The 230,686-nt window shown below is 69.1% G+C and carries 168 protein-coding genes, 1 tRNA gene and 1 pseudogene (1 of these 170 cut by a window edge); 89 read left to right on the forward strand and 81 right to left on the reverse strand.

The genetic code is table 11. The features are described from left to right. Positions 1 to 111, forward strand: a pseudogene (locus BIX52_RS24085) (IS630 family transposase); the annotation flags it as partial. 286 nt (positions 112 to 397) lie between these two features. Here the strand turns inward: BIX52_RS24085 and BIX52_RS16100 are convergent. Then, positions 398 to 7,315, reverse strand: a complete 6,918-nt coding sequence (locus BIX52_RS16100; protein WP_170126431.1) for an apolipoprotein A-IV repeat region-like domain-containing protein — start codon at positions 7,313 to 7,315, stop codon at positions 398 to 400. A 345-nt stretch (positions 7,316 to 7,660) separates the two neighbouring features. Between BIX52_RS16100 and BIX52_RS16105 the strand changes: the two genes are divergently transcribed. The 4 genes from BIX52_RS16105 (at position 7,661) to BIX52_RS16120 (ending at position 10,502) form a co-directional block, all read left to right on the forward strand. After that, the gene (locus BIX52_RS16105; RefSeq protein WP_075222133.1) at positions 7,661 to 7,981 is read left to right on the forward strand and encodes a 2Fe-2S iron-sulfur cluster-binding protein; all 321 of its coding nucleotides are present in this window, start codon (positions 7,661 to 7,663) and stop codon (positions 7,979 to 7,981) included. Then, a complete protein-coding gene (locus BIX52_RS16110) occupies positions 7,981 to 8,736 on the forward strand; it encodes an alpha/beta fold hydrolase (protein ID WP_075222134.1) in 756 nt (251 codons plus the stop codon). Before BIX52_RS16105 ends, BIX52_RS16110 begins: the two co-directional genes overlap by 1 nt. Before the next feature lie 117 nt (positions 8,737 to 8,853). Further along, the gene (cysE, locus tag BIX52_RS16115; RefSeq protein ID WP_075222135.1) at positions 8,854 to 9,669 is read left to right on the forward strand and encodes a serine O-acetyltransferase; all 816 of its coding nucleotides are present in this window, start codon (positions 8,854 to 8,856) and stop codon (positions 9,667 to 9,669) included. Positions 9,670 to 9,899: 230 nt separating this feature from the next. Beyond that, entirely contained in the window at positions 9,900 to 10,502 is a 603-nt protein-coding gene (locus BIX52_RS16120) for a biotin transporter BioY (RefSeq protein ID WP_075222136.1), read from the forward strand. Positions 10,503 to 10,717: 215 nt separating this feature from the next. On the opposite strand, the gene BIX52_RS16125 is transcribed toward BIX52_RS16120, so the two are convergent. Then, positions 10,718 to 11,992 (reverse strand): acyl-CoA dehydrogenase family protein, encoded by a 1,275-nt coding sequence (locus BIX52_RS16125; protein WP_075222137.1) that lies wholly within the window; start codon positions 11,990 to 11,992, stop codon positions 10,718 to 10,720. A 168-nt stretch (positions 11,993 to 12,160) separates the two neighbouring features. Here BIX52_RS16125 and BIX52_RS16130 point away from each other — a divergent pair, with 168 nt between their 5' ends. Together BIX52_RS16130 and BIX52_RS16135 are read left to right on the forward strand one after the other, a co-directional pair. After that, the gene (locus tag BIX52_RS16130) at positions 12,161 to 12,847 is read left to right on the forward strand and encodes a GntR family transcriptional regulator (protein WP_083660364.1); all 687 of its coding nucleotides are present in this window, start codon (positions 12,161 to 12,163) and stop codon (positions 12,845 to 12,847) included. 37 nt (positions 12,848 to 12,884) lie between these two features. Next, positions 12,885 to 13,910 carry an MBL fold metallo-hydrolase gene (locus BIX52_RS16135; protein ID WP_075222139.1) on the forward strand — a complete coding sequence of 342 codons (1,026 nt, stop codon included), beginning with the start codon at positions 12,885 to 12,887 and terminating at the stop codon, positions 13,908 to 13,910. Positions 13,911 to 13,937: 27 nt separating this feature from the next. Here BIX52_RS16135 and BIX52_RS16140 read toward each other — a convergent pair whose 3' ends face one another. The 3 genes from BIX52_RS16140 to BIX52_RS16150 all read right to left on the reverse strand — a co-directional run bounded on the left by BIX52_RS16140 (position 13,938) and on the right by BIX52_RS16150 (position 17,513). Next, entirely contained in the window at positions 13,938 to 15,755 is a 1,818-nt protein-coding gene (locus BIX52_RS16140) for an acyl-CoA dehydrogenase family protein (protein WP_075222326.1), read from the reverse strand. A gap of 114 nt (positions 15,756 to 15,869) precedes the next feature. Then, positions 15,870 to 16,784 carry a LysR family transcriptional regulator gene (locus BIX52_RS16145; RefSeq protein WP_075222140.1) on the reverse strand — a complete coding sequence of 305 codons (915 nt, stop codon included), beginning with the start codon at positions 16,782 to 16,784 and terminating at the stop codon, positions 15,870 to 15,872. A 354-nt stretch (positions 16,785 to 17,138) separates the two neighbouring features. Beyond that, a complete protein-coding gene (locus BIX52_RS16150; RefSeq protein ID WP_075222327.1) occupies positions 17,139 to 17,513 on the reverse strand; it encodes an AtzH-like domain-containing protein in 375 nt (124 codons plus the stop codon). Between the two features lie 72 nt (positions 17,514 to 17,585). Here BIX52_RS16150 and BIX52_RS16155 point away from each other — a divergent pair, with 72 nt between their 5' ends. Genes BIX52_RS16155 through BIX52_RS16170 form a run of 4 tightly spaced genes read left to right on the forward strand, consistent with a single transcriptional unit; the run spans position 17,586 to position 21,680 of the window. Then, positions 17,586 to 18,269, forward strand: coding sequence for a cysteine hydrolase family protein (locus tag BIX52_RS16155; RefSeq protein WP_075222141.1), 684 nt, complete (start codon positions 17,586 to 17,588; stop codon positions 18,267 to 18,269). 44 nt (positions 18,270 to 18,313) lie between these two features. Next, positions 18,314 to 19,906: a regulator gene (locus tag BIX52_RS16160; protein WP_075222328.1), complete on the forward strand. Its 1,593-nt coding sequence runs from the start codon at positions 18,314 to 18,316 to the stop codon at positions 19,904 to 19,906. Beyond that, the gene (locus BIX52_RS16165; protein WP_075222142.1) at positions 19,903 to 20,256 is read left to right on the forward strand and encodes a DUF4089 domain-containing protein; all 354 of its coding nucleotides are present in this window, start codon (positions 19,903 to 19,905) and stop codon (positions 20,254 to 20,256) included. The genes BIX52_RS16160 and BIX52_RS16165 overlap by 4 nt, the downstream gene beginning before the upstream one ends. After that, on the forward strand, positions 20,253 to 21,680 hold the full coding sequence (locus tag BIX52_RS16170; RefSeq protein ID WP_075222143.1) for an AtzE family amidohydrolase: 1,428 nt from the start codon (positions 20,253 to 20,255) through the stop codon (positions 21,678 to 21,680). Before BIX52_RS16165 ends, BIX52_RS16170 begins: the two co-directional genes overlap by 4 nt. Before the next feature lie 4 nt (positions 21,681 to 21,684). On the opposite strand, the gene BIX52_RS16175 is transcribed toward BIX52_RS16170, so the two are convergent. Continuing rightward, complete coding sequence (locus BIX52_RS16175) at positions 21,685 to 22,617, reverse strand: LysR family transcriptional regulator (protein WP_075222144.1); 933 nt, start codon at positions 22,615 to 22,617, stop codon at positions 21,685 to 21,687. Positions 22,618 to 22,770: 153 nt separating this feature from the next. Between BIX52_RS16175 and BIX52_RS16180 the strand changes: the two genes are divergently transcribed. From BIX52_RS16180 to atzF, 5 genes are all read left to right on the forward strand, one after another. After that, on the forward strand, positions 22,771 to 24,381 hold the full coding sequence (locus BIX52_RS16180) for an ABC transporter substrate-binding protein (protein WP_075222145.1): 1,611 nt from the start codon (positions 22,771 to 22,773) through the stop codon (positions 24,379 to 24,381). Position 24,382: 1 nt separating this feature from the next. Further along, positions 24,383 to 25,405, forward strand: coding sequence for an ABC transporter permease (locus BIX52_RS16185; protein ID WP_075222146.1), 1,023 nt, complete (start codon positions 24,383 to 24,385; stop codon positions 25,403 to 25,405). Further along, positions 25,402 to 26,280 (forward strand): ABC transporter permease, encoded by an 879-nt coding sequence (locus tag BIX52_RS16190; RefSeq protein WP_075222147.1) that lies wholly within the window; start codon positions 25,402 to 25,404, stop codon positions 26,278 to 26,280. Before BIX52_RS16185 ends, BIX52_RS16190 begins: the two co-directional genes overlap by 4 nt. 280 nt (positions 26,281 to 26,560) lie before the next feature. Then, the gene (locus BIX52_RS16195; protein WP_075222148.1) at positions 26,561 to 28,192 is read left to right on the forward strand and encodes a dipeptide ABC transporter ATP-binding protein; all 1,632 of its coding nucleotides are present in this window, start codon (positions 26,561 to 26,563) and stop codon (positions 28,190 to 28,192) included. Between the two features lie 4 nt (positions 28,193 to 28,196). After that, complete coding sequence (atzF, locus tag BIX52_RS16200; protein ID WP_075222149.1) at positions 28,197 to 29,999, forward strand: allophanate hydrolase; 1,803 nt, start codon at positions 28,197 to 28,199, stop codon at positions 29,997 to 29,999. 116 nt (positions 30,000 to 30,115) lie between these two features. Here atzF and BIX52_RS16205 read toward each other — a convergent pair whose 3' ends face one another. Then, complete coding sequence (locus BIX52_RS16205; protein WP_083660366.1) at positions 30,116 to 33,229, reverse strand: EAL domain-containing protein; 3,114 nt, start codon at positions 33,227 to 33,229, stop codon at positions 30,116 to 30,118. A 7-nt stretch (positions 33,230 to 33,236) separates the two neighbouring features. Next, positions 33,237 to 33,458, reverse strand: a complete 222-nt coding sequence (locus BIX52_RS16210) for a hypothetical protein (protein ID WP_083551565.1) — start codon at positions 33,456 to 33,458, stop codon at positions 33,237 to 33,239. Between the two features lie 304 nt (positions 33,459 to 33,762). On the opposite strand from BIX52_RS16210, the gene BIX52_RS16215 reads away from it, so the two are divergent. Then, positions 33,763 to 33,838, forward strand: a tRNA-Ile gene (locus BIX52_RS16215). A gap of 207 nt (positions 33,839 to 34,045) precedes the next feature. On the opposite strand, the gene BIX52_RS23965 is transcribed toward BIX52_RS16215, so the two are convergent. Then, positions 34,046 to 40,747: an autotransporter outer membrane beta-barrel domain-containing protein gene (locus BIX52_RS23965; protein ID WP_139312787.1), complete on the reverse strand. Its 6,702-nt coding sequence runs from the start codon at positions 40,745 to 40,747 to the stop codon at positions 34,046 to 34,048. Positions 40,748 to 41,225: 478 nt separating this feature from the next. Next, a complete protein-coding gene (locus tag BIX52_RS16225) occupies positions 41,226 to 42,170 on the reverse strand; it encodes a LysR family transcriptional regulator (RefSeq protein WP_075222153.1) in 945 nt (314 codons plus the stop codon). A 203-nt stretch (positions 42,171 to 42,373) separates the two neighbouring features. Between BIX52_RS16225 and BIX52_RS16230 the strand changes: the two genes are divergently transcribed. The 6 genes from BIX52_RS16230 (at position 42,374) to BIX52_RS16255 (ending at position 49,491) form a co-directional block, all read left to right on the forward strand. Further along, positions 42,374 to 43,489: an ABC transporter substrate-binding protein gene (locus tag BIX52_RS16230; protein ID WP_075222154.1), complete on the forward strand. Its 1,116-nt coding sequence runs from the start codon at positions 42,374 to 42,376 to the stop codon at positions 43,487 to 43,489. 136 nt (positions 43,490 to 43,625) lie between these two features. Further along, positions 43,626 to 45,350 carry an ABC transporter permease gene (locus tag BIX52_RS16235; RefSeq protein WP_075222155.1) on the forward strand — a complete coding sequence of 575 codons (1,725 nt, stop codon included), beginning with the start codon at positions 43,626 to 43,628 and terminating at the stop codon, positions 45,348 to 45,350. Beyond that, complete coding sequence (locus BIX52_RS16240) at positions 45,343 to 46,428, forward strand: ABC transporter ATP-binding protein (protein ID WP_075222156.1); 1,086 nt, start codon at positions 45,343 to 45,345, stop codon at positions 46,426 to 46,428. The genes BIX52_RS16235 and BIX52_RS16240 overlap by 8 nt, the downstream gene beginning before the upstream one ends. A gap of 18 nt (positions 46,429 to 46,446) precedes the next feature. Beyond that, complete coding sequence (locus BIX52_RS16245) at positions 46,447 to 47,664, forward strand: CaiB/BaiF CoA transferase family protein (protein WP_075222157.1); 1,218 nt, start codon at positions 46,447 to 46,449, stop codon at positions 47,662 to 47,664. Then, a complete protein-coding gene (locus BIX52_RS16250) occupies positions 47,661 to 48,575 on the forward strand; it encodes an HpcH/HpaI aldolase/citrate lyase family protein (RefSeq protein ID WP_075222158.1) in 915 nt (304 codons plus the stop codon). The genes BIX52_RS16245 and BIX52_RS16250 overlap by 4 nt, the downstream gene beginning before the upstream one ends. 58 nt (positions 48,576 to 48,633) lie before the next feature. After that, a complete protein-coding gene (locus BIX52_RS16255) occupies positions 48,634 to 49,491 on the forward strand; it encodes an HpcH/HpaI aldolase/citrate lyase family protein (protein ID WP_075222159.1) in 858 nt (285 codons plus the stop codon). Between the two features lie 99 nt (positions 49,492 to 49,590). On the opposite strand, the gene BIX52_RS16260 is transcribed toward BIX52_RS16255, so the two are convergent. Beyond that, entirely contained in the window at positions 49,591 to 50,382 is a 792-nt protein-coding gene (locus tag BIX52_RS16260; protein WP_075222329.1) for an SDR family NAD(P)-dependent oxidoreductase, read from the reverse strand. Positions 50,383 to 50,526: 144 nt separating this feature from the next. Beyond that, positions 50,527 to 52,032, reverse strand: a complete 1,506-nt coding sequence (locus BIX52_RS16265) for a M81 family metallopeptidase (protein ID WP_075222160.1) — start codon at positions 52,030 to 52,032, stop codon at positions 50,527 to 50,529. A 173-nt stretch (positions 52,033 to 52,205) separates the two neighbouring features. Here BIX52_RS16265 and BIX52_RS16270 point away from each other — a divergent pair, with 173 nt between their 5' ends. From BIX52_RS16270 to BIX52_RS16285, 4 genes are all read left to right on the forward strand, one after another. Further along, positions 52,206 to 52,595: a Rid family hydrolase gene (locus BIX52_RS16270; protein ID WP_075222330.1), complete on the forward strand. Its 390-nt coding sequence runs from the start codon at positions 52,206 to 52,208 to the stop codon at positions 52,593 to 52,595. A 222-nt stretch (positions 52,596 to 52,817) separates the two neighbouring features. Further along, complete coding sequence (locus tag BIX52_RS16275) at positions 52,818 to 53,873, forward strand: type 2 periplasmic-binding domain-containing protein (RefSeq protein ID WP_075222161.1); 1,056 nt, start codon at positions 52,818 to 52,820, stop codon at positions 53,871 to 53,873. 94 nt (positions 53,874 to 53,967) lie between these two features. Further along, a complete protein-coding gene (locus tag BIX52_RS16280; protein ID WP_083660369.1) occupies positions 53,968 to 54,513 on the forward strand; it encodes a TRAP transporter small permease subunit in 546 nt (181 codons plus the stop codon). Between the two features lie 65 nt (positions 54,514 to 54,578). Next, positions 54,579 to 55,907, forward strand: a complete 1,329-nt coding sequence (locus BIX52_RS16285) for a TRAP transporter large permease (protein WP_083660371.1) — start codon at positions 54,579 to 54,581, stop codon at positions 55,905 to 55,907. A 30-nt stretch (positions 55,908 to 55,937) separates the two neighbouring features. Here the strand turns inward: BIX52_RS16285 and BIX52_RS16290 are convergent, their stop codons facing one another. Then, positions 55,938 to 57,452 (reverse strand): NAD(P)-binding domain-containing protein, encoded by a 1,515-nt coding sequence (locus tag BIX52_RS16290; protein ID WP_157956271.1) that lies wholly within the window; start codon positions 57,450 to 57,452, stop codon positions 55,938 to 55,940. 287 nt (positions 57,453 to 57,739) lie between these two features. On the opposite strand from BIX52_RS16290, the gene BIX52_RS16295 reads away from it, so the two are divergent. Next, a complete protein-coding gene (locus BIX52_RS16295; protein ID WP_075222163.1) occupies positions 57,740 to 58,771 on the forward strand; it encodes a glycosyltransferase family 2 protein in 1,032 nt (343 codons plus the stop codon). Here the strand turns inward: BIX52_RS16295 and BIX52_RS16300 are convergent. Then, a complete protein-coding gene (locus BIX52_RS16300; RefSeq protein ID WP_075222164.1) occupies positions 58,745 to 60,142 on the reverse strand; it encodes a glycosyltransferase in 1,398 nt (465 codons plus the stop codon). The genes BIX52_RS16295 and BIX52_RS16300 overlap by 27 nt on opposite strands. 284 nt (positions 60,143 to 60,426) lie before the next feature. Here BIX52_RS16300 and BIX52_RS16305 point away from each other — a divergent pair, with 284 nt between their 5' ends. The 8 genes from BIX52_RS16305 to BIX52_RS16340 all read left to right on the forward strand — a co-directional run bounded on the left by BIX52_RS16305 (position 60,427) and on the right by BIX52_RS16340 (position 69,551). Next, complete coding sequence (locus BIX52_RS16305) at positions 60,427 to 60,909, forward strand: LbetaH domain-containing protein (RefSeq protein WP_075222165.1); 483 nt, start codon at positions 60,427 to 60,429, stop codon at positions 60,907 to 60,909. Positions 60,910 to 60,940: 31 nt separating this feature from the next. Continuing rightward, positions 60,941 to 62,029, forward strand: coding sequence for a glycosyltransferase (locus BIX52_RS23970; RefSeq protein WP_075222166.1), 1,089 nt, complete (start codon positions 60,941 to 60,943; stop codon positions 62,027 to 62,029). Beyond that, a complete protein-coding gene (locus tag BIX52_RS16315) occupies positions 62,026 to 63,171 on the forward strand; it encodes a glycosyltransferase (RefSeq protein ID WP_108676604.1) in 1,146 nt (381 codons plus the stop codon). The genes BIX52_RS23970 and BIX52_RS16315 overlap by 4 nt, the downstream gene beginning before the upstream one ends. Next, entirely contained in the window at positions 63,171 to 64,310 is a 1,140-nt protein-coding gene (locus tag BIX52_RS16320; RefSeq protein ID WP_075222168.1) for a glycosyltransferase family 4 protein, read from the forward strand. Before BIX52_RS16315 ends, BIX52_RS16320 begins: the two co-directional genes overlap by 1 nt. Beyond that, positions 64,307 to 65,506 (forward strand): glycosyltransferase family 4 protein, encoded by a 1,200-nt coding sequence (locus BIX52_RS16325; RefSeq protein ID WP_075222169.1) that lies wholly within the window; start codon positions 64,307 to 64,309, stop codon positions 65,504 to 65,506. The genes BIX52_RS16320 and BIX52_RS16325 overlap by 4 nt, the downstream gene beginning before the upstream one ends. Continuing rightward, positions 65,503 to 66,951 carry a hypothetical protein gene (locus BIX52_RS16330; RefSeq protein WP_075222170.1) on the forward strand — a complete coding sequence of 483 codons (1,449 nt, stop codon included), beginning with the start codon at positions 65,503 to 65,505 and terminating at the stop codon, positions 66,949 to 66,951. Before BIX52_RS16325 ends, BIX52_RS16330 begins: the two co-directional genes overlap by 4 nt. Before the next feature lie 200 nt (positions 66,952 to 67,151). Beyond that, positions 67,152 to 68,246 (forward strand): glycosyltransferase, encoded by a 1,095-nt coding sequence (locus BIX52_RS16335; RefSeq protein WP_075222171.1) that lies wholly within the window; start codon positions 67,152 to 67,154, stop codon positions 68,244 to 68,246. Between the two features lie 42 nt (positions 68,247 to 68,288). Continuing rightward, entirely contained in the window at positions 68,289 to 69,551 is a 1,263-nt protein-coding gene (locus BIX52_RS16340) for a glycosyltransferase family 4 protein (RefSeq protein WP_075222172.1), read from the forward strand. Positions 69,552 to 69,690: 139 nt separating this feature from the next. On the opposite strand, the gene BIX52_RS16345 is transcribed toward BIX52_RS16340, so the two are convergent. Further along, complete coding sequence (locus BIX52_RS16345) at positions 69,691 to 70,938, reverse strand: NAD(P)/FAD-dependent oxidoreductase (protein ID WP_075222173.1); 1,248 nt, start codon at positions 70,936 to 70,938, stop codon at positions 69,691 to 69,693. A gap of 385 nt (positions 70,939 to 71,323) precedes the next feature. On the opposite strand from BIX52_RS16345, the gene BIX52_RS16350 reads away from it, so the two are divergent. Further along, a complete protein-coding gene (locus BIX52_RS16350; protein WP_075222174.1) occupies positions 71,324 to 72,256 on the forward strand; it encodes a DMT family transporter in 933 nt (310 codons plus the stop codon). 41 nt (positions 72,257 to 72,297) lie between these two features. Here BIX52_RS16350 and BIX52_RS16355 read toward each other — a convergent pair whose 3' ends face one another. From BIX52_RS16355 to ypfJ, 5 genes are all read right to left on the reverse strand, one after another. Continuing rightward, on the reverse strand, positions 72,298 to 73,536 hold the full coding sequence (locus BIX52_RS16355; RefSeq protein ID WP_075222175.1) for an adenylate/guanylate cyclase domain-containing protein: 1,239 nt from the start codon (positions 73,534 to 73,536) through the stop codon (positions 72,298 to 72,300). A gap of 95 nt (positions 73,537 to 73,631) precedes the next feature. Further along, complete coding sequence (locus BIX52_RS16360) at positions 73,632 to 75,104, reverse strand: adenylate/guanylate cyclase domain-containing protein (RefSeq protein WP_083660377.1); 1,473 nt, start codon at positions 75,102 to 75,104, stop codon at positions 73,632 to 73,634. 1,103 nt (positions 75,105 to 76,207) lie between these two features. Further along, entirely contained in the window at positions 76,208 to 78,214 is a 2,007-nt protein-coding gene (rpoD, locus tag BIX52_RS16365) for an RNA polymerase sigma factor RpoD (RefSeq protein ID WP_075222177.1), read from the reverse strand. 221 nt (positions 78,215 to 78,435) lie between these two features. Further along, positions 78,436 to 80,445, reverse strand: coding sequence for a DNA primase (gene dnaG / locus BIX52_RS16370; RefSeq protein WP_075222178.1), 2,010 nt, complete (start codon positions 80,443 to 80,445; stop codon positions 78,436 to 78,438). Between the two features lie 142 nt (positions 80,446 to 80,587). Then, entirely contained in the window at positions 80,588 to 81,532 is a 945-nt protein-coding gene (gene ypfJ / locus BIX52_RS16375; protein WP_075222179.1) for a KPN_02809 family neutral zinc metallopeptidase, read from the reverse strand. 223 nt (positions 81,533 to 81,755) lie between these two features. On the opposite strand from ypfJ, the gene BIX52_RS16380 reads away from it, so the two are divergent. The 4 genes from BIX52_RS16380 (at position 81,756) to greA (ending at position 87,201) form a co-directional block, all read left to right on the forward strand. Further along, positions 81,756 to 82,760: a GT-D fold domain-containing protein gene (locus BIX52_RS16380; RefSeq protein ID WP_075222180.1), complete on the forward strand. Its 1,005-nt coding sequence runs from the start codon at positions 81,756 to 81,758 to the stop codon at positions 82,758 to 82,760. 138 nt (positions 82,761 to 82,898) lie between these two features. Continuing rightward, positions 82,899 to 83,192 carry a helix-turn-helix domain-containing protein gene (locus tag BIX52_RS16385; RefSeq protein ID WP_075222181.1) on the forward strand — a complete coding sequence of 98 codons (294 nt, stop codon included), beginning with the start codon at positions 82,899 to 82,901 and terminating at the stop codon, positions 83,190 to 83,192. Between the two features lie 104 nt (positions 83,193 to 83,296). Then, positions 83,297 to 86,620: a carbamoyl-phosphate synthase large subunit gene (carB, locus tag BIX52_RS16390; protein WP_075222182.1), complete on the forward strand. Its 3,324-nt coding sequence runs from the start codon at positions 83,297 to 83,299 to the stop codon at positions 86,618 to 86,620. A 107-nt stretch (positions 86,621 to 86,727) separates the two neighbouring features. Continuing rightward, the gene (gene greA / locus BIX52_RS16395; protein WP_075222333.1) at positions 86,728 to 87,201 is read left to right on the forward strand and encodes a transcription elongation factor GreA; all 474 of its coding nucleotides are present in this window, start codon (positions 86,728 to 86,730) and stop codon (positions 87,199 to 87,201) included. Between the two features lie 249 nt (positions 87,202 to 87,450). Here the strand turns inward: greA and BIX52_RS16400 are convergent, their stop codons facing one another. Beyond that, the gene (locus BIX52_RS16400) at positions 87,451 to 88,524 is read right to left on the reverse strand and encodes a sulfotransferase family protein (RefSeq protein ID WP_075222183.1); all 1,074 of its coding nucleotides are present in this window, start codon (positions 88,522 to 88,524) and stop codon (positions 87,451 to 87,453) included. A 302-nt stretch (positions 88,525 to 88,826) separates the two neighbouring features. On the opposite strand from BIX52_RS16400, the gene ettA reads away from it, so the two are divergent. Together ettA and BIX52_RS16410 are read left to right on the forward strand one after the other, a co-directional pair. Next, positions 88,827 to 90,479 (forward strand): energy-dependent translational throttle protein EttA, encoded by a 1,653-nt coding sequence (ettA, locus tag BIX52_RS16405; protein WP_075222334.1) that lies wholly within the window; start codon positions 88,827 to 88,829, stop codon positions 90,477 to 90,479. 104 nt (positions 90,480 to 90,583) lie between these two features. Then, entirely contained in the window at positions 90,584 to 91,429 is an 846-nt protein-coding gene (locus BIX52_RS16410; protein WP_139312790.1) for a DUF6694 family lipoprotein, read from the forward strand. 64 nt (positions 91,430 to 91,493) lie between these two features. Here the strand turns inward: BIX52_RS16410 and BIX52_RS16415 are convergent, their stop codons facing one another. Next, positions 91,494 to 92,309, reverse strand: a complete 816-nt coding sequence (locus BIX52_RS16415; RefSeq protein WP_075222185.1) for a pentapeptide repeat-containing protein — start codon at positions 92,307 to 92,309, stop codon at positions 91,494 to 91,496. Between the two features lie 276 nt (positions 92,310 to 92,585). Here BIX52_RS16415 and BIX52_RS16420 point away from each other — a divergent pair, with 276 nt between their 5' ends. Then, positions 92,586 to 93,416 carry a nitroreductase family protein gene (locus BIX52_RS16420; RefSeq protein ID WP_075222186.1) on the forward strand — a complete coding sequence of 277 codons (831 nt, stop codon included), beginning with the start codon at positions 92,586 to 92,588 and terminating at the stop codon, positions 93,414 to 93,416. On the opposite strand, the gene BIX52_RS16425 is transcribed toward BIX52_RS16420, so the two are convergent. The 3 genes from BIX52_RS16425 to BIX52_RS16435 all read right to left on the reverse strand — a co-directional run bounded on the left by BIX52_RS16425 (position 93,409) and on the right by BIX52_RS16435 (position 98,206). After that, positions 93,409 to 93,942, reverse strand: coding sequence for a hypothetical protein (locus BIX52_RS16425; protein WP_075222187.1), 534 nt, complete (start codon positions 93,940 to 93,942; stop codon positions 93,409 to 93,411). The genes BIX52_RS16420 and BIX52_RS16425 overlap by 8 nt on opposite strands. A gap of 156 nt (positions 93,943 to 94,098) precedes the next feature. After that, positions 94,099 to 96,549, reverse strand: coding sequence for a penicillin-binding protein 1A (locus BIX52_RS16430; protein WP_075222188.1), 2,451 nt, complete (start codon positions 96,547 to 96,549; stop codon positions 94,099 to 94,101). Between the two features lie 238 nt (positions 96,550 to 96,787). Continuing rightward, positions 96,788 to 98,206 carry an N-acetylmuramoyl-L-alanine amidase gene (locus BIX52_RS16435; protein WP_075222189.1) on the reverse strand — a complete coding sequence of 473 codons (1,419 nt, stop codon included), beginning with the start codon at positions 98,204 to 98,206 and terminating at the stop codon, positions 96,788 to 96,790. Between the two features lie 940 nt (positions 98,207 to 99,146). Between BIX52_RS16435 and BIX52_RS23975 the strand changes: the two genes are divergently transcribed. The 5 genes from BIX52_RS23975 (at position 99,147) to aat (ending at position 106,256) form a co-directional block, all read left to right on the forward strand. After that, entirely contained in the window at positions 99,147 to 102,326 is a 3,180-nt protein-coding gene (locus BIX52_RS23975) for an Rne/Rng family ribonuclease (RefSeq protein WP_075222190.1), read from the forward strand. Between the two features lie 489 nt (positions 102,327 to 102,815). Next, complete coding sequence (locus tag BIX52_RS16445; RefSeq protein WP_075222191.1) at positions 102,816 to 103,583, forward strand: DsbA family protein; 768 nt, start codon at positions 102,816 to 102,818, stop codon at positions 103,581 to 103,583. 213 nt (positions 103,584 to 103,796) lie between these two features. Then, a complete protein-coding gene (accB, locus tag BIX52_RS16450; protein ID WP_075222335.1) occupies positions 103,797 to 104,240 on the forward strand; it encodes an acetyl-CoA carboxylase biotin carboxyl carrier protein in 444 nt (147 codons plus the stop codon). 1 nt (position 104,241) lies between these two features. After that, positions 104,242 to 105,588, forward strand: a complete 1,347-nt coding sequence (accC, locus tag BIX52_RS16455) for an acetyl-CoA carboxylase biotin carboxylase subunit (RefSeq protein WP_075222192.1) — start codon at positions 104,242 to 104,244, stop codon at positions 105,586 to 105,588. Next, a complete protein-coding gene (gene aat / locus BIX52_RS16460) occupies positions 105,585 to 106,256 on the forward strand; it encodes a leucyl/phenylalanyl-tRNA--protein transferase (protein ID WP_075222193.1) in 672 nt (223 codons plus the stop codon). Before accC ends, aat begins: the two co-directional genes overlap by 4 nt. A 27-nt stretch (positions 106,257 to 106,283) precedes the next feature. Here aat and BIX52_RS16465 read toward each other — a convergent pair whose 3' ends face one another. From BIX52_RS16465 to BIX52_RS16490, 6 genes are all read right to left on the reverse strand, one after another. Then, entirely contained in the window at positions 106,284 to 106,823 is a 540-nt protein-coding gene (locus BIX52_RS16465) for a DUF2155 domain-containing protein (protein ID WP_075222194.1), read from the reverse strand. A gap of 8 nt (positions 106,824 to 106,831) precedes the next feature. Further along, a complete protein-coding gene (locus BIX52_RS16470; RefSeq protein WP_075222195.1) occupies positions 106,832 to 107,590 on the reverse strand; it encodes a class I SAM-dependent methyltransferase in 759 nt (252 codons plus the stop codon). Positions 107,591 to 107,592: 2 nt separating this feature from the next. Then, positions 107,593 to 110,385 (reverse strand): valine--tRNA ligase, encoded by a 2,793-nt coding sequence (locus BIX52_RS16475; RefSeq protein ID WP_075222196.1) that lies wholly within the window; start codon positions 110,383 to 110,385, stop codon positions 107,593 to 107,595. Between the two features lie 111 nt (positions 110,386 to 110,496). Further along, entirely contained in the window at positions 110,497 to 111,879 is a 1,383-nt protein-coding gene (locus BIX52_RS16480; RefSeq protein ID WP_075222197.1) for an ATP-binding protein, read from the reverse strand. A 34-nt stretch (positions 111,880 to 111,913) separates the two neighbouring features. Beyond that, positions 111,914 to 112,585 carry a response regulator transcription factor gene (locus BIX52_RS16485; RefSeq protein WP_075222198.1) on the reverse strand — a complete coding sequence of 224 codons (672 nt, stop codon included), beginning with the start codon at positions 112,583 to 112,585 and terminating at the stop codon, positions 111,914 to 111,916. Positions 112,586 to 112,659: 74 nt separating this feature from the next. Next, complete coding sequence (locus BIX52_RS16490; protein ID WP_139312791.1) at positions 112,660 to 112,998, reverse strand: PepSY domain-containing protein; 339 nt, start codon at positions 112,996 to 112,998, stop codon at positions 112,660 to 112,662. A gap of 219 nt (positions 112,999 to 113,217) precedes the next feature. On the opposite strand from BIX52_RS16490, the gene recJ reads away from it, so the two are divergent. Continuing rightward, a complete protein-coding gene (gene recJ, locus BIX52_RS16495; protein WP_342743842.1) occupies positions 113,218 to 115,065 on the forward strand; it encodes a single-stranded-DNA-specific exonuclease RecJ in 1,848 nt (615 codons plus the stop codon). A gap of 238 nt (positions 115,066 to 115,303) precedes the next feature. Here the strand turns inward: recJ and BIX52_RS16500 are convergent, their stop codons facing one another. The 6 genes from BIX52_RS16500 to BIX52_RS16525 form a co-directional block, all read right to left on the reverse strand. Further along, on the reverse strand, positions 115,304 to 116,434 hold the full coding sequence (locus tag BIX52_RS16500; RefSeq protein ID WP_075222200.1) for an amidase family protein: 1,131 nt from the start codon (positions 116,432 to 116,434) through the stop codon (positions 115,304 to 115,306). An 83-nt stretch (positions 116,435 to 116,517) separates the two neighbouring features. Further along, the gene (gene glpX / locus BIX52_RS16505) at positions 116,518 to 117,507 is read right to left on the reverse strand and encodes a class II fructose-bisphosphatase (RefSeq protein WP_075222201.1); all 990 of its coding nucleotides are present in this window, start codon (positions 117,505 to 117,507) and stop codon (positions 116,518 to 116,520) included. A gap of 179 nt (positions 117,508 to 117,686) precedes the next feature. Continuing rightward, the gene (locus BIX52_RS16510; protein ID WP_075222337.1) at positions 117,687 to 118,991 is read right to left on the reverse strand and encodes a homoserine dehydrogenase; all 1,305 of its coding nucleotides are present in this window, start codon (positions 118,989 to 118,991) and stop codon (positions 117,687 to 117,689) included. 90 nt (positions 118,992 to 119,081) lie between these two features. Continuing rightward, positions 119,082 to 119,693: a glutathione S-transferase family protein gene (locus tag BIX52_RS16515; RefSeq protein ID WP_075222202.1), complete on the reverse strand. Its 612-nt coding sequence runs from the start codon at positions 119,691 to 119,693 to the stop codon at positions 119,082 to 119,084. Between the two features lie 64 nt (positions 119,694 to 119,757). Beyond that, positions 119,758 to 120,963 (reverse strand): LL-diaminopimelate aminotransferase, encoded by a 1,206-nt coding sequence (locus BIX52_RS16520; protein ID WP_075222338.1) that lies wholly within the window; start codon positions 120,961 to 120,963, stop codon positions 119,758 to 119,760. Between the two features lie 47 nt (positions 120,964 to 121,010). Next, positions 121,011 to 121,652 (reverse strand): hypothetical protein, encoded by a 642-nt coding sequence (locus BIX52_RS16525; RefSeq protein WP_139312792.1) that lies wholly within the window; start codon positions 121,650 to 121,652, stop codon positions 121,011 to 121,013. Between the two features lie 58 nt (positions 121,653 to 121,710). On the opposite strand from BIX52_RS16525, the gene phaC reads away from it, so the two are divergent. After that, positions 121,711 to 123,534, forward strand: coding sequence for a class I poly(R)-hydroxyalkanoic acid synthase (gene phaC / locus BIX52_RS16530; RefSeq protein ID WP_075222204.1), 1,824 nt, complete (start codon positions 121,711 to 121,713; stop codon positions 123,532 to 123,534). A gap of 25 nt (positions 123,535 to 123,559) precedes the next feature. Here the strand turns inward: phaC and BIX52_RS16535 are convergent, their stop codons facing one another. The 6 genes from BIX52_RS16535 to BIX52_RS16560 form a co-directional block, all read right to left on the reverse strand. After that, complete coding sequence (locus BIX52_RS16535; RefSeq protein ID WP_075222339.1) at positions 123,560 to 124,168, reverse strand: YqaA family protein; 609 nt, start codon at positions 124,166 to 124,168, stop codon at positions 123,560 to 123,562. A gap of 175 nt (positions 124,169 to 124,343) precedes the next feature. Continuing rightward, the gene (gene argC, locus BIX52_RS16540) at positions 124,344 to 125,378 is read right to left on the reverse strand and encodes an N-acetyl-gamma-glutamyl-phosphate reductase (RefSeq protein ID WP_075222205.1); all 1,035 of its coding nucleotides are present in this window, start codon (positions 125,376 to 125,378) and stop codon (positions 124,344 to 124,346) included. Positions 125,379 to 125,405: 27 nt separating this feature from the next. Then, complete coding sequence (locus BIX52_RS16545) at positions 125,406 to 126,137, reverse strand: GNAT family N-acetyltransferase (RefSeq protein ID WP_083660431.1); 732 nt, start codon at positions 126,135 to 126,137, stop codon at positions 125,406 to 125,408. A 7-nt stretch (positions 126,138 to 126,144) separates the two neighbouring features. Beyond that, positions 126,145 to 126,594, reverse strand: a complete 450-nt coding sequence (gene rpsI / locus BIX52_RS16550) for a 30S ribosomal protein S9 (RefSeq protein WP_075222206.1) — start codon at positions 126,592 to 126,594, stop codon at positions 126,145 to 126,147. A gap of 41 nt (positions 126,595 to 126,635) precedes the next feature. Further along, positions 126,636 to 127,100 (reverse strand): 50S ribosomal protein L13, encoded by a 465-nt coding sequence (gene rplM / locus BIX52_RS16555; RefSeq protein ID WP_075222207.1) that lies wholly within the window; start codon positions 127,098 to 127,100, stop codon positions 126,636 to 126,638. A 221-nt stretch (positions 127,101 to 127,321) separates the two neighbouring features. After that, positions 127,322 to 127,729 carry a PaaI family thioesterase gene (locus tag BIX52_RS16560; protein ID WP_075222208.1) on the reverse strand — a complete coding sequence of 136 codons (408 nt, stop codon included), beginning with the start codon at positions 127,727 to 127,729 and terminating at the stop codon, positions 127,322 to 127,324. Positions 127,730 to 127,794: 65 nt separating this feature from the next. Here BIX52_RS16560 and BIX52_RS16565 point away from each other — a divergent pair, with 65 nt between their 5' ends. Next, positions 127,795 to 128,577, forward strand: coding sequence for an enoyl-CoA hydratase (locus BIX52_RS16565; protein ID WP_245803221.1), 783 nt, complete (start codon positions 127,795 to 127,797; stop codon positions 128,575 to 128,577). Between the two features lie 164 nt (positions 128,578 to 128,741). Then, the gene (locus BIX52_RS16570) at positions 128,742 to 129,365 is read left to right on the forward strand and encodes a glutathione S-transferase family protein (protein WP_075222210.1); all 624 of its coding nucleotides are present in this window, start codon (positions 128,742 to 128,744) and stop codon (positions 129,363 to 129,365) included. A 47-nt stretch (positions 129,366 to 129,412) separates the two neighbouring features. Here the strand turns inward: BIX52_RS16570 and BIX52_RS16575 are convergent, their stop codons facing one another. Next, positions 129,413 to 129,967, reverse strand: coding sequence for a hypothetical protein (locus BIX52_RS16575; protein WP_075222211.1), 555 nt, complete (start codon positions 129,965 to 129,967; stop codon positions 129,413 to 129,415). 81 nt (positions 129,968 to 130,048) lie between these two features. On the opposite strand from BIX52_RS16575, the gene BIX52_RS16580 reads away from it, so the two are divergent. After that, a complete protein-coding gene (locus BIX52_RS16580) occupies positions 130,049 to 130,576 on the forward strand; it encodes a CoA-binding protein (protein WP_075222341.1) in 528 nt (175 codons plus the stop codon). A gap of 11 nt (positions 130,577 to 130,587) precedes the next feature. Here BIX52_RS16580 and BIX52_RS16585 read toward each other — a convergent pair whose 3' ends face one another. Together BIX52_RS16585 and ribB are read right to left on the reverse strand one after the other, a co-directional pair. Next, positions 130,588 to 131,151, reverse strand: a complete 564-nt coding sequence (locus tag BIX52_RS16585) for a hypothetical protein (RefSeq protein ID WP_075222212.1) — start codon at positions 131,149 to 131,151, stop codon at positions 130,588 to 130,590. Continuing rightward, on the reverse strand, positions 131,144 to 132,235 hold the full coding sequence (gene ribB / locus BIX52_RS16590; protein ID WP_075222342.1) for a 3,4-dihydroxy-2-butanone-4-phosphate synthase: 1,092 nt from the start codon (positions 132,233 to 132,235) through the stop codon (positions 131,144 to 131,146). The genes BIX52_RS16585 and ribB overlap by 8 nt, the downstream gene beginning before the upstream one ends. Before the next feature lie 174 nt (positions 132,236 to 132,409). Here ribB and BIX52_RS16595 point away from each other — a divergent pair, with 174 nt between their 5' ends. Then, positions 132,410 to 133,021 carry a LysE family translocator gene (locus tag BIX52_RS16595; RefSeq protein ID WP_075222213.1) on the forward strand — a complete coding sequence of 204 codons (612 nt, stop codon included), beginning with the start codon at positions 132,410 to 132,412 and terminating at the stop codon, positions 133,019 to 133,021. A 50-nt stretch (positions 133,022 to 133,071) separates the two neighbouring features. On the opposite strand, the gene aroC is transcribed toward BIX52_RS16595, so the two are convergent. The 3 genes from aroC to fabI all read right to left on the reverse strand — a co-directional run bounded on the left by aroC (position 133,072) and on the right by fabI (position 135,722). Next, positions 133,072 to 134,169 (reverse strand): chorismate synthase, encoded by a 1,098-nt coding sequence (aroC, locus tag BIX52_RS16600; RefSeq protein WP_075222214.1) that lies wholly within the window; start codon positions 134,167 to 134,169, stop codon positions 133,072 to 133,074. Positions 134,170 to 134,278: 109 nt separating this feature from the next. Then, positions 134,279 to 134,896: a histidine phosphatase family protein gene (locus BIX52_RS16605; protein ID WP_075222215.1), complete on the reverse strand. Its 618-nt coding sequence runs from the start codon at positions 134,894 to 134,896 to the stop codon at positions 134,279 to 134,281. A 7-nt stretch (positions 134,897 to 134,903) separates the two neighbouring features. After that, entirely contained in the window at positions 134,904 to 135,722 is an 819-nt protein-coding gene (gene fabI / locus BIX52_RS16610; protein WP_075222216.1) for an enoyl-ACP reductase FabI, read from the reverse strand. A 94-nt stretch (positions 135,723 to 135,816) separates the two neighbouring features. On the opposite strand from fabI, the gene BIX52_RS16615 reads away from it, so the two are divergent. After that, entirely contained in the window at positions 135,817 to 137,259 is a 1,443-nt protein-coding gene (locus tag BIX52_RS16615; RefSeq protein ID WP_075222217.1) for an FAD-binding oxidoreductase, read from the forward strand. Between the two features lie 277 nt (positions 137,260 to 137,536). Here the strand turns inward: BIX52_RS16615 and BIX52_RS16620 are convergent, their stop codons facing one another. Next, positions 137,537 to 138,217, reverse strand: a complete 681-nt coding sequence (locus tag BIX52_RS16620) for an RlmE family RNA methyltransferase (protein ID WP_247869461.1) — start codon at positions 138,215 to 138,217, stop codon at positions 137,537 to 137,539. 109 nt (positions 138,218 to 138,326) lie between these two features. Beyond that, the gene (locus BIX52_RS16625; RefSeq protein WP_083660385.1) at positions 138,327 to 139,520 is read right to left on the reverse strand and encodes a Ppx/GppA phosphatase family protein; all 1,194 of its coding nucleotides are present in this window, start codon (positions 139,518 to 139,520) and stop codon (positions 138,327 to 138,329) included. A 594-nt stretch (positions 139,521 to 140,114) separates the two neighbouring features. Between BIX52_RS16625 and BIX52_RS16630 the strand changes: the two genes are divergently transcribed. From BIX52_RS16630 to ogt, 6 genes are all read left to right on the forward strand, one after another. Then, positions 140,115 to 141,281, forward strand: coding sequence for a TAXI family TRAP transporter solute-binding subunit (locus BIX52_RS16630; protein WP_075222218.1), 1,167 nt, complete (start codon positions 140,115 to 140,117; stop codon positions 141,279 to 141,281). Between the two features lie 13 nt (positions 141,282 to 141,294). Then, a complete protein-coding gene (locus tag BIX52_RS16635; RefSeq protein WP_083660387.1) occupies positions 141,295 to 143,289 on the forward strand; it encodes a TRAP transporter permease in 1,995 nt (664 codons plus the stop codon). 75 nt (positions 143,290 to 143,364) lie between these two features. Then, on the forward strand, positions 143,365 to 145,455 hold the full coding sequence (locus BIX52_RS16640) for a 3-hydroxyacyl-CoA dehydrogenase NAD-binding domain-containing protein (RefSeq protein WP_075222219.1): 2,091 nt from the start codon (positions 143,365 to 143,367) through the stop codon (positions 145,453 to 145,455). A 1-nt stretch (position 145,456) separates the two neighbouring features. Continuing rightward, positions 145,457 to 146,644, forward strand: coding sequence for an acyl-CoA dehydrogenase family protein (locus tag BIX52_RS16645; protein WP_075222220.1), 1,188 nt, complete (start codon positions 145,457 to 145,459; stop codon positions 146,642 to 146,644). 34 nt (positions 146,645 to 146,678) lie between these two features. Further along, positions 146,679 to 147,770, forward strand: a complete 1,092-nt coding sequence (locus tag BIX52_RS16650) for an acyl-CoA dehydrogenase family protein (protein ID WP_075222221.1) — start codon at positions 146,679 to 146,681, stop codon at positions 147,768 to 147,770. Positions 147,771 to 147,854: 84 nt separating this feature from the next. Next, positions 147,855 to 148,436 (forward strand): methylated-DNA--[protein]-cysteine S-methyltransferase, encoded by a 582-nt coding sequence (ogt, locus tag BIX52_RS16655; protein WP_075222222.1) that lies wholly within the window; start codon positions 147,855 to 147,857, stop codon positions 148,434 to 148,436. Positions 148,437 to 148,526: 90 nt separating this feature from the next. Here the strand turns inward: ogt and betA are convergent, their stop codons facing one another. The 3 genes from betA to betI all read right to left on the reverse strand — a co-directional run bounded on the left by betA (position 148,527) and on the right by betI (position 152,400). Beyond that, on the reverse strand, positions 148,527 to 150,188 hold the full coding sequence (gene betA, locus BIX52_RS16660; RefSeq protein WP_075222223.1) for a choline dehydrogenase: 1,662 nt from the start codon (positions 150,186 to 150,188) through the stop codon (positions 148,527 to 148,529). 45 nt (positions 150,189 to 150,233) lie between these two features. After that, positions 150,234 to 151,520, reverse strand: a complete 1,287-nt coding sequence (locus BIX52_RS16665) for a hypothetical protein (protein ID WP_075222224.1) — start codon at positions 151,518 to 151,520, stop codon at positions 150,234 to 150,236. A 280-nt stretch (positions 151,521 to 151,800) separates the two neighbouring features. Then, positions 151,801 to 152,400: a choline-binding transcriptional repressor BetI gene (gene betI / locus BIX52_RS16670; protein ID WP_075222225.1), complete on the reverse strand. Its 600-nt coding sequence runs from the start codon at positions 152,398 to 152,400 to the stop codon at positions 151,801 to 151,803. Between the two features lie 495 nt (positions 152,401 to 152,895). Between betI and BIX52_RS16675 the strand changes: the two genes are divergently transcribed. The 3 genes from BIX52_RS16675 to BIX52_RS16685 all read left to right on the forward strand — a co-directional run bounded on the left by BIX52_RS16675 (position 152,896) and on the right by BIX52_RS16685 (position 155,492). Next, the gene (locus tag BIX52_RS16675) at positions 152,896 to 154,209 is read left to right on the forward strand and encodes a DEAD/DEAH box helicase (RefSeq protein ID WP_075222226.1); all 1,314 of its coding nucleotides are present in this window, start codon (positions 152,896 to 152,898) and stop codon (positions 154,207 to 154,209) included. A gap of 9 nt (positions 154,210 to 154,218) precedes the next feature. Further along, entirely contained in the window at positions 154,219 to 154,428 is a 210-nt protein-coding gene (locus tag BIX52_RS16680; protein WP_075222227.1) for a cold-shock protein, read from the forward strand. 152 nt (positions 154,429 to 154,580) lie between these two features. Then, entirely contained in the window at positions 154,581 to 155,492 is a 912-nt protein-coding gene (locus BIX52_RS16685; RefSeq protein WP_075222228.1) for a dihydrodipicolinate synthase family protein, read from the forward strand. Between the two features lie 314 nt (positions 155,493 to 155,806). On the opposite strand, the gene BIX52_RS16690 is transcribed toward BIX52_RS16685, so the two are convergent. The 5 genes from BIX52_RS16690 to BIX52_RS16710 all read right to left on the reverse strand — a co-directional run bounded on the left by BIX52_RS16690 (position 155,807) and on the right by BIX52_RS16710 (position 166,567). Further along, a complete protein-coding gene (locus BIX52_RS16690) occupies positions 155,807 to 156,808 on the reverse strand; it encodes an MDR family oxidoreductase (RefSeq protein WP_075222229.1) in 1,002 nt (333 codons plus the stop codon). Positions 156,809 to 156,878: 70 nt separating this feature from the next. Continuing rightward, positions 156,879 to 157,466 (reverse strand): GbsR/MarR family transcriptional regulator, encoded by a 588-nt coding sequence (locus BIX52_RS16695; RefSeq protein WP_245803223.1) that lies wholly within the window; start codon positions 157,464 to 157,466, stop codon positions 156,879 to 156,881. 189 nt (positions 157,467 to 157,655) lie between these two features. Continuing rightward, a complete protein-coding gene (locus tag BIX52_RS16700; RefSeq protein ID WP_075222230.1) occupies positions 157,656 to 158,663 on the reverse strand; it encodes an extracellular solute-binding protein in 1,008 nt (335 codons plus the stop codon). A gap of 116 nt (positions 158,664 to 158,779) precedes the next feature. After that, complete coding sequence (locus BIX52_RS16705) at positions 158,780 to 164,596, reverse strand: translocation/assembly module TamB domain-containing protein (RefSeq protein WP_075222231.1); 5,817 nt, start codon at positions 164,594 to 164,596, stop codon at positions 158,780 to 158,782. Positions 164,597 to 164,662: 66 nt separating this feature from the next. Beyond that, positions 164,663 to 166,567 (reverse strand): autotransporter assembly complex protein TamA, encoded by a 1,905-nt coding sequence (locus BIX52_RS16710; protein ID WP_139312794.1) that lies wholly within the window; start codon positions 166,565 to 166,567, stop codon positions 164,663 to 164,665. A gap of 243 nt (positions 166,568 to 166,810) precedes the next feature. Here BIX52_RS16710 and BIX52_RS16715 point away from each other — a divergent pair, with 243 nt between their 5' ends. The 3 genes from BIX52_RS16715 to BIX52_RS16725 all read left to right on the forward strand — a co-directional run bounded on the left by BIX52_RS16715 (position 166,811) and on the right by BIX52_RS16725 (position 170,250). Continuing rightward, positions 166,811 to 167,593: a sterol desaturase family protein gene (locus BIX52_RS16715; RefSeq protein WP_075222233.1), complete on the forward strand. Its 783-nt coding sequence runs from the start codon at positions 166,811 to 166,813 to the stop codon at positions 167,591 to 167,593. Positions 167,594 to 167,724: 131 nt separating this feature from the next. Then, the gene (locus BIX52_RS16720) at positions 167,725 to 169,113 is read left to right on the forward strand and encodes an aminotransferase family protein (protein WP_075222234.1); all 1,389 of its coding nucleotides are present in this window, start codon (positions 167,725 to 167,727) and stop codon (positions 169,111 to 169,113) included. A gap of 381 nt (positions 169,114 to 169,494) precedes the next feature. Beyond that, positions 169,495 to 170,250: a sulfite exporter TauE/SafE family protein gene (locus tag BIX52_RS16725; protein WP_075222235.1), complete on the forward strand. Its 756-nt coding sequence runs from the start codon at positions 169,495 to 169,497 to the stop codon at positions 170,248 to 170,250. A 27-nt stretch (positions 170,251 to 170,277) separates the two neighbouring features. Here BIX52_RS16725 and BIX52_RS16730 read toward each other — a convergent pair whose 3' ends face one another. Next, positions 170,278 to 172,968 carry a bifunctional acetate--CoA ligase family protein/GNAT family N-acetyltransferase gene (locus BIX52_RS16730; RefSeq protein WP_075222236.1) on the reverse strand — a complete coding sequence of 897 codons (2,691 nt, stop codon included), beginning with the start codon at positions 172,966 to 172,968 and terminating at the stop codon, positions 170,278 to 170,280. Between the two features lie 109 nt (positions 172,969 to 173,077). Further along, on the reverse strand, positions 173,078 to 174,589 hold the full coding sequence (locus BIX52_RS16735; RefSeq protein WP_075222237.1) for a bifunctional aminoglycoside phosphotransferase/ATP-binding protein: 1,512 nt from the start codon (positions 174,587 to 174,589) through the stop codon (positions 173,078 to 173,080). A gap of 257 nt (positions 174,590 to 174,846) precedes the next feature. Between BIX52_RS16735 and BIX52_RS23720 the strand changes: the two genes are divergently transcribed. The 3 genes from BIX52_RS23720 to BIX52_RS16750 all read left to right on the forward strand — a co-directional run bounded on the left by BIX52_RS23720 (position 174,847) and on the right by BIX52_RS16750 (position 177,841). Next, the gene (locus BIX52_RS23720; protein ID WP_075222238.1) at positions 174,847 to 175,524 is read left to right on the forward strand and encodes a MotA/TolQ/ExbB proton channel family protein; all 678 of its coding nucleotides are present in this window, start codon (positions 174,847 to 174,849) and stop codon (positions 175,522 to 175,524) included. Next, the gene (locus BIX52_RS16745; RefSeq protein WP_075222239.1) at positions 175,521 to 176,924 is read left to right on the forward strand and encodes a TonB family protein; all 1,404 of its coding nucleotides are present in this window, start codon (positions 175,521 to 175,523) and stop codon (positions 176,922 to 176,924) included. Before BIX52_RS23720 ends, BIX52_RS16745 begins: the two co-directional genes overlap by 4 nt. A 161-nt stretch (positions 176,925 to 177,085) precedes the next feature. Next, on the forward strand, positions 177,086 to 177,841 hold the full coding sequence (locus tag BIX52_RS16750; RefSeq protein ID WP_075222240.1) for an SDR family oxidoreductase: 756 nt from the start codon (positions 177,086 to 177,088) through the stop codon (positions 177,839 to 177,841). Between the two features lie 5 nt (positions 177,842 to 177,846). Here BIX52_RS16750 and BIX52_RS22525 read toward each other — a convergent pair whose 3' ends face one another. The 13 genes from BIX52_RS22525 to BIX52_RS16825 all read right to left on the reverse strand — a co-directional run bounded on the left by BIX52_RS22525 (position 177,847) and on the right by BIX52_RS16825 (position 201,636). Beyond that, complete coding sequence (locus tag BIX52_RS22525; RefSeq protein WP_083660391.1) at positions 177,847 to 179,421, reverse strand: ATP-binding cassette domain-containing protein; 1,575 nt, start codon at positions 179,419 to 179,421, stop codon at positions 177,847 to 177,849. Continuing rightward, the gene (locus BIX52_RS16770; RefSeq protein ID WP_075222241.1) at positions 179,421 to 180,239 is read right to left on the reverse strand and encodes an ABC transporter permease; all 819 of its coding nucleotides are present in this window, start codon (positions 180,237 to 180,239) and stop codon (positions 179,421 to 179,423) included. The genes BIX52_RS22525 and BIX52_RS16770 overlap by 1 nt, the downstream gene beginning before the upstream one ends. Beyond that, positions 180,236 to 181,177, reverse strand: a complete 942-nt coding sequence (locus tag BIX52_RS16775; protein WP_075222242.1) for an ABC transporter permease — start codon at positions 181,175 to 181,177, stop codon at positions 180,236 to 180,238. Before BIX52_RS16775 ends, BIX52_RS16770 begins: the two co-directional genes overlap by 4 nt. 16 nt (positions 181,178 to 181,193) lie before the next feature. Beyond that, a complete protein-coding gene (locus BIX52_RS16780) occupies positions 181,194 to 182,690 on the reverse strand; it encodes an ABC transporter substrate-binding protein (RefSeq protein WP_075222243.1) in 1,497 nt (498 codons plus the stop codon). Positions 182,691 to 183,120: 430 nt separating this feature from the next. Further along, a complete protein-coding gene (locus BIX52_RS16785) occupies positions 183,121 to 184,335 on the reverse strand; it encodes a porin (protein ID WP_075222244.1) in 1,215 nt (404 codons plus the stop codon). A 545-nt stretch (positions 184,336 to 184,880) separates the two neighbouring features. Beyond that, a complete protein-coding gene (gene treY, locus BIX52_RS16790; RefSeq protein ID WP_075222245.1) occupies positions 184,881 to 187,238 on the reverse strand; it encodes a malto-oligosyltrehalose synthase in 2,358 nt (785 codons plus the stop codon). Then, entirely contained in the window at positions 187,204 to 189,009 is a 1,806-nt protein-coding gene (malQ, locus tag BIX52_RS16795; RefSeq protein WP_075222246.1) for a 4-alpha-glucanotransferase, read from the reverse strand. The genes treY and malQ overlap by 35 nt, the downstream gene beginning before the upstream one ends. Continuing rightward, positions 189,006 to 190,802 (reverse strand): malto-oligosyltrehalose trehalohydrolase, encoded by a 1,797-nt coding sequence (gene treZ / locus BIX52_RS16800; RefSeq protein WP_075222247.1) that lies wholly within the window; start codon positions 190,800 to 190,802, stop codon positions 189,006 to 189,008. Before treZ ends, malQ begins: the two co-directional genes overlap by 4 nt. Positions 190,803 to 190,941: 139 nt before the next feature. Then, a complete protein-coding gene (gene glgX, locus BIX52_RS16805) occupies positions 190,942 to 193,026 on the reverse strand; it encodes a glycogen debranching protein GlgX (protein ID WP_075222248.1) in 2,085 nt (694 codons plus the stop codon). 112 nt (positions 193,027 to 193,138) lie between these two features. Then, positions 193,139 to 195,337 (reverse strand): 1,4-alpha-glucan branching protein GlgB, encoded by a 2,199-nt coding sequence (glgB, locus tag BIX52_RS16810; protein WP_075222249.1) that lies wholly within the window; start codon positions 195,335 to 195,337, stop codon positions 193,139 to 193,141. Beyond that, positions 195,330 to 198,704, reverse strand: a complete 3,375-nt coding sequence (treS, locus tag BIX52_RS16815; RefSeq protein ID WP_083660395.1) for a maltose alpha-D-glucosyltransferase — start codon at positions 198,702 to 198,704, stop codon at positions 195,330 to 195,332. The genes glgB and treS overlap by 8 nt, the downstream gene beginning before the upstream one ends. 172 nt (positions 198,705 to 198,876) lie before the next feature. Further along, positions 198,877 to 200,934: an alpha-1,4-glucan--maltose-1-phosphate maltosyltransferase gene (locus BIX52_RS16820; RefSeq protein WP_083551109.1), complete on the reverse strand. Its 2,058-nt coding sequence runs from the start codon at positions 200,932 to 200,934 to the stop codon at positions 198,877 to 198,879. Positions 200,935 to 201,129: 195 nt separating this feature from the next. Beyond that, entirely contained in the window at positions 201,130 to 201,636 is a 507-nt protein-coding gene (locus BIX52_RS16825; RefSeq protein WP_211098190.1) for a hypothetical protein, read from the reverse strand. Positions 201,637 to 201,856: 220 nt separating this feature from the next. On the opposite strand from BIX52_RS16825, the gene BIX52_RS16830 reads away from it, so the two are divergent. The 8 genes from BIX52_RS16830 (at position 201,857) to BIX52_RS16865 (ending at position 210,935) form a co-directional block, all read left to right on the forward strand. Next, complete coding sequence (locus tag BIX52_RS16830) at positions 201,857 to 202,666, forward strand: glucose 1-dehydrogenase (RefSeq protein WP_075222250.1); 810 nt, start codon at positions 201,857 to 201,859, stop codon at positions 202,664 to 202,666. An 85-nt stretch (positions 202,667 to 202,751) separates the two neighbouring features. After that, a complete protein-coding gene (locus BIX52_RS16835; protein WP_075222251.1) occupies positions 202,752 to 204,578 on the forward strand; it encodes a glycoside hydrolase family 15 protein in 1,827 nt (608 codons plus the stop codon). Positions 204,579 to 204,819: 241 nt separating this feature from the next. Further along, positions 204,820 to 206,217, forward strand: a complete 1,398-nt coding sequence (locus BIX52_RS16840) for an aminotransferase family protein (protein ID WP_075222252.1) — start codon at positions 204,820 to 204,822, stop codon at positions 206,215 to 206,217. Positions 206,218 to 206,382: 165 nt separating this feature from the next. Then, on the forward strand, positions 206,383 to 207,408 hold the full coding sequence (locus BIX52_RS16845) for a histone deacetylase family protein (protein ID WP_075222253.1): 1,026 nt from the start codon (positions 206,383 to 206,385) through the stop codon (positions 207,406 to 207,408). Beyond that, positions 207,405 to 208,217, forward strand: a complete 813-nt coding sequence (locus tag BIX52_RS16850) for an iron-sulfur cluster-binding protein (protein ID WP_075222254.1) — start codon at positions 207,405 to 207,407, stop codon at positions 208,215 to 208,217. The genes BIX52_RS16845 and BIX52_RS16850 overlap by 4 nt, the downstream gene beginning before the upstream one ends. Beyond that, positions 208,217 to 209,119 carry a dihydroorotate dehydrogenase gene (locus BIX52_RS16855; protein ID WP_075222255.1) on the forward strand — a complete coding sequence of 301 codons (903 nt, stop codon included), beginning with the start codon at positions 208,217 to 208,219 and terminating at the stop codon, positions 209,117 to 209,119. Before BIX52_RS16850 ends, BIX52_RS16855 begins: the two co-directional genes overlap by 1 nt. Before the next feature lie 45 nt (positions 209,120 to 209,164). Continuing rightward, on the forward strand, positions 209,165 to 210,217 hold the full coding sequence (gene pyrC / locus BIX52_RS16860) for a dihydroorotase (RefSeq protein ID WP_075222256.1): 1,053 nt from the start codon (positions 209,165 to 209,167) through the stop codon (positions 210,215 to 210,217). 22 nt (positions 210,218 to 210,239) lie between these two features. Beyond that, positions 210,240 to 210,935: an orotate phosphoribosyltransferase gene (locus BIX52_RS16865; RefSeq protein WP_075222257.1), complete on the forward strand. Its 696-nt coding sequence runs from the start codon at positions 210,240 to 210,242 to the stop codon at positions 210,933 to 210,935. Between the two features lie 298 nt (positions 210,936 to 211,233). Here BIX52_RS16865 and BIX52_RS16870 read toward each other — a convergent pair whose 3' ends face one another. Further along, positions 211,234 to 212,691 carry an XRE family transcriptional regulator gene (locus BIX52_RS16870; RefSeq protein WP_075222258.1) on the reverse strand — a complete coding sequence of 486 codons (1,458 nt, stop codon included), beginning with the start codon at positions 212,689 to 212,691 and terminating at the stop codon, positions 211,234 to 211,236. Positions 212,692 to 212,846: 155 nt separating this feature from the next. On the opposite strand from BIX52_RS16870, the gene aceA reads away from it, so the two are divergent. Together aceA and BIX52_RS16880 are read left to right on the forward strand one after the other, a co-directional pair. Next, positions 212,847 to 214,175: an isocitrate lyase gene (aceA, locus tag BIX52_RS16875; protein WP_075222259.1), complete on the forward strand. Its 1,329-nt coding sequence runs from the start codon at positions 212,847 to 212,849 to the stop codon at positions 214,173 to 214,175. Positions 214,176 to 214,233: 58 nt separating this feature from the next. Beyond that, positions 214,234 to 214,593 (forward strand): hypothetical protein, encoded by a 360-nt coding sequence (locus tag BIX52_RS16880; RefSeq protein WP_075222260.1) that lies wholly within the window; start codon positions 214,234 to 214,236, stop codon positions 214,591 to 214,593. 135 nt (positions 214,594 to 214,728) lie between these two features. Here BIX52_RS16880 and BIX52_RS16885 read toward each other — a convergent pair whose 3' ends face one another. The 3 genes from BIX52_RS16885 to carA form a co-directional block, all read right to left on the reverse strand. After that, on the reverse strand, positions 214,729 to 215,889 hold the full coding sequence (locus BIX52_RS16885; RefSeq protein ID WP_075222261.1) for a mandelate racemase/muconate lactonizing enzyme family protein: 1,161 nt from the start codon (positions 215,887 to 215,889) through the stop codon (positions 214,729 to 214,731). Between the two features lie 66 nt (positions 215,890 to 215,955). Further along, a complete protein-coding gene (locus BIX52_RS16890) occupies positions 215,956 to 216,462 on the reverse strand; it encodes a GNAT family N-acetyltransferase (protein ID WP_083660397.1) in 507 nt (168 codons plus the stop codon). Continuing rightward, positions 216,459 to 217,640 carry a glutamine-hydrolyzing carbamoyl-phosphate synthase small subunit gene (gene carA / locus BIX52_RS16895; protein WP_075222262.1) on the reverse strand — a complete coding sequence of 394 codons (1,182 nt, stop codon included), beginning with the start codon at positions 217,638 to 217,640 and terminating at the stop codon, positions 216,459 to 216,461. Before carA ends, BIX52_RS16890 begins: the two co-directional genes overlap by 4 nt. A gap of 313 nt (positions 217,641 to 217,953) precedes the next feature. Between carA and BIX52_RS16900 the strand changes: the two genes are divergently transcribed. Further along, positions 217,954 to 218,409 carry a GatB/YqeY domain-containing protein gene (locus BIX52_RS16900; protein ID WP_075222263.1) on the forward strand — a complete coding sequence of 152 codons (456 nt, stop codon included), beginning with the start codon at positions 217,954 to 217,956 and terminating at the stop codon, positions 218,407 to 218,409. Positions 218,410 to 218,657: 248 nt separating this feature from the next. Here the strand turns inward: BIX52_RS16900 and BIX52_RS16905 are convergent, their stop codons facing one another. Next, complete coding sequence (locus BIX52_RS16905; RefSeq protein WP_075222264.1) at positions 218,658 to 219,764, reverse strand: sensor histidine kinase; 1,107 nt, start codon at positions 219,762 to 219,764, stop codon at positions 218,658 to 218,660. 378 nt (positions 219,765 to 220,142) lie between these two features. Here BIX52_RS16905 and BIX52_RS16910 point away from each other — a divergent pair, with 378 nt between their 5' ends. The 4 genes from BIX52_RS16910 to BIX52_RS16925 all read left to right on the forward strand — a co-directional run bounded on the left by BIX52_RS16910 (position 220,143) and on the right by BIX52_RS16925 (position 223,968). Continuing rightward, entirely contained in the window at positions 220,143 to 220,868 is a 726-nt protein-coding gene (locus tag BIX52_RS16910; protein WP_157956269.1) for a DUF3299 domain-containing protein, read from the forward strand. An 85-nt stretch (positions 220,869 to 220,953) separates the two neighbouring features. After that, positions 220,954 to 221,238, forward strand: a complete 285-nt coding sequence (locus BIX52_RS16915) for a putative quinol monooxygenase (RefSeq protein WP_075222266.1) — start codon at positions 220,954 to 220,956, stop codon at positions 221,236 to 221,238. Between the two features lie 85 nt (positions 221,239 to 221,323). Continuing rightward, positions 221,324 to 222,463: a M20/M25/M40 family metallo-hydrolase gene (locus BIX52_RS16920; RefSeq protein WP_075222267.1), complete on the forward strand. Its 1,140-nt coding sequence runs from the start codon at positions 221,324 to 221,326 to the stop codon at positions 222,461 to 222,463. 206 nt (positions 222,464 to 222,669) lie between these two features. Beyond that, a complete protein-coding gene (locus BIX52_RS16925; RefSeq protein ID WP_075222268.1) occupies positions 222,670 to 223,968 on the forward strand; it encodes a RuBisCO large subunit C-terminal-like domain-containing protein in 1,299 nt (432 codons plus the stop codon). 78 nt (positions 223,969 to 224,046) lie between these two features. Here the strand turns inward: BIX52_RS16925 and BIX52_RS16930 are convergent, their stop codons facing one another. Further along, complete coding sequence (locus BIX52_RS16930; RefSeq protein WP_083660401.1) at positions 224,047 to 224,682, reverse strand: helix-turn-helix domain-containing protein; 636 nt, start codon at positions 224,680 to 224,682, stop codon at positions 224,047 to 224,049. Positions 224,683 to 225,063: 381 nt separating this feature from the next. On the opposite strand from BIX52_RS16930, the gene BIX52_RS16935 reads away from it, so the two are divergent. After that, entirely contained in the window at positions 225,064 to 225,900 is an 837-nt protein-coding gene (locus tag BIX52_RS16935; protein WP_075222269.1) for a 3-oxoadipate:acetyl-CoA acetyltransferase, read from the forward strand. A gap of 296 nt (positions 225,901 to 226,196) precedes the next feature. On the opposite strand, the gene bcsN is transcribed toward BIX52_RS16935, so the two are convergent. Continuing rightward, positions 226,197 to 227,132 (reverse strand): cellulose biosynthesis protein BcsN, encoded by a 936-nt coding sequence (gene bcsN, locus BIX52_RS16940; protein ID WP_157956268.1) that lies wholly within the window; start codon positions 227,130 to 227,132, stop codon positions 226,197 to 226,199. A 582-nt stretch (positions 227,133 to 227,714) separates the two neighbouring features. On the opposite strand from bcsN, the gene bcsA reads away from it, so the two are divergent. Next, positions 227,715 to 230,030, forward strand: a complete 2,316-nt coding sequence (gene bcsA, locus BIX52_RS16945; protein WP_075222271.1) for a UDP-forming cellulose synthase catalytic subunit — start codon at positions 227,715 to 227,717, stop codon at positions 230,028 to 230,030. Positions 230,031 to 230,038: 8 nt separating this feature from the next. Beyond that, positions 230,039 to 230,686, forward strand: partial view of a cellulose biosynthesis cyclic di-GMP-binding regulatory protein BcsB gene (locus BIX52_RS16950; RefSeq protein ID WP_075222272.1) — the start only. The gene runs 2,067 nt beyond the window's last position; the window shows 648 of its 2,715 coding nt (coding positions 1–648); it begins with the start codon at positions 230,039 to 230,041; the stop codon falls past the right edge of the window.

Genomic DNA, 230,686 nt, shown 5'->3' on the forward strand with positions numbered 1-230,686 from the left:
GCTGAGCGAACTGTCACCGCCCTTCGGGATCGCGTCGGCGACGTCCTCCACCTCGTCACCCCCGACGAGGCCCGCGCCTATTTCAGAGCCGCCGGGTATGACCCGGATTGAGCGCGAAGTGCTCTAGGGCGTTGACCTGCTCATCGTAACGCCTGGGATAAGGGTCGAGGCGGGGCCGCTGGTGGGCAGGGAGCGCGGCGTCCGTCGTTCGGGCGGGAGGCGGGCCCGGCGAAGGCTCGTACCGAAACACGGCAGGTCCCGCACATCGTGGGGTCGGGGCAGGTCGTCGCGCGGCCGAGACATCCGTCAATGAAAAGCCCCGCGCCGGAGGCCGGGGCGGGGCTTTCGTCGTCGTCGTGGAGGGGCGGCCCCGCCGCAGCGCGGCGGGGGCGCCGGTTCAGCTCAGGCGGCCGGAGGCGTGGGCGAGCAGCGTGTAGAGTTTGCCGTCCTCGCCGAGGAGCACGTCGCGGGTGCGGCGGCCGGACGGGTCCATCTGCGCCGACTCGGTCAGCATCTCCTCGAAATCGTCGACGAACTGGTCGACGGCGCCGCGGAAGTCACGGTCGCGCTGGTAGCGGCGCCGCGCATCCTCGAAGGCCTGCGCGCCCTCGGAGGTGTAGACCTGCCGCGTGAACACCTGCCGGTCACCGCGATTGAAGCGGCTCCAGAGGTCGCGATAGGTGGTGTCGTCGATCGCCCGGCCGGCCACCGCGGTAAAGCGGGAGATGGCGGCGTCGAGTGGCAGGGCTGCGGCGTCCGGCTCGTCCACCGGCGGCTCGCCGCGGCGCATCAGCCCGTTCATCCAGCCGCCGTTCTCACGCTCGGCCGAGGTGGAGCCGAAGCGGCTGCGCGCACCGGGCTCGGCCCGATCCTCGCGCCGCGGCTCGGCCATGCGGGCCTCCGAGAGGCGCGGCTCGGCCATCCGCGTTTCGGCCATGCGCGTCTCCGAAAGGCGGCTGGTGCGGCGGTAGCCGGCGTCGCGCGCCGCGGGGTCGGCGAGGGCCGTACCGCCGGAATGGCGCGGCGCGGCCTCGCTCGCCGCGGCGTGGCGGGCGACGATGCTGCCCAGCTCACGCACCGCGTCGAGCTGTTCGGTCACGGCGCGGCGCAGCGCCTCGGCGTTCTGCATCGTCTCCTCGGGAAGCTCGAAGACCGAGCGCGCCAGGGCGCTGCGGGTCGACTCGAACTCGTCCTGCACCTCCCGGGCGGACTTGCGCATCTCGGTCGTGGCCGTCTGGAAGCGCTCGGCCACAGCCTGCAGCGCGTCCACCATCTCCGCGGCGATCGCCTCGTGGGAGATGCGCATGTTCTCGCGGATCCGCTCGGCATCGCTGGAGGCCGCCTCGTGCAGCGCTTCGAGCTGCGGGGCGACGGCTCGCGACGCCTCGTCCAGCGTGCGCTCCAGAAGGAGGCGCGCGGCGTGGACCCGCTCCTCGGTCTGGCCGAGCTGCTCGTCGACACGCTGGGTGAAGGTGCGCGTCAACGTGTCGACCTGCTCGGACTTGTCGGCCAGAAGCTCGGCGAGCTGCTCCAGCGCACGGGTACGCTCTTCGACGCGCGCGTCGAAGGCCCCCGCATCGTCACCGAAGCGGTTGACGGTGGTGGCGAGGAACTGGCTGTCCCGCTCGATGCGCTCGGCGATGGACGACAGATCGCCCAGCGCGGAGGCGGCGGCCTCGCGCAGCGCCTCGGCCTGACGGGTCATCTCGTCGCCGGTGCGCTGGGTGTCGCTGAGGGCGGACTGCACCACGTCGCGCAGCGCCTCGCCGCGGGTGGACAGGTTGTTCTCCATGTCGGCGAGGGTCATGCCGACGGACGACAGCATGTCGTGCAGCGCCGTGTTGGTCGCCTGGACCTTGCCGAGCGTGCCGCCGAGCTCGTCGATCAGCGCGGTGTGCGTCTCGCGCAGCTCGGCGATGGCACCGGCGCCGCGCTCGGCGAGCTGGGCCAGGAACTCGTCGCCGTGCTCCTCGATGACGGCGCGCAGCTGGCCGAGCGACTCGGACGCGTCGTTGGCCACCTGACGCATCGCGGCGGAGGTGCGATCGCCCTCCTCCGACAAGGCGTCGTGGGCGATCGACATCGTCTCGGTGATCTTCCGGCGCGTCTCGTCCGAGTGCTCGGTGATCATGGCCAGGAGCTGGTCCATGGTCTCGATCATGGCCTGGCGCATGTGGCTGCCGCCGGAGGCGACCTCGCCGGACATGTTGGCCATGGTCTCGGACAGCATCCGGTTGACGGAGGTCGTCTCCTCGGAGAGCTGCACCGAGATGTCCTGCATCGGCTCCAGGATGTCGCGGCGGGCCGATTCCACCACCGCCTTCAGCGCGTCCTGGGCGAGCGCGCCGCCTTCGGACAGGCCGTCGGCCACGGTCTGCGTCGCCTCGCGGGACATGATGGCGATCTCTTCCAGCCGCGTGGCGAAAGCCTCGTTGATGGCGGCCTGGCCGTCGGACAGCGCCTCGGAGATGGTGCGCGCCCGCTCCAGCAGAGCGTCGGACACCCGCTCGACACGGCCGTCCAGCGCCTCGTCCATGGCGTCCATCCGCTCGGTCAGCACGTGGCTGATCTCGCTGGCGTGGGTGGTCAGGGCCGAGACGATCTGCACCGAGCGTTCGTTCATCAGCTCGTCGAAGCGGCCGATGGCAGTGGTCAGCTCGGCGGCGATCGGAACCGCGCGCTCGTCGAGGATGCCCGACAGACGAACGATGTCGCCCGAGATGGTGTCGCGCATCGTGTCCATGCGGGCGGCGAAGGCCTGCGTCTCGGTATCGAAGGCGCCGACGAGCTGGTCGATGCGGTCGCCCACGGTGCGCTCGGTCTGGTCGGCGGTGTCGAGCACCACCTTCTCCAGCCGGCCCGACTGCTCGACGATCACGCCGCTATAGCGGTCGATGCCGTCTTCCATCGTGGTGCGCATCTCTTCGATCTGCGCGCCGAGGCGTTCGCGGGTACCGTCGGAGGTTTCCGCCAGCAACTGCTCCAGCCGCTCGATGTTGGTGGTGATGATGCCGGCGAAGTTCTCGATCCCGTCGGTCATGAAGACGCGGACCTCGTCGATCGGCGCCTGCAGCGAGGACTGGACGTTCTCGGACGTCATCGTCAGCAGCGATTCCAGGCGCTCCGACTGGTCGCGCACGATGGAGGCGTAGTTGTCGACTCCGTTGTCGAGGGTGACGCGGATGGTGTCCATCCGATCGTTGAAGACGCGGGTCTGATCGTCCGACGTCGAGGTCAGCATGTCTTCCAGGCGGCTCGTCGCGTCGGTGAACATCTCGCCGAGGCGGCCGGTGGAGCCGGTGATCATGTCGCCCATCTCGCCGGTCGAGGTGCCGAGCAGCGAGACGAGGCGGCCGGCATTTTCCGACAGCGTGGCCTCGAACCGGCCCGCCGAGTCGGCGATCATCATGTTGAAGCGCTCCATCTCGCCATCGAACGAGATGCGGATGGCGTCGGAGCGGTCGGCGATCAGGTCGGCGACGCGGCTGGCCGAGTCGTTGATCTGCTCGGCCGCCTCCTCGCCGCGAAGCGCGACGGCGGCGGCGATCTCGCGCCCGGCCTCGGCCAGCGAGGCGGCGAGCGCCCCGGTCTGCTCACGCATGTCGGAGGAGACGCCTTCGACGGCGGCGGTGAGGTCGCCCTTCACCGCGTCGGTGTGGTGGCGCAGCGAGCCTTGGAAGGCGTCGGTCGATTCACGCAGCGTGTTGTCGAGCGCTGTTCCCTCTTCGATGATCGCCCGCTCGATGCGGCCGGCGACGGTCTCGATCCGGGTGGCGAGCTGGCCGCCCTCGTCGCTGATCGTGCCGGTCAGCATCGCCTGAACGTCGGTCATGCGGTCGGCGAAGGCCTCGGCACGCAGGCCGAAGTCTTCCACCAGCGAGGTGCCGGAGCCGGCGATGATGTCGGCCACGCGGTCCACCTCGGAGGTGATGCGCTCGACGATCTCGTCCGTGCGGGTGGCGAGCGTGTTGCCCGCCTGCTCGGTGCCGGTGGTGAAGGTGGTCTCAAGCGCCTCGCCGAACTCCGTCAACGTCACGCGGAAGGCGTCCGCATGGCGCATGAAGTTGGCTTCGAGCTCGCTTTGGCGCTCCTTCAGAAGCTCCTCGGACCGGTCGGCCTGGGCGAGCAGCGTGCCGGAGAGCGAGTTGGAGGTGTTGGTGATGGAGTCGGTCAGGCGGTCGCCCAGCGCGTTGATGGACGCTTCGATCTGGTCGATCTGCGTGAACACCGAATCGTGCATCTGCGTCGACGCGGCGGAGATGGTCTCCGTCATGCGGTCGCCGAGCTGGCCGAGGCGGCCCTCCACCTCTTCGATGCGCCCGCCGAAGGTGTCGAGCATCGAGGTCGTCGTCTGCTGAACCGTGCCGGTGAGGGCGTCGGCGAGGGCGGACAGGCGGCTCTCCATGTCGTCCACCTGCATGGTGATCGCGGAGGTGAAGCCGTTGGAGGCGGTGACGACGACGTCGGTCACACGGTCGCCGAGGCTCCCGAGCGTCGACTCGAGCTGGTCGGCGTGTGTGACGAGGCTGTCCGTCATCTGGTGCGAGGAGGCGCCGATGATGTCGGTCAGGCGTTCGCCCAGCGCGCCGAGGGTGGACGTCACCTGGTCGACCTGCATGGCGAGCTGCTGCGTCAGGTCCTCGGAGGCGGTGGAGATGGTGCCGGACGCGACGGTCGATGTCTGGGCGATGGTGGCGTCCAGCTCGCCGATTTTCAGCTCCAGCGTCTCGACCAGGCGGGCGGCGGTGTCGCCGAGGCGGTCGTCCACGGTCTGGGCCGAGAGGGTGACGTTCTCCACCACGCGGTTGGCGGTGGAGTTCACCTCACGCTCCATGACGCCGAGGCGCTCGTTCATGGTGTCGGTGATGTGGCGCGAGGCCCCGTCGACACGCTCGTCGATCTCGCTGAGGCGCGTCTCGATCATGCCGGCGATGCGGGTCGCGGCGTCGGTCAGCGTGGTGTCGAGGTGGCTGAGGGAGCCGCCGACGACGCCGGACAGGCGCTCGCCCGACTCGGCCATGCGGGTGACCACCACGTCGAGCCGGTCGCCGATCTGCGTTTCCAGCGTATGCGAGGCGGTGACGAGGGTGGACTCGATGCCCGCGAGGCGCTCGTCCACCGTGGTGACGACCTCGTCAGACGCCTTGGACAGCGTCTCGTTGATCGACGAGAGCTGCACCGTGAAGGTGTCGTTCAGCTCGGCGTTGATGCGCTGCATCGTCTCGGTCACCGCGCCGGCCTTCTCGCCGATATTCTCGGTCAGCGTGGCGGCGGTGCGGGTCAGCATGTCGGACGAGTTGCCGAGACGGGTCTCCACAGTCTCGATCAGCGCGCGGGAGGCGCGTTCCAGCGTGGAATCCATCCCCTGCATGGAGGAATCGACCAGCGAGGCGAAGGTTTCCGACGCGCCGGTGACGATGTTGTCGAGCGATTCCATCCGGTCGTCGACCATCCCCGAGAAGCGCTCGGTGGCGTAGGAGACGGACGTGTCGATGGCGTTGACGCGGTCTTCGACGACGTTGGAGAGACGTTCGGCGGACATCGTGATCGTCGTCTCGAGCGCGCCCATCTTGTCGGCGACGGTCACGTCGAACCCGCCGGAGGCTTCGGCAAGCGTCGCGTTGATCTCGCTGAGCTTGGAGTCGAGCGTGACCGAGAGCGAGGTGTTGACCTCGCCGATCGCCGTCGACACCTGATCGCCCGCGCTCATGAGGATCTTCGTCACCTCCTCGGCGCGCTCCAGTACCGTGTCGGCCATGGTGGAGCCGGTGTTGGCGAAGGAATCCGTCATCGCCACGGTGCGGTCGGCGAGGCTGTCGACCAGCTCCTGGCCGACGCGGCCGAACTCGTCGGTGATCTCTTTCGACTGGCCGGCGATGGAATCGATGAGGATGTCGGCGGTGGAGCGGATCGTCTCGGTCGCGGACCCGGCCTCGGCCTGCAGCGAGCCGACGAGATATTCGGCGGTGGTGCGGATCGTCTCGACGGTCTGTCCGGTCTCCGAATGGAGCGAGCCCGTCAGCGCCTCGGTGGCCGATTTCACGGCGGCGACGGTGGCGTCGGACTGGGTCGACAGGACGTCGATGAGGGCGGTGACGTAGCCTTCGACGGCGGCGGCCTGGGCCTCGGATGCGGTGGCGAGTTGCTCGCCCACCTGGTCGCCCCGCTCGGTCAGCGTGCGGGTCAACGCCTCGGAGCGTTCCGACAGACGGGTGACGTAGGATTCGCCCGTCGTCGTCAGCGCGCCCAGCAGGTTGTCGCCGGACGCCTTCAGGTCGCCGACGATGCGTTCCGATTCCGACTGGATCGCCTGGCCGATGATGCTGGTGGTGTCGCTGAGCTTGGTGGAGACGACCTCCTGCAGCTCGTTGACGAGGACGGCGAGGCCGGATTTCGCGGTCTCCAGCTCGTCGCGCATGCGGTCTGAGTTGGCCATCAGCGTCTCGCGCTCGGCCACCAGCTCCTCGAACAAGGCGCGGATCTTCGCTTCGTGGTCGCCGTAGGAGCGTTCAAGTGCCGCGACCTCGCGGTGAACGAGGACCTCCAGCTCGGAGGCGCGTTCCAGCGCCTGCTCGATCCCGGCCGACATGCCGGCGACCTCGCGGCGGATCGCCTGGCCGATGTTGGCGACGCCTTCGGAGGCGTTGATCTCAGGCTCGGTGAGGCGCTGGGCGATCGTCGTCATGGCGCTCGACGTGGCGCGAAGCTCTTCGGACCGGCGGGCGAGGAAGCCGACCATCATGAACAGGAGGACCGGCCCGACTACCGCGCCGAGGATGGCGTAGGCGCCCGGCGAGGAGAGGAAGGACATCATCCCGTCCGCGGCGATCTCGGCCGCCGCGATCAACCCGCCGATGGCCGCCCAGGCGATGGAGGCGATGACGGAGAAAGACACGGCGGTCAGACCGCGGCGACGACCGGCACGCTCGGCATCCTCGAAGCGGCGGCGGTCGTCGTTGGCGGCGGCCTGCTGTTTGGCGAGGGCGCGGTTGCGGCGGCGGCGCGGCCGTGCGGGCCCCTCCTCCGGCGCGTCGTTGGCCGGGGCCAGCGCCTCGGCGTCGGACTCAAGCTCCGGCTCAGGATGGAAGCCGATCATCGGCACATCGCCCGCGCCCCGGTCGGCCGCCTCGTCCGGCGTGGTGCCGGAGAGGGAGGATTCCAGCCCGGACGCGAGATCGTCCGATCCGTCCTCCCTGCCGTCCGTCCTATCGTCCGCCGTGTCGAGATCGAACTTCAGCGCCTCTTCGACCGCGGACAGGGCCGCGTCGGCCGGGTCCGAGTCCGAGGAAGCCTTACGGTGCGGGTCTATCGCCATGATCATCGCCTTGATCGAACGCTACGCGGGTGGAGGCAGGATCGCCGTCCCTTACGAGTGGCTGAAATGCCACGCTTTGACACAAACCGGCCAGCGCGGCCGAGTCAAAACGTTAATGCTTTGCTAATGCCACACCCGCTTGGCGTGTACAAGGAAGTGTGACTTCCGAGCATCACTTTGGTTAATTCTGGTATTTGTTGAAAATTGCAGTGAAAAGATCTTGTTGTCTTACAGAGCCGCGTATGCATCGCGCACAATCCTGCCTCTCCCGCACCATGCTTGACGCCCCTTCCGGAACCTATATGTCCGCCTGATACCGGCCGACTTACGGCAATGAGAGGGTTCATGGCCAAGATCACCTACATCACCCACGATGACCGCACGTTCGAGGTCGAAGCCGCGGCGGGCGCCACGGTGATGTCGACCGCGGTCCGCAACATGGTGCCGGGGATCGAGGCGGAATGCGGCGGTGCCTGCGCGTGCGCCACCTGCCACGTCTATGTCGACGAGGCGTGGCAGGACAAGGTCGGCAAACCCTCGCCGATGGAAGAGGACATGCTCGACTTCGCGATCGACGTGCGCCCCGGCTCGCGCCTCTCCTGCCAGGTGAAGGTCACCGACGATCTCGACGGCCTCGTCGTTCGCATTCCCGAAGAGCAGGCCTGATGCCCACCTTCGTCAGCGACGGCGTCACCCTCGCCTACGCCGACGAGGGCGAAGGCGCACCCGTCATCCTGATCCACGGTTTCGCCTCCAACATGAAGGTGAACTGGGCCAACACGACGTGGGTCTCGACCATCGTGCGGTCCGGCCGCCGCGCCATCCGCATCGACAATCGCGGCCACGGCGAGTCTGAGAAGCTCTACGATCCGGACCAGTACCGCACCGACCTCATGGGCGCCGACGCCATCCGCCTGATGGACCACCTCGGCCTCGAGACGGCGACCCTGTTCGGCTACTCCATGGGGGCGCGCATCGCCGCCTTCGCCACCCTTGGCGCGCCCGAACGGGTCTCCGCGCTCATCCTGTCCGGCATGGCCGCCAGCCTCGTCGACGGGCACGCGGGCTCCGAGAAGATCGTCGGCGCGCTCGAGGCCCGCTCGCGCGACGACGTCACCGACCCCCAGGCCCTCACCTACCGCGTCTTCGCCGAGCAGACCGGCAGCGACCTTTCCGCCCTCGCCGCCTGCATCAAGGCCTCTCGCCAGACGCTGAGCGCTGCGGACGTCTCCGCCATCGCCTGCCCCACCCTCGTCGTCGCGGGCGAGAAGGACGACGTTTCGGGCGCCGTCGAGCCGCTCACGGCGCTGATCCCCGGCGCCGAGGGCGTCACGCTGCCGGGCAAGGACCACATGACCGCCGTCGGCGACCGCGGCCACAAGGCGGTGGTAACCGACTTCCTGGACCGGCACGGCCTCTGACCGGTCTCGCCTTTCCGCGGCACCCCGCGACCATCGCCTCACGATCACGCGATTGAATTTGTCTCCCCGCTGTGCGTGTCTATCTCGTGGGGGCGAAACCAGAGCCAGGAGTTGGCCATGAGCGAGGCACTTGCCGCAAAGCTGGTCGAACACGACCCCGTGTGGCGCCGGATCTGCATCGAAGGCGAAAAGATCGCCGACCGTGAGCCCGCTCTGGCCGGATTCGTCCGCGCCACGGTGCTGGACCAGGCCTCGCTGGAGGACGCGATCGCCGAGCGCGTTGCGACCCGCATTGCCGATCCGGCACTCGGCGCCACCCACATCCGCCACGCCTTCCGCGACGCGCTGGAGGATGATCCGACGCTCGCCGAGGTCTTCCGCTCTGACCTCGTCGCCGTGCTCGATCGTGACGCGGCGTGTGAACGGCTGATCGAGCCGCTTCTCTACTTCAAAGGCTTCCACGCCCTCGCCGCCCACCGCGTCGCCCACTCCATGTGGACCCGCGGCCGGCGCGACTTCGCGCTGATGATGCAGTCCGCCATCTCCGCCTGCCTGCAGGTCGACATCCACCCCCAGGTGCCGATGGGGCGCGGCATCTTCATCGACCACGCGACCGCCGTCGTCATCGGCCAGACCGCCACCTTGGGGGACGACGTGTCGATCCTTCAGGGCGTCACCCTGGGCGGCACCGGCAAAACGGGGGGCGACCGTCACCCGAAGATCGCGTCGGGGGTCCTCATCGGCGCCGGCGCCAAGGTGCTCGGCAATTTCGAGATCGGCCGTTGCTCGCGCATCGCGGCCGGGTCGGTGGTCCTCTCCGCCGTGCCGCCGAATACCACTGTGGCGGGCGTTCCGGCGCGGGTGGTCGGCACCGGCAACTGCCCCGATCCATCCCGCTCCATGGACCAGATCCTGGCCGAAGAGCCCCGCTGACGCGCGCGAGGGGCGCGCCGTGATCGGCACTGCCCCTCCGCGGTCCCCGCCCGTCCTCCGGCGGCGTCCTCACTCTTCCCGTTGCCCTTCAAGAAACTGCGTGCTTTAGCCTTATCCGTCATAGCGGCGCGGCCGGCTGGGCGCTCCTGTGCCGGGTGCGCCATCCATGGCCGGCCAGCGCGGACGACAACCGTGTTCCGGGGCCGCCGCCCCGCCCTGAGGAGAGGACTATGCGCAACCCCACCCACCACGGCGTGCTGACCGACGCCTTCGGCCCCACCTCCGGCACGGCGCTCCGTCTCAAGGAGCTCGCCCTCGTCGCGCTCGGCGTCGCAGCGCTCGCCATCACCGCCAAGATGCGCGTGCCGATGTGGCCTGTCCCCATCACCATGCAGACGTTCACGGTCTTCGTCATCGGCGCCGCCTACGGCACCCGTCTCGGCGTCGGCACGGTGCTCGCCTACCTCGCCATCGGTGCCCTGGGCGCCGACGTCTTCACCAGCTCCAGCGCCACCGCAAACGGCCTTGCCTACATGACCGGGCCGACGCTCGGCTACCTCGTCGGTTTCGTCGCCGCGGCCGGCATCGTCGGCACGCTGGCGCAGCGCGGCTGGGACGTGTCGATCGGCAAGATGGCGCTGGCCGTGGCGCTCGGCACCGCCGCCGTCTATGCGTGCGGGCTGTCGTGGATGGCGGCGCTCTTCGCTGCCGACAAGGGGATGGGCTGGGTGCTGCAATATGGCATGGTCAACTTCCTCCCCGGCGACGCGCTGAAGCTGGCGCTTGCGGCCACGCTGGTCCCCGCGGTCGCCCGGCTCGCCCGCAAAGGCTGAGAGACCACGGCCTGAGAAACTGAGGGCCGGTCCAACGCCGGCCCAAATCCCCGTTCCAAGAAGGGCGCGCGAGACATCCTCGCGCGCCCTTCTTCGTCAATGCCCGGCCCCTTGCCGCTCCCGATACTCATAGGGGCGGCACCGGGCTCGGTTTGCGAGCGTCTCGCTCGACGTGCCTGCCGCTCAGGCCACGAGCACTGCGGCGCGAGGCGTGCTCAGGCGGCGGGCGGCAGCGAATGGGAGGTCAGGTAAGGCCCCCAATTGTCGACACCGCCGCGGTTATTCGTCTGCGCCTGCTTCTTGAACTCGAGCCGCGCGAGCTGGTCGCGGTGCACCTCGTCCGGCCCGTCCACGAGGCGCATGATGCGCGCCGTCGCATAGGCCGAGGCGAGGCCGAAATCGTTGCCCGTGCCGCCGCCGCCGAACGCCTGGATCGCCCAGTCGACCACCTGGCAGACCATCTTCGGCACCGCCACCTTGATCATCGCGATCTCGGCTTTGGCCTCCTTGTTGCCGACCGTGTCCATCTTGTGCGCCGCATGGAGCGTCAGAAGCCGCGCCTGCTCGATCATGATGCGCGCCTCGGCCACACGCTCGCGCGTCACCGACTGGTCGCTGATCGGCTTGCCGAAGGCCGTCCGCTCGGACGTGCGCTTCACCATCTTGGCGAGGCACCGCTCAGCCAGCCCAATGGAGCGCATGCAATGGTGGATGCGCCCCGGCCCGAGCCGCCCTTGCGCGATCTCGAAGCCGCGCCCCTCGCCCAGCAGCATGTTCGTCACCGGCACGCGCACGTTCTCGAAGGTGATCTCCGAGGCCCGGTCCGGCACCGCATAGAAGCCGAACACAGGCAGGGCCCGCTTCACCGTCACCCCCGGCGCATCCTTAGGCACCAGGATCATCGACTGCTGCTTGTAGGTCTCGGCCGAAGGATCGGTCTTGCCCATGAAGATCAGGAGCTTGCAGCGCGGGTCCGTGCCGCCCGTGGTGTACCACTTGTGGCCGTTGATGACGTATTCGTCACCGTCCCGCTCGATCCGGCTTTCGATGTTGCGCGCGTCGGACGAGGCGACGTCAGGCTCGGTCATCGCGAAAGAGGAGCGGATTTCGCCCGCCAGCAGCGGCTTCAGCCAGGTCTCCTGCTGCTCCGGCGTCGCATAGCGGACCAGGGTTTCCATGTTGCCGGTGTCGGGCGCGGAGCAGTTGAAGATCTCCGGCGCCAGATGGGACCGGCCCATGATCTCGCAAAGCGGCGCATATTCGACGTTCTTCAGCCCCGCCCCCAGCTCCGAATCGGGCAGGAACAGGTTCCACAGGCCCGCCGCCTTGGCCTTGGGCTTCAACTCCTCCACGATGGGCTGAACGGCGAACGGCCCCAGCTCCTCGGTCTCGCGGTAGTAGCGCGCCTCGTTCGGGTAGATATGCTCTTCCATGAAGTCCAAGACTCGGGCTTCCAGTTCGAGCACACGCTGGGACTTGTCGGGGATCATCGGGCCGCCTCCTCGTCGGTTCTTCGCCCTCGGTCATACCCGCACCGATTTCGGCTGGCAATATCGTCAGACGATTTCGGTTGACATCGTGACCCCTGTGGCGACACTCCACGCTGCCACCATCGACGCCACCCGCGCCACCGCCGACACCATCAGGAGCCGCCATCCGTGCGCAAACCCGCCGACGCGGCAACCCCGCCCGCCTCCGCTCCAGCTCCGCCCGCCCCGCAGCGCGGCGACAGCGCCTCCACCCGCGTGGTGCGCGCCATCCTGCGCGGCCTCTATGAAGGCGCCTACGTCCCCGGACAGCGCCTCGTGGAGCCGGACCTGATGGCGCAGTTCGGCGTCAGCCGCAGCACGGTGCGCGAGAGCCTGAAGCGGCTGGAGGCGGACGGGGTGATCGAGGTGCTGCCCTATCGCGGCGCGCAGATCCGCAGCCTGTCACCGGGCGAGGCGCGCGATGCGCTGGCCGTTGTGGGGCTGCTGGTAGGCCTCGCCGCGCGCCAGGCCGCCGAGCGGATCGGCGAAGGTCCGGACCGCGCCGCCTTCGAGGACGCCTGGGCGCAGCTCCAGACCTTCCAGGACGCCCCGGAAAGCTTCGACTTCGTACGCGCCCGCAACCGCTTCTACCAGGCGATGACCCGCCTGTCGCAGAACCGCGAGCTGGCGCGCATCGTCCCCAGCCTGCAGGTGCACATGATCCGCCGCTCCTACAAAGTGGCCGGCCCCGCGCGCTTCTCGTCCTACCAGGCGATGACCGAGGCGATCCTGTCGGGCGACGCCGCCGCCGCCGAGGAGGCCGCCCGCGTCCACATGCACAACATCGCCGCCCTCATCGACGACGGTGCGGCCTGACCCCTCCCGGCCGCCCCCTAGCGGCAGAAAGACCCCGATGGACCTGACCTTCCCCTTCGCGGACCCGCCGGCCCCCGGCACCGTGACCACCGTCGCCCCCGGCCTCTTGTGGGCGCGCCTCGCCCTTCCCTTCCGGCTCGACCATGTCAACATCTACTTCATCGAGACGGACGACGGCTTCCTCATCGTCGACACCGGCATCTCCGACAAGCCGACCCGCGCGGCGTGGGAGACGCTGTTCGCCGGACCGCTGAAGGGAGCGCGCTTCGCCGGACTGATCGTCACCCACCACCACCCGGACCATATCGGCCTCGCCGGCTGGCTGACCGAGCGGCTGGACATCCCGCTGCTGACGAGCCGCACCGCCTTCTTCGCCTGCCTCACCTTCTTCAATTCGCCGGAGCTTCTGGCCGCGAGCCCGTACAGCCGGTTCTACATCCGCCACGGGATGAGCGAGGATCTGGCCGCCGTCGTCTCCACCATGGGGCACGACTATATGCGCATGTTGTCCAAGCCCCCCTTCACCTATCAGCGGCTGGCGGCGGGCGACCTTCTGCCGGCGGGCGGGCGCACGTTCGAGGTGATGAGCGGTGACGGCCACTCGCCCGAACAGCTGATGCTGCACGCCCCGGCGGACAAGCTCTTCCTCGCCGCCGATCAGGTGATCGAGAAGATCTCGCCGAACGTGTCGGTGACGGCGTTCGAGCCGTGGGGCAATCCGCTCGGCGCCTTCCTCGCCTCGCAGGAGGCGATCGCCGCCACGGTGGCCGACGACACGCTGGTCCTGGCCGGTCACCGCCTCCCCTTCTACGGGGCCGCGGCGCGCTGCCGCGCCCTCGTCGCACACCACCGCGAGAGATGCGACGTGATCGCGAATGCCTGCGCGGCCGCGCCCAAGAGCGCCGCCGACCTCATCCCTGTGCTGTTCGACAAGCGCCCGCTCAGCCCGCACGAGACGAGCTTCGCCTTCAGCGAAATCCTCGCCCACCTCAACCACATGGCCGCATTGGGCGAGGTGACGTGGGAGGAGGACGGCGGCCGCGCCAGAGTTCGCCGCGCCTGAGGGGGCGCCCCGCCTGAGGCTGGGAGTTCAGCCGTCCGCGAAGATGCGCTCCGGCGCCGCGCGCGTGACGGACGAGCCGATGCGCAGCGGCACCAGCATGCCGCCCACCCGCGGCAGCTCAGTGTCGAAGAAATAGCGGCAGGTCCATTCGGCCGCCTCCGCCAGCGCCTCGTCAGCGGAGGCGCGGGCCGTCAGCGCCATGTCGAGCCACAGCCAGGCGACGACGAGATGGCCCATCGCCGACAGGAAGGCATCGCCATGGGCGAGCACCGCCGGCCGGTCGTCCCGCGCGATGGCGAGGCCCACCGTGTCCGACACCGCCAGCAGCGCCGCCGAAAGGTCCGTGCCCATCGTCGCCAGCGCGGCGTCCTTGCCGGCCCGCGCCGCCGTCGCCTCGATCGCTTCGGCGAGCGCCCGGAAGGCCGACCCGCCGTCGCCCAGCACCTTGCGGCCCAGAAGGTCGATGCCCTGGATGCCGGTGGTGCCCTCGTGGATCGGGTTGAGGCGGTTGTCGCGGTAGAGCTGCTCCACGTCGAAATCGCGGGTGTAGCCGTAGCCGCCGTGGATCTGGATGGCGAAGTGGTTCGCCACCAGCCCCTGCTCCGACGGCCAGGATTTGACGATCGGCGTCAACAGGTCGAGCTGCGCCTGGGCCGCCGCGCGCGCCTCCTCGTCCGGCGATGCCGCGACGATGTCGCTTAGATGCGAGGCGTAGAGGCAGAGCGCCAGTGCCCCCTCGCCGATCGCCTTTTGCGCCAGAAGCATGCGCTTCACGTCGGCGTGGCGCACAATGGGCACCGGGCGCGGCGCCTTGCGGTCGTCCAGCGGGCGGCCCTGCACCCGCTCCGCCGCATAGCCCGCCGATAGCCGATAGCCGCGATAGGCGCACGCCGCCGCGCCGAGGCCCACCGCGATGCGCGCCTCGTTCATCATCTGGAACATGATCGAAAGGCCCTCGCCGGGCGCGCCGATCAGCCAGCCGACCGCCCCCGCCTCGCCGCCCGGCCGCGCCGCGACACCCTCGCCGAAGTTGAGGAGGCAGTTGGGAATGCCGCGATAGCCCATCTTGTGATTGAGGCCCGCCACGGTGACGTCGTTGGCGGTACCGTCCTCCAAGAGTTTCGGCACAACGAACAGCGAGATGCCGCGCGTTCCCGCCGGAAGCGACCCGTCCGGCTCGGCGATCTTGGCGAGCACCAGGTGGATGTTCTGGTCGGTCACGTCGTGCCCGCCGCCCGAGATCCACATCTTGCGGCCGAACAGCCGGTAGCGCGCCCCCGTCGCATCGCCGCCCCCATCCTCGCCGTCCGGCACCGCGCGGGTGGTGATGTCACCCAGCGACGAGCCGACGTCCGGCTCGGACAGGCACATGGTGCCGAGACTCGTCCCCTCGTGTTGGGGCGCGGCGAACCGGGCCACCTGCCCGGCCGTGCCGAAGGCCGAGATCACCCGCGCATTGGCGATCGACAGCATCATGAACGCCGAGGCGGACACGTTGGCGGCCATGAACTCGGCCAGCGCCGCCGTCGCGACGACGCCCGGAAGCTGCATGCCCCCGTGCGCCGCGTCCACCGCCGCGAGCTGCAGGCCGGAGCCGAGCCACACCCGCATCGCCGCCGCGAGGTCCGGCTGAACGTGCACTTCCCCGTCCTGGGTCAGCACCGGCTCGTCCCGGTCGGCGATCTTGTTGCAGGGGAGGAAATCGTTGACGGCGATCTTCGCGGCGAGGTCCAGCACCGCATCCCAGTCCTCGCGCGTCTGTCCCTCGAACCGCGGCAGCGCGGCAAGGTCACCCGCCTTCAGCCAATCATAGAGCCAGAAGGAAAGGGTGCGGCGGGCGATCATCTCCACGGGGCGTCCTCTTGGTGCAGCATCAATTGAAGAGCGTTGTCGCGGACCGGAGCGCCCTTGTCACTCCGCCGAACCGGAGCCACGGAGCCACGCCGCAGCCCCCCGCCATCACGCGGCGGGCGTGGGCACCGCCAGCCGGCGCAGCGCCACCGTCAGCTCCTCGGCGAACCGCGAGGCGGCCACGGGCAGCGTGCGCCCCAGGAGCTGGCCGAGCAGCAGATGGCCCGGCGCCACGTCCGACGCCGGCAGAGGTCGCACGGTCAGCCCCTGCGCCACCGCGCCGGTCAGGCCGATCGGGATCTCGAAGCCGATCGCCCGCTCGTGCGTCACGTAGCGGCGCATGAACTCGAAGCTGTCCGCCTCCACCACCGGGCGCAGCTTGCGCGACGAACGGCGCAGGCCCAGGTCCAGCAGATGACGCACGCCGAACCGGGCGGACGGCACCACGTGCGGCTCGTCCAGACAGTCGCGCAGCCGCAGCGTCGGCCGCGTCGCCAGCGGATGGTCCGACGCCATCACCGCGCAGACCGGTTGCGGCACCGCGCACAGGATCTCGAAATCGGCCATGTTCGCCGGCTCGAAGACGATGGCGAGGTCGGCCTTGTAGAGCGTCAACTCCTCCTCCGCCGCCACCCGGTCACGCACGTTGACGGTGAAGGACACGCCGGGGAAGCGGGCGCGGAAATCGGCGATGCGGTCGGGCAGATAGAACGGCGTCAGCGCCTGGCTGCAGGCGATCGCTACGTGACCGCGGCGGATGCCCATCAGATCGTCCACCTGGGTGCGCACCATGGTGAGATCGGCCCGCTGGGCGCGAATGTGCTTCAGGATCAGCTCGCCCGCCGCGTTGGGCCGCACGCCCTGGGGCAGCCGCTCGAAGATCGGCGTGCCGAACTCTTCTTCAAAAGCCTGCAAACGGCGGTTGAGGGCCGACGACGTGAGGTTCATCGCCTCCGCTGCCTTGCGGATGGACCCGGCCCGCGCCACCGCCTCGATGAGATCCAACGTCAGCATATGGCGCATCGCGGTCCCCCATCGCGCCGCGGGCGGACCGGCGCGCTCCCCTCGCGGCAGCACCCCGGCGGGGCCCGCTGCCCTCACAGCATCACCCTGCACGAAACATAGCAACAGCGTGAAGTGCCGAGGCGGGGCATCCTCACCCATCGGCGCTGAATTATGTGCGCCGCGAACCCCTTGCCGACTGCGCATCCGCGGCGCCCAGCCCGTTTTTGGACGCCCAGCCCGGACACCGCCCGCATGAGACGTGCCGAGACACCCGCGCCAACCCCACGCCCCCGCCGTCCGGGCCGCGCCGCATCGGCGGGCGTCCCGGCGCGGGCGCCCGGCGGGCTTGGCGCGGCCACACGGGCGGGCGGCTCAGTTGGTGCTGACGTGCGCCGACACGATGCGCCATCCCTCGGCGCGGCGCTGCCACACCTGCGTCTGCGATCCCTTCTTGCCGGACACGGTGCGCGTATAATTCGCTGCGGCCACCACCACCTCCGGCGTCACCGCGACGATCTCGACCCGCGTCAACTGGCGGGCGATGTCGCTCACGTCGCGCCCTTTGCGGAAGGCGATGATCTCGTCGATGCCGTAGAGGCCGCCGTCGGTGGTCAGGCGCATGGTGCGCGGGTCATCCGCGAAGGCGCCGATCAGCGCATCCACATCGTTCGTGTTCAGCGCCCGCTCGTAGGCCTCGAAGGCCTCACGCACCTCCGCCTCGACCTCGTTCCGCTTCGTGTCGTCCATCGCGCTCTCCATCGCAGCGCCCGGCACACTACCGCTATCCGCCTGCACCGCAACGCTGATTGAGGACCCATCATGGCGATGATCACCGCCGATCCCGCACCGCTCGCCTTCACCCCCGACCGCGCCGCCCTCGTCGTCATCGACATGCAGCGCGATTTCCTGGAGCCCGGCGGCTTCGGCGAGACGCTGGGCAACGACGTCTCGCTGCTGGCCGCGGCGATCGGCCCCTGTCAGACGGCCCTCGCCGCGGCGCGCGCGGCGGGCATGCTCGTCATCCACACCCGCGAGGGGCACCGGCCGGACCTGTCCGACGCGCCGCCCGCCAAGCTGGAGCGCGGCGTTCCCTCCGCGCGCATCGGCGATCCGGGGCCGATGGGGCGCATCCTCATCCGCGGCGAGCCGGGACACGACATCGTGGATGCGCTCGCCCCCGCTCCCGGCGAGGTGGTGCTGGACAAGCCCGGCAAGGGCGCCTTCCACCAGACCGACCTTTCCCAGATTCTCGCCAACCGCGGCATCGACACGCTGTTCGTCGCCGGCGTCACCACCGAGGTGTGCGTCCACACGACGATCCGCGAGGGCAACGACCGCGGTTTCCGCTGCGTCGCGCTCGGCGATGCCTGCGCCTCCTACTTTCCCGAGTTCCACCGCGTCGGCCTGGAGATGATCAAGGCGCAGGGCGGCATCTTCGGCTGGGTCTCGGACGCCGCCTCCTTCGCCGACGCCCTCAAGGGCACCGCCTCCAAAGCCGCCTGATCCGCCCCTTCACACGTCCGCACCCTCACATGGGAGACCCCGTGATGTCCGCGCCTCACTCATCCGCCTCGGCCGCGTCGGCCCCGCGTCTATGGACGCCGGGCGACTGGAACGCCCTCTTCGGGCTCGGCACCAACGTCCTCGTCAACCTCCTCGTCATGACGGGGCTCTTGAAGTTCGTCGTCGGCCTGCCGGACGAATTGACCTTCGGGCGCATCCTGCCCGCGGTCGGCCTCATGCTCTTCGCCGGCAACATGTACTATGCCTGGATGGGCTATAAGCTCGCCCGCAAGGAGGGCCGCGACACGGTCTGCGCGCTCCCGTCCGGCCCGTCCGTGCCGCACATGTTCATCGTCGTCTTCGTCATCATGATGCCGATCCTCGGCCAGACGGGCGATCCGGTGAAGGCGTGGGAGGCGGGGCTCGCCTGGGTGTTCATCCAAGGCTTCATCCTCATCGGCGGCGGTTTCGTCGCCCCCTTGATCCGCCGCATCACGCCGCGCGCGGCGCTTCTGGGCACGCTGGCCGGCGTCTCCATCGCCTTCATCTCCATGAAGCCGGCGACCGAGATCTTCATGACGTCGATCATCGGCCTCACCTGCTTCGGCGTCATCCTGGTGTCCTGGTTCGGCGGCATCCGCTATCCGAAGAACCTCCCCGCCGGGCTCGTCGCCATCGTGGTGGGCATGGCGATCGCCTGGGGCGCGACGGCGCTCGGCTTCCCCGAGATCGGCGGCATGTCCGGCTCCGCCCTCGCCGGCGCCTTCGCCAACTTCGGCTTCTCGATCCCGCTGCCCGCGGTGGACCACGTCTTCTCGGGGTTCGAGTTCCTGGGCTTCATCCTCGTCACCGCGATCCCGTTCGGCGTCTACGACCTCGTGGAGGCGATGGACAACGTGGAGAGCGCGGAGGCGGCGGGCGACGAATATTCCACCACCGAAGCGCTGGCGGCGGAGGGCACCATCTCGCTCCTCGGCACCTTGATGGGCTCGCCCTTCGCCAACGCGGTCTACATCGGCCATCCGGGATGGAAGTCGATGGGCGGGCGCATCGGCTACTCCGCCGCGACGGGGCTGTTCGTCCTCGCGATCACCTGGTTCGGCATCCTCGCGGTGTTCCTCAACCTGGTGCCGGTGGTGGCGATCGCGCCGATCCTCCTCTACATCGGCATGCTGATCGGCGCGCAGGCCTTCCAGACGACGCCGATGGCGCATGCCCCGGCCATCATCCTCGGCCTCGTCCCGCACCTCGCCGCCTGGGCAAAGACCTTGATCGACGGTGCCTTGGGCGCGGCGGGCACGCCGGTGACGCCGGAGCTCGTCGCCGGGATGGCGCAGAACGGCGTCCTTTATGAGGGGCTCGCCATCCTCGGCAACGGGGCGATCCTGACAGGGCTGGTGCTGGCGGCCATCGGCGTCTTCATCATCGAGAAGAAGCTGGAGATCGCGGCGGCCTTTGCCGGGGCGGGTGCGGTTCTGACATTCTTCGGCTTCATGCATGGGGCCGCCGTCGGGGTCGCGGTGTCGCCGATGATCGCGCTCGCCTATGCGGTGCTGGCCGGGTTCCTGGTGGGCCTCGCCAAGCTGGAGACGGGCCGCGAGAGCGCGGCCATGGCCGCGCCGGTCGCCGCCGAATGAGCGGCGATCGGTCTCGCATCGGCGCGGCCCATGCCGCGCCGCATGATCGCGCGGCGCGCGCAGCGCCGCAGGGCGGCTCGACGAATGACGGCTCGGCGCCGGGAGCCTCCGCCGCCGTCCCTCCGGCCTTCGATGCGGCCGGATTCGACGCGGCCGCCTTCGCCGAGCCTGCCGCCTCTGCCGTGGGCCTCACGCTCGTCCCGGCGCACATGCCGGGCGTGGTGCGCTTCCTCGCCATCGCCGCGGAGATGGCCGCCACAGTGGACGCCGCCCCGCTCGACGAGAGGGCGCTCACCCCCGCCCCCGTCTTCCGCCTGCCCGGCCCCTACGACAACGAGCCGTCCCGATGAGCCTCTCCCCCTTCGCCTCCGCCGCCGCCATCGCCCGTGCCGTCAATGCGGGCGAGACCACCGCGCGGGCCGTCACCGAGGCGGCGCTCGGCCACATCGCCGCCACCGATGAAAGCGTGAACGCCTTTTCCGCGGTGACCTCCGCGCGGGCGCTCGCGGCGGCCGATGCGGTGGACGCGGCGCGCGCGGCCGGGCGGACGGCCCCGCTCGCGGGTGTGCCCTTTGCGGTGAAGAACCTCTTCGACCTTGCTGGCCACACCACCGTTGCGGGCGCGAAGATCACCGCGGCCGACGCCCCCGCCCGGCGCGATGCCGACCTCGTCACCGCCATGGAGGCGGCGGGCGCGGTCTGCGTCGGGGCGCTCCACATGGGCGAGTTCGCCTACGACTTCACCGGCGAGAACGACCATTACGGACCGTGCCGCAACCCGCACGACACCGCGCGCATGACCGGCGGGTCGTCGTCCGGCTGCGGCGGGGCGACCGCGGCGGGCATGGCACCGATCTCGCTCGGATCCGACACCAACGGGTCGCTGCGCGTCCCCGCCTCACTGTGCGGCATCTTCAGCCTGAAGCCGACCTATGGGCGCCTATCCCGCGGCGGGACCTACCCTTTCGTGGACAGCCTCGACCATCTCGGCCCCCTCGCCCGCACGGTGGAGGACCTGGCGCTCGCCTACGATGCGCTGATCACCGCCGACACAGCGCGCGACCACGGCGCGGCGCGGCACCCCGCGGCCCCGGCCGGCGACCTTTCCGGGCGCGCCCCGCGCGTCGGCATGCTGCGCGGCTGGTTCGAGGCGACCGCGTCCGACGAGGCGAACGAGCGGCGCGACCGCGCGGCCGCCGCCTTCGGAACACCCGCCGATGTCGAGATCGACGGCGCCGAGGCGGGGCGCGCCGCCGCCTACCTCATCACCAATTCCGAGAGCGCGGCGTTCCACCTGCCGCGCCTGCGCACCGAAGCCGCCGCGTTCGACCCCGACACGCGCGACCGTTTCCTGGCCGGGGCGCTGCTGCCCGCGGCCTGGGTCGCACGGGCGCAGCGGGTGCGCTGGTGGTGGCTCGGCCAGGTGATGGCCGCCTTCGACGCGGCGGACGTCGACGTTCTGATGGTTCCCGCAACGCCCTTCACCGCCCCCGCCATCGGCCAGAAGACGTTGACGCTGGCGGGCCGCACGGTGCCGCTGCGCCCCAATCTCGGCCTTCTGGCGCAACCCTTCTCGTGCATCGGCCTGCCGGTCGTCACCGTGCCAGTGTTCGCGCCGGGGGAGATGCCCATCGGCATGCAGATCATCGCCCGGCCCTGGCAGGAGGCCACGGCCTTGCGCGCCGCAGCCCGGCTGGAGGCGGCGGGCTTTCGCGCTCACGCCCCGGCGCTCGCCGCCGCTACGGCCTCCGCGGCCGTTGCGCCCGCCACCTGAGCGATCAACGCGGCGAGGTGGTGCCTTCGAGAAGGTTCGCCTCCATCGCCGCCAGCGCTGTCGTCAACTGCAGCGCGAACCGCGCGGAGGCGACGGGAAGAACGCGCCGGCGCATCTGGCCGAGCAGCAGGTGCCCCGCCGCCACGTCGCGCTGGCTGACCGGGCGGATGGCGAGGTCGCCCACATCGTCCGGCTTCAGGCCGATGGGAATCTGGAAGCCCACCGCCCCTTCCTCGCGCACATAGTGGCGCGCCAGCTCGAAGCTGTCGCACTCCAACACGGGCTTCAGCCCCTCCGACATGCGGTGCGTGGCAAGGTCCAGAAGATGGCGCACCCCGATCGGCGCCGTCGGCACCACGTGCGGCACGGCGAGGCAATCGCGCAGCCGCACCTCGGGCTTGGCGGCCAGCGGGTGGTCCTTCGCCATCATCGCGTAGACCGGCTGCGGGATGCTCGCCAGAACCTCGAAATCGACCATGTACATCGGCTCGAAGACCAGGGCGAGGTCGGTGGAGAAGTTCACCAATTCCCGCTCCGCCGCCGCCCTGTCCCGCACATAGACCGCGAACGACACACCCGGATGCTCCGCCCGGTAGCGGGCGATCTCGCGCGGCAGAAAGTAGGGTTGCAGCGCCTGGCTGCAGGCGATCGACACGTGGCCGCGCCGGACGCCCGAAAGGTCGGCCACCTGACGCTGCACGCGGTCGAAGTCGGACCGCTGCATCCGGTAATGCTGCACCAGGAGTTCGCCCGCCGCATTCAGCCTCACCCCGCGCGGAAGCCGCTCGAACACCTGCGCGCCGAACTCGTCCTCGAACCGCTGGATGCGCCGGTTGAGCGCCGACGAGGTGATGTTGAGGTCGTCCGCCGCTTTGCGGATCGACCCCGCCCGCGCGACGTCCTCGATCAGCTTCAACGTCTCCAGATGCCGCGCCATCCCCCGCCTCCCGTGCCACGATCCGACCGCTGCATTCAATGAAGCGGAACAGTGAAAAACTAGCAATGGATTGCAGCGGAACTTTCAGGCAGCCTCACTTCACACCACCCGACACGTCCGACCCACCGAAACATTCATCCGAGGAGCCGCGCGATGATCTCGAGACGTTCCATCCTGAAAGGCGCCGGTGCCGGCCTTGCCGTCACGTCGCTTCCGTTCGCTTCGGTCCTGAACGCAAAGGCCGCATCGGGCGACGTGCTGGTCGCCGTGCACGGCGCCACCATCAACTCGCTCGACCTGCACCGCACCGGCACCAACCGGCCGAGCTATCAGGTCGCGGTCAACTGCTACGACCGCCTCGTCTCCTTCGGCATCAAGACGCTGGAGGACGGCTCGCTCTCCTACGACTATGCGACGATCCAGCCCGATATCGCGAAATCCTGGCAGGTGTCCGACGACGGCACGGTCCTGACCTTCACCCTGCGCGACGACGTGACGTTCCAGGACGGCACCCCCGTGACGGCCGAGGACGTGAAGTGGTCCTTCGATCGCGCGGTGACGGTCGGCGGCTTCCCCACGGTGCAGATGAAGGCCGGCGGGCTGGAGCGGCCGGACCAGTTCGAGGCGGTGGACGCCACCACCTTCGTCATCACCCTCGACAAGCCGTCCAAGCTGGCGCTGCCGGACCTTGCGGTGCCGGTGCCGTTCATCCTCAACTCCAAGGTGGCCAAGGCGAACGCCACCGAGGCGGACCCGTGGGCGATGGAGTACGTCCACAAGAACACCATCGGCTCGGGCGCCTTCAAGGTGATCCGCTGGGACCAGGGCCAGCAGCTCGTCTATGAGCGCAATGACAATTGGCACGGTGAGCTTCCGGGCGTGAAGCGCCTCATCCTGCGCGATGTGCCGAGCCCGGCGACGCGCCGCGCCCTGATCGAGCGCGGCGACGTTCAGCTTTCCTTCGACATCCCCAACAAGGATGCCAAGGAGCTCGCCGACGCGGGCGTCACCGTCTATTCCACGCCGATCGAGAACGCGATCCAGGTGGTCGGCCTCAACACCAACTTCGAGCCCTTCACCGACCCCGACGTGCGCAAGGCGATCGCCTACGCCATCCCCTACGAGGAGATCTTCCAGACCGCCGCCTACGGGCGCGGCAACAAGATGTGGGGCGGCCCCGAGACCGCGACGGACCCCGTGTGGCCGCAACCCTCGCCCTACTTCACCGATCTCGACAAGGCACGCGAGCACCTCGCCAAGTCCGCCTACGCTGACGGGTTCGACGTGCCCTTCTCCATCGACCTCGACCAGAGCGACTGGATGGAGCCGACCGCGATCCTGATCATCGAGGCGCTCGCCAAGATCGGCATCACCTCCACCCTGGAGAAGATCCCCGGCGCCAACTGGCGCACCGCCTCGCTGGTGGAAAAGCGCCTGCCGCTGCACCTGGAGAACTTCGGCGGCTGGCTGAACTACCCGGACTATTACTTCTTCTGGGCCTACCAGGACGGGCACCTCTTCAACTCGTCCAACTACCGCAACGACGAGATGGAAGCCCTGGTCGACAACGCGCTGCACATGGAGACCGACAATCCGGAGTGGGCGCCCGCGATCATGCGCATGATCGAGATTGCCTACGAGGATCTGCCGCGCATCCCGCTGTGGCAGCCGGCGCTCAACGTCGCCTCCAACGGTGCGGACGGTTACGCCTACTGGTTCCACCGCCAGCTCGACGCCCGCACCCTCGGCCCGGCGAGCTCGTGAGATGGAGCGGCTGAAACCCATCCTGACGCGGATCGCCCAGGCGATCCCCGTGGTCGTCGGCGTGGTGGTCATCAGCTTCGTGCTAACCCGCGCTCTGCCGGGCGACCCTGCGGTCTTCTTCGCCGGGGCCGCCGCGGATGCGGCGTCCATCGAACAGGTGCGCAGCGAGCTGGGTCTCGATCAGCCGCTCCCCGTCCAGTTCCTGTACTATGTGCAGGACCTCGCTTCGGGCGATCTCGGCAACTCGGTGTCGACGGGTCAGCCCGTCGCCACCGACCTCGCCCGGCGCCTGCCCGCCTCGCTGGAACTCACGCTGGCGGCGCTGCTGCTGTCCTGCAGCATCGCCGTGCCGCTCGGCGTCCTGGCGGCGACGCGGCCCGGCTCGTGGGTCGACCACGTCTGCCGCGTGCTGGTGACGACAGGTGTGTCGATGCCGACCTTCTTTACCGGCATCCTCCTCATCTACGTCTTCTATTATCTCCTCGGCTGGGCCCCCTCGCCGCTCGGCCGGCTCGACTTCATGTACATCGAGCCGGACCGCGTGACCGGCTTCTTCCTGATCGACGCCGCCTTGGTGGGCGATTGGGAGACCTGGCTCGCCGCGCTGAAACAGTTGGCGCTGCCGGCGATCACCCTCGCCCTCTTCACCATGGCCCCCATCGCGCGAATGACGCGTGCGGCAATGCTGGCGGCACTGTCGTCGGACTTCATCCGCACCGCCCGGGCGGCGGGGCTGACGCGGCGCAAGATCCTCTACGGCTATGCGCTACGTAACGCTCTGCTGCCGGTCGTCACCACGCTCGGCATGGTCTTCTCCTTCACGCTCGGCGCCAACGTCTTGGTGGAGAAGGTGTTCGCCTGGCCCGGCATCGGCTCCTACGCGGTCGAGGCGCTGGTGGCGTCCGACTATGCCGCCGTGCAGGGCTTCGTGCTGGCCATGGCGCTGTTGTTCGTCGCCCTCAACCTCGTGATCGACATCGCCTACGCCGCGATCGATCCGCGCATCGGGTTCGAAAGCCAATGAGCACCGCAGCCGCCGCCCCCGCCGCGCCGCGCCAGTCGACGCTCGGCCACATCGCCTACGTCCTGAAGGACAACCCGGTGACGATGCTGGCCTTCGCGATGTTCGCGGTGATCATCCTCACCGCCTTTATCGGCCCGCTGATCGCGCCTTACGACCCGCTCGCCTCGAACGCCGCGCGCGCACTGGAGGCACCGTCCTGGGATCACTGGTTCGGCACCGACAATCTCGGCCGCGACGTGTTCAGCCGCGTCCTCGTCGCCACCCGGCTCGACCTTACGATCTCGGTCGCCGCCGTCGCCCTCTCCTTCATCGCCGGGTCCGTTCTGGGCGCCGCCGCGGGCTACTGGGGCGGATGGCTGGATGCGGCCCTGTCGCGCATCCTCGACACCATCATGGCCTTCCCGCTCTTCGTCCTCGCCATGGGCATCGTGGCCGCGATGGGCAACACGATCGAGAACATCATCTACGCCACCGCCGTCATCAACCTGCCCTTCTATGCGCGGCTGGTGCGGGCCGAGGTGAACATCCGCCGGAATGCCGGCTTTGCGCAGGCGGCCAAGCTGTCCGGCAATTCCGACGTGCGGGTGCTGGCGCTGCACATCTTCCCCAACGCGCTGCCGCCGATGATGGTGCAGATCTCGCTCAATCTCGGCTGGGCGATCCTCAACGCGGCGGGGCTCTCCTTCATCGGCCTCGGCGTGCGCCCGCCGACGCCCGAATGGGGCATCATGGTCGCCGAGGGCGCCAACTTCATCGTCTCCGGCGAATGGTGGCTGGCCTTCTTCCCCGGCATGGCCCTCGTCCTCGCCGTCTTCACCTTCAACCTCCTCGGCGACGGTCTGCGCGACATGGTCGACCCGCGGAGGCGCACGTGAGAATGCGGTCGGCGCTCTGCGCCGGCTCTCGTGGCGCTGGTCGCGGCTGGCGCCGCGACGGGCGAGGGTGTTCCCCCTCGCGCTCCCCCGGTTCGCCACCCGGCAGGGGTTGGGGTCAGACGACCGCTGCGCGGTCCTCCGCCACCAACCCCGCGATCCAGCCTGTTCCGGGCTCCGACCGCGTCAAGGGTGAAGGCTTCGCCCGCCGCTGCGCGGCGCCCTTGACCCGGCCGGATCCCTCGAGCGCCCCCCTCCTCACCAGCATCAGGAGCGCGTTTCCATGCTGACGATCAAGGACCTCAACGTCGCCTTCCGGACCCGGCGCGGCATCGTGGATGCCGTGAAGGGCATCTCGCTGGAGCTCGGCACCGGCGAGACGCTCGGCATCGTCGGCGAGTCGGGCTCGGGCAAATCCGTCACCTCCTACGCGTTGATGCGGATTTTGGACGCGGGCGGCACCATCAAGGCCGCCGACGTCACCTATTCGGGCATCGACCTCGCCAAGGCGACCGAGCGGCAGATGGGCGACATTCGGGGCCGGGAGATCTCGATGATCTTCCAGAACCCGCGCGCCGCGCTGAACCCGATCCGCAAGGTCGGCCACCAGATCGAGGACGTTCTGCGCCGCCACAACCGCGCCACCCGGTCCGACGCCAAGGCCAAAGCGATCGAGGCCATGGAGGCGGTGAAGATCCGCGACGCCGCCAGCCGCTACGAGGCCTACCCGTTCGAATTGTCGGGCGGCATGTGCCAGCGCATCGTCATCGCCATCGCCCTCGCCTGCGATCCGCGCCTGTTGATCGCCGACGAGCCCACGACGGGCCTCGACATCACCACCCAGAAGGCGGTGATGGACCTCGTCGCCGAGCTGATCCGCGACCGCGGCATGAGCGCCATCGTCATCACCCACGACCTCGGCCTCGCGGCGCAATATTGCGACCGCATCGCGGTGATGAAGGACGGAGTGATCGTCGAGACCGGCCCCTCGGCGGAGGTGTTCGGCGCGCCCAAGCATGCCTATACGCAGCGCCTTGTGGACGCGACGCCGCGCCTTGGCGCCACCACCCGCAGCCTGCTGCCGGCCGAGGCGCGCACGCCCGAGCCGCTGCACCGCCCGTCCGACACGCCGCTTCTGGAGGTGAAGAGCCTGGTGAAGACCTTCGCCGGCAAGTCAGGCCCGGTGCAGGCGGTGAAGGGTATCTCCTTCATGGTGCGCGAGGGGGAGACGGTCGGCCTCGTCGGCGAATCCGGCTGCGGCAAGTCCACCACGTCATCCATGGTGGTGCGGCTGATGGATCCGACGTCGGGTCAGATCCTGTTCGCGGGCGAGGACCTCGCCAAGGCGCCCGCCGCCGGGTTCGCCAAGGATCCGCGGCGGTCCAAGATCCAGATGGTATTTCAGGACGCCACCGACAGCCTGAACCCGCGCCACACCGCCGCCCGCGCAATCGAGGAACCGCTGCGCCAGATGACGCGGGATGGCGGCAAGGCCCGGCGCGAGAGGGTGCGCGACCTCGCCCACCTCGTCGGCCTGCCTCAACACCTCCTCGATCGCTTCCCGCACCAGCTTTCCGGCGGGCAGAAGGCGCGCGTCGGCATCGCCCGCGCCATCGCCGTGGACCCGCGCTTCCTCATCCTGGACGAACCCACCGCCGCGCTCGACGTGTCGATCCAGGCGGTCGTCCTCAACCTTCTCGTCGACCTCAGAAGCCGCCTCAACATGAGCTATCTCTTCGTCAGCCACGACCTCAACGTCGTGCGCCTGCTGTGCGACCACGTGGTGGTGATGCAGAACGGCGCCATCGTGGAATCGGGTCCCGTCGCCACGGTGATGGACGCGCCCACCAATCCCTACACCGCCTCCCTGATCGACGCCGCGCCGCAGCCGCCGGTGCGCCAGCTTGCGGCCTGACCTCATGACGCTTTCCGACATCCCCTTCACGCTGTCCGGCATCCGCGCGGCCTATGCCGCCGGTGCCACCCCCGCGGGCGTGATCGCCGAGGTGTACCGGCGCATCGACGCGGTGGGCGATCCCGGCATCTTCCTGCATCTGCCGCCGCTCACCGAGGCGCTGGCCGCCGCCGAGGCGATCGGCCCGGACGACGGCCGCCCGCTCTGGGGCATCCCCTTCGCCGTCAAGGACAACATCGACGTGGCCGGGATGCCGACCACGTCCGCCTGCCCCGCCGTCAGCCGCATGGCGGAGGCGGACGCCTTCGTGGTGGCGCGGCTGAAGGCGGCCGGGGCCATAGTCGTCGGCAAGACCAATCTCGACCAGTTCGCCACCGGGCTCGTCGGCGTCAGAACGCCCCACGCGGCGCCGAAGAACAGCGTCGACCCCGCCATCGTGCCCGGCGGATCCTCCTCCGGCTCGGCCGTGGCGGTGGGGCACGCGATCGTGCCCTTCTCCCTCGGCACCGATACGGCGGGCTCCGGCCGCGTGCCGGCCGCGCTCAACAACATCGTCGGGCTGAAGCCGTCCTTGGGCGCGCTGTCGGCGGGGGGCATGATGCCGGCCTGCCGCACCATCGACACCATTTCCATCTTCGCGCTGACGGTGGCGGACGCGCATACCGTTTTCCGCGCCGCCGCCGCCTTCGACCCGGCCGACGCCTATTCGCGCCCGGTCGCCACGCCGGAGCCCGCCGCGCCTCCCGTCCCGCGCATCGGCATCCCTGATGCTGCGAGCATCGAGTTCTTCGGCGACGACGTGCAGGCAGAGAATTTTGCCGCCACCGTGGCGAGCCTCGAGGCGGAGGGGGCGGTCCTCGTCCCCTTCGACCTCACGCCGTTCACGCAGATCGCCGAGATGCTGTATTATGGCGCGTTCGTGGCCGAGCGGCACACGGTGCTGGAACCGCTCCTGGCCACGCAGCCGGATGCGGTGCATCCCGTCACCCGCAAGGTGGTGGAGAAGGCGCTCCGCTTCACCGCCACGGACGCTTTCCGCGACATCTACCGCCTCGCCGAGCTGAAGCGGGCGGTCGAGCCCGTGCTGGCGTCCGTCGACGCGCTGTGCGTGCCGACGATCCCGACCTTCTACACGGTCGCGGACCTCCAGGCCGACCCGATCGGCCCGAATTCGCGGCTCGGCACCTACACCAATTTCGTCAACCTCATCGACATGTGCGGCATCGCCGTGCCGTCGCTGCCCCGGACCGACGGGCGGCCGGGTAGCGTCACCTTCCTCGCCCCGCATGGGCGCGACGCTCTGGTGGCCGGTCTCGCCGCCCTGGTGGAGCAGTTCGGGCGCCGCACTTTGGGGGCCACCGCGCACCCCGTACCGCCGCCGGTGGCCGCAGCGCCCCCCGCCGCCTCCGCCGGTGAGATCGAGATCGCCGTGTGTGGCGCGCACATGTCGGGCATGGCGCTCAACGGCGAGCTGACGTCGCGCGGCGGGCGGTTCCTGCGTGCGGTCGAAACTGTGCGCGAATATGCCCTCTTCGCGCTCCCCGGCGGGCCGCCGATGCGACCGGGCATGGTGCGCATCGGGCCGAACGGCGGTGCGATCGCGGTGGAAGTGTGGGCGCTGCCTCTGGCCGAGGTCGGCTCATTCCTCGACGGCATCCCGGCTCCGCTCGGCCTCGGCACCACCCGCCTTGCCGACGGCACCACACCGAAGGGCTTCGTGTGCGAGGCGGTCGCCACCGCCAGCGCGCAGGATGTGACGTCCTACGGGAGTTGGCGGGCCTTCACCGCGGCCCGCCTCGCGAGCTGACCGGCCGCGGCGGCGGGTCCGGCCGCCCGCGCCGACACCGGTCCGCCGCCGCGGCCGCGTCTTACGGGGCCGCTTGACCGGCCCACCGCGGCCGCCACCTCTTGCGGGGCCTCGATTTACCGGGCCGCGCTGCTCTGCGCGCTGCGGACCCGTGTGACGCGGCCTGCCTCCGCCTCCTCCGCCGCAATGTCGGCGAGGCCCTGTGCGGCGTCGCCGGGCACCCCGGCGCGGGTGGCACCGCTGGTGCGGGCCAGCAACGCCGCCACCTCGCTGCCGACGATCGGCCGGCTGAAGAGGTAGCCCTGCACCTCCTGGCAGCCCTCCGCCTGCGCCCGGACGAGCTGCTCCTCGGTCTCGATCCCCTCGGCCACCGTGGCGATGCCGAGCGTATTGGCGAGACCCGCCACCGCCCGTACGATCGCCACCGACTGCGCCGACTCGAAATCGCGCATGAAGGAACGGTCGATCTTGATCTTGTCGAACGGGAAGAGCCGCAGATAGCCGAGGCTCGAATAGCCCGTGCCGAAGTCGTCCATGGCGATCCTGACGCCGAGGTCGCGCAGGCGCTGCAGGGTGTGGACCGTCGCGCCCGCATCGTCGAGCAGGATCTGCTCGGTGATCTCGAGCTCCAGGCGCGAGGGGGTGATCTGCGCCTCCTCCAGCGCATCGCGCACGTCGTCCACCAGAAGGCCGCTCTTGAACTGAACCGGCGACAGGTTGACCGAGATGGTCAAGTCGGCCGGCCACGTCGCCGCCGCGAGGCACGCCTCGCGCAGGGCCCAGCGCCCGACCTGGCCGATGACGCCGATCTCCTCCACCATCGGGATGAAGTCGGCCGGGGCGACGAGACCGCGCTCCGGATGGCGCCAGCGCAGCAGCGCCTCGAACCCGCCGATGCTGCCGCTCTCCGCCTTCACCAGCGGCTGGTAGAACAGCTCGAACTGCCCCGCCGCCAGCGCCCCGCGCAGGTCCAGCTCCAGCTTGCGGCGCTCCTGCATGCGGTCGTTCATGTCCGGCTCGAAGAAGCTGTGCGTGCCGCGGCCGCGTTCCTTGGAGCGGTAGAGCGCCATGTCCGCGCAGCGCAGGATCTCGTCCGGATCGAGCCCGTCGTCGGGCGCGATGGCGATGCCAACGCTCGCGCCGATGACGACCTTGTGGCTGTCGATCTCGTAGGGTCGGCTCACCTCGGCGATCAGCCGCTCGGCGAGCGACGAGGCGGACTGGGGCTGACCGAGGTCCAACTGCACGATGGCGAACTCGTCACCGCCGAGGCGCGCCAGCATGTCCGTCGGGCGCAGGCACGAGCGCACGCGGCCCGCGACGAGTTTCAAGAGCGCGTCGCCGACCGGATGGCCGAGCGTGTCGTTGACGGCCTTGAAGTGATCGAGGTCGAAGCAGATCACCGAGATGGAATGGCCGCGCGCCGCCCGAGACAGCGCCTTCTCCAACCCTTCGCGGAAGGCGACACGGTTGGGCAGCTCTGTCAGCATGTCGTGCAGCGCCATGAAGGCGATGCGCGCCTCCTGTGCCTTGCGCTCCGTCACGTCCTCGTGGACCGAGATGGAACCGCCGTCCGTCGTCGGCTTGTGCGAGATGGAAATCACCCGGCCGTTGCTCAAGTCGACGTTGAAATAGGTCGGGTAACGCAGGTCGGCCGATGCCACCATGGAGTTGATGGAGGCCTCCGACGAATCGATCAGCCCGCGAGCGGCACAGCTTTCCAGGATCGTGCGCAACGACGTGCCCGGCGCGAACAGGCTCTGGTCCGCGCTCCATAGCTCCGCCATCCGCTCGTTGGCGATGACGACCTCCTTGTTGTTGTCGAGCATGATGAGGCCGTGGGACATGCTGGACAGCGCCGCCTTCAGCCGGTCGTGCTGAAGCTGAATCTCGGCCTCGGACTGTTCCAAGATCGTGCGCCGCGCATAGGCGAGCTCGGCCAGCATGGAATTGAAGGCGCGCGCCAGGGCGCCGATCTCGTCGAGGCGGGTGACGATCGACGCATCGTCCATGCGGCTGAGGTCGCCGCTGAGGCTGATGCGTGTAGCGTGCTGCGTGAGGCGGCCGATGGGACCGCTGATGCGACTGGCCACGACATAGCCGATCACCGCCGCGGCCACGAGGTAGACGACCAGCGTCAGGCCGACGAGGATGAGCGCCTGCGAAATCACCGAATGCGAGGTGCGGCGAGCTTCCTGGTTGAGGCTGATGACGCCTTCGCGGACCTTTTCCAGGAGGTCGAAATAGTTGAGGCGGATCTGCTCGGCGGCGAGGTCACCCGCGGCCAGCTCCGCGCGGGCATTCTCAAGATCCTCCAGCGCCGCGAACAGTCCGCCTTCGGACAGAGCCAGGCGCCCGAACGTGGCGAAATGGCTGTCGAAGGTCGCCGTAGAACCGATTTCGGGGACCGCACGCAGCTCGGCGCGCATGCTGTTGGCGAGATCACGGGCCTCGAACCAGGCCTCCTGCACCTCGTGCCGCTCCATGTCGATATCGCCGCCGGAGCGCGCGGCATCGGCGACCGCATCCCCGGCCTCGCCGACGACGTGCTCGAGGTGGCTGATCTTGCTCTGCAGGCTGATGAGCCAAGCGAAGAGCGGGTGGCTGCGGTCGCGCAGCTCGTCGACTTCCAGCGCCGGGTCGTTCAGCGCATCGACGACGGCGAGCCGCGCCGTGTTCATCTGGAGCTCGATCTGTTCGTGGAGGACGAAGACGTCGGTCCTGATCTGTTCGACGACGTCCTCGATCTGGCCCCTCAGCTCGCCGATCGCACGCTCCGCCTCGACCTGGCGGAAGTGGGCCAGCAGCATCTTGCGCAACGCCGTGGCAAAGCCGCGCTCGCTGGCCCGCGTTTCCGCGATCGGCAAACCGAGGTTCGCCTGTTCGCTCAGCCGCTCCAGATTGGAGATGCGCTCGTCCGCCTCGCGATGAAGGCGCTCGATGGTATCCGCCGCCGCGACGACGACGACGCCGTCGGCGCCGGCATCGGTCGCCGTCGCGCGAAGCCGGCGCGAGATTTCGAGGAGCGAGAGCGTATCGCTCAGCATCGGCGTCGTGACGTCGGTGAAGACGGTGACGCTGTTGGCGACACGGCTCACCGAGTGAAGGCCGATCGCCCCGCCGGCGATGGCGCCGATCGCCAGGACGACGAAGATGGCCGTCAGCTTGCGCCTGAGGCTGGAGGTGGTGCGTTGCAACGCCACGGGAATGGGCGGGGGAGCAGACAGCATGGCGCGCTCAGTCGATGCGGCGCGACGCGAGGAGCGCGCTGCGCGCGTGAACGGCGCGGCGGGCCGCCTCCTCCTGACGGCACAGTGCGGCGGCGAGGAGCCACGCCGGCCCCGCTGCTGCGGTTGCGACAAGGCCGGCCAGCTCAGGAATCGCGTGGCCGTCGCCGTAAAGGACGCTGCCCAAAAGCAGCGCACCAACCACAGACAGGACGATCGACGGAGGTGTCATTGCAGATCTCGCGGCCAAATTGCAAAGCGGCCGAAGATTAAGTTGGCAACCTGGGCTCAGCCTGCTGCCGTTCCGCCGGGTGGATCCGCGGGGCCGTGCGCCCCGGTTTGGGGCCCCCGATGCGCTGTTGCCGCCATCACGGCCGCGCCGCAGGTGTGTCGGGGAGACGGGGCATGACCCCGCAGCCTCGATCGTGCGGCGGACGGGGACGGCAATGGGCGCCGAAGAAATCACGCCCGGTGCGGCACGCCCCCTCCCACACGCGCATCGATTTGCTATAGACGTCCGTCGGCGTTGCCGTCACGGGGGTGTAGCTTAACGGTTAAAGCCACCGGCTCATAACCGGCCCGATGGGGGTTCGAATCCCTCCGCCCCTACCACACCGCGTCCTACGCCATCCGCGCGCGCCTCGACCGGCCCCCGCGGCGTCGATCGGCGGCAAGACGGCAATTGCGCCCCCAACCCTCGCCGCGTGGCCTCAGCTTGGTGCTGCCAGACGCCCGGCGCCGTCGCTGCCCGAGCCTCCCGGCGGTTCTCACGATGCCGAGCGGTTTCGCGGGCTCAGTTCACCCGAACGGGCGCTCGGATCAGAAATCCCAGCGCAGGCGCACCATTCCGGCGTGGCTGTCGAAGCCGTCGCCGAACGCGCCGTCGTACTCGGCCCGCACCCCGAAGCCCTTCAGCCCCGTCACCTCCAACCCGGCGGCGACATGACCGACGATGTCGGCCACCGGCAACGTCGTGTCGAAGTCGCCGACGCCGGGGCCAGCCGCGGCGAGGTGCGCCGACGTGGTCACACCGTCGAGGCTCGAGAAGCTCACCCCGCCGCGCGCATAGGCCCTCAGGAAGGCGCTTTCGCCCAGACCCACCCGAGCGCCGAGTTCCAGCGCCGGCGTGGCGCGCACCGCGACCTCGTCGATGCTGTCCACGGAAAGGTTGAGTATACCCGCGCCGCTTTCGGTGTAGCCGTCCGCATGGGAATAGATCAGGTCGAGGTCGACCTGGGGTTTGGCGTAGAAGGCCCCGGTGGAGGCAACGTAGGATGCCCGCAGCCGGCCGGCGATCGCCGCGGAGTCGAGGTCGCCGCGGGCGGTGCTCGCAAATCCCGGCAGGCCGATGGAGCGGCGGCTGTCGAAGCTGCCATATGTGCCTGCGACGGCCGCGGCGAGTTGCCAGGGGCCGATGTCGTGCTTGAGGGACAGCCCGCCGACGACCGAATCGCCGCGGGTCCTCTGCCGCCCGCCTGAACCGTCGATGGAGGAGTTCTCGTATCCGAGTGAGGCGCCGACGTACCAGTCAGGGCGGACCTGCACCTGCACTCCGGCCGAAAGGGACCACACGTCAGCATCGTATCCGACACCTCCGCCGCGGTTCGACTGATTGGCTGCGAGCACGCTCGCCCCGCCCCAGATGCAGGAGTCCTCGTCCAAATCCGCCGAGCCTTCCGCGAAGACCGGGCAGCTCAGCATGGCGCCGAGCCAGCGGTTCGACATCGCGAAGTTGTTCGCCCCTGCAGCCTGCGAGGCACCCGGCGAAAGCTGCGACAGACCGTCGACATAGTTGGCGGGACTGACGGCCGCGATCGCATCGAGCGCGGCGAAGAGCGTGCCGAAGTCGTCGTTCCGGCTATCGAAAACCGCGTCGAGATGGTGGGCGACCGCCTCTTCGGACGCGGTCATCCGGCCGGACAGTCCGGCGAAGTCGGAATCCGCGGCATAGACCGCCAGCTCCCTCTCGGACCGCGTCAGCGCGTAGTCGAAGAGCGGGCTGTCGATCGCCTCGATCCTTCCGGTGAGCGTGCCCCGCGTCCTGAGGACGGTGAGCGGACGGCCGCCCACGATGCTCGCGGTGTTGAGGGCGATGCGCCCATCGAGGCTCGCATCCCCGGTCACGCGGATGCGGTCGGACCTCCGGGCCGCGAAATCGACGTCGGCGACGAGCACGCCCGTGCCCGACTGTGTCACGTCGCCTTCGACCCGCAGCCTGTCGGCGCTCCCCGTCCGGCCGATCCGCATGGTGCCGCGATTGTCGATGTCCGCCTGGTAGAGCGAAGCGTCGGCCAGGACGCCGAACTGACGGTTGATGATCTCGCCGATGGGGTCGTCACCCGCGGACCGGGCGCGGCTCGTCGCCTCAACCGCGACGCGCTCCACATTGCCGCGGATGGTGCCCGCGTTGCGTATGGTGAAGCTCGGGGCCGGTCCCGCCGCGACGCTCTGTGCGACGCCGTTGTCATAGTAGACGACCGCTTTTTCGCCGGTGACAGAGGCGCTGGCCCCGGTGTTGACGATCTGCGTGTAGCCGTCGACCACGATGCCGGTGCCCTGTGCGGCGGCGACGCTGCCGGTGACGGTCACCTCGCTCACGGACGTGGTGGAGCCGGTCGCCCCCTGGCTCTGCGCCATCACGCCCACGCTGCCCTCGCCGTTCACCGTGACGTCACCTTCCACCGTCACGGAGGCCAGATCGCCGAAGCCGAAGTCTGCGGCGTTCCCGGTCGTCCCGGCCACGGTGGACGTGGCGTCGCCGCCCAGACCGCCACCGCCGCCGATCGACTGGGCGATGATCCCGTAGGCCCCGGTCCCGTCGGTCGTGATGGTCGTTCCCCCGGCCACTTGCACGGTGACGGACCCGCCGTCGCCGATGGACATTCCGCCGTTGGCGTGGGCGCCGTTGTCGCGAAGGTTCAGGGCACGGCCGTCGTCGGCGCCGCCGATGCCACCGCCCCCGCCAATCGATTGGGCAATCACGGCGTGCGCACCGGCTCCGCGGGTGATGATCCCGGTGCCGGAGAGCGTGACGTCGACGTTGCCGCCGCTGCCGATCCCGCCGCCGAGGGTGACGTCGGTCACTCCCTCGTGCGACCCGGTCGTCGCCACGCCGCCGCCCCCGCCGATCGACTGGGCGACGATGCCGTAGGCCCGGTCCCCGGTCGTCGACCCGTCGATGCCGGTGTTGATGGTGACGGTGTTGCTGGCGGGCGGCTCGCTGAAGAAGGTCGGGCCGTCGACGGGGCCGACCGCGATCGACATGGCGTGGCTCGACGGGTTCTGATCGGCCGCCGCACTGCCGGCGCCCGCATACCCGCCGCCACCGGCGACCGCTTGGGCGAGCACCAGATAGGCGTCGGCGCCCTGGGTGGTGAGGGTCGCTGAGGAGTTGTCGAGCCTCACCGTGCCGGTGCCGGCGGCGACGGCGCTTTCGGTCGCGCCCAGTCGCAGCCATCCGGACGCGCGGTCGGACCCGTCGCCGCCCATGCCGCCGCCGCCGGTGATGGACTGCATGACGAGGGCGTGGGCGGCATGGCCGGAGGTGGTGATCGTGCCGCCGTCGATCGTCATGCCGACATTTCCGCCGGTGCCGATTTCGCCGTTGGACCCGCCGATCGTGATTTTCGCGTCGGCGGTCGCATCGCTGCCCGCGGCGAGGGAGCTCGCGCCGACACCGCCGCCGCCGCCGATAGACTGGAGAACGACGCCGTCCGCCCAATCGCCGCTCGTGCGAACCGTGCTGGTCAGCGTGCCGCCGATGGTGCCGCCATTCCCGCCCGTGCCACCCGTGCCGCCGAGGTTGACGGTCAAGGTATAGTCGGTGTCGTCGTCACCCCCGCCGAAGCCGTCACCGTCGTTGCTGTCGTCGCCGGCGTCGTTGCCCCAGGATCCGGCGAGGCCGCCGCCGCCGCCGATCGACTGGGCGAGCACGCCGTCTGCATCGCCGCCGGTCGTGGTGATGTTGCCGCCGATCTGCATGCCGGAGATCGTTCCGCCATTGCCGCCGTTGGCGCCGGCGCGGCCGACATCGATGGTGACTTGGGCGGAGAAATCGCTGTCTTCGTCCTCGCCGTCTTCCGACGTGCCCGAGGCCGACAGACCGATCGTTCCGCCCTGCGAGGTGCCGCCGCCCCCGCCGATCGACTGCAGGACCATGCCGCGCGCACCGGACCCGGACGTCTGGATCGTGCTCCCCGCCTCGGTGGATGCGACGATGTTGCCGCCGTTGCCGCCCTCGCCGCCTTGCGCGCTGAGGGCGATGGTGCCGGTGAAGCTGAAGTCCGACAGGCCGGTGTTGGTGTTGGCCGAGCCGATGCCCGCGTTGCCGCCGCCGCCGCCGATCGACTGGAGGAGGACCGCGTTGGCGTGATCACCGTGGGTGACGACGCTGCTGTCCGGGTCGAACGAGAAGGTCACCTCGTCGCCGAAGCCGCCGTTGCCGCCGTCGCCCGGTGCCGACGCGCCGACGGAGGCCGCCACCGAGGTGTCGCCGGAGATGCTGCCGATCACCGCCGCCATCGAGGAGGCGCTGCCGCCCGTCCCCCCGCCATTTCCGATCGACTGGGCGATGACACCCATCGACCCGGCGCCGTAGGTGACGACGTCGGTTCCCGTGAGCGCGACGTCGGTGCTGCCGCCCGCGCCGCCGCCGCCGCCCGCACCGCCGACCGCGTGGGCGATGGCGGCGCCGACCGCCACGCCGTCGATGGGGACGGCCAGCGTCAAGGCACGCGCGACGGACGAACCGGCCATGCCGCCGCCGCCGCCGATCGACTGGGCGACGATGCCGTGGGCATCGGTGACGGCGTTGTTGTAGGTGACCCCGGCAAGCACCGGGTTGATCAACGTGTCGACCAGAACGACATTCGTGGCACCGCCGACGCCGCCGTCGCCGCCGGACCCGCCCGCTGCGGTCGACAGTGAGAACACAAGGTCCGCGTTCGTGGCGATGCCGCTGCCGCCGGTCCCGCCGCCGCCGCCGATCGACTGGGCGAGGATGCCGGCAGCGTGGGAGCCGGTGGTGGACGTCGTCAGCCCGTTGGCGAGGACGTAGGCGCCGCCGGCCAAGGGGTCGCCGTTCACCACCGCGCCGCCGCCGTGCCCGCCGGAGCCGCCGGTGCCGCCCGTCGCCTCCGGTCCGTTGCTGCCGCCGACGATGCGATAGGACGACATCACCTCGAAAATGCTGCTGCCGGCCGCCAGCACCGTGGAATCGCCGCCCGAACCGCCACCGCCGCCGATCGACTGCACGACGATGGCGTGCGCGTTAGCGCCGGACGTCTGCACCGTGGTGTCCAGCTCCGGGATGGTGTTGATGGTGCAGTTTTCGGAGAAGCTCATGTTCGCGCATTGGCCGTTGCCGCCGCTGCCGCCCGCACCGCCGACGCTGGCGCCCGGCAGATCGTCGGACGCGGCGACGGCGGAGAGGTCGAACACGCTCCCACCGTCGCCGCCACCGCCGCCGACCGACTGGACGAGGGCGCCATATGCATAGTCGCCGCTGGTCTTGATCGTCCCGGCATAGAGCGCGCCGGAGGCCCGACCGCCGCGCCCGCCGCCGCCGCCGGACCCGCCGACGGTGAGGACGCCGTTGGACGACCCGCCGATCCCGCCACCGCCGCCGATCGACTGGGCGACGAGGCCGTGGGACGCATCGCCCCCGGTGGTGATGTCGCCGTGGTTCTCGAGGAGGACAGTCCCGCCGCCCGCGCCGTCGCCGCCAGCCCCGCCGAGGACGAGGATGCCGCCCGTCGACCCGGCCGACCCGCCGCCCCCGCCGATCGACTGAGCCAGCAGGCCAGGCGAGTTGGCGCCGGTCGTCGTGACCGTGCTGCCGCTATAGATCGTCGCAGAGCCTGGCGCGCCGCCGCCGCCCGCCGCGGTCGGCGACGAAAAGAAGAGGATCGTCCGATCGCTCATGTCGCCGGCCACGCCGCCGATGGACTGGGCGACCATGCCGGCCGAGTTGTCGCCGTGCGTCGTCACCGAACCGGCACCGCTCGTGTCGCCGGTGTCGACGTTCGCGAGCGTCTGGATGTAGGCGGTACCGCCCGCGCCGCCCGCACCGGTCGCCGGTGAATTCAAGTCGATGATGCCGCTGGAGGCGTCGATATAGCCGCCGCCGCCGCCGATCGACTGGGCCAGCAACCCGGTCGAGCCGGTGCCGTCGGTCGTGATGGTCGGGTTGCCACTCACGATGATGTCGACGTCGCCGCCCGCGCCGCCCGCGCCGGCGTCCGCCTTGGCACGCCCTTCGCCGCCGTTGCCGCCGAGGTTGATGCCCGCCACGCCGAGCAGGTTGTCGCCGGTGGTGGTGATGGTGCCGCCGGTGATCGCGATCACCGGGTTCTGGTTCGTGATGTAGTCGCTCGCCACGGCGCCGCCGTTGCCGGCGCGCTGGTTGGTCGTGTTCGTCGACGTGTCGCCGGAAATCCCGCCGTCACCGCCCTGCTGAATGACGACGATGCCGCCGGAGACGTCGACCACGCTGGTCGACGGAGCGACCACCGAAGACGTGACGGTGATGTCGCCGGAGCTCGTCAGACTGACGAGTCCCGTGGTGCCGCCGTCGCCGCCGTCGACCCCTTCCCGGCTGATGCTGCCCGCGCCACCTTTGCTGATCGCATAGATGCCGCGCGCGCCTTCGGTGATCCCCTCTCCCGGCGCGACGTCGATCGTCCCCGTATTGCTGATCGTGATGGAGGAGCCGGCGCCGCCGAGCCCGCCGCTCGATCCGCCGTCACCGCCGATGCCCTCGGCTGCAACGCCCCAGGCGAACGTTTCCGCGGTTTGCTGGCTGAGGTCGATGCGACCGGTGTTGCTGATCGAGATCGACCCCGCCACGCCGCCGTTGCCGCCCGTCTGCGTCCCCGCCGTCTGGTTCTCGTCGCCGCCGGAGCCGCCGATGCTGGCGCCGTAGAGCGCCACGGCGCCATAGGGCAGCACGTAAGGGGACATCGTGATCGTCCCCGAATTGGTGACGGAAATGCCCGTTCCGCCGCTCCCGCCCGCACCGCCGCTCGACCCTCCGACACCGGGGGGCTGCGTTCCTCCGAGGCCGCCGACGCCGACTGCCGCGACGCCGAAGACGACACCCGGATCGTCCCATATGCCGGCGATCCCGAGGTCGCTTCCTCCGGCGGGGTTCTGCGCATAGGACGTGACCGCGGACGTGTTGACGATGACGGGAGTTCCCCCGTCGCCGCCGGCTCCGGGGTCCGTCGAGCCGGGGCCGCCTTGCAGGAGAAGGTAGAGCCCGTAGGTGTCGTCCGCCGAAATGGTGGCGTTGTTGGTGATGGCGTAGCGGCCGGCGGACGCGCCGGGAGCGCCGGTCGCGCCGACGAAGCGTGTCAGGACACCATCGGGCGGAGGCGCGCTGGACTGGATGACGCAGGTGTAGGAACTGGGAACGCTCGGCGTCGGATCCTGGCACGACGGGTAGCCGTTCTGAACGGTCTGTGCGTGGCCGGCGCCCATACCCGCCGCCAGTGCGCCGATCGCTACACTTGCCATCAACAACAGATGGTCCGCGCGGCAGTAACGGGCGGACAGCGGCCCCCGCGAAGGCGGGACAGCAAAGGGTTCGTAATGTTGCAAGCTGGCAAAATATTCGTGAGACGAAAAGCGAATGCTTTGCAAGCGTTCACGTCGGGAAAATTTGGTCATACTCAATCCCCAGGCTCTGCGAGAGTAGCTGCGCAGGGGGCTCGTGGCTGTTGCGGGTCGGCAACAGATCGTATGACTTAACCTTCAAGCATTATGACGCGAGTTGGATTTGCTTCAATGCACGCAACAACTCACGAAAGCCCGGCGCCGATCTCGCGGTTGCGGATACGAATGCAAGACATTGCGACGCGACATCGCATCATCGTGATGTGATTTCGGGCGCTCATCCATCGTGACGTGAAGGCCCACCGCCCGGGCCGGAGGGCGAAGAGCAGCGCGCGCGGGTCAGGGCAGGTCGCGCAGGGACGGGCGCGGTGGGCCTGCCGCGGCGTCAGGCGGGGTCCGGCTCGGTCGGCGCATTGGCCCCCTGCCAGATGCCTTCGCGGATCATGTCCTGGACGATCTCGACGATCAGCCGGCGCACCTCGTCACAGGCGCGGGTGCGGCCCCTCAACGCCGACGTCGCCAGGGAGATGGACCGGATCACGTCCGGCTCCAGCAGCCGGCGGGCACACAGGCGCCCGGCCTGCGCCTCGGCATGGATCGGCCCGGTGGGCAGCATCGTATAAAGCCCTTCCGTCTCGGTGATCGCCTTCATCACGCTGAGCGAATCCACCTCCACGACGACGTTGGGCGTGATGCCGACCTCGAGCGCCACATGGTCCATCAGGCGGCGCAGCGCATGGGTCGACCCCGGCATGGCGAGCGGCAGCCGCTCCAACTCCCGGAAGGGCACACCCGCCGGCCAATCCTCGGCCAACTTCGCCGACCCGACCAGGAAGAGCGACTCGGACATGATCGTCTCCAGCTCGACCGCCGGGGTCGGACGGGGATCATAAAGGAGGCAGATGTCGAGCCGGCCCGCTTCGATCCACTCTTGCAAGTAGCCCGACAGGCTTTCGATCACGTGGAGCTTCACCCCCGGCAGCCGGGCCATGACGGTGCGGATGAGGGGTTGCGCCAGCACCGCGTTCGTCGACGTGGGGAGGCCGACGACGACACGCCCTGTCACCAGCCCGTCCGCGCCGCCGACGATGTCGGGCACCATGTCGAACTGCCGCAGGATCGAGCTCGCCTGGTAGAGAAGGCGCTCGCCGTGCTCGGTGGGGCGGGCCCCATGGGCATCGCGCCGCAGGAGCGTGACGCCGAGGCCTTCCTCCAACGCGCGCACGTGGCGGCTGAGGGCCGGCTGGGCGACCGCCAGATGACGGGCCGCGGCCGAAAAGCTGCCCCGTTCGACCACGGTGACGAAGTAGCGCAACTGACGGATATCCATGGGCCTTCCCCTCGCCGCCCCTGCTTCGGCGGCGTCCCCATACCGTTTCGATATGATGCGTAGATCAAATCAGTATTTTTGTTCTAGCAGAAACGCGCTCATGCTCGCCAGTGCCCGACCCCGACACCGCGCGTTGAACGGGAGGCGGGCCAAAGAGAAATCAAGACGCGGCGACCACAATCGCCACAACGGGAGAAACGCCAATGACTATCCGCTCGCGCGCATGGGTGCGCGTGGCCGCTGGTGCGTGCCTTGTCGTAGGTGCCGCCTTCTCCGCGCAGGCTCAGGACGTGCCTTCCTACTATCCGGAGAGCTACGCCGATATCATCGAAGCCTCCCGCAGCGAAGGCGCGCTTCTCGTCTATTCCAACATGGCGCAGTACAACTGGGCGCCTGTCATCGAAGGCTTCAACAAGCTTTATCCGTGGATCGAGGTCTCGACCCTCGACCTGGAAAGCGACGAGGTCTTCACCCGCTACTATGCCGAGAACAACTCCGGCGCGAAGACGGCCGGTTTGATGGTCAGCGCGACGGTCGACGGCTGGCAGACCTTCATGAAGGGCGAGAACGCCCTCGACTATAAGACGGCCGAAGCCGACAAGCTGCCCGACTGGAGCATGCCGGTCCCGAACCTCTACACCGTCTCCACCGACCCGATGGTGATCGTGTACAACAAGCTCACCGTGCCCGAGGACCAGCGCCCGAAGGGGATCAGCGATCTGGCCCGCATCGTCGAAGAAACCGGCGACGCGATGCGCGGCAAGCTGACGACCTACAACGCGGCCCAGACGTCCTTCGGGTCGGCGATCGATCTCGTCTATCTGCGCGAGCATGGTGAAGAGGGCTGGTCGTCGTTCGAGACCATCGGCCCGCTGACGCGCGCCGAATCCTCCTCCGGTCCGATGCTGGCCAAGCTCGGCGCCGGCGAATATTCGATCGGCTACTTCATTTCCGGCATCGTCTTCTTCCCGAAGCTCGAAAACGCGACGACGGCTCGGCTTCTCGGCTGGAACTTCATCGCCGACGGGACGCCCCTCTTCATGCGACAGATGGCGATCCCGAAGGGCAGCAGCGCCCCGGCGTCGGCCAAGCTCATGCTCGACTATATCCTGTCCCACGACGGGCAGACCGCGTTCGGCATCGGCGGCCTCACCCCCTACCGGGACGGCGTGAAGAAGGAAGACGTGGCCTTCTACACCTACGACGCCATCCGCGAAGAGGTGGGCGAGGATAACATCCTCCTGATCGACTATGACGAGAGCCTGGTCGCGACCGAGTCCTTCCTCGACCAGTGGCGGACGACGTTCGCCCCGAAGTGAGCGATCGGCCGGACCCCGCCAGAGGGTCCGGCCTACGCGTCCCTGCTCCCTGACGGATCAGTTCCCTGCCCCCGGCATCGGCGTAACGCCTGGCCGGGGGCGAACCTCTCGCTCGCCAGTCTTTCGAGGTTGAACCATGGCCATCGATGCCCTTCCGGCACCCGCTCCGATGCGGACGCCAAGGGTCGATCGCGGCACCGCCATCCAGGTCCTCGTGACCCTGACGACCCTGGCCCTGGTGCTCTTTCCGATCCTTCCCGTGCTCTATCAGGCGGTGCTGGACAAGCCGCTCTACGACCCCGCCGCCACCATCTCGCTGAGCAACTTCGCCCGGCTGTTCGATACCCCGCGGCTCGGCGATATCGTCTCCAACACAGCCTATTTCGCGATCCTGACCACGATCATCGCCCAGGTGATCGGTGTCGTCACCGCGGTGCTGGTCGGCCGCACGGACCTGCCCGGCCGCGCCTTCTTCGGCGAAATGCTGCTGTGGCCGCTCTTCCTGTCCCACCTCGTCATCGCGTTCGGCTGGTTCACCATGTACGGCCCGTCCGGCTATGTGACGCTGTTCGTGCGCGGCCTCATCGGCGGCGACCCATGGAACCTCTATACCGTGACCGGCATGGCCATCGCCGCCGGCGCGGCGCAGGCCCCGCTCGCCTACCTCTACTGCATCGTCGCGACCCGCAACGCCGACCCCAACCTGGAAGACGCGGCGCGCACCGTGGGGGCGAGCCCCTTGCGGATCCTCACCACCGTCACGCTTCCCTTGATGCGTCCGGCGATCCTCTTCGGGGTGATCATGAATTTCGTGATCGCGATCGAGATGCTGTCGATCCCGCTGGTCTTCGGCGGGCCGCTCCAGATCGAAGTGTTCACCACCTACCTCTATCACGAGGTCTTCGGCCAAGCGACGCCGGACTATGGCCTGGTCGCGGCCGCCTCGGTGGGGATGCTCGTCCTCGTCGTCGGTCTGATGGTCCTGCAGGGCCGGTTGATGCGCAACAACCAGCGCTTCGTGACCGTCGGCGGCAAGGCCGCCCGGCCGCGCCGCTTCGCCCTCGGCCGCTGGCGCTGGGCCGCCTTCGCGGTGCTGCTCGCCTACGTGGGGCTGACCATCGTTCTGGTGCTCGGCGGGCTCGTCCTGCGCTCCTTCACGGTCATCCTGTCGCCGCTGATGCCGCTGTGGGACGTCCTCACCTTGGACAACTACACGCTCCTCGGCGCCTACCCGGTCTACATGCGGTCGATCTGGAACACGATCATCATCGCCACCGTCGGCGCGGCCATCGGCACGGCTCTGATCGCGCTCGTCGCCGTCGTCGCCAACCGCTCCCCCTTCCGCTGGCGGCGGCAGCTCGAGCATCTGGCGGTCCTGCCGCGCGCCATTCCGGGCTTCATCGCCGGCATCGGCATCTTCTACGCCATGGGCCTCTTCCCGCCGCTCGGCTGGCTGCGCAACACCATCGGCCTTCTGATGATCGCCTACATCATGCGCTACCTGCCGACCGGCTACGGCGCCGTGGCCCCGGCGCTGGCGCAGCTCGGCGGCGACCTCGACCGCAGCGCCCGCACCGTCGGCGCGGACTGGTGGCGCACCTCGCGGTCCATCGTCCTGCCGCTCCTCACGCCGGCGCTCTTCTCCTGCTACGCGCTGCTCTTCATCCACTTCCTCAAGGAATACGTCACCGCCGTCTTCCTCTACGCACCGGGAAGCGAAGTCATCGGCACCACCATGCTGCAGTTCTGGAAGAACGGCGACAACGGCGCCGTCTCCGCCCTCGCCTCCGTGCAAATCCTCATCACCGTCGTCTTCGTCACAGCGGCGCGCAAAATCCTCGGAGTGAAAATCTATGGCTGAGCTCATCGTCAGCGGCCTGGTGCGCGCCTTCGGCGATGTGCGCGCCGTCGACGGGGTCGACTTCACCGTGGCCGACGGGGAATTCCTCACCCTTCTCGGCCCGTCCGGCTGCGGCAAGTCGACGACGCTCGCCGCCATCGCCGGGCTCGACAAGCCGGACGCCGGGCGCATCAGCCTCGGCGGACGCGACTTCTTCAACGCGACCACCGGCACCTTCGTCCCGCCCGAGCGGCGTGAGATCGGCCTCGTCTTCCAGTCCTATGCCCTGTGGCCGCATCTCACGGTCCGGCAAAACCTGGAATTTCCGCTCAAATTGCGGCGGATCGGCCGGGCCGAACGGGCGCGGCGCATCGAGGAATCGCTCGGCCTCGTCGAGATGATCCCCTACGCCGACCGCTATCCGCACGCCCTCTCCGGCGGCCAGCAGCAGCGCGTGGCGCTCGCCCGCACCCTCGTCTACCGGCCGGGCCTCCTGCTCCTCGACGAACCCTTGTCCAACCTCGACGCCAAGCTGCGCGAGCGGGCACGGACGTGGCTGCGCCATCTGCAGAGCCAGGTCGGCGTCACCACCGTCTACGTCACCCACGACCAATCGGAGGCGCTCGCCTTGTCGGACCGGATCGCGGTGATGAACGGCGGGCGCATCGTCCAGCTCGCCGATCCGCGCACCATCTACGATCGGCCGTCCGACGCCTTCATCGCCGACTTCATCGGCTCCAGCAACTTCCTCTCCGGCACCGTGCTCGCCAGCGACAACGGAACGGTGCGCGTCGGGCTGGGCGAGCGGCTGGAGCTGTCGGCCCCCTCACCGCGCCCGCTGGCGCCGGGGACCGCGGTGCGCGTCTCGGTCCGGCCCGAGCAGATCGGGGTGGTCGACCCGTCCGCGGCGAACGGTGCCAACGTGTTCCCGGCCGAAATCCTGGAACGCACCTTCCTCGGCGCCCACAACACGCTCGAGGTCCGCGCCGGCGAAAGCCGCTTCCGCGTGGAGTGCCGCAAGGTGCCCGAGAACGATCACATCCACGTCCACATCCCCGAAAGCGCCGGCATCGTCTTCCCGCAAGCCGCCGGCCACTGAGCGACCTGAGGTCACATCATGGGCATTCACTCTCTTCCCTTCGAACCCGATGCGCCCTGTCCGCTCGACGGTGTGAAGGTGCTCGACTTCTCCCGGCTCGTCGCCGGCAACATGCTGTCTCTCCAGCTCGCCGACTTCGGCGCCGAGGTGGTGAAGGTGGAAGTGCCGGGCACCGGCGACACGCTGCGCCACTGGCGCAACAACGGCGTGGACCTTCATTGGAAGGTCTATGGCCGCAACAAGAAGAGCATCACGCTGAACCTCAAGGCCGAGGGCGCGCGGGCGATGATCCTGAAGCTCCTGCCGCACTTCGACGTGATGCTGGAGAGCTTCCGCTTCGGCTTTCTGGAGAAGATCGGGCTGGGGCCGGACGTTCTCCTCGAAGCCAACCCCAACCTCGTTCTGGTGCGCGTGTCGGGCTTCGGCCAGACCGGGCCCTACCGCACCCGCCCCGGGTTCGGCACCCTGGTCGAGGCGATGTCCGGGTTCGCCGCCAACAACGGCTTCGAGGACCGCGAACCGGTGCTGCCCCCGCTCGCCATGGCGGACATGATCGCCGGCCTCTACGGCGCCATGGCGACGGTGATTGCCGTGCGCAACGTCGAGCAGAATGGCGGCAAGGGCCAGGTGATCGACCTCAGCCTGCTGGAGTCCATCGTCTCCACCCTCGGCCCCGAGGCGGCGGTGCATACCGTCACCGGGCGCGTGCGCAAGCGCGTCGGCAGCGGGTCGGAGTCCTCCTCCCCCCGCAACGTCTACGCCACCAAGGACGGCGGATGGGTGGCGATCTCCGCCTCCACCCAGCGCATGACCGAGCGTCTGTTCGAGGCCATCGGACGGCCCGAGCTGGTGAACGAGCCCCGCTTCGCCACGAACGCCGACCGCGTTGAGCATCGCGGTGAGGTGGACGCCATCGTCGGCGGCTTCATCGCCGAAATGACGCTCGAGGACGCGATCAGCTTCTTCGAGGCGAAAGGCGTGACCGCCGCGCCGGTCTACAACGTGGGCCAGTTCCTGGAGGATCCGCACGTTCAGGAGCGCGGCATCGTCGTCAACCTGCCGGACGAGGATCTGGGCGCCGTGCCGGTCCATGCCATCACCCCGCGCCTCAGCGGCACGCCGGGGCGCTATCGTCGCCCGGCCCCGCGCATCGGCGAGCACAACGAGGAGATCTGGCCGCGGGCCGGCTTCAGCGTGGACGAAGTTCGCGACATGGCCGCGCGGGGGACGATATGAGCACCGCCTTCGCCGATCGCGCCCCTCTCCCGGCCTGGCGCTCGCTCCTCTACGTGCCGGTGAACGTGGAATCCTACGTGGCCAAAGCCCACCTTCGCGGGGCGGACGCCATCATCCTCGACCTCGAGGACTCCATCGCGGTGGGTGACAAGGCCGCCGCACGAGAGCTCGTCGGGGACGCGGCACGGCGCGCGGGCGCCGGCGGGGCGGACATTCTGGTGCGCATCAACCGGCCGCTGGAACTCGCCGTGGCCGACATCGCCGCCGCCGTCTGCGCCGAGGTCGCAGGCTTTCTTCTGCCGAAGATCGACAGCGCCTCTCACTTGCGGCTCCTCGCCGAGGTGACCCTCAACGCCGAGATCGCGCGCGGCCTTCCCCCCGGCCACACCGTTTTCGTGCCCATGGTGGAAACCGCCGAGGCCTTCCCCCGCATGCACGAGATCGCCGCCGCGCACCCGCGCAACGTGGCGATGTCGCTGGGCGGAGAGGACTTCGCGCTCGCCACCCACTCCGAGCCCTCGCCGGAGGTCCTGCTCTATCCCAAGCAGCAGCTCGTCATCGCGGCACGCGCGGCCGGAATCCTGCCGGTCGGCCTCATCGGCACAGTGGCCGACTATCAGGACATCGACGCCGTGCGCGAGACGGCACGCCGCTCGCGCCGCTTCGGCTTCGCGGCGGGATCGGGCATCCATCCTGCCGTCGTGCCCGCGCTCAACGAAGGGTTCGGACCGTCGCCGGAAGAGTGCGCCAGCGCCTACCGGGTGATCGAAGCCTTCGCCGCGGCAGAACGCGCCGGGCGCGGCTCGGTCGAGGTCGACGGGCGGATGGTCGACATCCCTGTGGTGGAGCGCGCCCGCGCCGTCGTCGCCCGTGCCGAGCGGCTGGCCGCACGCCACGCCCCCGCCTCTTAACACCGCCGGCGCATCCTCCGCGGTCTCCCCTCATTCGCATTCGCCTCAAGGACACGTCATGACGCCGATCCGCACCTACCTGTTCGTTCCCGGCACCGAAGAGCGCAAAACCGACAAAGCTCTCGCCAGCGCATCGGACGCGCTGATCCTCGATCTCGAGGACGCGGTGGCGCTGTCCGAAAAGGGCCGCGCGCGCGACATGGTGCGCACCCGCCTCGCCAGCGTCGACGCGGCGCGCAACGTCTATGTGCGTGTCAACGATATCGAAACCGGGTTGACCGCCGAGGACATCCGCGCCGTGTGCACCGGCGGGCTGGCGGGCATCATCCTTCCGAAGGTGGAGGCGGCGGAGACCGTGCGCACCGTCTCCACCATGATCGCCGCCGCCGAGCGGGCCGAGAAGGTGCCCGCCGGGCAGGTGCGCCTCAACGCGATCATCGAGACCGGACGCGGCATCGCCCACGCGGTGGAGATCGCCAAGGCCGGCGGGCGGCTGCAAGCGATGATGTTCGGCGCCGCGGACTATACCGCCGACCTCGGTATCCCGACCGCCAACGTCGGCCCGCACATCACCCACGGCAAGATCACCACCGTGGTCGCCAGCCGCGCCGGCGGCCTCGCCGCGCCGATCGACACCGTCTTCTTCGACGTGACCGACGCTGACGGTTTCGCCGCCGACTGCGCCGAGGCGAAAGCGCTGGGCTTTGCCGGCAAGGCGGTGATCCACCCGAACCAGATCGAGGCCGCCAACGCCGCCTTCACCCCGACCGACGAGGAGGTGGCCGCCGCCCGCCACGTCGTGACCGCGTTCCGTGAGGCCGAATCGCGCGGCCTCGGCGCCGTCACCGTCAACGGCAAGCTCGTCGACTACGCCATGCTGAAGGTGGCGGAAAAGACGCTGGCCCTGGCGCGCTGAGGCGAGCGCACCATCAGCACCACCGCGGAGCGACCGCGGTGGTGCCTTCGCGCGCCATGCCGTGCGCCAGGCGGCGCGACGCTCCGCCGAGCGGGCGTGTCAGAGGGCGGCCCATCCGCCGTCGACCGGCAGATCGACGCCGGTGATCTGCCGCGACACGTCGCTGGCGAGGAACAGACAGGCGTTGGCGATGTCGACGTCGGTCGAGATCCGGTGCAGCGCGTAGTCGCTGGCGTGGATCTCGGCGGCTTCCTCAGGTGAGACGCCCAGCCGCTCGGCCATGTCCCGGCACACCTTGTCGCGGAAGCGGGGCCCGTCGACCATGCCCGGCGCGACGTAGTTGACGTTGATGTTGTGAGGACCGGCCTCGAGCGCGAAGCTCTTCGTGAGGCCGCGCAGCCCCCATTTGGAGGCCGAATAGGCCAGCCGGCCCGCCCGGCCGCGCATGCCGAACGTCCCGCCGACGTTGACGATCTTGCCATAGCGCCGCGCCATCATGCCCGGCAGCACCGCGCGGATGGTGTGGAAACATCCGTTGGTGTTGAGGCGAACCGTCTGCTCGAACTGTTCCGGGGTCGTCTCCACCCCATGAACGCCGATGGTGCCGGTGCCACCGGCGACGTTGACGAGGATATCGACGTGGCCGAACGCCGTTTGCGCCGCCTCGGCCGCGGCCTCGCAGTCGGCATATGACGTCACATCGCACGCAACCACGATCGCCTCGGTCCCGGCGGCGGCGAGCTCGTCCTTCAACGCCACGATCGGTTCGGCGTCACGGCCGAGAAGCGCCAGGCGGCAACCTTCCGCCGCGAACCCGCGTGAAATGGCGGCGCCCATGCCCTTCGCCGGCCCCGTTATCACCGCCACCTTGCCCTTGAGTCCGAGATCCACGTTCACGCTGCTCCAAATCTGTCGATGCGCCGGAGCCTACGCCCGATGACGCCGCGCACCATCACCTTTTTGTTCGAACGCTGGCGATGAGGCGCGGTCCGGGCGCGCGATCGCCTGAGCGACCGCGCGAAAGGGCGGGCTGCGTCAGGCGCCTCGGCGGTGGACGGTTGCGGCGGTGTCGAAGCTCCACGCCACATCGTCCAGCGGGTAGAACGGGCGGGCACAGGTGAAGGGCAGGTCCTGCGGGCGGAACGCCGTCAACCCCGGCGTGTCCACGGTGATGCAGCGGGCGCAGTCGCGGAACGACAGCTTGTAGTGGTTCGCCGCACGCGCCACGACGATGTCCTGTTCGGCCACCGCGATCCCCAGCGCGTCATAGAAGGCGGGGTCGTGGATGTTCGGTGCGCGCGTCGTGACGACGACGCTCACGTTGCCGCACACCAGCACCGCCGCGGGGCCGAAGTCGGCTTCCACGCCATGCATGTAAGGGCCCTGATTGCGGAACCGCGCGGGCGCCAGAGACGTCACCGTCCACGTGGCGCGCAGCGGGTCCAGCCCGGTGTTGATCGACGCGCCGACGCCGAGGTCCAGCGTTGCGCCGACCCCGGCGGCGTGGGCGGCCTTCACCGCCTCGGGATCGAAAATCCCGGTCGCGACCCTCAGGTCCGGTGCAAGCTCCAACGCCTTGGCGGCGATGAAGGGTGAGTCGCCCGGCCCCGCCCCGATCACCCTGTCGCCCTGATCACCCAGCGCCAGCACCTCCTCGCTGTGCCGTGCGATCTCGAACGCCTCCTCCACGCTGGGGAGTTGCTGCTGAAACGCCGTGCGGTCGGCCCAGAGCTGCTCGGCGATCTCGCGGCAGGCGTCCATCGCCGCGCCCGACCCGTCGTCGTAGGCAACGACCACCTGGCCCATCCCCGGCAGATCCAGGAAGGGCTGCACGTTGAACACCGACACGTCGACAATGGCGGGATGGGCGCGCCAGCGGTCCGCCATGGCGCCGAGGGCGACGAGCGGTCCCTGGTCCGTCTCGTCGTTGCCGCGGGTGATGAAGGGCAGCCGCGTCGCCACGGCACACGGGGGCGCCTCGCCCACCGCCCGGCCACGCAACACGCCGTCCAGCAGCCGCATCGCCCTCTCACCGGTCTCGAAAATGTCCTGGTGGGGGTTCGTGCGGTAGCCGGTGACGATGGTCGCCGCGTCCAGCATCGCCGGGGTGATGTGGCCGTGTAGATCCAGCGCGACGGCGATCGGCATGTCCGGGCCCACCACATCGCGGATGCGCGTCAGCAGCACCCCCTCGGTGTCGCCCGTCTCGGCCGCCAGCGTCGCGCCGTGAAGGTCAAGGCAGATGGCGTCGTACCCGCCCTTCGCGGCGGCCTCCACCAGCGCATCGGCGATCTCCTGGAATACCGGCTCCTCGATCGGCCCGCCGGGACGCGCGCGCGCCGCCAAGGTCGGTACGCACGTGTCGCCCAGCGCATCGCACACGGCGACGATACCGCTGAGCGAGGTGCGGCTCTCCCGTGCGCCACGCAACATCGCCTCGCCCTCGACGATCGAAACGTCCTCGCGAACGGTGGCGACGGGATTGAAGGAGTGGCCTTCATGCCAAAGCTGGCCGACCAGGATGCGACGGGCGTGCGACACGATGAAGTTCCGTTGAATGAGTGGCTTAGCGGGAAGGTCCGGATGCGGCGCCGCATCGCCTCAAGCTCGCGCGATCGCGCCGTCGCCGTCAACGCCGCGGCATCGGCCGGCGCGCTTGTGGGCCTGCGCGAATGGTGAAAAGCTCCGCCCGCCTGGCAACGATGGTGGACTGGATGACTCGAAAAATCGTCAAGATCGCGAACGGATTGGGCGAGAAGATCGGCTATTCCAGAGCGGTGCGGGTGGGCAACCTCGCCTTCGTCAGCGGCACCACCGCGCTCGACGCCGGCAAGGTCGAAGGCGTTGGCGATGCCGGCACGCAGGCCCGCATCAGCATCGAGAAGATCGCCGCCGCGCTCGGCGAATGCGGGATGTCCTTGGACGACGTCGTGCGCACCCGCGTGACCATGACACGGGCGCAGGACTGGGAGCCGATCGCCGCCGCCCACGCCGCGTTCTTCGCGGACGTTCTACCGGTCAGCGCCTTCTATACGGGCGTGCAATTCCTCCACCCGGACATCCTCGTCGAGATCGAAGCCGACGCGGTGCTGGACGCGGACTGATCCGCCGCACCGGCGGCCGGCGCGGCTTCATAAGCATTCCCGCCCACCCCTTCGCGGCGATTTGCCGCGCTATACTGCCTGGCCCGCGACGCGAGGCCGATCAACGCACTGACGCCGCCGCTTTGAGCAGCGTGATGCCGAATAATTCCCCCACTTACGACAAAATATGGACATGACGGCCTCGGGGTGACTCCCTAACATTTTCTTGAATAAGGAGCCCCCATGCGAACTTTCCTCTCGAGTGCATTGATCGGTCTTGTGGGTTTTGCAGTCGCCGGGGCCGGCGTCGCAAACGCGCAGACGACATGGCGACTGACCACCTTCGCCACCGACACCTCAACCTACTACAACGAGATGACGCTGCCCTTCATCGCGCGCATCGAGCAGCTCACGGGCGGTGACCTGACCATCGAGCCTTATGCGGAAGGCATCATCGCCCCCGCCTTCGAGGCCTATGCCGCCGTGCGTGACGGCCTCGCCGACGCAGGCCACCTCACCCCGCTCTACGTCGTCAACGAGCATTCGGCCAACGGCATCTTCGCCGGCCATCCGGGCGGTATGACGCCGATCCAGATGCTCGGCTGGCTCTACGAGGGCGGCGGCGAGGAACTGCTGCAGGAGCTGCGCGCCACCGAGGGCATGTACTCGCTGATCGTCAGCATCGGCCCGGCCGAGATCTGGCATAGCCACGTCCTCATCGAAAAGCCGGAGGACCTCGCCGGTCTGCGGTTCCGCGCGTCCGGCGCCTGGGCGGAGATCCTGGACCAGTATTTCGACGCCGCGCCGACCACCGTGCCCGGCAGCGAGGTCTACACGCTGCTGGAGCGCCGCGGCATCGACGTCGCCGAGTGGTCCACGCCCGGCGAGAACGTCAAGGTCGGGCTGCAGAACGCCGCGCCCTACATCATCACCCCCGGCGCCCACTCCAACGCCTGGCCGTTCGAGCTGATGGTGTCGCTCGAAACCTGGGACGCGCTCCCCGAGGAGACGCAGGAGCAGGTGAAGGCCGCCGCCAAGCTCGCCGCGTTCGAGAGCGTGCTGAACTGGATGAGCAACGACATCGCGGCGATGGACGAGCTGACGTCCAGCAGCGTCGAGATCGTCCCCCTTCCTGACGTGGTGAAGGACGCGATCGCCGACGCGGGCCGCCAGTGGGCCGAGGCGAAGGCGGAGCAGTACGAGGCCGAAGGCAGCGACTTCATGCGCCGCGTCGTGGACAGCTACTACAGCTACCGCGACGGCTGGGACAGCGTGTCCGCTACCACCGCCGACGAATAAGCGGCATCGCGCGGCGCGGCGGCGGCCCCTCGCTGCCGCGCCCTCCCCGAACGGCGGCCGCGATCCTCATGCCGCAGCCGCCTTGATCCTGTGAGTGGGCACGGACGACATGGTGTGGATTGCAACAATCGGGCGCATCTCGCGCGCGATCTCTCTGGTGGCGGTCGGCCTCGCCTGCGCGGCGCTTCTGGTGCTGATCGGGATCACCCTTTACGAAGTCATCATGCGCTACGCCTTCCGCGCGCCGACGCGCTGGGCCTTCGACCTCGCGTGGATGCTGAACGGCGCCAGCTTCCTGCTGGCCGCGGCCTTCGCGCTGCGCCACCGCCAGCACGTGGTCATCGACGTCTTCTCCAACGCGCTGCCCGCCCGCGTGCGTCACGCCATCACCGGGTTCGCCTTCATCCTCCTGGTGCTGCCCGCGCTCGGCATCCTCGGCCAGGCGGCGTGGATCCAGACCTATTCGGCTTATATCACCGGCGAGATCGACCGCGTCAGCCCGTGGCAGGCGGTGATCTGGCCGTTCCGCCTCGCGGTCGCCGCCGCCCTCACGTCCCTTGCGATCGAGGTGCTGTACCAGGGCTTGAACGAGGCCGCTGCCGCGCTGCGCGGCCGCACCGCCCCGGCCTCCGCGCCTTGACCCGCCGCCCGACCGCCCCGGCCTCCCAGCGGCCGCTCCCCTCTTTAATCCGCGAGCGTTGAACTTTGGCCGATCTTCCTCTCGCCGCCTTCATGGTGCCGGCGCTCTTCCTGCTGATCTTCCTCGGCATCCCGGTCAGCTTCAGCCTGATCGTCGTCTCGGTCGGATTCGCGCTCATGGCGGTCGGCGATCTCGCCGGACTGCAGCTCTACCGCTTCGTCGGCTCCGTCGCCTCCAACTATGCGCTCGCCGCCGTGCCCCTCTTCATCTTCATGGGGGCGATGCTGGAGGGGTCCGGCATGGCCGCCCGCCTTTTTGCGCTGATGAAGCGCTGGTTCGGGCGGCTCCCCGGCGGCATGTCCATCGCCACCATCGCCATGTGCACCGTGTTCGCGGCGGGCACGGGCATCGTCGGCGCGGTGGAGGTGATGGTCGGCCTTCTCGCCATTCCGGCCATGATGCGCGAGGGCTATGACCGGCGCATCATCTCCGGCGTCATCTGCGCCGGCGGGTCGCTGGGCACGATGATCCCGCCCTCCATCGTCGTCATCATCTACGCCTCGGCGGCGAACCAGTCCGTCGGCGACCTCTTCGCGGCGGTGCTCGCGCCGGGCGCCATCATGGTGGCGCTCTTCATCGCCTGGGTGGTCATCCACGGTTTCTTCCTGCACCACCCCGTACCGGAGGACGTGGCGGAGGCGGCCCCCGGCGACGGTCCGGCCGAGCTGACCGATGCCAGCGTCTTCTCGCTCCTGCCGCCGCTCATCCTCGTCTTCATGGTGGTGGGGTCGATCATGGCCGGCATCGCCGCCGTCACCGAGGCGGCCGCGGTCGGCGCGGTCGGCGCGGTGCTCCTCAACATCCTCTACCGCGACTTCAACTGGCAGCGCTTCGGACAAGCCACGCTGAAGACCGTCATGGTCACGTCGATGATCCTCCTCATCGTCGTCGGCGGCACGCTGTTCACCTCGGTGTTCAGGCTGACCGGCGGCGCCGGCCTGGTGCGCGATCTCGTCAACGCCTCCGATCTCAGCTCCATGCAGCTCACGCTGATGTTCCTGGTCGTCGTCTTCATCCTCGGCGCGCTGCTCGACTGGGTGTCGGTGGTGTTGATCGCGGTGCCGATCTTCCTGCCCTTCCTGGCACCGAACGGCATCGACGCGGTGTGGTTCGCCGTCCTCGTGATCATCATGCTGCAGACGTCCTACCTCACGCCGCCGATGGCCCCGTCCATCTTCTACCTGCGCAGCATCGCACCACCGTCATTCAGCTACAGCGACATGTATTTGGGCGTGCTGCCGTTCGTGGTGTGTCAGCTCATCGTGCTCGTGCTGGTCTTCCTCTTTCCGGGACTTGCGACGGCGATCCCGGACTATCTCATCAGCGTGCGGTAGAGGCGGCGGGGGCGCTCTGCGGGCGCGCCGTCAGACGGAGGGCATCACGTAGGGCGTTCCGGTCAGCTCCAGCTCCGCGAAAGCCTCCACGTCCGCCCGCAGCGCGTCGACCGTCTCCAGCGCCAGGTGCTCGACGATGGAGCGCGCCAGCGTGTCACCGCCGATGTTCACACCTGGAACGTCGGTCAAGATCGCCCCCATGGAGAGATGACCGGCGGGCAAGAAGAGATGGATGCGCGAGAGACCCTCGCCCGCCGCGCCGCCGTCCTCCATGAGCTCGAAGCCCGGTCCGAGATAGGGTGCGCTCGCCAGTGCCGCATTCGCCTCGTGGGCGGGCGGCGTATAGCGCGCGCCCCAGCGCATGATCCGAGACGCAAGCGGGGCCAGCAACGGCAGCGCCTCGATGTCTGACGAGAACCCGGTGCCGAGGATGAGGAAGTCCGTCGTGGTCTCGATGCCGCCGCGGAAGCGGAGCCGCACGCCATCGCCGGCCGCCTCCACCGCCACCGGGTCATGGCCGAAACGCAGGTCGAACGCAGGGTGGGCGATGGTCCGCAGAACCGTCTCGTGAGGCGGCGGTGCGGCGTTCAGCGCGGCATAGTGCGCCATCGACCAGCGCACCGCGTCGGGCATGCGCGGCCAACCCCGCAACAGGCCCGGCGACGTCGCCGACGGGGCGCGGCTCTTGTTGATCTGCGGCAGCGCGTCCCGGCGCACATATTGGGTGACCCGCGCCCCGGCCTCAAGCGCGGTGGCCGCATTGTCCCACGCCGATGCGCCGCCGCCGATCACCGCAACGTCGCGTCCGGCGAGGGCTGCGAAGTCGATCTCGTCGCAGGTGTGGGCGACGGGGCCGGGGCGCAGTCCGGGTGCCACGAAGGGCGGGATGTAGGCCGCATCGCGATTGCGTCCCGCGGCGAGCACCACGCGGCGGGCAAAGAGCGGACCGGCCGCCGTGTCGAGACGCACGTGGTCGGCCGCCGGGGTCAGGCCGGTGACGGCGGTTCCGGTGCGGGTCGGCAGGTCCATCACCCGGCGCACCCAGGTGAGATAGGCCTGCCAGTCGCCATTGCTGGCCTTATAGAGCGTGTCCCACGCGTCCGTGCCGTAGGCCGCCTCGTACCAGGACCGGAAGGTGAGCGCGGGAAGCCGCGCCGCGGGTCCCGGCAGCGTCTTCGGCGAGCGCAACGTGGGCATCCGCGCGAAGGTAATCCAAGGCCCTTCCAGCCCGTCCTGCGCACGCTCGATCAGGAGCGTGTCGGCCACTCCTTCCAGGCGCAGCGAGAGGGCGGCGGCGATCCCGTACATCCCGGCGCCGATGACGATGACGGAACGCATGGGCGCACCGCCGGGGCCGGTCGCGGGCGGCACCCAATCGCGCGGCGGCAGCATCAGGCTTTGCAGATCGCGTGCGAGACGCTGCTCGAGCTCGGCGAGGCCGGCACCGTCCGGCGTGGCAGGGGCGGTCTTTGCGGCTTCGCCATCACTCTCTGACGCGGCCCTGTGCGGCTCCGCAGCGGTACGGGCAGGCGACGTCAAAGACATGGGGCGAACCGTTGGTTGGCGGGGACGGGGCGAAAATATCGCCGTCTTCTCAAAGCGTAGAAAGAACGGCTCCATGACGTCAAGGACGGGGGCCCCGGCGGGCCCTGCGTGGGTGTCCGCCGGGTGCTCGCCCGCCGAGCGGTTGCTTACGGACCGCGCCGCACCCTGCGGACGGACGCGCCGGGCCTGCCAGGACCCAACCGGCGCCCGCCAGTGCGACGCACGCAACGGCCGCTCATTGACGCATGGGTCAGCTTTATGCAATTTTGAATTGAATCTATTGAAGCGTGTCCCTGGATCTCCGCCGCATCGTGACCGCCGCACTGCCGCCCCCTCCGCCGGTCAGCGTCGTCATCCCCGCCCACAATGCCGCGCGGTGGCTGGGGCGAGCGATCGAAAGCGTGCTGGCCCAGGAACACCCGGTCGACCTCATCGTCGTCGACGACGGATCGACCGACGGAACGGCCCTCGCCGCCGCCGCCTACGCACCGCGCCTCAGGCTGCTCTCGGTCCCCAATGGCGGCGCGAGCGAGGCGCGCAATCACGGTTTGGCGCGGGCGACGGCACCCTTCATCCTCTTCCTCGATGCAGACGACCGCCTGGAACCGGGCTCCCTGCGCGCCTGGTCCGAGGCGCTTCGGACCGCGGGCGCCGACATCGCCTTCGGCCCGTTCGCGACGGAGCGGGACGGCATCCTGACACCCGGCACGGGCGCCGCGCCCGGCCGCGATCTGTTGGCGGACTGGTTGCGCGGCCGCGCCACTCCGCCGTGCGCCGTCCTGTGGCGCCGGAGCTTCGTGCAGCAGATCGGCGGGTGGCGCCCTGTGCTGCGCAATCAGGACGGCGAACTCTGTATGCGCGCGCTCATCGAAGGGGCGCGGGTGACCTTCGCCGCCAAAGGCCGCGGCGTCTGGGTGCACCACGACGGGCCGCACCGCATTTCCCGCCGTACCGGACCGGCGGTCATCGCCAGCGAATGTGCCGCGCTCGGAGCGCTCGAGGCGCTGGCCGCAGCGCGCGGCGTCACCGTCAGCGATGCCTTCGGCGCCGCCTACTACCGTCTCGCCTATCACGGCTTCTTCGCCGGCGCGAAGGACGAGGCGCGGGCGGCCCTCGCCCGCTCCCGCGCCCTCGGGTTCGCGGGACACGGCGGGCGACGCATCCACCGCGGCCTCGCGACCGTCCTCGGCCTAGAACGGAAAGTCCGGCTGACCGCTGCCGCCCGCCGCCTGATCGGCGCCGCTGCCGGGCGGGCCGGCGCCGCCGAGGCCGACCGGCAGGGAACGACGGCATCAACCGCCCCGCCGCTTCGCGACTGATGGCGCAAGCCGCCTGGTTTGTCGCGTGTGGCGGCCGTACGCTGCATCCGGCGCCATCTGCTCGAGCACCGGGAGGATCTCCGCGGCCACATCGGCCATCGTGCGGGCGCGCGGCACCAGAGCGCGCCGGCGCTCCACCTCCGCCCGGTCGGCGAGGAGCGCGCGGATCAGCCGCCCCAGCGCCGCCGCATCGCCCGCCGGAAACAGCCGCGCCGACGGGTCGGGCCCGCAAATCTCGCCGATCCCGCCGAGGTCCGAGCCGAGCACCGGCAATCCCGCCGCATGAGCCTCGAACACGGTCAGCGGCCCTGTCTCCTGGCAGGTCGAGGCGATGACGGCGGCGTCAGCCTGCGCAAGCCGCGCGGCAAGCGCCGCCGCCTCCAGCCGCCCGGTGAAGACGATCCGCCCGTCACCCGCGGCAAGACGTGCGAGATAGCGATGATATGGCTGCGCCGGGTCGAACGGACCGATGATGTCGAGCGTGACATCCCCGCCATCCGGTGCCGCCTCGTTCGCCATACGCACCGCGCCGATCGCGACCTCGACGCCCTTGATGGACTCGATCCGCCCCCAACAGGCCAGGCGCAGCGCCGGGGCACGCGGCGGGCGCGGCGTCCCGGCGAGTGCGGTGCCCAGATCGCGCCGCAACCCCGGCCGGACGCGGGTGATCCGTTCCGGCGCGAAACCGTTCGCCGCCAACACCGCCCCGACCCAGTCCGCTCCCACGAAGACGCGCTCCGTCCTCCCCCGCAGCCCCTCCACCGATCGCGCGAAGGCCGCCGTCAGCGCCCGGCCGCCCGCCGCCCGGCCGAGCCGCCCCGGCAGACGCGCGGCCGCGAGAGGCAGCGGCAACAGCGCGGCCGCCTCGGCGATCGGCTCCGGTGCACCCGCCGCTGTGAGACGGCACGCGGTGCAGCGCCTCACCGTCACCCGCCCGTCGCAAGGGGTCCGATCCTTGTATTGGAGGAAACGCTGCTGACAGGTGACGCTCGCCATATGGTGCCACAGCGCCACGGGCACGCCGCGCTGCGCCAGAAGGTCGAGCCAGGCGAGGGTGATGCCCGCCGGGCCGAAGCCGACGACCACCGCCACGTCGGGCGCCAGTTCGTCCACCCGCCCCGCGAAGTCCGGCGGTGGCGCGACGTCGCGGGCGAAATAGTCCACCCGGCGGCGTGGCGGACCCGGCGGCAGCGGCATCACATTCACCCCCCCTGCCGACGACGCCAGCAGCACCGGCCCGGATTCGACGGGTCCGCACAAGGTCACATCATGCCCCGCCCCCGCCCATTCCAACGCGAGGTCGTGGGCCACGAGTTCGGTGCCGAAGCGCAGGTGGCCCGCCGTCAGATTGGTGAGGACAAGGATGCGCATCAGGCCTCCGGTCGGATGATCAGGCGACCGCCCACCGCCAGCAGATCCCCGCCTCACGATCGCGTAAAGGTTGAGAGACTACGACTTTGGTCTGAGGCGACGCGCTGCGCAATGCCGGCGGCCTGACATGGCATGCCGCTCCCGTCGCCGAAGCCGCACTTTGCGACATTCCGAGAGATCACCACCGCAGCGCGTCATTGTCCCAGGCAACCCGTAAAGGTTGAGTGAATGTTTTTGATCAGCTATAAGTAGATGAGTTCAATGACCGCTGTGGGGTCATCACCATGAAAATCATCGCCGAGCTCGATCTTGCCCGGTTCGAGCGTCCCTCGATCCCCGGCAACCCGCCCTTCGCCGTCAGGGCCGCGTGGTATGTCGTCAACGCCATTCTGTTTCGCTCATCGCTCTTCGGCCTCGCCCCCTCGCGGGCCAAAGCCCACATTTTGCGCCTGTTCGGGGCGCGGGTCGGCCGCGGCGTCGTCATCAAGCCGCGGGTGGACATCAAGTCGCCCTGGTTCCTCACCCTCGGCGACCATGTGTGGCTCGGCGAGCGGGTCTGGATCGACAATCACACCGAGGTGACGCTCGGCTCCAACGTGTGCGTCAGCCAGGGCGCCTACATCTTCACCGGCAACCACGATTGGTCGAACCCCGCCTTCCCCTTCTTCTGCAAGCCGGTCACGGTCGGCGACGGCGCATGGGTGACCGCCTTTCAGAGGCTCGGCCCGGGAACGGCGATCCCCGCCCACATGGCGGTGGTCGAGTGAGCCTTCGCCCCTCCGGATGCCGGACCCTCGCATGACCCCCGCCATCGTTCTGGCCACGCTGCGGGCGGAGGGCGGTCCCGCGCTTGCCGCCGACCTCTGCGCCGAATGGAGCGCGGACGGTCACGCCCCCGTGGCGCTCGTCCTCTCCGGCCGCGAGACGGCCATGGCCCCCCGCTTCGCCGCGCTCGGCATCCCCGTCCGCGTGTTGGGGATCGATCGTGCAGCGCCGCGGGACTGGCCGCGGATCGCCGCCGCCACCGCCCGCGCCTTGCGGGGGGCGGCGGCCGATGCCCTCGTGTCCATACCGAACGGCGTCCATGGTGCGATTTTGGCGGGCGCCGCGATGGCGGGGATCTCACGCCGCCTCGTCCATGTCGGCAACTATCCGTGGCACTGGCAGGCGGACTTCTGGAAGTACCGCCTCACCATGCGCGCGTCCGCGCCGCTGACACCGGATCTCGTCAGCGTCACCGCGCATGTGGACCAGGGGGTGAAGGCGCATTTCGGCCGCGTTGCGCGGCGCCACCATGTGGTGCCGAACGGGATCGACCTCGCCCGCTTCCCCTTCCGCGCCCCCCGGCCGGCCCCGGACGGGCGGCTCGCCGTGCTGATGGTCGCCCGGCTCGACAGCGGCAAGAACCACGCGGCGCTGATCCGCGCCATCGCCCTCCTGCGCGGCCGGGGCGTCGATGCGACGCTGAGGCTCGCCGGCGACGGCTCCCTCGGCGGCGCGCTCGAAGCGCTCGCGGCGGAATGCGGCGTCGGTGATGCGGTGCGCTTTCTCGGTGCCCGGCGCGACGTGCCGGACCTCCTCGCCACCGCCGACGTCTTTGCCTTCGCGGTGCGGCCGGAGGAAGGGCTCGGCATCGCCATGGTGGAGGCGATGGCGACGGGCGTTCCCATCGCCGCCAGCGACGTCGGCGCCTGCCGCGAGGTGCTGGCGGACGGCGACGCAGGCCACCTCGTCGCCTCGGACACGCCCGAGGCCTGGGCCGACGCGCTGATGACGGCCGCCCGCGATACCGGCCGCGTCGTCGTGGCGCGGCGCCGGGCCGAGAGCGTCTATAGCCGCCGCGCGATGGCCGACGGCTACGCCCGCATCCTGGGACTTTCGCGATGAGACACGCCGCCGCCTTGCCGCTTCCGGCCGCCCGCGCCGCCACCCCTGCCGCGCAGCGCATCCTTCACGTCATCGCCCGGCAGGACCGCGGCGGGACCGAGGTTGCGTGCCTCACCCTCTGCGGCGCGCTCCATGCGGGCGGCGCGGAGAACCACATCGTCGCCCTCACCCGCGGCGGCGGCGCCATCACGGCAGCGGACGCCGCCACCTTGCACCCCGCCCTTCCCGCAGGACGCGCCGCGCGGATGGCCGCCTTCGCCCGGCTCGTCCTGCGGCTGAAGCCGGACGGCATCGTCTTCCACGTCTTCCATGCCGATCACGTGACGCTCGGCGCCGTGGCGCGGGCGACAGGCATGCGCCGGCTCGCCGCGGTTCAGGGCAACCCCGTCCCGGCGCACCAACGCGGCGCACGCACCGCCGCGCTCCTCCTCGCCGCGACGCGCCTCCTCGGGATACCGCTGATCTCAGCCTCGCACACCGTCGCAGCGTCGATGCGCACGGCCGGCCGCCTCCCCGCGGGAAGCGCAGTAGTCCACAACGCCACCGCACTCGCGCCGCTTCCCCGTGCCCGCCGGTCCGCCGACGCCCCGCTCGTCGCAGGCATGGTCGCCCGGCTCGACCCGATCAAGGACCACGCCACGCTCCTCGCCGCCGTGGCGCGCATGCCGGACACCATCGCCGGCCGGCCCGTCCACCTCCACATCGTCGGCGACGGCTCTTTGCGGGGCCGGCTGGAGGCCGCGGCCCAGCGCCTCGGCATCGCCCACCGCACCGTCTTCCGCGGCACCCGCGCCGACATCGCCGCCGAACTCGCCGGGTGGGACGCCTTCGTTCTCTCGACGACGCGCGACGAAGGCTTCGGCGTCGTTCTCATTGAGGCGCTGGCGGCTGGCGTCCCCGTCCTCGCGTCCGACGTTCCGGCCTGCCGCGAGGTGCTGGACGGCGGCGCCCTCGGCCGCCTCGTCCCCGCCGCCGACCCCGACGCGCTCGCCGCAGCGCTCGCCGGCACCCTCGCCGCGCCGCCGCCGGTCCCCGCCCGCGCCGCGGTGGCGGAGCGCTACGGCCCGGCGCGGATGGCGCAAGGCTACCGCGGCGTCCTCTTTCCCGGCCGCTCCCCGGCGCGCGCCGGCGGTGCGGTCTGATGGGCGCCGCCCTCGCCGTCGTCGGCGATGCGACCGATCCCGCGACCTTCGGCGGAACGCCCTGGCACATCCTCGAGGCCGGGCGCGCGGCGGGCGTGGTCGGGCGCGGCCTGGCGCTCGCGACCACCGCCCCGGCCTGGCGCCGCCGCCGCCTCGCCTTCAGCGCCTGGCGCCTCGCCACCCGGCTGGAACGCGGCGGCTTCCAATATTCGGACGGCTTCCTCTCCCGGCTCTTCGCCCAGGACCCGCCGCGGCCGGACGAGACGGTGATCAACCTCTTCCAGCTCTATCCGCAGCGACTCGCGGCCACGCACCGCGCCCCGCTCTGGTTCTATATCGACCAGACGCTGACCCAGCTCTTCGCCGGGTACGACACCTGCAGAGGCGTCGGACCGCGCATCGCCGCCGACGCCATCGCCCGCGAGCGCGCCCAGTACCACGCCGCCGCCGGAGTGATCGTGCGCAGCGCCTACGCCGCACGCAGCGTGGTCGAGGACTACGGCGTCCCGCACCGGCGCGTTCACATCGTGCACGGGGCCGCCAACATCACCCGCGAAGCGCTCGCCGCGTTGGACGGCAGCGACCCGCCGCCGCGCGCACCGGGGCCGCTGCGCCTCGTCTTCGTCGGCAAGGAATGGCAGCGCAAGGGTCTCGACCGGCTGATCCGCGGCCTCGCCCTCGCCCGTGCCGACGGGGCGGCGGCGGACCTCACCGTCGTCGGCGTCGACCCCGCCCGGCTGCCGCCGGCGCTTGCCGCGGCGCCCGGCGTCACCTTCGCCGGGTTCGTCGACAAGCGCGCCGACCCCGGCCGCTTCGTGCGGCTCCTCGCGAGCGCCGATGTCGGCTGCCTCCTCTCCCGCGCCGAGGCGGGCGGCCTCTCCTTGCGCGAATTCGCCAGCGTGGGCCTGCCGGTGATCGCGCCGGACGTGGGCGGATCGCCCGAATATGCGCTGCCCGGCGCATCCACCCTCGTCGCGCCTGGCGCGCCGGACGCGGCCATAGGCGCTGCCATCCACCGCCTCGCCACGGCGCCGGACGTCCTCGCGGCGCAGCGGCGGATCGCATGGGCGCGGCGTCACGAGGCGGCGTGGGACGGGCCGCTGAAGCGCATCGGCGCCATCATCGCAGGCACGCCATGACGGGCTTCGCTGTGGGATTCGCCGGATCGCGTGACAATTATGAGGTCGCGCTCGCCCTCGCCGAAATCGGCCGGCTCGACGCGCTCGTCACCGACCTCTATCTGAAGAGCGGACGCCTCGCCGGGGCGCTCGCACCATGGATCGCGGGCGACTGTCCGCGTCACCACCCCGCCTTGCCGAACCGCCGGGTGCGCACCGTCGCCCGCGCCTTCGCGGCGCAGAAGCTCGCCTCACGCCGCTGGGCCCGCACCCTCTTCGGCGCTGATGCGCAGGCGAGCGTGGCGCATGCCTTCGCCGCCCACGCCGCCCGCCGCCCGGTGGGCCTCTTCCCCTATTCCGGCTACGGTCTCGCCGCCTTCCGCGCCCATCCGGACCGGCGGCGCATCCTCTTCCAATATCACCCGCAGCGCGCGTTCGAGCGGGCCGAGCTCGAGCGCCACCTCGGCCCGCGCGGCGCGTTCGCCCCCGCCCCCTTCGCCGCCGATCCTGACGACGCTGCCAATATCGAGGAGATCCACCTCGCCGACACGGTCGTGTGCGCCAGCAGCTTCACGCGCCGTTCGGTGCTCCACGTGGCGCCCGGAAAGCGCGTCGTGCTGGCCCCCTACGGCGCCAGCCTCGCCATCGACGAAGCCGCGGCGCTGGGGCAGAAGGCCGACCCGTCGCGCCCCACCTTCCTCTTCGTCGGCTCCGGCATTCCCCGCAAGGGCATCGGCCTGCTGCTCGACGCCTTCGCCCATGCCGCACCGCGTGGGGCGGCGCTGCGCCTCGTCGTGCGCAACGCCGATCCCGCCACCGCACGCCGCCTCGCCGCGATCGACGACGACAGGATCACAGTGCGCTCCAACCTCGGCCGCGCCGATCTCCTCGCCGAGTTCCGCCGCGCCCACGTCTTCGTCCTCCCGGCGATCAGCGAGGGGTTCGCCCACGTCGTGCCCGAGGCGCTGGCCTCCGGCTGCCACGTCATCGCCAGCGACGCGACCTGCCTTGCCGATATGGACCCGCCGCCGGAGGCCGGAGAAATCGTCCCCGCCGGCGACGCGGAGGCGCTGGCCGCGGCGATCACCCGCACCGCTGCGGGCGTCTCCTCGGGCGCCATCGACGGGCGCGCGGCGCTCGCACTCGCGCGGCGCTTCTCATGGCCGCGCTTCCGGCGGACGATCCAGGCGCTCGCCACCGAGGGTGACGCGCCATGATCTTCGCCCTCACCATCGCCGGACTGCTGCTCCTGTGGCTGCGGACCTGGGCGCGCTTTCGCGACCCGTTCCACCCGCTGATCTTCCTGCTCCCGCCGTTCATCTACCTCTATGGCTGGATGCCGCTGGAGGTCTACCTCACCAACCCCGAGCGCTTCGCCCACTACGCCGGCGGTGCCTTCAACCATCTGCACCACGCGCTGGTCCTGCTGCTGATCGGCTGCCTCGTCGCTGGGGTGGCGCGCGGAGGCCGCGGGGTGACGCCGCGCACCGCCCGCTGGGTGCCGCTCAGGATCTCCGACCCGGTCCTGCTGCGTGCCGCGGGCGTCGGCCTCGGCCTCCTCGCATGTGGCGCATGGCTCTTCATGGTGGCGGCGAAGGGCGGGCTCGTCGCGACCTACGGCACGGCCTACGGACAGGGCGCCTATGCCAGCGGCTACCTGTTGGAGGCGCCCTATCTCGGCCTTCCGGGCGCGATCTTCATCTTTCTCACCCGCACCGGACGCGGCATGCGGCCCATCGACTGGATGCTGGTCGCCCTCTGCGTCGCGCCGGTCTTCCTGCACGCGATGCTGGGGGCGCGGCGCGGCCCGGCCTTCCTCGCCTTCGTCACCGCGGGCGGCGGCTACGTCTACTTCATGCGCAAGCGGGTGCCTCTGGTGGTGATCGCCGCGGGCGGGGGCGCGCTCGGCTTCCTCATGCTGTTCCTCGTCGCCAACCGCGGCAGCATCTACATCGGCTCCTCGTTCGAAGCGGTGCGCAATCCTCTCGAATACCTGATCCAGTGGCACTCGAACGAGTATCTGATCAGCAACGCCACGGTCCGCTACACGCAGGAGGTCGGCGGCTTCTACGGCCTGCGCGAGCTCGTCTGGATCGTCGGCCGGGTCCTACCCGCTCAGGTGTGGCCGTCGATCTGGACCGACCTGCCGGCCCTCTTGGGCATCGAGGTCAACCTCCTCGTCAACGGCGGGGTGAGCCGCACCGGCATCATGGCCCTCACCGGGTGGATGCCGTCGATGGGCGCGGCCGAGGGCTATGCCGCGAGCCTGTGGTTCGAGTTCCAGTACCTCGCCCCCGCCGCCTCCTTCGCCATCGGCTGGTTCTACGGGCGGATGTGGGCGAATGCGCGCGACACGCTCGCCGCGCGGGTCGTCTACCTGCTGATGTCCGCGCTGTCGCTCTATCTGGTGATGCAGGCGTTGGACCCGTGGCTGTTCCGCCTGATCCTCCTCGGCCTCCCCGCCTACGGAGTGCTGCGGCTGGTGAAGGCTGTGCCCGTGGTGCGGGCTCGCCTGACCGAGCCCCGACCCGCTGTTGCCCCTGCGCCTGCTCCCGCCCCTGCACGGCCGCCGAAATGGCGACGGCCCCGCGAGCCTGAGCGCCGCCCGACACCGCTGCGCGGACGGTTCCTCGGAACACAGCGCGCGAAGGTGCGGGCATGATCGACACCCTACCCTCCGCCGTACCGCCCGACGCCGCACCGCGCTCCGGGGCGCCGGCCTCAGGTGCGCCGGGCTCAGGGGCGCCGCTCTCCGGGGCGCCGGGCCGTCAGCCCGCGCACGGTCCGTGACCCGCGGGACATCCGCCGGCCGCTGAAGGCCGGACCACCTCATCAGCATCAATCCACGGGGAGTCCGGGCTCATGAAGCTCGCGATCCAATGCGCCCTCTTGTCCCGGCGCGGCGGCGGTCTTCCGGCCGCCGTCCTGTCCGCCGCCGCCCGCCTCACCGGGCGCCACCAGACCACCATCCCGACGCTGGATCCGCCGGAAGAGGCTCCGCCCGGCGCTGAGGTGGTGCGGCTCACCGGACGCGGCCCGCTCGTCGCCGGCGCCTGCCACATGCTGCGGGACCTCGCCCCCGACATCGTCCACACCCACGGCCTGTGGACGGGACTGTCGCTCGCAGCCCTGCGCTATCGGCGGCGCACCGGCGTCCCCACCGTGGTCTCGCCGCACGGCATGCTGGATCCGTGGGCGCTCGCCCAATCCAGCCGCCGCAAGCGTGCCGCCCTCGCCCTGTTCGAGAGGGCGCATCTGTCCGCCGCGACCATCCACGCCCTCACCCTCGCCGAGGCAGAGGTCGTGCGCGCGCTGCTGCCTGGGGCGCGGATCGCGGTCATTCCCAACGGGGTGGACACCGCGCCCGCGGAGGCGTTGCCGCGTCCCGCCTTCATGGACCGGCCGACGCTTCTCTTCCTCGGCCGCCTGCACGCCAAGAAGGGCGTCGCCGAGCTGATCACCGCCTTCGCCGCCGCCGCGCCGCGGCTCGCCGGATGGCGCCTCGCCATCGCCGGGTGGGACGACGGGGCCAACGATCTGCGCGCCCAGGCCGCGGCGACGGGGGCGGACATCGTCTTCCCCGGCCCGCTGTTCGGCACCGCCAAGCAGGCCGCCTACGCCCATGCCGCGGCCTTCGTGCTCCCCTCCTTCTCCGAGGGCCTGCCGATGACCGTGCTGGAAGCCTGGGCCGCCGGCACGCCCGTCCTGATGACCGACGCCTGCAACCTCCCCGAAGGTTTCGCCGCCGGGGCCGCCGCGCGGGTGACGACGGACCGCGACGAGCTCGCCGACGCGCTGGCGCAACGCCTGCCCGACGACACGTGGCGCGCCAGCGCCGGCGCCCTGGGCCGCGCCCTCGTTGCCGAGCGGTTCGGCTGGGACCGTGTCGCCGCCGATTTCGAGGCCCTCTACGCCCACCTCACCGGCAACGCCCCCGCCCCCGCATTTTTGACGTGACCCCCGAAGGGATGTGCTCGTGGCCGACACGAAGATGAGACCATGACCGGGCGGCCGCGGATCGCGGTGCTGGTCGAGCGGATCGGCGCCTATCACCGGGCGCGGCTTTCGGCGCTCGCCGAACGGGCGGAGGTGATGTGCGTGGAGCTTTGCGCCGCCGACGCCACCTACGCCTGGGCGCGCCACGAGGGGCACGGCGGCGACTTCGCCCGCACCACGCTCTTCGCCACCGAGGCGGAGGCGGCCGACATCGCGTTGCTGAAGGCGCGCATGGAGGCCGCGCTCGCGGGCTTCGGGCCGGATACCGTCGCGGTGCCGGGCTGGGGCTATCCGTTCAGCCTCGTCGCGCTCGCCCTCACCAGCCGGGCGCGCACGCGCGGCGGTGCAGCCGTCGGCCGCGTTCTGATGTCCGACAGCCAGGCGATCGACGCGCCGCGGCGGCTCCTGGCCGAGATGGTGAAACGCGCCGTCGTCTCCTTCGCCGACGCAGGCTTGGCCGCCGGCCGCACCCATGCCGACTATCTCGCAGCGCTCGGCCTGCCGCGACGCCGCATCGCACTCGGATTGGACGTGGTGGACAACGCCCATTTCGCTGCGGGCGCCGCCGCGGCGCGGGCCGGGCCTGGAGCAGATGCGCCCGCCTTCCTCGCCCTCGCCCGCTTCGTCCGCAAGAAGAACCTCACCGCCCTGGTCACCGCCCACGGGGTGTATGCACGCGCCGCGCGGGCGGAGGGGCGCACGCCCTGGCGCCTCGTCATCGTCGGCGACGGACCGGAGAGCGGGGCGATCGCCGAAGCGGCGTCGGAGACGGGCGAGGCGGTCGAGATCCGCCCCTTCGCCGCCTACGATGCCCTCCCCGGGCTTTACGCTGCCGCCGGGGCGTTGGTGCTGCCGTCCACCGCCGAGCAGTGGGGTCTCGTCGTCAACGAGGCGATGGCCGCGGGTTGTCCGGTGATCGCCTCGGTCCGCGCGGGCGCGGCGGCGGAGTTGATCATCGACGGCGTCAACGGGCACGTCACGGCGCCGGACGTGGGCTCCGTCGCCGCTGCCCTCGCGCGGATGGAGGGGGCCGACCGCGCGGTGATTTGCGCCAACGCCCGCGCCTCGATCGCCGCGTGGGGGCCGCACCGGTTCGCGGACGGCATCCTGGCGGCCGCCGAGATGGCGATGGCGCGGCGCCGTACCCCTGTGCCCCCGGCGCTCTTGTACCGTCTCGCGGTGTGCATCGCGGGCGCCGCACCGCCGCAGGTGCCGCCCCGTGCGACCACACCGCCAACGGCCGGCACCACCCTTGCGCCGCGGTGAGGGCCGCCGCGCGCTGACGGACGCCGTTGTCCCTCCGGCCCGCCGCGGGCGCCGCGCTCAGCCGATGCGATGGCGGACGGCGGACGGAGGACGCGCCCGCGAGGGCAGCGGGCGGACGGCGGCGGCGGCGCTCGCGGCGTCAGTTGCCGAAGCGCTCCGGTCCGAACAGGCGCACGATGGCGTTCGGCTCGCCCGCCGCCATCAACTGGGCGATCGCCTCGCCGCACACCGCCGACAAGGTCATGCCGAGGTGGCCGTGGCCGAAGTTCAGCCAAACGTTCGGGTGGCCGGGCGCCCGTCCCATCACCGGCACCGTGTCCGGAAGGCACGGCCGCTCGCCCGACCAGGCCGTGTGCGGCTCCGTCGCCGCCTCAGGCCACACCCTCTTCACGTGGTCGACCAGGGCCGCCGCGCGGCGCATGTCGACCGGGCTGCCGAGCGGCGTGATCTCCACCGTGCCTGCCGCCCTCAGCCCGCCGGTCATCGGCGTGACGAACACCTTGCGGTCGGCGATCACCACGACGCGCTGAAGCTCCACCCCGCTGTGCGGAAATTGCACGTGGAAGCCGCGCTGGTTGGCGAGCGGTATGGACAGACCCAGCCGCTTCACCAGTGGTCCCGACCAGGCGCCCGCTGCGATCACCGCCTCGCCGAATGCATGCACCCCGTCCGCCGTCTCGACGCTGACGCCACCGTCCGCCGCCGGCGTCACGCCACGCACCTCGCCGGTGACGAGCGCCGCGGCCGCCTGGCGCAGAACGCTCTGCATACGCCCGACATATCCGCCGGGGTCGACGATCATCCCCTGATCCGGCAGGAAGACGCCGGCCTGATAAGCCGGGCCGATCGACGGCTCGATCTGAAGCACCCCGGCCCGGTCGAGATCGTGGGCCACCACGCCGTGCTCGCGCCGCAGCGCCCAGCCGAAGGCGTCCTTGGCCCGCGCCGCAGCGTCGGGATAGAGGTGGAGCTGGCCTGTGGTGCGGATGAGGTCGGTGGAGCCGATCGCCTCCAGCAGCGCCGTATGTGCGGCCAGACTCTTCGGCACGAGTTGCACCTGCAGTTCGGCCGAGGCGCGGATGCGTGCCTCGCTGCTCTCGCGCAGGAAGCGGGCGAGCCAGGCGGCGTGCCGCACCATGCCGCCCATGGTGACGCGCAAGGGGCCGGAGGGGTCGAACAGCATCTTGGGGATGTCGCGCGCCATGCCGCGGTAGGCGACGGGTAGCACCGATCCGGACGAGATCGACCCGGCGTTTCCGCTCGACGCGCCGTCCAGGCCGAAGGTGCGGTCGAAGACGCTGACCCGCGCGCCCAGCCGGGCGAGGTGATAGGCCGTGCACAGGCCGACAATACCGCCGCCGATCACGGCGACCGATCTGTTTTCCATTCCCGTCTCCGGTCGCGGTGGCGCCGCTGCCGGTCCGGCGACGCTGCTGTCCTTGCCGCCTCCCCTACACCAGAAGTGCGCAGGGTCCACCATGGCCGGGTGAGGGAACAGGCTGCGCGCCCGCCGCAAGGGCCGCGTCGCCGGATCGTGGTCCGGTGGCGCGTCGGTCGCTTCGCCCGCCTGCACCGCGCTTGCCGATTGCATGCAAAGCGCCGCGCTCCTATGGTTCCACCGCGCCCACGGCCCAGCACCGTCCGCGCCAGCCTTCGCGGCCCGCCCCGGCCGCTCTGCCCCTCAAGGATCCCGCCGTGTTCCGCTCGCCCCTCCCGCGCGCTCGCCGCCGCGCCGGCCGCCGCCCGCCTCTCCCCACCGCATCGGCCGCCGCATGATGACACTCGGCTCCAACGTCAAGGGCGCGCTGTGGATGCTCGCCAGCGCCCTCGTCCTCACCGCGCAGGGCTCCATCGTCAAACACCTCGGCGCAGGATTGCCGGTGACCATGATCCTGTTCTTCAGAATGGTGCTGATGACGGTCATCGCCGCCACCGTGCTCACATGGCCGCGCGGCGGACGCGGCCCCGACCTCGCGGTGCTTGGAACCCGGCGGGTCGGCACCCACGCGCTGCGCTCCGTCTTCGGCCTCGGCATGATGTCGGCCACCTTCTACGCCGTCACCGTCCTGCCGCTGGCCGACGCCACCGCCCTCTCCTTCACCCGCCCGATCTGGTCGATGCTGACGTCCTTCTTCGCCTTCGGAGAGGTGATCGGATGGCTGGGCGGCATCGCCACCTTCACAGGTTTCGGCGGCGTCCTCGTCATCGTCCAGCCGCAGACCGGCATTCACCACGGCATGCTCATCGCCCTGGCGGGAGCGGCATCGTCCAGCCTCGCCCTCGTCTACAACAAGCGCCTGACCAGCACCGAGCCGGTGTCACGGATCCTCTTCTACTTCTCCGGCTTCTCCACCCTCATCCTCATCATCCCCGCGCTGATGTGGTGGCAGACACCCACCGCCGCTCAGTTCGCCTGGCTCGGCCTCATGGCGGTCTGCGGCTCGATGGGGCAGATGATGGCGTCCCTCGCCCTCAAATATGGCGAGATGACCGTGGTCACGCCGATCGACTTCATCCGCGTACCCGCCGCGGCCTTCGCCGGTTTCGTGCTGTTCGGAGAGGCACCGACGGTGTGGACCTTCGTCGGCACCGCCATCATTCTCGCCGCGACGCTGACGATCCTGAACGTGCGCCGGGGACGAGGCGGCCGCACGATGGCGACGCCGCCGGTGGACGAGACCTCGGCCTCAATGCCGCCCCGCTGAGGGGCCGGACGGGCCGCGCCCGGTGACGCGGCGGACGGAAGTCACGCGGTGGAGGGCACCAACGTCAGCCCCATGGAAACGCCGTCGTCGCATTCGGGGTGGAGGATCTCCACATCCGGCACGTAGACCGGGACCGGACCGTTGAGGCCGCGCACCTCGTGGGCACCGGCATATTTCATCGACCGGCCGTGGCGGCGGCCGATCTCGGCCACCTCGTCGGACACCAGATAGTCGCGCCCCAGGCGGCTGCACAGCGAGGCGATGCGCGCCGCCACGTTCACGTCGCGGCCGATGACGGTGAAGTCCAGCCGGTTGCCGGAGCCGACATTTCCATACGCCGCTTCGCCCAGATGGATCGCGACGCCGAAGGTGATCGGCGCCTTCACCCCATCCCGCTCGAAGGGGTCCACCTTGGTGGACAGCGCCTCGCGCGCGGCATCGAGCGCGGCCATCACCGCCATCTCGTCGCCGCCCTTCTCGCTCGGGAAGACGGCGAGCACCGCATCGCCGATGAACTTCAGCACCTCGCCACCGTGCCGCTCGATCGGCGGGACGACGACGTCATAATAGCGGTTGATCACCTCCGCCGTGGTCTCCGGCGGGAGCTGGGTGGAGATGGAGGTGAACCCCCTGAGATCGGCCACCAGGATCGCCGCGCGGACCTCCCGCGTCTCGCCCCGGTGGACGGTGCCGCTGACGATCTGCCGCGCGGGCGTCTTGCCGACATAGGCCGACAACACGTCGCCGAGGATGATGTTCAGGGATTTCAGCTCGATCGTCGCCCGCAGCGCCAGCATGATGTCGTTCAGCATCGCGCGGGCCTCCGGCGAGAATCCGTCCGGCGCCTTGGTGGCCACGGTGACGTGCATCGTGCGTCCCGCCTCTGCGCGGAGGGGGATGACGATATAGTGCTTCAGCCCCTCGGCCTTCAGTTCCGGAACGACACCGAACGCTTCGTCGGGCGTCGCGTCGAGGTCGAGGTCGACCCAGCGGCCCGTGTCGTTGGCGACCTTGAAGGGGCTGCGCTCATAAACGCCGCTGTTGCGGTTGATGTAGGCATATTTGGCGAATTCCAGCTCCTGATCGGGCCGCCAGATCACACCGCCCGCCAGCACGGACGGATTGAGCAGCCCGAACGAAATCGACAGCCGGTCAGCCTGAAGGCCGCTCGCGCGCAGGCGGAAGGCGAGACCGCTGATGATGGCGGTGAGCTCCAGCCCCATGGCTTCGCCGAGAAGCCACCGATCGATTGCGAGCGCTGCGCTCTCGGCACGTGTCACAGTCCGCCTCTCCTTCAACGAAGCACCGCATCTTCAACGAAGCACCGCGTGCAGATGGCTGTTCCGAGGGCCGGAACAACCCCGCTGCCTACGCTTTAGGCCTGCCCATCGGCCGGTGGGCTTGCCCGGTCCCGCCACACGGGCACGGCCTCTCCCACACCGCGCAAGTTGTGCGCTCCGTGCGGCTCCAATTCCGGGACCGCACTCGCACACGCCGCATCCGCCAGCAGAGGAACGCCGAGCAGCTTGGCCAATTCCTCCAGCCGTGCGGCGCGGTTCACCGTGTCACCATAGACGGTGAAGGCCTGCCGCTCGGCCGAGCCGACGCTGCCCGATGCGACGTCCCCCGCCGCGATCCCGACCCGTACATGAAACCCATGGGTGCGTCCGCATGCAAGGAGGGTTCGTCCGGTTTCAAGTGCCGCGCGCTCGGGCGTGTCGATGTCGAGCGGTGTGTTGAAGGTGGCGAGCAGGCCGTCGCCGGTAAAGCTGATGACGACACCGCCTTCCCGCGCCACCTCGTCCGCGCACAGGGCCAGAAAGGCGTTGAGCGCGGCGATGACCTCGCCCGGATCGCGGCTGTGGGCATAGGTGCTGAAGCCGGTGATGTCCATGAAGAGCGCAGCGGCATGACGCACGCGCGGCTCCAAGGCGGAGGGCTCGCTGATGATGCGGTCGGCGATGGCGGCGGGGACGAAGCGGCCGAGCCTGTCGCGCACCTCCGCGCGGGCGGCGCGTTCGCGCTCGCGCTGCGCCTCGGCGGCCACCTGGGCGTAGAAGACGCGCCGCGCCCGCGCCACGGTGATCGCCAGAACGATGGTGATGAGGAGGGCGAGGATCGCCTCCGTCATGCGGCTGCCGCGGGCGATGAAGTCCGGCGCCAGGATCACCGCCTCGTATTGGGCGCGGTCGGGCGCGGCCGGCAGCGCCGACCATGACACCCAATGGTCCATCCCCGCCACCACGTAGACATAGGCGCCGATCCACCCGGTGACGGCGCAAAGCCCGCTCCACAGGACGAGACGGGGCGAGAGGGTGAGCGTCGCCAACGCCACCAGCGGGAGAAGGATCAGCACGTTGGAGTTGCGGAAGGCGTAGATCTGCGGCACGTCCGCGCCCCGCACCACGGGGATGAAGGCAAACAGTGCGCACAGCGCCGCCACGTCGACGATGACGATCGCATAGCAGACGAGGGACGGCTGGAACCGCCCGCGCACGGCCCGGTAGTAGACGATGCCGAGCGCCGACAGGGCGACCAGCATGATGACGCCGAAGGGCATCACCTTCATGCCCGAGGCGAGGGCCGAACCGGCGTACCAGGCGAGCGCCACGGCGAAGAGTGCGCTGCGGCAGGCGATGTAGAGCTGAAGGCCGCGCCGCTCGGCCCGGCGCAGGCGGTAGAGCTCCAGCTCGGAGAGCGCGAACTCGCTGGTGCGGAAGCTCGCCACGACGCTGCGGGCGACGCGCACGATATTGTGCCAGCGCCACGCCGCTCCCAAGCGCCGCAAGGGGCGCCCGCCGGGCTCGTCGTCGCCGGCACTCTTATCGCTCGAACTCGCCCGCATCATGGACCTGGATCTAGGGCGCTCGGGCCCTCACAACATGCAAGGTGACGATGGCGTTATAGCGCACCGCGCGTCTCGCCAAGGCGGAAGGCTCATCCTGGCCCCCTGCGACACGGGTTCGGCGACCCTTCGGGTGGGGCCCGGCGCACCTGAACCGCGGCGGCACGCGCTGCGGCAGCACCCCGGCCGCGTCCGAATATCGCGGCGGGCGATGGCGGATCGAGTGGGGTGGCCGGGGAGATTGCGGTAGGCGCCATCCGGCGGGGTATCCGGGCGGCCCCTTCGCGGACCCGCCTCTCGCGACGCGCTTCGCGTGAGGCACCCTCCGCGCGTGACGGCGTCGCCGGGATGTGCCGGGCGAGCCCGCCACGGTGACGAAGATGCCGCCGGGCGGCCACAGCGGCGGCGGCATTTCAATGACGAGCGACCCGCGAGGCTACGTCCTTTCAAGGACGCTTCCCGCGGCATTCTTGGGAAAGCGCTCCACAGGGTCGCGGCCTTTGCGGACGCGCGAACCGCTGGACAACGCATTCGCGGTCGCGCCCCGAATGGTCGCGCCTTCTCGCGGGGCGCAAGGGAGCCGCGCTGCCAGCAGCCGATCGGGTTACAGTGTCCCCTGGCCACGGGCTCATAGGTTAACAGCTCAAGCGACCTTGCTTGGACATCGACGGTTCGGCGACCGCGCGACCTTAAAAATTGCCGGTCCCGCGCGGGCGCAGCCGCCCAGACGCGGCCAGGTCGGGCGTGGAGCCGGAGCAGCCTCGACTGAGGGGCTTGGTCGCTCAATAACAAGGTGCATGTGGCGCGGTCTCTCATCCGCACACTGGAGCGCCTGTCCCCTCTGCGGCACACGGCACCGGGGACGCCCTCTCTCGGTCGCACGGCCGGCGGGGCATCGTTGTACCCGCATAGCCAAGCGTGATCTCCGTTCGGCGCACGTCCCGCGGCGGACGCGATCCCGCAGTCGCACGGCTTGCTGGGCTGGGGCTCGTACCCGCACAGCCAGAGGGGCCCTCCCCTCTATCGCGCACGGCGGCGGAACGCGGTCGCTCAGTCGCGCGGCCGAGGGGCGGGCCGGTTGTTGCACCGCCCCGCTGACCGGGGGCTCAGCTGTCCAGGAACGAGCGCAGCTTGCGGGAGCGCGAGGGGTGCTTCAGCTTGCGCAGCGCCTTCGCCTCGATCTGGCGGATACGCTCGCGGGTCACCGAGAACTGCTGGCCGACCTCTTCCAGCGTGTGGTCGGTGTTCATGCCGATGCCGAAGCGCATGCGCAGCACTCGCTCCTCACGCGGGGTGAGCGAGGCCAGCACCCGCGTCGTCGTCTCGCGCAGGTTGGACTGGATCGCCGCGTCGATCGGCAGGATCGCGTTCTTGTCCTCGATGAAGTCGCCGAGGTGGCTGTCCTCCTCGTCGCCGATCGGCGTTTCGAGGGAGATCGGCTCCTTGGCGATCTTCAGGACCTTGCGGACCTTTTCGAGCGGCATGGCGAGCTTCTCGGCCAGCTCCTCCGGGGTCGGCTCGCGGCCGATCTCGTGCAGCATCTGGCGCGAGGTCCGCACGATCTTGTTGATCGTCTCGATCATGTGGACCGGGATGCGGATGGTCCGCGCCTGATCGGCGATCGAGCGGGTGATGGCCTGACGGATCCACCACGTCGCGTAGGTCGAGAACTTGTAGCCACGGCGGTACTCGAACTTGTCGACCGCCTTCATCAAGCCGATGTTGCCTTCCTGGATGAGGTCCAGGAACTGCAGGCCGCGGTTCGTGTACTTCTTGGCGATGGAGATGACGAGGCGCAGGTTGGCCTCCACCATCTCCTTCTTGGCGCGGCGGGCTTCGCGCTCGCCCTTCTGCACCTTCTGGACGAGGGTGCGGAACTCGGTGATCTCGAGCCCGGCCGTCTGCGCGATCTCCTGGATCTCCGCCCGCAGGCCGTGGATGACCTCGACCTCGTGGCTGACGAACTGCTTCCAGCCCTTGCCCGGCAGACCGGAGACGCGCTCGACCCAGTTGGGATCGAGCTCGTAGCCCTGATAGTGCTGCAGGAAGTCGGCCCGGTTCACGCCGTAGGAATCGGCGATGCGCATGAGGCGCGCCTCGCACGCCATCAGGCGCTTGTTGATGTCGTAGAGCTGCTCGACCAGGCTCTCGATCCGCTGCGGGTTGAGCAGGATGCTCTTCACCGCGACCTCGATGTCCTCGCGCAGCTTCTTGTAGCGCTTCTGCTGGGCGGAGGAGAGCGCCTCGCTCTCGCCCTGCTGAGCTTCGACGTTCTGCTCCTGCAGCTTGCGCAGCTTCTTATAATTGTCGGCGATCGCCTCGAAGGTTTCGAGAACCTTCGGCTTCAGCTCGTTCTCCATCGCCGCGAGGGAGAGGGAGGACTCGAACTCGTCGTCGTCCTCGTTCTCTTCTTCGGCCTGGGGCCCGCCGGGACGGCCGATCGGGATCACGTTGGAGGCGTTCGGGCCGTCCTTCGGCGTCGCGCTGTCGACCGACACTTCGGCGAGGTGCGCTTTGCCTTCGGGATCGGCGTAGGTCGCCTCGAGGTCGATGATGTCGCGCAGGAGGACTTTGCCTTCGACCAGCTCGTCCCGCCAGATGATGATGGCCTGGAAGGTCAGCGGGCTCTCGCAAAGCCCGGCGATCATGAAGTTGCGGCCGGCCTCGATGCGCTTGGCGATGGCGATTTCGCCTTCGCGCGACAACAGCTCGACCGAACCCATCTCGCGCAGATACATGCGCACGGGATCGTCCGTCCGCTCGGACGGCTCGCGGCCGGAGCGGGTCGTGACGGCCTTCGCGGTGGTGGCGCCGGTCAGCTCGCGGCTCTCACCATCGTCGGAGTCGCTTTTATCCTCTTCCTCGGCTTCTTCCCCGCTTTCCACAACGTTGATGCCCATATCGTTGAGCATCGCCATGGTGTCTTCGATCTGTTCGGAGGTGACTTCCTCGGACGGAAGGACCTCGTTCAGTTCGTCGTGGGTAACATAGCCGCGGCGCTTAGCCGTGCGGATGAGCTTCTTGACGGCCGCGTCGTTGAGGTCGAGGAGCGGTCCATCGGAAGCCTCGGTCTGCGGATCCTTTTGCTCTGCCGCGCTCGCCTTCGTCGCCATCGGGCCTCCAACAGTCGGATGTTACGCACACGCAGGTGTGTGCGCATCGTTCCAAAGAACTCGCTCTGCCGATCAAACGCAAATCATGTCAAGATCGAGCGCATTCAGATCAGGCATGGTGGCGCGCGTGCGCGTTCGGGCGCTCGTGCCAGCACCACCGTGCTTCCTAGATAACGCGCCGCCCCTGACCTGCAAGGGACGCAGGCGGATCAAGTGAACGATTAACCAGACGATTTGGTTCCGCCTCCCGCTCGTTTTCGCCGCAACGTCGCCGCCTCGTCCGCCAGTTCACGCTCGGCATTTTGCAGAAGCGTTTGGTGTTCATGCATTGCAACGGTCAGACGAATCAAGCGCTCGTCGTCGCTTCGGTCCGCGACGAACCGCTCGGGCTCGGCCTTCAGCTCTTCCATTTCGCTGCGCAGCGCCAGGCGGCCGACGAATAACTTCATGCACCGCGCCAAAAATTCGTCACCCGGCTCGCACTCCAGGATGGCGAAGCGCTGGAGCAGACGGGGTCCGACCTCGGCCTCGGGATCGCCCCACACTTCGGCGAGGCACATCTGCCCCTGGGGCGGCAGCGCCGCGATCAGCTCCGCCGCCGTCTCCGGCAGATGTGTGGCGAAGGTCTCGCTCAGCAAAGAGGCAAAACCGCCGTGGGCCTCGTTGACGAAGGCGGCCGGGTCCAGCTTTTCGGCAAAATCCTCGATCAGGCGGGGCCGCAGGATCATCAGGCCCAACGCGATCCGCTCGAGATCCAGAAGCGCACGGTCGACGCTGGCGGGTGCGGCGATGGGCATGGCCGGCGGCGCAGTCAGCCGCGGTGCCCCCTGCCCCGCGCCGCCCTGCCAGCCGCCAGCCTTTGCGCCGCGCCCACCGCCGTGGCCGGCCCCTTGCGCTGCGCCTGGGCGCTGCCCCTGGCCGTACCGGGAGCCGCCGGCACGCGGACGCTCGGCCCGCTGCTGGCGGCGCAGGTCCCATGCGCGCTCGCGCAGTGCATCGCGGTAGTTGCGCGCCACCCTCTCGTCGCGGATCGTCGCCACCAGAGCCTCGAGCCGGTCGTCCAGCGCGGCGAGACGCTCGGGCGTGTCGGCGCCCTTCTCCGCCTCGCGGGCGAACAGCGCGTCGACCAGAGGCACCGCCCGTGCGGCCAGCGCCTCGAACGCCTCGCGCCCGCCTTCCTGGATGAGATCGTCCGGGTCCTGCCCGTTCGGCAGATGGAGGAACTGCACCGAACGCCCGCCGGAGAGCAGCGGCAGAACGCGGTCGATCACCCGCTGCGCCGCCATCCGCCCGGCCTTGTCGCCGTCGAATGTGAGGATGGGCTCGTCCGCCATCGCCCAGGCGAGGCCGATCTGATCCTCCGTGAGCGCCGTGCCGCAGGAGGCGACCACCTCGCCGATCCCGGCCTGGGCGAGCGCAATGGCGTCGAAATAGCCCTCCACGATGAAGAGGCGGTTGCGGCGATGAGCCGGCCCCCGCGCCCGGTGGGCGTTGAACAGGAGCTTCGATTTGTCGAACAGCGGCGTCTGCGGCGAGTTGAGGTACTTCGGATCCCGCCCGTCCAGCGAGCGGCCGCCGAAGCCGACGATCTTGCCGCGCGGATCGTGGATCGGCACCATCAGGCGGCCGACGAAGCGGTCCACCATGCGCCCGTCCCGCCGCGTCGCGAGGCCGGTGCGCTCCAGCTCGGCCTCGCTGATGCCCTCCCCCGTGAGCGCCCGCGTCACCGCGCCGCGCACCGAGGGGGCGAGGCCGAAATCGAAGGCGCGCAAGGTGTCCTCGGCGAAACCGCGGCCGGTGGCGTAGCGCACCGCGTCCTGGCCGCTCATCCCCCACAGCGTCTGCGTATAAAGCGCGGCGGCGGCCTCCAGCGCGCCCCGCTCCACGCGGCGCCGCTTCATCTCGCGCGGCTCCTCGCGGCTGGTCTCGGGCAGCGAAACGCCCGCCTCCTCGGCCATCGCCTTCACCGCGTCGAGGAAGTCCATCCCGCCGTGCGAGGTCATGAAGGTGATGTGGTCGCCCGACTCGTGACAGCCGAAGCAGTGGTAGAAGCCCTTGCGGTCGTCGACGTGGAAGGACGGCGACTTCTCCTGGTGGAACGGGCAGCAGGCCCAGAAGTCGCCGCGGCCGGGCTGCGACTTGCGCCGGTCCCAGGTCACCGCCTTGCCGACGATCGCGGACAGGGGCACCCGCTCGCGCAGGCCCGCCAGAAAGTCTTGTGAGAAGCGCATCCGTCCCCCTCCAGGGCCGGACAATATCACGCTCCGTTTCTGAACGAGCCGTTGCGGCAACGGTTTCCCACACCCGTCCCCGCTGTTCGGCAGAGGGCGCACGGCGGCATGCGGCGGACCTGCCTTCAGGCGGGGCTCCGCATCAGAGGCCGGTGCCCTCCAGCGTGTCGCAGTCGGCCGGGTCGCCGGAGCGGTAGCCGCTCTGGAACCACCTCATGCGCTGCTCCGACGTGCCGTGGTTGAAGCTCTCGGGCACCACATAGCCCTGCGACCGGCGCTGCATGGTGTCGTCCCCCACCGCGGAGGCGGCGTCCATCGCCTCCTGAATGTCACCCTCTTCCAACAGGCCGAGATTGCCGGCCGAGTGCGCCCAGATGCCGGCATAGCAGTCCGCCTGAAGCTCCACCCGCACGGAGAGCGCGTTGGCCTCCCCCTCCGACAGACGTTGCCGGGCCTGGTGATAGCGGCCGAGGGTGCCGGTCTCGTTCTGCACATGGTGGCCGACCTCGTGGGCGAGCACGTAGGCCTGGGCGAAGTCGCCGGGCGCCTGAAAGCGCTGGGCCAGCATGTCAAAAAAGGAGAGGTCGACGTAGATCTTGCGGTCGTTGGGGCAATAGAAGGGCCCGGCCGCCGCGGAGCCGAAGCCGCATCCCGTCGGCGTCGCGCCCGAATAGGTGACGAGCGTCGGCGGATCGTAGGTCGCGCTGGCGTTCTGGAAGATGCGGCCCCAGGTGTCCTCGGTCTCCGCCAGCACCACGCGCACGAAGCCGACCGTCTCGTCGTCCGCGGCCTGCTGCTCGGGCGTGCGGGGGGCCTGCTGCTGGGTGGTGACGGTTCCGCCTCCTCCGCCGCCCGCCAGGATTTCGATGAGTTGCAGCGGGTTGATGCCGGCGACCGCCCAGAGGAGGGCCGCGACGACGACGAAGAGGATGATGGAGCCGCCGCCCGCCCGCTTCATGCCGCCGGAGCTTCCGCCGCGCGGGATGCGGATGCGCCCGCCCCGCGGCAGTCCCGCCGGACGGAAGATGCCGCCGCTGCCGCGCCGATCCTCGAAATTGTCGCTCTGCCGGCGATTTTCCCAGCGCATGAAGCCCCCGCCCCCTCGTTTCCGGCCGCGGGCATCAGGCCCGGCGGCGCAACTCTGTTACGCGCCACAGTGCGGAAAGTTCCTCATTCCGCCCCGCCGCACAACGCCTGGTCGCGTCCGCGGCGGCACGTCGCTTCGTCGGCGGTTCCGCTTGTTGCGCGCTCGCCTTATGATCGGTCGAGGCCGTCGTTGGGCGGACCGCTACAACATCGAGATATTTTACATGAATCCGATTTTCCACGACGACGACTTGTTGCGCCCGCCTGCCGTCGAGAAGTTGATCAACCATGCATTGAGGGAGCGGTCCCCCCTCTCGCTCGTCCGAATGGGGGACGGTGAGGGCATGGCGCTCGGCCAGCGCGACCCGTTCGATCCCCAGTTCGCGAAAATGCGCCTCAACCATTTCGGCCCCGCCTGCTCGGCCGAGCGCGCGGGCGAGATCGCCGCGGCGCTCGAGGAAGCGTTCGCGGCGGCGAGCATCGTCGGCCTGCGCCCGGAGGCGGCGATCCTCCGCCTCGCGCCGGAGGATTTCGCCCTCGCCTCACCGGATTTCATGGCGAAATATCGGGCGGCCTTCGCGGTGAGGGACCGGCCATTTCCTGGCTACAAGAGCAACTTGAACTATAACGCGGCGTTCCGCCTCAGCCAGATGGCGCACCAGTTCGTGCGCATCGCGCCGCGTCTGTCCGGCCGTCCGACGCTCGCCTGGATCCACCTCAAGCTACTCATGTCCGGCGCTCTCGCCCGTCTCGTGCGCGACGCGCCCGCGCTCGGCCTCGTCACCTGCCGCGGCGACGTGGCCGCCACCATCGCCGCCTTCCGCGCCGCGGCCGTGCCGCCCGGTCCGACCCGCATCGTCGATATCCCCGACATCTACGCCAAGGCGGCGGCCGCAGGGGCTGACCCGGCGGACTGGCTGGCGGCGATGGAGCGCGTCCCTGCGCGAATCGGCTCTGTGTCACCGGGCGAGGTCTGGCTCGTCGGCGCGGGCGTTCTCGGTAAATTGGCCTGCCACCACGTCGCCGAGCGCGGCGGCATTGCCCTCGACATCGGCTCGGCGTTCGACGTGTGGGGCGGGGTGATGTCGCGCCCCGGCATCATGCCCCTCTATTTCATGGGGATGGATGGCGAGCGCGGCGAGGTGCCGCCGGCGCTCCTGATCGGCGCCCAGCTCGCCGCCCTCGGCTCCTGCGCATCAGCGCATAGCTGCGACACAGCCGCCGAATAAGAGCCGAACCGAATTGTGCTGGCGCCGGCGGCACTTGCTGGCTAGATCTGACGCAATGAGTGCGCATTTTTCCAGCGGCGGGCGCACACCCGCCGTGCGACAATGCGCGTGCCGATATGGTTTGCAGGATCCGACCGGATGACGCCCGAACAATTCCGTGCCTGGCGGAAGGCCAACAAATGGAAACAGAAGGAGCTGGCGGATCGCCTGGGCCTGAAACGGCGCATGATACAATATTACGAACGCGGCGACCGGGACGGCAAAACCGTCGAGATTCCCAAGACCGTGCGCCTTGCCTGCTACGCCATCGCCTGCGGCGTCGAAGAGTATGACGGCCACACGGTCGAGTGGTCGATGAGCGCCCCCGGCGGCCCCCTTTCGGGCGACCCCGACGGCCAGAATTTCGACCCTGACGACGACGAGGACGATTAATCCGTCCCCACATCGACGTCTGAGTCTTTGCGCACGGCGAGCGAAGGCTTTATAGCGGGCCGACTTCCCGCCACCCACAGTCTGAAAGCTGTCGCCGGTTCCCCATGCCGAAACGCACCGACCTTTCCACCATCCTTATCATTGGCGCCGGACCGATCGTGATCGGTCAGGCCTGCGAGTTCGACTATTCGGGCACGCAAGCGGTGAAAGCGCTTAAAGAGGAAGGGTTCCGCGTCGTCCTGGTGAACTCCAACCCGGCGACGATCATGACGGACCCCGAGCTCGCCGACGCCACCTATATCGAACCGATCACCCCCGCGATCGTCGAGAAGATCATCGCCAAGGAGCGCCCCGACGCGCTCTTGCCGACGATGGGCGGACAGACGGCGCTGAACTGCGCCCTCGCCCTTTACGAGAGCGGCGTCCTCGAAAAGTACGGCGTCGAGATGATCGGCGCCAACGCGGTCGCCATCGACACCGCCGAGGACCGCGACAAGTTCAAGACGGCGATGACCGAGATCGGCCTGGAATCGCCGCGCTCGGAGATCGCCCACTCTCTCGCCGAAGCCTTCGCCGCGCTCGACGTGGTGGGCCTGCCCGCCATCATCCGGCCGTCCTTCACCCTCGCCGGCACCGGCGGCGGAATCGCCTATAACCGCGAAGAGTTCATCGACATCGTCGAGCGCGGTCTGGACGCTTCGCCGACGACCGAAGTGCTGATCGAAGAATCGGTGCTCGGCTGGAAGGAGTTCGAGATGGAGGTCGTCCGCGACAAGGCGGACAATGCCATCATCATCTGCTCCATCGAAAACGTCGACCCGATGGGCGTCCACACCGGCGATTCCATCACCGTCGCCCCGGCGCTGACGCTGACCGACAAGGAATATCAGCGCATGCGGACCGCCTCGATCGCGGTTCTGCGCAAGATCGGCGTCGAGACGGGCGGGTCCAACGTCCAGTTCGCGGTGAACCCCGAGGACGGCCGCATGGTCGTCATCGAGATGAATCCGCGCGTGTCCCGCTCATCGGCGCTGGCCTCGAAGGCGACGGGCTTCCCCATCGCCCGCGTCGCCGCCAAGCTCGCCGTCGGCTACACGCTGGACGAGCTCGCCAACGACATCACCAAGGGCGCGATGCCGGCTTCGTTCGAGCCGACGATCGACTACGTGGTGGTGAAGGTCCCGCGCTTCACGTTCGAGAAATTCCCCGGCGCCAACACGGTACTGACCACCTCCATGCGCTCCGTGGGCGAGGTGATGGCGATCGGCCGCACCTTCCAGGAGGCCATGCAGAAGGCGCTGCGCGGCCTCGAAACCGGCCTCTCCGGCTTCGACGATACCGACTTCGAGGGCATGGTTCCGGGCGAGGAGAATCAGGCGATCCGCGCCGGCATCGGCGTGCCGCGGCCGGGCCGTCTCCTCAAGGTGGCCGAGGCCATGCGGCGCGGCTTCAGCGTCGATCAGGTCTACGACTACAGCAAGATCGACAAGTGGTTCCTGGAGCAGATCGAGGGCATCGTTCAGCTCGAGGAGAAGGTGCGCAAGCACGGCCTGCCGCTGACGTCGGGTCAGATGCGCCGCCTGAAGGCCGCCGGCTTCTCCGACCAGCGCCTCGCCACCCTCGCCGGGATGACCGACGATCAGGTCCGCGCCCACCGCGAGCGGCTCGGCGTGCGCCCCGTGTTCAAGCGCATCGACACCTGCGCGGCCGAGTTCGCGGCGCCGACGGCCTACATGTACTCGACCTACGAGTCCGAGTTCGCCGGTGTGCCGCAGAACGAGGCGGCGCCGTCGAACCGCAACAAGGTGGTCATCCTCGGCGGCGGTCCGAACCGCATCGGCCAGGGCATCGAGTTCGACTATTGCTGCTGCCACGCCTGCTACGCGCTCACCGAAGCGGGCGTCGAAACGGTGATGGTCAACTGCAACCCGGAAACCGTCTCGACCGACTTCGACACCTCCGACCGCCTCTATTTCGAGCCGCTGTCGCTGGAGGACGTTCTCGAAATCCTGGCGGTCGAGAAGTCGGCCGGCCGGCTGATGGGCGTCATCGTCCAGTTCGGCGGGCAGACGCCGCTCGGCCTCGCCCAGGGTCTGGTCGACGCCGGCCACACCATCCTCGGCACCCCTGTCGACGCGATCGACCTCGCCGAGGACCGCGACCGGTTCCAGAAGCTCCTGCACCGTCTGCGCCTGAAGCAGCCGGAGAACGGCATCGCCCACTCGGTCGAGCAGGCGCGCCTGATCGCATCGGACGTCGGAATGCCGCTTGTGGTGCGTCCGTCCTACGTTCTGGGCGGCCGGGCGATGGAGGTGCTGCGCGACGAAGACGGGCTGGACAACTACATCTTCAACGTCCTGTCCGGGCTGGTGCCGCCGCACATCCGCTCCAAGTATCCGAACGACAAGACCGGGCAGATCAACATGCTGCTCGGCAAGAACCCGATCCTGTTCGACAAGTACCTCGACCGCGCGGTCGAGGTGGACGTGGACGCGCTTTCGGACGGTGAGGACGTGTTCGTCTGCGGCGTGATGGAGCACATCGAGGAAGCGGGCATCCACTCCGGCGATTCGGCCTGCTCGCTGCCGCCGCGCACCCTGCCCGACCACATCGTCGAGCAGTTGAAGGCGCAGACGTCCGCTTTGGCGCTGGCGCTCGGCGTGGTCGGCCTGATGAACGTGCAGTTCGCCGTGAAGGGCGGGCAGATCTACATCCTCGAGGTCAACCCGCGTGCCTCGCGCACGGTGCCCTTCGTGGCGAAGACCATCGGCGTGCCGATCGCCAAGATCGCGGCGCGCGTGATGGCGGGTGAGCGGCTGTCCACCTTCAACCTCGTCTCCAAGCCGCTCGACCATGTGGCGGTGAAGGAAGCGGTGTTCCCGTTCGCGCGCTTCCCCGAGGTCGACACGGTGCTCGGCCCGGAAATGAAGTCGACGGGCGAGGTGATGGGGATCGACGCGTCCTTCCCCGCGGCGTTCGTGAAGAGCCAGATGGCAGCCGGCAACGCCCTCCCCTCCCAGGGCCGCGTCTTCGTGTCGGTGCGCGATTCGGACAAATCGGCCATCCGCGGCGCCGCCAAGCGGCTGTCGGAGGCAGGCTTCACGCTGGTTGCGACGTCGGGCACACAGCGCGACCTGGAATCCAGCGGGATCGCGTGCGAGCGCATCAACAAGGTGTCCGAAGGCCGTCCGCACATCGTCGACGCGATCAAGAACGGCTCGGTGCAGCTCGTTCTGAACACGGCGGAAGGGCCGCAGTCGGTGAACGATTCCAAATCCATGCGCCGGGCTGCACTTTCCCACCGCGTGCCCTATTATACGACGCTCGCAGGCGCGCTTGCGGCGGCGGAGGGGATCGCGCTTCAAGGTCGCCAGGAGCTTGAGGTCCGTCCGATGCAATCCTACGTAACGGCTCAATCGGACGGCTGACGTCCGGCGGGCACGCTTCCGCACTTGCATTTTCGTCACAGTCTGTTGGAAACTGGCACACTTCGCCCACGCTCGCGGGCGGCGTTACGAAGAAAGTTCGAATGACGATGGAAAAGATCCCAATGACGGCGCAGGGCTATGCGTCGTTGGAGACCGAGCTGAAGCGCCGTACATCGGAGGATCGTCCGAAAATCATTCAGGACATCTCCGAGGCGCGCGCTCACGGGGACCTCTCCGAGAATGCCGAGTACCATGCCGCCAAAGAGGCGCAGAGCCACAATGAAGGCCGCATCACCGAGCTCGAGGACATGCTGTCCCGCGCCGAGGTGATCGACGTGAAGAAGCTCTCCGGCGCCACCGTCAAGTTCGGCGCCTTCGTCACCCTGGTGGACGAGGACACCGAGCAGGAAAAAAAGTACCAGATCGTGGGCGACGTCGAGGCTGACGTGAAGGCGGGGCGCATTTCGATTTCGTCGCCGATCGCCCGCGCGCTGATCGGCAAGCAGGTCGGCGATTCGGTGGAGGTGTCCGCACCGGGTGGTGCGCGCGCCTATGAGATCACGCAGGTGCAGTGGGGCTGAGCCCCGCCCGGCCGCTGCGGGACATGCTGCTGGCGTTTATGCCGGCCTCGTCCCGCGCGGCATACACGGCTTCGCGCTTCCCTGGGCGTTGACGAACCGACGTTACGACAGACCGAACACGAAAAAGGCCGGCCGCGGACTGCGGCCGGCCTTTTTCGTCAATTCGTCTCGTACCGGTCGTCCCCGGCTGGCGAATGTGATCCGGCGCCGTCGCCGCGCCAGCCCGGTTCAGTGCGCCACCAGCCCGGTTCAGTGCGCCGACAGACGCGCGCGGATGTCTTTCAGGGTTCGCCGGCCGCTATAGGCCGCCTCCATCGCACTGCAGAAGGCGTCGAGATAGAGCGCGCGCGAGGCCGACACCCGCGCGGGCGCGGCCGGGGCGTAGCCGAGCGCGTCCATCTCGCGCGCGCAGATATAGTCGATATCGGCGAGCAACCCCGGATCCAGCTCGCTCTTGGCGCGGCCGATGCTGTCGGCGCTGATCGGCTTGAAGGTCTTTTCCATATGCGCGCCGGTGTCGCGCACCTCGTCCCGCACGTCCTTGGTGTGCCAGTTCACCATCGCGTCCACCTCACTCTCGTCGAGACCGAGGAAGGCGCACAGCGCGGAAAGTTCTCCCGGCGCATCGGCCACGAGATCGACATAGCGCAGCAAATAGTACCGGCTCGGCCCCGCCTCCGCGCCCGCCGCGTTGACCGTGCGGAAGGACTTGCGCCAATGCCACGCCGACATTTGCGGGCTCGTGCGCACCGAGTGGAGCCCCGTCCCGCGCTCGTTCCAATAGCCGACGGAGGCGATGACGTCGTGGGGGTTGCGCAGGATGTGGACCACCTGCCCCTTGGGGAACGCGTGCAACCACATGGGCACCAACGGCCATTCCTGCGGCTTCTTATGGCCCCAGCGGGCCCCCGCCTTGCCCTGCGCATCCACCGCGCAGGCGTGGACGAGGCCGAAGAAGTCCGGACGGCGGAATGGCACGCGGGCGCGCACCAGCGCCTTCAGTGCGGCAAGATCGAAGAGCCGCCCATAATAGTCGGGCAAGGAGTCGATCACAGCGTCCACGGCGGCGGGGTCACTCACGGTCGGCGGAAGCTGGGGCCAGATGCGGCCGAACATGTCCGACTCGGGCGGCACGAAGAGGTTGCTGTGGGCGTTCAGCATGCGCCGCAGCAAGGTCGTACCGGACCGCACGTAACCCGCGACGAAGACGGGCCTATCGACCCGGATCGGCACCGCACCCGCGACCCCGGCGAAGCGGGCTTGTTCGGCACCGCGCCCGTGTGCGACGCTCTCACGCGCCGCCGGGGCAAAAAGCGTACTCATCACTATACTCCGGAACCACTGCCCGATGGCGTGATCGATTCGCCATCAGTACCGTCACACTATTCAGTCTGTAATATGTCAACTTTGACATAACAGCGGCGGTCTTTAGGTTTGTTTGCCACAATCGCCGAAGCGGCGGGAGGACCGCGGAGGACGCGGCGCGCGCCCGCCCGCACCGGGCCCGTCGCAGCACGCCGCAGGGGCATTAACGCGGCCGCCAAAAGCGTGTAGAGACGCACGAAATGGGCGCCCCAACGGGCTCCTCCTCCCTTTCCACCATCGCGCAGGATATCGCCACCCTCATGGCACGGCAGTTCATTTACCATATGCAGGGCTTGTCGAAGGCCTACGGTAATAAGAAGGTCCTCGACAACATCCACCTCCAGTTCTACCCGGACGCCAAGATCGGCGTTCTCGGCCCCAACGGCTCGGGTAAGTCGACGCTCTTGAAGATCATGGCGGGCGTCGACAAGGAATGGAACGGCGAGGCGTGGGTCGCCGACGGCGCGAAGGTCGGCTACCTGCCGCAGGAGCCGCAGCTCGACGAGACGAAGTCCGTCCGCGAGAACGTGATGGAAGGCGTGGCCGAGAAGAAGGCCAAGCTGGACCGCTACAACGAACTCGCCATGGACTACTCGGACGAGACCGCCGAGGAGATGGCGAAGCTCCAGGACGAGATCGACAGCCAGAACCTGTGGGACCTCGACAGCCAGATCGACCAGGCGATGGACGCGCTGCGCTGCCCGCCGGACGATGCGGACGTCTCCAAGCTGTCGGGCGGTGAGAAGCGCCGCGTCGCGCTGTGCCGCCTCCTCCTCGCCCAGCCGGACCTCATCCTGCTCGACGAGCCGACCAACCACCTCGACGCCGAGACCGTGGCCTGGCTCGAAAACCACCTGCGCGAATATCCGGGCGCGATCCTGATCGTCACCCACGACCGCTACTTCCTCGACAACGTGACGGGCTGGATCCTGGAGCTCGACCGCGGCCGGGGCATCCCCTACGAGGGCAACTACACCGCTTACCTTGAGAAGAAGGCCAAGCGGATGGAGCAGGAGAAGCGCGAATCGTCCGCCGAGAAGCGGGCGCTGGAGCGTGAGCGCGAGTGGATCCAGTCGAGCCCCAAGGCGCGTCAGACCAAGTCCAAGGCCCGTATCCAGGCCTATGACGAGCTTCTGAAGCGCAACGAGGAGCGCACCCAGTCCTCGGACGCGCAGATCATCATCCCGGCCGGTCCGCGCCTCGGCGGCAACGTGATCGAGGCCAAGGGGCTGAAAAAGTCCTACGGCGACCGCGTGCTGATCGACGGGCTGGACTTCGCACTTCCGCCGGGCGGGATCGTCGGCATCATCGGCCCCAACGGTGCGGGTAAGACCACCCTCTTCCGCATGATCACCGGTCAGGAGACGCCCGACGAAGGCGAGATCGACATCGGCGACACGGTGAAGCTCGGCTATGTCGACCAGTCGCGCGACAGCCTCGGCGCGAACAAGACGGTGTGGGAGGAGATCTCCGGCGGCAACGACATCATCGAGCTCGGCAAGCGCGAGATGCAGAGCCGCGCCTATGTCGGCGCCTTCAACTTCAAGGGTGCGGATCAGCAGCAGAAGGTCGGCAACCTGTCCGGCGGTCAGCGCAACCGCGTGCATCTGGCCAAGATGTTGAAGTCCGGCGCCAACGTCATCCTGCTCGACGAGCCGACCAACGACCTCGACACTGAGACGCTGGCCGCGCTCGAGGACGCGCTGGAGGATTTCGCCGGTTGCGCCGTGGTCATCAGCCACGATCGCTTCTTCCTCGACCGCCTGGCGACTCACATCCTGGCCTTCGAGGGCGACAGCCATGTCGAATGGTTCGAGGGTAACTTCGCCGACTATGAGGAAGACAAGAAGCGCCGGCTGGGGCCGGATGCGATCGTCCCGCGCCGGGTGAAATATAAGCGCCTGACCCGTTAACGGGCGTCAACCATCTGGGGACAACCTCAAGGTGCAAGCAAACAGTATTGCACCTTGAGCATACCACTACCTAAGGTTCACCCATAGACCAGTGGGGCGAACCAATGAAGCTTACCTATTCTTTGCTGCTGGGTGCGGCTGCGGTGCTTTCGGGGTGTTCGGAGCCGGAATCCACCGTCGATGCGAGCGACGGCGCCGCCTTTCAAGACAGCGTGTCGCAGATTAAAGCCGAACTCACCGGCTCTGAGCGCGCGGCCTTCGGCGATGCTCTCTTCACGCTCAGCTTCCCGCAGTCCGGCGCGGCGGACGCCATCGGCGCGGCGGAGAAGTTCTCCGCCCTCGCGCGCAATCCCGACGCGCTGGTGGCACGGCTCGGCCCCAAGCTGGACGGGATGACGGCCGACGAGGTCATCGCCGCGGCGCGCGACTACAAGCTGAACTCCCTCGACAGCGAACTCGGCCGCCTCAACTCCGAGGTGGAGAAGTGGGCCGGCTACGCCAACTCGGCGACGACGATCCTGTCCGCCTTCACCATCCGGTCGCCGCGCTATTATTGGCGCCAGAACGACATGGTGGACCGGGCCGTGATCGACTTCGAGATCGTCAACAACAGCCCGATCGCGGTGAAGAGGATCGTCCTGCTCGGCAACCTGCAGTCGCCGGGGCGCGAGATCCCGTGGGCCAACGGCACCTTCAGCTACACCTTTCCGGGCGGGCTGGAGCCGGGGGAGAGCCAGCGGCTGAAGCTGATGGCGGGCGCTTTCGGGGCCTGGTCGCAGGAGAAATTGCGCGACATGGACGAGGCCGAATTGTCCCTGTCGCTGATAAACGTGCGCGATGCGCACGACACACCCCTCGTCCCACCCGAGGTGGAGCGGCTGGACGAGATGCGCCAGCAGATCGCCGCGTTGACGGCCGAACGCGATGCGTTGACCTCGGCGCAGTGGTGACGCGGCGCCGCGCGGGGGTGAGATCCGTCCGGCGCAGCGCCCTTCCGCCGGTCCGCGCGGCGGCTCAGTCCGGTGCCGTATCGTCGGCGGTGCAGGGGCGGATCGTATAGCCCCTCGGCAGCTTCGTCGCCGCATCGCCGCAGGCGCGGGCGAGGCCGTCTTCGGACAGGCCGCGCACGTCGCTGAGGTCGGCGCCCGAGAGGTTGGTGCGGCGAAGGAGCGCTCCCTCCAGCATGGCGCCCGACAGGTTGGCGCCGGTGAGGTTGGCGCTGCTGAGCCGTGCCGCTTCCATATGCGCACCGGAAAGATCGGCGCCACGCAGATCGGCGCGGTCAAGGTCGACGAGTTCCATCGTCGCGTCGCTGAAGTTGGCGCCGCGCGCGTCCACCCGCTCCAGATCGGCGTTGCCGAGCTGGGTGCCGGAGAAGTCCGCCCCCACGATCATCGCGCGGCGCAACAAAATGCCGCGAAGGTCCGCATTCTCGAAGCTGGCCTCCGACGCGTCTACGGTTTCAAGATCGGCGTCTCTGAGGTCGGCATCGCGGAAGGAGGCGCCGCGCAGCATCGCCTTTTCGAGATCGACGTCCCGCATCGAGGCCTTGTTGAAGCTGGCACCGGTGAGGTCGGTCTTCTCCATCTCGGTGCGCTGCAACGATGCGCCCGCGAAGTCGGCCCCCGGCAGAACCGCGCCCTTCAGGTCCGCCTCACGCAGATTGGCGCCTTTGAATTTGGCGTTCTCGATGCGCAGGTCGCGCAGGCTTTCCAGAACCAAACGGCAGTCGGGGCAGCCGCCGGCCTCCTGGATCTTCTGGGATGACGCAGCGCCGGCCGCGCCGGTGGCAAGGACGATCAGACTGGCCAGCACCATTCCGCGGATCATGCCCGTGTTCCTTCAATTCGACAGCTCTTCATATTGCGCCATTTTCGGCGGAAGCAACGGCGCAAGACGGGCGTGACGATAGGCACGGGAGGCGCCCTCCAGGCTGTGCTCGCCCGCCTCCCCGGCAAACGGGCGATTTCGCGGGGCGGCCTGTGGTGACGGGCGCGGCGGCTGCGGCTGATGTCACGCCGGTTTGACGCGGCGTCATCGACACGGCACCAAGCCCGTCGGGCCGTGCGGACGGTGCGGCCCGAGAGAGTGTGTGAAGGAACCACGATGGACCAACGAATCGACGCAACCGCAGCGCAGGATCCGATTGCCGCACGTTATGGCGGTCAGGCGGTCCCCTCCCCGCTCGCCGCGCTGCCGGACCTTCTCCTCTCCCATCGCTCAGTGCGCGCCTTCAGCGCCGAGCCGGTGCCCGAAGGGACCGTCGAGGCGATGGTGGCGGCGGCGCAGTCGGCTTCGACCTCGTCCAACCTGCAGACGTGGAGCGTCGTCGCGGTGGAGGATCAGGCGCGGCGCGATGCGCTGGCCAAGTGCGCCAACTCCCAGGCCTATGTCAGTCAGGCCCCGCTGCAGATGGTGTGGCTCGCCGACCTTTCGCGCCTGTGGGACGCGGCCGAGACGCACGGCATCGCCGCCGAGGGGACCGATTATCTGGAGATGTTCCTCGTCGGCGCGATCGACGCGGCGCTGGCGGCACAGAGCGCGGCGCTGGCCGCCGAGGCGCTGGGGCTCGGCATCTGCTACATCGGTGCGATGCGCAACAAGCCGCGCGAGGTGGCAGAGATCCTCGGCCTGCCGCCGCGGGTGATGGCCGTGTTCGGCATGTGCGTGGGGCATCCCGATCCGGCGCGTGCGGCGGCGGTGAAGCCGCGGCTCGGCCAGTCCGGCGTCCTCTTCCGCGAGACCTATGACGCTGCCGCGGTGCCGCCCGCCGTGGCCGCCTACGATGCGGCGCAGGCCCGCTTCTACGAGAGCCAGGGGATGGAGCGGCCGGCCTGGTCGAAGCACAGCGCCGACCGGGTCGCGGGTCCGCAATCGCTCAGCGGTCGGCACACGCTGGCCGAGACGCTGCGGGCGATGGGGTTCGCCCTCAAGTGAGGGCGGCGCCGCCTCCGGGCCGTCCGGCGAGCTGGTTGCCGGGGCAGGTCGGTTCCTCGTCGCTGCGCCAGAAGCGCGAGTCCCAGCCGATGCCGACCATGCGCTGATAGTAGCCGACGGCGGGGAAGCCCTGCCCTTCGGCGATGTACATGTCGTAGCAGTTGGCAGAGCGCTGCCAGACGCGGAAGCAGCCGGTGTCGATCGGCACCGGATAGGCGAAGCAGATGAATTCGTCCCGCAGCTCGTACTCGCCGGGGGTTTCGGAGTTCTGATCGCGGTAGAAGGTCGTCATGTCGGCCTTCAGCTCCTCGGAGAAGGCCTCGCCGTTGTTGTAGACGCCCTCGATCTTGAAGCCGACGAAACGGTCGCGCATCTCGCCCGCGTCGAGGGCGTGCCAGGCTTCGGCGGTTCCGTTTTCGGCGGCGGCGAAGGGCGCGAGGGGCAGGCCGGCGGCCAAGGCGAGCACGGTGCAGAAAGCGGCCGTGCGCCGCGCTCTGCCCGTTCGGCGGATGTCAGGTGAGGTCATGTCGCCTGTTCCATTGGGATCGCCGGACGCGGGAAATCCCGGCCCTTCGGATCTGTGGGCGATGAATGTCCGATCCGGCACCGAAGATCAAATCGGGCGAAGGGCGGCCGGCGCGCACGGACCCGCGCGGGTTCCGTGCGCGGGCCGGAGGAGGCCTCAGTAGAGGCCGCCGGTGCCGGAGAGGACCGCCCGCTCGGACTCGCGCGTGATGCGGCGCGGGGCGGGCTGGTTGTCGTTCAGGCCGATGATGGAGAAGGTGTCGCCGGGCGCCGTTCCGGGCTTGAAGGCCTCGAGGATGACGTTCGGGCCCGACCCGGAGGTGCGCTGCCCCGTCACGCGGTCGACGGGGATCAGCTTGATCCCCTCCGGCACGCGGAAGTCCACCGGCGGCGTGTCGGCGAGGGCGTGCTGCATGAAGTCGAGGAAGATGGGCGCGGACATCTGCCCGCCGGTGGCGCCGCGACCCATCGGCTTGGGGTCGTCGTAGCCGATGAAGACGCCGGCGACGAGGTCGGGCGTGAAGCCGACGAACCAGGCGTCCTTCTCCTCGTTGGTGGTGCCGGTCTTGCCGGCGACCGGGCGGCCGAGGGCGCGCACGCGGGTGGCGGTGCCGCGTTGGACGACGCCTTCCATGATCGAGGTGATCTGGTAGGCGGTCATCGGGTCGAGCACATATTCGCGCTCGTCGACGACCTCGGGCGCGGCCTGATCGTGCCAGTCGCGCGCGACGCAGCCGTCGCAGCGGCGGTTGTCGTGCTTGAAGACGGTGCGGCCGTGGCGGTCCTGGATGCGGTCGATCAAGGTCGGCTGGATGCGCTGGCCGCCGTTGGCGATGATCGAATAGGCGCCGACGAGCCGCATCACGGTGGTCTCGCCCGCGCCGAGCGCCATCGGCAGATATTGGCCGAGGTCGTCGTAGATGCCGAAGCGCTCGGCATATTCGGCGACGAGCGGCATCCCCATGTCCTTGGCGAGGCGCACGGTCATGAGGTTGCGCGAGCGTTCGACGCCCATTCGCAAAGTCGACGGGCCGGCCGACTTGCCGCCGTAATTCTTCGGCCGCCAGACCTCCCGGCCGACGACGATCTCGATCGGCGCGTCCATGATGATGGAGGACGGGGTGTAGCCGTTGTCGAGCGCGGCGGCGTAGACGAAGGGCTTGAAGGACGATCCCGGCTGGCGCAGCGCCTGGGTGGCGCGGTTGAACTCGGAGAAGTCGTAGGAGAAGCCGCCGACGAGCGCCTTCACGCGGCCGGTGTGCGGGTCCATGGCGAGGAGAGCGCCCTGGATCGCGGGCACCTGGCGCAGCACCCACTGCCCGTCGACCTGTTCGACATAGACCGCATCGCCCCGGCTGAGGACGTTGGCCATGCGGCTTGTGGCTGCGCCCTGCTTGGTGCGGCTCCACGGGACGCCGGCGGTGGTGAGGGCGATCTGCTGGCGCTCGGTCGTGAGTGCACCCCAGACGTCGCGCGGCGGCTGAAGGCCGAGGATCGCCTCGTTGCCGCTGACCGAAAGGACGATGGCGACCTTCCACTCCGGCACGTCGAACAGGCCGTCGACGGTGCCGATCTTCGGGCCCCAGTCCTCACCGGCGGCAAGGTCCAGGGTGGTGACGGGGCCGCCCCACGAGCCCTTCTGGCGGTCGATCCTGAGGAGGCCGTCCATCAGCGCGCGGCGGGCCATGAGCTGAAGCTGGGGGTCCAGCGACGTGCGCACGGAGAGGCCGCCTTCGTAGAGGGTCTTGCGGCCGTACATGGAGATCAGCTCGCGGCGGACCTCCTCGGCGAAATAGTCCGACCCGGAGAGGAAGCGGTTGCGCTCGCGCGGGTTGACCTTCAGCGGCTCGGCCTTGGCCTGGCGCACCTCTTCGGGCGTCGCCGCGCCGTCCAACATCATGCGGTCGAGCACCCAGTTGCGCCGCTCGATGGCGCGGTCGGTGAAGCGGAACGGGTGGTAGTTGTTGGGCGCCTTGGGGAGCGCGGCGAGGTAGGCCGTCTCGGCCAAGGTCAGCTCGTGGACGGATTTGTCGAAATAGACGAGCGAGGCGGCGGCGACGCCGTAGGCGCCGAGGCCGAGATAGATCTCGTTCAGGTAACGCTCGAGGATCTCGTCCTTGGAGAAGGCGGCCTCGATCCTGAGCGACAGGATCGCCTCCTTGATCTTGCGCTCATAGCTCACCTCGTTGGTGAGGAGGAAGTTCTTCGCCACCTGTTGGGTGATGGTGGACGCGCCGACGGGACGGGCGTCACTGCCGCGGTTCTTCAGGTTGGTGACGAGGGCGCGGAAGATCGCCTGCGGGTCGACGCCGGCGTGCTCGTAGAAGCCGGAATCCTCGGCGGACAGGAAGGCGTTGCGGATGCGCACCGGAATCGCCTGGATCGGCAGGAAAAGGCGGCGCTTTTCGGCATATTCGGCGACGAGCGAGCCGTCGTCGGCGTGGATGCGGGTCATCACCTCCGGCTCGTAGTTGCGCAGCACGTTGACGCTGGGCAGCGTCCCCGAGATTTGCGCGATATAGATGCCGATTCCCGCCGCGACGATCAGGCCGAGCACCGACCCGAGCGAGAACAGGAAGCCGAAGAAGCCGACGAAAAATCTAAACACGTATTACGCGCCTCCGGAGCATGGGACTCGCGAGCGTTGCGGCATCATAAGGCCGCGACGCTCTCATGTCGCCTCACAAGCGACTGAGATGATGTCCGTCACGGTGTTCGAGTTCCCAGGTGCCGTGAGGTAGCAGACGCGGGGGTGCAATCTCAAGCGGCGGGTTGCGCCGGTGTCACACCTCGCGCCGGGACGGACGGCTCTTCGATAAAATTGCCACAAGCCTTTTAATTCAACCTTATTGCTGGTTTTCGGCGCGGATGCGCTCCGCCAGCCAGTCGGTGCCGATCGGCGGGTCGAGGCCGAAAAAGTCGGCGACGGCGGCGGCGGCGGCGACCGAAACGGCGTCCTGCCATGCGGTATCGCTGAGGCGTTCGAAGTCGGCGGTGTTGGTGAGGTAGCCGAGTTCGAACAGGACGGACGGGATGTCGTGCGCCATCAGCACCCGGAAGCGGGCCGAGCGGTGAGGGTTCGAATTCATGTCCACGCCCGGCGCAAGTGCGCTGATCAGCCGCTCCGCGAAGCTGTGGGAAAAGGCCTTGGTCTCGCGCCGGAGGAGGTCGGCGAGGATGCCGGAGACCTCCTCCTGGTGGTTCGGCTCGATCGCGCCGGAGACAGAATCCGACAGGTTTTCGCGCGCGGCGATGGCGGCGGCCTGGGCGTCGGACGGGCGTTCGGAGAGGGTGTAGACGGTGGCGCCGTGCACATAGTCCTGGGGCGCGGCGTCGGCGTGGATGGAGATGAAGAGGTTGGCCCCGTAGGCGCGCGCCAGGCTGATGCGGCGCGAGAGGGACAGGAAGCTGTCGTCCTCGCGCGTCAGGCGCACGGTGAGGCCGGGGATCGTCCGAAGATGGCGTGCGAGCCGCTCGGCGAAGGCCAGCACGATGTCCTTTTCGAGCGCGCCGTCGTGCGCCGATGCGCCGGGGTCGATGCCGCCGTGGCCGGGGTCGATGACGACGACGCGGCTGCCGGGCGCACCGTGGGCGGGTTCGGGCGCGTCCTCCGCCTCCGCGGTGGCCGAGACGGCGGCGTAGCCAAAGCGGGTGGCGTTGACCGGCACGATGTCGAACACGAGGCGGCCGGGGCGCCCGGCGATGGACGGCAGGAAGACGTGGCGCGACAGGAGGGCCGGGCCGTCGAGATCGAAGACGATGCGGCCTTCGGTTCCGGTGAGAGCGCCGAAGCGGAAGGCCGTGACGGCCCCTGCGGCAGCCGGCGCGTCGGCAACGTCGAAATCGATCGCGTCGAAGTCGACGACGAGGCGGGGCGGGCCGTCCACCACGAAGGCGCGGTAACGGGGCTCGGCGGACACGTCGAGGGAGAAGCGCGTTGCACCGGCGACGGTTTCGAGGGTGATGCGGCTGGCGACCGGAACGGACGCGCCCGCACGCCGGGTGGCGGCCGACGTTCCGGTAGCGGACGTGGCCTGCGGGCTGGCGGCCTGCGTGTTGGTGGCCTGCGTGGCGGGGCTGTGGTTTTGCGCGGAGGCGGGGGCCGGCGCGGTCACGCCGCAGACGAAGGCGAGCAGCGCCGCGGCGACGAGCGTCGCGCCCGCCCTCCCCCATCCGCGCGTGGGGCGGCGCTCAGGTCGCGGCGCGACCCGGCGACCGGCTGCGCGCTCGGGCCGTGCCGTGCCGCGCCGTTCTGCGCGTTCCATGTCGCGCCGTTCTGCGCTTGCTGAATTGATTTGGAGAAGACGAAGCCTCTTCACAGGATGCCGTCCGGTTCCCATTTGCGTGGCGTGACCGACCCTGCCGCCGCCTTCCTTGACCGAAGGTGAATAGGCTTGACCGGCGGGGGCGGGCCGCCGATGCTGAGCATCGCCCATCCGGTGGCGCGGCACTCACGTGGCGGTTCGACCGCCGGAGCGTCGACCGGCGAGTTCTGCCGAAAGGTGGTGCCGCCTGGTGTTGCGCGATTGCAATTCTATTGTGTGCGGCGCGGAATAAGGCTAGGCTTCTTCAGGGCCGTAGTCGAGTCGGTCCATTTTTCGGGTCCCAGTCGGACAAAGGTCTTTGAGCACCGTTCGCGAGATAAGCCTATCTCAGAACCGCACGTTCTCTGACTGTTGATTGTAGGCCTCATAGTTTTCTCCATCCGCCTTGGGGGTTCGGCCGGTTCGGCCACCGCTTCCGGGGATCTCGGATGGTTTCGAGTATGCGCCACAACATTCCGGTTGTCCGGCGCAGGAGACAACGGGCGGATGCCACGCGAGTGTGATGGTGAGACAGCGGTCGTGCCGATGCCAGGTCTGGCGTTCGGCTGCCCTGTCCCTGTCTCTGAAGCATGGCGCGCCCGGGCTCTCGCCACGGCTGGTCCCGTCCCCGGAGGACGGTTCGCCCCCAGCCACCTTTTCCTTTCGTCGCTGTCCAAGCCGCGCCTTATGGCGAACGGGTCTCCCGTCCGCCGCAGCGTGCCGAGCGGGCCAGCCGTGAACGGACGTTACCGCCTCGCCGCACGCGGCCGGGGCGACATCGTCGGCGCGTGCCACTCTGGCCGGTCCTCGACCCGGACCGCCGCGCCAAAGTCTTTCCTATCATCGGACCGCTCGAACGCGGTCGGCTGCGGCCGACGCTCGCGGTTCCCGGAGCCCATTCATGCCCAACAAGATGCTGATCGATGCCATCCACCCGGAGGAGACGCGCGTCGTCGTCCTCAGAGACAAGCGGGTGGAAGACTTCGACTTCGAGGCTGCTAGCAAGAAGCCCCTTCGCGGTAACATCTACCTCGCGAAAGTGACGCGCGTCGAACCTTCGCTGCAGGCCGCGTTCGTCGAATATGGCGGCAACCGCCACGGCTTCCTCGCCTTCAGCGAAATCCACCCCGACTATTACCAGATCCCGCAGGCCGACCGTGCGGCGCTTCTCGCCGAAGAGCGGGGCCGGTCCGAGGACGAGGACGACGCGCCGAAGAAGCCGCGCAACAGCCGCCGCCGCACGCCGCGCGGCAGCGAGCCCAAGGCCGCGCCGAAGGCCGAGACGGCCCCCGCCGAGGCTGAAGACGACACTTCCGAGGCACCGACCGCCGACGCGGCAACGACCGGCACCCCGGCCGACACCGCCGCCCCCTCGCAGATGGCCGCCGCTACGCCGAGCGTGACCGACAGCGCCGCGAGCGACGCCGACGACGACGCACCGGTGACGCTGGACCGCGCCATCGCGCAGGTGGAAGCCACCATCGACTCCGAGGCGGCGGCCGCGGTGGACAATCCCGCGCGCGACGTCGAAGTCGCGGGCGAGGCCGAGTCCGCCGAGGACGCGCCGGGCTCCTCCGACGCTGCGCCCGCCGAAGCGGCGGCCGACGACACGGTGAATGCTGCGACCGACGACGCGGCGCCCGAAGAGGCGCCCGCCGCTGAAGCTGTGGCCGACGCGGAGGCCCCCGCCGAAGACGAGAAGCCCAAGCGCCGCCGCCGTACGACGACTACCGCCGCCGCGAAGAAGCCCGCCACCACCCGCAAGCGCACCACGACCGCCACGAAGAAGCCGGCGACCCGCAAGCCGACGACGAAGAAGTCCGACGACGGCCTCGACACGCCCGTGATGGTCGACGACGAGGCGCTGCGCGAAGACGCCGACGACGACACCGTCACCTCCTTCGGTGAGCAGGACGCGCTGGAGGAGATCCCCGAGCGCCGCCGCAGTGCGCCGCGCCGCCAGTACAAGATCCAGGAGGTGATCAAGCGCCGCCAGATCATCCTGGTTCAGGTCGTCAAGGAAGAGCGCGGCACCAAGGGCGCGGCGCTGACCACCTATCTCTCCCTCGCCGGACGCTATTCGGTGCTGATGCCGAACACGGACCGCGGCGGCGGCGTGTCGCGCAAGATCACCGACAACGCCGACCGCAAGCGCCTGAAGGCGTCCGTCGCCGAGCTGGAAGTGCCGGAGGGCATGGGCATCATCCTGCGCACCGCCGCAGCCGCCCGCACCAAGACCGAGATCAAGCGCGACTTCGAATATCTCATCCGCATGTGGGAGTCGGTGCGCGACCTGACCTTGTCGTCGATCGCCCCGAAGCTGGTCTACGAGGAAGGCAACCTCGTCAAACGCGCCATCCGCGATCTCTACAACAAGGAGATCGACGAGGTTTTGGTCTCCGGCGAGAACGCCTATCGTGAAGCCAAAGACTTCATGAAGATGCTGATGCCGTCCCACGCCAAGAACGTGAAGCGGTATGCCGAGGCGACGCCGATCTTCACGCGCTACGGCGTGGAGCCGCAGCTCGACGCGATGTTCTCCGAGCACGTGAAGCTGCCGTCCGGCGGTTACCTCGTCATCAACCCGACCGAGGCGCTCGTCTCCATCGACGTGAACTCCGGCCGGTCGACGAAGGAGTCCTCCATCGAGGACACGGCGACGAAGACGAACCTCGAAGCCGCCGACGAAGTGGCGCGCCAACTGCGTCTGCGCGACCTCGCCGGGCTGATCGTCATCGACTTCATCGACATGGACGACAAGCGCCACAACCGTCAGGTGGAGAAGCGCCTGAAGGACGCGCTGAAGCTCGACCGTTCGCGCATCCAGGTCGGCCGCATCTCCCCGTTCGGCCTGCTGGAGATGAGCCGCCAGCGCATCCGCCAGGGGATGGTGGAAACGTCGGTGGTGCCGTGCGAAGCGTGCGGTGGGACGGGTCATGTGCGGTCCACCCAGTCCGTGGCGCTGCACTGCCTGCGCACGCTGGAGGACTACCTCCTCAAGAACTCCGACAACCACGTCACCATCAAGACGTCGGCCACGGTGGCGCTCTACATCCTCAACCAGAAGCGCCAGCATCTGAGCGAGCTGGAAGAGCGGTTCCAGCTCGAGATCGGCGTGGATGCGGACGAGAGCCTGTCGGGCGCGCATCTTGCGATCGTCGCGGGTCCTGCGGTCGACCGGGCGCCGGGCGTGGAGCTGCCGACGACGCAGATCGCGCCGGAAGCCGTCGTCGACGAAGACGAGGACGAGACCGCCGAGGAGGAGACCACGACCGAAGCGCGCGGCGAGCCGCGGGCCGAAGCGCGTGGCGATACGCAGGGCGACGGTCAGGGCGACCGCTCGTCGCGGCGGCGGCGTCGTCGGCGCCGGCGCGGTGGCGGCGGTGGTGACGACCGCCGCGGCGACATGCGCGGCGACGAGGACGGTGACAACGGCGAGACCTTCGCCAGAGGCGCCCGTGACTCCGCGCACGACGACGACGCCGACGAGTCTGCGACCGACGAAACCACCGCGGACGAGCGTGCGGATGGCGACGAGGCCGAGAGCACGCCCGCCGAAGTCGCGGCCGAAGGCACCGCAGAGGCGGATGATCGCGCCGAGTTCGACAGCGAGGACGACGACCGCCGCGGGCGCCGCCGTCGTGGCCGCCGGGGTGGCCGCCGTCATCGCCGCGAGGACGAGGACGACACCGGCGAGACCGAGACGGTGACCGCCGACGCCGCAGAGGACGCCGTCTCCGACACCGCTGTCGCTGCCGATGAGGACGCCGTCGCTGAGGACGTCGCCGCCGGCGAGGCTGAGGACACCCGGGCGGAAGCCGACACCGGGGCAGAAGCCGAGGCTCGCCCGGCGGAAGCCGAGGAAGCCGCGCCGGAGCGGAAATCGGCGCCGCGCCAGCGCCGTTCCGGCTGGTGGCAGTCGTCGGCCTCGTCGCCCGAGCTTCCGGCCGTGCCCCAAGCGGCCCCCGCGGAAGCCGAGGTCGAGGCGAGCCCCGCCGCGAGCGACGAGGCCGCACCGGAGGACAAGTCCGAGCAGCCCCAGCGCCGCGCCGGCTGGTGGCAGCGCCGGTCCTTCTTCTGATCGGACGCCCGGCCGCAGGAGACGCGAAACGGGTGCGGGGCGCAGAACGCCCCCCGCATCCGCTTCGTGCGTCGAGAGGCGCCGCCTGCACGGGTGGCCTCGGTTCGGCGGCCGCGAACGGTGGTCCGCACCGCTGCACCTGCGACGCGGTGCCGTCCGATCGGGCACAGTGGACCCGGCCACAGCGGCGCGGTCCAGCCGGATCCGGGCAACAGGCCGTCCATGACGCCCCTCGCGCAGGTCCGGCGACCGACCGCGGGCGCCTTCGGAACCAGCGCGGCAACCGCTCGTGAAGACGCAATTCGGCAGTGCCGCGGAGCGCCGAGCCGCGCGCCCCGGCGGCCGGCACTGAGCCGCCAGCCAGACCCCGGCCCGCTCGCCACGCGGCGCGCGGGTCAAGCGAATGTGAGGGCTGCGCCAACGCGCGTCCTTTCGGCGCCCCCGGCCGCAGGCTATCGAAGCAAACGCACCAAACGCAAAAGGTTGATTATGGTCCGCCCCCTCATTGCACTGGCTGCCGTGGCGTCCGTGGCGGCGCTGTCGCCCGCACCGCTCGCCGCGCAGGACGCAGGGGGCGCCTCCGCCCTCACCCGCGCCGACGTGGAAACCATCGTGCGCGAGTATCTCATCGCCAATCCCGAAGTGCTGGAAGAAGCCTTCACCGCCCTTCAGGTGAAGCGCCAGGAACAGGCCCAGAGCGAACGCGCCGAGGCCCTCGCCCTCGTCCGGGACGATCTGGAGAGCGGCCAATATGGTGCCGTCCTCGGCAACCCCGAGGGCGACGTCACCATGGTGGAATTCTTCGACTATAATTGCGGCTATTGCCGCCGCGCCCTCAGCGACATGCACGACCTCATCGAGAGCGACCCGAACCTTCGCGTCGTGATGATGGAGCTTCCGGTGCTGGGCGAAGGCTCGGTCCGCGCCGCCGCCGTCTCCATCGCCGTCATGAAGGTCGCGCCCGGATCCTACGCCGCCTTCCACGACGCGCTTCTATCCACCGACGGGCGCGCCGACGACGAGGCCGCCTTCGCCGTGGTCGACGAGCTCGGCCTGCCGCGCGAGGAGATCGAGGTCGCCATGCGCTCGGACGCGGTGCGCGAGGTGGTGAGCGAGAGCACCCGCATGGCGCGCCTCTTGCAAATCGAAGGAACGCCGTCCTACGTGATCGGCGGTGCCGTCGAGCAGGGCGCCGTCGGCGTCGACCAGCTCCGCGCGCGCATCAATCAACAGCGCTGCGGCGCCGACGCCTGCTGACTCCCGGCTCGCTCTTGGACCTTGGCGCATGATCGCCTAGGTAGGCGGGGATGGCGGTCGAAACCATGCGGTTTGCGCCTTCCTGACAATAGTTGCGTCCGTTATTGAAACGGACGCTTATCTTTATCACTTCGCGGTTCGGGCCGGTCGCCGGTCCCAATCCGCCTTGCGAGATGAAAGGCCTCGACCCGCCTTTGGGTCCCGTTGAACGCGATGGCAGATACACCCCCTATTGACGAAGCGGCCATTCGGACGATCGCCGCTTTGCTGCATGAGACGGACCTTTCGGAAATCGAGATCGTCCATGGCGAGACGAAGCTGCGCGTCGCGCGCCATGTGAGCACCACGGCCGTTTCCGTCGCTCCCGCCCCCGTGGCCGCGCCCTCCCCGACCGCGCCCGCGTCCGGCCCGGCAAAATCGCCGGAAGGGGCCGTTCTGTCGCCGATGGTCGGCACGGCCTACCGCGCGCCCGAACCCGGTGCGCGCCCATTCGTCGACATCGGCGACACGGTCCGCGTCGGCCAGGTGATCATGATCGTCGAGGCCATGAAGACGATGAACCAGATCATCGCTGAGCGGGCGGGCACGGTGACGGGCATCTTCGTCGAGGACGGCCAGCCCGTCGAATACGGCGAGCCTTTGCTGGCGATCGCTTAAGATGTTCCGCAAAGTGCTCATCGCGAACCGCGGTGAGATCGCGCTTCGCGTCCAACGGGCCTGCAAGGAGCTCGGCATCGCGACGGTTGCGATCCACTCCACCGCGGACGTCGACGCCATGCACGTGCGCCTTGCCGACGAGTCCGTCTGCATCGGCCCGGCCTCCGCGTCCGACAGCTACCTCAACATTCCCGCCATCGTCGCGGCCTGCGAGATCACCGGGGCGGACGCCGTCCACCCGGGCTACGGCTTCCTGTCCGAGAACGCCCGCTTCGCGGAGATCCTGGAGGCGCACGACATCGCCTTCATCGGCCCGACGCCGGAGCAGATCCGCGTGATGGGCGACAAGATCGAGGCGAAGAAGACCGCCAAGGCGCTCGGCATCCCGGTCGTTCCGGGCTCCGAAGGTGCCGTGCGCTCCGAGGCGGAGTTGCGCGCCGTGGCGGCCGAGATCGGCTATCCGGTGCTCATCAAGGCGTCGGCCGGTGGCGGCGGTCGCGGCATGGTGGTCGCCCGCTCGGCGGACGAGATCGTCCAGGCCGCCCAGCGCGCCCGCTCAGAGGCGAAGGCCGCCTTCGGCAACGACGACGTCTACCTGGAAAAATATCTTACCACGCCGCGCCACATCGAGATCCAGGTGATGGGCGACGGCCAAGGCCACGCGGTGGCGCTCGGCGAACGCGACTGCTCGCTGCAGCGCAGGCACCAGAAGGTGTGGGAAGAGGCCCGCTCACCCGCCCTCGACGACGCCCAGCGCGCCAGGATCTACGACACCTGCGCCAAGGCGATGGCCGACATGCGCTATCGCGGCGCCGGCACCATCGAGTTCCTGTGGGAGAACGGCGAGTTCTACTTCATCGAGATGAACACCCGCCTGCAGGTGGAGCATCCGGTGACGGAGATGATCACCGGGATCGACCTCGTTCACGCGCAGATCAGGGTTGCATCAGGCGGGAAGCTCGGCTTCGACCAGAAGGACATCGTCTTCAACGGCCACGCGATCGAGTGCCGTGTGAACGCCGAGCACCCCAGGACATTCGTCCCCTCCCCCGGCACGATCACGCATTATCACCCGCCCGGCGGGCTCGGCGTGCGCGTCGACTCGGCGGTCTACCAGGGCTACCGGATCCCCCCATATTACGATAGCCTCATCGGCAAGCTGATCGTCCACGGCAACAGCCGTGTGGAATGCCTGATGCGGCTGCGTCGCGCGCTGGACGAATTCGTGGTGGATGGGATCGAGTCCACCCTCCCACTCTTCCGGGAGCTTGTGCAGGATCCGGATATCGCCAACGGGGCGTACGACATTCACTGGCTGGAATCGTTCCTGTCACGAGGGAGTGTATGACGGCACCGGACAACATCGTCCTCGAGATCACGCCTGAGGTTCTCCTGAAGGCTTATGCCTGCGGGATTTTCCCGATGGCCGAATCGGCGGACGATCCGGGCCTTTATTGGATCGAACCAGAGCGGCGGGGCATCCTGCCGCTCGATTCATTTCACGTCCCCCGCCGCCTCGCCCGTCTCGTCCGGCAGGAGAAGTTCGAGGTGCGGGTGGACCACGACTTCACCGGCGTCATCGAAGGGTGCGCGGCGCCCGGCCCCGGCCGGCAACGCACGTGGATCAACGGGCGCATCCAGCAGCTCTACGTGGCGCTGCACCAGATGGGACAGGCCCATTCGGTCGAGACCTATCTGAACGGGCAACTCGTCGGCGGCCTCTACGGCGTGCGCCTCGGCGGCGCCTTCTTCGGGGAATCGATGTTCTCCGTGGTGCGCGAAGCGTCGAAGGTGGCGCTGGTGCATCTCGCCGGGCGCCTGGTCAAGGGCGGCTTCACGCTGCTCGACGCGCAGTTCATCACCGACCACCTCAGCCAGTTCGGCGCCACCGAGGTCAGCCGCCGCCGCTATCAGGCCCTGCTGGACGAGGCGACGCGCTATCCCGGCGACTTCCAGCCCGGCGTCGCCCTCAGCGGCGAGGAGGTTCTCGCCGCTCTCAAATCCGCGCACCCGTAAGAAGCGCGCGGCGGGCGGAGGACGACTTCAGTCCTCCAGATTGTCGGGATCGATATATTCTTCGTCGAGGTTGATGCGCGGCTGGCGGAAGGGACGCGGCTTCGGGATCGGGAACCAGCCTTCAGGCCGCTCCAGAACGCCCATCTCGTCCTGCGCATATTGGTCGACGTTGAAGCCCGGCGGCGGCGCCACCTCGGTGCGCACGGCGCAGTCCTTCAGCCACACGTCATAAACCGGGTGCTCCACGGCGTTCAGGCCGGGGCTGGCGGCGAACATCCACCCGGTGAAAATGCGGCGGATGCGGCTGTCCAGCGTGATCTCGTCGACCTCGGCGAACACCACCGTGTTCGGCTCCTCGGTCGGCGGCTGGGTCTGGCAGGTGCGCGGCGTCACGCGCAGCGCACCGAACTGCACCGTCTCGTTGATGTAGACGTCGAAGGAGATGATGCGGCCGGTCACCTTGTCGAGGCCGGAGAAGACCGCGATCGGGTTCTCGATCGGCTCCGCCGCCGCGGGCTGCGCAGCCGCCAGCGTGGCCAGGAGGACAGGGACGGCAAGACGGAACATCACAGGCCTCAGATCGCGTAGGCTTCAAAGCGAAGGCGGATATAGTCCGCGGTCCAGACGCCCTTGTCGTCGCGCAGGATTGGCGCCAGCAGCGTCTCCGCGGCCTCCAGGACGGACGACCGGGCGGACCCCGCTTCGGCAAGATATGGCGTCATGAAGGTTTCGATCCAACCTTTGAGGCCGGTTTCGGGCAACAGCGTCGGCCGCGGGACGAGGACGCAGCGCGCGACCTCGAAGCCCGCTCCTTCGAGCAGCGTACGGTATCCCTCGGGCGTCGGGAAATACCACGGGTCGGCGAGGCTCGGGCTCACCCCGAACCGCGGCGCGAGGGCCGCCAGCGCGGTGCGCAGCGCGGCCACATTGCCGTGCCCGCCGAACTCGCCGACGAAGCGGCCGCCTCGCTTCAGCGCCCGCCGCACGCCGGTCGCCACCGCTTCGGCATCGCGCATCCAATGCAGCGCCGCGTTGGAGAAGACCGCGTCGAACTCACCGTCGAAATCCAGCGCCATTCCGTCGCCTAAACGCGCATCGATCCCGCGCGACGTCGCGGCGCGCACGAAGTCGATGCTGGAATCGAGGCCGGTCACTTCGGAGCCGGCGGCGGCGATGCGCTGGGTCAGCACGCCGTCGCCGCAGCCGAGGTCCAGGATGCGCTCGCCAGGGCGCGGGGCCAGCCACTCGAAGATGCCTTCGGCTAGGTCCGACACGAACCGCGCATTGGCATCGTAGGTCGCGGCCGACCACGTTTGGACGGGCGCATTCTCCATCGTCACGACACCGGGTCCAGGCGGCCGATCGCGGCCTCCAGCTTCTCGCGCTTGGCCTCCGCCTCGGCCCGCTTCTCGCGCTGCTCTTGGATGGTGTCGGCGTCCGCCTTCTCGAGGAACTTCGGGTTGGACAGGCGCCCGTCGATCTTGCCGATCTCGCCCTCCAGCCGCTTCAGCTCCTTGGCGAGACGCGCGCGCTCCGCCTCCAGGTCGACGAGGCCGGCGAGCGGCAGGCACGCCACCACGTCGCCCACCACCGACTGCGCCGCGTTGGGCGGGGCGACGTCCGACACCTTCAGCGCGTTGGCTCTGGCAAGGCGGCGGATGGCGGCGTCGTGATAGGCGAGCCAGCCCTCCTGCAGCCGCGAGCCGCCGACGACGACGACCTCGGCCTCGGTGGCCGCCGGAACGTTGGACTCCGCCCGCAGCGAGCGCACCGCGGTGATGAGGTCGACGACGAAGTTGATCTCGTCCGCCGCGCCCGCGTCCTCGAACCCGTTCACCGGCCACGGGGCGTGGATCAGCAGCGTGTCGCGCTGGATGCCCGCCTGGTCGGCCGTGATCTGCCACAGCTCCTCGGTGATGAAGGGCATGAACGGGTGCAGCATGATCAGGATCTGGTCGATGACGTAGGCCGTCACCGCTCGCAGCTCCGCCTTCTCGGCCTCGTTGTCGCCCATCAGTGCGGGCTTCGAGAGCTCAAGGAACCAGTCGCAGAAGAGGTTCCAGGTGAAGCGGTAGATCGACGCCGCAGCATCGTTGAAGCGGAACGTCTCGATGCCGCGCGTCACCTCGTTCGCCGTGCGCGAGGCTTCGGTGATGATCCAGCGCGACAGGGTGCCCTTGGCCTCGGACGGAACGAAGGCCGGGTCGATCCGGCATTCGTTCATGTCGGCGAAGCGGGTCGCGTTCCACAGCTTGGTCGCGAAGTTGCGGTAGCCCTGGACGCGCGCCTTGGCGATCTTCACGTCGCGGCCCTGGGCGGCCATCGCGGCGAGGGTGAAGCGCAGCGCGTCGGCGCCGAACTCGTCCATGAGTTCCAGCGGGTCGACGACGTTGCCCTTCGATTTCGACATCTTCGCGCCCTTCTCGTCACGGACGAGGGCGTGGATGTAGACGGTGTCGAACGGCACCTGGTTGAGGAAGTGCATGCCCATCATCATCATCCGGGCGACCCAGAAGAAGATGATGTCGAACCCGGTGGAGAGCACCGAGGTGGGATAATATTTCCGCAGCTCCGGCGTGCGCTCCGGCCAGCCGAGCGTCGAGAACGGCCACAGGGCGGACGAGAACCAGGTGTCCAGCACGTCCTCGTCGCGGTAGAGGACGGTGCCGGTGGTCTCCGGATCCTCCCACGCGGCCATCGCCTCGGCGCGGGTGGCGAAGGTGACGTCGCCGCCATAGTGGATCTGCGCCATGCGGGCGACGTCCGCCTCGGACCGCTCGACGAAGATCTTCCCGTCCGGCCCGTACCAGGCCGGGATCTGGTGGCCCCACCAGAGCTGGCGCGAGACGCACCAGGGCTGGATGTTCTCCATCCACTCGAAATAGGTCTTGGACCAGTTGGCGGGCACGAACTGGGTCTTGCCCTCGTGCACGGCCTCCATCGCGGGCCCGGCGAGGCGCTTGGCGTTCACGTACCACTGGTCGGTCAGGAACGGCTCGATCGGCACGCCCGAACGGTCCCCGAACGGGACCATGTGGACGTTGTCCTCGATCTTCTCGACGAAACCCTGCTGCTCCAGCACCTCGACGACGCGCTTCCGCGCCTCGAACCGGTCCTTGCCTTCAAGCTCGGTGACGATGGCGTGGACGACGCCCGCATCCAGCCCTTCGGCGAAGTCGGCATTGCCCTTCAGGGCGATGGCGGCCTGCTCGTCGAAGATGTTGATGACGCGAAGCTTGTGCCGCTTGCCGACCTCGAAGTCGTTGAAGTCGTGGGCGGGGGTGATCTTCACCGCGCCAGAGCCCTTCTCCGGGTCCGAATAGGTATCGCCGACGATGGGGATCTTCCGGCCGACGATGGGCAGAACGACGTTCTTGCCGATGAGGTGCTGGTAGCGCTCGTCCTCCGGGTGGACGGCGACGGCGGTGTCGCCCAGCATCGTCTCCGGCCGGGTCGTGGCGACGACGATGTAGGTGGACGGATCATCGGCGTCGAAGGTGACGCCCTCCAGCGGGTAGCGGAAGTGGGTGAGCGTGCCCTTCACCTCCTTGGACTCGACTTCGAGATCCGAGATGGCGGTGAAGAATTTCGGGTCCCAGTTCACCAACCGCTTGTCGCGGTAGATGAGGCCCTGCTTGTGCAGCCGGACGAAGACGGTGAGCACCGCTTCGGAGAGGCCCGCATCCATTGTAAAGCGTTCGCGCGACCAGTCGCAGGACGCGCCGAGACGGTCGAGCTGGCCTTTGATCGCCCCGCCCGACTCCTCCTTCCACGACCAGACACGCTCGAGGAAGGCCTCGCGCCCCATCTCGCGCCGGGTCGGCTCGCCGTTGGCGGCCAACTGACGCTCGACCACCATCTGCGTGGCGATGCCCGCGTGATCGGTGCCCGGCTGCCACAGGACGTCCTTGCCGCGCATCCGCTCGAACCGCACGAGCACGTCCTGCAGCGTGTTGTTGAGGGCGTGGCCCATGTGCAGCGAGCCGGTGACGTTCGGCGGCGGGATGACGATGCAGAACGGGTCCGCATCCTTCGCCGCGCCGGCACCTGCACGGAACGCCTCGGCATCTTGCCAAACTTCACGAATACGCGGCTCGATCGAGCCGGCGTCATAGGTCTTTTCGAACATGGATCCACCCTCAGACGGTGTGCCTAAGACCCCTCACCGCCCTTCGTCAACGATGCCGTTGCGTATGGCTCCTTAACACGGCCCGATCTGATGCGGCAGCGGGCCTTTCGGTCAGGCGCGCGGCAGGACCACCGTCACCTTGAGGCCGCCGAGATCCGCCGCGCCGAGCTCCAGCCGGCCGCCATAAAGCTCCACCAGCTCCGAGACGATGGAGAGGCCGAGGCCGCTGCCGGGCTTGGTCTGGTCGAGCCGCTTGCCGCGCGAGACCACCTCGGCGCGCTCGGCCTCCGTCAGCCCCGGCCCGTCGTCCTCGATCGCCACGGTGAAGGCGCGTTTGAAGGCGGAGCCCGGCAGCACCTCCCCGCTCGGCATCACGCGGATGGCAACGGTGGTGTCCGCCCATTTCATGCCGTTGTCGACGAGGTTGCCGACGATCTCCTCGAAGTCCTGCTGCTCGCCCGCGAACTGCAGCCCGTCCGGCCGCTCCAGCGTGAGTTCGAGCCCGCGCGCTTCGCCGAGACGCGACATGGCGCGGTGCATGCGGTCGATCACCGGGCCGACATCGGTGGTGGTGGCGACGAAGCGATCCTGCGCCGCCATCTGCGCCCGGTCGAGATAGTAGCGCACCTGGCGCTGCATGGTGTTGACCTGCTCGCGCACCGATCGGGCGAGGGGCTCGCTGGTGCCCGCGGCATCGTTGAGGAGCACGCTGAGCGGCGTTTTGAGCGCATGGGCGAGGTTGCCGACATGCCGCCGCGCGCGCTCCAACGTGGCCTGATTGGCGTCGATCAGCGTGTTCAGCGCGTCGGCCACGGGGGCGATCTCGGTCGGGAACTTGGTGGAGACGTGGCGCACCTTCCCTTCACGCACGGCTTGCAGCTCGGCCCCCAGCGCGGTCAGCGGGCGCAGACTGATGCGCCAGTGAATGAAGGTGACGGCCACCAGCACCACCGCGAAAAGCCCGAGATAGAGCGCAAGGCGCGTCCCAAAAGCGGCGGTGTCGTCGGCGATGGTGGCCGCTTCGCCGGAAACCACGACGAGCACCCACCGCCCATCGGCGAAGGCGACACGGCGTGAGACGAGCCGCAGTGGATCGCCCGCGGGACCGCGCGCGTAGCTCTGGCGCAGCGTGAAGCCGACCGAGCGGATGAAGTCCGGCGACAGGTCGATCACGTCGCCCGCCAGCGATTCGGAGGTCTGCATCACCTCGCCGTCGTCGGCGTCCATCACCATCCAGTACCAGCCGGAGAGCGGCAGCACGAAGCGCGGCTCGCCGAGATCGGGAGGGATGCCGCCATAGCGGTCGTCCTGCGCCTCGGAGAGCTGGGCCACCAGCATGGCGAGGTAGACGCCGAGCGTATCGTCGAACCGCGCTTCCACGGTGGTGCGGAAGGCGGAGACGAGGACGAGACCCGTCGCCACCAGGGCGAAGAGCGCCCACGCGAAGGACGTGAGCAGCAGCCGCGCGGAGAGTGATTTCGGCCACAACGTCACCGGGCCGCGCCCTCCGGTGCGGGGTGGCGCCGCCTCAAGCGGCCTCGTCCGGCGCGGTCACCCGGTAGCCGAGGCCGCGCACGGTCTCGATGATGTCGGTGCCGAGCTTCTTGCGCAGGCGGCCGATGAACACCTCGATGGTGTTGGAATCGCGGTCGAAGTCCTGGTCGTAGAGGTGCTCGGTCAGCTCCGTGCGCGAGACGATCCGCCCCTGGTGCAGCATCAGATAATGCAGCACCCGATACTCGTGCGAGGTCAGCTTGATGAGGCTGCCGTCCACCGTCACCCGGCTCGCCCGCGCGTCGAGCTGGACGGGGCCGCAGGTATAATCGTTAGACGCATTGCCGGCGGCACGGCGGATGAGGGCACGCACCCGCGCCAGAACCTCCTCCATGTGGAACGGCTTCGTCACATAATCGTCGGCGCCCGCGTCGATCCCGGCCACCTTGTCGGACCAGCGGTCGCGCGCCGTCAGCACAAGGACGGGCATCGCGCGGCCGTTCTTGCGCCAGCGTTCCAGCACGGAAATGCCGTCGAGTTCGGGAAGACCGAGGTCGAGGATGGCGCAGTCGTAAGGCTCGGTGTCGCCGAGGAAGTGGCCCTCCTCGCCGTCGAAGGCGGTGTCCACTGCGTAGCCGCCGGCCTTCAGCGCATCGCAGACTTGGCGGTTCAGATCCCGATCGTCTTCCACGACGAGCACACGCATCACGTCTTCTCCTTGCCCGCCGGGTCATGCCCGGAAACGTTCTTCTCAACCGCAGCGGCCGACCGCTGCCCGACTCACCGCAGCGGGCGACCGCTGCGGGCATCCACCTCGCGCTCGACGACGCGGCCGTCCCCCTGCAGCACGGTCACGCGCCAGGTGAGGCCGCCGGCCCCCTCGCACAAGCTGAGCCGCAACACTTTTCCGCCGAGGCGCTGGCCGATGGCGCCCGGCCGCACCGCATCGCCCGACTGGATCGCCTGCCGCTGCGCGCTTTGGGACAGGCAGCCGCCCTGCGCCATAGCGGGTCCGGCCAGATGATCAAGCCCCACGGCGAGGCCGAGCCCCGTCCCGGCGAGCATGCTGGAGGCGGTGAGCATCAGAAGAGCGGCGAATATGGTCCGAATGAGGCGCATGATGGGAAGACTTATCGTTTCGCCCGTGTATATCCAATGAACGGATGCGCCGGCCCCGAACGCGGCCGTCCGGTCAACCGGCGGCATCCGCCGGCGAGCCGGGTCGTCCACATCTTTTCATCGGCGCGGCTCGGAAGTCGGGGATCTTCATAAATTCCTCATCAAATCCGAGTGGCATCGGGTGAAGGTCGAGACACGTCGCGTCACGAGTGTGCCCCTTTGCCCCAAGAGTCCGTTCAACCTTTCGTCCAGCAGTCCGCCCATGAGCTGAGGTCGCCCCAGTCGGTGCACACGCCGCCGGTGCTGGGGGTCACGCAGTCGCTGTCGGGCCGCCGATGGATGCGCCGGCTGGACGAGACCGGCGAGCGTACCGCCATGGCGCTGGCCCAGCGGCACGCGCTGCCGGAGATCGCCGCCCGAGTGCTGGCGGGCCGAGGCGTGACGCTTGACAATGCCGACCGCGAGTTGGCCCCCACCATCCGCGACCTTCTGCCCGATCCGTCGCGACTGACCGATTGCGACGCCCTCGTCGCCCGCCTCGCCGACGCGGTGGAGAAGTCCGAGCGCATCGTCCTCTTCGCCGACTACGATGTCGACGGGGCGACCTCCGCCGCCGTGGTCGCCCGCACGCTCGCCCTCCTCGGCGCGGCGGCGCGCATCGTCATCCCCGACCGGCTGACCGACGGCTACGGCCCGTCCGTGCCGGCGATGAACGCCATCGCCGACGAGGGGGCCGACATCGTCCTTTGCCTCGACTGCGGGGCGGGGGCGATCGACCCCATCGAGGCGGCCAAGGCGCGCGGCCTCACCGTCCTCGTGATCGACCACCACCCGGTGACGACGCTCGCCCCGGCGGACGCGGTGGTGAACCCCAACCGGCCGGACGATCTGTCGGGCCTCGGAAGCTGCGCCGCGGTCGGCGTCGCCTTCGTGGTGATGGTGGGGCTCATGCGCGAGATGCGCCGCCGCGGCGCCTTCGCCGCCGGGTCCGAGCCGAGCCTGATGCCGCTCCTCGACTGCGTGGCGCTCGGCACGGTGGCGGACGTGGTGCCGCTGTCGCCGCTGAACCGCGCTTTCGTCACGCGCGGCCTCGTGGCGCTCCGGCGGCGCGACAATCTCGGCCTCGCCGCGCTCACCGCGGTGGCGCGGCTGGGCGGTCCGGTGGACGCGGGACACCTCGGCTACGTGCTGGGGCCGCGCATCAACGCGGGCGGGCGGATCGGCCAATCGGGCCTCGGGGCGCGGCTTCTGACGTCTGACGACCCGGCGGAGGCGGAGCACATCGCCGCCGAGCTCGACCGCCTCAACCGCGAGCGCCGCAGCCTGGAAACCGCGGCGCTGACCGAGGCGACGGCGCTGGTGGACGAGGCGGCGCCGGTGATCGTGGTGGCGGGGCCGTGGCATCCTGGCGTTGTCGGCCTGGTGGCGGCGCGGCTGAAGGAGCGGTTCCGCCGCCCGGCCGTGGCGATCGGGCTGACGGACACCCACGGCACAGGTTCCGGCCGCTCCATGCCGGGTGTGGACCTCGGCCTTGCGATCCGCGAGGCGGCGGCGGACGGGCTTCTCATCAAGGGCGGCGGCCACGCGATGGCGGCGGGCCTCACGGTTGCGCCGGAGGGGATCGAGCGCCTCACCGCCTTCCTGACAGAGCGGCTGGGCGACACGGTGCGCGCCGCGATGGCGGCCGACACGCTGAAGATCGACGCCATCGCCGCGCCGGGGGCGATCGACGAGCCTTTGGCCCGCCTCCTCACCGAGCACGGTCCGTGGGGCGCTGCCCGCCCGCGCCCGGTCATCGCGCTGGACGGTGCGCAGGTGGAGCACGTGATGCCGGTCGGGTCGGGCGACGTCCTGAAGCTGCGGCTCGCAGGCCGCGCCGGTCCGTCGGTGGAGGCGATGCTGTTTCGCTCGGCCGGTCCGGTGGGCGAGCGGCTCCGGGCGGCGCGCGGCGCCACGGTGAACCTCGCCGTCGAAGTCGCCCACGGCGCCTTCCGCGGCGTCCCCCGCGCGGAAATCTCCATCGTCGACGTCGCCGAAATCGCCGCAGCGGTCCGCCACGCCGCCTGACCGCAGATGCTTCCTTCGGAGGAGTTGGGCGGGGTCAAGCATCCACGCGGACCCACGCGCAGACCGCCCTCTTGGGGGGCGGGCGAGCATGGGGAGCATGGATGCTTGACCCCGCCCAACTCCTCCACAGCCTCGATTTGGCTTCCATCCCACGGATGGAAGCCTGCCCACCGGCGAGGTGGGGGAGCGCGAGGGGGAACACCCTCGCTACGGAGGTCCCGCTCGCTCGGCCGTCGCCTCAGCGCGCCAGCAGCCCCGCCACCGCCTCGAGCAACCACTCATCCGCCCCGGCCGCGGCGACGAACTGCATCGACAATCCGTCCACGGGTGCCACCACCACCGGCAGCCCAGCCACGTTGAAGGTCAGCGTCAGGCGGATGTTGGCGTTGGTCACGGGCATGTCCTCGCCGGCGACGGTGACGCGCTCGGCCCAGCGGTCGGCGGGCGGCATGGGCAGCGTCGGCAACACCAGCACCTCGCCAGGCCCCAGCGCCTGGCGCCATGCCGCACGGACCGCCGCGGCGGTTTGGTACGCGCTGGCGATACGCCCTGGCGGCACGGTCTCGGCATAGGCGAGCGCGCTGGCGGTCACCGGCGGGAACAAATGCGGCGCGCGGGCGAATGCGGCTTCGTGCACGCGCAAACCTTCGGCGCAGACGATGTCGGAATGGGCCATGGCGACGGAGTGGTAGGGTACGGGGTTGTCCATCGGCCCCGCCCCCCACCGCGCGACGAGGGCGGCGAAGGGCTCCGACACGGCGGGGTCCATGTCGGCGAGCTCTTCGGCGGCATAGCGCAGGACCGGCGGCGTGGCGGCGTCGGACGGGGCCCACCTGTCGACGAGGAGCGGCGCGGCAGCGGACAATGCGCCCATGTCCCGCGCCATCACGCCCAGAACATCGAAGGTTTCGGACAGCGGCAGAACGCCGGCCATGTCCACCCGTTCGGGCGTCGGCTTGAAGGCGAGGAGGCCGCAATAGGCGGCGGGGATGCGCACCGAGCCGCCCGTGTCGGTACCGAGGCCGATGTCGGCGAGGCCGCCCGCCACGGCCGCTGCGGCGCCGCCGCTGGACCCGCCCACCGCCCGGCCCGGAAACGTGGGGTTGGCGACTGCGGCGGTCATCGTGCCGAAGCCCGCCCCATCGCTCCGCGTCGTGCCGAGGACCGCGTAGCCCGCACGGCGAAAACGCACCACGGCCGCGGCGTCGGCCGCGGCCCGCACGTCCGCCCGTGCGGCAAGGCCCGCGGTCTGCAGGCATCCCTTGACGGCGATCATGTCCTTGACCGCGAGGCGCGGCCGTCCGGGGACCGGCGCGGCGGCCTCGTCGGTCAGGTCAACGAAGGCGTTATGGGGGTCGTTGAAAGCCATCACAGCTTTCGGTGTAGACCGGCGGATCGGTCTGACAACCCGCCGGGCAAAATTCTCTGCGCCGGGGCAACCCGGCGGCGCGGTCAGACCATCGCGAACTTGGCGAAGTTCGTGTGACGCGCCTTGATCGTGCGTACGGTGCCGTGCAGCGAGCGCATCACGATGGTCTCGGTCTCGATATATTCGGGGTGGAAGCGCACGCCCTTCACGAGGTTGCCGTCGGTCACGCCGGTGGCCGAGAAGTAGACGTCGCCCTGCGCCATCTCCTCGTGGGTGTAGATCTTGTTGGGATCGGAGATGGCCATGCGCTCGGCGCGGGAGCGGCGCTCCTCGGTGTCGAGGATGAGGCGGCCCTGCATCTGACCGCCGACGCAGCGCAGCGCCGCCGCGGCGAGGACGCCCTCGGGCGCGGCGCCGACGCCGATATAAAGGTCGATGCCCGACTCCAGCGGGTTGGTCGTGTTGATCACGCCGGCCACGTCACCGTCGGAGATGAGGCGCACGGCAACGCCCGTCTCACGCAGCTCGGCGATGAGGTCGGTGTGGCGCGGACGGTCGAGCACGCAGGCGGTGATCTCGTTCTGCGGGACGCCCTTTTCCTTGGCGACGCGGGCGACGATCTCCTTCGTCGGCATGTCGAGCTCGATGAAGCCTTCCGGATAGCCGGGGCCGACGGCGAGCTTCTGCATGTAGACGTCGGGCGCGTTCAGAAGGGCGCCGCCCTGCGCCATCGCCAAGGTGGCGATGGAGTTCGGCATGTCTTTCGCGCACAGGGTGGTGCCTTCGAGCGGGTCGAGCGCGATGTCGACGCGCTGGCCGCCGGCGCCGACCGCTTCGCCGATATAGAGCATCGGCGCCTCGTCGCGCTCACCCTCGCCGATGACGACGATGCCTTCGATCGCGAGGCGATTCAGTTCGCGGCGCATCGCGTCGACGGCGGCCTGGTCGGCGGCCTTCTCGTCCCCGCGGCCACGCAGCCGGGCAGCGGCCACCGCGGCGCGCTCGGTCACGCGCATGATCTCGACGGTCAGAACGCGGTCGAGCCCGCCCTGCGGTGTTTTATCTTCAGCCATGGCCTTCGTCAGGTCTCCGCTTCTGGGAAGGCATCCCTTGTGCCGTGTCGGCAGGCTGCGTGCAATCATTAGCGCACGTTGCAACCGCCACAATCGCACGCGGTGTGCCTTTGCCGTGTGCAAGTGGGCGAAAGTGTGGCTTTCGCCCCCCTCTCGCGCCCGGCCGCCTGCCGCGAGAGTCAGAGCGTCTGGGCGATGCGGATGACGTGTGGCTTGCGCACGACGATGCCTTCCGCCTCGATCGCCGCCAGGGCGCGCATGAGGGCCGCCTCGTCGGTCGGGTAGGTCACCAGGATGACGGTCTGCTCGCTGAGCGGCGGCAGATGCTCGGGCCGGTGCGGCGTCTTCTGCACGATCTGCTCCAGGCTGATCCCCTCCGCGGCCATGTTCTTGGCGAGCGAGGCGAAGGCGCCGGCGCGGTCGGCGATCGGCAGGCGCACGTAGAAGGCGCCGCGGTGTCCGCCCGCCTTGGGCTTCTGGAACGGCAGCAGCGAGGCGGCGGGGCGGCCGAGCGGGCGCGGGGCGAGACCGCGGGCGAGGTCCGTTAGGTCGGACACGACCGCCGAAGCCGTCGCCATGCCGCCAGCCCCCGGCCCTGACAGGACGAGTTCGTTGAACGCCGGGCCCCGCACCGAAACGGCGTTGGTGACGCCGGACGTCTCGGCCAGCGCGGTGCCGCGCGGCACCATGGTCGGGTGAACGCGCTGATCGACACCGTCCTCGGTCATGGTGGCGATGCCGAGGAGCTTGATGCGGAAGCCGAGCTCGGCCGCGGCGGCGATGTCGGCGGCTTCGATATTGCGGATGCCCTCGACGTTCATCGCCTCCGCGTCGATCTCCGTCGTGAAGGCGATGGAGGCGAGAATGGCGAGCTTGTGGGCGGTGTCGAACCCGTCGACGTCGAAGGTGGGGTCGGCCTCCGCGTAGCCTAGGCGCTGGGCGTCGGCCAGGCACTCGTCGAAGCCGATGCCGTCCGTCTCCATGCGGGTCAGGATATAGTTGCAGGTGCCGTTCATGATGCCCAGAACCGAAGAGATCGGCACCCCGGCCAACCCGTCGCGCACAGTGCGGATCGCCGGGATCGCCCCCGCCACGGCGGCTTCGTAGAGGAGCGGCACACCGGAGGCTTCGGCCATGGCGACGAGGCGCATGCCGTGCTCGGCGAGCAGCGCCTTGTTGGCGGTGACGACCGCCTTGCCGCTCGTCAGCGCGGCTTCCACGGCGGCCAGCGCCGCGCCCCCCGCCCCGCCGATCAGCTCGACGAAGACGTCCGCCTCGGTCTTGGCGAGGTCGACCGGATCATCGACCCAGCTGATGCCGGAGAGGTCCACTCCACGGTCGCGCGAGCGGTTGCGCGCGGAGACGGCGACCACCTCGATGTTGCGGCCGGACCCGCCGTGCGTCGGCTCGGCCTGGAGGAGCTTGATGGTGGACGCACCGACGGTCCCGAGGCCGGCGATGGCGATTTTGAGGGTGTCGGACACGGGCAACCTTTGCTGACGATGTTGAACGCGGTGTTCTCAAAGCGCATTCCGCCCGGCATGGCCAGGACCTTTTCGTCGTCTCGCCTTCGCTCAGCCCTCGGAAGGGGGGCGGCCGCGCATGCCTGCGGCCGCCGTGAGCGCGGTCATGGACGGGCGGCAGGCGAATGCGGCGTACCAGCCGGCGACGTGGGATTGGCGGGTGGCGGAGAAGCGTTCGGGCCAATGCGCCGCCAGGAAGCGGCACAGCGCCGCCGCGGAGAATTCGGACGCGCAGGGCGCCCCGGCAAATCGGTCCCGCTCCAAGATGTCGAGCGAAACGTTGATGGAGAGCCAGAGGCGGTTGAGGCCCAACCGGTCCCGCGGCTGGCCCGGATCGGCTTCGGCTTCCGCCAGAACGACGGCCGCCTTGATCGCCCGGTCGGCCACCATGTCCATGGCGATCGCCCGGTAGTAGGCAGCGGGATCGCGCGGATAAAGGCCGCCGCCCGCCTCGTGGTTGAGGAATGCGATGATCTCGCCGAGGTCGAAAATCGGCTCTTCATTATAGGGTACGAGAACCGGCATCTGTGACCAGGTCCGGCCCGAGGCTCGTCCGTCGTCTTGCGACTCGATCAGGCTCACACGGTCCACCAGCCCAAGCTCGTGAACCGCGATCCGCGCCTTGTCGGCGTACGGCGAACCTCGTGTGTACCAAAGCAACATAGGCCGACACGCTCTTCGTCAGAGGGTTGTTCACCGGACGCGGACGCGCCCGGATATCGCAACCTTAACGCGTGGCCTGGATGGGCACAACGTTGTGTCGGCGGTCGAGGAACTTCTTCACGCTGCGGGCCGCCTGGCGGATGCGCTGCTCGTTCTCCACCAGGGCGATGCGAACGTGACCGTCGCCATGCTCGCCGAAGCCGATGCCGGGCGCCACCGCGACCGACGCCTCTTCGAGGAGCTCCTTGGCGAACTGCAGGCTGCCGAGATGCTCGAGCCCGCGCGGGATCGGCGCCCAAGCGAACATCGACGCTTCGGGGGACGGGATTTCCCACCCGGCGCGCGCGAAGGAATCGACCAGCGCGTCCCGCCGCTTGCGATAGACCTCGCGCACTTCGACGATCGGCTCCTCGCCGCCGTTGAGCGCCGCGGTGGCGGCCACCTGGATCGGCGTGAAGGCGCCGTAGTCGAGGTAGGACTTCACCCGCGCCAGCGCGGCGATCAACCGCGGATTGCCGACCGCGAAGCCCATGCGCCAGCCCGGCATGGAGAAGGTCTTCGACATCGAGGTGAACTCGACGGCGATGTCCTTCGCCCCTTCCACCTGCAGCACGGAAGGCGGCGGGGTGTTGCCGAAATAGATCTCCGAATAGGCGAGGTCCGACAGCACCCAGATGTCGTGCTTCTTCGCGAAGGCGACGACCTCGCGGTAGAAGTCGAGGTCGGCGATGTGGGCGCCGGGGTTCGACGGGTAGCACAGCACCATGGCGATGGGTTTGGGCACCGAATGGACGACGGCCCGCTCCAGCGCGCGGAAGAACTCATCGCCCGGTTCGGCGGGGATCGAGCGGGTGGAGCCGCCCGCCATCAGGAAGCCGAAGGCGTGGATCGGGTAGGACGGGTTCGGCGTCAGGATCACGTCGCCGGGGGCGGTGATCGCCTGCGCCATGTTGGCGAAGCCTTCCTTCGACCCCAGCGTCGCCACGACCTCGGTGTCCGGGTCGAGCTTCACGCCGAAGCGGCGCTCATAATAGGCCGCCTGGGCGCGGCGCAGGCCCGGAATGCCCTTGGAGGCGGAGTAGCGGTGCGTGCGCGGCTTGCCGACCGTCTCGGTCAACTTGTCGCAGATGGCCTGGGGGGTCGGCAGGTCCGGGTTGCCCATGCCGAGGTCGATGATATCGGCCCCATTGGCGCGTGCCGCCGCCTTGAGGCGATTAACCTCTTCGAAAACATAGGGGGGCAGCCGGCGGATCTTATGGAATTCTTGCACCGGGGGCATCGCAATACTCCGAACGTTTGGATGCGAGATACAGCGTCCTATTGGGCCGGCGCAACGGTTTCGTCGGCAAAAGGTTGTGGTCCGACGGCGCGCGGTTGAGGTTCCGCCGGATCGACCGGCCGTCCCGCATCCGGCGCCGCGTCGGCGGCCGGCGGCGTGCGGCTGCTGCCGGAAGCGATGCGGTTGCGCACCTCCTCCGGATCCGCCGCGGCGGGCGCCGGACCGGCGCCCCGCCCGGACGCTGCGATACGCTGCCGCGCCTCTTCGACCTGGGACCGTCCGCGCGCCGACAACTCACCGGCGAAGCTCTGCTTGTTGATCGCCCCGGTCCGCGCCTTCGAGTAGGCGCCCTCGGCCGCCACCGCCTGTTTGGTGGCCGCGACGTCGTCAGGATCGCGCGGCAGACCGGACACGTTGGCCGGATCGGAGAGGATGTTGGGGAAACCGTCGGCGGTCTGGGGCGGCGCATCCGCCGGCAGCATCGTCGCCGGGCGCGGCGACAGCGGAATGAGCGGCGCGGCCGGGTCCACCGTGCAGCCTGAAAGCGCCGCCGCCATCACACCCACGCCCAACCACAGACCCCTCACACGCCACCTCACACCGGGTAATTTCGCCACCCTACCACCGAATCCGACGCTTTTTCGGTCCAGCCTGTTGGCAACCGCGCCATCACGTCCCATGAGTTAAGCCTAAAAGGAAGAACATGCAGCGAAGAACTGCGAGAGGAGGCGCTCGGAGATGGCCGTACGTGATTTGAGCGACACACCGCGGGATCCTGTGCTGAATTATATCGTCGATAATCCGGAAGAGTTCGCGAAGAACCTGACCAAGATGCTTGGCCACGCCAACGAGGCCATCGCCGCCTACGTTGCGCCGATGCAGCACGGCGAAATCAAGAACGACCGTACCGACGAGCTGACCGAGTGGATCAAGACGCTGTCGCGCGTCACCCACTATTGGATGGCCGACCCCGCCCGCGCGTTCGAGGCGCAGGCCCGCCTCGCCAAGGACTGGACCGCGCTCTACGCCAACGCGATGCGCCGCATGGCGGGCGAGGACGCCGAGCCCGTCGCCAAGCCCGAGCCCGGCGACAAGAGGTTCAAGGACGAGGACTGGTCGACCGTCCAGTTCTTCGACTTCATCAAGCAGGGCTACCTCATCACCACCCGCTGGGCGCAAAGCCTCGTCGACGACACCGACGATCTCGACGAGCACACCCGCGCCAAGGCGGCCTTCTACGTCAAGCAGCTCTCGGCGGCGCTCTCGCCGTCCAACTTCATCTTCACCAACCCGGAGCTCCTGCGCGAGACCGCGTCCCGCTCGGGCGAAAACCTTGCGCTCGGCATGAAGATGCTGGCCGAGGACGTCGCCCGCGGGAAGGGCGAGCTGCGCCTGCGCCAATCCGACCCGGACAAGTTCCAGGTCGGCGTGAACATGGCCGTGACGCCGGGCGACGTGATCGCCGAAAACAACGTCGCCCAGCTCATCCAATACAAGCCGGCGACGGAAACGGTCGCGAAAGAGCCGATCTTCATCGTCCCGCCGTGGATCAACAAGTTCTACATCCTCGACCTCAATCCCGATAAGTCGATGATCCGCTGGCTGGTCTCGCAAGGGCACACGGTCTTCGTGCTCTCCTGGGTGAACCCGGACGAGCGCCACGCCAACTACGACTTCGTCAGCTACATGCGCGAGGGCGTGCTGTGGGGTGTGGAGAACGTCCTGAAGGCGGCGGCCACGGAGAAGTGCGACATCGTCGGCTACTGCGTCGGCGGCACGCTGCTCGCCATGACGCTCGCCTACATGGACCGCCTGGGCGACCGGCGGATCAACTCGGCCACCTTCCTCACGGCGCAGATCGACTTCACCCACGCGGGTGACTTGAAGATCTTCGTCGACCGTGACCAGCTCGCCGCGCTGGAAAAGAAGATGGACGCCAAGGGCTACCTCGAAGGCTCGTCCATGGCGACCGCGTTCAACATGCTGCGCGCCAACGACCTGATCTGGCCCTACGTGGTCAACAACTACATCAAGGGAAAGGACCCCTTCCCCTTCGATCTTCTGTTCTGGAACTCGGACGCGACGCGGATGCCGGCCGCGAACCACAAGTTCTACCTGCGCAACTTCTACCTCAACAACCTCTTCTCCAAGGGCGAGCTGGAGGTGGACGGGCTGAAGCTGTCGCCGGCGAACATCAACGTGCCGGTGTTCAACGTCGCCACGAAGGAAGACCACATCGCCCCGGCGCTGTCGGTCTATACCGGCAACAAGCTGCTGGGCGGCGACGCGAAGTTCGTGCTCACAGGGTCCGGCCACATCGCCGGGATCGTCAATCCGCCGGACAAGAACAAATATCAGGTGTGGGTGGACGGTGACACGTCCGGCTCGCTGGAGCACTGGACCGAGACGGCGAAGGAAATTCCCGGCTCCTGGTGGCCGCTGTGGCACGAATGGCTCGGCGAACAGCGCAGCGGCGAGATGGTGGAGGCCCGCACGCCCGGAGGCGCCGCCTTCAACCCGATCGAGGCCGCGCCCGGCCGCTACGTGAGGATGCGCTACTGACGGCCGCGGACCCCGCGCCCGCGCCTCAGACGAGGAGCGCGAAAACGCCCCAGCAGACGGCGAGGAAGAGAAGGCTGCCGCCGAACAAGACCCACTTGGGCAAGTGGTAACGGCGCACCCTCTCGCCCAACAGCGCGCAGGCGAGCGCGGTGCCGAAATAGCGGATCGCCCGGCTCATGGCGATCGCCAGCAGGAAGATGAAGAAGCTCTGCTCCGACGCCCCCGCCCCGAGCGTCGCCAGTTGCAGCGGCGCCGGGCCCAGCGAGATCAGGAAGATCGCCCAGAAATAGCCGCTCCCCTCGGAGAGCCGCGCGACCGTGGTCTCATAGCTCTGCGTCATGCCGAAGTGGGCGAGAAGCGGCTGAACCACCGGCTCGAACAACAGGTTGCCGAGCGCGAAAAACAGCGATGAGCCGATGAGGCAGCCGATCAGCGCGCTGAGCGCGATGCCCCACGCCCGCCGCGGATAGCCCACCATCAGAGGCACCATGATCGCCTCGAGCGGTATCGGCAGAACCGTCGATTCGCCGAACGAGAGCGCCCCGATGCCGAGCCTCGAATTGGCCAGCCGGCGCGAAATACGGGCCAGCCGGGATTCGCCCGGCGGCAGGCGTCCCGCGTCCGCATGTGTCATGGTGCTCGCGGAAGTGCTGAGGTCGTTCATGTGAACAAAATTGCCGATCCTGGCCCGCGGTTCCCCCCAGGTCGTTGGGTCGCACCCGTCACCGTGCGCCGATGCAAAAAAGGTGGCCGCTCAGCCAACCTTTCCGCGGCCCAGATGTAGCGGGCGAGCAAGCTGCAGGGGCCGCTCAGGGGAAGAGGGCGAGCTGCTTCAGCCCCGTCGCCTCGGGCAGCCCGCACATCACGTTCATGTTCTGCACCGCCTGGCCGGACGCGCCCTTCACCAGATTGTCCAGCGTCGAGATGACGATCGCGCGGCCCTTGCGCCGGTCCGGCACCACGCCGATGCGCGTGAAGTTCGTCCCCCGCACATGGCGCGACTGCGGCACCTCGCCGAACGGCAGCACGTTCACGAAGAACTCGTCCGCGTAGGCGGCGGCCAGCGTGTCGTGGATCGCCTTCGGGTCCCCCGAAACATAGATCGTCGCGTAGATCGCCCGGTTGATGGGGATGAGGTGCGGCGTGAAGGTCGGCTCTACGGCGGCGCCCGCGGCGAGCGAAAGCTCCTGGTCGAGCTCGGCGGTGTGGCGGTGGTTGCCGACCGAGTAGGCGTGGAAGCCCTCCGCGACCTCGGAGAAGAGCGTCGCCACCTTGGCCGCGCGCCCCGCCCCGGTCACGCCCGACTTGGCGTCGATGACGATGTTGTCCGTCTCGACCACCCCGGCGCCGACCAGCGGAACGAGTGCCAGCAGCGACGTCGTCGTGTAGCAGCCCGGATTGCCGACGAGCCGCGCCTTGGCGATGGCGTCCCGGTGAATCTCGGTCAGGCCGTAGACGGCCTCTTTCTGCAGCGCCTCGGCCTGGTGGGCATGGCCGTACCAATGGGCGTAGGCGGCGGGGTCCGACAGGCGGAAGTCCGCCGACAGGTCGACGATCTTCAGGTCCGGCTTGGCCTCGAGCGCGGCCTTGAGCGCGGTCTGCGTGGTGCCGTGCGGCAGGGCGCAGAAGAGGACGTCGACCGGGGCGAGGTCGAGGTCGGCGATGGTGGTGAGCGTCGGCAGGTCGTAGGCGGCGAGCTGCGGGAAGACGCTCGCCATCGCCTTGCCGGCGTTGGACTCGGCGGACAAAGCGGTGATCTTCGCCTCGGGATGGACGAGGAGAAGGCGCAGAAGCTCGGCGCCGGTGTAGCCGGACGCCCCGTAGATGGCGACGTTAAGGGTCATGTTAGTCTCGAAATGGTTCGTGGGGGATCAGCGGGACGGCGGCCGGTCAGGCGCGCGGGGCCCTGCGTCGTCGCTCCGGCGCTCGAAGCGCTGCTGTCCCACGGAGCCTTGCCCTGAGGCGGTCCATGTGTCCTCACCCGTTTCGGCCACGAGGCTGAAGCCGTGGCGCTCGTAGAGATCGCGCGCGGCGTCGAGCCCCGCGAATGTCGTCAGCCAGACGAGCCTATAATGGCGCGCGTCGGCAAATTCCAGGGCGCGGCGCAGGAGAAGGCGGCCGACCCCGGTTCCATGTGCCGCCTCGGCGACGATGAACCACCGCACGCGGGCGGACGGGCCCAGCGCCGCGTCCCCCGCAGCGCCTTGCGGCCCGGTGATCGTCGCGTCGAGCGTCACCGAGCCGAGCAGCGTGGAGCCGCGCCATGCGGCCAGGAAGAGGTCGCGTTCGGGGTCCATCTCACGCATAAAGCGGCCGAGGCCGGTCGCCACGTCCGCTTCGAAGTTCGGGCCGAAGCCCCAATGCGCGCTGTAATAAGTGCCGTGGAGCCGCACCACCTCGCCGATGGCACCGGGCGTAAGCCCGGCGAAGACAGCGGGCGTGAGCCCGGCGACGACACTGGGCGTGAGCCCGGCGAGGACAGCGGGTCCGGGGTCCCGCGCGGGATCGGCCACGGGCCACGGCAGCGGGCCGGGCGGATGAGGTCCGTCCGGCCGAAAAGCCTCCAGACGGAGAGGATCGCGGTCCGCGCCCTCCCCCGCCATGCGCACCTTAGCGCTTGGAGAACTGGAACGAACGGCGGGCCTTCCGGCGGCCGTACTTCTTACGCTCGACGACGCGCGAGTCGCGGGTCAGGAAGCCGACGCGCTTGAGCATCGGGCGCAGACCCGGCTCGTAGTGCGTGAGCGCCTTGGAGATGCCGTGACGCACCGCGCCCGCCTGGCCCGACAGACCACCGCCGGAGACGGTGCACATGATGTCGAACTGGCCTTCGCGCTGGGTGATCAAGAGCGGCTGGCGGATGACCATCTGCAGCACGGGGCGTGCGAAATACTCTTCCATCGTCTTGCCGCAGACGACGATCTTGCCGGAGCCGGGCTTCACCCACACGCGGGCAACGGCGTCCTTGCGCTTGCCGGTGGCATAGGCGCGGCCATACTGGTCGAGCTTCTGGACGTGGACGGGCGCCGATTCCTCGTAGCCGCCGTCCTGACCGCCCATGGCGGAACCCAAGTCCTCGAGGGACGAAACGGTCGTATCGCTCACGCGGTCCTCACATTCTTGCTGTTCTGGCCGCCGAGGTCGACGGTGACCGGCTGCTGCGCCTCGTGCGGATGCTCCGCCCCGGCATAGACGCGCAGGTTGCGCATCTGCTGACGGCCGAGCGGGCCGCGCGGCATCATGCGCTTCACGGCGGCTTCGAGCACACGCTCGGGGAACCGGCCTTCGAGGATCTGCTTGGCAGACCGCTCTTTCAGACCACCCGGATAGCCAGTGTGCTTGTAGTACATCTGCTGCTCGTACTTGCGGCCCGTGAAGACCACCTTGTCGGCATTGATGACGATGACATTGTCACCGCAGTCCACGTGCGGCGTGAAATACGGCTTGTTTTTACCGCGGAGACGAAGCGCGATCTGCGCGGCGAGACGGCCCACCACGAGATTGGTGGCGTCGATCACCACCCACTGCTTCTCGATCTCCGCAGGTTTTGCGGATTGAGTGTACATGAGAACGTTCCGATAAAGGAAAGACGGGCCGCCCGAAGGCAGCGTGGTGCGCTATGTGTCGATTCCGTCGCGATCCGTCAAGCGGAAAATGTTACGCCTTATAAATCAAATACATAGGTCGATGGTAACGGGATACCTTGGCCCCAAATCGCGCTGCCTCTCCGCCCTCCGCGCCTCGGATGGGCATCACACGCCGCCTCAGGCAGGCATGGCACCCCGTCTCAGGCGGGCATCGCGTACGTCATCGTCGTGTGCGCCAAAAGCGCGCCGGACCCGTCGAACGCCTCAGCGACGATCACCGACAGGCGCCGCCCCGGCTTCACAACCCGCGCTACAGTGCGGATCTCTGCCCCCGCCTTGCCGCCGCGCAGGAACGAGATGTTGAGGTTGGTCGTCACCGCCATCTTCGCGTCCGCCGACAGGCTGAGGAGCGCCGCGTAAGCCGCCGCGTCCGCCAGCATCATCAATGTCGGGCCGGAGATGATGCCGCCCGGCCGCAGATGCGCCTCGCCCGGCGTCAGGACGAGTTCGGCCTCCCCCGCATCGGCCGCCGCGACGCGGACCACGCCCGCCGCGAAGACCTGCGGGAAATCGCGTTCCAGATAATCGGTGAGTTCGGCAAGCAACATTGACTGACGCCGCGATAAGTCCAAAGTTCAGGGCCATGAACGCTCCCTTAAGAGAGACGCCGCCGGTGGATACGCCTCACGTCATGGTGCACGACGAAGGGCGCGTGCGCCGCATCGTGCTCAATCGCCCGGCCCAACGCAATCTGCTGACGCCGGAGATGATGGCCGCCATCAAGGCCGCACTCGACGCCCCTTTCGCGCGCGTCATCGTCATCGCCAGCGACGGCCCAGCCTTCTGCGCCGGCCACGACATGAAGGAGATGGCCCGCCACCACGCCGACGCGGACGGCGGACGGGCCTACTTCACCGCCCTCTTCAACCAATGCTCCGACATGATGATGGCGATCAGCACCGCGCCTCAGCCGGTGATCGCCGAGGTGCACTCCGTCGCCGTCGCCGCCGGGTGCCAGCTCGTCGCCGCGTGCGACCTCGCCGTGGCGGCCGATACGGCGAAGTTCGGCACCACCGGCGTCACCTTCGGCCTCTACTGCTCGACGCCTGCGGTGCCGCTCGTGCGCACCCTTCCCGGTAAGCACGCCGCCGAACTCCTCATGACCGGCGACGTGATCGACGCCGCCCAGGCCGAGCGCATCGGCCTCGTCAACCGCGTCGTCCCGGCGGCGGAGCTGACCCCGACGACGATGCGGCTCGCCGCCCACATCGCCACCAAGTCGGCGGCGGTGCTGGCGCTGGGCAAGCGCACGGCGAGCGCCCAGCGCACGCTGCCGCTGGACGAGGCCTACCGCGTCGCCACCGAGGCGATGGTGGAAAACCTCCTCCACGCCGACGGGCGCGAGGGCCTCGACGCCTTCGCCTCCAAGCGCCCCGCCACCTGGGCCGACGACTGAGCCGCGGTCGGCAGGGGCGTTCGCTCCCCCGGCCCCACCTCGCCGGCACGACCCGCACCATCACGCCGGGCACCGTCACGACCCGCACCGTCACGACCCGCACCATTACGACGCGACCTCAGAGCCCCCGCCCCGACACGGCTCCCACATACGGCAGGACATCCATGCTGACCCTCTTCACGGCGCCGGGCACGTGCGCCTTCGCCACCCACATCGCCCTCGCCGAAGCCGGTGCGGACTATCAGATCCGCCGGGTGAAGTTCGCCGACAACGAGCAGACCTCCGAGGACTACCTCGCCATCAACCCGCTCGGGCGCGTCCCGGCTCTCGTTACTCCGGACGGTGTGCTGACCGAGACCCCGGCCCTTCTCGTCTACGTCGCCCAGACCCACCCCACGGCCAAGCTCGCCCCGGTGTCCGACCCGCTCGCCTTCGCCCAGTTGCAGCGCTTCAACAGCTACCTCGCCTCCACCGTCCACGTCGCCCATGCCCACAAGATGCGCGGCTACCGCTGGAGCGACGACCCCGCCGCCCATGCGAGCATGAAGGCGAAGGTGCCGGAAACGATGCTCGCCGCCTTCAGCCTCGTCGAAGACGCGCTCGAGGGGCCGTGGGTGATGGGTGAGCAGTTCACCGTAGCGGACGGCTACCTCTACACCCTCGGCCGCTGGCTGGAGCCGGACAGCGTGGACATGGCCAAGCTCCCCAAGGTGCTCGCCCACCGCGGGCGGATGAACGAGCGCCCCGCCGTGCAGCGCGCCCTCGCCGAGGAAAAGCCGCCGCGCTGAGGCATCCCGGACCCATGACGGACCGCGGCGCGGCCTCTCCCAGCGTCTCAGGCGGCGACGGCTGCGGCCGCCTGGGACGCCGCCCGCTCGGCCACCGCGCAGGCGGCCAGCCGCGTCTTGCAGGAGCCGACATGCTGGCCGTCGACGAAGCAGAGCCACAGGCGATATTTTCCCGCACCGGCCTCCATGAGGTAGAGATCACGCCCGTTGAGGTGACTGCGCCAGCCCCACCGCGTATCGGTCCACCGCGCGGGGCCCTCTGGCGGGCCGCGCGGGTTGCGCCGACCGCGGGCCCCCGGCTCGTCCGCCAGTACCCGCCCCGCCCCTGCCGCGATGACGTGCCGCGCCTCCTCAGCCCGCGCGCCCCATGGCTCCTCGGGCCGGAACAGGCGCACCATCTCCGCCACAAAGAAGGCCACCAGACCGAAGAGGATCGCGTTCATGATCGCCCCCTGCTCCAACATGTCGAGCAGCGGGATGAACGGATTGCCGGCAACCACCATGTCCGCACGGACGGCCTGGTAGCGCAGGAAACGCAACACCGCATAAAGCCAGCACAGCCCGCCAGCGGACTGCAGAACAACGCGAAGTGGGTTCAGCATGAGCGATGCTCCCATCGGCAAACGCGCAGAACCCTAAAACACTTATACAATCTTAAATAGAGGAAATGTACCGCATCAATGGTGAACCATGATCGTTATGACGACAGCCTCATCGAGCGCATCCTCGCCGAGACGCTCACGATCGCCATGGTCGGCGCGTCCGCGAACCTGACGCGCCCCTCCGCCTTCGTCCTCAAGTACCTCTTGGAAAAAGGCTTCGAGGTCGTCCCGATCAACCCCGGCCACGCGGGCAAGACGATCCACGGACAGACCGTCGTCGCATCCCTCGCCGACCTCGAGGGGCCGGTCGACATGGTGGACGTCTTCCGCGGATCGGACGCGGTGCCGGGCGTGATCGACGAGGTTCTGGCGCTGTCTGAACCACCCAAGGTGGTATGGCTGCAGCTCGGCGTGCGCAACGACGAGGCGGCCGCCCGTGCCGAGGCGGCCGGGATCACCGTCATCCAGAACCGCTGCCCGAAGATCGAGTATGGCCGCCTGTCGGGCGAGATCGGCTGGGCCGGCGTCAACTCGCGGCGCCTGTCCTCGAAGCGTCCGGCCCGGCTGGAAGGGTTTCAGCGCCTCGGCATCGTCCCGAAAGGAAAATGAGCCGAGGCGGCTCAGCCCGCGGCCTTGCGCAGCGCTCTCAAACGGGTCTCCACCTCGACCGGATCCATCGCCAGCGCGTGCAGCGGAACGCGGATGACACCGTTCTTCGCCCGCGCATTGCGCGCGGTCAGGCGCTCGACCAGGCGCAGCGTCTCCGGCGTCTCCACCGCCTCGGCGATCGTCCCCTTGGGAACGATGACGAGGGTGGCGAGGCGCATCGTGCGCAGCGCATGATGCTCGACGTGAATGTCGGCGACGCGGCTCCAGGGGATCTTGCCGAAGCGCGCCACGTAGAGCCCGTTCACGTCCGCGCCGAGCTGCGGCCGGCGGTTGTCGAGCGTCGGCCGGAAGTAGAAGGCGCAGAAGGTACCGGCGAGGCTGAGAAGGAAGAAGGCCGGCGTCCCGTTGACGAAGGCCGCCAGCACGCCGATCAGGGTGACCACCCCGCCGCCATAGACCATCATGTCGCCCGAATGGGGCTTGTAGCCGGTGGCGAAGGCGCGCGGCATCTGTGGCGCGGGCTCGCCTCCGGGCTGGTGATGGTCGGGCGGCGAGGCGTCCATGGCTTCACCCATCCGCCTGCACGGTTTCCGTTGCGCTGATCGTGATGCCGAAGCCTTCCAGACCGACGTAGCGCCGGTCCTGCGAGGCGAGAAGATGGATGGAGCTGACGCCGAGGTCCCGCAGGATCTGCGCGCCGAGGCCGATCTCGCGCCACTCGCGCACGCGCTGCTGGGCGCTCACGTGGGTCTCGTCCTTGTCGGCCAGCGCCGCGGCCGCCGCCACGCCGACGCCGCCGTCACGCAGATAGACGAGAACACCGCGCCCCATCTTCTGCAGCCGCTCCAGGATCGCGCGGGGGCCGCCGTTGCCGAGCACGTCGTCCACCACGTGCTCGCGCGTGAGGCGCACCGGCACGTTGGCCCCGTCACGGATGTCGCCGACCACCACGGCCATGTGCTGCATCGGGTCGAACGGGGTCTTGTAGGTGACGACGCGGGCGGGGCCGGAGGGGAGCGTGCGCACCTCGTCCACCACGCGCTCCACCAGCCGCTCGTGGCGCTGGCGCCAGGCGATGATGTCGTTGAGCGAGATCTGCGCGAGGCCGTGCTTCTGGGCGAACTCGGCCACCGCCGGGCCGCGCATCACCGTCCCGTCATCGTTGACGAGCTCGGACAGGACGCCAACCGGGGCGACACCGGTGAGATGGCACAGGTCGATGGCCGCCTCGGTGTGGCCGGAGCGGATCAGCACCCCACCTTCGCGCGCGATCAGCGGGAAGATGTGGCCTGGCCGCACGAAGTCCGCCGCGCCCGAGTTGGGGTTGGCGAGCGCACGCACGGTGTTGCACCGCTCGTCGGCGGCGATGCCCGTGGTCAGGCCGTGCTTGACGTCGACCGACACGGTGAAGGCCGTCGCCAGTGGGGCGTCGTTGTCGGCCACCATCGGCGCCAGCGAGAGGCGGCGCGCGGACTCCCGCGTCATCGGCGCGCAGATGATGCCGGACGTGTGACGGATCATGAAGGCGAGCATCTCGGGCGTTGCCAGGGATGCGGCGCAGATCAGGTCGCCTTCGTTCTCCCGGTCGTCGTCGTCGGTGACGACCACCAGTTCGCCGCGTTCAAACGCGCGCAGCGCCGCAGCCATCCGGCCCGCCATGTCGCTCAAGTCGCTCTCCTTACCCGGACGCTAACCAATACCCGACCCGATAGACCAACAGGCCGGCGGGCGCCACCGTGTCGGACTGCGCGCAATGCTGTGTTGACGAGCAATTGCCAATTCCCGCCGCGGGTGTATGTGGGTCTCTCCACTCCGGCACAATCGAGTTCCGTCATGAACTGGGCGATCTTCCTGCCGGCCTGCTTCGCGCTCAATCTCGCGTTCGGGCCGAACAATCTTCTGGCGCTGACCCACGGCGCCCACCACGGCGTCGGCTTCGCGATGAAGGCCGGCATCGGCCGCATCCTCGTCTTCATCCCGATGATCGGCCTGTCCGGCGTGGGGCTCGGCCTCATCCTCAGCGCTTCGGCGGCCGCCTTCACGGTGCTGAAGGTGATCGGCGCGGCGTATCTGGTGTGGATCGGCATCAAGATCGTGCGCAGCGCCCGCGCCCCCGTAGCCGAGGGTGCGCCGCGCATCCTCACCCTGCGCCAGGGCTTCGTGCGCGAGGCGATGACCGCAGCCAGCAACCCGAAGGCGATGCTGATCTTCGCGGCCTTCCTCCCCCAGTTCGTCCCGGCCGACGATTATGTCACGGGATATCTGGAGGTCGGCTCGGTGTTTCTGGTGATGGAATGGTTCGTCATCGGCATCTATGCCGCGCTCGGCCACCTCGCCGCGTCCTTCGCCGGGTCCAAGCTGCACCTGATGCAGCGCGCGTCCGGCTACGGCATGATGGTGTTCGGCGCGCTCCTGGTGCTCGCCCGCCGTCCCGAGGCGGCCTGACGCCTGATCTGACGGCCGGGACGCCCGCCGCCTAACGCCTCTGGACCCGCCTAGAAGGAGACCGGCCCCTCACGGCCGGTCTGACCCCGGTGGCGCAGGAAATGGTCCGCCAGAACCAGCGCCATCATCGCCTCCCCCACAGGCACGGCGCGGATACCGACGCACGGGTCGTGGCGCCCGGTGGTCGACACGTCCACCTCCTCCCCGCCCTTTGTGACCGACTGACGCGGCGTGCGGATGGAGGACGTCGGCTTCACCGCGAAGCGCGTCACCACGGGCGCGCCGTTGGAGATGCCGCCGAGGATGCCGCCTGCGTGGTTGGAGAGGAAGACCGGCGCGCCGTTGCCGCGGCGCATCTCGTCGGCGTTGTCCTCGCCGGTCAGCCGGGCGGCCTCGAAGCCGTCGCCGATCTCAACACCCTTCACGGCGTTGATGGTCATCATCGCCGCCGCCAGATCCGAATCGAGCTTGCCGTAGATCGGCGCGCCCCACCCGGCGGGGACGCCCTCGGCGACGATCTCGACCACCGCGCCCACCGAGGAGCCGGCCTTGCGCACCTCGTCGAGCCGGCTCGCCCAGCGTTCGGCGGCGGCGGCGTCGGGCGCGAAGAAGTCGTTGTCGTTAACGATCGAGAAGTCGCGAGCCTCGGCCCTGTCCCCACCCATTTCCACCAGCGCGCCGCGGATGGCGATGCCGGGGATCACGGCACGGGCGATAGCACCGGCGGCCACCCGAACCGCCGTCTCGCGGGCCGATGAGCGCCCGCCGCCGCGATAATCGCGGATGCCGTACTTGGCATCGTAGGTATAGTCGGCGTGGCCGGGCCGGTAGCGGTCGGCGATCTTGGAATAGTCCTTCGACCGCTGGTCCACGTTCTCGATGTAGATGGCGATCGGCGTTCCCGTGGTCACGAAGCGCCCGTCCTCGCGCTCCATCACGCCGGACTTCAGCGTCACCGTGTCAGGCTCGCGGCGCTGGGTGGTGTGGCGGCTCTGGCCGGGGCGGCGGCGGTCCATGTAGCCCTGGATCACGGCAAGGTCGAGCACGACACCCGGAGGGCAGCCGTCGACGATGCCGCCGATGGCCGGGCCATGGCTCTCGCCGAAGGTGGTGACGCGGAAGAGATGGCCGAAGGTGTTGTAGCTCATCGCTGACTTTTTTGAGGCGGGGACGGATGCGGCTCCGCCTAGCACCTCGCGCGCCCGCGGTCACGGCCCGAGAGCGCGGAAGCGCTGCGGCGGCCCTACTCGCGGAGAGCTAGAAGCTCTCCACGGTGTCGTTGGTGAAGATGAACACCTTGTCCTGCGGCACCGGGACATTGGGCGTCTCGTGCCAGGGTGTGCCGCAGAGATGGCCGAACAGCACCCGGTGGACGCCGCCGTGGCTGACGGCGACGGTGTCGCGGGTGATCCCCTCCAGCCATTCGCCGACCCGGGCCGCGAGGTCGGCATAGCTCTCCCCGCCGGGCGGGCGAAAGCTCCACTTCTCGCGCTTGCGGGCGCGGACCAGGGCCTCGGATCCGTCGCGCCGCAATTCGTCGTAAGTGAAGCCGGACCAGTCGCCGAAGGAGACTTCCTTCAGGCGGTCGTCGGTCGGCCAGTCGGGCGCGTCCCAGTCGGCGGTGAAGCCGAGGCCGCGGCGCACCCGCGCCATCGTCTCGCGCGGGCGGAACAGGGGCGAGGAGACGTAAGCGAGCGACGCGGGGTCGATGCCCTCGGCGTCGAGGCGGGCCTTCAGCTTGCGCCCGTTCTCGTCCGCCTGGCCCTGGCCGGTGGCGTTGATCGGAATGTCGAGCTGCCCCTGGAGGCGGCCTTCCATATTCCAATCCGTCAGGCCGTGGCGAATGTGGATCAGGCGAACCCCGTCCGGCAGCATCCCGCGCTCAGTCCTCGAGCGTCTTGGTGATGTCGGGCGCGTCCACCGCCTTCATGCCGACGACGTGGTAGCCGGAATCGACGTGGTGGACCTCGCCCGTCACGCCGCGCGACAGCGGCGAAAGCAGATAGGCCGCGGCACCGCCGACATCGTCGATGGTGACGGTCCGGCGCATGGGCGCGTTGTACTCGTTCCATTTGAGGATGTAGCGGAAATCGCCGATCCCGGAGGCGGCCAGCGTCTTGATCGGCCCCGCGGAGAGCGCGTTGACGCGGATGCCGGAGGGGCCGAGGTCGACCGCCAGGTACTTCACCGACGCTTCCAGCGCGGCCTTGGCGACGCCCATCACGTTATAGTGGGGCATCACACGCTCGGCGCCATAATAGGTCAGCGTGAGCAGCGAGCCGCCCTCGTTCATCAACGGCTCGGCACGGCGCGCGATGTCGGTGAACGAGTAGCAGGAGATGAAGAGCGAGTTCTTGAAGTTCTCGGCGCTGGTCTCGACGTAGCGCCCGGTGAGCTCGTTCTTGTCGGAAAAGGCGATGGCGTGAACGAGGAAGTCGATGCTGCCCCATTCGCTCTTAACGGTGTCGAAAACGGCGTCCATCGAGGCAGGGTCCGTCACGTCGAGGTGGCCGAACACCTTGGCATCCAGGGACTGGGCCAGGGGTTCGACACGCTTTTTCAGCGCATCGCCCTGGTAGGTGAATCCCAGTTCCGCGCCCTGCTGACGGGCGGCCTGGGCGATCCCCCAGGCGATGGACATCTTGTTTGCGACCCCGAAAATCAGACCGCGTTTCCCCGCGAGAATGCCGGAGCCGTTCATTAGGATTGCCTTTGGGTCGTAAGGTGGCGGACAAGTCCGCGAAGGACGTCCTACATAAAGGCGCCCTGAAGGCCAAGCAAGCGGAGCCGAACCGATGACCGACGCAACCCTTTCCCGCCCCGACGTCATCGTGTCTTTCAGGCAGGCGCTGGAGACCGAGCTGGGCGCCGACATCCTCATCGCCGATGCGGACCGGCTCGCCCCCTATCAGCGCGAATGGCGCAACCTCTACGAAGGCAAGGCGCCCTTCGTCCTGCGCCCGCGCAGCACCGACGAGGTGGCGGCGATCATGCGACTCGCCACCCGCTTCGGCGTGCCGATCGTGCCGCAGGGGGGCAATACGGGCCTCGTCGGCGGGCAGATCCCCCTGGAGGGCGAGGTGCTGTTGTCGCTCGACCGCATGACCGCCATCGCTCCTGTGAACGTGTCGGGCAGCACGGTGACGGTGGAGGCCGGCGCGATCCTGTCGGACGTGCACGACGCGGCGGACGAGGCGGGGCTGATGTTCCCGTTGTCGCTCGCCTCGAAGGGCTCGGCGCGGATCGGCGGGCTGATCTCCACCAACGCGGGCGGCGTCGGCGTCCTTGCCTACGGCAACATGCGCGACCAGGTGCTGGGTCTCGAGGTCGTGCTTCCGGACGGGCGGATCTGGAACGGCCTCAGATCGCTCCACAAGGACAATGTGGGCTACGACCTCAAGCACCTCTTCATAGGCGCGGAGGGAACGCTCGGCGTCGTCACGAAGGCGGTGCTGTCGCTGGTGCCCAAGCCGCATGCGCTGGACGTGGCGATGGTGGGCCTCGCCTCCCCCGCCGACGCGTTGACCCTGCTCGGCGAGGTGCGCGGCGCGCTGGGCGATGCGCTGACGGGGTTCGAGCTTATCCCGAAGATCGGCCTCGACATCGTGAACCGCCACCGCGGCGACACGCGCCGCCCGTTCGCCGAGCTTCCCGAGTGGGCGGTGCTTATCGAGGCGTCGACCTTCCTGCCGGAGAGGCCGATGCGCGACGTTCTGGAGCAGGTGCTGATGCGCGCTTACGAAGCCGGGCTGATCGGCGACGCGGTGGTGTCGCAGTCGATCGCCGAGGCGCAGGAGCTGTGGCTGATCCGCGAGTTGATGAGCGAGGCGCAGTCTGTTCTGGGCGGCTCGATCAAGCACGACGTGTCGGTGCCGGTGGCGGACGTCCCGGCGTTCCTGGACGAGGCGATCGCGGCGGCGCTGGCGGTGGTACCGGGGGCGATCCCGGTGGCGTTCGGCCATCTGGGCGACGGCAACATCCACTTCAACATTTCGCAGCCGGAGGGGAGCGACAAGGCGGCCTTCCTCGCCAAGTACCCCGAGATGCAGGACGCGGTGCATGCGGTGGTGACGCGGTTTCGCGGCTCGATCGCGGCGGAGCACGGTGTGGGGCGGATGAAGCGGGACATGCTGCCCGGCGTGCGCGACGCGGTGGAGATGGACATGATGCAGGGTGTGAAGGCGCTGTTCGACCCGCTCAACATCATGAACCCGCACCGCCTGCTGCCGGACCGCTGAGGCCCCGCGCCCCAATTCCGCGCGGCGCCCCTTGCGAGGCGCCCACGTATCTCAGGTCCCCTCAGCCTGATCGCCGGAGCCGCCTTCGCACAAATCCCTTGGCGGAGATGGTGGTCCCTTGCCAAGGAGCCGCAGGCCGGCTTTAGCCGCTTGTCCTTGGCGAGGGGCCGCCATCTCTGCCACGCGGTACAGGGCGGAGGTGGGTCCGGCGATCAGGCGGTCCCCTGATCGCTGGTGGGTCCCGAGCCCGCCGGAGGCCGCGGCGCCTCCGCCGGCCTCAGCTCTCCTCGTCGTCCTCGCCCGCGGCCGCAGCGGGTCCGCCGCCACGGAACCCGGTGGCCAAAACGTAGGTTTCGGGCGACTCGGGGCGGGAGGCGGGCGGCTTCACGTGGCGGACCTGGCGGAAGTCGCGGCGGAGCGCGGTGAGGAGGTCGCCCTCGGTGCCGCCCTGGTAGACTTTGGCGAGGAAGGTGCCGCCGGGCGCCAGGGTGCGCTGGGCGAAGTCCAGCGCCAGTTCCACCAGGCCGACGATGCGCAGGTGGTCCGTCGCGCGGTGGCCGGTCGTTTCGGGGGCGAGGTCGGAGAGGACGATCTCGGGCCGCCGCCCCTTCAGCGCGTCGATGAGGTTTTGCGGCGCGTTCTCGTCGTTGAAGTCCTGGGTCAGGATGACGACGTCGTCGAGGTGGTCCATCGGCAGGATGTCGATGGCGACGACGGGGCGCGCGGCGGTGGCGTTGACGCGGTCGGCCGCGACCTGGCACCATCCGCCGGGCGCGGCGCCGAGGTCGACGACGGTGCGTCCGGGCTTCAGGATGTGGAAGCGATCGTCGATCTCGATGAGTTTATAGGCGGCGCGGGAGCGGTAGCCCTCGGCCCTCGCCTTTTGCACATAGGGATCGTTGAGCTGGCGTTGGATCCACAGGGTGGACGACAGTTTGCGCCCCTTCGCGGTTTTCACGCGCTGGGAGATCGCGCGCTGTCCGCCACTGCCGCCGATGCCGGAGCCGGGCCGTTTGGCCCCGCCCTTCGCCCCGCCTTTGGACGGGGGCTTTCTGCCGCCGGCCACGTCAGGCGAGGGTCGGGGCCGCGGCGAGTGCCGACGCGCGCTGGCGGCGCGAGCGCTGCCGCACCAGCCGGTCGTGTTCGATGAGTTCCATCAGCATTCCCTCGCGCAGTCCACGGTCGGCCACGCGCAACCGTTCGCACGGCCACCGCTGGCGGATCGCTTCTAGGATGGCGCACCCCGCGAGGACAAGGTCCGCTCTGTCCGCGCCGATGCACGGATTGGCGACGCGCTCGGAAAAGTTCATCGACAGGAGCTGGCCGATGAGCTGGCCGATCTGAGTGTGGTCGAGCCATGTGCCGTCGACCTGGCGGCGGTCGTAACGTTTCAGCCCCAGGAAGAGGCCGGCGAGGGTGGTGACGGTGCCGGAGGTGCCGAGGAGGTGGATCTTGCCGCGGGCGACGGCTTCGGCGAGGACGCCTTTGGGGTCGATCCGGTCGAGCATGGTGCGCACATCGGCCACCATGTCGGCGAAGACGCGCTCGTCCACCTCTGTGCCGCCGTGGCGTTCGGCCAGCGTGACGACGCCGACGGGCAGCGAGGTCCAGGCGCGGATGCAGCGCACGAGGGCGGCGCCGGAGAGGTGATAGCGGCTGGTGAGGTCGATCCAGACGATTTCGGACGAGCCGCCGCCGATGTCGAACAGGAGGACGCCTTCAGCATCGTCGTCGATGAGGGGGGCGCAGCCGGCGACCGCGAGGCGGGCCTCGGTCTCGCGGTCGACGATTTCGATGTCGAGGCCGGTCTCGGTGCGGATGCGGTCGGTGAAGGCGGTTCCGTTGGCGGCGCGGCGGCAGGCTTCGGTGGCGACGAGGCGGGCGGAGGTGATATCGGCCCCGCTCAGCTTGTCGGCACAGATCTTCAAGGCGGCGATGGCCCGGTCCATGGCGGGGCCGGACAGGACGCCGTCGGCGGCGAGCCGTTCGCCGAGCCGGACGATGCGCGAAAATCCATCGACGACTTTGAAGCCGCTGCCGCGGGCTTCGGCGATGAGAAGGCGGCAATTGTTGGTGCCGAGGTCGAGTGCGGCGTAGCGGCGGGAGCGAGTGTGGCTGGACGAGCGCAGGGGAAGGGCGCCGTGTGAAGCGAGGCGTGCGCGATCCAGTCCGGCGGTCCGACCTGTCGGCGCGCCGCCTGCCAGCTTCCCGCCTATCAGCTTCCCGCCTGTCAGCTTCCCCTGGTCTTCCTGGACACTCATTCCTGTCCCTCGCCTTCCGCCCTGTGCGGTCTCACCTTGCGGCCTCGTCCGTGCGGTGCTCTCGCGTGCGGTTCTGTCGCGTCCCCTCGCCGGGCCTCGGCCCGCTTTTTCGCCTCCGATCCGGCTGATGGCCGGTTCATGTCGCGCGGCCCGCCGGGCATTTCCCGGCGCGGTGACCGTTCGCCCACGACCCGCCAGAGCCCGCGCCGTTGCTTTGCCGGCTCTGGTCTTGCCGCGTTCGGACAGCCTAACAAGAACCTGTCCGTTCGCAAATGCCACAAATTTAGGCCGGGCCTGAAAGTGGCGTCATCCTGTTCAGTTGCGGGTCTGCCTCTGCTTGTTTCGTCGGCTGTGCATCACCAGCCTACACGCCGAGGCTTTCCCATCTCTTGCGAACACGAAGCCGGCTCATGATGGCCGCGGAACGCGCCTTGCGGAAATCTTGACTTTCGCCTGCGGCGGCGGACATGATCCGCCATGCGGAACGTCATTCCGCGAAATTTCGGTCATGCCGCAACTTTCAGCAGCCGCCGCAGAGCGGCGCGCGGTCCGGCGATAAGGCGCAAAAGCGCTACCCGATGGGAGGGATTACCGATGACACTTCGCCTCAGCGCCGCCGTGTTGAGCGCGCCTTTATGCGCGCTCGCCCTCGGCGTCGTCGCCGCCGCCTCTCCGGCCGGTGCGGACGAGCTGAACTTGCCGCGCCAACTCTCGTGGACCGCTTACGACACCGGCTCGGCGGGATACAATCAGGCGGTCGCCATCGGCGCCGCGCTGCAGGACGCAACTGGCACCAACCTGCGCGTGCTTCCCGGCAAGAACGACATCTCGCGCACCGAGCCGCTGCGCCGCGGCCGGGTCGACTTCTCGGCCACCGGCGTCGGCGGGTCGTTCATGGCGCAGGAAGGCGTGTTCGAGTTCGGCGAGCCGGCATGGGGCCCGCAGAAGGTGCGCGTCCTCGCCGCCAACAATGGCGGGGCGATCAACCTTTCCGTCGGCGTCGCGGGGGACGAGGGGATCGAAACCTACGCGGACCTGAAAGGAAAGCGGGTCGCCTGGGTCGTCGGCGCACCGGCGCTCAACGTCAACGTGGAGGCCTACCTCGCCTATGGCGGCCTCACCTGGGACGATGTGGAGCGGGTGGACTTCGGCGGCTTCGGCGCGGCCTGGCGCGGGCTGATGGACGATCAGGTCGACGCCGCCTTCGCCTCCACCAACTCCGGCATGGCCTACGAGGCGGCGACCGGCCCGCGCGGCCTCTTCTGGCCGCCCGTCGACCCCGACGACGCGGCGGGGCTGAAGCGCATGACCGGCGTCGCCCCCTTCTTCACCCCGAACAAGGCCACGGTGGGCGCCGACATCGACGGGACGGACGGCTACCAGGGCGCCGGCTACGCCTACCCTGTGCTGACGGCGATGGCGGACCAGGACGAGGACCTCGCCTACAACATGACCAAGGCGATGTTCGAGCTGTTCGACGCCTACAAGGGCAAGGCGCCGGGCATCAACGGCTGGGCGCTGGAGTTCCAGAACTTCACCTGGGTGGTGCCCTATCACGACGGCGCAGTGCGCTACTTCAAGGAGGCCGGCGTGTGGACCGACGAGGCGGAGGCGCACAACGCCATGCTGATCGCCCGGCAGGACGCGCTCGCCGCCGCCTGGGACGCGCTGAAGGCGGAAAACCCGGAAAACTGGGAGGAGGCGTGGACCGCGGCCCGGCGCAAAGCGCTCGCGGACGGCGACTTCGCGGTCTACTTCTGACCGCGCCGCCGCGTTGACCACCCCCCTCGCCCCGCCTGCCGCCGTGCCCGGCGAGCGTCCGCCCCTCACGGGGCCGGTGGACCCGGCCGAAACGTTCGGCCCGGCAGCCCGCGCCGCCCTCCTCGCCGTCACCGCGGCGGGGGTGGCGCTGGTCGTCTACCAGCTCTTCAACTTCAAGACCTTCGGCGTCATCATCGAGGGGCGCTATCTCTACGCCCTCGGCACGCTCTTCCTCGCCGCCGCCTACATCGTCTTCCGGGTCGACGGCTTCAAAGGCGGGCGCGTTCCGTGGTTCGACTGGGTGGGCGCGGCGCTGGCTCTCGCATCGGGCGGCTACCTCGTGGCGACGGCGGGCATCAACCTCGCTGAGGCGTGGGAGTTCGCTGCGCCACCCGCCGCGCAGTGGGTGGCGCTCCTCTTCATCGCCCTGGTGCTGGAGGCGACGCGGCGGGCGGGCGGATGGGTGCTGTTCGCCATCGTCACCATGTTCGCGGCCTACCCCACCTTCGCCGGCCACGTGCCGGACCCCTTCTCGGGCTTCCAGTCGCTCCCCATGGAGGCGGTCGCCTACCACGTCTTCTCGTCCGAAAGCGCGTTCGGCATCCCGATGAAGGCGTTCGGCGGCCTCGTCATCGGCTTCATCGTCTTCGGCGCTGTGCTGCAACGCACCGGCGGCGGGCAGTTCTTCAACGACTTCGCCATGGCGCTCGTCGGCCAATATCGCGGCGGGGCCGCCAAGGTGTCGATCTTCGCGTCCGGCTTCATGGGGTCGATGTCCGGCTCGGTGATCTCCAACGTCCTCACCACCGGCGCGGTGTCGATCCCGGCGATGAAGAAGACCGGCTTCTCCGCCAACACCGCCGCGGCCACAGAGGCCTGCGCCTCCACAGGCGGCGTCCTGATGCCGCCGATCATGGGCGCGACGGCCTTCGTCATGGCCTCCTTCCTGTCGCGGCCTTATGTCGACATCGCGGTGGCGGCGGCGATCCCGTCACTCCTCTTTTATTTCGGCCTCTTCGCGCAGATCGACGCCTACGCCGCGCGGCGCGGCCTCTCCGGCATCCCGCGGCCGGACCTGCCGCGCCTCGCCGCCACCATGAAGGAGGGCTGGCTCTACATCTCCGTCTTCGCGCTCCTCATCTTCATGATGATCGGCCTCAGGATGGAGACGGCGGCACCCTTCTACGCGACGCTGCTGCTTCTCGCGGTCAACCAGGTCCTGCCGCGCCACAGGCTGACGCTGAAGGGCGCGGCCAACCTCGTCGTCGGCGTCGGGACGGCGCTGGCGGAGCTCGTCGCGGTGCTGCTCGGCGTCGGGCTCATCGTCGGCGCCTTCTCGGCGACGGGGCTCGCGGGCACGCTCGTCAACGAACTCGTCTTCATCGCCGGGGACAACGTCTTCGTGCTGCTCCTCATGGGCGCGCTCACCGCCTTCGTCTTCGGCATGGGGATGACGGTGACGGCCTGCTACATCTTCCTCGCCGTGGTGCTGGCACCGGCGCTGGAGCAGGGTGGGCTCAACGTCCTCGCCGTCCACCTCTTCATTCTCTACTGGGGGATGGTCAGCTACATCACCCCGCCGGTGGCGCTCGGCGCCTTCACCGCCGCCACCTTGGCGCGCGGCAATGCCATGAAGGCCGGGTTCGAGGCGATGCGCCTCGGCAGCGTCATCTACATCATCCCGTTCTTCTTCGTCCTCAACCCGGCGCTCATCGGCGAGGGGTCGACGGTGGACGTCGCCGTCACCCTGGTGACCGCGCTCATCGGCGTCGGCTTCATCTCCATGGCGCTGCAGGGCTACGTCTCTTTCGCGGGGCCGCTGAAGGGGGCGAGCGGGGCGGCGCTGAGGGTGCTCCTCTTCGTGGGCGGCCTGTTCTTCGCGGTGCCCGAGGTGGCGGCGCTCGGCCTTTCCCACCTAGAGCTTTCGGCGATTGGCCTTTGCCTCTCCATCCTGCCAATTTTGCACGCGCGGCAGGCGGGCGCGCCGCTGCGGCGGGCGCTCGCCTGACCGATGGTGCCGCCGCCCCCCACCGACGCCGTGCCCAGCCCTGCCAGGCCGGGCGACACACTGGAACGACCGACCATGGAACGACCGACCGTGACAGACCCCATCGTCATCCTGGAGCGCGAAGGCCCGGTGGGGCTGATCGGCCTCAACAATCCGCCCGTCAACGCCGCCTCCCACGCGCTGCGCGTCGGCCTCCGCGATGCGCTCCACGCCTTCCTGGAGGACCGCGAGGTGCGCGTGATCGCCGTCTACGGTGTCGGCCGCAGCTTCGTCGCCGGGGCCGACATCCGCGAGTTTCAGACCGGCCGCAAGCCGCCCCTTCTCTCCGACCTCATCACCGAGATCGAGGGGATGGAGAAGCCCGTCGTCGCCGTCTGCCACGGCAATGCGCTGGGGGGCGGGCTCGAGCTGGCGCTCGGCTGCCACGCCCGCGTCGCCCTCCCCGGCCTGAAGGTGGGCTTTCCGGAGGTCGATCTCGGCCTGTTGCCGGGCGCGGGCGGCACGCAGCGCACGCCGCGCCTCGTCGGCCTGAAGGCGGCGCTGGACCTCATCCCGACGGGCAAGCGCATCACCGGCGAGGAGGCGGTCGCCATCGGCCTCTTCGACACCGCGTCCACCGCCGATCCGCGCACCGCCGCGCTCGGTGCCGCTCACGCCGTCATCGAAGGTGCGCTGCCGGCCCGCCGCACGCGCGAGCTCGACGCCGACATCGACCCCGCGCTGATCGAGACCGCCAAGGCGAAGGCGGCGAAGAAGGGCCACTTCACCGCGCCCCAACGCGCGATCGAGGCGGTGGCCGCTGCGGCGCTGCCCATCGACCAGGGGCTGGCCGAAGAGGTGCGCCTCTTCAAGGAATGCATGGAGGACCCGCAGCGCGCCGCCCTCGTCCAGGCCTTCTTCGCCGAGCGCGCCGTCGCGAAGATCCCCGAGAAGGACGCCGCGCCGCGCAAGGTGGACCACATCGCCGTCATCGGCGGCGGCACCATGGGGTCGGGCATCTCCACCGCCGCCTTGATGGCGGGGCTGAAGGTCACGCTGATGGAGGTGAGCGCGGAGGCGCTGGCCCGCGGCAAGGGCACCATCGAAAAGAACCTCGGCGGCGCCATGAAGCGCGGCAAGCTGAGCGATGCCGCCCACGCCGCAGCGCTGACGGCGCTCAACACCACCACCGACCTCTCCGCGCTGGCCGAGGCCGACCTCGTCATTGAAGCCGTGTTCGAGGACATGGAGGTGAAGAAGGACATCTTCCGCCGCCTGGACGCGGTGATGAAGCCGGGCGCCGTGCTCGCCACCAACACGTCCTACCTCGACGTCGACGCCATCGCCGCCGAGACGAACCGGCCCGGCGACGTCCTCGGCCTGCACTTCTTCTCTCCCGCCCACATCATGCGCCTTCTCGAGGTTGTGGTTGCGCAGGAGACGCTGCCGGAGGTCACCGCGACCGGCTTCGCCCTCGCCAAGCGGCTCGGCAAGGTGGGCGTGCGCGCGGGCGTATGCGACGGGTTCATCGGCAACCGCATCCTCGCCCACTATCGCAAGGTGGCCGACTATCTGGTGCTGGACGGCGCCGCGCCGCAGGAGATCGACCGCGCGCTCGAGGACTTCGGTTTCGCTATGGGGCCGTTCGCGGTCGCCGACCTCGCCGGCCTCGACATCGGCATGATGACGCGCAAGCGCCTCGCCCCCACCAGGGACCTGCGCGAGCGTTATAGCCCGATCCCCGACCGCATCTGCGAGCGCGGCTGGTTCGGCCGCAAGACCGGCCAGGGCTACTACCTCTACGGCGACCGCGAGGGGCCGAACCCGGCCGTCGCCACCATCATCGACGAGGAGCGCGCCAAGGCCGGCATCACCCCGCGCGAGATCACCGACGGCGAGATCGTCGACCGCTACATGACGGCGATGATCGCCGAAGGGGCGCGGGTGCTTGAAGACGGCATCGCGCTACGCCCGGTCGACATCGATGCCGCCTTCCTGTTCGGCTACGGCTTCCCGCGCTTCCGCGGCGGGCCGATGTTCTATGCCGACACCATCGGCGCGGCCGAGCTCGTCAGGCGCATCGAAGCCTACGCCGAGGAGGACGATTTCTTCTGGCGCGTTCCGCCGCTTCTGGCCCGCATGGCGGCGGACGGCACCACCTTCGCCGATCTCAACGAAAGGGGCTGACATGGACCTCTCCTTCACGCCCGAAGAAGAAGCCTTCCGCGCCGAGGTGCGGTCCTTCCTGGCCGAGAAGCTCCCTGCCGACATCGCCGAGAAGGTGAAGACCGGCAAGGAGCTGACCAAGGCCGATCACGAGCGCTGGCAGGCCGCCTTGGAAGAGCGCCACTGGTACGCCACCACCTGGCCGAAGGAGGCGGGCGGCCCCGGCTGGACCCCTGTCGAGCGGCACATCTTCGACGAGGAGGCGGCGATGGCGCATGCGCCGCGCATCGTCTCCTTCGGCGTCCACATGCTGGGTCCGGTGCTCCTGAAGTTCGGCACCGAGGCGCAGAAGGCGCACTATCTGCCGAAGATCCTCAGCCAAGAGCATTGGTGGTGCCAGGGCTATTCGGAGCCGGGCGCAGGGTCCGACCTCGCGTCGCTCAAGACCCGCGCGGTGAAGGACGGCGACACCTACGTGATCAACGGGCAGAAGACGTGGACGACGCTCGGCCAGCACGCGGACCACATCTTCTGCCTCGTGCGCACGGACCCCGCCGCGAAGCCGCAGGCCGGTATCAGCTTCCTCCTCGTCGACATGGCGACCCCCGGCATCGAGGTGCGTCCGATCAAGCTGATCGAGGGCGGGCACGAGGTGAACGAGGTCTTCTTCACCGACGTTCGGGTGCCGGCGGACAACCTCGTCGGCGAGGAGAACCGCGGCTGGACCGTTGCCAAATATCTCCTCACCCACGAGCGGACGGGGATCGCTGGTGTGGGCTTCTCCAACGAGGCGCTGGCGCGGCTGAAGCGGCTGGCGCGGGAGACCAAGCGCGGCGGCAAGCGGCTGATCGACAACCCGCTGTTCGCCGCCCGCATGGCCGAGATCGAGATCGACCTTGAGGCCATGAAGGTCACCAACCTGCGGCTGCTCTACGAGGCGCAGAAGAACGGCGCCCCCGGTCCGGAAACATCGATGATGAAGATCAAGGGCACCGTGATCCGCCAGGCATTGAACGACCTGGCGCGGCGCGCGCTGGGGCCTGCGGCGGCGCCCTTCCCGTCCGAGGATATCGAGGGCAACGCCGCGCTGGTGGCGCCCGAGCATGCGGGCGCGGCGGCCGCCTACTTCAACAACCGCAAGATCTCGATCTACGGCGGCTCCAACGAGATCCAGCGCAACATCCTCGCCAAACAGGTGCTGGGTCTTTGATGGTGCGCGCTGTGAAGATGGGCGGACTCTGACGATGGATTTCGAGATCGCGGACGACCGGCGGATGCTGGCCGACACCCTGTCGCGCTGGCTGGCGGAGGAATATCCGTTCGCCCTGCGCACCGCCGCCGCCTACGAGGCGCCCTTCCACCGGCCCGACAAATGGGCCGACCTCGCCGAGCTGGGCGCTCTGATGGCGCTCGCCCCAGAAAGCCGGGGCGGCTTCGGCGGCACGGGGTTCGACGTGACGACCGTGTTCGAGGAGATCGGCCGCGCCCTCTGCCCGGAGCCCGTACTGCCGCAACTGATGGCCGTCCGGCTTCTGATGGCCTCGGGCGTGGATGTGGTGGGTGACGAGTTGGCGGGCGCGCTCGACGGGACGGTGCGCTATGCTGTCGCACTGGGCGAGCTGGGCGCCCCCTACGCGCTGGATGACATCGAGACACGCTATGCCGCGGGCACCGTGTCGGGCCGCAAGAGCGTCGTCTACGGCGCGCCGGGGGCGGACCGCATCCTCGTCGCGGCACGGGGCGATGACGGGCGGCTGGCGCTCGCCGAGGTGGACGGCGCCGCCGCCGAGATCGCCGCCTACGGGATGATCGACGGAGGCCCCGCGGGCGAGGTCTTCCTCGACGCGGCCCCCGCCCGCCTCGTCCTCGCCGACGCCGCCGGGGCGCTGCAGGACGCGCTCGACTGGGGCGCGCTCGCCCTGTGCGCCGAGGCGGTCGGGGCGATGGACCACGCCTTCAAGGTGCTGATCGACTACCTGAAATCGCGCAACCAGTTCGGCCGGGCTATCGGCGATTTCCAAGCGCTGCAGCACCGCGCGGTGGACCTTTCCATCGAGATCGAGCAGGCGCGGTCGATCACCATCCTGGCGGCAAGCCGCATGGGGACGCCCGCCCAGTCCCGCACAAGCTCGATGGCGAAAAATCTCATCGGACGTGCGGCAAAAATGACAGCCGAGGAGACGATCCAGATGCACGGCGGCATCGCCATGACCTGGGAGTATCCGATCTCTCATTATGCCAAGCGGCTCATCATGTTGGACGCGCAGCTCGGCGATACGGATTTCCATTTGGAACGCGTCATGCGCCTCGCGGGGCCGGGCGATTTGGCCGCATGAGCTATATCTCCCGGTTGCCGGACCGCTGAGAACGCTCCATCCTACCCGTTCACACGCCGATCCCGGCTCTGGGAGGACGTCCCGATGCTGCCCATCCTCTACCAAGCGCGTATCGCAAGCCCGCTCGGGCGCCTGCGCCTCGTTCATGATGAACAGCATCGCATCCGCGCCCTCGACTTCGACGATTATGAAGGCCGGATGCTGCGGCTCCTGCGCCTGCATCTCGGCCGTCCGGGCGAAGACTTCACGTTGATGGACGGCAAGGCCGACCCCGCCTTCGGCGACGCACTGGGCGCCTACTTCTCCGGCGACCTCACCGCGCTGGACACGTTGCCGACCCACACCGGCGGCAGCCCCTTCCAGCGCACGGTGTGGGAGGCGCTGCGCACCATCCCCGCCGGCCGCACGATGAGCTATGGCGAGCTGGCATCGGCGATCGGCAAACCGACGGCGGTGCGCGCCGTGGGCCTCGCCAACGGCGCCAATCCGATCGCCATCATCGTGCCGTGCCACCGTGTCATCGGCGCCAACCACTCGTTGACCGGCTACGGCGGCGGGCTGGAGCGCAAACGCTGGCTCTTGGCGCACGAGGGCGTGCTCCTCAACACCGGACCGGTCACCTTCCCCGCCGGCGCCGCGCTCCCCTACGAAGCCGCCCTGCCGTAACCGAACGCTACCGGCCCGCGGGCGACCACGTGGCCCGCACCGTCTTCCGCGATGGGGCGCCATCCCGGCTGGCATGCGCACGGCCGACGGTCAGCGGTCCGACGTCTCCCAGCGCGGGTTGATCCACGGCGCGGCATCCACCGGGGCCAGCGGCGTGCGGCCCAGGATGTGGTCCGCCGCCTTCTCCCCCACCATGATCGACGGGGCGTTGATATTGCCGTTGGTGATCTGCGGGAAGATCGACGAGTCCACCACCCGCAAGCCGTCGACGCCGATCACCCTGCATTCGGGATCGACCACCGCGCCGGGATCGTCCGCCCGCCCCATCCTGCAGGTGCCGCAGGGGTGGAAGGCGCTTTCGGCGTGCGCGCGGATGAAGCCGTCGATCTCGTCGTCCGACCGCACCGCGGTGCCCGGCTGGATCTCCTTGCCGCGGTACGAGTCGAAGGCGGGCTGGGCGAAGATCCCGCGCGCGATCCGCACGCAAGCGCGAAAATCGCGCCAATCCTCCTCACGCGACATGTAGTTGAAGAGGATCCGCGGCGCCTCGTGCGGGTCGGCGCTCTTCAACGTCACCGCCCCGCGCGACGGCGAGCGCATCGGCCCCACGTGGGCCTGAAAGCCGTGCCCCTCGGCAGCCGCCTTGCCGTCATAGCGCACCGCCATCGGCAGGAAGTGGAACTGGATGTCGGGGTAGCGCACCCCGGCGGCTGAGCGCACGAAGGCCGCACTCTCGAACTGGTTGGAGGCGCCGAGGCCGGTCTTGAAGAACAGCCACTGTGCGCCCGCCCACGCTTTTCCGAAGAGATTCCAGTGCCTGTAGAGGGTGATCGGCTGCGTCGAAGCCTGCTGCACGTAGACCTCCAGGTGGTCCTGCAGGTTGGCGCCGACGCCGCGCCGGTCCGCCACCACAGGGATGCCGTGCTCGGCCAGATGCGCCGCGGGGCCGATGCCGGAGAGCATCAGGAGCTTGGGCGAGTTGATGGACGAGGCGGCCAGGACCACCTCCCGCCGCGCCCGCACGACCGACACGCGCCCGCCGCGTTCCACCTCCACCCCCGTCGCGCGCCCGTCCTTTATGACGATCCGCCGGGCGAGGCCACGGATCAGCGTCAGGTTGGGGCGCTTCAGGGCCGGCTTCAGGTAGGCGTTGGCGGTGGACCAGCGGCGGCCCTTCCACACCGTCTGCTCCATCGGCCCGAAGCCCTCCTGCTTCTCGCCATTATAGTCGGCGGTGAGTTCGAACCCCGCCTGGCGCCCGGCTTCCACGAACGCGCCGAAGAGCGGGTTCGTGCGCGGCCCTCGGGTGACGTGGAGCGGCCCGTCCGTGCCGCGCCACGCGGGATCGCCGCCGTGGCCGCCCTCGTGCCAGTTCTCCATCCGCTTGAAGTAGGGGAGGACGTCGGCATAGGCCCAGCCGGCGGCGCCCATGTCGGCCCAGGTGTCGAAATCGGCGGCGTGGCCGCGCACATAGACCATGCCGTTGATGGAGGACGACCCGCCGATCACCTTGCCGCGCGGGGTGGCGAGACGCCGCCCGCCCAGATGCGGCTCCGGCTCGGACGCGAAGCCCCAGTCATAACGCGCCATGTTCATCGGATAGGACAAGGCGGCGGGCATCTGGATCAGCGGCCTGGCGTCGGTGCCGCCATATTCCACCACCGCGACGCTGTGCGCCCCGTCTTCGCTGAGGCGCGCCGCGAGGGCGGATCCGGCAGACCCCGAACCCACGATGACGAAATCGGCGTCCATGATGGTCCTGTTGGTCGCGCCAGTCGGCGGCGGATCGCGGGGCGGTCAGAGGGTGACGGCGAGAGGGCGGAAGGCTTCCGCGCCGCCCGGCTCACCGAGGATGAGACGCGCCCAATCCTCGCGGAACCGGGTGGCGATGCGTGCGGCGGCGGGGTCGGCACCGGCGGCGGTCAGGTCGGGATAACGCACGACGCCGGTGAGGACCGCGGTGCCGTTGGCGTCGAGCATCACGTCGAGGCCGATGACGCGCGGCACGAAGGCGGTGCTGATGGCGTGGACCTTGCCCCAGAACCCGGCCTTGCCGAGCCGGCCGACGAGTTGACCGGCGAGCGTCGCCAGTCGGTCGTCGAGCCCGGAGAGGCGCCCCTCCGGCTCCAACGCCTCCAGCGGGATGACCGCATCGCGCCCCATGACGAGTTGCCCGCCTGTGCGGCGCGATCCGGCGAGGGCGACCGGGCTCGCCGCGGGCCGCATGTGAGGGTTCACGCCGAAGGGGCTCACGGCGGGGGCCGCCGCGGCTGCGCCGGAAGGCGGCGTGGCGGCGGCGAGCGTGACGATGCCGCCGCGCCACAACAGGGCCGTGTCGCCCGGCGCGCCGGGGGTCTTGAGGAAGAGCCGCAGCGAGACGGAGCGTCCGGCGTTGAGGAGCGGCGTGTCGACCACGCCGATGAGGCCCGCATCCACCGCCGCCGCGCGCAGACCCGCGAAGGGGTGCGCGTCGTATTTCATCCAGAAGAGGATGGCGGCGGTGCGGTCGGCGTGGATGCGCAGCGTCCCGTCCATGTCGTTCCCCGCCCCGGCCTCGACACCGAGAAGGCGGGCCCGCAGCGCCGCCATAGGCCCCTCCGAGCGCGCGATGATCGACCGTGCGAAGGCGAGGTCGCCGAGGACGGCCGCCGTGTCCGCCGCCAGTGCCATCAGGTCCCAGCCGGGCTTCAGCACCGTGCCTTCGAGGAATTTCACGAGCGCGCCTTGATAGTCGCCGGCCTGGCGCAGGCAGTAGCCGAGATTGAAGGCGATGAGCGGGGTCGGCCCCTCCTTCCACAGCGGGTCGAGCACCGCGACGGCACCGGCGAAGTCCTGCACGGCGGCGAGTGCCCCGGCGTGGAGCATGGCGACGTCTGCCCGGCCCGGATGGGCGGCCGCCAGCGCGGCGGCGCGGCGGTGCGCGGCCTGCGGGTCCGGGGCGAGAAGGCGCGCCGTGGCGGCGATGGCGCCGGTGATCTCGTCGGCCGCGTCGCCCTCCCCCCTCGCGGCTCGTCGGGCGGCGGGTTCCCCTGTGGCGGCCGGCGCGGAGGCCGGCGCGGGCGCGGCGGCCGGGGCGGACTGCACGGCCCCGTGCGCCGGTCCACTCGCAGCGGAAGTTGAGCGCGGGCCAGGCACAGCGGTCGGTGTTGTCTCAACGTGTGCGGCGGCTTCGGCGGCGTTGGTCTCGTCGGGCATCTGGCTCAAGAGGGGTTACCCGCCGGGCCGAGGGCCTCGGGGATGGTTTTCGACGGCAGTACATGGAGCGGCTCGGCCCGGTCGGGACGCAGGGCGGGAACGAGCGTCCCGAGGCGGCGTGTCATCCGCCTGATCATCGGCCCTGTCATCGGCATGGGCGCATCTCCCTTCAGGAACCGCTGCGCGCAGCGGCGCGGCCCAGAGACATGTCACAATAATCCGACAGCATTGCGATGGCCTCGGCGCGGTCGGGGGCGCGGTCTTGCAGGGCGGCGCGGATGTAGAGCCCGTCGATCAACGAGGCGAGGCCCTGCGCGATGCGGCGCGCCTCGTCCACGCCGGTGAGCTGGCGCAGGGCGTGGACGAGATTGTCGTCGAGCCGGCGGGCATAGACGGCGAGGAGCCGCGCCGCATCCGGCGACTGGTTGGCGTGGACGTAGAAATTCAGCCAGGCGACGATGACGGCGGGGTGAAACTGGTCGGCGGTGAAGCAGGCGGCGAAGATCGCGTCGAGCCGCTGCCGCGGGGTCCGCGCTTCGGCCAAGAGTTCGCGTACGGTGGCGCCGAAATCGCTGAGGATGCGGCGCATGGCCGCGAGCAGGATCTGCTCTTTGGATCCGAAATAATGATGGGCGAGGGCGGGAGAGACACCGGCGCGGCGGGCGATGCGCCCAACCGTCACGTCGAGGGAGCCCATGGTGCCGACCTCGACGATCGCGGCGCGGATGAGGGCGTCCTTTCGTAGAGGCTCCATCCCGATTTTTGGCATGATCGGCCGCTGTGTCACGTTGCGTCTGCGGCAGAGCTAGGGCGCCTTGATTGTCTCGTCAATCAACAAACATCACGGCCGTTTGACGCGCTGTCGCGATGTGCGCTCTGCACTTCGAGGGGGTCTCGAATGCCGATTGTGTCGGATTGTTAACCGAAAAATTGCATTCCATCCCCGAAATGGGCTGGCACTGCGGCATCGATGTGCTAACGGATGGGTCCGCTCCGGCACGATAGGTCATTAGGGATGCGTTAGAGGCATGCCGTGACGGCATGGCGGCATACCCGCGCCGCACCATCCCTCTTGTGGATCAGCATAAGAACTGCTACTTAATCCACGTGGCCGGTGAGGAGCGGCCGCGCGGTGCTTTTGCATCGCTCGTATTTGCGCCGTGGCCCGGCGCCCCATCGGCCCTATATGTGCCGACACATCTCAATCACCGGTTAACCCCGAAGAAACGCGCCCGGCATGCGCCTCGGCGCACGGAAGTATCGTTTGACGACATTTACGGACCTCGGCCTGTCCGAGCCCATCCTTCGCGCACTCGAAGCGCAAGGCTACAAAAACCCCACACCGATTCAAGCCAAGGTCGTCCCCGCCATGATGGCGGAACGCGACGTCCTCGGTACCGCACAGACCGGTACCGGCAAAACCGCAGCTTTCACGCTGCCCATCATCCACCGTCTCATCGGCAAGGGTCGTCCCGAGCCGAAGACGTGCCGCGCCCTGATCCTTGCGCCGACCCGCGAATTGGCGGCGCAGATCGAGGAGAACGTGCGCGCTTACGCCGCCAATACGCGGCTGTCGAGCGCGGTCGTCGTCGGCGGCGTCAAGGCCGGCCCGCAGGAGCGCCGTCTGGCGCGCGGTGTCGACATTCTGATCGCCACACCCGGCCGGCTGGAAGACCACCTGCGCAACCGCGTTCTGACCCTCGGCGCCGTCGAAGTCGCCGTGCTAGACGAAGCGGACCAGATGCTCGACCTCGGCTTCATCCCGGCGATCCGCCGCCTGTTCCGTCAGCTTCCGGCCGACCGACAGACGGCTCTCCTGTCGGCGACCATGCCGCCGGAGATCCGCAAGCTCGCCGCCGACTTCCTGGCCGAGCCGGAGGAGATCGCCGTCGCCCCGGTGTCCCGCCCGGTCGAGGCGATCGACCAGTCGGTCCGCCACATGGATGCCGGTGCCAAGCGCGACGCGCTGGCTGGCATCGTCTCGGGCAGCGACGTGGAGCGGGCGATCGTCTTCACCCGCACCAAGCGCGGCGCCGACCGCGTCTCGAAGAACCTCGAGACGGCCGGCTGTGCCTCCGTGGCGATCCACGGCAACAAGAGCCAGAACCAGCGCCAGCGCGCGCTGGACGCGTTCCGCGACGGCTCGGCCAAGGTGCTGGTGGCGACCGACATCGCCGCCCGCGGCATCGACATTTCCGGCATTTCGCACGTCGTGAACTACGAGCTGCCGAATGTTCCGGAAGCCTACGTCCACCGCATCGGCCGCACAGCGCGCGCCGGCCGGTCGGGCGTGGCCGTCACCCTTTGCGCGCCTGACGAGCTGAAGCTCCTGCGCGACATCGAACGCCTGATCGGCCGCCGCCTGGCAGCCGAGAATGCACCCGCTTCGACGCCTGAGTCCGCCGCGCCGGCCCCGGCCGACAAGCGGTCCCGGCCCCGCCGCCGCAAGCCGGCCGCGTCGTCGAACCCGCAACACCGCCGCTCGGCTCCGGCCGACCGGCCCCGCACCGGTCCCCGCCGGACCAAGACTTCCACTTCGCGGCATGCATCCACCACCGCGCCGCAGCAGACGATCTAGGAGACAACCATGGCCACTGGTTCGGTCAAATGGTTCAACAGCACCAAAGGTTACGGGTTCATCGCGCCTGACGAGGGCGGCCAGGACGTGTTCGTGCACATCAGCGCCGTTGAGCGCGCCGGTATGCGCGACCTCGCGGAAGGCCAGAAGGTCTCTTACGAGATCGAAGTCGACCGCCGCCGCAACAAATCTTCGGCTGTGAACCTTCGCGCTCTCTAAGCGCCCCCATGTTTGGGACTACGATATGAAAAGCCGCCTTCGGGCGGCTTTTTTTATGGGCTGGGCCGCCCCTTTGCGGTTGCTCTTTCCCCCCGCCCGGCCCACTTTCCCCGCCCCGACAACGATAAAAATAGACGACCGGAGGACTTCCCATGACCCGCTATAACGGCGTGTGGCCCGTCGCCCCCACCCCCTTCAACGCCGACGGCACGCTCGACATCGAGGGCATGAAGCGCGTCATCGACTGCATCGTCGATTCGGGCGCCGACGGCGTCTGCATCCTCGCCAACTTCTCAGAGCAGTTCCTGCTTACCGACGAGGAGCGCGAGACGCTGACCCGCGTCAGCCTGGAGCACATGGCCGGGCGCATCCCGGTGATCGTCACCTGCTCGCATTATTCGACCGACATCGTCGTCTCGCGCGTGGCCAAGGCGAAGGCGCTCGGCGCCGCCATGGTGATGCTGATGCCGCCCTATCACGGCGCGCTCCTGAAGGGCACCGAGGCGCAGACCTACGAGCAGTTCGCCCGTGTGGGTGAGATCGGCCTGCCGATCATGATCCAGGACGCGCCGCTGTCGGGCGTGGAGCTGACGGTGCCGTTCCTGGTGCGTCTCGCCAAGGAGATCGAGGCGGTGCAATATTTCAAGATCGAGACCCCGCAGGCGGCGGCCAAGCTGCGCGGGCTGATCGCAGCGGGGGGCGACGCGATCGTCGGCCCGTTCGACGGTGAGGAGGGCATCACCCTGATGGCCGACCTCGACGCGGGCGCCACCGGTTCGATGACCTCGGCCACCCTCCCCGACAAGGTGAAGCCCGTCCTGGCGGCCCACGCGGCGGGCGACCGCGCGACGGCGGCGGCGCTCTACAAGGACATTCTGCCGCTGATCAACTACGAGAACCGCCAATGCGGTCTGAGGGCCTGCAAGACGGTGATGATGGAAGGCGGCGTCATCAAGTCCGACGTCGTGCGCCACCCGATGCCGCAGATCGCCCCGGCGACGCGCGAGGGCCTTCTGGAGCTCGCCCGCGAGGTGAACCCGCTCGCCCTCACCTGGGGCCGCTGACCCTTCCGCTTCGCACGGCGCCGCCGCCAACAGCGCAGCGATGCCACGCCCACTCCCCCGCGCGGCGCCACCGCCACCCGCGAGGCGCCCACGCACCTCGGGCCCGTTTGCCTGATCGCCGGAGCCGCCTTCGCACCAATCCCTTGGCGGAGATGGTGGTCCCTTGCCAAGGAGCCGAAGGCCGGCTTTAGCCGCTTGTCCTTGGCGAGGGGCCGCCATCTCTGCCACGCGGTGCAGGGCGGAGGTGGTTTCGGCGATCAGGCGGCCCCCTGATCGCTGGTGGGTCCCGAGCCCGCCGGAGGCTTCAGCGCCGCCTATTTCGCCATGTCGACGACGATGCGCCCGCGGATCTTCCCCTCGAGGATGGCGGTGCCGAGCGCGGGCACATCGGCCAGCGTCTTCTCCTCGATCATCGCGTCCAGCAGACCCAGCGGCAGATCCTCAGCGATGCGGCTCCACGCGGAGAGGCGCGCCTCCCGCGGCTGCATCACCGAGTCGATGCCGAGGAGGTTGACCCCGCGCAGGATGAACGGGAGCACCGTCACGCCCTCGATCGCAGGACCGCCGGCGAGGCCGACAGCGGCGACGGAGCCGCCATACTGGATCAGCGTCAGGGCATGGGCGAGCATCGACCCGCCTACCGCGTCGATCGCGCCCGAATAGGTCTCGCGGCCGAGAGGGCGCTTGGGCGGGGCGGCGATGTCGCCGCGCGCCACGATGGTGGAGGCGCCGAGCGACTTCAGGTAGGTCTCCCACTCGGGCCGGCCGGTGACGGCGGCGACCTCGTAGCCGAGCTTGGCGAGGATCGCGACAGCGACGGACCCGACGCCGCCCGATGCGCCGGTGACGAGGACGGGCCGTCCGCCCGGCGTCAGGCCGTGGCCTTCCAGCGCCATCACGGACAGCATCGAGGTGAGGCCCGCGGTGCCGACCGCCATCGCCTGGCGCTGGGTCAGGCCCTTGGGCAGAGGCACCAGCCAGTCCCCCTTCACGCGGGCCTTGTCGGCGTAGCCGCCCCACCAGATCTCGCCGACGCGCCAGCCGGTCAGAACCACCTCGTCGCCGGGGCTGTAACGCGGATCGTCCGACGCCTCGACGGTGCCCGCGAAGTCGATGCCGGGGACGTGCGGATAGTCGCGCACCAGCGCACCGCCGCCGGTCATGCACAGGCCGTCCTTGTAGTTCACCGTCGTGTAGTTGACGGCGACGGTCACCATCTTGTCGCCGGCCTCGCCGGTGGGCAGGCGGTCCTCGCTGATGGTTTCGATGCCTGCGGTGATGCCGCTGTCGGTCTTGTCGACGATGAGTGCCCGCATGGTCCTCTCCGGTTTCTGTCGTTGGGCGTGAACCTAGGTGACAGAGGCGGCCGGGTCGACCGTGCTTTCGCTACCCCTCGCTCCCCTCCCCCTCTCCGGTGCGACCCTTGCGGCGGCGCATGGGAAGAACATTGCCGGCCTTGTTCATGAGGTCGGTGACCCGTGCGCCGAGCGACAGGAGCTGCACCAGGCGGTCGGTGTCGAGCCCGTTCATGTCGTCGTACCAGCCGGTGAGAAGCTCGATCAGCGTGGTCAGCTCGGCGATGCGCTGGTCGGCGTAGGCGTCCCCCTCCAGCGTGTTGCGGGACATCTGAAGTTCGCGCAGCTTGGTGAGGGTGGGGTCGATCTCGCGCCGTTTGCGCTGCTCGACGAGGATGCGCACGATCTCCCACAGGTCCGCGGGGGTCGTGAAATATTCCCGCCGGTCGCCGGGGAAGTGCTTCAGGCGGACCAGGGTCCAGGCCTGCAACTCCTTCAGCCCCATGGAGACGTTGGAGCGCGAGAAGCCCAGCGCGTCGGCGATCTCCTCGGCGTTCAGCGGACGCTCGGTGACGAAGAGCAGGGCGTAGATCTGGCCGACGGTGCGGTTGATGCCCCAGCGCGACCCCATCTCGCCGAAGTGGAGGACGAATTCCTCCTGAAGCGGTGGCAGGTTCACGGGCGGCTCCTCGCACGCGGCCCCAACGGCCGCAGGTTAGCACTTAAAGTGCTCGCGGCCGGCTTCACAATCCCCGAGCGGCACAGAGGCGTATCACGCCTCGCGCAAAACGGCCGGATCGCCGCATATCAGGCTGCGGCAAGGGACGAGCCGGGGCGCCGTGCGGGCGCCCCGGACCTGCGGCCCGGCTTATTTATAGCCGACCTCGTTATAGATCATCTGTGCGGTGTTGCTGGCCGCGGCGACCTCGCCGAGCGGCACCTCGTCGGGGCGGAACTCACCCATGGTCTTGGCCGCCTCGGAGGGCTCCAGGCCTTCGACGACCGGGAACTCGTTGTTGCCGTCGGCGAGCAGCTTCTGCGCCTCGGGCGTCAAGGTGAAGGCGATCAGCTTGCGCGCATTCTCCACGTTCGGCGCCGTCTTCACGATGCCGATGGCGGAGATGTTGATATGCGTGCCGGTGGTCTCCTGATTCGGCCAGGAGATGCCGATGTCTTCGATGCCTTCGGTCAGGCCCGACACCTCACCGGCAAGGCCGCGCGCGAAGTAGTAGTGGTTCGCCAGCGCGATGTCGCATTCGCCGGACACGATGCCGCGCAGCTGATCGGTGTCGCCGCCGACGGGGTCACGGGCGAGGTTGTTCATCACGCCGGTCGCCCATTCACGCGCGGCGTCTTCGCCTTCGTGGACGATGATGGAGGCCAGCAGCGACTGCATGTAGACGTTCGACGAGGAGCGGGTGCAGACGAGGCCCTTATATTTCGGGTCCGCCAGATCGTCGTAGGTCTTCGGCGGGTCCGTCACGTCGTTTTTGTCGTAGAAGATGACGCGGGCGCGGGTGGAAAAGGCGGTCCAATCGTCGGTGCGCAGGTTGGCGGGCACCTCGTCTTCCAGCTCCGGCATGTTCAAGGGCTGGAAGATGTCCGCCTCGTCGGCGCGGGCGACGCGGCCGACGTCGACGGTGATGAACACGTCGGCGGCGCCGAGGTCGCCCTCGGAGCGGATCCGCTCGATGAGGACGTCGGCATCGTCTTCGATGCGGTTGACGCTGATGCCGGTCGCCTCGGTGAAGGCGCCGAAGAATGCGTCGTCCGTGTCATAGTGGCGCGAAGAGTAGACGTTGACTTCTTGCGCGGTGGCGGCCGTTCCCGTGATGAGGAGGGCCGCGAGGGCGCCGGTGGCAATTTTTGTCGTCACGCTCAGCTCCTTAAACCTGAGCGCAAGCCCCTAATCGTCGCCAAAGTTGGCGTCAACTGCCGGACGAAACTATAGATTTATACTGAATCTAAAGTACATCCGGCAAGAGTGCGACATTAATACTCGCGTTCGTAATAGAGGCCGACGGATGTTTCGTCCGTATAGGTCTCCGCGCGGGCCTTGAGGCCGCGGGTGATGTCGACGTTGACCGTGATCCCGGTCGATTCCGCCCCCGCCCGCACGCCGATATAGACGTTGTCGGCGATGTAACGCCCCGCCTCCACCGCCGTGCCGCCGGACTCGGTGGTGACGACCTCGAGGTTGTCGAGCCCGGAGAAGGCGCGCACCTGGTCGAGGATGGAGGGGCCGTTGCCGACACCGGCGAGCTCGGCCACCGCGGCGGCGAGCTGGGCGAGCTGGAAGGCGGACAGGTCCTCGATAGACCGGCCGAAGATGAGCTGCGACAGCACTTCGTCCTGCGGCAGATCGGGCGTCGATTCGAAGCGCACCTGCGGATCGTTCGCCGGACCGTCGACGATGACGCGCACGGTGACCGAATTCCGGCTCGTCTCGGCGACGAGGTAGATGATCGGGTTGAGGTCGCCGACAAGGGACACGCGCCCCTCGGTGAAGACGATGCGCTGGGTGAGGATGTTCACCCGCCCGCGGATCAGATCGAACTCACCGACCGGGACGATATCGGAGATCGGGCCGGTGACGCGCAGGCGTCCGCCGAGTTCGGCGTCGATGCCGCGGCCGCGTACGAAGATGCGGTTGGGGGCATTGATGGTGACGTCGAGCGTCAGACCCGAGGCGCCGGTGCCACCGTCTTCGCCGGTGTCGGCGAAGGGGCCGGCCTTGGCGCGCCGCAGCGTCTCCATGACGTCGGGCGGCGTGTTGAAGTGGGCGACCTCCATCAGCGCCGCGGTGCCCGAAAGGCGGGTCGGGACGGTGATTTCGGCGCGATCGATGTCGACGGTGCCGCGCACGGTGGGCCCGGCGGTCAACGGACCGTCGATGCCGAGCGCCGCGTCGAAGGTGACCGCGATGAGTTCGCCGTCCGCATAGCGCGCATTGTCGGCGGTGAAGCGGAGGCTCGCGGGGAAGCCGGCGCCGAGGCCGATGGAGCCCGCCACGCTGACCGTGCCGTCGCCGAGGCCCGCGGTCAGCCGGTCGATGACGATCCGGTCCCCGGTGAGGCTGGCGACGAGCTGTCCGTTCGCGAGGGTGAGGTTGGACTGCGGGTCGCGGAAGCCGAAGCCGGACGAGCGGACCGAGCCGGAGAGGTTCGGCGCGGTCAGCGATCCCGTCGCGCGGGCGTTGGCGGTGACGGTGCCGTCCATGGAGGCGCCGCGCTCGGCGAGGAAGCGGTTGGCGAGCGACAGCGGCGCAGTGGCGTCGATCGACACGTCGAGCCCGCCGCCGGACAGAGGCACCGTGCCGGACGCGGTGACCGAGAGGCCGCTGCCTTCGGCCCGCGCAGAGGCGATGCGCACGCGGTTGTTGGCGAAATCGCCGGAGGCGTTGACGGTCAGTGCGCCGACCCCGGCGTCGGACAGAGGCAGCGCCGAGATGCCGGTGCCGGAGAGGTTGAAGCGTGCGGACGGGTTGCCGATCGGCCCCGACGCCTGGGCCGAGCCGGAGAGGCGGCCCGATAGGCCGAGATTGTCGACGAAGCCGTTCGCGATCGCCACCGGCAGCGAGGTGAGGTCGACCGAGACGTTCAGTCTGTCGCCGATGCGGCCGGAGGCGCGGGCCGAGCCGCCGCCGAGCTGCACCAGCGCCTCGGTGAGGTCGACGGTGCCGCGGGCGTAGGAGCCGGACGCGGTGAACGAGCCGGGGCTGATCCCCGCCGCGCGGATGGGCGCCGCGGACAAGGACGGCGCGCGGGCGGTGAAGGTGACGCGCGGGTCGGCGGGGGCGCCCTCGGCCCGCACCTCGCCCGACAGGGTGCCGGTCATGCCGAGTTCGGGGCGGAAGCCGTTGGCGATGGCGAGCGGGATCTCGGACAGGCGGGCGGTGAGGTCGAGCCGGTCGGCACCCGCGGTGCCGGTGAGGGTGATGGTCCCCTGCCCCAGCCGCGCCTCGGCGGTGGTGAAGGTGGCCGTCCCGCCTTGATAGCGGCCGGAGATGTCGGCGTTGATCGCACCGACGTTCGCGCCCTCGAGCTGCCGCGCGGAGGCCCCGGCAATGCTGACGGAGAAGTCCGCCGCGGGGTCCGCCGGCGCGCCGGTGACGGTGGCGCGGCCGGACAGCGTGCCCGACAGGCCGAGCGACGGGTACGCCGCGTTGGCGAGCGCCAGCGGCAGCCGCTCGACGTTGACGGTGATGTCGAGCGCCTCGCCGATGGTGCCGGCGGCGGTGACGGAGCCGCCGCCCACCGTGGTCAGGAAGCGGTCCAGCGTGGCGGTGCCGTTGGCGTAGGAGCCGCGCGCCTCGGCGTTGAGCGGCGAGATGCCGGCGGCACGCATCTGGGCGACGGTGGCGCCGGTGACGTCGAGGCTGAAGGTGGCGCTCGGGTCGTCCAGCGCGCCGGTCGCGGACACGGTGCCGGAGAGGATGCCCGCCGCGCCGAGGCCGGGACGCACCGCCTCGGCCAGCGCCAGCGGAAGGTCGGCGATCGTGGCGGTGACGTTCAGCGTCTCGCCGATGGCGCCGCTGGCGGTGATGCGTCCGCCGCCGACGGTGGTCTCGAAGGCTTCGAGCTGGGCGGTGCCGTTCGCGAAGGTGCCGGTCGCGGTGGCGTTCAGCGGCTCCAGCCGCGCATCGCGCAGCGGCTTGGCGTTGGCGTCGGCCACGGTCACGTCGAAGCTGGCGTCGGGGTCGGCGAGGGTGCCGGTCGCCCGCACGCGGCCCGACAGCGTGCCGGACACCTCGTATTCGGGCGCCACCGCGTTGGCGAGGGCGAGCGGCAGAGCGTCGACGGTGGCGGTGATGTCCAGCGTCTCGCCCACGGTGCCGGACGCCTGGATGGCGCCGCCGCCGACGTTGGTCTCGAACTGCTGCAGCGTCGCGGTGCCGCCGGCATAGGTGCCGCGGGCGACCACGGTCAGCGGCTCGATGCCCTTCTCGGTGAGGAAGGCGGCGGTGACGTCGTTGGCGGTGATGTCGGCGGTGACGTTGGGATCGGCGCGTGTGCCGGACACGGCCACGGAGCCGTCGACCGTGCCGCCCACGGCAAGGTCGGGGCGGATCAGGTTGGCGACGCGCAGCGGCAGCGCGTCGATCTCGGCCTTCAGCGACAGCGTGTTGCCGAGGCGGCCTTCGACGATGATCGAGCCGTCGCCCACCGACAGCACCGTGTTCCCAACGGTGATGACGTTGCCGACGACGCTCACCTGGGTCGGCATCCTGAGCACGGTGGTGAAGTCGCCCTGGGAGAGGTCGAAGGCGCGAAGGCGGGCGGTGAAGCCGTCCTCGGCGCGGGCGAGAGAGCCCGCCGCCGTCAGCATGCCGGAGCCGAGATTGGCATCGAACTGGATGTTCGAGGCGTCACCCTGGCGCGTCGCCAGAAGCTCGGCGCTCACCACCTCGTAGCCCGCCACCGCGAGTTCGCGCAGCGAGGCGCGCCCGTCGAGGGCGGGGACGCCGAACACGTTGTCGACGACGATGTCGAGGTCCGCTTCGCCGAGGCGTGCCCCGGCGGCGGAGAGGCCCCGCACAAACCCTTCCACGGCGGCGACCTGCTTGCCCTCGTTCACCGAGAGCGTGATCGTCGCGTCGATGGCGCCGGTCGCCTCCATCATCGCCAGCGCGGCGAGGGTGGCAAGGTCCGGCACGTCCACGTCGAGGTTGCCGACGACGGTGCCCAAACGCTGCAAGGCGATGTCGCCCGACAGGGAGGCACCGGCGATCTCGGCCGAGAGGTCCTGAAGCGCGCGGGCGTCGGGCCCGGACTCCAGCGTGGTCGTCAACGTCAGCGGGCGGCCGTCCAGCGTGCCGGCGACGTTGAGCGCGCCGTCGAGGTCGAAGGCGACGTCCTCGCTGCGGGTATAGACGCCGTCGAAGGTTGCGGTCAGCCGCTCCAGCGTGTGGCCGGTGAGGGTGAGGGACGGGCTGTCGATCGCCGCTCGCACGTTGGGCCTGGCCGGATTCCCGGTGACGGTCACCGCCGCGTTCAGCGCGCCGGACGCATCGCCGCCCATGACCGAAGCGTCGGGCAGCGAGGCATCGACGCGCAGGTCCGCCTCGGTGGTGGTCGCCTCGCCGTCGGCGGTGAGGCTGAGCTGCGGATTGGCGAGGCTGAACCCGTCGAAGATGAGCCCCGTCTCTGACCGGGCGGCGCGGCCCGCAAGGCGCGTCTCGCCGCTCAAGATCCCGTCCAGCGCCTCGGAACCGGCGATGATGTCGGAAGCGGTGCCGTCCAGCGTGAGGTCGAAGGTGCCGTCGAACCCGGCGCGGCCGTTCGCGGAGATGTCGACGGAGCCGGCAAGGTCGCGCCCGGCGAGCGCGGCGAAGGCGGAGATATCCTCCGCGGCGAGGCGCATTTGGCCCGTGATGGCGTCCAGGATCGTGCCCGTGAAGGAGGCCTCAACGGTGTCGGTGCGCAGCTCAAGCGTCGTGACGTCGACCGGCTGGCCGGCCGACCAGGTGCCCGCCACGTCGAGGTCGAGCGCGTCGCCCAGCGCGTCACCCACCCCTTCGCGGTCCGAATCGATGCCGGACGCGCGGCCGGTCACGGTGAAGGTCACCGCGCGAGTGGCCGCATCGTCGAGGTTGGTGGCCGTTCCGTTGGCGCGGATCGTCGCCTCGGGCGCGGCGATCATCGCCGTATCGAGGTCGGAGATCGCGATCTCGGCGCTGAAGGCATCGGAGCCGCCGCCGAGGGAGGCTGTGATGCGGGCCGAGCCGATGGTGGACGTGCCGTCGCCGCCCGGAAGCGCGATCGCCTCGCCGTCCTGGCGTTCGAGCGTCCCATCCACGTTCAGCGCCCGCGGCACGCCATCAGCGCCGATGTCGGCAGTGAATTCGAGTTCGGCGACGCCGGAGCGCAGCCGCCCCTCGCTGACGGTGATGGACCCGTCCGCGGCGCGCGTCGCATCGACCTTCAGCTCGGAGCCGCCGCCGACGAAGGAGTCATACGCGTCCGGCACCAGAACGCTGAGGTCGCCGTTGATGTCGGCGACGAAGTGGAAATTGTCGCCCGCATTGTCGATGGAGGTGGTGCCGGAAAGCAGCGTGTCGCCATCGGCGATCAGGGCGAGGTTCGCCTGGAACTCGGCCAGCGGCCCCTCGCCTTTGATCGTGAACTCGATCGGCGGCCGGTCCTCGATGTTGAGGGCGTTGGCGATCACCCCGTCCGCCGGCTCGCTCACCTCGAAGTCGATCGCAAGATTGCGCGTGTCGTTGGCAAAGCTCGCCGAAAGGTTGAGGTTGCCGGGCCGGTCCAGCCGCTCGACGGCCAGCGTCGTGTCGAGCGCGCCGCCGGCCAGAGAGATGTTGCCGTTGACCGACAGCGACGCCGCGGGGCCGATGATGCCTTCCGCGATCTCCACCCGCGGGACGCTCAGTTCGCGAAGGATGACCGACACCGGCAGGCTCGGCAGCTCGAACTGCTCGGCGCCCTGCTCGAGCGGCTCGTCGTTGTTGGTCGAAACGGGGGTCCGCGTCAGGGTGATCGACTCGGCCTCGAGGAGATCCACCGACAGGCGGCCGCGCAGCAGCGCCAGGCGGGACCAAACCAGGTGCACGTTGTCGAGCCGCAGCCACACCCCGCGCGTATCGGCGATGGTGATGAAGGCGAGCCGCACATCCGACGACAGCGCCCCCTGGATGGGGCCGAGATTGATCTGCCGGTCGGGCGTCGAGATCTGCCGTTCGACGAAGCGCACGAAGCGGCCCGACTCCTCGTCCTGCGCCACGGCGGGGCGCACGGTGGCGACACCCGCCGAGGCGAGGACCAACACGCACAGCGCGGCCAGGATCCGCTTCATCGCTCTACTCCCGTCAGGGCGCCCGTCCGCACCGGGGGCGCCGGCATGTGGCCGCACTCAGAAGACTTAGAAGGCCTGGCCAAGGCCGATATAGAAGGCGACGTTGGGATCACCTTCGTAGGGGTCGAGCGGCACGGCCACGTCGAAGCGCAGGGGCCCGAGCCCGGTATTGTAGCGAAGGCCGAGACCCGCGCCGACCTTCATCGGCTCGTCGAAGTCCGGATATTCGCTGTTGAAGGCGTTGCCGAAGTCGACGAACGGCACGACCCCGATCGACTCGGTGACGCCGATCCGCGCCTCCGCCGAGCCGACGAAGTAGCTGCGCCCGCCGTGGACGTCGCCGGTCACCGGATCGCGCGGACCGACCCCGCGATAAGGATAGCCGCGGATCGAACCGCCGCCGCCGGCGAAGAACAGCTTCGAGGCCGGGATCTCCTGCAGCGGCGCCCCGACGATGGAGCCGACCGCCGCGCGCCCTGCCAGGACCAGGCGATCGTCGAGCAGGCCATAATAGGCGCGCGCGTCGATCTGGCTGATCGCGCCGACATTGCCTTCGACGAACTCGTAGAACGGCTCGACCGACGCGGTCAGGCGATACCCCTTGGTCGGGTTCAACTCGTTGTTGGACGCGTCATATTCGACCGACAGCGGCAGCGAGGCGAACAGGAAATCACCATCGCCATAGTCGGTCTGGTCGATCGTCATCGCCTCGAAATTGGCGAAGCCGGACATGGTGATGCGGGTCGTCGGCCGATGCAGCAGGCCCATGCGCCCGCCCACGGTGCGGGCACGGTAGGTGTCCGGCGCGTCCTGGTCGGCGAAGACGGTGGACGAGAAGTCCGTGTAAGGCGTGAAGACACCGGGCTTCAGGAAGGTCGCCTCGACCCGGTAGTTGTATTCGTCCGGGTCCTGCGCGTCGATACCGCCGATCGAGGCCGACAGGTTGAGCTTCTCGGCCCGGCCGAACAGGTTACGGTGGCGCCAATAGGCTTCCGCCCCTGCCCCGTCCAGCGTGGAATATTTGAGACCGCCGCCGAACACACGGAGAGGTCGCTCGGCCACTTCGATGCCCATGTCGAGCGTACCGTCGGGATTGATGGTGTCGGCCTCGACGATGCGGGCGGAGTTGAACACCTCCAGCCGCCGCAACTGGTCGCGCGCACGGTCCACCGCATCCGGGTCGAACCGCTCGCCATATTGAATGCCGGCGTACCAGGCGACGAACTCGGGGTCCATCCGCTGGGTGCCCTTCACCGAGGTGGTGCCGAACACGGCCGGGCGGCCCTCGGCGACGTCGATGGCGACGTCGAGCTGATCGCGGTCGTGATAGGCGGAGGCCTGGCGATGGGCGATCGCGGCCTTCGGATAGCCGAGCTCGCGCCAGCGGCCGACCAACGCCGCCTCGCCTGCGAGGATCTTCGTCGCCAGCGCCGGATCACCCGGAACGAGGCCGATCTCGTCGATCGTCGGCGGAACGGTGTCGTCGTCCGGCACGGGGCCGGGCTGGTTCGTCACGCTGACGCTGCCGAACGTGTAGGACGGGCCGGGATCGACCGTGATGCGAACGTCGGCGGTGTCGCCGAGCTCGGTGTCGATCGGCAGGTTGGCCGCCTCGCGCCCGTCCACCAGGATGGAGATGGTGGGCGCATAGTGGCCGGCATTGTAGAGCGAGGCGAGGATCCGCTGATAATCACCGCGCGCACGTGACAGAAGCGCCGCCGAGCCAGGGCTGCGCTCGCCGCTCTCCTCTTCCAGCGAGGAGGCGTTCTCGACCGCCAGGGTCAGGCTGCGTTCGTCGCCGAGGACCTCGAAGGTCACGTCATAGGCGACGGAGCCCGGCTCCGGCGGAGGGGGCGGGCCCTCGAAAAAGCGGAATCCCAGAATCTGGAATGCATCGGCGTGTCCCGGCGTGAGGCCGAGGATCAAGGCAAGAGCGCCCGCCTTCCATGTCTGGTTTTTCGAAAAACGCACGCACTCCACCCTTCGCTCGCCGGTTCAATAGGGGTGGAAATGCCGGCCGTGACAAGGCAACGCGCTTGCATCGAACTTCATATGACGAGTCGTGCGGCCTATCCGCAACAGTGCGACACTCTGGCTTTGTGCCAATTCGATCCGGCCGCCGGCAGTTTTCGTGCCCCTGCTTTGCGGTAGGTGGATAGCGTTCGACTGTCCGATATGAAATGAGGGGAGCAGTACTCGAGCGGGAGGCGCATCGTGACCGACGCAATCCTTCAATTCCTCGGCCTCTGGGCGCTGACCTATGCGTTGACCTTCGGCACCTACCTCGCCTTCGGGTGGGCGTTCACGGTGTGGTCGCAGCGGCACCCTGAACGCAAGATCCAACCGAAGCGCGACGGGCAGAAGCGCCGCAACACCGAGATCCGCGCCTCCGCGCGCTCGCTGATCGTCACCTGCGGCTGCTTTGCGGCAGGGCTCTTTTGCAGCCTCAATGGCTACACCCTGTTCGAGCCGCTGGCGATGACGTGGTGGTCCTTCCCGCTGATGGTCGGCGTCTCCATCGTCCTGTTCGACGGGTGGTTCTACATCGTCCACCGGCTCGGCCACACGGGGATGTTCAAAAAGTACCATCTCCTCCACCACCAGTCCGTCGCGCCGACGGTGTGGTCGAACTATTCCGACACCTGGTTCGACGCGTGGACCCAGCAGGGCTTCTTCTTCGTGATGCCGGTGATCCTCCCCTTCGCGTGGCCGGTGTTCGTGGCGCACCGCGTGTTCGACCACTTCAACGGCATGATCGGCCACTCGGGCTTCGAGTTCGCCGCGGGCCCGTCCTCGCGCACGCCGTGGCCCCTCGCCTCGGTCACCTTCCACGACATGCACCATTCGACCTTCAACTATAATTACGCCAACCACTTCTCGTTCTGGGACCGCGTGTTCGGCACCATCCACCCGGACTACGACACCCGGTGCGCGGCGATGGAGGAGAAGATCAACGCCGCCACGGCCGAGCCGTCCAAGGCGGTGCCGACGCGCTGAGGCGCAAACCGCCGCCCGCTGCGGAGCGGGCACAGTGCCTAAATTGTCGGCATGGCGGCGACTTCGGCGCATTGCGCTTTGAGTTCAAGCCGGCGCTGAACTAGTGTCCGCGCGACCAGCGGACATTGCCCATGAACATTCAAGTCGCCCCCAACGATATCAGCCACGTCATCGAGGCCGACAAGGCCAATGTCTGGCACCACCTGACCCAGCACGCCGCGTTCGAGACGGCCGATCCGCGCATCATCGTGGAAGGCAAGGGCCTCCACGTGTGGGACGCGACGGGGCGGCGGATGATCGACGCGGTGTCCGGCGGCGTGTGGACGGTGAATGTCGGCTACGGCCGCACCCGCATCGCCGACGCGGTGCGGGACCAGATCATGAAGATGAACTTCTTCGCCGCGGCGGCCGGCTCCGTCCCCGCCGCCCTGTTCGCCGAAAAGCTGATCGAGAAGATGCCCGGCATGAGCCGCGTCTACTACTCGAACTCGGGGTCGGAGGCGAACGAGAAGGCGTACAAGATCATCCGCCAGATCGCCCACAAGAAGTACGGCGGCAAGAAACACAAGATCCTGTTCCGCGAGCGGGATTATCACGGCACCACCATCGCCGCGCTGGCCTCCGGCGGGCAGCCGGAGCGCGCGGCCCACTACGGCCCGTTCCCGCCGGGATTCGTCCAGGTGCCGCACTGCCTCGAATATCGCAGCCAATATGGTGACGTGGCCGACTACGGCGTGCGCGCCGCAAAGGCGATCGAGGAGGTGATCCTCGCCGAGGGGCCGGACACGGTGGGCGGCATCGTGCTGGAGCCGATCACGGCGGGCGGCGGCGTCATCACCCCGCCCGAGGGATATTGGGAGACGGTGCAGGAGATCTGCACCAAGTACGACATCCTCCTCCATCTCGACGAAGTGGTCTGCGGTCTCGGCCGCACGGGTCAGTGGTTCGGCTACCAGAATTACGGCATCAAGCCCGACCTCGTGACCATGGCGAAGGGCCTCGCCTCCGGCTACGCGGCGATCTCGTGCACGGTGACCACCGAGCGTGTGTTCGACATGTTCAAGGACGACCCCAGCGACCCGCTGGGCTATTTCCGCGACATCTCGACCTTCGGCGGCTGCACGGCGGGTCCTGCGGCGGCGCTCGAGAACCTGAAGATCATCGAAGAGGAAAACCTCCTCGACAACACGCTCGCTCGCGGCGAACAGCTCGGCGGTCTCCTCGAAGAGATCAAGGCCAAACACGCCATCGTCGGCGACGTGCGCGGCAAGGGCCTCTTCTGGGGGCTGGAGCTGGTGGCAGACCGTACGACGAAGGAGCCGCTGGCGGAGAAGCTGGTCGCGGCGGTCGTCGGCGCGGTGGGCAAGCGCGGCGTCATCATCGGCATGACCAACCGTTCGCTGCCGGGCCTCAACAACACGCTGTGCATAGCCCCGCCGCTGATCGCGACGGCGGCCGACATCGCCGACATCGCCGAGGCGATCGACGGCGCACTCGCCGAGGTCACCGCCACGCTCTGAACCGGCCCGCTCTGGCCCGCCTGCCCTAACCGCAACGCCCCGACGGGGCGCCGCACCCCGCCCCTCCCCCTTGCCGGCCCCGCCCACCAGCGCGGCCGCAGGCGCACCCGCCGCAGCCTGTTCACCGGAGCCAGCCGTCGCTGAGACAGCGGCGAGGCGAGCGGGCGCGGGCTGCAAGGGTTCAAGCACAGCGGCCCTTGCGGACCGTGCCCGCTTGCCTCAGAGCGTGCGAGGCGATGGCTGGGTTCGGTGAACAGGCGGGCCGCCCTGTTCATCGGTGGAGCCCGAGCCCTCGCGGCCTCTCCCTCCCGTGACGCGGAGCGGGCGCGCCCCGCCCGTTCGCCGTCACCACCCGCACACCCGACCCGCACAGGACCTGCCGTGACCACCCTCTTTCCCGCGCCCGAGATTCTGGCCGTCCTCTGCGCCGCCGTGTTCGTCGCGGCGGTGCTGCGCGGCCTCACCGGGTTCGGCTTCGCGCTCGCCGCCGTGCCGCTCATGTCGCTGGTGGTGGAGCCTGCGCGCGCGGTGGTGATGGCGATCGTGCTTCAGCTTCTCGTCGGCGTCCGCGACCTCATCACCCTGCACGGCATGCTCGACCGGCCGTCGCTGGTGCGCATGTCGGCAGGGGCGGTGGTGGGCACGCCCGCCGGGGTCGCGCTGCTGTTGGTCTTGGACCCGGCGGTGATGCGCCTCGCCATCGCTCTGGTGGTGTTCGCCGGGCTCGCCTTTCTTCTGAAGGCGCCGCAGAAGCCGGCCGCGGACCGGCTGACGCTGGCGCTGCCGATGGGGATCGTCGCCGGCGCCTTCGCGGGCCTCGCGGCGATGCCCGGTCCGCCCGCCGTCGCCTATTTTCTCGGCGTCGACAGGCCGGCCGCCGTCAAGCGCGCGTCGCTGATGATCTTCTTCTTCGCCACGTCCGTCATCGCCATCCCGCTGCTCCTGGCGGGGGGCGAAGTCGACGGGGGCATCGCGCTCGCCAGCCTGGTGGCGCTGCCGGTGCTGGTCGCGGGCACGGCGGTCGGCACGTGGCTCTTCCGGCGCACCAGCGAGGCCGGCTACCGCAACCTCGCCATCGCCACGCTGGCGGTGATGGCGCTGATGTCCGGGCTCCGCGGCCTCGCCGGCCTGCTCTGACCGCGCACGAAGCCGCCGGGGCTCTCCTCAGGCGGCGCGCTCGCGTGCCCAGCGCAGCGGTTCCAGCCGGGCCTTGCGCACGGTCAGATCCTCCGGGTCGGCCGTGTCGCGGAAGCCGAGCTCGCGCACGAATTCCAGCATCATGCGGTTGGAGGACAGGATGTCGCCGTGCATCTCCTCGATCCCCTCCGACGCGGCATATTCGATCAGCCGCACCATCAGCGCCCTGCCGATGCCCTGCCCCTTCAGATCGCTGCGCACCATGACCGCGAACTCGGCGGTGCGATAATCCGCATCGGCCCCGAACCGCGACACGCCGAGAAGCGCGCCATCGGCATCCAGCGCCACGAAGGCCATCGCGCGGGCATAGTCGATCTGCGTCAACCGGGCGATTTCCTCGTGTGTCAGGGTGGAGAACAGGCGGAAGAAGCGGCGGCGAATGTCCTCCTTCGACACCTTGGTGAGGAAATCGGGATAGAGCGCCTCGTCCTCGGGGCGGATCGGCCGGATGACCACCGGCCCCATCGCAAGCGTCTCGGTCTTTTCCCACGTGGTGGGGTAGGGGCGGATCGACAGACGCGGGTTGGACCCTGGTAGACACGCCTCGGCCGGGGCCACGCGGATGCGCGCGTCCACCGCGACAACGCCCGTCGCGTCGGCCAGCAGCGGGTTGATGTCGAGTTCGCGCACCTGCGGCAGATCCGCGACGATCTGCGACAGACGCACCAGGGCCGAGGCGATCGCGGTCCGGTCGGCGGCCGGCTTGTCGCGGTAACCGGCGAGGAGCTTGCCGATGCGCGTCTTGGCGATCATGTCCTCGGCCAGCAGCATGTCGAGCGGCGGCAGGGCCAGCGCCTTGTCCTTCACCACCTCTACCGCGGTGCCGCCCGCGCCGAACAGCATGATCGGGCCGAAGGTGGCGTCGTCGGAAATGCCGAGCAGCAGCTCGTGCGCGTTGGGGCGCTTGATCATCGGCTGGACCACCACGCCGTCGATATGCGCATCCGGCCGCCGCTCGGCCACGCGCTGCAGCATGACCTCGGCGGCGCGGCGGACCTGGTCCGGCGTTTCGAGGTTCAGCATCACGCCGCCGACGTCCGACTTGTGGGTGATGTCGCGCGACAGGATCTTGATGGCGAGAAGCGGCTCGCCCATCGCCCCGGCCAACGCCGCCGCCTCGTCGGGCGTGCGGGCGATGCGCGTCTCGTTCACCGGAATGCCGTACGCGGCGAGCACCATCTTCGCCTCGACTTCCGACAGAATCTCGCGGCCCTCGGCGAGCGCGGCGCCGATGGCGAATTGGGCGGCCTCGCGGTCCGGCTCCGGCCCCGGCGGCAGGCTTCCGGGCGTGCGCATCAACTGGATCTGCGATTTCCTGTGACGCACCAGCGTGTCGAAGGCCTGGATCGCCTGGCGCGGGGTCGCGTGGGTGGCGATCCCGGCGCGCTCCAGCACCTGGGCGGCGGACTGGGCCATGTCCCCGCCGAGCCACGTCGCCAGGACCGGCTTGCCCTTGGGGTTCTTCAGCTTCACCGCCGTCACCACCGCCTCGGCCGCCTCCGAGGAGGAGGCGAGGCCGGTGGGGCAGTTGATGACGAGGACCGCGTCCGCGTCCGGCTCGGCCAGCACCGCCTCCAGCGCGTCCTCGTAACGCTGCGGCCCGGCGTCACCGATGATGTCGACCGGATTGCCGTGCGACCATGTGGCCGGCATCGTAGCATCGAGGCCGGCCATGGTGCCTTCCGACAGCGTGGCGAGCTGGCCCGACGTATGCGCCATGGCGTCCACCGCGAGCACCCCCGCCCCGCCGCCGTTGGTGACGATGGCGAGCCGGTCGCCCTTCAGCGGGCGATGGCGGGCGAGCGCCTCGGCGGCGTCGAACAGCTCCTGCAGGTCGTCCACGCGCAGGATGCCCGCACGTTCGAATGCGGCATCATAGACGTCGTCCGCCCCCGCCAGCGCACCGGTATGCGAGGCCGCCGCCTTGGAGGCCGACGCCGTGCGTCCCGCCTTGATGACGATGACCGGCTTGGCACGCGCCGCCGAGCGGGCCGCCGACATGAACTTCTTCGAGTTGGTGACGCCCTCCAGATACATCAGGATGGCGCGGGTCTGCCGGTCGGACGCGACCTGGTCCAGCATGTCGCCGGTGTCGACGTCGGCCATCTCGCCCAGCGAGGCGACGCAGGAGAAGCCGACGCCGCGCGCCTCGGCCCAGTCCAGCATGGCGGTGATGATGGCGCCCGACTGGGACAGGAGCGCGATCTGCCCCTTGCCCGCGGTGACGTGGGCGAAGCTGGCGTCGAGCCCCATGTGCGGGACTTGGAGGCCGACGCAGTTGGGGCCGAGGATGCGCAGCGTGTAGGGCTTGGCGGCGTCCAGCATCGCCTGCTTCAACGCGCCGCCGACACCGGCCGTGATGACGACCGCGGCCCGCGCCCCCTTCTCGCCCAGGTCTTTGACGAGGCCGGGGACGGCGGCGGCCGGGGCGACGATGACGCCGAGATCCGGAACGAAGGGCAGCTCCGCCACGCTGGGATAGCAGGGCTGGTCGCCGATCGCCTTATATTTGGGGTTCACGAGGCCGATGGTACCGCGGAAGCCCGCCCCCGTCAGGCGGCGCAGGACGACGCCGCCCAGCGAGCCGCGCCGGTTGCTGGCGCCGATCAGCACAACGGAACGCGGCTCGAGAAGGTACTCGAGATTGCGGACGGTCATCGCAGGCTCCCAATGCTACGTCGCCTTGATAGCGGACTGGCCGGTCAACGCCTTGACTCCAGTCAAACTAATTTACAATCCTGACATGCTTCCGTAGCCGGGCGCACGCCTAAATTGCCATCGCGCGCGCGGCGGCCGCCGTCACGGCGTCGGGGTCGGCCGAGGCATCGACCACCGACCAGTGCATCGGCCCGGTGCCACGGGCAATCTGGGCATCCAGAACGGCGGTGTCGGCGTCCGACGCATCACCGTGGCGGGCGGCGATGCGGCGGCGCAGGGCCGCGTCCGGCGCGCTCAGCCACAGCCCGGTGAAGGGAACGCCCGCCATGGCCGCCACCGTCTCGGCCCGGTGGCGCTCCGCCGGGTCGGCGAACGTCGCGTCAAGGATGACGGGGCACCCGGCGTGAAGGGCGCGGCGCGCATCCACCCTCAGGCGGCGATAGACCGCGCCGGTCGCCGCCGCGGTGTAGGACGCTCCGTCGAGCCGCTCCTCGGGCGCGTGGCCGGCGAGGCGCTTCCTGACCGAATCGGAGCGGATGACCACCGCCCCCGCAGTGAGCGCCAGGCCGCGCGCCACGGTGGTCTTGCCGGTGCCGGAGAGGCCGCCCACGGCGATCAGGCGCGGGAGCACCTCGGCCGCGTGCGCCAAATAGGTCCGCGCAAGGCGTACCGAGGGCGCGGCGTCCCGGCCTTTGGCGGCACGGGTCAGCGCCCGCACCATCGCCCGCTGCGACAGGAAGAGCGGCAGCAGGGCAAGCCCCGCATAGTCCCGCGTCGCCTCCAGATAGCGCGACAGAAGTCGGCTCGCGAGCGCCCGAAGATCACGCGAATCGAGGTCCACCAGGACGAAGGCGAGGTCGTAGAGAACGTCGATGGTGGCGATGTCCTCGGAAAATTCGATGGCGTCGAACGGGGTCGGGCGTCCGTTCCACAGGCAGATGTTGGAGAGGTGCAGGTCGCCGTGGCAGCGGCGCACGAAGCCGTGGCGGGCGCGCCTCTCCGCCAGCGGGGCGAGCCGGCCGAGTGCCGCCTCCGCCGCGTCCGCCCAGGCGGCGAGGTCGCGGGCCGCCTCCGCGGCGAGGCCGGGCGCGACATCGCGCTGCAACTGCGCCGTCAGCGCGGCGATGCGGTCCGCCCCGCCTGCGCCTTTGGCGACCGGCGCGCCCCGGTGCATCGCCGCGATGGCGTCGGCCGTGGCGTCGGCCAGTGCCGGGGTCAGCGTCCCCGCGTCCGCCATGGTGTCGAGCTGGGCATCGGCGGGAAAGCGGCGCATCTCGACCACGTAGTCCACCGGCGTGCCGTCGCCGCCGAGCGCGAGGCCCGTCGCCCCCACCGTCACCGGCACCACCGCGAGGTAGAGGTCCGGGGCGAAGCGGCGGTTCACCTCGAGCTCGCGCCGGCAGTAGGCCTCGCGCTTTTCCAGCGACGAATAGTCCACCACCGACCAGTCGACGCGCTTCTTCAGCTTCAGCGCCCGGTCTGCGGCGAGGAAGAGGTGGGAGAGGTGGGTTTCGATGTGGTCCGGCGCCGCGCCGCCATGCGTTTCGGGGCTGGCCAGGAAGGCGACGATCGCGGCCTCCGAAACCTCGTCCGGCGCGGGCCGGGCCGGTTCATCAGCCATCGTCACCCCTTTCCCGTCTCGCTCGGCCATCGTCGTGACGCCGTCTCGCCCAACGGCGCCTCGCGGGGCCGCACCCGGCGCCTCGTCGCGCGCACACGTCTCGCCGGGTCGCCGGCGCATCCGGACACTTTCACCTCTGCCCCGCGCCGTCCAGGGGGCCGCCCTGCGACGCACCCGCCTGACAGGGCGCTTCAATTCGCGCTAAAGCGTGCCGGGCCGGCCGTTCGCACCGCCGGCCACCGCACACCGGGGAGAGCATGGACCGGCTGATCGACACTGTCTCGCGCGCCCGCCTCGGCGGCATCGCCGACACGCTGGCACTGGGCGGCCCGGTCGTGGCACTGCTTCTGGTGCTGTCGGTGGTGGTCGTCACGGTGGCGGTCGGCAAGTGGGTCGGCTTCCGTGCGGCCGGGGTGGGCCGCCACGCCGCGGCCTGGGCGGCGGTGCGCCAGCATGTCGCCGGGGACACGGCCGCCGCACGCCGCCGCGTCGCCCGCGGTCCCGTGAGCGCCGCCGTGGTGCGCTACGCCATCGACGCCGCCGCGGCCATGCCCGCCCCCGCCGCCCGCGACGCGGCCGAGACCGTCGCCGTCCTGCGCCTCCACAGGCTGCGACGGCTGACCGGTGTGCTCGATATCGTCGCGCAAATCGCGCCGCTCCTCGGCCTCTTCGGCACCGTGCTCGGCATGATCGACGCCTTCCGCGTGCTGGAGGGGCAGGGCGCGTCGGTCGATCCGTCGGCCTTGGCGGGCGGTATCTGGGTGGCGCTGCTGACGACCGCCGTCGGCCTTGCGGTGGCGATGCCCTCCTCCGTCCTCGCCGCCTGGTTCGAGCGGCAGGTGGAGAACGAGGAGGTGGCGCTGTCCGGCCTCATCGCAGCCTTGTTCAGCCGCACCCTGCCGCCCGAGGGCCCACCGCGCGGCAGGCGCCGATGACGCCCGCCACCGCCTCCGCCGCGCCGGTTCACGGCCCGTCGATACTCGACGCCGGCGGCCTCAACCCGCCGCGCCTGAGACGCACCGCCGGCCGGTCGGCCTGGGTGCTGGCGGTCCTGTTGGCCGTGGCGCTGCACCTCGCCTTCGTCCTGCGGTTCGACCCCGCCCCCGCCGACGAGCAGGTGCCGGAGGAGAAGACGTCGCCGATCACCATGTCCGACCAGACGGTCGAGACGCTGCTGGGCGAGGAGCAGGCGCCGGAGGAAGAGGCCGAGGAGACCGCGGCGCCGGAAACGGGCGCCCCCGCCCCGGCCGCACAGGGCAGCGTCTCCACCTCGCCAGGCGAGATCGACGACACGAGCGACGCGCCGACCCCGAACGAGGAGTTCGACGTTCCGGACGTGAACGCCGTGTTCGATTCGCTGGAAGACGGCGTTCTCTCGAACCCGCGTGACACGGCCACCGACTCCGCCCCTAGTGCGGCGGCCGCCTCCGATGATGCCGCCGGCGAGGCCACCGAGGCAGCGCCAGCAGAGCCCGTCGCGGCCGAAACCGCGGTGGCTTCCGCGCAGGAAACGGACACCGCCGCGCAGGACGCGCCACCGGGCGATGCGCCTGTGGAAGGCCCGGCGCAGGACGGCTCCGGCACCGAAGCCGCGCCCGCCGACGCCGTGGCGGACGCCGCTCCCTCCCCCGCACCCGCCCCCTCTCCCGCACCCGCCTCCCCCACCGCGACGCCCGCAACCGCCGCCCCGTCCCTGCCGCTGCCCGATATCTCCGCCGCCTTCGACGCGGCGAGCGGCGCCGACCCGGACCTTGCCGCCGCACTGCCCGAGGTGGCGGCCGAGGCGGCGGCGCAGCAAACCCCCGACGCGGCCGGCGCAGCGGCGAGCGCTGCGGCGATCCCGCGGCCGGACGACCCGAGCTTCCCCGTCCCCTTCGCCCGGCCCGAGCCCGGCGCGCGCACCCCGACCTTCAGCGCCGCGCAGGCCGGTGCGCTGGAGCGCGTGCCCGTGCCCGCCGCCAACCCGGCCCCCGCGGCCGAGCGCGCCGCGGCAACGCCCCAGAACCCCGCCCCCGCGCGCCCGGCCGCCACCGCCGCGCAGCAGCCCGGCCCCGGCGACGGCGCCCAGGCGTCCTATGCGCGCGCGGTCCGCGCCATCGTCGGCCGCGCCTTCTTCAGCGCCGCGCGGGACGGACAGATCGGCACCGGCACCGCGGTGGTCACCATCACCATCGGCCGCGACGGGCGCTTCGTGGACGCGCGGCTGGCCCAGAGCTCCGGCAACCCGCTGCTGGACAACGCCGTTCTCTCCGCCGCCTTCAACGACTTCCCCGCCTTCCCGGCGAGCGTGGCCGACGAGACGATCTCCATCTCGGTGCCGATCCGCGTGCGTTGAGCGGTGACAAGGCACACCCCATCGGATCGAGGCGACCGAGGGATATGACCGGCCTTGGTGGCGGCGGGCGGGCGGCCTAAGGTGCCACCGGCGCACCAGCCTGCGCCGCCAAGGGCCCATGCCCCAAGAGCACAAGACCGGCACGCGCAAGGAGCGACACCATGGCCGACAGACCCCTTTGCCTCGTCACCGGCGGAAGCCGTGGCATCGGCGCCGCCACCTGCCGCCGCGCGGCCGCCGCCGGCTACGACATCGCCCTCAACTACGTGCGTGACGCCGCCGCCGCCGACGCCATCGCCGCCGAAGCGCGCGCCATGGGCGTGGAGGCCGAAGCCTTCCAGGCCGACGTGTCCAAGGACGCCGACATCGACGCGCTGTTCGCGGCGGTCGACGCGCGGTTCGGCCGCCCGCTCACCCACTTCGTGTGCAATGCCGGCGCGACCGGCAAGCTCAGCCGGCTCGACGAGGCCGACCCCAAGACCATCCGCGACACGATCGACCTCAACGTCACCGGCGCGATCCTGACCTGTCAGGCCGCGGTGAAGCGCATGTCGCCCAAGCACGGCGGCAAGGGCGGCAGCATCGTCATCGTGTCGTCGGCCGCCGCGCGCCTCGGCAGCCCGAACGAGTTCGTCTGGTACGCGGCCAGCAAAGGGGCGATGGACTCCCTCACCCTCGGCCTGGCGCGTGAGCTGGCGGGCGAGGGCATCCGCGTCAACGCCGTCACGCCGGGGATGATCGACACCGACATTCACGCCTCGTCCGGCGACCCCGGCCGCGCGGCGCGGGCGGAAAAGACGATCCCCGCCGCCCGCGTCGGCACCGCGGACGAGATCGCCTCGGCGATCATGTACCTGCTCTCGGACGATGCGGCCTATGTGATGGGCGGCAACATCGCAGTGACCGGCGGGCGCTGAGCCGCTCAGCCCCCTGGCGCGGCGGCCTCGTCGTCCTGCCGCGCCTCATCGCCCCGCGCGTCGCCGCCCGGCTCGTCCCGCGCCTCGTCGACCAGGGCGCGGGTGGCGGCATGGCGCGGACGCCGGAAGATCTCCTCCGGCGTCCCCTGCTCCACGATCCGTCCCGCCTCCATGACGATGATGCGGTCCGCCAGGGCGCGCACCAGCGCCAGGTCGTGCGCCACGAAGACCAGCGCCAGATCGTCCTCGCGCACCAGGGTGTCGAACAGCGCCACCATCTGCCCGCGCAATGCAGCGTCCAGCGCGGACACCGGCTCGTCGGCGAAGAGGATGCGCGGCGTCGCCACCAGCGCGCGGGCGATGGCGATGCGCTGGCGCTGGCCGCCGGAGAAGGCGTGCGGCTTGCGCCCCGCCGCATCGCCGCCGAGCCCGACGCGCTCCAGAGACATCGCCGCCCGCTCCCGCCGCGCCTTTCGGGACAGGAGCGTGCGGAACAGCGGCTCGGCGACGATGCGCCCGGCCGAGAAGCGCGGATTGAAGCTCGTCGCCGGATCCTGAAACACCATACCGGCCTGATCGCGCAGCACGGGCGAACCGGCGGGAAGCTCCGAGCCGGCGAGGGTGATGGCACCCGTCATCGGCAGCAGGCCGAGAAGGCCGCGCACGAGACTGGTCTTGCCGCTGCCCGAGCCGCCGACCAGCGCCAATCGCTCGCCCGGCGCCACGGTGAAGGACACGCCGTCGACCACCGGCCGCCCGCCGCGCTCCACCCGAACATCGCGCACCGCGAGCACGGGGTCGCGCGCTGCTTTTGCAGGACGCGGAGGAAGCGTGATGTGGCGCGCGTCGTGAAGGGCCCGGCCGGCGGCGCTGACGGGGCGGGTCAGCACCTCCCTCCCCTCCTCGGCGATTCGCCCGTCGGCCATCACCAGCACCCGGTCCGCCCGGCGCGCCACCGCAAGGTCATGGGTGATGAGGACGAGGGCCGTGTCGTTCGCCGCGGTCAGACCCTCCAAGAGGTCGAGGATGCGGGCGGAGGTGACGGCATCGAGGGCGCTGGTCGCCTCGTCCGCCACAACGACGCGCGGCGACAGCGCGAGCGCGATGGCGATGGCGACGCGCTGGCGCTGCCCGCCGGAGAGTTCGTGCGGGTAGCGCTCCGGCCCGACGCCGGCTGCCGTGAGCCCCGTGCGCTCCAACAGCGAGAGCACCCGCTCGGCCCGTTCCCCTGCCGCGGCGCGGGTGTGCAACCGGATCGTCTCGTCGATCTGCGCGCCGATGGAGTGAACCGGGTTCAGCGCCGTCGCCGGCTCCTGGAAGATGATGGACACCGCTGCGGCCCGGCGCGTCGCCACCTCGGCATCGGGCAGAGAGAGGAGATCCACCCCGTCGAGCCGCACGGCGCCGCTATAGGTGACGCCGGAGGGCGGCAGCGTCAGCATCGCCCGCCCGGTCAGGCTCTTTCCCGAACCGGACGCGCCGACGATCGCCACCCTCTCGCCCGGCGCGATGGTGAGCGAGACGTCGCTGAGGAGGGTCGTGCGGCCTGCGCGGGCACCGAGGCGGTCGAGCTCCAGCATCAGGCGTGGCGTCCTGCAAAGCGCGGGTCGAGCCGGCGGTTCAACCCCTCGCCCAGCGCGGTGGCGGCGAGAACGGTGACGACGATGGCGAGCCCCGGCCACACCGCGAGCTGCGGGGCGAGCGAAATGAGCGTCTGCGCCTCGGCCAGCATGCGGCCCCAGGAGACGGCGGGCGGCTGCGCCCCGAGGCCGACATAAGAGAGCCCCGCCTCGATGAGGATGGCGATGGCGAACTGGGTGGCGGCCTGGGTGAGAAGGATCGGCGCCACCACCGGCAGGACGTGCTCGGCGGCGATGCGCGCGCTGCTTTTCCCGGCGAGGCGCGCGGCGTCGACGAAATCGAGCGCGAGAACGCGCCGGGCCGACGAGGCGGTGAGCCTCATGAACACGGGGATATAGAAAATTCCGATAGCAATCAGCGCATTGAATGCGCCGGGGCCGCGAAAGGTTGACAGGATCGCCGCAACGATCAGCGCCGGGAAGGCGAACACGATGTCGCTGCCCAGCATCAGCACCGCCCGCCCCGCCCGGCCGGACGACGCCGCGGCAAGGCCGAGCGGCGTGCCGACGAAGAGGCCGATGGCGACCGCCCCGGCCGCGACGGCGAGCGAGGTCTGCGCGCCGGCCATCAGCATCGAGACCACGTCGCGCCCGTAGTGGTCGGTCCCCAGCGGATGCGCGGCGGTGGGCATGGCGAAGCGGTTGCCCATGTCGAACCCGTCGACCGGAAACGGCGTCCACCAGAGCGAGGCGACGGCGGCGGCGATGATGGAGACGAGCACCGCGGCGGCCACGCCGAGCCCGGCCGATCCCCTCACGGGCCGCGCCTCAAGCGGGGGTTGGAGGCGACCGCCACCACGTCGCACAACGCGTTGACGATGACGACGGTCGCGACCACCACCAGCGTGATTCCCTGGACGAGAACGATGTCACGCTGGGCGACGGCCTGGAAGAGAAGGCGCCCGAGGCCGGGCAGATTGAAGACGGTTTCGATGACGATCGCCCCCGCGACGAGGAAGCCGAATTGCATGCCGACCACGGTGAGGATCGGCGCCCAGGCGTTCGGCAAGGCGTGGTGGATGACGGCGCCCGCGGTACTGCGGCCCTTGGCGCGGGCGAGGGCGACGAAGTCCTCGTCCATCGCCTCGGTCAGCGCGGTACGCACGATCCGCGCGAGGATGGCGGCCTGCGGGATGGCGAGAGCGACGGCGGGCAGCGTCAGCGCGCCGAGCGCGCGGGCGGGACCGGCGTCCCATCCGGGGAAGCCGCCGGCGGGCGCCCAGCGCAGATAGACGGCGAACACATATATAAAGAGAAGGCCGAGCCAGACGGCCGGCACGGAGAGGCCGATTTCAGCCACCCCGCGCACCGCCCGGTCGGCGAATCGGCCGCGGCGCACGGCGGCGTAGATCCCCGCCGGAAGCGCCAGCGCCACCGACAGCACCAGCGCGTAGACCGCGAGCGGGACCGACACCCGCGCCCGTTCGGCGAGGAGGCCGAGGACGGACACGTCGTAGGTGCCGGACGTGCCGAAATCGCCGGTGAGGATGCCGCCGAGCCAGGCCACGAACCGCAGCGGCAGCGGATCGTCGAGGCCCATCTCCGCTCGCAGCGCGGCAACGGCGGCGGGCTCGGCGTTCATGCCGAGCCTCAGGAGTCCCGCGTCGCCGGGCAGAACGCTCATCGCCATGAAGACGATGAGGCTGGCCACGAACAGCGTCGCGGCCAATTGAGCGAGGCGGGTGAGCACCCTCATGGCGCGGCGGCGGCGCTCAGTCGGTCCAGCGCACGGCGGTGATGTCGTTCGCCTGGATCGGCGCGTTGGCCCAGAAGCCCTCGAGATCCGCATCCCACACGCCGAGCTTGGGGAGGACGAAGAGGAAGGCGTTCACCGCGTCGTCGGCGATCAGCGTCTGCGCCTCGTGGAGGAGGTCGATCCGCGCATCGGGGTCGGCCTCGGTCTCGAGCTCGGCCATCACCGCGTCGAACCGGGAATTCTCGATGTGGAAATAATAGTCGTCGCGGCCGTAGATGCCGATGTCGTTCGGCTCCGTGTGGGCGACGATGGTGAGGTCATAGTCCTTGCCGCGGAAGGCCGAGGAGAGCCATTCGGCCCACTCCACCGGCTTCAGCGCCGCGTGGATGCCGACCTGGCGGAGCTGGGCGGCGATGAGCTCGCCCGAGCGGCGCGCATAGGCCGGCGGCGGCAGGGTGATCGTCAGCGACAGATCCTCGGCGCCGGCTTCGGCCAGCAGCGAGCGGGCGCGGTCGGGGTCGAAGGCGTTGACGCCGGTGAGGTCGAGATAGGCCGGGTTGTGCGGCGGCATGTGCGAGCCGATCGGCGTGCCGGCACCGTACATCGCTCCGGCGATGAGGACGTTGCGGTCGATCGCCGACGAGATCGCCTGACGCACGGCCAGCTTGTCGAACGGCGGACGCGCGGAGTTGATCGCCAGAATCACCTCCCCTTCCGTGGTGCCGATCTCGACGTGGAACTGGCCGTTGGATTCCAGCACCGGGATCTGCTCGGGCGCCGGAAAGTTCGGGAAGGCGTTGACGTCACCGGCCAAGAGCGAGGCGAGCGCGATGCCGGGGTCGGAGATGAAGGCGAACTCGGCGCGGGCGATGGCGGCCGGCTCGCCCCAATAGTCGTCGTTGCGGGTCAGAATCACGCGGTCGCCGCGGCGCCATTCGGCGAAGCGGAAGGGGCCAGTGCCGATCGGCGTCTGCTTGTTGGCGTCGGCGCTGTCCGGGTGGACCATCACCGCATCGCCCCAGGCGAGCGAGAAGGGCAGATCCGCCGCCGGGCGCGAGAGGTGGATCACCAACGTCGTGGGATCGGCGGCTTCCACGCCGTCGATGGCGGCGAAGAGCTGGGGCTGCGCGTTCTCGGCGCCCTCGGCACGGAACCTGTCGAGCGCGAACACCGCCACCGAGGCGTCGAACGGCGCGCCGTCGTGGAAGGTGACGCCGTCCCGCAAGGTGAAGGTCCAGGTCAGCCCATCGGCGGACACCTCCCACGCGGTCGCCAAAGCCGGGGCGACGGTGCCGTCGGCGGCGATGCGGGTCAGGCCCTCGAAGACGTTGGCGTAGAGCACCTCGTCGATGGCGGCGGCGGCGCCGGCTGTCGGGTCGAGGTGCGGCGGCTCCAGCGCCATGCCGACGATGAGGGGCCGTTCCGACTGCGCGGCGACGGGGGCGGATGCCACGAAAGGCGCCGCGACGACCGGCATGAGGGCGAGCGCGAGGGCAAAGCGGCGTGTCAGCATGAGGTGTCCCAGCGGTTGATCGGTGGCGGCAGGTTTAGCGCGCGGGTCAGTGAGGCGCCATAGTCCCTGCCCCAGCCCAAAAGCCACGCCTATGGCTCCCGGCCGGACGCGAAGAAGGCCGCCCGTTCAATTCGCGACTCGTTAAGCGTGACCTGATTGCAACACGCAACGGAACTTCGCACAGCCGGACGTGTTGTGCTATAGAATATGCACGGCGGGCGATCGCGATGACACATCGTCGACACGGCCGCCGGACCATTCGGGGGAATGGCTGGCATTAGGCAGGCGGGATGACCGCCTTTGCTGAGCCGCAAAATGAAAAAGCCCGGCCGCGCGGCGGCCGGGCTTTTTCGTGTTCGGCGTCAGCCTCTCCCCGAAAGAAAAGGCCCGGCGTTGCCGCCGGGCCCTCCATCCGGGGGAAAGGATGGAATTAGAAGGTGCGCTGAGCGCGGAGGAAGCCCGCGAGAGCAGAGTCGTCGCCGATGTCGCTGGTGTCGACATACTTGTACTGGATGCCGGCGCCCAGGATGAAGCCACGGACGACTTCGTAGGTCAGGTAGGAGTCGATCGTGACGGTGTTGACGTCACCCAGGTCGTCCTTCGTGTCGATGAAGGCATAACCAGCACCGAGCGAGTAGGCGATGGCCGGGGTGAAGTTCGTGGAGAAACCACCGGCGACCGAGAAGCCGTCGTACAGGTCGAGGTCGTTGCTGACCGGGTTGTACTGGCCGTCGAAGACGTAACCGGCGAGGTCACCCGACAGGTAGTCCGCACCACCGTGAGCGTAGGCACCCTGCAGACCGATCGTCGTGCCGTTACCGAACGGAACGTTGACCGCCACACCGGCACCGACCGCGAACATCACGTCGGAGTCGGACTCGGCGAAGTCGCCGTTGCCGTTGAACACACCGGCTTCACGCCAGCCGACCGCACCACGCAGAGCAGCCGAACCCCAGCCCTGGTCGACGCGGATGTTCGCGACCAGATCCGGAACCCACGCCACGCGCTGATCGGCACCGAAGCCGGTCGCGGTGTTGAAGATGCCGGCCGAACGGGTGGCCATGTCTTCAACCGAGATGGACGCGGAGAAGCCGTTGCCGAAGGCAGCGGTGTAGCCAGCGAGGTTGATCTTGCGGTCCGAACCTTCGGTCGCGAAGAAGAACGCGGAACCGAACTGGGCGTCGATGAAGTCCCAGAAGGAGCGCGTACGACCGAACGTCAGGCCACCGAACTGGATGAAGGCTTCTTCCAGGTTGACGGCGACGCCACCGGCGTTGTCACGGGTGAACTGCAGCTCGGTGTAGGTGCGGAGCAGGCCGAACTCGGTGGACGTGCGGGAGTCCATGTAGACGTAGGCACGAGCACGGAAGCGGTAGCCGGCATCGGCATCGTCGTCGTAGCCGAGACCCGAGAGGATGAAGTCATCCTCGTCCAGATCACCGAAGAACTGGTAGTCGACACGGACGCGGCCAGCGACACGCAGGCAGGTCTCGGTGCCGGGGATGTAGTAGAAGCCAGCGCCGTAGGCGTCGCAGATGCGGACGTACTCGACAGGCTCGACGACGACGGGAAGATCCGCCGCCTGCGCCCCGGTCACCGCGAGAGCACCCGCAGCCGTGCCGAGGACAAGACGCTTAATGTTCATGTCTCGATCTCCAAAGATGTTCACTTGTAGAGGCCCTTTGACTTTCGTTCCGGCGGTGACCCGAGGGCCGAAAGTCGCCGGACTTCCAACTGATTTGATCAAGCCGCTGCGGCCCGCCCAAACCGCGATGGGGTCGTTTCCGCCCCGTCGCAAAGCCACATTGCTCAGGTGCCCCGCACTCGGCAACGGAAAGCATGCGGGCGGAACTCGCTGAACCCCGCACGCAATCTGCGATGTTGCATGGACAACACGTTTTCCCGTCCAACCCAGGCATTTTCGGCCCATCCGGCAAGGTTCCGTTAGGGAATCCGGGCGTCGGACCCGGCCCCGCTGTGGACAAACGCTTCCGCCGAGCGCGGCTCCCGCATCCCTTTCCGGGCCCCGAGTCGCGTTCCGATCCCGTCCTCGACACCGCAAGTGATTACCGTACTGGCTTGGCCGAGGCTGACAGACCGGCAGGCCATAGAAAAGCGCCCCCGGCGGACCGGAGGCGCTATGGCCGAAATGCAACACCGGCCCCAGCCGGCTGGAAACGTCGCAGTCTCTCAGTCGGCCGCCACAATAAGGGGAAGGCGCGTCAGCGGTGCGTCCAGCGTGCCTTCACTGTCGAAGACATGACCCGTCAGACGGCACGACAGCCGCGAAAGGGCCGACGCCGTCAGCCCTGCGACCGCCGTGGGGGAGAGACCCAGCCCCTCGGCCGCCAGCAGAGGCAGAGGCCGCACGGGCACCACCACCGCGACCCGCCCGCGCGGGTCGCGCCATTGGAAGGCGGCAAAATGGTCCGACGCCGGACCGGCCAGGCGAATCGGCTCAAGGATGCCGCCGCCCCCCCTCTCGCGCCGCAGCGCAAGGCCGGCGACGAGAACGCGCGCCTTGATCGCCCCGCTCTGCCACTCCCGCGCGAGGTGCACGGGGTCCGCCGATTCGGCCGCTTCCACCAACGCCGATTCGGCCTCGAAATCGACCGGACGGCGGTTGTCGGGATCGACCATGGCGAAATCCCAGCCGAAGGTGCCCTGGTAGATGTCCGGCGCGGGCAGCCCCACCGTCTTCAGCGCTGCCTGGGCGAGGCCGATCACCGCTCCCGCGCGCGCCACGTCGCCCAGCGGCGACAATTTGCGCCGCGCCGCCACCATCTCCTGCGCGGCGCCGGCCACGCGGCGCTCGAAGTCGGCATCGGTGCGCGTCCAGCTCGTGCGCTCTTTCGCCTCGCGCACCGTCTTCAACGCCGTCTCGCGGAAGCGGTCGGCGAAATCGGGATCGTCGGCGAGCGGGTTGGCCGCGAACAGCATCTGCGTCATCGCCCATTTGATGCGCGGCCCGATCTGACCCGGCATTTCGGGCCAGATTGCATCGAACACCGGCACCGCCTCCGGATCGGACAGTGCATAAAGCCGCGCCCGCGAATCCTCGCCGCGCTTGGTGTCGTGGGTCTGCGTTGCGGCGAGCCCTCCCACCGAAGCGACGTCGAGAAGGTGCTGCGCCCCGGTCTGCGGCGCAAGATCGCCGCCCACCTCATTCAATCCGACGAGGCGATGATTGCGGTAGAACAGCGTGTCTTCCAGCGATTTGGCCATCAGCGGGCCCGATGTCTGCTGGAAACGGGCGATGAACTCGCGCGCGGCTTCGGGATGGGCCGAGCGGTCCGGATCGGCGGTCAACAGCCCCACGAGGTCGTTGAGGATGCGCTCGTCGTCCAGCTTCTCGCGCACCGCTGCGGCGCGGGCCTCGGCCAGCACCTCGCGGTCGGCCGGGTCGTCGCTCGGCAGGTAGGTGCGGTAGACGCTCATCCCCTTCATCAGCCCGGTGATTCCCTCGCGCACCGTGGCGCGCCCATGGTCGCGCGCGCTGAGGTCGTCCGCGAACAGGGTCAGGGCCAGCCCGGTCAAGCGCTGCAACTCGCCGGCGAGGTTGTGGGTCAGGATCTCCGTCTTCGCCCGGTCGGTCATCGCCTCGAGGTCGGTGTCGGCAATGGCATCATAGGCGCTTTCCAGCGCGGCGAGACCGGCCGGATTGGTGAACAGCGCGGCCATGGCGGCGATGAACTCGTAGCCGGTCGTCCCCTCCACCGGCCAAGGGCGCAGCCTCTCGTGCGCCTCCAAGATCTTCTCGACATAGACCGGGACGCCCGCCTCGGCCTTCAACCGGGCGAGGTAGCCTGAGGGGTCGGACAGGCCGTCCACGTGGTCGACGCGCAGTCCCGTCACCGCCCCGTCACGAACGAGGCCCAGAATGGTGCGATGCACGTCGTCGAACACGGCCGGGTCCTCGACGCGCACGCCGACGAGGCCCGTCACCTCGAAGAAGCGGCGATAGGTGAGCCCGTCGCGCCCCAGCCGCCAATAGGTCAGGCGGTAATTCTGCGCCTCGTGCAGGGCGTGGACGTCGTCGATGCTCTCGGTGCCGGGTGCCAGCGGGAGCTCGGCGCCGGGGACGGCGAGGACGGGGCCCGCCTCGGTCTGGCGCTTCGTGATGTCGCCGGCGGCGAGCGCGTCGCCGTAGGGCTGGCCCAGGATCGGCAGGATCAGCTTGCCCGCCGACCAGTCGATGTCGAAATGCCGCGCATAACGCGAGGCGGTGCCGTGCCGGGCCACGTCGCGCCACCATGGGTTTTCCATGGACGCGGCCATATGGTTGGGCACGATGTCGATGATCAGGCCGAGGCCCGCGGCCTTCAGCGCCGCGGTGAGCTGCGCAAACCCCGCCTCGCCGCCCAATGTGGGGTCGAGGCGGTTGTGGTCGGTGACGTCGTAGCCGTGGGTCGAGCCCGACGTCGCCGCGAAGATCGGCGAGGCGTAGAGGTCGGTGATGCCGCAGCGGGCGAGGTGCGGCACGATCGCGGCCGCGTCCTCGAACGTGAAACCGTTACGGAATTGAAGACGGTAGGTGGCGCCGGTCATGGAATCCCCTTCGCACCGCGCCGACCGCGGCCATCGTGCGCTGAAAACGCGCGGAACGGCCGATGTCGGCGACGGTCAGCGGCAGTGTCCTCCTCCAATTCGGATGCTCGCGGTCCGTTCCCGGCAGATTGACCAGGCGCCGGCCGCCGACCACATCCTCGAGCCGCACCGCATAGAGGCGGGACGCGGTGCGCGCACCCAGCCGATGGAAGGCGGCGACGATGCCGTCATCGAGCGCGCCGGCCGCCCGTGACGGGGGCAGCCCGGCCTCGGCCAGCATGGCCGCTTTCTCGCCCGTGCGCCAGGCGTGCTCATGCCGCGCCACGCCGGCGTCGATCCGCCCCAGCGCCAGGCGCAGGTCGATCTCGTCCCCCTGCCACCATGCCTCCAGCGGCGCGATGTCGTGGGTGGACAGGCAGGCGAGCGCGTCGGCCGGGTAGCGCGCCGGAGGACGCATGCCGTGGGCGTCGCGCTCGAAGGAGACGATGCGCATGGAGAAGAGGCGCCTGTCCGCCATCCGCTCGCGAAAGCCGGGCGGCACGATGCCGAGGTCCTCGCCGATCGCCATGGCGCGGTGCGTGCGCGTGGCGTTCACCACCTGGTCGGTCAGGCCAGGCTGGCGCACATAGGCGCCTTCGCGGGCGGTGAGACCGTCAGGAATCAGCCACAGCCGTTCGAGCCCCATGGCGTGGTCGATGCGCATGGCCCCGGCATCGGCCATCACCGCATCCATCACCGCGCGGTACGGGGCGAAATCGCGGTCGACGAGAGCCGAGGGCGAGAGCGGGGCGAGGCCCCAATCCTGCCCGTCGAGCGAGAAGAGGTCGGGCGGGCAGCCGATGCGCAGGCCGCGCAGCGCCAGCGACGGATCGGCCCAGGTGGACGCTCCGTCCGGCGCCTCGCCCACCGCAAGGTCGAGATAGAGGCCGATGCGCATGCCAGCGGCGAGGCAGGCCGCCTGCGTGGCGGCAAGCTGCGTCTCGGCGATGTATTGCAGCCAGAGATGAAAGGCGATCTCGTCCCGATGCGCTGCGGCGAAGGCGAGCACTTGGGGGCTGGCGCGGTCCTGATAGGCGGCGGGCCATCCCATCCACCCGGCCCCGTGACCCTGCGCCGCCATGTGGTGCGACAGAGCCTCGAACAGCGCGAATCCGGCTGCCTCCTCGCCCTTCCGCGCGGCGTGACGCGCGGCGGCGTCACGGTCCGCCTCGCCCACCAACGGGTCGCCGGACCGCCACGCCTGGTGGATCTTCTTCAGGATGGTCAGCTTGGCGCTGGCGACGGCGGAATAGTCCACCTCGTCCTCGGCCGGCGGGACCGACACCATCTCGGCCATATAAGGGTGGTAGCCCGGCACCTCGTCTACCGCGATGATCAGCGGGTTCAGCCTGCGCCGGTCGGACGGGGAGAAGGGCGAGGCATTCTCGGGCGCGGCCGTGAACAGCGCGTGCAGCGGGTTGAGGCCGATGAAATCGCACCCCGTCTGCGCAAACACCGGGATCAGTGCCTTGAGATCGCCGAGGTCGCCGATGCCGAGATTGCGCTCCGAGCGCAGTTGATAGAGCTGCAGCGCCACGCCGAAGGCACGGGTTTCGTCCAGCCAGTCCGGCACGAAGGCGGTTGCGCCGGTGGACGGCGGAAGCGCAGGCGGCGTGCCCAGAATGTCGACGAGGGCACGCTTGGCCGCGTCGGACACCGGGGCGGCGTCCTCTCCCGGCCGCTCCAGAACGACACCGGCCGCGCGCGCGGCCCGGTCCAGCGCCTCGCTCATGCGGCGTCCAGCGTGAGGATGACGCTGTGCGCCTCGCGCGTCGGCGGCATCGCCCGCATCTCGCCCCGCGACACGGCGATGAGGATCTCCTTGTCCGGGATCGCCCCGGCGTCCTCAGCGGTCATGTTGATGTACATGCCGAGAACCGCCCCGTCCGCCATCGTCCACTCGACGTCGACGACGCCGTCGGCCGCCTTGAGGACGCGCCCCACCTTGGGCGCCTCGCCCGTCATGCGCGGAACGACGTGGTCGCGCCGCACGGCGAGGAGCATGCGGTAGAGCTCCAGCCACCGCCTCCCCTCGTCGGTCTCCGCCTTCGCCCAGTCGATGGTGCTGGCGGTGAAGGTCGACAGCGCGTTCGGATCGGGAATGTCCTCGCGCGTGTCGGGGTCGATGAAGGCGTCGAACTTGGAGAACTCGTTGCGGCGGCCCTTGCGGACGGCCTCGGCCAGCTCCCCGTCGAAATCGCAGAAGAAGCAGAAGGGGTTGGTTTCGCCCCACTCCTCCCCCATCCACAGCAGCGGGATCTGCGGCATGAGGAGGAGCACCGCGGTGAAGACGGTCACCATCTCCCGGTCCGACAGGTCGATCAGCCGTTCCCCGAAGGCCCGGTTGCCGACCTGGTCGTGGTTCTGGTTGAACACGACGCAGGACAAGAGCGGCTGGCCGGTCGAGTCCACGCCGCGCGCCGTATTGTCGTGCATCTTCGACGGCTCGCCCTGGAAGATGAAGCCTTCCGTCAGCGCCCGCGCCAGCTTCTTCCACCGGTCCTCGACGAAGTCGGCATAGTATCCCTCCGTGTCGCCGGTCGCGATCGGGTGGATGACGTTGTGGTAATCGTCGTTCCACTCGCCGGTGAAGAGCGTGGGTTCGCCGTTTTCGTAAGGGTGCAGGAAGATGACATTGCGCTCATCTTCTGTGTGCAGATGGATCGGCCGGTCGAACTCAGCGCGGATGCGTTTGGCCATCGCCTCCAGGAGGTGCTCCTCGGAGGTGTCCTTGATATGGTCGATGGCGTCGAAGCGCAGCCCGTCGAGGTTGAATTCCTTCAGCCAGGTCAGCGGGTTCTCGATGAAGTAGGCGCGCACCGCCGGCTCGTCGAAGGCGATCGCCGCGCCCCAAGGGGTGTGCCGGTCCGCATGGAAGAAGGGCTTGGCGTACTTGCCGAGATAGTTCCCGTCCGGACCGAAGTGGTTGTAGACCACGTCGAGGAAGACCATCAGCCCGTTGGCGTGGGCCGCGTCGACGAAGGCGCGGAAATCGTCCGGCGTGCCGTAGCAGGTGTGGGGCGCGTAGAGGAGCACGCCGTCGTAGCCCCAGCCGCGATTGCCGCCGAAATGGGCGAGCGGCAGCACCTCCACCGCGGTGATGCCGAGTTCGGCGAGGTGCGGCAGCTTGGCGATGGCGGCCTGAAAGGTCCCCTCCGGCGTGAAGGTGCCGACGTGCATCTCGTAGATCACCGTCTCGGCCCAGGGGCGGCCCTTCCACGGCGTCTTCCACGTGAAAGCGTTCGGGTCGACCAGCTTGGACGGGCCGTGGACGGACTCCATCTGCCCGCGTGCGGCCGGGTCCGGCACGGCGAATCCGTCGTCCAGCACGAAGGAATAGGCGCCGCCGACGGGCACCTTGTCGGTGATCAGCTCGAACCAGCCGCCATCCTGGCGCTGCATGGGAAGGTCACCGGCATCGCAGCGCAGCTTCAGCGCGGTCTCGTCCGGCGCCCAAAGGCGGAAGCGGGCGCGCCCGTCGCCGGTCAGCGTGGCCCCCCAGGTGGTCGCAAATGCGTTGCTCACAGTCTCTCCCGAAGCTCGTAGGGCCTTGGCAGCACGGCGCTTGGACCGGCTGCACCGGCGAAGATGCAGCGTTCGCCGTGCAACTCAAGGGCCGAGTTGAAGCGCCGCGTCGATCGGGTGGCGGGCGGCGCCTCCGGCCTCAGTCCAAGACCTGGCCGACGAGCCCGAGCATGGACCGCCCCGGCACCTTGAAGGGCGCCACGAGGTCCGGCCCCTCCCCCGGCTCGTGCACCCAGCCGTCCACCGTCTCGAACAGGAGGCTCCAGGTGAAGCCGTCGAGCGGCGGGCACAGGGCGAACTCCATGTCCGCTTCCAGCGCGTTGAAGAAGACGATGGCGCGCGCATCCCCCAGCGCCAGCACCATGCCGAGCACCTTCGGGTCCACCTCGTGCCAATCGAGGTCGTTCATCTCCGCCCCGTCCGGCCGCAGCCAGCAGATGTCCTTGGCTTCGTCCTGGCCCTTCAGCGGATCGCCGTGCAGGAAGCGCGGCTGGTGGAAGATGCCGAGCTTCTGCCGGACCCGGATCAGCTCGCGCACGAAGGTGCGGAAGTTCACCTCCTGGTCGCTGTCCTCGCCCCAATTGAGCCACGAGAACTCGGTGTCCTGGCAGTAGCCGTTGTTGTTGCCGAACTGGCTGCGGCCGATCTCGTCGCCCATCAGGATCATCGGCGTGCCCTGGCTGACGAGGAGCGTCGCGATCATGTTGCGGCGCATCCTGTCGCGCAACGCGAGGATGCCGGGATCGTCGGTGATCCCCTCCACGCCCCAGTTGAAGGACCGGTTGTCGCCGTGCCCGTCGCGGTTGTCCTCGCCGTTCGCCTCGTTGTGCTTCTCGTTGTAGGTGACGAGGTCGATGAGGGTGAAGCCGTCGTGGGCGGTGACGAAGTTGACCGACGACCAGGGCTTGCGGCCATGATTGTCGTAGATGTCGGCCGAGCCCAGAAGGTTGGAGGCGAGCGCCGGAAGATGGTGCGGATCGCCCCGCCAATAGGAGCGGATATCGTCGCGGTAGCGCCCGTTCCACTCCGCCCAGCCCGGCGGGAAATTGCCGACCTGGTAGCCGTCCGGGCCGAGGTCCCACGGCTCGGCGATCATCTTGACGTTCTGCAGCACCGGGTCCTGCATCACCGCGTCCAGCCAGGCGGACGAGCGGTCGAAGCCATGATGCTCGCGGCTCATGGCGGGGGCGAGGTCGAAGCGGAAGCCGTCCACCTTGCAGACCTCGACCCAGTAACGCAGCGAGTCCATCACCATCTGCATCACCCGAGGGTGGGCGACGTTGACGGTGTTGCCGCAGCCGGTGGTGTCGAAATAATAGCGCTTGTCTTCGGCGAGGATGTAGTAGCTCGCGTTGTCGATGCCCCTGAAGGACAGCGTCGGGCCGAGCTGGTGACCCTCGGCGGTGTGGTTATAGACGACGTCGAGCAGCACCTCGATGCCCGCCTCGTGCAGCCGCCGCACCATGTGCTTGAACTCGTGATGGCCCGAGCCGCGGCTGATGTAGCGCGCGGCCGGGGCGAAGAAGCTCAGCGTGTTGTAGCCCCAATAATTGTGCAGGCCCTGCTCCAGCAGATGCCGGTCGTCGGGGAAATAGTGCACCGGCATCAGCTCGATCGACGTGACGCCGAGCTTCACGAGGTATTCGATCACCCGCGGGTCGGCGAGGCCGGCGAAGGTCCCGCGCATGTGGTCCGGCACGTCCGGATGCATCGCCGACATGCCTTTGACATGCGCTTCGTAGATGATCGTGTCCGTCCACGGCACCTTGGGCGAGACGTGGTTGCCCCAGGTGAAGGCCTCGTCGACGACGACGCATTTGGGCATGGCGGGCCCTGAATCGCGGCGGTCGAAGGAGAGGTCTTCGCGGGTGGAGCCGACGCGGTAGCCGAACATGGAATCCTGCCACCGCAGGTCGCCCTTCACCGCCCTGGCGTATGGGTCGATCAGGAGTTTGTTCGGGTTGAAGCGGTGGCCCTCCATCGGATCATAGGGGCCGTGGACGCGGTAGCCGTAGAGCTGGCCGGGGCGGATGTCGGGCAGGTAGGCATGCCAGATGTCGTGCGTATATTCCGGCATCGTGATCCGGTCGGTCTCCCGACGCCCGGACCGCTCGAACAGGCACAGCTCGACCTTCGTGGCGTTGGCGGAGAAGAGGGCGAAATTCGTCCCCGACCCGTCCCATGTCGCCCCCAGCGGACCGGGGGACCCTGGCTCAATTCGCATTCAGTCCGACCATTTGGCGCATTCGGGCAAGGTGTACGCCCCTCGCCCAAGGGAAAGCGCGCACATCAGAACATAAAGCATGATCAATGATCGCACGCTGCTGGATCATGCCTCAATGAGGCACGAAAATGAGCGCCCCGAGCGGCGGCAATGTCAACTCGCAAGAGAATGGCCGGCCGTGATAGGCCTGTTCTTCCACGATGACGGCGCCTGAATTGCCGACATTCGATCCGCCGTAGACAGATGAATCCGTATTCATCGCCTCACGCCAGCGCCCGCCCGCCGGGAAACCGATTCGGTAATTGGATCTCACCACGGGCGTGAAGTTGAGAACCACCACGACCGGGGAACGGTCGGCGGCGTAACGCACGAAGGCGAACACCGAGGACTGGCTATCCGCCGCGTCGATCCACTCGAACCCATCGGGATCACAGTCCCGCTCATGCAAGGCCGACGTGGTCTTGTAGAGCGTGTTGAGGTCGCGGATGAGATCTTGGATGCCCTGATGCATCGGGTCGACGAGCAGGTGCCAGTCGAGCGATTGATCGTGGTTCCACTCTTTTTCCTGCGCGAACTCGCCGCCCATGAAGAGCAGTTTCTTGCCGGGGTGGGTCCACATGAAGGCGTAATAGGCGCGCAGGTTGGCGAACTTCTGCCAACGGTCGCCCGGCATCTTGTTGATGAGCGAGCCTTTGCCGTGAACCACCTCGTCGTGGCTGAGCGGCAGAATGAAGTCCTCCGAAAAGGCGTAGTGCAGGCCGAAGGTGATGGAATCGTGGTGCCAGCGCCGGTGCACGGGCTCTTCCTGCATGTAATGCAGGGTGTCGTGCATCCAGCCCATATTCCATTTGAAGTTGAAGCCGAGGCCGCCGTCCTTCACCGGGCGCGAGACCTGCGGGAAGGCGGTCGATTCCTCGGCGGCGGTGAACGCGCCGTCGTCGCGCTCGGCGATGCGCTCGTTTAGCGAGCGCAGGAAGTCGATGGATTCCAGGTTCTCCCGGCCGCCATACTTGTTCGGCACCCAGTCGTTGCCGCGCGAATAGTCGCGGTAGAGCATGGAGGCGACGGCATCCACCCGAAGCCCGTCCACGTGGTAGCGGTCGACCCAGAAGAGCCCGTTGGCCTCCAGGAAGTTCGCCACCTCGTTGCGGCCGAGATTGTAGATGAGGGTGTTCCAGTCCTTGTGGAACCCCTCGCGCGGGTCGGCGTGCTCGTAGAGCGCGGTGCCGTCGAAGTTGCCGAGGCCGTGCTGGTCGGTCGGGAAGTGGGCGGGCACCCAGTCGATGATGACGCCGATCCCCTCCTGATGCGCCTTCTCGACGAAGCGGGCGAACCCTTCGGGCGTCCCGAAGCGCGAGGTCGGCGCATAAAGGCCGATCGGCTGGTAGCCCCACGAGCCGGAGAACGGATGCTCGGAGATCGGCAGAAGCTCGATATGGGTGAAGCCGAGCGACTTGGCGTAAGGGATCAGCTCGTCGGCCAGCTCGTCGTAGTTGAGGTAGGTGTTACCGTCACCGCGCCGCCAGGAGCCGAGGTGCACCTCGTAGATGGAGACCGGCGCGGCGCGGTCGTTGGCACCGGAGCGCTCGGCCATCCATGCGGCGTCGTCCCAGTCGTAGTCGATCAGACCGTGGACCACGGATGAGGTGTCCGGCGGCACCTCGGTGGCGAAGGCGAGCGGGTCCATCTTCAGCGGCAGCAAATTGCCGTGCGCGCCGATGATCTCGTACTTGTAATAAAGGCCCTTGGAGATGCCGGGGATGAAGATCTCCCAGACGCCGATCTCCTGGCGCAGGCGCATGACGTGGCGCCGCCCGTCCCAGCCGTTGAAGTCACCCACCACAGAGACGCGCTTGGCGTTGGGAGCCCAGACGCCGAAATAGACGCCCTCCACCCCGCCGACGGTGGTGGGGTGGGAGCCGAGGCGCTCATAGAGCTTCTGATGCCGCCCCTCGGCCATCAGGTAGACGTCCATGTCTCCGAGGATCGAACCGAAGCGGTAGGGATCGTCGGCCAGCCAGGTGTGCGAGCCGGAGCCGAGCTTCAGCCGGTACTCGAACGGTTCGCGCCGGTCGAGCACCAGGGAGAAGAGCCCGTCCGGGTGGATCTTCTCCATCGGCAGGGCGGACTTGCCCGCCTTGTCGGTGAGGCTGACGGTCTCCACGTGGGGCGCGAAGGTGCGGACATAAAGGCGGCGCCCGTCCTCGGAGGCGTGCATCCCGAGGATCGAGAATGGATCGGAATGCCGCCCGGTGACGATCGCTTCGGCCGCGGAAGGCTCCAGGTCGTCGCGCAGGCGGGTCTCAGTCATCTGAACTCTCCGGTTGGTTGCTGGCGGCGAGGGCGGGCATGTCGGCCCAGGCTGTGACGCCGCGCTCGTCGGCGAGAACGTCGAGCACCCCGTTGAGGGGAATGCGCACCCAGGCCGGTCGGTTCGCCAGTTCATAGCCGACCTCGTAAATCGCCTTCTGCAAGGTGAAGAGGTCGAGGAGGGCCGCGGTCAGCGGCGCATCCGGGGCCTTGTCGCCGAGCGTCTCCAGATAGGCGGCGATGAAGTCGCGCCGCGTGGTGTCGCGCCAGGACTGCGCCTTCACCTGCGCCTCGGCGGCGTTCACCTCGTGGGTGTCGCGCCAGCGTTGCAGCGCCATCGCCGCGGCATAGTCGAATGAGCGCAGCATCCCGGCCGCATCGCGCAGCGGCGAGGACTTGGCGCGCCGCTCAGACAACGGCCGCGTCGGCTCGCCCTCGAAGTCGATGATGGTGAGGTCGCCCTGGCTGACCAGCACTTGGCCGAGGTGATAGTCGCCGTGGATCCGCGTCTTGACGCCGGACGGCGCCGCATCGCGCACGGCGGCGAAGCGGGCGGCCACCGCGTCGCGCTTGGCCAGCAGCGCGTCGGCATCGGCGGCGACGTCCTCCGGCAGGCTCGCGCGTTGGGAGGCGAGGCGCGTGAACAGCGCATCGGCCTCCGCCGTCGCAGCGTCCGCCCAGGCAGAGAGGTCGTCGGCGGTGATCGGCTCCGGCCTGAAGGCGGGGCTTTCGGTATCGGCCATCAAGGCGAGGTGAAGCTCGGCCGTGCGCAGGCCCGCAAGATGGCCGATATTGAGCGGGAAGGTGAGGACCGGCTCCTGGTCCTCGCTCGCCGTCTCGGCCTCCAGAAGATCGGCCCGCTCGAGATAACGCTCCAGCGCGTCCAGCACCGAGCCCCACGCATCGCCCTGGTTGGGGACGAAGTCGAAGGCGGCGGCGAGAATGGCCGGCTCCCCTTGCCCGCCGTCGAGGCGGATGGTGCCGACGAGCGCCGGGGTGTTGGGGAAGCGCGCCACGTCCGTCAGATGGCGCGCGATCTCCACGTCCGGCTGCTCGCCCTCGCGCAGGCGGCGGTAGATCTTGAGGATGATCTGATCGCCGAAGACGATGGACACGTTCGACTGCTCGACTCCGAGCGGACGCGGCGTGTCGAGCTCCTCCAGCGCCGAAAGGGTCTCGGACCCCGCGAAAGTGACGGTGCGTGCGCCATGGCTGATGCTGGCGCCGGACTTCATCAGCCCCACCAGCTCGGCCGCCAGACGCTCGTCGAATGTGCCGTCGATGAGGGCGCCGAGCTTGGGCCCGGAGCGCACCTTGGCGAGCGTATAGGACAGTTTCGGCGCGCCGGTCCTGAGGTTGTCCTCGCCCCAGCGGATCGACAGCGGCACGAAATAGGCCTGCTCGCCCGACGCCACGTCTACGTTGAAGGCGGCGAGCGCGAACTCGTCGTTCAACATGGCGAGCGGCTGAAGGCTCACGCGGCGCACCCTCTCGTCCTTGGCGGCGAACCAGCGCTGCAGCGGCAGGAAGGCCGGCAGCGACTGGCTTTCGAGCTGGCTGCGCTCGCGCCCTTCGATGGCGTCGCCGATCCGGCCCGAGCGGGTCGTCAGCGTGATGAAGTCCGGCAGCGGCTCGGGCAGCGGATCGTGCCAGGTGGGCGCCTCCTCCGCACCGGCGAGCGCGAACCAGAAGAAACCGTAGGCCGGCAGGGTCAGCATGTAGGGAAGGTCGCCGATCGGCGGGAAGGGCGTGCGGCCGGTCAGCTCGATCGGCACGCGCCCGCGCAGCGACGACAGGTCGAGCTCCACCGCCTGCGCCGTGCGCGCCAGGTTGGCGACGACGAGGATCACCTCCCCTTCATGCTCGCGCAGATAGGCGATGACCTTGCGGTTGCGCGGGTAGATGAATTGGATCGTACCGCGCCCGAAGGCCGGGTGCTGCTTCCTGACGAGGATGATGCGGCGCATCCAGTTGAGCAGCGACGAGGGGTCGTGCTCCTGCGCCTCGACGTTGATCGCCTGGTAGCCGTAGACCGGATCCATGATCGGCGGCAGGTAGAGCTGCTGCGGATTGGCGCGGGAGAAGCCGCCGTTGCGGTCGGCCGACCACTGCATCGGCGTCCTCACGCCGTCCCGGTCGCCGAGATAGTAGTTGTCGCCCATGCCGATCTCGTCGCCATAATAGAGGACGGGCGTCCCCGGCATGGAGAGCAGGAAGGCGTTCATCAGCTCGATCTTGCGGCGGTCGTTCTGCAGCAGCGGCGCCAGGCGGCGGCGGATGCCCAGATTGATGCGCGCCCGCTGATCGGCCGCGTAGAAGCGCCACATGTAGTCGCGCTCCTCGGCGGTGACCATTTCGAGGGTCAGCTCGTCGTGGTTGCGCAGGAAGATCGCCCATTGGCAGGACTCCGGGATCTCCGGCGTCTGGCGGATGATGTCGGTGATCGGGTGCCGGTCTTCCTGCGCCAGCGCCATGTACATGCGCGGCATCAGCGGGAAGTGGAAGCCCATGTGGCACTCGTCGCCCTCGCCGAAATAGGGCCGCGTGTCTTCCGGCCACTGGTTGGCTTCGGCGAGAAGCATGCGGTCCGTGTAGCGCGAATCGAGGGCGGCGCGGATTTCCTTCAGCTTGTCGTGCGTCTCGGGCAGGTTCTCGTTGTTGGTGCCCTCGCGCTCGACGAGGTAGGGGATCGCGTCGAGCCGCAGCCCGTCCACGCCCATATCGAGCCACTGGTTCATCACCTTCAGCACCTCGTCCATCACCTTCGGATTGTCGAAGTTGAGGTCGGGCTGGTGGCTGTAGAAGCGGTGCCAGAAGTACATCTCGGCTTCCGCATCCCAGGTCCAGTTGGACTTCTCGGTGTCCAGGAAGATGATGCGGGTGAGGTTGTACTTGTCGTCGTTGTCCGACCACACGTACATGTCCCGCTCTTCGGGCGTCGCGTCTTTCTTGCGCGCGGCCTGGAACCAGGGATGCTGATCGGACGTGTGGTTGATCACGAGCTCGGTGATGACCCGCAGACCGCGCGCGTGCGCCTCGGTCACGAACGCCTGGAAGGCGGCGATGTCACCATATTGCGGGTTCACGTTCTCGTAGTCGGCGATGTCGTACCCGTCATCGCGCAGCGGCGAGGGGTAGAAGGGCAACAGCCAGATCGCCGTGACGCCGAGCGCCTGAACATAGTCCAGCTTTTCCATCAGGCCGCGGAAGTCGCCGTAGCCGTTGTTGTCGGCGTCGTAGAACGCCTTGATGTGAAGCTGGTAGATGATCGCGTCTTTGTACCAGTCGGTGACGGAGCGATCGATCAGGCCGTCTTTGGTCGTCTCTTCTGGCGCTTCCGTTTCTGTGACAGGTGCGACGGCGTCCATAAAATGAAGTGCTCCTCGAGGGTCACAAGCGGTCCGGCAACTCGGCGGCGCGGGACCCGCATATCGTTCGGTCTCAGCCTAGCGCACTGGCGATCGGGTGCCAGTGGCAAGGCGGGGCGCCGCGCGGGTTATGCGCGGCCTCGGCGAGGCATGGGCGCCCGCCGCGCGTCGGTCAGGCCCTCGTCGGGTCGTGCAGACGCCAGATGAAATAAGGCCGCTGATGCGGATCGATGTAGACGTGCTGGATCTTGCCGGTCCACGTGAAGTCGTACTCGGCGACGAGGTCCGTCACCTGGATCGACGCATCGTCCGGCAGCCCGAACTCCCACAGCGGCACCTCGAAATGACCGCCCTGGCCATTGTGCGGGTCGAGGTTGATGGCAAAGAGCAGGAAGGACGAGCGGTCCGCCGTGCGCTTACCATAGTAGAGGATGTTGTCGTTCCACATGGTGTAGAACGTCAAATTGGTGAACTCCTGCAGCGCGGGATGCGTCTTGCGCAGGTGATTCATCAGCCAGATGTCGTGCCGGATGTGGCCGGGACGGTCCCAATCCCAGGCCTTCAGCTCGTACTTCTCGGAGTTGAGGTATTCTTCCTTGCCGGGGACGGGTGTCCCTTCGCACAGCTCGAACCCGTTATAGACGCCGTAGACTCCCGCGAGCGTCGCCGCCAGCGCCAGACGCACCTGGAACCCAGGCCGGCCCGAGGTCTGCAGATAGACCGGGTTGATGTCCGGCGTGTTGACGAAGAAGTTCACACGCATCGTGTCCTTCTTCACCGTCGTCGTCAGCTCGGTCATGTACTCCTGCAACTCCGCCTTGGTGTTGCGCCAGGTGAAGTAGGAGTAGGACTGCGTGAAGCCGATCTTGGCGAGGCGGTGCATCACCTTCGGCCGCGTGAACGCTTCGGCCAGGAAGATGACGTCCGGGTGGTCCTTCTGCACCGCGGCGATCAGCCATTCCCAAAAGGTGAAGGCCTTGGTGTGCGGGTTGTCCACCCGGAAGATCTTCACCCCGTGGCTGATCCAGAACAGGAAGATGTCCTTTTGGGCGTGCCACAGATCGGGGATGGGCTGGTCGCCGTCATAGAAGCGCACGTTGACGATGTCTTCGTACTTCTTCGGCGGATTCTCGGCGAACTTGATGGAGCCGTCCGGCCGCCAATCGAACCAGTCCGCATGCTCCTGGATCCACGGGTGATCGGGCGAACACTGAACCGCATAGTCGAGCGCGATCTCGAGGCCCCGCTCGGCGGCGGCGTCCACCAGGCGCTTGAAGTCCGCGAAGGTGCCGAGCTCGGGGTGCAGCGCGTCGTGCCCCCCCTCCTCCGAGCCGATGGCATAGGGACTGCCGGGGTCGCCCGGTTCGGCCTTCAGCGCATTGTTGCGCCCCTTGCGATTGGTTTTGCCGATCGGGTGAATGGGGGTGAAATAAAGGACGTCGAATCCCAGACCCTGCACATAAGGCAGGCGGTCGATCACGTCGTCGAAGGTGCCGTGGCGGGTGACGTCGCCCGACATGGAGCGCGGCATCACCTCGTACCAGGCGGCGAAGGCGGCGGCGCGGCGGTCCACCGTCAACGGCAGAACCTTGGAGAAGGAGAGGTTTGCACGGTGGCCGGCCCGCTGCATCAGCCCCGCGGTGTCGTCGGTCATCAACCGCGCGAACCGCTCCGCGTCCGACGCATCGCCCATCTCGTCCGCAAGCTCGGCGAGGGCGGCCTGGTCGGCCGCCGTACCGCGCCCGCATCCGACGGAGGCCGCCACGAGCTGCGCCCCCTCCTCAAGCTCCAGCGCGATCGGAACGCCCGCGTTGTGCTTCTTCGCCGTGTCGGACCGCCAGGTCGCCCACTCGTCCCGCCAGGCAATGATGGTATATTCGTGAGGCGCGTTGTCGGTGGGCGTGAAATGGCCGCGCCACCGGTCGTTGACGAGATAGCGCAGCGGCTCCTCTTCCCAATTGTGGACGCCCTTGCGGCGCCACAGGATCGCACAGGCCACCTTGTCGTGCCCGTCGCCGAACACGTCCGCCTCCACCACGAAGGGCTGGCCCACCACGGTCTTGGCGGGGAAGCGGCCGCCGTCGATCTCCGGATCGACCGCCTCGATCGCGACGCGGTTGACGGCGATCTCGGCGATGCCGTCATCGTCGGCCGGACCGACGGGGTCCGCGCCGGTCGCGAGTCTGGGTGCAGCCGAGGGTGCCTTGGTTGCAACGCTGGTGTCGGTCATGTCGCTCTCGATCTGAAGCGGATCGCCCCGCACGGCCTGTGCGAGATGTGTGCCGCCTGGCTCATCGGATCGCGCGAATCGTCAACTTTTGCGGGCGCACCCCCGCCCCACCGGGGCTACGCTCCTTCCGCGCTCGTGCATAAGGATGGGCCATTGCGACGAAGGGGCAACCCTTCAGCGCCGTCTTTCGCGGCCTCAGCGGCGCGCCGTCTCCCAGATCGCCGCGAAGACCGCCGCCCACAGGACGTGACCGATCAGCGCCACCCATGTGATGCCGGTGAAGGCCAGGAAGGCCGGATTGCCGTTGACGAGATGGGCCATCACGTAAAGCGCGAAGACCCAGAGCGCGACGCCGTACACCGCCGCGACAACCGGCCACGGCAGGAAAGGCGTCACCACCCTGGCCACCGGGCGGGCGATGAACACGTAACCCACCGGATAGGCGAGGATGCCCGTCAGCCAGTGGACGACGGCCCCGCCGAGCGCGGCCCCCTCGAACGGGCCGAACACGGTCTGCAGCGTCTGCGCCGCAAGGGGCTCGGGGGCAAGGCGCGCGAAGCCGAGCGTCGGCGTGAGCCATTGGCCGAACAGGTCGAAGGCGGCGGTGGCCACCGCCCCGGCCACGAGGAGAATGAGCAGGTTGGCCGGCGCCAAGGGCCGGGCTCCGCCGCCGCCGGCCTTGGATTGTGTCGTGGAGATCATCGGGTCGCCTCCTTGGCGCATCACCATCACGGGTCCGCACGGGCGCCATGGCACGGCCGCTGCAGACTGACCTCAGGTAGGAGAAACGTCAGGCGGCCATAATGAAAGCTACTTCACAGGGACACACGATTTCGTGCCCGCCCCCGTGCTGCCCCCGTGCCATCCGCCCGCCACGCCCCATCTTGGGAACCGGACGGAGCCATCAGCAAAGGATCGTGCCATGAGCCAAGCCCCCGAACGCTTCCTTGCGGACCAGACCGCCATCGTCACCGGCGCCAGCTCGGGGCTCGGCCAGGCCTGCGCCATCGCCCTCGCCGCCCGCGGCGCCGCGGTGGCCGTCAACTACCGCTCCGACGCGGACGGCGCGGCCGACACCATCCGCGAGATCGAAGCCGCGGGCGGCAAAGCCTTCCCCTTCAAGGCGGACATCTCGCAGGAAGAGGACATCAAGGCGCTGTTCGCGGCCACCGTGGAGACCTACGGCACGGTCGACATCCTCGTCGCCAATGCGGGGCTGCAGATGGACGGGGCCTTCACCGACCTCACAAAGAAGGACTGGGACACGGTCATCGGCGTGAACCTGACCGGCGCCTTTTTGTGCATGCAGGAGGCGGTGCGCCAGTTCCGCAAGCAGGGGATGCGGTCGTCGCGCGCGCTCGGCAAGATCATCGCCATGAGCAGCGTGCACGACGTCATCCCATGGGCGGGGCACGTCAACTATGCCGCCTCCAAAGGCGGCCTCTCGATGCTGATGAAGTCCGCCGCACAGGAACTCGCCGCCGAGAAGATCCGCGTCAACGCCATCGCGCCGGGCGCCATCGCCACCGCGATCAACAAATCGGTCTGGGGCGACGAGGAGAAGTACAAGGAGCTTCTCAAGATCATGCCCTATGGCCGCATCGGCGAGACCCGCGACGTCGGCGAGGCGTGCGCCTGGATGGCGTCCGACTATGCCGACTACATGACCGGCCACACCCTCGTCATCGACGGCGGGATGGAGCTCTACCCCGAGTTCATCGGCAACGGCTGACCGTCCCGTTTCGCGACCAACGCCCCGCGGCCTGGCGCCTCGTCCCGGTCAAGGGGGACAACCCCACCCCCCTTGAGGATGTACCATGGACGCACGCCCGGCCTCGCCGGAAACGGCCACCTTCCCCGCCATCTCCGACTATTCCGCCATCGGCAACCTCGAAACCGTGGCGATGATCGCCACCAACGGCGCGGTGGAACTCTTCTGCTACCCGCACTTCGACTCGCCGTCGATCTTCGCCGCGGCGTTGGACCGCTGCGCCGGAAACTTCACGCTGCGTCCGGCCTGCGCGGCCGCCGGCGTGCAGAATTATGTCGAGGGCACCAACGTCCTCGTCACGCGATACGAGGGCGAGGGCGCGGTGGTCGAGGTGACCGACTTCATGCCCATCGGCACCTCTGACGACACGAACCAACTCGTCCGCATCGCCCGCGTGGTTGAAGGCGAGACCGAGATCCGTGCCGCCTGCCAACCCGCCTTCAACTATGGGCGCGGGCGCACCGCCGCGCGCGCGGTTGACGACCACATCGTCTTCGAGGACGGCGGCGTCACCCTGCCCATGCGGCTCGCCTCCACCCACCCGCTTCGGCTCGACGGCACCACCGCCAGCGTGTCGGCCCGCCTCGGCGCCGGTGAAGAGCTCGTCATGGTTCTGGTGATGGACGATGCCGAGCGCCACCTTCTGAAAGACGGCGACGTTCACGAGGCGCTCGCCCGCACCGTGGACTATTGGCGCAACTGGCTCGGCCAATGCACCTATGACGGGCCGTGGCGGGAGATGGTTTTGCGCTCGGCCCTGGCGCTGAAGCTGATGTTCTCCCACCGCCACGGCGCGATGGTCGCCGCCCCCACCTTCGGCCTCCCCGAGGCGATCGGCGGCGAGCGCAACTGGGACTATCGCTACTGCTGGGTGCGCGATTCGGCCTTCACCATCTACGCCATGCTGCGCCTCGGCTTCTACGACGAGGCGGACAAGTACCGCGCCTGGATCCGCGACCGCATAGAGGAGCGCGGCGAGGAGACGATCGGCCTGATGTACCGGGTCGACGGCGGCATCGACCTCGAGGAGGAGGAGCTTCTTCACCTCAGCGGCTATCGCGGATCGCGGCCGGTCAGGATCGGCAACGCCGCCTTCCGCCAGACCCAGCTCGACATCTTCGGCGAGGTCGTCGACACGCTCTACATCGCCCAGAAGCACATCACGCCGATGGACGCGCGCACCTGGCGTGCCGTCAGCCGCCTCGTCGACGACGCGTGTGAAACCTGGTGCCACCCTGGGTCCGGCTTTTGGGAGATGCGCGGTGAGCCCACCCGCTTTCTCGACGCGCACCTCATGTCCTGGGTGGCGATGGACCGGGCCGTTCGCCTCGCCGACCGGACCGGCCTGCCGCAAAATCCGGCATGGCGCGCAAATCGCGACCGCGTCGAAGAGACCATCGAGCGCGACTTCTGGAACCCGTCGATCGGCGCCTATACGCAGACCGCGCACGGCAACAAGGTGGACGCCACCGCGCTCCTGATGCCGTTGATGAAATACACCGACACCACCGCGCCGCGCTTCGCCTCCACCCTTTCCCGCATCGAGGACCGCCTCGTGAACGGCCCGCTGGTGCGCCGCTACGAGGATGTGGGCGAGGACCAGGAAGGCGTCGACGGCCCGCCGGAGGGCCACTTCGTCGCCTGCTCCTTCTGGTATATCGAGGTGCTGGCGCGCTCCGGCCGCGTCGCCGAGGCTCAGGACCTCTTCGCCCGCATCATGGCGATGGCCTCTCCCACCGGCCTCTTCGCCGAGGAGCTGGACCCCTCCGGCCGCCACCTCGGCAACACGCCGCAGGCCCTTTCGCACCTCGCCATGATCAGCACCGCCCTCGCCCTGAAGCGCGCGAGCGAGAATGGTGGTCAACCGTTCTGATGATCGCCGGCGGCGCGGCGACGTGGTAGGGTGAGAATGCGGCACGGCTCTTGCCCGCCGCATTCCACCAGCGCCGGCCGCCCGCCCCCGCCCCGCCTGCCGACCTCCCCCGCCATTCGCGGTTCGGACGGCACAGGGTGCGATGGTTCAGGACGGCGGCGCACCCGCCCGCGTCGCGAACAGCTTGCGTCGCATCACATCGCGTCGCCATCCGCCCGCGTTGCCATCAGGGAGCCCCGCCATGGACCTCAACCCCGCCCACAACCAGTCCGTCGTGGACCTCGACCGGGAGAACGTGCTCCACCCCTTCACCTCGCCCTCCGCGCTGATGGAGCATGGCGCGACGGTCATCAGCGAGGCCAAGGGCGCCCGCCTGACCGGGCTCGACGGCAAGGTCTATCTCGACGGTTTGGCGGGCCTGTGGTGCGTCAATGTCGGCTACGGGCGGGACGAGATCGCCGACGCCATCGCCGCCCAGGCGAGGAAGCTGCCTTATTACCACTCCTTCTCGGCCATGGGGACGGAGCCCGCCGCCTACACGGCCGACAAGGTGAAGCGCATGGCGCCCGCCGGCATCGCCCGCGTGCTTTTCGGCTGCTCCGGGTCGGACGCCAACGACACGCAGGTCAAGCTCGCCTGGCACTACAACAACCTGAAGGGCCGGCCGCAGAAGAAGAAGATCCTCGCCCGCAAGCGCGCCTATCACGGCGTCACGGTGGCCGCGGGCTCCCTCACCGGCCTCGCCTACGTGCACACCGCGTTCGACCTGCCGGCCTTCCCGGTGATCCACCTCACCTGCCCGCATTATTATCACGAGCAGCTCCCCGGCGAGACCGAAGAGGCCTTCACCGACCGCCTGGTGGCCGAGCTGACCGACACGATCGAGCGTGAGGGTGCCGACACCATCGCCGCCTTCATCGCCGAGCCGGTGATGGGCGCGGGCGGTGTCGTCATGCCGCCGAAGGGCTATTTCGAGAAGGTGTCGAAGGTGCTGAAGGCCAACGACATCCTCTTCATCGCCGACGAGGTGATCTGCGGCTTCGGGCGCCTCGGCACCCCCTTCGGCTCGCATTATTTCGGGATCGAGCCGGACATGATCTCCGTCGCCAAGGGCATCACCTCGGGCTATCAGCCGCTGTCCGCCGTGCTGGTCGGCGAGACGGTGTACCAGACGATGCTGGAGGACCCGCTGAACCTGAACCTCTTCGGCCACGGCTACACGTATACGTCGCACCCGGTCGCCTGCGCCGCCGCCAACGCCAATCTCGACATCATCGAGCGCGAGGGCATTGTCGCCAAAGCGGCCGAAACGGGCGCCTATCTGCAGGAGAGTCTGCGCACCGCCTTCGCCGGCGACCCGCACGTGGGCGAGGTGCGCGGCACCGGCATGATCGCCGCGGTGGAGCTTTCCGCCGATCCCGCCACGCGCCGCACGTTCGACGTCGCCGCCGGTGTCGGCAAGGCGGTCGCGGCCGAGGCGATGGCGCGCGGCCTCATCGTGCGGCCGATGATGAACGACGCCCTCGCCCTCTCCCCGCCGCTCATCCTCACCCGTGACGACGTGGACGAGGTCGTCGGCACGCTGAAAGCCTCGGTCGACGCCAAGCGCGACATGATCGCCGCCGCCGCCAAAGGCTGAGGCGGAGCCGCCCCATCATCGGCCGACAGCCGCCGCCGGGCGACCCTTTGCGGGGTACGCCCGGCGGGCCGGCCGGCGCACGCCTTGCGCCCGACCCGCCTTCGGTCATAAGCAGCGTCCAGCGATCTGACATTCGACCACTTCCAACGCCGGACCGGGTTCCCGATGCGCACCTTCTACGCGGCCGAAACCGCCCTGCACTCGCCCAACGTCTTCATGCTGCGCGGGCGGCTCGCCCCCAATGAGGAACGGGCCGAGCGGGCGGAGCGGCTGCTGACCGGCCTCGCGCGCCTCGGCCTGACGCCGGACGAGCCGGCCGCGGCCCCCGCCGCCTCGCTCGCCGCCGTCCACAGCCCCCGCTATCTGGACTTTCTGGAGACCGCCCACGCCGCCTGGTCGCAGCTCCCGAACGCGGGCGACGAGGTGCTCGCCAACACCCAGCCGCGCCTTGCCGACGCTACCTACCCCGCCAGCATCGTCGGCCGCGCGGGCTGGCATGTCGGCGACCATGGATCGCCCATCGGCGCCGGAACATGGCAAGGTGCACGCCGCGCCGCCGACACCGCCGTCGCCGCCGCCGAGGTGACCGCAACCGGCGCCCCCGCCTATGCCCTCTGCCGCCCGCCCGGCCACCATGCCGCGCGCGAGACCGCCGGCGGCCACTGCTTCCTCAACAACGCCGCCATCGCCGCCGAAGTCCTCATCGCCAAGGGCGCCCGCCCCGCGATCCTCGACATCGACGTTCACCACGGCAACGGCACCCAGTCGATCTTCTACGAGCGCGGCGACGTCCTTTTCGTGTCGATCCACACCGACCCGTCGGTCTTCTACCCCTTCTTCAACGGCTATGCGCGCGAGTGCGGCACCGGAGCGGGCGAAGGCGCCAACATCAACATGCCGCTCCCCCTGCGCGCGGGCGACGAGCCGTGGCTCGCCGCCATCCGCACCGCGCTCGGCCACATCGAAACGTTCGGCGCGGACAGCCTCGTCCTCTCCCTCGGCCTCGACGTTCATGCCTCCGATCCGCTCGGCGGCATGAGCGTGACCACCGAAGGCATCGGCCGCGCGGGCGAGATCCTGGGCGGCACCGGCCTTCCCACCGCGCTGATCCAGGAAGGCGGCTACCTGTCCGAGCCGCTGACCGACAACATCGCCGCCTTCCTCGGCGGCTTCATGGAGACCGCGCGATGACCGCCGCCGCAGCCGCCCCCGGCGACACCGCTCGCGAGACACCGCGGCGCGGCGCACCCGTCTTCGCCGGCGATGTCACCGTTCGCACCATCGCCGAGGCGTCCGGCGTCACCACGATGACCTTCGACACGCCTCCCGCCTTCCGCCACATCTCCCCCGGCCAGTTCGCGATGGTGTCGTCGAACCGCGACGGCGCGCCGCTGCTCGCCCGGCCGATGAGCCTCATCGCCACGGACCCGCTGGAGATCTCGTTCGGCTACCAGGGCGAAGGCACCCGCCTCATCGCCGCCGCCGAGCCGGGCGAGAAGCTGCACATCATGGGCCCTCTCGGCCTCCCCTTCGCGCCGCTCGGAAGTGACGCGCTGATCGTCGTCGAAGGTGCGCACTTCGGCACGATGCTGTCCCTCGCCCGCATGCGCCACGCTGCGGGGGAGGCAACGCACGTCCTCTTCGTGACGCGCCCGCCCGCCCAGCCCGCTGGCCCCGTCACCGCCGGCGAGCAGGACGCGGCCCTCATGGCGATGTTCGAGCCCTACGCCACCGTCACCGCCGTTCCGGGCGACGCGCTGGCAGGTGCGCTCGCCGCCGCTGGCCGCCCCAGCGCGGTGGCCGCCGGCGCCTTCGACCACGGCATGAAAATCGTCCAGGACTGGTGCGACGCGGAGAAGATCCCCGGTCATGCCGCGCTTCAGGTCGCCATGCCCTGCGGCATCGGCGCCTGCAAATCCTGCATCAAGACCTTCAAGGACGGGCGCTACCATCTCGTCTGCGAAGGGCCGATCTTCCCCATCGCGGAGGTGGCCTTCTGATGAGCGCGACCGTTCCGGACCTCGCCGTGCCGATCGGCGCCGTCACGCTGAAGAACCCGATCATCCCCGCCTCCGGCACCTTCGCCGCCTCCTATGGCCGCGTGTTCGACCTCGGCCGCCTCGGCGGTCTGGTCCCCAAGACGCTGATGCCCGGCTATCGCCCCGGCCACCCGCCCAACCGCCTCACCGAAGCTGGCGGCGGCCTCCTCAACGCGGTCGGCATCCCGTCGGACGGCGAAGAGGCGTTCCTGCGCGATACCCTCCCCGCCTACAAGGGATGGGGCACCCCGCTGATCGTATCCGTCTCGGCCGACACCGCCGCCGGGTTCGCCGAACTGGTGGCGCTGCTCGAGGACGAGGGCGTCGACGCGGTCGAGCTGAACCTCTCCTGCCCGAACCTCGAGGAAGGCGGCAAGTCCTTCGCCCTCGACACCAAGATGACCGCCGAGGCCGTCGCCGCCTGCCGCTCCTCCAAGCTGCCGCTGTGGGCGAAGCTCTCGCCGAACGCCGAGGACATCGCCGCGATCGCCGCCGCCGCCGTGGACGCGGGGGCCGACGCTCTCATCGTCGCCAACACCCTCACCGGCATGGCGATGCGGCGCGACGGGCGGCCCGCCCTCGCCAACGTCACCGGTGGCCTCTCCGGCGCGCCGGTCAAGCCGGTCAACCTGCGCTGCACCTACCAGGTGGCGCAGAAGCTGCCGGGAACGCCGATCATCGGCTGCGGCGGCATCTCCACCTTGCAGGACGTTCTCGACTACATGGCCGCGGGTGCCTCGGCCGTCGCGGTCGGCTCGGCCACCTTCACCCGACCCCTGACCATGGTGAACCTCGTCGACGAGATTGCCAGCCACTGCACCTCGCGCGGGATCGCCGCCCGTGACCTCACCCTCCGCGCCTGACCCCGCACCAGAGCGCCCGACCGCCCCACTCCGCGAGCCCCGACGATGACCGACACGCTGACCATCCGCCGCCCCGACGACTACCACCTTCACCTGCGTGACGGGGCCATCCTCGCGGCGGTCACAAAGGGCTCGCTCGACTTCGGCCGCGCCATCATCATGCCGAACCTCGTCCCGCCGGTGGTCGACGCCGCCATGGTCCGCGCCTACCGCGCGCGCATCATGGACGCCGTCTCCCTCACTCCCGGCGCGTCGTTCGAGCCCTTGATGACGCTCTACCTCACCGACGATACCACCCCCGCCACCATCGACGCCGCCGCCGAGGTCTGCACCGCGGCCAAGCTCTACCCCGCCCACGCGACGACCAATTCGGCCTCTGGCGTCAACGACATCGACGCCCTGACCCCGGTTCTGGAACGGATGGCCGAGCGCGGCATGGTGCTGTGCATCCACGGCGAGGTGACCGACCACAGCGTCGACATCTTCGACCGCGAGGCAGTATTCTTGGAACGCGTGCTGGCGCCGATCCGGTCGCGCGTACCGGGGCTGAAGATCGTGCTGGAGCACGTCTCGACGCGCGCTGCCGTCGCCTTCGTGAAGGAGGCGCCGAACATGGCCGCCACCATCACCGCCCACCATCTCGTCATCGACCGCAACGACCTCCTCGCCGGCGGCATCCGCCCGCACAACTATTGCCTCCCCATCGTCAAGCGGCGCGAGGATCGCGAGGCGCTCGTGGCCGCCGCCACCGGCGACGACGACCGCTTCTTCTTCGGCTCCGACTCCGCCCCCCACACCGACATGAAGAAACTCGGCTGCTGCGGCGCCGCGGGATGCTTCACCGCGCCCGTCGCCATGGGCATCCTCGCCCACCTGTTCGAGAACAAAGGTCGCCTCGGCACGCTGGAAGCGTTCGCCTCCACCCGCGGCGCCGCCTTCTACGGCCTCGCCCCTCACGACGACACGATCACCCTGGTGAAGGGCGACCCCGTCGCACTGGAGCCGATCGCGACGCCCGACGGGCCGATTACGCTTTTCAACCCCGGCTTCCCGATCACCTGGCGCGTGGAGAATTCCCCCGCCCTCGATGGCCGCTGACCCCGCGAAAAGGACCGAACCGATGACCGCCGCCACCATCCTGCCCCGCGAGGACGTCGCACGCATCACCGCCCGTGCGCTCATCGAGGTGCAGGCGGTTCACCTGCGCCCCTCAGACCCCTTCACCTACACGTCGGGCCTGAAGTCGCCGGTCTACGTCGATTGCCGCAAGCTGATCGGCTATCCGCGCCTGCGCGCCACGCTGATGCAGATGGGCGTCGGCGCCATGGCCCGCGAGGTCGGCCTGGAGCGGTTCGACGCTGTGGCAGGCGGCGAAACCGCAGGCATCCCCTTCGCCGCATGGATGGCGGACCTCATGGGCCTCCCCATGCAGTACATCCGCAAGAAGCCCAAGGGGTTCGGCCGCGGGGCGCAGATCGAAGGCGCCTTCAAGGAGGGCCAGCGCACGTTGCTGGTCGAAGATCTCGCCACCGACGGCGGGTCGAAGGTCCGCTTCGCCGAGGCACTGCGTGAGGCGGGCGCCGAAATCGCCCACTGCTTCGTGGTCTTCCATCACGACATCTTCCCGGACAGCGCCAACGCCATGACCCGCCACGGCATCGCCCTCCACACCCTCGCCCGCTGGTCCGACGTTCTCAAGGTCGCCCGCGCCGAGGGGGCCCTCGACGCCGCCGACCTCACCGACGTCGAGGCCTTCCTCGCCGCGCCGCTGGCCTGGAGCGCCAAGCACGGCGGCATCGACCGGATCGACGTTTGACCCGCCGCGCCTGAGACACCGGCGCTTCTGCGAACGGGACCGCCCCGCGAGGCGTTCCCCCTCGCGCTCCCCCGGTTCGCCACCCGGCAGGCGGTCAGTTCGGGCTGAAGAAGCCCGAGACCGACCACCTGTGACAAGCTTTGGAAGGCGAGTGACGGCGTCAAGTGCCCATCCTCCCCATGCTCGCCCGCCCCCCAAGAGGGCGGCCTGCGCGTGGGTCCGGGTGGACACTTGACCCCGCCACACGTCTTCGGACGAACCGAGCCGCCGGTGCGGGCGATCAGCCGCGCATCGGCTGTCAGTCGCGCACGAAATGGTAGGGAGTGACCGAGCGGCGGGTGACGTCGACCACCAGCTTGCCCGTCAGCGGCGGAAAGGCGCGCCAGTTGCACTGCTCGCGCGGGCACAAGCGGCAGTTGACGCCGATCGGCGACGCCGCCGTGGCGAGCGACTTCGGCGCCAGGTCCAGCCCGTCCGCGTAGACGAGCTTGCCCGCATGCGCGGTCTCCGCGCCGAGCCCTACGACGAGCTCCTGGCCAGGATTGTGCGCGCCCACGCTGGCGCGCTCCGTCGTGCGCCCCACCGTCACGAAGCTCTGCCCCTCGGGAAGCGCCACGAGGTCGACGACGATGCGCCCCGGCGTGCGGAACGCCTCGTAGAGCCGCCAGCGCGGGCATGTGCCTCCCGACCGCGCGAACGGGAAGACACCGCCGCCGAAGCGCTTGGAGATGTTGCCCGCCCTGTCGACGCGGATCATGAAGAAGGGAACGCCCTTCGCGCCCGGACGCCGCAGCGTGGTGAGGCGGTGTGCCGTCTGCTCGAACGAGGCGCCGAAGCGTGAGGCCAGCACCTCCACGTCGTAGCGCAGCCGCTCGGCGTGGTCGAGGAAGCGGTCGTAGGGGAACATGATCGCCCCGGCGAGGTAGTTGCCGAGCGTCAGCCGCAATATGCCACGCGAGGAGTCCGAGGTGCAGCGCGGGTCGCTCGACAGGGCACGGATGAGTTCGCCGGCTTCCAGCTGGCCGACGAGGTGCGCGACCTGGAAGGTGCGGCTGGTCGGCCCCAGAAGCTCCGACAGCATCAGCCGGTTGCGGTGCTTGTCGAAGCGGCGCAGGAGGCCGTGCATCACGTCGTAGGGCATGATGACGGTGTCCACATTGTGCGCGGTCTTCAGGTGGTTGACGAGACTGGTCGTCAGCGCTTGCGGAAGGTCCAGGCGGATGTTGGCGCGCTTCGCGAAGTCGGCCGCCACCTGCTCCAGCTCGCCGAAATAGTTGTCGCGCGCCTGCAGCGCCTCACGCGTCTCCTCCACCGCGTTGTTGCCGACGCCGGACGGCGCGCCCGCCGCCGCGCTCTCCGCCAGCGCCTGCGCATCCTCGCGCGCGCCTGTCAGGCTTTCGTGCAGGCGCACCATCGCGTCGGCGATGCGCGGGAACATCTCGGCCATCTCCTGAAGCTCCTGGGGGGCGAGATCGGACCCCGCCAGCGCAGGGTCCGCCGCAACCTCCTGCAGGCCCAGCAGCACCGAGCCGTCGGCGGACGGGGCGAGGCTGCGCACGTCGATGTCGTAAGCGTCGGCGAGGCGCAGGATGAGCTGGGCCGTCAGCGGTCGCTGGTTGCGTTCGATCAGCGTCAGATAGCTCGCCGATATGGCGAGGCCCTCGGCCATCTGCGCCTGGGTCAGCTTCAGCGACCGCCGCAATCTGCGGATCTGCGGGCCGAGAAAGAGCTTCCGCCGCGCGTCGATGTCCGACATGACAAACCTTACAATGTTACAGGCTGTATCATTCTTTACTGATACAGCCCAACCTCAGCAATACTGCCAAGGTATGGACCGGGATGACAATTTCGCGTTTCTACAATGCACCGGCGCCGAGAGCGCGTACACACGTTTCGTTGTCAGGACCGACCATGACCACCGCCCCCACGACCACCTTCGAAGACCTCGTCCCCTCCGCCCCTGAAGGCCGCTTCGACGGCATCACCCGCGCCTACTCCCCCGAGGAAGTCCTGCGCCTGCGCGGCTCCGTCGACGTCAAGCATACGCTCGCCGAACGCGGCGCAAACCGTCTCTGGAACGACCTTCATTCGGAAGATTTCGTCAACTCGCTCGGCGCCCTCTCCGGCAACCAGGCGGTGCAGCAGGTCAAGGCGGGGCTGAAGGCGATCTATCTGTCCGGCTGGCAGGTCGCCGCCGACGCCAACACCGCGGGGCAGATTTACCCCGACCAGTCGCTCTATCCCGCCAACGCGGGGCCCGAGCTCGCCAAGCGGATCAACAACGCGCTGCGCCGCGCCGACCAGATCGAGTACCTGGAAGGCCGCGTCACCCGCGACTGGTTCGCCCCCATCGTCGCCGACGCGGAAGCCGGGTTCGGCGGCCCGCTCAACTGCTACGAGATCATGCGCGCCTACATCGAGGCGGGCGCCGCGGGCGTCCACTTCGAGGACCAGTTGGCGTCCGAGAAGAAGTGCGGCCACCTCGGCGGCAAGGTGCTGATCCCCACCAAAGCGCACGAGCGCAACCTGTCGGCCGCCCGCCTCGCCGCGGACGTCGCCGGGGTGCCGACCTTCATCATGGCCCGCACGGACGCCGAATCGGCCCGCCTCATCACCTCGGACATCGACGAGCGGGACCACGAGTTCATCGACTTCGACGCCGGCCGCACGCCGGAAGGATTCTTCCGCCTGAAGCCCGGCATGGGCCTCGCCCACTGCATCAAGCGCGGCCTCTCCTTCGCCGACAAGGCGGATCTCCTGTGGTGGGAAACCTCCAAGCCGGACCTCGAAGGGGCGCGCAAGTTCGCCGAGGCGATCCACGCCAAGTTCCCCGGCAAGATGCTCGCCTACAACTGCTCGCCCTCGTTCAACTGGCTCGCCAACCTCGACAAGGACACGATCGAGACCTTCCAGCGCGAGATCGCGAAGATGGGCTACAAGTTCCAGTTCGTGACGCTCGCCGGCTACCACGCCCTCAACCACTCGATGTTCGAGCTGGCGCGCGGCTACGCCTCCCGGGGCATGGGCGCCTACTCCGAGCTGCAGCAGGCCGAATTCGACTCCGAGAAGAACGGCTACACCGCCACGCGCCACCAGCGCGAAGCCGGCACCGGCTACTTCGACCTCGTGTCGATGACCCTGTCGGGCGGCCAGTCCTCCACCACGGCCATGGGCGAGTCCACCGAGTCCGACCAGTTCAAGAAGGCCGCCAACGACGCCATGCGCACCGCCGCCGAATAGGCCGCGCCGCAGCGGGGCCGCCCGGCCCCGCACCCATCCCACGAAAGGAGACAGTTCCATGACCATCATCGCCAGCAACATCGAAACCGCCACCCCGATCGACGCCGTGCGCGCCATGCCGCGCTCCGTCACCGGCTTCCACGTCGTCATCGAGACGGACATGGAGCTGGAAAACGTCCGCGCCTCCCTCGAAGGGATCGCCGAGCAGTCGGCCTTCTATCTGGCATCCATCGAGGAGTGCTGCCGCGGCACGGCCTCGAAGGGCCGTGAGCTTTGCGCCGAGTTCACCCTCGCCGCCAGCCGCGGCACCGTCGGCGACCCGCAGATCTTCGCGATCCTGCGCGACATCGCCTCCCGCCACCGCTGGAACCAGATGGAGAAGCGGTTGGCCCACGCGCCGCGCGGCTCGCACCTCTGAGCGAGCCCCGCACCTTATCGTCCACCGGCACTGGGCGCCCTCTCGGGGGCGCCATTTTTTTGGGGGGCGGCGGCGCGCTCGGGCGTTCACTACGGAACAGGGTCGTCGCGTGCCGTTCGGAGCGAAGGCAGCGCCTCAGTGCAGGCGGTATTTCGCGAGGACGTCCGGGTTGGGCTCGACGCCGTGGCCGGGACGGTCCGGGATCGTCACGCGGCCCGTCGCCGCCACCTGCTCGCGCACCTGGAGGCTTTCGAGGGAGAGGTCGGACATGAAGGCGTTGTGGGTGGTGTCGAACTCCAGCATCGGCTCGTCCGGGAAGAGGCCGCCCGGCAGCGGCGGCTGCGCGGCGAGGAGCTGCAGGTTCGTGGCGATGGACACCGCCGAGCCCCAGACGTGGTTGATCACCGGGATGAAGTGCGTCTGACACAGCGTCAGCACCTTCATGAATTCGGAGATGCCGCCGAGCCCGCACACCTCCGGCTGCGCAATCGACACGCACCGCCCCTCCAACAGGCGCCGCCAGCCCCAGCGGGTGAATTCGGCCTCACCGCCGGCGATGTTCACCTTCAGCGATCGGCGCAGCTCGGCATAACCCTCCAGGTCCTCCGGGGCCACCGGCTCTTCGAACCAGTAGACGCCGAGGTCCTCCAGCGCGCGGCCGACCGCCATCGCCTGGGTGACGTGGTAGCCGTGGTTGGCGTCCACCATCAGCCGCGTCTCGTCCTTCAGCGCGCGGCGCACCGCCTCGACCAGGCGGATGTCCTCCGCGACGCCGAGGCCGACCTTCATCTTGGTCGCCCTGAAGCCCGCCGCCTCGATCGCCGCCGCCTCGCCCGCAAACCGCGCCTCGAGCCTGGTGCGGTCGGGCCGCAGCATCATGCCGTAGCCGTAGACCGGCACGCTGTCGCGGTAGCGCGCGCCCATCAGCCGGGCGATGGACAGGCCGGCCGCCTTGCCGGCCAGGTCCCACAGCGCGATGTCGACCCCGGACAGCGCCTGGAGCGGCATGCCCTTCTGGCCATGGTCGCGCAGGAGGTTGTAGACCTCGTGCCACAGCACCTCGCGCTGCACCGGATCGCGGCCGATGATGAGCGGCGCGATCACCTGCTCCACGATGGTCTGATTGCCCACGGCCACCGCGCCGGGGCCGAAGCACTCGCCCCAGCCGGTCAGACCCGCGTCGGTCTCGATCTCGACCAGATGGGCCGAGCGGCGGGCGTACCATTGCTGCGAATAGCCCAGAGTCTCGGGCAGGTCATAACCCAGCCTGTGGCTGCGCACGGCGGTGATCTTCATGGCGTCTCCTCGCGGCCCGTTCTGTCGCGGGCCATGGGAGAAACGCGCACTGCGCGGCCGCCGAAGTCAAGCCGACGGTGAAACCGGACGCTCCATCATCCGCACCGTCTTGCCGGATTCGGCGTTGAGACGATCCAGAAGCACGTTGAAGCCGGACGCCGCGTGGAACGCCATCGAGCCCGCATTGGGCGGTTCCACGTTCACCTCGGCGCACACCCGCGGGCGGCCGAGTGCGGCGGCGCGCGCGGCGGTGTCGTCATAAAGGGCGCGGCCGATGCCGAGGCCGCGGGCCTCCGGCGCCACCACGATGCGATCGACATAGAGGAAGGCGTCGAACCGGCCCGAGAACCAGGCGTAGTTCATGCTGGGATAGGGCTGCCCCTCCGGCAGCGTCAGGACGAGACCGGCGACGGCCCCCTCCGCGCGCACGATCCGCAGCGCGCCCATCGCGGCGATGGCGGCCATCTCCTCCGCCGACAGCGCGTTGACGTTGGGGACCGCGGCGTTGTTCAGCGCCGCGATCGCCTCCATGTCCTCCGGCCGCGCGTCCTCGACCGAAAGCCGCGCCGTCACAGCGCCGTCTCGGCCTTGGTCTCGGCGATCATCGCCAGGAAGCGGTCGAACAGGTTGTAGCTGTCGTGCGGACCGGGCGAGGCTTCCGGGTGATACTGCACCGAGAAGGCCGGCCGGTCGGTCAGCGCGAGGCCGCAATTGGACCCGTCGAACAGCGAGCGATGGGTCTCGCGCGCATTCTTCGGCAAGCTCGCCGCGTCCACCGTGAAGCCGTGGTTCATCGACACGATGGAGACCGCCCCGGTGTCCACGTCGAGCACCGGGTGGTTGGCGCCGTGGTGGCCGTGGCTCATCTTCTTCGTCCGCGCGCCGATGGCGTGGGCCAGAAGCTGATGGCCGAGGCAGATGCCGAAGGTCGGAATGCGCCGGTCGATCAAGGTCGTCAGCGTCTCGCCGATGATCTTGCCCGTCGCGCCCGGATCGCCGGGGCCGTTCGACAGGAAGAGGCCGTCCGGCTGCAGCGCCAGAACCTCCTCCGGGGTGGCATTCGCCGGAACGACGGTGACGTTGGCGCCCCGCTCGGCCAGAAGGCGAAGGATGTTGCCCTTGATGCCGTAGTCGAAGGCGACGACGCGCGGGCCTCCCCCCTTAACCTCGGCATAAAAGCCCGGCCAGGTCCACGCTCCGCCCAGCCAGGGGGCCGAGGCGCGGGTGGACACGGTGGTGGCGAGCTCCGCCCCGTCCATGTTCGGTGCGGCTCTGGCGGCCGCGATCAGCTCCGCCTCGTCGAACACGCCGTCGGGATTGTGGGCGATCGCCGCGTTGATCATCCCGCCTTCGCGGATGTGCGACGTCAGCGCGCGCGTGTCGACGCCGGTGATGGCGACGATGCCGCGCCGTTCCAGCCACGCATCGAACCCTTCCACGGCGCGCCAGCTTTGCGGCCGGGTGATCGGCGCGCGCAGGACGCAGCCCTGGGCCGCGCTGTTCGCCTCGGCCGCAACCGTCTCGATGTCGTCCTCGTTGGCGCCGACATTGCCGATGTGCGGGAAGGTGAAGGTGACGATCTGCCCCGCATAGGAGGGATCGGTCAGGATCTCCTGATAGCCCGTCATCGCCGTGTTGAAACACACTTCGCCGACTGCGGTGCCGACTGCGCCCGCGCCCATGCCACGCAGCACCAGCCCATCGGCCAGCGCGAGGCACGCCGTCGGCTTCGGTTCGACCCAACCGTCCATTCAAACTGTCCCTGTTATCGTTCCACAGGCATGTAAACAGGGCCGAGGCCGTTGAACACCCCGCCTCGTCGCGCGTTTTATCCCTGCCGCGACGAGAACCATGAACAAATGGTAAAGCAGGGTTGGCAAAATGGGAAAATTCGCCATTTTAGGCAGCTACACGCAAGGAAGACATGTGATGGCTGTGCCCAGGCGTGGGGTCTCCCGTGCCGAGGCATAGGCGACATAAACATATTGCGTCCTTGGCGATGTTGTTCAAGGGTGTTAAGCGCCAGAAGCGGACCGCGTCTGTGTCAGCAGGGTGTGATCGATCATGAACGTAAGAGAGCAACTGCATACGGCTGTGAAAACTGCTGGAACCGATGAAGATCGGCGCCGGCTGTGTACACTGCGCCTGATGCAGACCGCGATCCGAGATCGCGATCAGGCCCACTGTGTGGGCAACGGCGAGAAGATTTCTCAGTCCGAAATCGCGGCTCTTCTCACCAAGATGATCAAACAGCGTGAGGAGCAGATCGCCGCGGACCGAAAGTCCGGCGATCTTGAAGCGGTCCGCCAGACGAAGGCGGAGATCGACACCATCCGCGAGTTCATGCCGCCGCTGATGGACGAGCCAACCTTGCGCTCAGCTTGCGCGCAAGTGGTGAACGATATCGGCGCCGCTGGCCTGCGCGACGTGGGCCGCACTATCACCGCGCTGAAGAAACGCTACCCGGACCAGCTCGATATCGGCCGCGCCAGCAATCTGGTGAAGGGCATGCTGCGCTGAGACGCCGCTCGGCCCGCCTACTCGCCGCCCCGGTCCAATCTTCAAAACGACACAATCGGCCTCCCCTCAGCCCGCTGAACCACTGAACCGCGGCCACTGTCCGGCGAGGCGAACGGCTCCGCGACCGGCCGTGGCATCACGTCGTGGCCCCTGCTGCGGGCGTCCGTCCGTGGGAGTGCCTGAGCTGCACCGCGTCCCGCGGCTGATGGCGGGTGCGTCCCGCCGGTCCGCCGAGGCGCTGCGGACGCTCACGCCACGAAGCGCAGGACCCAGTCGGTCCCGCTTGCGGCGTCCCTGCTGTGCAGCGTGCCGCCCAACTGCATCACCAGCGCCTTGATGATGGTACCGCCCGAGCCGTGGCTTCCGCGCCGGGCGGTCGTGCTCGCCGCCTCCGCGCCGATGCCGTCGTCGCGGACCGCCATCTCGCACCACCCGTCCGCACCGCGCACTAGGCTCACCTCCACCGTGCCCTGCCGGTCCGCCGGGAAGCCGTGCTTCAGCGCGTTGGTGATGAGCTCGTTGGCGATCAGCGCCAGAGGCGAGCCGATCGCCACGGGAACCGACACTTCGTCGAGCCGGCAGTCGATCCTTACATTCGGCGGGGCCAGCGCCTCGCCGAGGCCCTCGCATACGCGGCGCAACAAGTCGTCGGCCCGCAAGGAGGAGGTCTCGCGCCGGGCGTCCAACACGTCGTGCATCGCCGCGATCGACATGAGCCGCCGCTCGAAGCCGGAAATCTCCTCGTCCGCCCCCTGGTCCTGAACGTTGCGGCGCGCATTGCGCACCAGCGACATGAGGAGGGCGAGGTTGTTCTTGACGCGGTGGACCAACTCGCGCTGCGGGTCCATCTCAGCCGCCGCGAGCCTGTCCGGTTTTTCCACAACCAGCGGCTCCGCCTTCTGACCGGGCATGTCGCTGGTGATGAGGATGTGGCGCGCGGACGCGACGGGAGGCCGGTTCACCGCCATCGGCCGGCCGCGCAGGTTCAGCGTCCGGTTGTCGCCGTTGGCTTTGCGGGTGAGGCTGAAGCTGCGCCAGTCGGTGGCCGCGGCGATTGCCGTCAGCATGTCGTGCACGGCGTCGGCGTCTTCGGCCCACAGCTCGGCGAAGGAGGACGTGACGATGTTGCCGCCGATCGTCTGACGGGCCCAGTCGTTGGCGTAGGTCACGTGATCGTCTTCGCTCACGACCACCACCGCGACGTCGATCTCCTTCAGAATATCGAACGAAAGGTCGCCCGGTACCGGAAGCGCCGATCGGGCGCGCATCGGCGCCGCGGCGCCGCGCGCGCTGCGGGGGATCTCGTGAGCGCTCGGAAACTCGTGGGCGAGGGGATGGATGGTTGCGCTGCTCATCGTGCCATCCACCGCACGCGCGGGGGCACGGCGGCGCGGCCCACGGCAGGACACGGGCCCTCTCCCGCACGACGGATCGCAGCACTCGAGGAGCGCGAGGAATGGCATGTTGGCACGAATGCGGACATGGTACGCTGTCCTACTCACCGGACGGCCCACCATCGGACCGCTTTGAGACACAGGCACCGCGGCCGCAACAGGGACCGCCGTACCACCGGCATTCACATCGCCGGCTCTTCATTCCTAACAATCCAGGCTGTATCGGGGCTGTGAGGGACCTGGAAACCGGATCGAAATTGCCGATGCGATGCGCCGCATTGCCGATCGGTCATGTGACAAGGCATCGCTAAAAGCCCATTGATCGCCATGGAGGTGCACATGGTCGGTGTTATCGTCAGGCTTTCAATCGTCGCCTTCATCGCCGTCGGCGCGGTGGCGGGTGCGCTCTATCTGCGCTCTTCTTCCGGCGGCATTCCCGCTCCAGGGCAGATGATCGGGGCCGATGGACAGGTCATCGCCGACGACGCGGGCTTTGCTCCCGTGCCCGGCTTCAACAACGACGGGACGGCACCGCACGAGCTGATCAGCTACGACCTTCCCGAGCCGACCGTCACGCCGCCATTGTCCGCCGGAGCCGAAGCGCTGAGCTTCCGCGATCTCTGGGCCGATGGGGAATTTAAGCTCGACGCTCCTGCGGGCGACCGCGTCGGTACGCCGTCCGAAAGCACCTTCGAAGAAGGCGTCACGGCCGAAGACATGATGAATTTCTTCCTCGACATGTCAGACATGCGGTCGATGCAGGCGATGGTCGGCAGCGTGCGCGGCGAGTTGGACGGCAAGCGCGTCCGCCTCGCCGGCTACACCAGCCCCGTCGGGTTCGAGCAGGACGAGAAGCACTTCCTTCTCGTCCCCGTTCTGGGCGCGTGCATCCACGTGCCCCCGCCGCCGCCGAACCAGATCGTCTATGTGGACAGCAAGGAGCTGGCGCCGCCGGTCGGCGACATGGTGTGGGTGACGGGCACGCTGCGCGCCACGCCGGTCGCCACCATCCTCGCCGACGTCGGCTACCGGCTGGAAGACGTCACCGTCGAGGCCTACCGCTGAGCGGGGTCGAGCCATAGGCATTTCGCCGCTTGTCAGCGCCGCACCGCTTCACGATCCTCCGACGCAACAAGATCGGAGGACGCCCATGCTGAAAATCATCGCCATCTTCACCGCCAAGGAGGGTCACGAAGAGGCCCTCTTCGCCTCGCTCGCCAAGCTGATCGAGCCGACGCGCGCCGAAGCGGGCTGCTTCCACTACGACCTCTACCGTGACCCCTCCGCCCCCGGCCGCTTCGTGTTCGACGAATCGTGGGAGAGCGAGGCGCACCTCGAAGCGCATCGGCAGACGCCGCACCTCACCGGCATGCGCAACGACACGAAGGACATCCTCGCCTCGCGCCAGGTGTATGTCCTAGAGCGCGCGGCCTAGCCAGCCGGCCGGCCGGCCGTCGCCCCATCGACAGGTGGCGGCGACGGTGTCAGCCTTCCCTCCCCGGCATGTCGCGAGCTTCGTCATGGATGTAACCTCACTCCCCCTCGACAGCGATGCGATGCTCGCCGGGCTGCGCCCCTGGATCGAGTGCGAGAGTCCCACGTTCGACCCCGCCGCCGTCAGCCGCATGGTCGGCCTCGCCGCGGACCGGCTGCGCGCACTCGGCGCACGCGTCGAGCATATCCCCGGCCCGCCCGGACTCGGCGACTGTGCGCGCGCCGTCTTTCCGCACCCGAGGCCGGATGCGCCGGGCGTTCTCGTCATGGCCCATCTCGACACCGTGCACCCGCACGGCACGCTGGAGCATCTGCCCTTCCGGCGGGACGGCGCCTTCTGCACCGGCCCCGGCATCTGCGACATGAAGGGCGGCACCTACGCCGCGTTCGAAGCCGCCCGCGCGCTCGCCGAGGTGGGGCACGAGACGCCTCTCCCCATCCACGTCCTGCTGACCTCGGACGAGGAGATCGGCACGCCGGGCACCCGCGCCCTGATCGAGGCCGAGGCGCGCAAGCATAAATATGTGCTGGTGCCGGAGCCCGGCCTGATGGGGCCGGACGCCGTCTGCACCGGGCGCTACGCCATCGCCCGCTACAACCTCACCGCCCACGGGCGCGCCAGCCACGCCGGCATCCGCCTGAAGGCCGGCCGCTCGGCAATCCGGCAGATGGCCGAGATGATCCCGCGCATCGAGGCGATGACCAACGAGGACTGCACCTATTCGGTTGGCGTGGTGAACGGCGGCACCTGGGTGAACTGCGTCGCCACCGTGTGCCACGGCGAGGCACTGTCCATGGCCAAACGCCAGAGCGACCTCGACCGCGGCATCGCCCGCATGCTGGCCCTGTCCGCCAAAGACGCGGACGGCGCGCCGCGGTTCGACGTGACGCTGGGCGTGGTGCGGCCGGTGTGGGAGCCGGACGCGGGGACCCTCGCCCTCTACGAGCGCGCCAGGCGCATCGCCTCGACCATGGGGATCGACCTCACCCACGGCAGCGCGGGCGGCGGGTCGGACGCCAATTTCACAGGCGCGCTCGGCATCCCGACCTTGGACGGGCTCGGCCTGGACGGCGAAAAGGTCCACACCCTGCACGAATATATCGAGGTGGAGAGCCTCGGCCGGCGGGCGCGCCTCATGGCGGGGCTGATGGCCGAACTCGACTGACCGCCCCGGCGCGTCCTCCGCCGCCGGCGCCGGGCGGCCTCAATCGCAGCCTGCGCCACCTCACCCCTCGACGGCGCGGCCATTTTCGGCGATGGACCACACGGGCCGCTCGCGATCATGCTCCGGCCGGCCGTACGCCCCAACCGGCGGCGCGGCCTCACGAGGACGAGCCGGCGGACCACACCGGGCGCCGGCAGGGACGGGTGATGACGCCGCGCATCGAAGCAGACTACCTCATCGAGACCGCCTTTCCGCTGGCGGAGGCGGCCGCCGCGGTGGCGCGCGAGCAATCCCTCGGCGCCTACACCGGGGCGACCGGCCCGAACCCGCCGCGCACCGGCGCCCTCGGCAGCCTCACCGCGCAAGAGGCCCGCTGCGCCCGCGTGATGGCCCGGATCGAGGCGCTCGACGATCTCGGCCCCGTCGCTGCTCCTGCGCTTCCCGGCAGCCACAACCGCGCCGGCGCGCACCGCCGCGCCTCCCTCACGCTCTCCTGGCCGGTCGAGTCGGTCGGAACCACCCTGCCCGCGGTGATGACCACCGTCGCCGGGAACCTCTTCGAGCGGCCGGAGTGCTCCGGCCTGAAGCTCACCGCCATCCGCCTGCCGCGCCGTTTCGCCTCCACCGCGCCGGGTCCCGCCTTCGGCATCACCGGTACGCGGCGGCTGATGGGCGTGGAGGGGCGGCCGCTCTTGGGGGCGATCATCAAGCCTTCGGTCGGCTATACGCCGGAGGAGACGGCGGAGGTGGCGGGTCTCCTCTGCGCGGCGGGGGTGGACTTCATCAAGGATGACGCGCTGCAGACCGACAGCCGCATCTGCCCGTTCGAGGAGCGTGTCCGCGCCGTGTTGGAGCGGGTCGACGAGCACGCCCAGCGCACCGGCCACCGTGTCATGGTCGCCTTCAACCTCACCGGCGCGGTGGACGAGATGCGCGCCCGCCACGATACCGTGCTCGAACACGGCGGCACGTGCGTGATGGTCAGCCTCGGCGCCGTCGGGCTGACGGGGCTCGAGGCGCTGCGGCGGCACAGCCAGTTGCCGATCCACGGTGACCGGGCCGGGTGGGGCGCGGTCGACCGTCATCCGCTGCTGGGAATCGCGTTCCCGGCCATGCAGACCATCTGGCGGCTGGCGGGGTGCGATCATCTGACGCTGAACGGGTTCGCCAACTCGCTCACCGAGCCGGACACCAGCGTCGTGCGCTCCGCCCGTGCGCTGACCCTGCCGCTGTGGCCGGACCTGCCGATGACGGCGATGCCCGTCCTCTCGTCGGGGCAGACGGCGCTGACGGTGCCGGCGACCTGGGCCTCGCTGCAGAGCCCGGAGCTGATCTTCGCGGCCGGCGGCGGAATCATGACGCATCCGGATGGGCCGGGCGCCGGGGTGACGGCATTGCGCGAGGCGTTCGAGGCGGTGATGGCGGGGACGCCGCTCGCCGTCTATGCCAGCAAACGCCCTGCTCTCGCCGCGGCGCTGGCCGCCGCCGGTGCCGCTCGCGCCTGACGTCGAGGCGCACCGAGCCACGACGCGACGGGACAGCGCGCAATCGGCAGGGCACCACATAGGGCGCCCGGCCTCCGCTCAGCTCCGCGGTGCCATGATCGGCGCGGCGCTCTCCTGGCCGGACCAGACGCACAGGATGCGGGCGGACCGCTCCGTCGCCGATACGAAGCGGTGAGCGCGGCGGCTGTCGAGATAGAGGCTTTCACCGGACTGCAGAATGATGGGCTCGGCATGTTCGAGCTCCACCCGCACGGTGCCCTTCAGCACCAGGACGAACTGTTCACCGCTCCCGGCCGCTGCGGCCTCCACCCGGTGCTCGCCCTGCGGCTTCAACGTGGCGAAGCTCGGCACCATGCGTTTCTCGGCCATCTGGCTGAAGAGGACTTCGTAAAGCGTGTTCGAGACGAGGTGATACTCGAAGTCGCCGCGGCGGCTGACAGCGTGTTCGCCCTCCCGCAACTTGGATGCAGTGGTATCGATGAGCTCGGCCACGTCGACATCGAGCCCGCGGGCGAGTTTGCGGAAACACTCATAGGTCGGCGTCATACGATTCCGCTCGATCTTCGAGATGGTGGAGATCGCAAGGCCCGCCCTATCGGCAACCCGCTGAATCGTAAGCCCTTTCGCCTTTCGCACGGCTTTTGCCCGCGCCGCCAGAGACGGGCTTGCCATGCCGGATCCGGCTGAATCTTTATCGAGAATCACATCCACCATCCAACTTAGAATAGTGATTCCTCGCCAGCGTGACAATTACTTCCCCCCGTTATCTTAGGTGAAATTCAAGTCACGTTAGCTTCATTTATACAGTGCAGGATTGCGGTTGATCGCTCGGCGGCCGTTCGCGGCGGTCTCAGGTCTGCCTCGCCGTGGTCTTCGCGGCGTCCTCCGCGCCTCTCGACTTGCCTGCGCCGCCTTGAACCTTGGCGATGCGATCGCCAGTCGGCGAATCAACGCGCGCCCTCATCCGACGTCCATCGTCCGATGCCTGACGTCCGGCGGTGGACGTCGCCGATCGGCGATGGCGCGCCCCCTTCCGCGCCGGCGCTGCGGCGCTGTAAGAGCATGATCCACAGAAAAGCTTGCGAGGACCGCGCCATGGGCCAACCCGTCATCATCTGCGTCGCCATCACCGGCAGCCTCCCGCGCAAGGCGGACAATCCGAACGTGCCGATCTCCGTCAGCGAGCAGATCGAGAGCACGCACGAGGCGTTCGAGGCGGGAGCCACCATCGTCCACGCCCACGTGCGCAACGACGACGAGACGCCGACGTCCGATCCGGAGCGCTTCGCCCGCCTGAAGGAGGGGCTGGAGCGTCATTGTCCCGGCATGATCATCCAGTTCTCCACCGGCGGGCGCTCCGGCGCGGGCAAGACGCGCGGGGGCATGCTGCCGCTGCGCCCCGACATGGCCTCGCTCTCGGTGGGGTCGAACAATTTCCCGACCCGCGTCTACGAGAACCCGCCCGACCTCGTCGAATGGCTGGCGGCCGAGATGGTGACCTACGGCATCAAGCCCGAGGTCGAGGCCTTCGACCTCAGCCACATCTTCAAGGCCAAGGAGATGCACGACAAGGGCGAGATCCCCGCGACCCCCTATGTGCAGTTCGTCATGGGCGTGAAGAACGCGATGCCGGTCGACCGCGCCGTGTTCGACTTCTACGTCGCCACGGTGAAGCGCTTCTTCGGCGAGGATGCGCCCTGGTGCGCGGCGGGGATCGGCGCCAACCAGATCGTCCTCAACGAATGGGCGATTTCGAGCGGCGGTCATGCCCGCACCGGCATGGAGGACAACATCCGCCTGGACCGGTCCACCCTCGCCCCGTCCAACGCGGCGCTGGTGAAGAAGGCGGTTGAACTCGCCGGGAAATATGAGCGGCCTGTGGCCTCATGGCAGGAAGCGCGGGCACTTCTGGGACTGCGCACCGCGGCATGAACATCCGCTGCGCCGAGGGGTTTCGCGCGGAACGTCTCCCGACCCGGCTGGTTCTGGTGCCATCCTGAGGTCGGGCCGAAAGCTCCATCGAGGCGGTTCGTCGCCTCGCCTGGCTGCCTCTGACCGGGAAAGGCCCCGGCCGTCCCGTTGAGGACGCCGGGGCAAGTTGAGGCAGTTGGATGCCGGCCGCAGCAGTTGATCAGACGCCGCGGCCGTCGGTGGTGCGGCCCACATACAAAGGGCCGGTGTTGCCGCCCTCCCCCGGCACCAGACGCCGGGATCGGGCGGCGAACCTCTTAGTTCGGGCGGATCACCCGAACGCCGCCCGGAGCGGGTGCGGCAAGGCCGCTGCGGCTTCCGGCGGACGGGATGCGCACCGCGCCCGGCTGAACGGAAAGGCCGGTGGTCGGCAGGTTGGACCCCTCGATGCGCGGCTCGGACAGGTCCGTATTCTCAGGCCGCGGGATCACCGCCGCGCCCTCGATCGGCTGGTTGCGGATGATCGGCGGCTGCGGCGGTGCGGCAGCGACGGTCACCGTGGCCCGGCGGGCGGGTGCGGGGGCGGTGATGGTCTGGCGCGGACGCGGGCCGAAGGAAGTCGGCGCGATCACCGTCGGGTCCACGACCTGCTCGGGCAGAACCGTGGCGCCGGCGACGCCGATCCGCGGGTCGAGCTCCGGAGGATCGCCATAGGGGTTCCACGACTTCGACAGGAAGTAGCCGTTGATCGTCAGACCGTAGGCGAGCAGCAGGATCGTGCGCGTGTCGGTCGTGGCGTCACAGACGCGCATGCGCCAGGTGATCGCCCCGCGCTGGCCGGTGAAGATCCCCTCCTTCGCGGCGATGCGCTGCCACGCATAGACGCAGTTCGCGCCCGACCGCGAGCGGCCGGTGGCGTAGGAGAAGGGGCCGTAGCGGTTCTGCGCATAAAGGCCCGAGACTTCCATGGCGACACCCGGGAACTGGGTGCGCAGTTCGCGGTGGATATCATAGAGGTCGATGTGGTCGGACGGCAGCGATTCGCGGCCCGCCTCGTAGCCCATCGGCCCGTAGGCTCTGACGACGATGACGTTCTGGCCCGTCACGCCGGAATTGTTGGCGAGGATGATGTCCTGCGCCAGTCCATTTTCGTATCGGTTTTCGAGCACGGCGATGACTTCAGGCCCGCCCGGCGGCGGGGTGATGAAGGCTTCGCTGACGTCGATCTGCCGGTTCAGCGTTGCGCTGCGCACAACGCCGCCGTGGGGAGCATAAGAGCATCCGCCGACAACCGCGGCCGCCAGGACTGCGATTGCCTGATGCATCTTTCGCGGAAACACGAACATTGCATCCAGCCTCATTGTTCTTGCACCCGGCGCGGACAGAACGCGGCCGCGACCGGGCGACCGATTCGGCTTGAATCGGCTTCTGATGAGAGGCTGCAGAAAACTCGTTGAGCAGGCGTTAACCTTGATGCGGGTTAACGTTAATTCGCACCGGAGGTACTGTTCGGCGCGTCGCGGTTAACCACGTTAACCCTTCACACCGAATTGTTAGTATGGGTTAGGGGTGGTGTTATGGTATACGCGCTACCGTTTGCGGCAGAATGTTGGGCGAAGTGGAGCGCTCGCCTAGGCAAAAGGCGCGTCTCGCTGGTAAAATGCAACCGTCGGGATATACGCTAAAATGCGTCGGACCGGCGCTTTCTGCGCAGGAAGTGAGACGATCACGACAATGAGCGGACCTGTTATACCGAATCGTCTCCCACGCAGGGATCACGCGCTGACGGGTTACGGGCAATTGCGGTGCCGTCTGGCGCTCGAGGAGATCGGACGATGAGATTTCTCACATTCTTGTTATGGTTGGCGATGGTGGCGCTCATCGTCTTCCTCGCCACTCAGCCGGTCAGCCTCACGACCCACTTCGTCACGGCGATGATCATCATCATCATCATCGCCATCCTCAAGATGTTCGATCGGCGCGGGGCCCTGCGCGCCGTTGTGCTGGCGCTCGGCACGTCGATCGTGCTGCGCTACGTCTATTGGCGCACCACGTCGACCATTCCGCCGGTCGACGAGCTGGCCAACTTCATCCCCGGCTTCATCCTCTACCTCGCCGAGATGTACTCGGTGTTCATGCTCTTCTTGTCGCTGTTCGCCATCGCCGACCCGCTCAACCGGCCGCGGCGCACGCTGGCCCGTGATTCGGTCCGCCCGACCGTCGACGTCTTTATCCCCAGCTATAACGAGGACAAGGAACTGCTCGCCATCACCGTCTCGGCGGCGAAGCAGATGGATTATCCGGAAGACCGCTTCAACGTTTACTTGCTCGACGATGGCGGAACGGACCAGCGCCTCGAATCCAACGACCCGCAGGTGGCGATGGCCGCGGCCGAGCGCCGGCGCGAGCTGCAGCAGCTCTGCCGTGACCTCGGCGTCAACTACCTCACCCGCGCGCGCAACGTGAACGCCAAGGCGGGTAACCTGAACAATGGTCTCGCCCACTCCACCTCGGAGTTCGTGGCGGTTCTGGACGCCGACCACGCCCCCGCGCGCGACTTCCTGAACGAGACGCTCGGTTACTTCGCCGTGGACCCGCGGCTCTTCCTGGTGCAGACGCCGCACTTCTTCATCAACCCGGACCCGCTCGAGCACAACCTGGAAACCTGGACCCGCATGCCGTCCGAGAACGAAATGTTCTACGGCGTGATCCAGAAGGGTCTCGACAAGTGGAACGGCTCGTTCTTCTGCGGCTCGGCCGCCGTTCTGCGGCGCGAGGCGCTGGAAGAATCCGGCGGCTTCTCGGGCCTGTCAATCACCGAAGATGCGGAGACCGCGCTCGGCCTCCACGCCCGCGGCTGGAACTCGGCCTACGTCGACCGGCCGATGATCGCCGGTCTGCAGCCTGAAACCTTCGCCAACTTCATCGGCCAGCGGTCGCGCTGGTGCCAGGGCATGCTGCAGATCCTGCTGCTCAACAACCCGATGCTGAAGCGCGGCCTGTCGATCCCGCAGCGGCTCTGCTACCTGTCCTCGATTCTGTACTGGCTGTTCCCGTTTGCGCGGCTGACCTTCCTGTTCTCGCCGCTCTTCTACCTCTTCTTCGGCCTGTCGATCTTCGATGCGTCCGGCGCTGAGTTCGCGGCCTATACGACCACGTATATTCTCGTGAACATCCTGCTCCAGAACTACAATTGGAGCCGGGTGCGCTGGCCGTTCATCTCGGAGCTCTACGAGACGATCCAATCGATCTACCTCGGACGCGCGCTCTTGGCGGTGCTCGTCAACCCCACGGCGCCGTCGTTCAAGGTGACCACCAAGGGTGAAACCACCCGCTTCAGCCGAATTTCGGAACTGGGCGGCCCGTTCTACGTGATTTTCTTCATCCTCCTCGCGGGCATCGTGGCGATGGTCTGGCGGATCGTGGTGACGCCATCGGAAGCGGGCGTCGCGCTCGTCGTCGGCGGTTGGAACCTCTTCAACATGCTCCTCATCGGCGGCGCCTTGGGCGTGGTGGCCGAACGGCGCCAGCTGCGCTCGTCCACCCGCATCGCCATCGAGCGGCCGGCCGAGATCATCTACGGCGACCGCGTCATCCCCGCCCGCATCGACGACGTGTCGGTCAACGGCGCGCGTATTCTGGTGCCGGCCAACGCGATGCGCTCCATCCGCGCGGGCGAACGCATCATCATGCGCTTCCAGCCGATGGCGCCGCTCGCCACCAACGAGCTGCCGCTCACCGTCCGCTCCGTCGTGCGTGACGAAGGCGGCATCGCGCTGGGCTCGGAGTTCGCCGTGGACGACGTGCGCCAGTACAAGATGGTGGCCGATCTCGTCTTCGCGAACTCCGACGAATGGAGCCGATTCCAGGCGACGCGCCGTAAGAATATCGGCGTGGTGCGCGGGGTGATCGAGTTCATCCAGCTCGCCATCTTCCAGACGGTGCGCGGGCTGTCCTACCTCATGCGCAGCGCCCCGACGAACAAGAAGGCCGCGCAGAGCGACAATGCGGCCGCCGAGAGCAACGCGCCTTCGGCCCCGCCGACCTTCGCCGGAGCCGACCCCAACGCGGTCGTCACCGGCGCGGGATCGACCGCGGCATTGTCCGGCGTGCCGATCGGCCGGTCGGCCAACCACACCCCCGATCGTTGAGGCCTCCGATGCGCATCCAGCGACTTCTCACCGCAACGGCCCTCGTCCTCGTGTGGGGCGTGACCGCCGCGACCGCGCAGTCGAACTTCAGCATCGGCGGCGGTCAGGCCTCCGAGGTTCCCGCCGCCACCTCCCCGTCGCAGCAGCAGAGCATCGCCGCCGGAGCCGCACGCGGGCTCGGTCCGGAAAACCCGGCCACGGGCGCGGCGCGAACCGGCGTCTCCCCGGCCAGGACGCAGCCCCGCCCGTTCGACGTCAACAACGACGGCAGGACGCCCAGCGCCGAGCTTCCGGACGATTCGCCCACCCTCTCGGTGCAGCCGTCGACCACGATTTCCCCGCTCGCCCCCGGACAGCGCGCCTCGACCATGCCCGTCGACGCGATCAGCCAGGAGCAGCGTGACAACCTCGTCGCCATGCTGCACGAGCAGACCGCCCAGGTGCGCGAGCTTCGTGTGATGCTCGACGAGGGGACCGACTACGGCGCCGCCCTGGTCGACCGGCCGATCATCCCCGAGCGCACGCTGCGCCTGGAAGGCGAGCTCGATTCGCGCTCCTGGAACGTCTACCTGACGGCGGCCGAGGCGGCGCGTGGCGGAACCCTGTCGATCGCCTTCAACAACTCGGTGCTGGTGCTGCCGGAAAGCTCGCGCCTG

This window comes from Acuticoccus yangtzensis, from assembly GCF_001927245.1.
GTDB lineage: Bacteria > Pseudomonadota > Alphaproteobacteria > Rhizobiales > Amorphaceae > Acuticoccus > Acuticoccus yangtzensis.

Bases quoted from the DNA above. Each gene is read 5' to 3' on its own strand.
- BIX52_RS16720 (WP_075222234.1), top strand. From the start codon at position 167,725: ATGAACATTCAAGTCGCCCCCAACGATATCAGCCACGTCATCGAGGCC.
- BIX52_RS16525 (WP_139312792.1), bottom strand. From the start codon at position 121,652: ATGGGACGTGATGGCGCGGTTGCCAACAGGCTGGACCGAAAAAGCGTC.
- BIX52_RS16870 (WP_075222258.1), bottom strand. From the start codon at position 212,691: ATGTCGGACATCGACGCGCGGCGGAAGCTCTTTCTCGGCCCGCAGATC.
- BIX52_RS16500 (WP_075222200.1), bottom strand. From the start codon at position 116,434: ATGGCTTTCAACGACCCCCATAACGCCTTCGTTGACCTGACCGACGAG.
- aat (WP_075222193.1), top strand. From the start codon at position 105,585: ATGACGGCACCGGACAACATCGTCCTCGAGATCACGCCTGAGGTTCTC.
- BIX52_RS16230 (WP_075222154.1), top strand. From the start codon at position 42,374: ATGACTATCCGCTCGCGCGCATGGGTGCGCGTGGCCGCTGGTGCGTGC.
- BIX52_RS16140 (WP_075222326.1), bottom strand. From the start codon at position 15,755: ATGATCGCCCGCCGCACCCTTTCCTTCTGGCTCTATGATTGGCTGAAG.
- BIX52_RS16160 (WP_075222328.1), top strand. From the start codon at position 18,314: ATGTCCGCGCCTCACTCATCCGCCTCGGCCGCGTCGGCCCCGCGTCTA.
- BIX52_RS16865 (WP_075222257.1), top strand. From the start codon at position 210,240: ATGACCGCCGCCACCATCCTGCCCCGCGAGGACGTCGCACGCATCACC.
- BIX52_RS16645 (WP_075222220.1), top strand. From the start codon at position 145,457: ATGGACCTCTCCTTCACGCCCGAAGAAGAAGCCTTCCGCGCCGAGGTG.
- BIX52_RS16900 (WP_075222263.1), top strand. From the start codon at position 217,954: ATGAACGTAAGAGAGCAACTGCATACGGCTGTGAAAACTGCTGGAACC.
- BIX52_RS16185 (WP_075222146.1), top strand. From the start codon at position 24,383: ATGGAGCGGCTGAAACCCATCCTGACGCGGATCGCCCAGGCGATCCCC.
- BIX52_RS16155 (WP_075222141.1), top strand. From the start codon at position 17,586: ATGGCGATGATCACCGCCGATCCCGCACCGCTCGCCTTCACCCCCGAC.
- glgX (WP_075222248.1), bottom strand. From the start codon at position 193,026: ATGCGAATTGAGCCAGGGTCCCCCGGTCCGCTGGGGGCGACATGGGAC.
- BIX52_RS16825 (WP_211098190.1), bottom strand. From the start codon at position 201,636: ATGATCTCCACGACACAATCCAAGGCCGGCGGCGGCGGAGCCCGGCCC.
- BIX52_RS16110 (WP_075222134.1), top strand. From the start codon at position 7,981: ATGCCCACCTTCGTCAGCGACGGCGTCACCCTCGCCTACGCCGACGAG.
- glgB (WP_075222249.1), bottom strand. From the start codon at position 195,337: ATGACTGAGACCCGCCTGCGCGACGACCTGGAGCCTTCCGCGGCCGAA.
- BIX52_RS16485 (WP_075222198.1), bottom strand. From the start codon at position 112,585: ATGCGTGTGCTCGTCGTGGAAGACGATCGGGATCTGAACCGCCAAGTC.
- BIX52_RS16415 (WP_075222185.1), bottom strand. From the start codon at position 92,309: ATGATCCGCGGAATGGTGCTGGCCAGTCTGATCGTCCTTGCCACCGGC.
- BIX52_RS16640 (WP_075222219.1), top strand. From the start codon at position 143,365: ATGGAACGACCGACCGTGACAGACCCCATCGTCATCCTGGAGCGCGAA.
- BIX52_RS16775 (WP_075222242.1), bottom strand. From the start codon at position 181,177: ATGAGGGTGCTCACCCGCCTCGCTCAATTGGCCGCGACGCTGTTCGTG.
- aroC (WP_075222214.1), bottom strand. From the start codon at position 134,169: ATGAGCTACAACACCTTCGGCCATCTCTTCCGCGTCACCACCTTCGGC.
- BIX52_RS16360 (WP_083660377.1), bottom strand. From the start codon at position 75,104: ATGATGCGGGCGAGTTCGAGCGATAAGAGTGCCGGCGACGACGAGCCC.
- BIX52_RS16225 (WP_075222153.1), bottom strand. From the start codon at position 42,170: ATGGATATCCGTCAGTTGCGCTACTTCGTCACCGTGGTCGAACGGGGC.
- BIX52_RS16750 (WP_075222240.1), top strand. From the start codon at position 177,086: ATGGCCGACAGACCCCTTTGCCTCGTCACCGGCGGAAGCCGTGGCATC.
- BIX52_RS16165 (WP_075222142.1), top strand. From the start codon at position 19,903: ATGAGCGGCGATCGGTCTCGCATCGGCGCGGCCCATGCCGCGCCGCAT.
- BIX52_RS16680 (WP_075222227.1), top strand. From the start codon at position 154,219: ATGGCCACTGGTTCGGTCAAATGGTTCAACAGCACCAAAGGTTACGGG.
- BIX52_RS16545 (WP_083660431.1), bottom strand. From the start codon at position 126,137: ATGGCGGGGGAGGGCGCGGACCGCGATCCTCTCCGTCTGGAGGCTTTT.
- BIX52_RS16150 (WP_075222327.1), bottom strand. From the start codon at position 17,513: ATGGACGACACGAAGCGGAACGAGGTCGAGGCGGAGGTGCGTGAGGCC.
- BIX52_RS16400 (WP_075222183.1), bottom strand. From the start codon at position 88,524: ATGAGTACGCTTTTTGCCCCGGCGGCGCGTGAGAGCGTCGCACACGGG.
- cysE (WP_075222135.1), top strand. From the start codon at position 8,854: ATGAGCGAGGCACTTGCCGCAAAGCTGGTCGAACACGACCCCGTGTGG.
- BIX52_RS16915 (WP_075222266.1), top strand. From the start codon at position 220,954: ATGCTGAAAATCATCGCCATCTTCACCGCCAAGGAGGGTCACGAAGAG.
- BIX52_RS16175 (WP_075222144.1), bottom strand. From the start codon at position 22,617: ATGGCGCGGCATCTGGAGACGTTGAAGCTGATCGAGGACGTCGCGCGG.
- BIX52_RS22525 (WP_083660391.1), bottom strand. From the start codon at position 179,421: ATGCTGGAGCTCGACCGCCTCGGTGCCCGCGCAGGCCGCACGACCCTC.
- argC (WP_075222205.1), bottom strand. From the start codon at position 125,378: ATGACCCTTAACGTCGCCATCTACGGGGCGTCCGGCTACACCGGCGCC.
- BIX52_RS16835 (WP_075222251.1), top strand. From the start codon at position 202,752: ATGGACGCACGCCCGGCCTCGCCGGAAACGGCCACCTTCCCCGCCATC.
- BIX52_RS16475 (WP_075222196.1), bottom strand. From the start codon at position 110,385: ATGTTCGAAAAGACCTATGACGCCGGCTCGATCGAGCCGCGTATTCGT.
- BIX52_RS23720 (WP_075222238.1), top strand. From the start codon at position 174,847: ATGGACCGGCTGATCGACACTGTCTCGCGCGCCCGCCTCGGCGGCATC.
- BIX52_RS16925 (WP_075222268.1), top strand. From the start codon at position 222,670: ATGACGCCGCGCATCGAAGCAGACTACCTCATCGAGACCGCCTTTCCG.
- BIX52_RS16705 (WP_075222231.1), bottom strand. From the start codon at position 164,596: ATGAAGCGGATCCTGGCCGCGCTGTGCGTGTTGGTCCTCGCCTCGGCG.
- treS (WP_083660395.1), bottom strand. From the start codon at position 198,704: ATGGACGCCGTCGCACCTGTCACAGAAACGGAAGCGCCAGAAGAGACG.
- rpsI (WP_075222206.1), bottom strand. From the start codon at position 126,594: ATGGGCGGTCAGGACGGCGGCTACGAGGAATCGGCGCCCGTCCACGTC.
- BIX52_RS16325 (WP_075222169.1), top strand. From the start codon at position 64,307: ATGACGGGCTTCGCTGTGGGATTCGCCGGATCGCGTGACAATTATGAG.
- treY (WP_075222245.1), bottom strand. From the start codon at position 187,238: ATGACCGGCGCCACCTACCGTCTTCAATTCCGTAACGGTTTCACGTTC.
- BIX52_RS16245 (WP_075222157.1), top strand. From the start codon at position 46,447: ATGGGCATTCACTCTCTTCCCTTCGAACCCGATGCGCCCTGTCCGCTC.
- BIX52_RS16595 (WP_075222213.1), top strand. From the start codon at position 132,410: ATGAACTGGGCGATCTTCCTGCCGGCCTGCTTCGCGCTCAATCTCGCG.
- BIX52_RS16385 (WP_075222181.1), top strand. From the start codon at position 82,899: ATGACGCCCGAACAATTCCGTGCCTGGCGGAAGGCCAACAAATGGAAA.
- BIX52_RS16320 (WP_075222168.1), top strand. From the start codon at position 63,171: ATGGGCGCCGCCCTCGCCGTCGTCGGCGATGCGACCGATCCCGCGACC.
- BIX52_RS16745 (WP_075222239.1), top strand. From the start codon at position 175,521: ATGACGCCCGCCACCGCCTCCGCCGCGCCGGTTCACGGCCCGTCGATA.
- rplM (WP_075222207.1), bottom strand. From the start codon at position 127,100: ATGTACACTCAATCCGCAAAACCTGCGGAGATCGAGAAGCAGTGGGTG.
- BIX52_RS16300 (WP_075222164.1), bottom strand. From the start codon at position 60,142: ATGCGCATCCTTGTCCTCACCAATCTGACGGCGGGCCACCTGCGCTTC.
- BIX52_RS16470 (WP_075222195.1), bottom strand. From the start codon at position 107,590: ATGGAGAATGCGCCCGTCCAAACGTGGTCGGCCGCGACCTACGATGCC.
- rpoD (WP_075222177.1), bottom strand. From the start codon at position 78,214: ATGGCGACGAAGGCGAGCGCGGCAGAGCAAAAGGATCCGCAGACCGAG.
- BIX52_RS16255 (WP_075222159.1), top strand. From the start codon at position 48,634: ATGACGCCGATCCGCACCTACCTGTTCGTTCCCGGCACCGAAGAGCGC.
- BIX52_RS16290 (WP_157956271.1), bottom strand. From the start codon at position 57,452: ATGTCTTTGACGTCGCCTGCCCGTACCGCTGCGGAGCCGCACAGGGCC.
- BIX52_RS16820 (WP_083551109.1), bottom strand. From the start codon at position 200,934: ATGACCGACACCAGCGTTGCAACCAAGGCACCCTCGGCTGCACCCAGA.
- BIX52_RS16425 (WP_075222187.1), bottom strand. From the start codon at position 93,942: ATGACCTCACCTGACATCCGCCGAACGGGCAGAGCGCGGCGCACGGCC.
- phaC (WP_075222204.1), top strand. From the start codon at position 121,711: ATGGCCGTACGTGATTTGAGCGACACACCGCGGGATCCTGTGCTGAAT.
- BIX52_RS16570 (WP_075222210.1), top strand. From the start codon at position 128,742: ATGCTGACCCTCTTCACGGCGCCGGGCACGTGCGCCTTCGCCACCCAC.
- BIX52_RS16350 (WP_075222174.1), top strand. From the start codon at position 71,324: ATGATGACACTCGGCTCCAACGTCAAGGGCGCGCTGTGGATGCTCGCC.
- accC (WP_075222192.1), top strand. From the start codon at position 104,242: ATGTTCCGCAAAGTGCTCATCGCGAACCGCGGTGAGATCGCGCTTCGC.
- carB (WP_075222182.1), top strand. From the start codon at position 83,297: ATGCCGAAACGCACCGACCTTTCCACCATCCTTATCATTGGCGCCGGA.
- BIX52_RS16905 (WP_075222264.1), bottom strand. From the start codon at position 219,764: ATGAGCAGCGCAACCATCCATCCCCTCGCCCACGAGTTTCCGAGCGCT.
- BIX52_RS16785 (WP_075222244.1), bottom strand. From the start codon at position 184,335: ATGAACATTAAGCGTCTTGTCCTCGGCACGGCTGCGGGTGCTCTCGCG.
- BIX52_RS16135 (WP_075222139.1), top strand. From the start codon at position 12,885: ATGGACCTGACCTTCCCCTTCGCGGACCCGCCGGCCCCCGGCACCGTG.
- aceA (WP_075222259.1), top strand. From the start codon at position 212,847: ATGACCACCGCCCCCACGACCACCTTCGAAGACCTCGTCCCCTCCGCC.
- betA (WP_075222223.1), bottom strand. From the start codon at position 150,188: ATGGACGCCGATTTCGTCATCGTGGGTTCGGGGTCTGCCGGATCCGCC.
- BIX52_RS16435 (WP_075222189.1), bottom strand. From the start codon at position 98,206: ATGGAACGCGCAGAACGGCGCGGCACGGCACGGCCCGAGCGCGCAGCC.
- BIX52_RS23975 (WP_075222190.1), top strand. From the start codon at position 99,147: ATGCCCAACAAGATGCTGATCGATGCCATCCACCCGGAGGAGACGCGC.
- BIX52_RS16100 (WP_170126431.1), bottom strand. From the start codon at position 7,315: ATGGCGATAGACCCGCACCGTAAGGCTTCCTCGGACTCGGACCCGGCC.
- BIX52_RS16920 (WP_075222267.1), top strand. From the start codon at position 221,324: ATGGATGTAACCTCACTCCCCCTCGACAGCGATGCGATGCTCGCCGGG.
- BIX52_RS16850 (WP_075222254.1), top strand. From the start codon at position 207,405: ATGACCGCCGCCGCAGCCGCCCCCGGCGACACCGCTCGCGAGACACCG.
- BIX52_RS16735 (WP_075222237.1), bottom strand. From the start codon at position 174,589: ATGGCTGATGAACCGGCCCGGCCCGCGCCGGACGAGGTTTCGGAGGCC.
- ettA (WP_075222334.1), top strand. From the start codon at position 88,827: ATGGCACGGCAGTTCATTTACCATATGCAGGGCTTGTCGAAGGCCTAC.
- greA (WP_075222333.1), top strand. From the start codon at position 86,728: ATGGAAAAGATCCCAATGACGGCGCAGGGCTATGCGTCGTTGGAGACC.
- BIX52_RS16730 (WP_075222236.1), bottom strand. From the start codon at position 172,968: ATGACCGTCCGCAATCTCGAGTACCTTCTCGAGCCGCGTTCCGTTGTG.
- BIX52_RS16170 (WP_075222143.1), top strand. From the start codon at position 20,253: ATGAGCCTCTCCCCCTTCGCCTCCGCCGCCGCCATCGCCCGTGCCGTC.
- BIX52_RS16420 (WP_075222186.1), top strand. From the start codon at position 92,586: ATGGACCAACGAATCGACGCAACCGCAGCGCAGGATCCGATTGCCGCA.
- BIX52_RS16585 (WP_075222212.1), bottom strand. From the start codon at position 131,151: ATGGGTGAAGCCATGGACGCCTCGCCGCCCGACCATCACCAGCCCGGA.
- BIX52_RS16105 (WP_075222133.1), top strand. From the start codon at position 7,661: ATGGCCAAGATCACCTACATCACCCACGATGACCGCACGTTCGAGGTC.
- BIX52_RS16335 (WP_075222171.1), top strand. From the start codon at position 67,152: ATGAAGCTCGCGATCCAATGCGCCCTCTTGTCCCGGCGCGGCGGCGGT.
- BIX52_RS16120 (WP_075222136.1), top strand. From the start codon at position 9,900: ATGCGCAACCCCACCCACCACGGCGTGCTGACCGACGCCTTCGGCCCC.
- BIX52_RS16340 (WP_075222172.1), top strand. From the start codon at position 68,289: ATGACCGGGCGGCCGCGGATCGCGGTGCTGGTCGAGCGGATCGGCGCC.
- BIX52_RS16930 (WP_083660401.1), bottom strand. From the start codon at position 224,682: ATGGTGGATGTGATTCTCGATAAAGATTCAGCCGGATCCGGCATGGCA.
- BIX52_RS16345 (WP_075222173.1), bottom strand. From the start codon at position 70,938: ATGGAAAACAGATCGGTCGCCGTGATCGGCGGCGGTATTGTCGGCCTG.
- BIX52_RS16935 (WP_075222269.1), top strand. From the start codon at position 225,064: ATGGGCCAACCCGTCATCATCTGCGTCGCCATCACCGGCAGCCTCCCG.
- BIX52_RS16145 (WP_075222140.1), bottom strand. From the start codon at position 16,784: ATGCGCCATATGCTGACGTTGGATCTCATCGAGGCGGTGGCGCGGGCC.
- BIX52_RS16630 (WP_075222218.1), top strand. From the start codon at position 140,115: ATGACACTTCGCCTCAGCGCCGCCGTGTTGAGCGCGCCTTTATGCGCG.
- BIX52_RS16840 (WP_075222252.1), top strand. From the start codon at position 204,820: ATGGACCTCAACCCCGCCCACAACCAGTCCGTCGTGGACCTCGACCGG.
- BIX52_RS16910 (WP_157956269.1), top strand. From the start codon at position 220,143: ATGGTCGGTGTTATCGTCAGGCTTTCAATCGTCGCCTTCATCGCCGTC.
- BIX52_RS16650 (WP_075222221.1), top strand. From the start codon at position 146,679: ATGGATTTCGAGATCGCGGACGACCGGCGGATGCTGGCCGACACCCTG.
- BIX52_RS16560 (WP_075222208.1), bottom strand. From the start codon at position 127,729: ATGTTGCTTGCCGAACTCACCGATTATCTGGAACGCGATTTCCCGCAG.
- ribB (WP_075222342.1), bottom strand. From the start codon at position 132,235: ATGGCGGGCCGGATGGCTGCGGCGCTGCGCGCGTTTGAACGCGGCGAA.
- BIX52_RS16575 (WP_075222211.1), bottom strand. From the start codon at position 129,967: ATGCTGAACCCACTTCGCGTTGTTCTGCAGTCCGCTGGCGGGCTGTGC.
- BIX52_RS16690 (WP_075222229.1), bottom strand. From the start codon at position 156,808: ATGCGGGCACTCATCGTCGACAAGACCGACAGCGGCATCACCGCAGGC.
- BIX52_RS16275 (WP_075222161.1), top strand. From the start codon at position 52,818: ATGCGAACTTTCCTCTCGAGTGCATTGATCGGTCTTGTGGGTTTTGCA.
- BIX52_RS16885 (WP_075222261.1), bottom strand. From the start codon at position 215,889: ATGAAGATCACCGCCGTGCGCAGCCACAGGCTGGGTTATGACCTGCCC.
- BIX52_RS23970 (WP_075222166.1), top strand. From the start codon at position 60,941: ATGACCCCCGCCATCGTTCTGGCCACGCTGCGGGCGGAGGGCGGTCCC.
- BIX52_RS16625 (WP_083660385.1), bottom strand. From the start codon at position 139,520: ATGAGTGTCCAGGAAGACCAGGGGAAGCTGACAGGCGGGAAGCTGATA.
- BIX52_RS16380 (WP_075222180.1), top strand. From the start codon at position 81,756: ATGAATCCGATTTTCCACGACGACGACTTGTTGCGCCCGCCTGCCGTC.
- glpX (WP_075222201.1), bottom strand. From the start codon at position 117,507: ATGGCTGAAGATAAAACACCGCAGGGCGGGCTCGACCGCGTTCTGACC.
- BIX52_RS16445 (WP_075222191.1), top strand. From the start codon at position 102,816: ATGGTCCGCCCCCTCATTGCACTGGCTGCCGTGGCGTCCGTGGCGGCG.
- carA (WP_075222262.1), bottom strand. From the start codon at position 217,640: ATGGACGGTTGGGTCGAACCGAAGCCGACGGCGTGCCTCGCGCTGGCC.
- accB (WP_075222335.1), top strand. From the start codon at position 103,797: ATGGCAGATACACCCCCTATTGACGAAGCGGCCATTCGGACGATCGCC.
- BIX52_RS16490 (WP_139312791.1), bottom strand. From the start codon at position 112,998: ATGCGCCTCATTCGGACCATATTCGCCGCTCTTCTGATGCTCACCGCC.
- ypfJ (WP_075222179.1), bottom strand. From the start codon at position 81,532: ATGCGCTGGGAAAATCGCCGGCAGAGCGACAATTTCGAGGATCGGCGC.
- BIX52_RS16205 (WP_083660366.1), bottom strand. From the start codon at position 33,229: ATGCTGTCTGCTCCCCCGCCCATTCCCGTGGCGTTGCAACGCACCACC.
- BIX52_RS16195 (WP_075222148.1), top strand. From the start codon at position 26,561: ATGCTGACGATCAAGGACCTCAACGTCGCCTTCCGGACCCGGCGCGGC.
- BIX52_RS16190 (WP_075222147.1), top strand. From the start codon at position 25,402: ATGAGCACCGCAGCCGCCGCCCCCGCCGCGCCGCGCCAGTCGACGCTC.
- ogt (WP_075222222.1), top strand. From the start codon at position 147,855: ATGCTGCCCATCCTCTACCAAGCGCGTATCGCAAGCCCGCTCGGGCGC.
- betI (WP_075222225.1), bottom strand. From the start codon at position 152,400: ATGCCAAAAATCGGGATGGAGCCTCTACGAAAGGACGCCCTCATCCGC.
- BIX52_RS16250 (WP_075222158.1), top strand. From the start codon at position 47,661: ATGAGCACCGCCTTCGCCGATCGCGCCCCTCTCCCGGCCTGGCGCTCG.
- BIX52_RS16605 (WP_075222215.1), bottom strand. From the start codon at position 134,896: ATGCTGCCGGACGGGGTTCGCCTGATCCACATTCGCCACGGCCTGACG.
- bcsA (WP_075222271.1), top strand. From the start codon at position 227,715: ATGAGATTTCTCACATTCTTGTTATGGTTGGCGATGGTGGCGCTCATC.
- BIX52_RS16240 (WP_075222156.1), top strand. From the start codon at position 45,343: ATGGCTGAGCTCATCGTCAGCGGCCTGGTGCGCGCCTTCGGCGATGTG.
- BIX52_RS16305 (WP_075222165.1), top strand. From the start codon at position 60,427: ATGAAAATCATCGCCGAGCTCGATCTTGCCCGGTTCGAGCGTCCCTCG.
- pyrC (WP_075222256.1), top strand. From the start codon at position 209,165: ATGACCGACACGCTGACCATCCGCCGCCCCGACGACTACCACCTTCAC.
- BIX52_RS16685 (WP_075222228.1), top strand. From the start codon at position 154,581: ATGACCCGCTATAACGGCGTGTGGCCCGTCGCCCCCACCCCCTTCAAC.
- fabI (WP_075222216.1), bottom strand. From the start codon at position 135,722: ATGAACGGCTCCGGCATTCTCGCGGGGAAACGCGGTCTGATTTTCGGG.
- BIX52_RS16410 (WP_139312790.1), top strand. From the start codon at position 90,584: ATGAAGCTTACCTATTCTTTGCTGCTGGGTGCGGCTGCGGTGCTTTCG.
- BIX52_RS16210 (WP_083551565.1), bottom strand. From the start codon at position 33,458: ATGACACCTCCGTCGATCGTCCTGTCTGTGGTTGGTGCGCTGCTTTTG.
- BIX52_RS16270 (WP_075222330.1), top strand. From the start codon at position 52,206: ATGACTCGAAAAATCGTCAAGATCGCGAACGGATTGGGCGAGAAGATC.
- BIX52_RS16180 (WP_075222145.1), top strand. From the start codon at position 22,771: ATGATCTCGAGACGTTCCATCCTGAAAGGCGCCGGTGCCGGCCTTGCC.
- atzF (WP_075222149.1), top strand. From the start codon at position 28,197: ATGACGCTTTCCGACATCCCCTTCACGCTGTCCGGCATCCGCGCGGCC.
- dnaG (WP_075222178.1), bottom strand. From the start codon at position 80,445: ATGCGCTTCTCACAAGACTTTCTGGCGGGCCTGCGCGAGCGGGTGCCC.
- BIX52_RS16830 (WP_075222250.1), top strand. From the start codon at position 201,857: ATGAGCCAAGCCCCCGAACGCTTCCTTGCGGACCAGACCGCCATCGTC.
- BIX52_RS16465 (WP_075222194.1), bottom strand. From the start codon at position 106,823: ATGTTCCGTCTTGCCGTCCCTGTCCTCCTGGCCACGCTGGCGGCTGCG.
- BIX52_RS16235 (WP_075222155.1), top strand. From the start codon at position 43,626: ATGGCCATCGATGCCCTTCCGGCACCCGCTCCGATGCGGACGCCAAGG.
- BIX52_RS16315 (WP_108676604.1), top strand. From the start codon at position 62,026: ATGAGACACGCCGCCGCCTTGCCGCTTCCGGCCGCCCGCGCCGCCACC.
- BIX52_RS16330 (WP_075222170.1), top strand. From the start codon at position 65,503: ATGATCTTCGCCCTCACCATCGCCGGACTGCTGCTCCTGTGGCTGCGG.
- BIX52_RS16780 (WP_075222243.1), bottom strand. From the start codon at position 182,690: ATGCTGACACGCCGCTTTGCCCTCGCGCTCGCCCTCATGCCGGTCGTC.
- BIX52_RS16880 (WP_075222260.1), top strand. From the start codon at position 214,234: ATGACCATCATCGCCAGCAACATCGAAACCGCCACCCCGATCGACGCC.
- BIX52_RS16515 (WP_075222202.1), bottom strand. From the start codon at position 119,693: ATGTTGCTTTGGTACACACGAGGTTCGCCGTACGCCGACAAGGCGCGG.
- BIX52_RS16535 (WP_075222339.1), bottom strand. From the start codon at position 124,168: ATGACACATGCGGACGCGGGACGCCTGCCGCCGGGCGAATCCCGGCTG.
- BIX52_RS16615 (WP_075222217.1), top strand. From the start codon at position 135,817: ATGACCGACGCAACCCTTTCCCGCCCCGACGTCATCGTGTCTTTCAGG.
- BIX52_RS16125 (WP_075222137.1), bottom strand. From the start codon at position 11,992: ATGATCCCCGACAAGTCCCAGCGTGTGCTCGAACTGGAAGCCCGAGTC.
- BIX52_RS16855 (WP_075222255.1), top strand. From the start codon at position 208,217: ATGAGCGCGACCGTTCCGGACCTCGCCGTGCCGATCGGCGCCGTCACG.
- malQ (WP_075222246.1), bottom strand. From the start codon at position 189,009: ATGAGCGAGGCGCTGGACCGGGCCGCGCGCGCGGCCGGTGTCGTTCTG.
- BIX52_RS16845 (WP_075222253.1), top strand. From the start codon at position 206,383: ATGCGCACCTTCTACGCGGCCGAAACCGCCCTGCACTCGCCCAACGTC.